Origin of the sequence: Burkholderia contaminans (assembly GCF_029633825.1) — a bacterium.
In the GTDB taxonomy this organism is placed as follows: Bacteria; Pseudomonadota; Gammaproteobacteria; order Burkholderiales; family Burkholderiaceae; genus Burkholderia; species Burkholderia contaminans.
This window is the reverse complement of the sequence record NZ_CP090640.1, coordinates 393,233-623,918: the sequence shown is the minus strand read 5'-3', so window position 1 is coordinate 623,918 and position 230,686 is coordinate 393,233. Positions and strand designations below refer to the sequence as shown.

Below are 230,686 nucleotides of genomic sequence, written 5' to 3'. Positions count from 1 at the left end.
TCGCCCATGTAGCCGCACTGGTCGGCGGTGAGGCCGAGCGAGGCGATCAGGTCGGTGAACACGGCGAGCTTGTCCTCGACGCCCTGGAACAGGTGCGCGATCTTCATTTCCTTCGCGCGCGCCGCGACGATCTCCGAGCGGCGGCCCGTGATGATCGCGGTCGCGATGCCGGCTTCGCCGAGCAGCTTCACGCCGTGGCCGTCGAGAGAATTGAACGATTTCATCGTGTCGCCGGCCGCGGTAAACAGCAGGCCGCCGTCGGTCAGCACACCGTCGACGTCGAAAATCATCAGCTTCACGCGGCTCGCGCGTTCGGCCGCAGTCAGCGCTGCGCTCATCAGATCACCTTCTTCGAAAACAGGTCGTGCATGTTCAGCGCGCCGATCAGCACGCCGTCGGCATCGACCACCAGCATCTGGTTGATCCGGTGGCGCTCCATCAGTTCCACGGCCTCGACCGCCAGGTGATCCGGCGCAACCGTGCGCGGGTCGCGCGTCATCACGTCGGTGATCGGCAGCGTGCGGAAGTCGCCGTCGCGCGCGAGCACGCGGCGCAGGTCGCCGTCGGTGAAGATGCCCGCGACCTTGCCGCCGGCGTCGACGACGGCGGTCATGCCGAGGCGCTTCGCGGTGATCTGGAACAGGGCGTCCGACAGCGTCGCGTCGAGCCCGACGGACGGGACGTCGTCGCCCGAGCGCATCACGTCACGCACGTAGGTGAGCAGGCGCCGGCCCAGTGCGCCGCCCGGGTGCGAGCGCGCGAAATCTTCCGAGCCGAAGCCGCGCGCGTCGAGCACCGCCACGGCGAGCGCGTCGCCGAGTGCGAGCGCGGCGGTCGTGCTCGCCGTGGGCGCGAGATTCATCGGGCAGGCCTCTTTCGAGACCGCGGCGTTCAGGTTCACGTCGGCGAGCGTGCCGAGGCTCGATTCCGCACGGCCCGTGATCGCGATCAGCTTCGCGCCGATCCGCTTCACGAGCGGCAGGATCGCCACGAGTTCTTCGGATTCGCCGGAATAGGAGATGCCGATGAAGACGTCGTCGGAGGTGACCATCCCGAGGTCGCCGTGGCTGGCCTCGGCAGGGTGGACGAAGAACGCCGGCGTGCCGGTGCTGGCCAGCGTGGCCGCGATCTTGCGGGCGATATGCCCCGATTTGCCGATACCGGATACCACCACGCGGCCGCGGCAGCCGAGCAGCAGCGCGACGGCCTGGACGAACCCGCCGTCGAGCTGGTCGCGCAGCGCGCGCACGGCGTCCGCCTCGATGTCGAGCACGTCGCGGGCGAGCGCGAGCGCCCGGTCATCATTGATTTTCGCTATCATGCGCGGAGTATAGCAAAGGCGTTTGTTCGCCGCGCCGGGCCTTCGGACTCGTCCGAGGTCGCCTGACCACCGCCACCACCCGCGCCCGCATTGCCGTGGCCCCGACGAACGAGGACGCTTCGCCCGTGATTTCCCCGCTCGAAATGACCCTGCTGCTGCTGCTGGCCTCAGTGGTGGGCGTCGTCGTATTCCGCTCGTTGAACCTGCCGCCGATGCTCGGCTACCTGACCGTCGGCATCCTGGTCGGCCCGCACGCGTTCGGCATCGCGGCGGATCTGGAGCGGGCCGAGCATCTCGCGGAATTCGGCGTGGTGTTCCTGATGTTTTCGATCGGCCTCGAGTTCTCGCTGGCGAAGCTGAGGGCGATGCAGCGGCTCGTGTTCGGGCTCGGGCTGCTGCAGGTCGTCGCGACGCTCGTGCTCGCGCTCGTGCTGGGCATGCTGTTCGAGCACTGGGTGCACATCACGTGGCAGGGCAGCATCGCGCTCGGCGGCGCGCTCGCGATGTCGTCGACGGCGATCGTGTCGAAGATGCTCGCCGAGCGGCTCGAGATCGAGACCGAGCACGGCCGCAACATCTTCGGCGTGCTGCTGTTCCAGGATCTCGCGGTGGTGCCGCTGCTGATCGTGATCGCCGCGTTCGGCGCGGAATCGTCGAAGGACCTCGCGATCACGCTCGGCTTCGCGGCCGTCAAGATCGTGATCGCGCTCACGCTGCTGCTGGTCATCGGCCAGCGCTTCATGACGCGCTGGCTCAACGTCGTCGCGCGGCGCCGCTCGCAGGAACTGTTCGTGCTGAACCTGCTGCTCGTCACGCTCGGCGCCGCGTTCATCACCGACCGCTTCGGCCTGTCGCTGGCGCTCGGCGCGTTCATTGCGGGGATGCTGATCTCCGAGACGCCGTTCCGCCATCAGGTGGAGGAGGACATCAAGCCGTTCCGCGACGTGCTGCTCGGCCTGTTCTTCGTGACGACCGGGATGCTGCTCGACCCGCGCGTGATCTGGGAGCACCCGTTGCTCGTGCTCGGTTTCTTCGTCGGGCAGATCCTGTTCAAGGCGACCATGATCGCCGGGCTCGCGCGGCTGTTCGGCGCGACACCGGGCGTCGCGATGCGCACCGGCATCGGGCTCGCGCAGGCCGGCGAATTCGGCTTCGTGCTGCTGAACCTGATCCTCGACCGGCATCTCGTCGATTCGACGCTGCTGCAGGCGATCCTCGCGTCGATGCTGCTGTCGATGCTCGCGGCGCCGTTCCTGATCCAGAACGCCGACCGGATCGTGATGCGGCTGTCGTCGACCGAATGGATGCAGCAGTCGCTGCAGATGACGCGGATCGCGACGCAAAGCCTCAAGCAGCGCGGCCACGTGATCATCTGCGGCTACGGCCGCGCGGGCCAGAACCTGGCGCGGATGCTCGAACAGGAAGGCATTTCGTACGTTGCGCTCGACCTCGACCCCGATCGGGTGAGTGCGGCCGCGGCGGCCGGCGAATCGGTCGTGTTCGGCGACGCGGCGCGCCGCGAGTCGCTGCTCGCGGCCGGTATCCACCGTGCGGCGGCGGTGGCGATCACCTACGCGAACACGCCGTCCGCGCTGCGGGTGCTGCATCACGTGCACGAACTCGAGCCGACGCTGCCCGCGATCGTGCGTACCGTCGACGATGCCGATCTCGAGAAACTGCTCGCAGCCGGCGCGACCGAAGTGATTCCGGAGATCGTCGAGGGCAGCCTGATGCTCGCGTCGCACACGCTGGTGCTGGTCGGCGTGCCGATGCGCAAGGTCGTGCGGCGCGTCGAGGAAATGCGCGACGAACGCTACAGCCTGCTGCGCGGCTATTTCCGCGGCGCGGACGACGCGGACGACGACGACCACGAGCAGGTGCGGCTACAATCGGTGCCGGTCGATGCGCGCGCGGACGCGGTCGGGCGTTCGCTGGAGGAACTGGGGCTGTATGCGCTCGGCCTCGAAGTCACGGCGATTCGCCGGCACGGTATCCGCGGCGTCGAACCCGATCCGCAAACCAAGCTGCGCGCGAGCGACATCGTCGTGCTGCGCGGGCTGCCCGAGGCGCTCGCGCTCGCAGAGGAGCGGCTGTCGCGCCATCGGCGCGATCCGCCGGTCGCGGCCGCCTGAGGCGCGCCTGGTTTGATAACCTGACCCGTATTTATTCGAAACGGTGCCCGATCTTCGCGCACCGTTTTTTTCGGAGAGTTTCATGCCGCATTCGTCGTCGGGCGCACCGCTCGATCCGGTCGCCTTCATCCACAGCCAGATCCGCACGGTGCCCGACTGGCCGCAGCCGGGCGTGATGTTCCGCGACATTACGACGCTGCTGCAGAGCCCGAAGGCGCTGCGCATCCTCGTCGACCTGTTCGTCGAGCGCTATGTCGATGCGAAACTCGACTACGTCGCGGGGCTCGACGCGCGCGGCTTCATCATCGCGCCGATCGTCGCGTACGAGCTGAGCGTCGGCTTCGTGCCGATCCGCAAGGTCGGCAAGCTGCCGTACAAGACGCGCTCGGAATCGTACGACCTCGAATACGGCAGCGCGACGGTCGAGATCCACGAAGACGCGTGCCGCCCCGGCGACCGCGTGATCATCATGGACGACCTGATCGCGACCGGCGGCACGATGATGGCGGGGCGCAACCTGCTGCAGCGGCTCGGCGCGGAAGTCGTCGAAGGCGCGGCGATCATCGACCTGCCCGATCTCGGCGGCTCGGCGCTGCTGCGCAATGCGGGACTGCCCGTCTACACCGTCACCGAATTCGCCGGCCACTGAACGCCGGCCTGCCCGAGCCTTCCACGTTACGCAGCGAGGTCACGATGCCCAACTTCATGCTGTTTCTCGCCACGTCGATCGCGATCACGTTCGCGCCGGGTCCCGACAACCTGCAGGTGCTCGCACGCGGCATCTCGCAGGGCCGCGCGGCCGGTTTCGTCGCCGCGCTCGGCTTCACGGCCGGGATCCTGTTCCACACGACGCTCGCGGCGCTCGGCGTCGCGGCCGTGCTGCGTTCGTCGCCGGTCGCGTTCGAGATCCTGAAGCTCGCGGGTGCCGCGTACCTCGTGTGGATCGGCATCAAGGCGCTGCGCAGCCAGGGACTCTCGAATGCGCACGCGCGCCCGCCGCAGCCGCTCGGCACGATCTTCCGGCAGAGCGTGATCGGCAACCTGATGAACCCGAAGGTCACGCTGTTTTTCGTCGTGTTCCTGCCGCAGTTCGTCGATCCGCACGGCGCGCAGAGCGTGACGCTGCAGATGTTCGAACTCGGCGCGCTGTTCATGCTGCAGACGGCCGCGATCTTTTCGCTGTTCGGCGTCGGCGCGGGCATGATCGGCGCATGGCTGAAGCGCCGCCCGAAGACCGGCGTGTGGCTCGACCGGATCGCCGGCGCGACGTTCATCGCAATCGGCATCCGCGTCGCGCTGAAGGACTGATCGCGATGACGTTTCCGTGCATTGCGGCCGCGCGCCGCTTCGATCCGGCCGCGCACCTGCGTTTCGAGATCGCCGGCCAGGCGGTCGGCTGGGTGCGCCGCCAGGACGTTGCGATGCTCGCCCGCTGGCCCGACGTGTTCGAGCTGACCGACGAGCGCGTCGTGCTGTCGGCGCGCTACGACTCGGTCGACGCGCGCAGCATGGCGCTGGCGAGCGCGATCGGCGCGCTCGCGGCCGAAGGCGCGATTCCCGGCTGGCGCGACGAGATCTACGCGATCCGCAACCGCTTCGACGATCCGCCGCTCGCGTATATCGAGCGCGCCGCGTCGCGTTTTTTCGGTACGCAGACTTACGCGGTGCATCTGAACGGCATCGTAGAATATGCGGCTGCACCGGGCGAGCCGCCCGCCGCTGCCGCGCCGCAGATGTGGCTCGGCCGCCGCAGCGAGACCAAGGCAACCGATCCCGGCATGCTCGACAACGTCGTCGCGGGCGGGATCGGCTGGGGGCTGGGCGTTCACGAGACGCTCGCGAAGGAATGCTGGGAAGAAGCCGGCATTCCGGCCGAACTGGCCGCGCGCGCGATCGCCGGCCGCGCGGTGCAGGTGCTGTGCTCGCTGCCGGAAGGCACGCAGTCCGAACTGATCTTCGTGTACGACCTGCCGCTGCCGCGCGACTTCGCGCCGCGCAACCAGGACGGCGAAGTGGCCGAGCACCTGCTGGCCGGTGTGCCCGAGGTGATCGGCTGGCTGCGCGCCGGCCGCGCGACAATGGATGCGAGCCTCGCGACGCTCGATACGCTGCTGCGCCACCGCTGGATCCCGGCGGCAGACGCGGCGGGCATCGACGCCCTGTTCGCACCGGCCGCGTGACGCGTGCCGCGCACGCAGCCTGGCGGTGCGAACGGGCAATTTGACGAATACGGAAACGAAGGGAGTAGCGGTCATGCCGACCGATCACAGCTTTATCTTGAAACTGTCGTGCCCCGACCGGCACGGCATCGTCCATGCGGTCTCGGGCTTCCTGTTCGAGCGCAGCAACAACATCCTCGATTCGGCGCAGTTCGGCGACAGCCGCACCAGTGAATTCTTCATGCGCGTGCACTTCGAGCAGGACGGCGGCGGCGCGGATGCCGCGTCGGCGCTCGACACGCTTCGCAAGGAATTCGCGCCGCTCGCCGAACAGTTCTCGATGCGCTGGGAGCTGCATGACGCGGCCGTGAAGCCGCGCGTCGTGATCATGGTGTCGAAGATCGGCCACTGCCTGAACGACCTGCTGTTCCGCTATCGCACCGGCCAGCTGCCGATCGAGATCCCGGCGATCGTGTCGAACCACAAGGAGTTCTACCAGCTCGCCGCGAGCTACAACATCCCGTTCCATCACTTCCCGCTGATCGGCGGCTCGTCCGATGCCGCGAAGGCCGCGCAGGAAGCGCGCGTGCTGGAAGTGATCGATGAGCACCAGGCCGATCTCGTGGTGCTCGCGCGCTACATGCAGATCCTGTCGCCGAACCTGTGCAAGCAGCTCGCCGGCCGCGCGATCAACATCCACCATTCGTTCCTGCCGAGCTTCAAGGGCGCGAAGCCTTACTATCAGGCGTTCGACCGTGGCGTGAAGCTGATCGGCGCGACCGCGCACTACGTGACGACCGATCTCGACGAAGGCCCGATCATCGAGCAGGAAGTCGAGCGCGTCGACCACAGCATGACGCCCGACCAGCTGACCGCGATCGGCCGCGACGTCGAATGCGTGACGCTTGCGCGCGCGGTGAAGTGGCACGTCGAGCACCGGATCGTGCTGAACGGGACGAAGACGGTCGTGTTTCGCTGATTCGGCGGGCGCCGGATGGCCTGGCCCCGGCCGGCCGCCGGATCGCCGGCCCCCCCAAAACAAAAACGCCGCGCCCTTCTCGGGGCGCGGCGTTTTTTTATCGCTGCGCTGGCGGCCGGGCTGCTTCAGATCAGCCGCAGCAGGTACAGCTCGCGTTTCACGTACGCGTAGAAGATCGGCGCGGCGATCACGCCCGGCAGCCCGAACGCGGCCTCCATGATCAGCATCGCGAGCAGCAGCTCCCAGGCGCGCGACTCGATCTGGCCGCCGATGATCTTCGCGTTCAGGAAGTATTCGAGCTTGTGGATGATCACGAGGAACGCCAGCGACGCGATCGCGGTGCCCATGCTGACCGACAGCGACACGGCGACGATCAGCGTGTTCGAGATCAGGTTGCCGATCACGGGCAGCAGGCCGACGATGAACGTGACGAGCACGAGCGTTTTCGACAGCGGCAGCCGCTGGTGGAAGATCGGCAGCGCGACGAGCAGGTAGATGCCGGTGAACGTCGCGTTGATCGCCGAGATCTTGATCTGCGCGAACACGATCCGGCGGAAAGCGTCGGCGAAGCGCGACACGCGCGTGACGAGCGCGGTGGACAGCGGACGACGCACCTTGCCGTGTTCGACGCCGATCGCGATCATCGCGCCGATGATCATCCCGAACAGCACGTGGCCGAAGCCGCGCGCGACGCTCTTGCCGCTTTGCTGGAGCTGGTCCATGTGCGAGTGCATCAGCACGGCAGCCTTCGTCTTCATCTGCTCGACGTCGACGGGCAGCAGGTTCGCGATCCAGGCCGGCGTGCGGGCGCGGGTCTGCTCGACGATCTGCATCAGCTGGTCGAGCAGGCTTTGCAGGTTCGGCACCGTGCGCTCGAAGTGTTCGATGATGCCGATCGTCAGGCCCGTCAACGCGCCGACGATCGCGATCGACAGCAGCACGACGGCGACCCAGCGCGCGCGCATGCTCGTGGTGTGGCGCTCGATCACGGGGGCGATCGTGTGAATCAGCTGGTAGACCAGCAGGCCGGCCAGCAACCCGCCGAGCAGCTTGAGTTCGATCACGAGCCACATCGCGAGGATCGCGAACGCATAGCTGCCGATCTCGAGTGCCGACAGCTTCGGCAGGCTGAAGTCGCTCGTCAGCCGCACGCTGCGCAGGTGCGGTTCGCGATTCTGCGCATCGCGCGACGAGTCTGGTTGCTTCTCCATCGTGGATTCCTGTCGTTCGTGTGTCATGCCGCGGAATGCGCGGCAGAGCCGTGTTCGCCCGGCGCCGCACCGGATTGGTGCGTACGGCGAACCTTACGACCGTAAAGTATAGCCGCCATTATGGTCCGCATCGGGGCCGTTTGGCGCATGGTGTAAACGCAGGAGGGAAAACGAGAATGGGGGGCCGGTTCGGCGGTGCGCAAGGGCGCGCGGCCGGACGGCCGCGCGCGGGAGGCAGGCGGGACGCGTCAGCCGGCCGCGACCTTGCGGGCCGTGCGCTTGAGCAGCGGCGCGAGATATTTGCCGGTAAAGCTCGCCTTCGTTTTCGCGACCTGCTCGGGCGTGCCCTGCGCGATGATCTGGCCGCCGCCGGCACCGCCTTCGGGGCCGAGGTCGATCACCCAGTCGGCCGTCTTGATCACGTCGAGGTTGTGCTCGATGATCACGACCGTGTTGCCCTGGTCGCGCAGCCGGTGGATCACTTCCAGCAGCAGTGCGATGTCGTGGAAGTGCAGGCCGGTGGTCGGCTCGTCGAGGATGTACAGCGTGCGGCCGGTGTCGCGCTTGGAGAGCTCGAGCGACAGCTTCACGCGCTGCGCCTCGCCGCCCGACAGCGTCGTGGCCGACTGGCCGAGGCGGATGTAGCCGAGGCCGACGTCGAGCAGCGTCTTCAGCTTGCGCGCGATGACCGGCACCGCGCTGAAGAACTCGTACGCATGCTCGACCGTCATGTCGAGCACTTCGCTGATGTTCTTGCCCTTGTACTGCACTTCGAGCGTTTCGCGGTTGTAGCGCTTGCCGTGGCACACGTCGCACGGCACGTAGACGTCCGGCAGGAAGTGCATTTCCACCTTCAGCACGCCGTCGCCCTGGCACGATTCGCAGCGGCCGCCCTTCACGTTGAACGAGAAGCGGCCTGGATCGTAGCCGCGCTCCTTCGAGGTCGGCACGCCGGAGAACAGCTCGCGGATCGGCGTGAACAGGCCCGTATACGTGGCCGGGTTCGAGCGCGGCGTGCGGCCGATCGGCGACTGGTCGACGTTGATCACCTTGTCGAAGTGCTCGAGGCCCTCGATCGCCTCGTGCGGCGCCGGCTCGGCCGACGAGCCGTACAGGTGGCGCGCGACCGCGTGGTACAGCGTGTCGTTGATCAGCGTCGACTTGCCGGAGCCCGATACGCCGGTGATGCAGGTCAGCAGGCCGACCGGCAGCTCCAGGTCGACGTGCTTCAGGTTGTTGCCGTGCGCGTCGACGATGCGCAGCATCCGCTCGGGATCGGGGGCAAGCCGCTCGTCCGGGTACTCGATCGTGCGCTTGCCGACCAGGTACTGGCCGGTGAGCGACTGCGGGTTCGACTGCACCTGCTTCGGCGTGCCCTCGGCCACGATCACGCCGCCGTGCTCGCCGGCGCCCGGGCCCATGTCGACGACGTAGTCGGCCGTGCGGATCATGTCCTCGTCGTGCTCGACGACGATCACCGAGTTGCCGAGGTCGCGCAGGTGCTTGAGGGTCGCGATCAGGCGGTCGTTGTCGCGCTGGTGCAGGCCGATCGACGGCTCGTCGAGCACGTACATCACGCCCGTGAGGCCCGAGCCGATCTGCGACGCGAGCCGGATGCGCTGCGCCTCGCCGCCCGACAGGGTTTCCGCGCTGCGCTCGAGCGACAGGTAGTCGAGGCCGACGTTGTTCAGGAAGGTGAGGCGCGCGACGATTTCCTTGATGACCTTGTCGGCGATCTCGCGCTTCGCGCCGTCGAGCGACAGGCCGTCGAAATAGCCGAGCGCGTCGCGCAGCGGCCAGCCGCTGATTTCAAAGATGCCGCGCGCGTAGTCGCCCGTGCCGATCCGCACGTGGCGCGCTTCGCGGCGCAGGCGCGTGCCGTCGCACGACGGGCACGGCTGGTTGTTCTGGTACTTCGACAGCTCTTCGCGCACCGCGACCGAATCGGTCTCGCGGTAACGGCGCTCGAGGTTCGGGATGATCCCTTCGAACACGTGCTCGCGGATCGTCGTGCGGCCGCGCTCGTTGATGTACGAGAACGGGATCGTCTGCTTGCCCGAGCCGAACAGCAGCACCTTCCGGATCTTTTCCGGCAGATCCTCGAACGCGGCGTCGATGTCGAATTCGTAGAACGCCGCGAGACTCTGCAGCATCTGGAAGTAGAACTGGTTGCGGCGGTCCCAGCCTTTCACGGCGCCGGCGGCGAGCGACAGCGACGGGTGCGCGACGACCCGCTTCGGGTCGAAGAACGTGATCTGGCCGAGGCCGTCGCATTCCGGGCACGCGCCCATCGGGTTGTTGAACGAGAACAGGCGCGGCTCGAGCTCCTGCAGCGAGTACGAGCAGATCGGGCACGCGAACTTCGAGCTGAACAGGTACTCGCGGTCGGAGTCCATCTCGAGCGCGATCGCGCGGCCGTCGGCGAGGCGCAGCGCCGTCTCGAACGATTCGGCGAGCCGCTGCTTCATGTCCGGGCGCACCTTGAGACGATCGACGACGACGTCGATCGTGTGCTTGTCGTTCTTCTTCAGCTTCGGCAGCGACTCGACCTCGTAGATCTTTGCGACGCCTTCGTTCGCGGCGCCGCCGCCCGAGCGCACGCGAAAGCGCACGAAACCCTGCGCCTGCATGTCCTCGAACAGCTCGGCATGCTCGCCCTTGCGGTCCGCGACGACGGGCGCGAGGATCATCAGCTTGGTTTCCTCGGGCAGCGCGAGCGCGGCGTCGACCATCTGCGACACGCTCTGCGCTTCCAGCGGGATGTCGTGGTCGGGGCAGTACGGCGTGCCGACACGTGCGAACAAAAGTCGCAGGTAGTCGTGGATTTCCGTGACCGTGCCGACGGTCGAACGCGGGTTGTGGGACGTCGCCTTCTGCTCGATCGAGATCGCCGGCGACAGGCCTTCGATCAGGTCGACGTCGGGTTTCTCCATCAGCTGCAGGAACTGGCGGGCATACGCGGACAGGCTTTCGACGTAGCGGCGCTGGCCTTCGGCATAAAGGGTATCGAACGCGAGCGACGACTTGCCCGACCCGGACAACCCGGTAATCACGATCAGCTTGTGGCGCGGCAGGTCGAGATTGACGTTTTTCAGGTTGTGGGTACGCGCCCCACGGATGCGGATCTGTTCCATGAGCCTGGCGAAAATGGAGGGAACCAAACCTGCTACTATAACGGCTTTTCGAGGCCGTCGTTTGGGGTCCCCAGCCTTAGCAGCAGGTGGCAGCAAGATGGCGCCTGCGCCGGGAAAAGTGGCCGCAGCGGCCGCGCCGCGCGGTTCCGGGCGGCCTGCGGGCTGCCTGAATCCTGCCCCGACGTGTTGCCGGCCAAGCCTCCCGGGCCACTGGTCCTGATCTTCCGCCGCCCGGTGTCGGGCGGACATTCCGATCATTCGAAATTCATTCCCGATGTCCAATCCGTCTGCCACGTCTTCCCGCATGACCGCGCCCGAATTGCGCGCGACCACGTCGCTCGCGGCGATCTTCGCGCTGCGCATGCTCGGCCTGTTCATGATCATGCCGGTGTTCTCGGTCTACGCGAAAACCATCCCGGGCGGCGACAACGTGCTGCTCGTCGGCATCGCGCTCGGGGCCTACGGCGTCACGCAGTCGCTGTTCTACATCTTCTACGGCTGGGCGTCCGACAAGTTCGGACGCAAGCCGGTGATCGCCACGGGCCTCGTGATCTTCGCGATCGGCAGCTTCGTGGCCGCGTCGGCGCACGACATCACGTGGATCATCGTCGGCCGCGTGATCCAGGGGATGGGCGCGGTGTCGTCCGCGGTGCTCGCGTTCATCGCCGACCTGACCTCCGAGCAGAACCGCACGAAGGCGATGGCGATGGTCGGCGGCTCGATCGGCGTGTCGTTCGCGGTCGCGATCGTCGGTGCGCCGATCGTGTTCCACTGGGTCGGGATGAGCGGGCTGTTCGCGATCGTCGGCGTGCTGTCGATCCTCGCGATCGGCGTCGTGCTGTGGATCGTGCCCGATGCGGCCAAGCCGGTGCACGTGCCCGCGCCGTTCGGCGAGGTGCTGCACAACGCCGAGCTCCTGCGCCTGAACTTCGGCGTGCTGGTGCTGCACGCCACGCAGACGGCGCTGTTCCTCGTCGTGCCGCGCCTGCTCGTCGACGGCGGCCTGCCGGTCGCCTCGCACTGGAAGGTCTACCTGCCGGTGATGGGGCTCGCGTTCGTGATGATGGTCCCGGCGATCATCGCCGCGGAAAAACGGGGCAAGATGAAGCCGGTGCTGCTCGGCGGCATCCTGGCTATCCTGATCGGCCAATTGCTGCTGGGCAGCGCGCCGCATACCATCCTGATTGTGGCTGCGGTTCTTTTCGTCTACTTCCTCGGCTTCAACATCCTGGAAGCGTCGCAGCCGTCGCTCGTGTCGAAGCTTGCGCCCGGTTCGCGCAAGGGTGCGGCCACGGGTGTTTACAACACCACGCAGTCGATCGGGCTCGCGCTCGGCGGCATCGTGGGCGGCTGGCTGCTGAAGCACGGGGGCGCCAATACGGTGTTCTATACGTGCTCGGGGCTCGTTGCCGCGTGGCTTATAATCGCGGCCAGCATGAAAGCGCCGCCGCGCAAGGCCTGAACTTACTTCGGGCAGGCGCCGGCGACTTTCGCCGGCTTGCCCGGCGGGCCGCACCGACAGCATGAGCGGGCGGCCCGGCATCGAATTTACTGGAGAAACACATGGCATCCGTCAACAAGGTCATCCTCGTCGGCAATCTCGGCGCCGATCCTGAAGTCCGTTACCTGCCGAGCGGCGACGCGGTTGCGAACATCCGTCTCGCGACGACCGACCGTTACAAGGACAAGGCTAGCGGCGATTTCAAGGAAATGACCGAGTGGCATCGCGTCGCGTTCTTCGGTCGCCTGGCGGAAATCGTCAGCGAGTACCTGAAGAAGGGTTCGTCGGTCTATATCGAAGGCCGCATCCGCACGCGCAAGTGGCAGGGTCAGGACGGCCAGGATCGTTACTCGACCGAAATCGTCGCGGACCAGATGCAGATGCTCGGCGGCCGCGGTGGTGCGGGCGGCGGCGGTGGCGGCGGTGACGAAGGCGGTTACGGCGGCGGCTACGGTGGTGGTGGTGGCGGCGGTCGTGGCGAGCAGATGGAGCGTGGCGGTGGCGGCGGTGGTCGTGCCGGCGGCGCGGCGCGTGGCGGTGCAGGCGGCGGCGCGCAAAGCCGTCCGAGCGCACCGGCAGGCGGCGGCTTCGACGAGATGGACGACGATATTCCGTTCTGATCGGCAAGCCCGCATCCCGCATCACGATGGGCCCGAACGTCCGAGTCAAGCCAGTTGCTTGGCCCGGGCCTTCGGGCCTTGTTTCGTGTGCGTCGATGTTCCTTGCGCGCGAGGCAAACCGTGGCTGACGAACTTCCCGACCTCATCGCTCCGCATCTCGACGTGCTGTTTTGCGGGATCAATCCAGGCCTGACCGCGGCCGCGACCGGGCATCACTTCGCAGGGAGAAGCAACCGTTTCTGGCGCGTGATCCATCTCGCGGGCTTCACGCCGGTGGAAATCCCGCCGCAGGACGATCGCGCGATTCTTCAATATGGCTGCGGCCTGACCGCGGTGGTGAAGCGGCCGACCGCGAGCGCCGATCAGCTTTCGCGCGCGGAATTCACTGCCGCGGCCGAGGAGTTCGACCAAAAGCTGGCGTGCTACGCGCCGCGCTTCGTCGCCTTTCTCGGCAAGGCGGCGTACTCGGCGCTTTCCCGTCAGCGAGAAATCGAGTGGGGGCTGCAACCGGCCCGCATGCAGGGGGCAAGCGTCTGGGTGCTGCCCAATCCGAGCGGGCGGAACCTCGCGTTCAGTCTCGACGAGCTGGTCGACGCATACCGTCAGCTTCGTCTGCAGGCGAAGGCCGTTTCCGGTCTTCAACCGGAGCGGCAGGATGCGGCGCAGTGAAACGGCGCCTCGGTGGCCGGGCACCGTGCTGCCCCGCGCATTCTTCAACCGGCTCGCCACCGACGTCGCGCCGCAACTGCTGAACAAGATCCTTGCCGCCACGGACGGCCGCGCCGGGCGGATCGTCGAAGTGGAGGCCTATGCCGGTGCGATCGACCCGGCCGCGCATACCTATCGCGGCAAGACGCCGCGCAATGCGACGATGTTCGGGCCGCCCGGGCACCTGTATGTCTATTTCACCTATGGCATGCACTGGTGCTGCAACTGCGTGTGCGGCCCGGATGGCGCGGGAACGGGCGTGCTGATTCGCGCGCTCGAGCCGCTGCACGGGCTCGAGCAGATGCGTGCGGCACGGCCGCCGCAGACGCGCGATCGCGACCTGTGCCGGGGGCCGGCGCGGCTGACCCAGGCAATGGGGATCACCGGCGCGCAGGATGGTGTCGACCTGAGCGGTGCGCACGAAGGGTTCGCGATCGTCGACGACGGCGTCGCGCCGCCCGCCGATCCGGCAGGCGGGCCGCGCATCGGCATTCGTGTCGGCACGCATCTGCCGTGGCGCTGGAGCGTGCCGGGCAACCTCTACGTATCAGGGCCAGTGACGCGCCGCTGATACACCCCGTGCCGGGATGCGCACAATTCGACCTGCGTCACGCGGCCGCCATTATTGACCGGCTAAGCTTGCCTTTTCGACGTTTGGATCGAGGAGACACCATGCGGCGGGTCGTATTCAACCAGAAGGGCGGCGTGGGCAAATCGACGATCGTCTGCAACCTGGCGGCGATCAGCGCGAGCGAAGGGCTGCGTACGCTCGTCATCGATCTCGATGCGCAGGCGAACTCCACGCGCTATCTGCTCGGCGACGCCGCAGCCGACGCGCAGCCCGGTGTCGCCGATTTCTTCGAAACCGCGCTGACCTTCAACTTCCGTCCGGTCGACGTCGCCTCGTTCATTCATCCGACCCCGTTCGAAGGGCTCGACGTGATGCCCGCGCATCCGGAGCTCGACACGCTGCACGGCAAGCTCGAGTCGCGCTACAAGATCTACAAGCTGCGCGACGCGCTGAACGAGCTCGATACCTACGACGCCGTGTACATCGACACGCCGCCCGCGCTGAATTTCTATACGCGCTCGGCGCTGATCGCGGTCGAGCGCTGCCTGATCCCGTTCGACTGCGATGATTTTTCGCGCCGTGCGTTGTACACGCTGCTCGAGAACGTGAAGGAAATCCAGCAGGACCACAACGCGGCGCTCGAGGTGGAAGGGATCGTCATCAACCAGTTCCAGCCGCGGGCGAGCCTGCCGCAGCGGCTGGTCGACGAACTCGTCGAGGAAGGGCTGCCGGTGCTCGCGTCGAGGTTGTCGGCGTCGGTGAAGATCCGCGAGTCGCATCAGCAGTCCAAGCCGGTGATCCATCTGGAACCCGGGCACAAGCTTGCGCAGGAGTTTCTCGCGCTGCATCGCGAACTGGCCGGCTGATCTCGCGCCAGCCTGATGGAGACACGGCCGCTTCACGCGGCCGTTTTTCATCACGACCAGCAATTCATCCGATCATTGATTTTGAGATTAATAATCCCGAAAACGATTTCATAATAAATCCAGAAAAAACGATTACATAAGCGACCGCTCCATTTTCAATGTGCCCCGGTTTTCTAATAAACGGAATAATGAATTGGTAAATGTTGCGCGACGTCATGATCCGCTATCCTGTAAAAAGGTAAAATGCATTGCGGGACAGAGTGACGCGCGGCCTCGTCTGCGATGTCGGCGCATCACGGGTTCCAGCGGTCACTTCGAATCAAAATAAGGGTTTACACCTAGTATTAATGCCATTTAATTGACAATTAATCGATCTAGAATGGGTTCCTTCAACTTCCCGCACTCAAATAAGTGACGGGTTGCCAATAAGGAAGCCCGCTGTCGATCCGGCTTCCAATTTTCTTTACGTCGTCTCTCGCATTGCTAACAGGAGCGTGCCCGATGTCCGTATTTGCCCCCGAAAAACTCAACGCCGAATATCAATCCGGTATCGCCGCGTGGTTTGCGATCGCCCGTCCGGCGATCCAAGGTTTCGAGGCTGTCGTCGAACTCAACCTGCAAGCGGCCCGGACGGCGCTCGAGGAATACGAGGACAAGCTGAAGAACGCATTCAACAGCAGCAACCCGGCCGCGGGTTTCGCGCAGCAGGTCGCCGCACCGCAGGAAGCGGCCGGCAAGGCCGTGTCGTACGGCCGCCATCTGTTCGACATCGCCGTGTCGACGCAGTCCGAATGGGCGAAGGTCGCGCAAGCGCAATACGAACAGAACGACAAGCGCCTGAAGGAAGTGCTCGGCGAGCTGTCGAAGCATGCGCCGGCCGGCTCGGCACCAGTGGTGGCCGCGCTGAACTCGGCGCTGTCGGCGGCGACTGCCGCGGCCGACTCGGTTCGTGCTGCGACGGGCCAGGCGATCGAAGCCGCGCAGAGCGGTTTCGATGCGGTCAGCGAAACGGCCACGCGTGGCGCGAAGCAAACGGCTGCCGCCGCACGCAAGGACACCGCGGCCGCACGCGAATCGGCTGCGTGATCGCGTAGCCACGCAAGCACGTGTCGCGCTTGGTCGCGACACGATTGATCGGCGCCGGATGGCGCCGGACGCCGCGTGTGCCGCGTGGCCGTCCGGCGAACCACCGGTTTGCCGCAAGACGTCGGTGAACCGGCGAGCCATACCGGTGTGCCGCCCGTTCGAACGGACGGCGCGCGCCGTATGGCGGCGTGCGACCGCTATCGAGCCGAATGGCCCGGGATGCGCGATCGCCAGCCGAGGTCGGCACGCGCCGGCGTCAGATCGACCAACTGATTTCGATGCAGGAACTGGACATGACGGACGTAGTGATCGTATCGGCCGCGCGGACCGCGGTCGGCAAATTCGGCGGTTCGCTTGCGAAGATTGCGGCGCCCGAGCTGGGCGCGACGGTGATTCGCGCGGTGCTGGAGCGTGCGGGCGTGAAGCCCGAGCAGGTCAGCGAAGTGATCATGGGCCAGGTGCTGACGGCCGGTTCCGGGCAGAACCCGGCACGGCAGGCGCTGATCAAGGCCGGGCTGCCGAATGCCGTGCCGGGGATGACGATCAACAAGGTGTGCGGCTCGGGCCTGAAGGCCGTGATGCTGGCGGCGAACGCGATCGTCGCGGGCGATGCCGAGATCGTGATCGCGGGCGGGCAGGAGAACATGAGCGCGTCGCCGCACGTGCTGCCGGGCTCGCGCGACGGGTTCCGGATGGGCGACGCGAAGCTGGTCGACACGATGATCGTCGACGGCCTGTGGGACGTGTACAACCAGTACCACATGGGCATCACGGCGGAGAACGTCGCGAAGGAATACGGGATCACGCGCGAAGAGCAGGACGCATTCGCGGCGCTGTCGCAGAACAAGGCGGAAGCCGCGCAGAAGGCCGGCCGCTTCGACGACGAAATCGTGCCGGTGGCGATTCCGCAACGCAAGGGCGAGCCGCTGCAGTTCGCCACCGATGAATTCGTGCGTCACGGCGTGACGGCGGAATCGCTGGCCGGGCTGAAGCCGGCGTTCTCCAAGGACGGCTCGGTGACGGCGGCGAACGCGTCGGGGCTGAACGACGGTGCGGCGGCGGTGCTGGTGATGTCGGCGCAGAAGGCGGCGGCATTGGGCCTGACGCCGCTGGCGCGGATCAAGGCGTACGCGAACGCGGGCGTGGATCCGAGCGTGATGGGCGTGGGCCCGGTGCCGGCCTCGCGCCGTGCGCTGGAGCGGGCGGGCTGGACGCCGGGCGACCTGGACCTGATGGAAATCAACGAGGCGTTCGCGGCGCAGGCGCTGGCGGTGCACAAGCAGATGGGCTGGGACACGTCGAAGGTGAACGTGAACGGCGGGGCGATCGCGATCGGGCACCCGATCGGCGCGTCGGGCTGCCGGATCCTGGTGACGCTGCTGCACGAGATGGCCAAGCGAGACGCGAAGCGCGGGCTGGCGTCGCTGTGCATCGGCGGCGGGATGGGTGTCGCGCTCGCGGTCGAGCGCGCGTGAGCCGGGTCTGACGGCTCGTTCCGCGAGCGGCGCCCGCCGGCGTACGCTCGCGGGCGAAGCGGTTTTCGCGCACGACAAGCAGTCAACAACAAGCGCGAGGTGCCGGTGCGTGCCGCGCCCGAGACGCGGGCGGCTGCGCATCGAAGCGGTGGGGCGGCAACCTGAGCGACGCCGCCGCTCCCGCCTTGATCGATTACTTTTTTGTCGGTAATTAATAGGATGACTAAGCGAATTGCAGTAGTGACTGGTGGAATGGGCGGCCTCGGCGAAGCGGTCAGCATCAGGTTGAACGACGCGGGCCACCGGGTAGTCGTCACGTATTCGCCGAACAACACCGGTGCGGACCGCTGGCTGACCGAGATGCACGCGGCCGGCCGCGCGTTCCACGCGTACCCGGTGGACGTGGCCGATCACGATTCGTGCCAGCAATGCATCGAGAAGATCGTGCGGGACGTCGGCCCGGTCGACATTCTCGTGAACAACGCGGGCATCACGCGCGACATGACGCTGCGCAAGCTCGACAAGGTCAACTGGGACGCGGTGATCCGCACCAACCTCGATTCCGTGTTCAACATGACGAAGCCGGTCTGCGAAGGCATGGTCGAGCGCGGCTGGGGCCGCATCGTCAACATCTCGTCGGTGAACGGCTCGAAGGGTTCGGTCGGTCAGACCAACTACGCGGCCGCGAAGGCAGGCATGCACGGCTTCACGAAATCGCTCGCGCTCGAGATCGCGCGCAAGGGCGTGACGGTGAACACGGTGTCGCCGGGCTACCTCGCGACGAAGATGGTCACGGCGATCCCGCAGGACATCCTCGACTCGAAGATCCTCCCGCAGATTCCGGCGGGCCGGCTCGGCAAGCCCGAGGAAGTCGCGGCGCTGGTGGCTTACCTGTGCTCGGAGGAGGCCGGCTTCGTGACGGGCTCCAATATCGCGATCAACGGTGGCCAGCACATGCATTGACGCGTGGCGGCCCGGCGCGCCGGCGGCGTGCGCGCACCTGCCGGGCCATGTTCTGCACTATCCAGTGCCGGGGCGGCGGCAGGCGCCGCTTCGGCTTCGCATTCCGGAGAAGGCATGGGCGATACCTGGATGGGACTCGCAATCGGCGGCACGGCGCTGGCCGTCGCGCTGACGATGGCAGTCTCGCTCTGCTGGCTCGAGCGGCGCCGCGCGCGGCTGCTGCGGAACTTCGACCATCGCGATTGCTGGCTCGTCGCGTACGGCAAGTGCTTCGCGCGCGTGCGGGCCAGCCGGCACGCCGCCTGCGCGGCGCGCGTTGACGGCGGCATTGCGGCAGTGACGCGGCACGCTTGACGAGCGGTCACGCGTCGCGCGCACGCTGCCGGCGATGCGCGCGATGCCCGTGGTCAATCGCTCTTTTCGCTCTTTCCACCCGACTCGCCCGAGTCGTTCTTGTGGAAGATCCGCTTCGTCGTGCGCTTGGTGGCGTCCCAGCCTTCGCGCGACACGTGTGCAACGCCGTGTCCGACCGCCTTCGCGGCGCTCGCGGTCGCGTGGCCGAAGCTGCGGGCCGCCTCGCCGGTCTTGTGCGCGGCTTCCTTCGAATCTCGCTTGATGTCCTGCTTCACTTCCGACATGTCCGCGTGCGCGATCGGGCTGATCAGCGCCAGAACGAGCGCGGTGCCAATGAACTGACGAACTTTCACGACCTGGATTCCTTCCGTTGAGTAAAGCGGCTTCAGCGAGGATTCGCATCGCCGGTGGGTGCCGGGCCCCGGTGAAGCGCGCCGGCTGCCGACGCGTCCAGCATGACCGCGGCGCGGCCGGATAGCAGCACACGATCGCCGCAGCGCAGCGAGAAGCCGTACAGCACCGAACGGGCGTCGCCGCTCACGCGTTCCGCTTCGACGACGATCGGCTGCGCGAACGTGTCGAGCCGGTCGACGAATGCGTCGACGTTGCGCACGCTCGCCAGATAGCCGACACGCGGGCGCGCTTCGTGCGCATGGAGCAGCGCGCCGTGCACGGCCATCGCCTGCGCCGCGTATTCGATTCCGCAGACGGAGGCGAGCCGACCGTGCGAGCGCAGCGGGTTGTGCGGATCGCGGTGGCTCGTCGCGGTGCAGCGGATGCGATCGGCATCCCACGCATCGACCGTATCGAGCACGCACATCGCGCCGTCGTGCGGAATGTGCGCGGCGATCCACGCGTGGTCGAGCGGCGGCGCGAGCGGGATCGTCGCGGTCATCACGCGCGCTCCGCGAATGTATCCGGCATCGCGACGTCGACCTGCACGCGCGTGTCGGCCAGGTAGTCGAGCACGACGCGCGTCGAACGCCGCGCGGCGATGGCGTCGAGCAGCGGCAGCACGCGCGCGGCCGGATTGCCGGCGCGCAGTGCGTCGAGTTCGGCATGCGCGAGCGTCGTGGCGGGGGCGTCGTCGAGCTGCACGTCGATGCGGGCGAGCGCGCGTTCGCTTGCTTCGGGCGCGAGCACGAGTGCCGCGCCGAATGCGTCGCCGATCGGGCGCACCGCGCGCAGCGGTTCCGGATAGTCGGTGTCGTACGCGATCAGCAGGGTCGGCACGCGATCGACCACGACCTGGCACAGGCTTTCCAGCAGGCCGGCGGCAAAGCTGCCGTCGTGCGCGCACAGCACGTTCGACGTTGCCATCGCGCGCGTCGCGATGCTCCAGTAGCCGGCCGGCGCGTTGTGCACGGAGTTGTGGAAGCGCGTCGGCGACAGCTGGCGATCGTCGCCGGCCAGCGTCTCGCAGATCGCGTGGCAATTCTGGCCGTCGCCGCCGGACGCGCTGAACACGGTCGCGAGCATCGCGGCGTCGCGTCCGCTCGCGGCCACCGCTTCGTGGCCGGCCGCGAGTGCCACGCGCACGACGGGGCCGGTGCGGCGTCGCTCGGCCGACGGCAGGCCGGCCGGTGGCGGCAGCTCGGTGCGGGCGGGCGCGTACGGTACGCGGCCCGAGAGCACGTCGGCCGCGTGCGGCCAGTCGGTCAATCCGGGCCCGACGAGGCCGATGCTTTCGATGAAGGCGGTGAGTGTCATGGCGGGCCTCAACGGCGGGCGTGGTCGGCGCGGCCGAGGATCAGGCTGCAATTCGTGCCGCCGAAGCCGAACGAATTGGAGAGGACGGCGCGCACGCGCGTATCGCGGCTCGCGAGCACGTAGTCGGCGGCGAGGGCAGGGTCGGGGTGCGTCGTGTTGACGCCGGCCGGCACGAACTGCTCGCGCAGCGCGAGCGCGCCGACGACCGCCTCGAGCGCACCCGCCGCGCCGAGCGTATGGCCGGTCGCGCCCTTCGTCGAACTGCACGGCGTGCTGGCGAACAGCGCGCCGATCGCGCGGCTTTCGGCTGCGTCGTTGCTCGGCGTCGCGGTGCCGTGCAGGTTCACGTAGTCGATGTCGGTTGCGCCCAGGCCGGCGGATGCGAGCGCCTGCTCGATCGCGACGCGCGCGCCGAGCCCGTCCGGATGCGGCGACGACATGTGATGCGCGTCGCTCGATTCGCCGATGCCGAGCAGCAGGACCGCATCGGCGTCGAGTGCGGCGGGCGACGCCGGCACGCGTTCGACGAGCGCGAACGCGGCAGCCTCGCCGATCGATATGCCGTCGCGCGCGACGTCGAACGGACGGCACGGCTGCCGCGACAGCAGTTCGAGCGAATTGAAGCCGTACAGCGTCGTCAGGCACAGCGAATCGACGCCGCCGACGACGGCCGCATCGATCAAGCCTGCCTCGATCATGCGGTGCGCGGAGCCGAACACTTTCGCGCCGGACGAACAGGCGGACGAGATCGCCATCGCCGGGCCGCGCAGCGCGAAAAACGCGCGCACGAACGCGGCCGGCGAATACGGGTTGTGCGTATGCGCATAGCGGAAGTCGGCGGGCAGCGCGCCGCTCGCCGGATCGCGGCGCTGGTATGCGTGCTCGGTTTCGAGGATGCCGGCCGTGCTCGTGCCGATGAACACGCCCACGCGTGCCGCTCCATAGCGCGCGACGGCTGCCGCGACGCGTGCGTCGAAACCGTCCTGCGTGAGGCCGAGCTGTGCGAGGCGATTGTTGCGGCACGCGAAGTCGGCGAGGTCGGCCCGCACGGGCTGCGCATCGACGCCGTCCACCGCACCGATCCACGTGTCGAGATCCGCACGTTCGAAGTCGCAGGGCTGCAGCCCGCCGCGCGCGTCGCGCAGTGCGTCGAGGGTCGCATCGAGGCCGCGGCCGATGCAGCTGGTGGCGGTGAAGTGCGAGAGCAGGAGAGGTTTCACGAGGGTCGCATCCGGTGGCCGGAACGGGCGCGGCAGCAGGGCTGGCAGGCGCGCCGTTCGAGGTCAGATTTTATCAAACGGGGGGGCCGAACCGGCCGGCTCGCCCGGCCCGCCGGGCAGCTCCGGCGCGAGCGCCGCGCGCAGCGTGGTCCAGTGCAATTGCGCATCGGCGGCCGCGCGCAGCACCGCTTGCAGCACGTCGAGCACGACCGGTTCGCCGCGCGCGTCGCGCGCCGCGTGGCCGTCGTGCACGAGCAGGATGTCGCGTGCGGCGAGGCCGTGCAGCAGGCGGCGCGTGACGGTCGCCGCATCGCGTGCGCGTGTGTCGAAGCCGCGCCGCGTCCAGCTCGCCAGCTGCAGGCCGAGTTCGCACAGCACCGGCTCGAGAAACGGATTGCGCAGGCCGGCCGGCGCACGGAAGAACAGCGGGCGCGTGCCGGCGATCTCGGTCAGCGTCTGCTGCGCGGCCGCGATTTCGCGCCGCAGTGCGGCAGGCCCCGACAGCGAGAACGTGTGCCGGTGCCGCTGGCTGTGGTTCTCGATCGCGTGACCGCGCGCGACGATCGCCTCGATCCAGCGCGGATGACGGCGCGCGAGATCGCCGATGCAGAAGAACGTCGCGCGCGCGTCGTAACGGTCGAGCAGGTCGAGCACGCGCGGCGTGACGTCCGGGTCCGGACCGTCGTCGATCGTCAGCGCGATGCGGCGGCCAGCGTGGGCCGGCAGGCGCGTCCAGTTCGGGCCGAGCAGCGCGCTGCGCGGCCACAGGCCGGCGGCGGTCAGCGCGAGATGCGACGCGACCACGCCACCGACCGCCCACGGCCACGCGGCCGGCTGCGCGACGGCCGCCGCCGCCGCGCCCGCATGCAGCGCGGCCGTGCCCGCGATCAGCGGCGTCGGCTTCCAGCGGCGTGTGTCGCCGGGCTGTCGCGACGGAACGGACGATGGCGCGTTCATGCGCGGCTTCCTCGATGGCGGTTGATGGCCCCGGCGTCAGCCGGGCGCGGCGCGAGAATTGCGGAGAACGCGAGCGCGAGCATCGCACCCGGCCCGACGGTCAGCCCGAAGGTTTCGAGCAGCGGCACGCGCGACAGCGCCAGCAGCCCGAAGCCCGCGACCGTCGCGAGATTCGCGATCAGCAGCGACACGAGCGTGTACGGCGTGACGGGCTGTGCGTCGTCGCGCTTGCAGAAGAACAGCGCGTAGTTGGAGCCGACGGCGACGATCAGGAGCATCCCGACGAGATGCAGAATCGTCAGCTGCACGCCGGCGAGTGCGAAGCCGGCCGTCACGACCAGCACGGCCGCAACGAGCGGCGCGAGCGCGCGCACGACGCGGCGCGGCGAGCGCAGCGCGATCAGCAGCAGCACGGCGATCGCGGCGAAGCCCGCGAGCGACAGCCGGATGTCCTCGTGCACATAGCTCACGTACAGGCGATCGGCTTCGGCCTTCATGTCGACGAACAGCGCATCGGGCACGCCCGCGCGCGCGACAGCCGTGCGAATCGGCGCGGCATCGAGGCTCGATGCCGGTTGCGCGGTGTGCGCGGCGTCCGGCGCACGCAGCGGCAGCATCGCGCTCCAGCGGCCGTCGCGTTCGGTCAGCAGCGCATCGACGGCGAGCGCCATCGACGTGCCGCGCAAGTCCGCGCGCGTCAGCAGCGGTGCGTGGCGCGCAGCCGCGACGTCGGCGATGAACGGGGTGAATAGTTCGGGTTTGACCGCGATCGGCTGGTTCGCGACGGCGTCGTGCATCCGCGCGGCAAGCACGCCGGTATCCGGCAGGCTTGCCTGGCGCGCGCGCTGCGCGGCATCGCTCGGCAGGTAGCGCGCGGGGCTTTCGAAGCCGGCGAGCGCACCGCGGTCGACGAGCGGCTGCAATTGTGCGGCCACTTTTTCGGCGCCTTCGAGTGCGGCCTGTTCGGTCGATGCAGAAATCACGACGAGGTAGCGCACATCGGGCGCGCCGACATCGGCGCGCAGCCGCGCATCGAGCGCCTGCGCTTGCGCCGGCACGGGGCTGAGCGCGGCGAGCTCGCGGCTCCACAGGCCGTCGCGATGCAGCACGAGCGTCGCGATCGCGGCGATCACCAGCACGACGAGCGGCCAGCGCAGCCGCGGCGCGGCGTCGGCCGCGCGCGCGAGCACGGCGCCGACGCGCGACACGTCGCGGATCGCGACATGCTCGCCGCGCAGATGCGGCAGCACGAAGCGCGTGACGAGCGCGGCGGCCGTGAGCCCGACGATCGAATACAGCCCGAGCTGCACGAGGCCGGGGAATCCGGAGAACAGCATCGACGCGAACCCGCACACGGATGTCAGCACGCCGAGCCGGATCGTCGGCCAGTACGCGGCGACCCATGCGCGCATCGCGTCGGCCGGGCGCGCCGCGCCGCGCGTGCCGGCCTGCGCCGATTGCACGAACAGGTAGATCGAATAGTCGACGGCTTCGCCGATCAGCGTCGTGCCGAAGCCGAGCGTCAGCCCATGGACCGTGCCGAAGGCGACGCTGACCGCTGCAATCGCGGCCGCGACGCCCGTCAGCACCGGCAGCAAGCCGAGCGCGAGCGTGCGCGGCGAACGGTACAGCGTCAGCAGCAATGCGACGATCAGCACGACGCTCGCCGTCGACAGCCGTTCGACGTCGTGCCGGATCGTGTCGCGCGTGTCGACCGAGAACACGCCGGGGCCCGTCATCGCGAGCGTGGTCGCGGCGGCGTTCGGCACGGCCTGCTGCGCGGCGGCGAATGCTCGGCGCAGGGCGTCGATCGCGCGGGCCTGGGCGTCGGTATCGGAACCGGCGGCGGCCGTCTGCACGACGAGCACCGCGCGCGTGCCGTCGCGCGACGCCCACACGCCGTCGCGGTTCGCCGGCTCCGCCGCGCGGTCGAGCTGGTCGACGAGCGTGGCGACTTCACCGGTCGGGTCGCGCGGCAGCATCGCCTTGGCCACGAGGCCGGCCGACGAACTCAGCAGGTCGAGGCTGTCGCCGAGCGCCTGATGCAAGCCGGCGGCGCTGAAGCGCTGCGGCGTGACGGCCGGGCTCAGCAGGTAGCGGTGATCGAAGACGAACTGCTGGTCGCGCGCGTCGTTCGCGGCTTCGCCGTTGTGAACGGCCGCGAATTGCGGATCGGTGCGCAGCGCGCCGGCGACGCGTCGCGACAGCGCGGCGCGCGTCGTGGCATCGCCGCCGTCGATCACGACGAGAATCAGCCGTGACACGACGCCGTCGCGCAACTGGTCGACGAGCACGCGCTGCCCGGCGCTCGGCGCGCTCGGCAGGAATGCGGACAGGTCGGCCGTGAAGTGCGCGCGCCAGATCGCGACGCCGCACGCGAGCAGCGCGAGCAGCCACACGAGCACCGCGCGCTGCCGCAGCGCGTGCAGGCGGCGCGCGACCGGTGACGACGGGGGGCGAGCGCGTTCGTCCATCAGTTCGGGTTCGCCGGAACGGGTTGCAGCCGCATCACCGAGCGGTCGCCGTCGGCCTGCCGGATCGCGACGCTGCGCAACATGTCGCGCGTGCCGTCGAGCGTGATCGTGCTGACGACCTTCAGCATCCGCGAATCGAGCGGCGTGAGCGTCAGCGTCCAGTCGTCGCCGCGCCCGGCGAGCGCGACCTTGTACACCTGTTCGAGTGCGAAGCGGTTGCCGGCGAGCGTCGCGCGGATGCTGTCGATGAACGCGCCGAGTTCCGGATAGCGTGCGAGCGCGAGCGTGAATTTGCGGTTGTTGCGCTCGACGGTGAGCATGTCGCCGTCGACGACGAGGTGTTCGGGTTTCGGGCTCAGCGTGTGCTTCTCGAGATGGTCGGGCGCGACGAACACGAGTTCACCTGACGATTCGACCGGCTGCGTCGCGATCGACAGGTATTTCGTTTCGGTGAACGTCGCGCGCCCCGACTTGTGCTGCGCGAGCGTCGACATCAACCGGTCGAGGTTCCACGCCGGTGCCGTGTCGGCCGCCTGGGCGGGCGCGGCAGCCAGCGCGGTCAGGGCGGCGGTTGCGGCGAGGGCGACGGCCAGCGTGCGGACGGCGCGACGCAGCGCGGACGGGAGCGTGGGCGAGCAGCGGCGAACGGCGGTCATGCGTCGGAATCCTCGTGGCGGACAGGCCGGCAGCGGCGCGCGCCGCGCTGCTGCGCGCGGCGACGGTCGCGGCATCGCCGCCTTGCCAGAAGTCGAAATAGTTGAACCAGTTGTACGGCGCCGCGCGGCAGTACCGGTCGAGCAGCGCGACGTAGCGCGCGAGCGCCGCGTCGACGGCCGCCGCACGTGCCTCGCGCCGCACGTCGGAGAAATCGGCGAGCGTCTCGAAGTGCACATCGTAGCGGTTGCCGTCGCGATAGAGGCCCGTCATGAAGAGCACCGGCCGCTTCAACATCGCGGCCATGTAGAGCGGCCCGAGCGGGAACGCTGCCGGCGCGCCGAGCAGCGGCAGTCGGCGCAGCGACGCGGCCGCGTCGTCGAGCAGCGTGCGGTCGGCGAGCATGCCGACCATGCAGTTCGCGTCGAGGCGCTCGCGCACCTTCAGCATCGAGTCGACCTGCCCGAGCGGAATCACTTCCGGCTGCGCGGCGGGATTCACCGCGGCGAGCGTCGCGTTGATCTTGCGCGCGTTCTTCTCGTACATCGTCACGACGACGCGCAGGCCCGGATGCGTGCGGCCGATCGCGCGCACGACCTCGAAGCTGCCGAGGTGCGCGCCCATCAGGAATGCGCCGCGTCCGCCCGCGAGGGCCTCGTCGACGAGCGTTTCGCCGTGCAGCCGGATGTCGAACAGGTCGAAGCGTCCGTTCATCAGGTAGATGCGGTCGTGGATCGTTGCCGCGAACGTGAACACGTGCCGGTACACGTCGCGCCAGCGCGCGGGGCGGCCGAGCACGCGGCGCAGGTAATCGCGCGATGCCGCGCACGCGATCGGCGAGAACAGCACGAAATACGTCGCGATCAGGTGCAGCACGACGCGCGCGCGCTGCCGGCCGAAGCGCAGCGACAGCCACGTCATCGCGCGCAGCAAGCCCGCATTGCTGCGTTCCTGGCGTTCGGCCCATGCGGTGCGCTTCATGACTGCGCACCACCCTGCGCGGAAGACGGCGTGGCCGGCGGCGCGGATAGTACGCCGCTCGCGACTTCGCGCGCCCCGGCGCGCAGCGTGAAGCGGATCGCACCGCTCGCCGCGGCGTCGTACGCGAGATCGAGCGGCTCGCCGGGCGCGACCGGGCTCAGGAATTTCGCGGACCCGAGCCGCCACGTCTGCAGCGGACGGCCCAACGCCGTGCCGATCGCATGGATCGCGTGATCGAGCAGCACGACGCCCGGGACGACCGGATGGCCCGGGAAGTGGCCGGGCAGCGCCGGGTGATCGGCCGGGATCGTGAACCCGGGCGCGACCGCCGGTGTGCCGGCCGGGTCGCACACGGGCGTCGGCGCGGCTGCGGTGCGCGCGTGTCGTGCAACGAGTGCGGCGAGCACGTCGCGCGGCAGTTTGCCCGTTTCGTTGCGCGGCAGCGCGTCGACGAAGACGAGCGGGCGCGGCATGAATGCGGGATCGATCCGCTCGCGCAGCGCGCGCTGCAGGTCGGCTGCCGCGAGCGTCGGCGCGACGACCAGCGCGACGAGGCGCGTGACCGGTTCGAGGCCCGCGTCGGCGTGGGCGGGCGCGGCGGCGTCGGGCATGAAGAACACGCCGTCGATCACTTGCGGAATCGCATTGAGCTGATGGTTCAGGTACGCGAGCGACGTGCGCTTGCCGGCGATGTTGACGAGGTCGGCCTTGCGGCCGTGCAGCAGGAACCGGCCGTCGCCGAGCAGTTCGAGCGCATCGCCCATCGGCACGGGCGCCTCGACGTGCCCGCCGGACACCCAGATCGTCGGCTGGCCGTCGTCGCTTTCCGGTTCATCGCGCGCGTCGAGCCGGATACCCGGGAACAACGCCCAGGCCGCGCCTTGCGACGTGCGGCGGGTGGCGATCTGGCCGGTTTCGGTGCTGCCGTAGATCTCGACGAGCGGCGCGTCGAGCGCGGCTTCGGCTTCGCACGCGAGCTTTTCCGACAGCGGCGCGGTGGCCGACAGGACGAGCGCGGCAGGCGGCAGCGCGTGGCCGGCGGCCAGCAGCGCTCGCAGGTGGATCGGCGACGTGACGAGCACGCGCGGTTGCGGGATCGCGTCGAGTTCGTCGCGAATGTCGACCGGGTAGAACGGCTGGCGGTTGCTGAACGCGAGGCCGCCCATCAGCGCGAGCAGCACCGTCGACTCGAAACCGTACATGTGCTGCGCGGGCACCGTGCCGATCAGCGTGGCCGCGCGGCCGTCGAGCAGCCCGAGGCGGTCGGCCGCCGCGCGCACGCAGCCGACCAGGAAGCCCCAGGTCTTGCGGTGCGGCACCGGCGCACCGGTCGAACCGGACGTGAACACGTAGGCCATGATGCGCGCCGCATCGATTTGCGGCACGACGAACGGCGCATCGCTCGCGAGCTCGCCGGGGGCGGCATCGGGGTACGCGAAGCGCGGCAGGTCGATCGTGCAGTCGGGCGCGTCGTGCAGGCAGAACGCGTCGGGCGCGAACGATGCGAGCTGGCGAACCATTTCCGGCGTGTGCGTCGACGGCAGCAGGCTGATCTTGCCGGCAACGAGCGCGGCGCACAGGCTGACCGCGAAGCGGTAGCGGTCGCGGCACACGTTGAACACGTGGCCGCCGGCGGGCAGCGCAGCGGCCACGCGCGCGACATCGGCGACAAACGCGCGCACGGTGACGGGCGAGCCGTCGCGCCAGGCGATCGTCCGGTCCGGCGACGAATGGAAAACCAGCGGGTGAGTCGGCATAAATCGGTCAAAACGGGAGCGAAGGCCGGCGCGCGGCGCCGGCCGTGAATTCATCGTGACGGCTGCGATGCGTGAGTCGTCGCGCGATACGCGCGCACCGCATCGACCATGCGCGGCCGCGGTTCGTGCGGTAGTGCGAAGCGCCGGCACGCATGCTCGGCTGCAAACGTCACGGCGACGAGCGGCAGCGACAGGTAGTTCGCGAACGTCGACCACGTGACGATCGGCGCGGCCGCGAACAGCAGCGTCGACACGGCGGCGATCGCGACGAAGAACAGCGTCCACGCGAGCGTGATCTGCCGTGTGTAGCGCGCGACGGCCGGCGTGATCGCGCCGTGGATCATCGTCGCGAAGCGTGTGCACAGCGGCACCTGGCCGGCGGCGAGCGTACGGCCGAACAGCAGGGCCATCGCGAGGTTGAAACTCGCGTGTTCCAGATACAGGCCCCATTCGAAATGCCGGGCGAGCGGCACGCGGGTGGCCCATAGCGCGGCGGCGGCAAGCAGCCACGCCGGCACGAGCCACGCGCGATGCGGCGAGCGCAGCGCCGCGCCGAGCGCGAGCAGCAACGGCGGCACGAGCGCCATCGCGAGGCCGAAGCCATGTGCGCCGGGTGTCGCGGCCGCGTAGTGCGCGCCGGCTCGGTACGCCGCGACGGCGCCGACCGCGGCGAGGCCGCGCGCGACAGGCAGCAGCCGGCTCATCGCCGGCCTCCGCACACACGGCGCGCGAACGCGTGACCGGCGGCCGGGCGGCAGCGGGCTGACGGGCGAACCGGAACGGAGCGGAAGGGCGGGCGCGGCATGACTGGCGACATCGGGCGGATCGTGGCCGGACGCGGTGGTCGGGCCGTCAAACATCATATGAATGGCGGCCGGGACGCGGGTCCGGGCCGGTGGTCGGGCACGCTCATTTTAGGGCCGCGGCACGGCGTGTTCGGGGCGGGCGCGAACGGGTTTTGTAACCGATTGTATGGCGCGGGACGAACGGTTTCGCGGGGTCGGTCCAGTTCCATCCGAAGCGGCTCAAGCGTCTCGTGCATTCGGATCCCGAAACGGGCCGGGGAGCTGGCTCGCCAGTCTGTAACCATTGGCGGTATACGGCCCGATACCCGGTCGTCTAGAATCCGCGTAACTTTTACAAACGATCCCCAAACAAGCAGGCGGGGAAGCCGGCAGACGCCGGAGGGACGGAGATTCGCACGCGCCGGGCGTGCATGGCGATTGCCGTTTCCGGTCACCTTCCGCTGCCACGGGCCGCCTGCCCGCACGCATGATGAACGCACTGGAACAAGAGCTCGCCACGCTGATCATCGGCGAACTGAATCTCGAAGACGTCACGCTCGAAACCGTGACGGCCGAGACCCCGTTGTATGGCGAGGGTTTCGGGCTCGACTCCATCGACATCCTCGAAATCGCCCTGCTGATCTCGAAGAAATACGGCTTCGAGTTGCGTTCGGACAATCCGGACAACCAGAAGATCTTTGCGACGCTCGGTGCACTGGCTGCGTACGTCGCCGCGCACCGCACGAAGTGAGCGCGTCGCGCACGGGTGCGACGCACGGATGATGACGGCAGGCGGCCGCGATCGGCAGACGATACGCGCCCGCGTCGATCGAGGGGGAACGCGATGAACGGAGCAATGCGATGCGCTCGCTCGTGACGGGCGGCAGCGGCGCACTCGGGCAGGCGATCTGCGCGGCCCTCGCGCAGGCCGGCCATGAAGTGTGGGTGCATGCGAACCGCCATCTCGCGCAGGCGGAGGCCGTCGCGCAGCAGATCGTCGCGGCCGGCGGCTCCGCGCACGCGATTGCGTTCGACGTGACCGACGCCGATGCGACGCTCGCCGCGCTGAAGCCGTTCATCGACGATGCGCCGGTGCAGATCCTCGTCAACAACGCAGGGATTCACGACGATGCGCCGATGGCCGGCATGTCGCGACAACAGTGGCACAGCGTGCTCGACGTGACGCTCAACGGCTTCTTCAACGTCACGCAACCGCTGCTGTTGCCGATGATCCGCACGCGGCGCGGACGGATCGTCAACATCGCGTCGGTGGCCGGCGTGACCGGCAATCGCGGGCAGGTCAACTACGCGGCCGCGAAGGCGGGGCTGATCGGCGCGACGAAGTCGCTGTCGCTCGAGCTCGCGTCGCGCGGCATCACCGTGAACGCGGTCGCGCCCGGCATCATCGAATCGCCGATGGCCGAGCACGCGTTTCCCGCGGAACGCATCAAGCAGCTCGTGCCCGCGCAGCGCGCGGGCCGGCCCGACGAAGTCGCGGCGATGGTCGCGTACCTGGTGTCCGACGCCGCGGCCTATGTGACGGGGCAGGTGCTGTCCGTCAACGGCGGGCTCGCCTGACGAAGCGCGCAGCGTCGGCGTGACGTAACGCAACGCGGCGCAGGCCACGATGTTGCGCGGCCTGCGCCGCATAGTGAGGAAATCGAAGTGTCCGTGCATCCAGTCGACGCCGAACGGCGGCCGTGTTCCCTGTCATCCGCTATCGCGCCCGTCGTGCGCGGGCAGACGGCGGCCGGGCCGGTCGCATCGCGATCGGGCGAAGCGCTCGCGCTTGGCGGCGACCGAGCACTGCGGCTCGTCCGGATGAGCCATGCGCGGCTCGCCGCGCTGCTGCACGATGCGCGTGGTCGTGGCGATCGATTCGAGCGCGCGTTTCCCGGCGCATTGGGTGCGGTGTGCATTGGCGCGGACACGGCATCGCACGCCGGATCACGAGCGGACGCGGCGGCACGGATGCTGGCCGATGTCGTACCCGGCCTGCCGGTCGCGCCCGTGCCGATGACGCTGCTCGGTGCCGGCATCGCGCCGGACGACGCCGTCTGCGAAATCTGGCAATGCCACGCGCATGACCTGCGCAGCGAACGGCGCAGCGCGCTGCACTATCGGTACAGCGAAACAGCGGGCCTCGTGTTCGGCAGCATCGTCGTGCACGAAGAAGCACATGAGGCGAGCGAATCGCACGACGGCGGCACGCCGCTCGAACGCGCGACGCACGACGCGTACCGCGCCCTGTTCGGCGTGCTCGATTCGCTCGGCATGCCGCATCCGCTGCGCATCTGGAATACCGTGCCGGCGATCAACGCGGTGCAGTTCGGGATCGAGCGCTATCGTCAGTTCAATATCGGCCGCCAGCATGCGTTCGATGCGTGCCGCCGCGCGCTGACGGGCGGCGTGCCGGCCGCGTGCGCGCTCGGTTCGGTCGTGCCGGTCGCGGGCGATGCATCGCCGGCCGCGCCGCTCGCGATTCATTTCCTTGCGAGCCGCACGCCGGTCGATCCGGTCGAGAACCCGCGCCAGGTCAGCGCGTATCACTATCCGGCGGAGTACGGCCCGCGTGCGCCGACGTTCGCGCGCGCCGCCGCATGGTCGGCAGGCGATGCCGCGCCGGTGCTGTTCGTGTCGGGCACCGCGAGCATCGTCGGGCACCGCACCGTGCATCACGGCGACGTCGTCGCGCAAACGCGCGAGACGGTCGCGAACCTCGCGGCCGTGCTCGCGCAGGCCGCGCGCCAGGGGCACGGCCCGTTCTCGCTCGCCGACCTGAGCTATCGCGTCTACGTGCGCGACGCCGGCGATGCCGAGGCGCTGGCCGCGATCGAGCGCGTGCTGCGCGATGCGGCCGGCCCCGGCGTGCGGCCGCTCGTCGTTCATGCGGACGTGTGCCGCGACGACCTGCTGGTCGAGATCGAGGCCAGCGCGGGTCATGAGGAGGCGTGGTTGTCATGAAGCGGGAAAACCTCGCGATCGAGCCGCCGGCCCCGCACGCGGGCGACGTCGACGAAGCCTGCCGACGGTCGCCGGCAAGTCATAAACTTTTGTCAGGATCCCCGTCTTCGCAATCGGCCGTTTCCATGTCCAAGCTGCACGCGTCGTCCACCCATCTCGTCCTGATTCCGAGCTACAACCCGGGCGCCAAGGTCGACACGACCGTGCGCAATGCCCGCGCGCAGTGGAATCCGGTGTGGGTCGTCGTCGACGGCAGCACCGACGGCAGCGCCGAACGGCTGCAGGCGATGGCCGAGCGCGACCCGGGCTTGCGCGTGATCGTGCTGCCGGAGAACCGCGGCAAGGGCGCCGCGGTGCTCGCCGGGCTCGACGCGGCCGCCGCGAGCGGCTTCACGCATGTGTTGACGATGGATTCCGACGGCCAGCATCCGTCTGACCTGATTCCCGCGTTCATGGCCGCGTCGCAGGCCGCGCCCGACGCGATGGTGCTGGGCGTGCCGAAGTTCGACGCGAGTGCGCCGCAGTTGCGCGTGCAGGGCCGCCGGCTGTCGAACGCCTGGGCCGACCTCGAGACGCTGTGGGCCGGGATCGGCGATTCGCTGTACGGGTTTCGCGTGTATCCGGTCGCGCCGCTGGCGGCGATCATGCGCCGCCAGCCGTGGATGCGCGGCTTCGACTTCGATCCCGAGGCGGCCGTGCGGCTGTGCTGGGCCGGCGTGCGTCCGATCCGCATCGACGCGCCGGTGCGCTATTTCGGCCGCCACGAGGGCGGCGTCTCGCACTTCCACTACGGCCGCGACAACGCGCTGCTCGCGTGGATGCACCTGCGCCTGTTCACCGGTTTTGCGGTGCGGTTGCCGATGCTCGTCGCGCGGCGGCTGACGCGACGCCGCGACCAGCCGGCCTGAACCCGCCCGTTTCCCCTTCCGGTCGTCGCCTGGCTGCGGCGATTGCGCCCTCTTTCGTCGTCAATCCCGTTCCGACGCGCCGCTTCGTTCCCGTTCGATCAGTAATCAACGTGTCATCGGATGTAAACATCTGGTAATTTTCTGCCGGATTATGCAAAATCGGCGCTCCCAAATACAACTATCGAGGGATTCCGGGATGCAACTCAAGAAAGCGGTGGCAGCGTGTGGCGTGGCGTTTCTGTTGAGCGCGTGCGGCGGGGTGCAGAGCCTTGACGCGAACAGCCTGACGTCGGCGGGGGCCAGCCTGTACAAGGCAGCGACGCTGTCGGATGCCGACATCGCCGCACTGTCGAACGACTCGTGCAAATCGAGCGATGCCGAATCGAAGATCGCACCGGCGAACAGCGCATATGCGAAGCGCCTGACGAAGGTGATGAAGGGCTTCGGCGACATGACGCTGAACAACCAGAAGATCAACTACAAGGTCTACATGACCAAGGACGTCAACGCGTGGGCGATGGGCAACGGCTGCGTGCGCGTGTACAGCGGCCTGATGGACATGATGAACGACGACGAGCTGCGTGGCGTGATCGGCCATGAAATGGGCCACGTTGCCCTCGGCCACTCGAAGAAGGCGATGCAGACGGCCTACGCGGTCAGCGCGGCGCGCACCGCGGCCGGCGCGGCTTCGCCGGGCGTGGCGGCGCTGACGAGCTCGCAGCTCGGCGACATCACCGAGAAGTTCATCAACGCGCAGTTCTCGCAGTCGCAGGAGAGCGCGGCCGACGACTACTCGTTCGACCTCCTCAAGCAGAAGGGCATGAATCAGAAGGGTCTGGTCACGTCGTTCCAGAAGCTCGCGAAGCTGGACGGCGGCAAGAGCTCGATGATGGATTCGCACCCGTCGTCGGCGAGCCGTGCGCAGCACATCGAGGACCGCATCGCGAAGGGCAGCTGATCGCGCAACCGATCGCCTGCCGCGGCGGGCGATCAGGCGATGACATGAAAAACCCCACGCTCGTCCGGGCGTGGGGTTTTGTTTTTGGGGCGGGCGCCGCTTACGGCACCATGCCCGGCAGCACGTACGCCTGCGCGAGCGTGATCAACCCGACGATCACCGCGAACAGCAGGCTGTGCCGCACCGTGAAACGGAACAGCTCCGACTCCTTGCCGACGAGGCCCGTCGCCGCGCAGGCGACCGCGATCGACTGCGGCGAGATCATCTTCGCGGTCACGCCGCCCGTCGTGTTCGCAGCCACCGCGAGCGTCTCGGGTACGCCGAGCTGATGGGCCGTGGCCTGCTGCAGCGAACAGAACAGCGCGTTCGACGACGTGTCCGAACCGGTCAGGAACACGCCGAGCCAGCCGAGGAACGGCGAGAAGAACGGGAACGCGGCGCCGGTTGCGGCCAGCATCAGCGCGAGCGTCGACGACATCCCCGAGTAATTCGCGACGAATGCGAACGCGAGCACGAGGCCGATCGACAGGATCGGGCGCGTCAGCTCCTTCAGCGTCTCGCCGAACGTGACGAGCGCGTCGCGCGGCTTCATCCGCAGCAGTGCCATCGAGATCAGCGCGGTCACGAGGATCGCGCTGCCCACCGCCGACACGAGATCGATCTTCAGCACCGCGTCGAGCGCCTTCGGCGCCGCGGCGATCGGCGCGGTCTTCACGACGAGCTGGTCGAGCCCCGCCACATGGAACTTCAATACGGTCGACGCGAGTGCGCCGTGCGCGGCGAACAGCGCCTTGAACGGCGCGATGCTCCATAGGGTGACGACGGCCGTCAGGATCAGGAACGGAGACCACGCGCGCACGGTCTGCGCGAGCGTGTACGGCGATGCCTGCCGGCTCGTGCCGGTGCCGAAGCCGCTGCGCGAACCCGCGCCGCCGAAGCCCGCGAGCGCGGCGCCGCCGCCGGACGCGACGAGGCCGCCGGCCGTCTGCTTCTCGGTGCGCGGCTGCCAGACCTTCAGGAATGCGGCGAGCGCGACGAGGCTGACGAGCGACGACGTGATGTCCGGCAGCTCGGGCCCGATATGGTTCGACGTGAAGTACTGCGTCACCGCGAAGCTGCCGCCTGCGACGAGCGCGGCCGGCCAGGTCTGCCGCACGCCGCGCAGCCCGTCCATCATGAACACGAGCCAGAACGGCACCGCGAGCGACAGCAGCGGCAGCTGGCGGCCGGCCATCGCGCCGATATGGAACGGGTCGATGCCCGTTACCTGCCCGGCGACGATGATCGGAATGCCCATTGCGCCGAACGCGACCGGTGCTGTGTTTGCAATCAGACACAGTCCTGCCGCGTGCAGCGGCTTGAAGCCGAGGCCGACGAGCAGCGCGGCGGTGATAGCGACGGGCGCGCCGAAGCCGGCCGCACCTTCGAGGAACGCGCCGAAGGAGAAGCCGATCAGCAGCATCTGCAGGCGCTGGTCGTCGGTGATCGACAGCACGGACGCGCGAATGATGTCGAACTGGCCGGTCTTCACGACGATCTTGTACAGGAACACGGCCGCGACGATGATCCACGCGATCGGCCAGATGCCGTATGCGAAGCCGAAGCCGGCCGCCGCGAGCGCCTGCGGCACGGGCATCCCGTACGCGAGGATCGCGACGCCGAGCGAGAGCAGCAGCGTGATCGCAGCGGCGACGTGGCACTTGAGCCGCAACGCGGCCAGCGCGACGAAAAAGAAGATGATCGGGATTGCGGCGACGAACGCCGACAGCCCGAGGCTGCCGAGCGGGGTGTAGATCTGATGCCAGGCCTGCATGGATGTCTCCTCCATAGGTTTTTGTCGATACGGCTTGAGAAACGAAACGGCTATTCGGGCTGGCCGCGTGCGCGCAGCAGGTCGGACAGGCTGCGCGGCGCTGGCTCGAGCGGCGTGCGGTGCTGCGTCCAGCCCATCTGTTTGGCGGGCGTCAGCGCACGCAGCCGCGTGGCGGTCCAGCGGAACGCGCGATATGCGCGCGGATGCGCGAACGCGCCCGACCAGAAGCGCCACACGAGTTCTTCCGCGCGGTTGTAGTTCGCGCCCTGGCCGCGCAGCGGGTGCGCGACGGGTTCGTCGGGCTTGCGGTTCGCTTCGGTGCGCAGCCGCACGAGCAGTTGCGGGATCGGAATTCGCACCGGGCACACCTCGCCGCACGCGCCGCACAGCGTCGATGCGGTCGGCAGGTCGGCCGTCGCGTCGAGGCCGAGCAGGTGCGGCGAGATGATCTTGCCGATCGGGCCCGGGTAGGTCGTGCCGTAGGCGTGGCCGCCGATGCGCGTATAGACGGGGCAGTGGTTCATGCACGCCCCGCAGCGGATGCACTGCAGCGTCGCGCGCAGTTGCTCGTCCGCGTAGGCCTGCGTGCGGCCGTTGTCGAGCAGCACGAGATGCAGCTCGCGCGGGCCGTCGCGTTCGCCGTCGCGGCGCGGGCCCGAGATCAGGTTGAAGTAGGTCGTGATCGCCTGGCCGGTGGCCGAACGCGTGAGCAGGCTCGACAGCGGCACGATGTGCTCGAGCTTCTCGACGACCTTCTCGATCCCCATGATCGCGACGTGCGTGTCGGGTACCGTCGTCGACAGCCGGCCGTTGCCTTCGTTCTCGACGAGCCACAGCGTGCCGGTGTCGGCCGCCGCGAAGTTCACGCCCGACAGGCCGATGTCGGCTTCCGTGAACGCGCGGCGCAGCGCGCGCCGGCCGGTCTGGATCAGCTCGTCGACGTCCTCCGTGTAGCGCGTGCCGGGGATGTGTTCCTCGAACAGCTCGGCGATGTCGCCGCGCGTCTTGTGGATCGCCGGCATCACGATATGCGACGGCTTCTCGCCCGCGAGCTGCACGATGAATTCGCCCATGTCGGATTCGATGCAATCGACGCCGTGCTCCGCGAGGGAGTGGTTCAGCTCGATTTCCTCGCTCGCCATCGACTTGCCCTTGATCACGCGGCGCGCCTTCTTCGCCTGCGCGATGCCGAGCACGATTGCGTTCGCGTCGGCCGCCGTCTCGGCCCAGTGCACGTGCACGCCGGCTTCGGTGAGCTTCGTCTCCAGCCGTTCGAGCAGCGCGGGCAACTGCGCGAGCGCATGCTGCCGCACCGCTTCGCCGAGGTCGCGCAGTTGCTGCAGCTCGTCGTCGTCGGGGAACTGCGTTGCGCGCTTGCCCTGCAGGAAGTCCATCGCGCCGCGAAAGCTCTTGCGCAGCGCGGGATCGTCGAGCGCAGCGCGCGCGCGGGTCTTGAAGTCGCCGGGGGCGACGAATTGCAGCGTGTGGTCGCTCATCGCGGGATGTCCTCGCTGACGGTGGTGGCCGCGCGGCCGGCTGCCGTACCGGTGACGATCACGACCCACAGGCGGCGCGGGCCATGCGCGCCATAGGCGAGCGTCTGCTGGATGTCGGAGGTCTTCGACGGGCCCGACACCAGCACGAGGTTGGTCGGCATGCCGGCCTGCCAGCGCTCCGCGTGCACGGCCGCATGCAGGTCGGGATGCAGCGTGCTCGCGTGGACGAGCGCGACGTGCAGCGGCGGCACGAGCGACACCGTGCGCGGCGTGCCGGCATCGGGTGCGAGCACGATGGTGCCGGTGGCCGCGATGCCCGAGCGCGCAACGGTGAAACCCGCGTCGATCGTGTCGAACAGTTCGGTTTTCCACGCGTCGATCGGCCGGTCGAACGGTACCGGCGCGACCGCGCCGGGCAGAGCGCGGGCGAGCGCGGCGGATTCGGCGCGGGCCGGGTCGAGCAGCAGGCGGCGCACGCCGGCCTCGGCGAGCCGCGCGGCGAGTTGCGCGGGCCATTCGTCGCCGGTTGCGCACCAGACGTCCGCGTGCGACGCGGTGAGCGCGGCCTGCATCGTGACGACAAGCGTGTGTGGATCGTGCGCGGCTTCGTTCTGCGCGCGGCGCGTGTCGTAGTGCGTGTCGATGCGCGCGTCGAGTGCGGGGCGGCCGCGGCCGCGACGCCCGGGGTGGCAGCGCGCAGCCGCTGGAGGATTGCGTCGCGCGCGCTCATGGCTTGTCTCCGCGCAGCGATGCGGCGCCTGCCGTGCGCCGCCACAGGAAGCTGGCGAGGTGCTCGACCGGCAGCGCCGCGCCGGACTTGTCGGCCGCGTGGCCGATGTTCAGCAGGCAGCCGCAGTCGGCGGACACGAGCCGGTCGCAGCCCGTCGCGCAGGCCGATGCGACCTTGTCGCGCACCATCGCGCCGGAGATGTCGGGATGCTTCAGCGAGAACGTGCCGCCGAAGCCGCAGCATTCGGATTCGCGTTCGTGTTCGATGCGCGTCACGCCCGGCAGCGCGTCGACGAGCGCGACGCCGTGTACACGCGTGCCCATCTCGCGGCGGGCTGCGCAGGACGTGTGCAGCACCACGCGCTCGTCGGCGCCGGCCGGAGCGGCGAGCGCATCGAGCCGCACGTCGAGCACGTGGACGAGGAATTCGGTGAGTTCGTAGGTCCGTTCCGCAATCGCACGGGCCTTGGGGCCGTGGACGGGGTCGTCGGCAAACAGCGCCGGCCAATGGTGCCGGATCATGCCGCCGCACGAGCCGGACGGCACGATCACGGGCCACGGTTCGGCGAACAGGTCGAGCTGAGCAGCCGCGACACGGCGCGCTTCGTCGGGGTTGCCGCTGCTGTAGGCCGGCTGCCCGCAGCAGCTCTGGCCGCGCGGATAGTGGACGGTCAGGCCTTCGCGTTCCAGCAGGCGGACCGCGTCGAGCCCGGCTTCGGGGACGAACAGGTCGACCAGGCAGGTCGCGAACAGATAGACGTGCGCGGGGGCGGCGGCGGGGTACTGCCTTTCGTTCATGTCTCGCTCCAGATGCGACGGCCCGGCATGCGGATGCGGGACGACGATTTCGCTGCATAATTCCCGCGACGGCGCCGCAGCTCAAATTGGTTGGGCCAATCGGCGTGGCAGGCATTCCGCAGGGAGACGCGACGATGGCAGCGATGACGGCACGGGGCCGGACCGAAGTGGTGATGCGCAAGATCGAGACGGCGCTGCTCGACGGCACCTGGCCGGCCGGCGCACGCCTGCCGGCCGAGCGCGTGCTCGCGCAGGAATACGGCGTTGCGCGCAACACGGTGCGCGAGGCGACCCAGCGGCTCGTCGCGCGCGGGCTGCTGCAGAGCCGGCGCGGCGCGGGCGTCTACGTGACTGACCAGTTGCGTGCCGGCATCGCATCGCCTTGGGGCCAACTGGTCGCCGATCATCCGGCGTTGCGCGACGACATCCTCGAGTTCCGCCGCGTGCTCGAAGGCGCGACCGCCTATTTCGCCGCGCTGCGCGCCGATGCGAACGACCGGCGCCGGATCCGTGCGCTGCTGCGCGAGCTCGAAGCCGCGCACGCGAACGGCGCCGCGGCCGTCGAAGCCGCGACCGACGCGAAGCTGCACGAGGCGATCGCGCTCGCGTCGCACAACACGATGTTCCTGCACCTGCATACGAGCGTGATCGGGATGCTGCGCGAGCACATCTCGATCAACGTTGCGGGCATGACGACGCACGACGAGCAGGCGTCCGAGCTGTTGTTGCTGCAGCACCGCGTCGTGTGCGACGCGATCTGCGCGCAACGGCCGGAGGAGGCGCGCACCGCGATGCAGACGCATATCGACTACGTGCGCAGCCATTTCGAGCGCAGCGGCGATGGTGCCTGATTGGTTGGACCGCTATGGCGCGTGCCCCGTCCCGCGGCCGCCTCCGGCGCGGCGGGGTATCGACGCCCGGCAGTCGGCGGCACGCCTGCGGTTCGACAGTGCGGGTGTCGCCCGCGCGATTGACCGGTTCATCGGGCGCCCACTAGAATCGGCCGGAACCGCGCGCCAGCCGCGCGCCGCGGCGCATGCGGGCCTTTTGTTCCGCCAGTCGAGGAAGTTTCCGTGTTCACCTCTTTGATCCGGCGCGCACCGGCCGCGCTGTCGTGGCGCGCCGCATGCCGCCCGGCCCGCGCACTGGCCGTCGGTGTGCTGCTGTCGCTCGTCGCCGCGTGCGCGACGCATCCGCCCGCCACCACGCTCGATCGCCCGGTCTCCCACGCGTTGCCGCCCGATACCGCGACGCCGCTGCGCGACGCGCTGGCCGGGCCCGAGGCCGCGCATCCGGGCCAGTCCGGTTTCCGGCTGCTGCCGGAAGGTGCCGAGGCGCTGCAGATGCGCATCGCGCTCGCACGCGCCGCGACGAAGACGCTCGACATGCAGTACTACATCGCGACCGAGGACACGACCGGCAAGCTGCTGCTCGCCGCGGCGCTGTACGCGGCCGATCGCGGCGTGCGGGTGCGGATGCTGGTCGACGACCTGAATTTCCGCGACATCGATCGCATCATGGCCGCGCTGAACACGCATCCGAACGTCGAGATCCGTGTGTTCAACCCGTTCGGCGCGTCGCAGCAGCGCATGGTCGAGCGCACGGCCAATTTCTTCACGCGCATCGACAGCTTCACGCGCCGGATGCACAACAAGGCGATGATCGCGGACAACCAGATCGCGATCGTCGGCGGCCGCAATCTCGGCGACGAATACTTCAACGCGAGCCCGACGCTGCAGTTCCGCGATCTCGACGTGCTGGCCGCCGGCCCCGTGACGAACGACGTCTCGGCGAGCTTCGACACATACTGGTCGAGCGCGAGCAGCTATCCGCTGCGTGTGCTGAACCACCAGTCGTTCGATCCGAAGGACCTCGACGCGACGCGCGACGAGCTGCGCGCCCACTGGCGCACGAATGCCGATCCATACAACGCGAAGCCGCTGAACGCGACGCCGCTCGCGCAGCAGATTGCGCGCGACGAGCTCGCGCTCGTGTGGGCGCCGGCCGAGTTCAAGGTCGACGCGCCCGACAAGGTCGCGCGGCCGACCGACGCGTACGTGAGCCCGCCGATGCAGCGCCTGGCGGAACTCACGCGCGGCGCGCAGCAGGAATTCCTCGCGTTCTCGCCGTATTTCGTGCCGCATGACGCCGGCGTGAAGATCCTCGGCGACGCGACCGCGCGCGGTGTGCGCGTCGCGATCCTGACGAATTCGCTCGCCGCGACCGACGCGGTCGCCGTGCAGGCCGGCTACGGTCCGTATCGCGTGCCGTTGCTGCGGCACGGTGTCGAGCTGTACGAGTTCAAGGCGCAGCCGGGCCAGCCGCGCGCGCGCCTGTTCGGGTCGCGCTCGCGGGCAAGCCTGCACGCGAAGGCGTACGTGATCGACCGGAAGATCCTCGTGATCGGCTCGATGAACCTCGATCCGCGTTCCGCGCACCTGAACACCGAACTGGCGCTCGTGATTCACAGCCCGGCGCTCGCGCAGCAGGTCGCGACGATCTTCGCGCGCGTGACCCGGCCGGATGAAAGCTACCGCGTGAGCCTCGTGACGCCGGCGGGCGGCGGGTCGCCCGAACTCGAATGGACGGGCATCGACGACGGCCAGCCGACCACCTATCACGTCGATCCGCACGCGGGGCTGCTGCGCAACGTGATGACCGGCATGTTCATGCTGCTGCCGGTGGACGACCAGCTATAAGGGGACGGAAGCGCTCCGGCTAAACCCGTGTTTCCGGTGCGCGGGGAAGAGTGATATGGTTGTGCACGCAACTAATGTGGCGTGCAGGGCGGTGCCGCGAACGGCCCGCGCCACGCGTGCCGCGCACACCCGCAACCGGAGTTCCCCCCATGCAACGTGTCCCGAACCAGCCGTTCACGCGTCCCGCCCGTTTCTCCGAAGCCGAATGGCAGGCGCGCGTGCAGCTCGCGGCGGCTTACCGCATCTTCGATCATCTCGGCTGGACCGAGCTGATCTACAACCATATCTCGCTGCGCGTGCCGGGCGAGGACGGGCATTTCCTGATCAATCCGTTCGGGCTCCATTACCGCGAGGTGTGCGCGTCGAACCTCGTGAAGATCGACATCGACGGCAACGTGATCGGTCATTCCGACTGGCCGATCAATCCGGCCGGTTTCACGTTCCACAGCGCGATCCATGCGGCGCTGCCGGATGCGCACTGCGTGATGCACGTGCACACGACGCCGACGATGGCCGTGTGTTGTTCGCGCGACGGGCTGTCGTTCTCCAATTTTTATTCGGCGCAGCTGTACGGGAAGATCGCTTATCACGACTTCGAGGGCATCACCGTGCATCTCGAGGAGGGGCGGCGCATCGTCGAAAGTGCAGGCGGGCGGCCGGTGCTGCTGTTGCGCAACCATGGGCCCGTGACGATCGGCGCGACGCTCGCGCAGACCTTCTCGCTGATGTGGCTGCTCAATCGTGCATGTGAGGTACAGGTTGCCACGCATGCGATCGGCGACGCGTTGCCGATTGCGCCGCCGGTGCTCGAAGGGTGCGTGCGCGATTCGCTGAATTTCGATCCGAAGCACGGCGCGGGGCAGGACGCGTTCGACGCGCTGCAGCGGATCGTCGATCGCATCGATCCGGGCTATCGCGCGTGACGTGAAGCGGCGCGATCGCTACGTCATGCGTGATGCCGGGTGAACCGGACCCGACGGCGGCGCGCGCAAAAAAAACGCGGCCGGGTGGCCGCGTGAATACTCGCAGACTCCTTCGGACGAAGGAAACAAGCAACTGTGAGACGAAGTGTAGCGAAAGGCCGCGCGCCGATTCAGTCATCCGGCTGCAAAGGTCCATTCCAGGTTGATGCAGACTGATGCGTCGTGCGCCGCGCGAGAGGGCCGGCCGGCCCGGTGCGTCGATTCGCTGCATGACCGTTCGGTGGACTCCCGGACCGGCGGCGATCGACTACCATCATGTCTGGCGCCCCCGCTCGGGCGGCGTACAACGTCGTACAAGGAGAGTCCATGCTCAAGCTGCGTTTGCTCCAGGTCGCGTTACTCGCGGGCGTGCTGGCCGCCGGCAGCGCCGCCGCCGAAACGGTGCGCCTGTCCGCCAATCTCCAGCCGTCGAGTGAAGTGCCGCCCACGGCGACCAAGGGCTCGGGCGACGTCGAGGCCACCTACGATACGGCCACGCACATGCTGCAGTGGAAGGTCACTTACGAACACCTCACGGGGCCGGCCACCGCCGCGCACTTCCACGGGCCGGCGCCGGTCGGCCAGAACGCGGGCGTGCAGGTGCCGATTCCGAAGGGGGACCTGGCGAGTCCGATCAAGGGCTCGAAGGAACTCACCGACGCGCAGGTCACCGACCTGATGGGCGGCAAGTGGTACTTCAACGTCCATACGAAGGAGCACCCGGCCGGCGAGATCCGCGGCCAGGTAATGCCGGCGAACTGAGTGCCGGCGTTTGATCCGTGAGCGCCGGAAACCGGCAGCCGCAGGCGGCATTCCGCTGTGTCGGGTGCGGGCATGAGGACCATGCCGATGTGGTCGATGCGATCAACATACTGGCGCGGGGGCACCGCGTTGCAGCCTGTGGAGAGCCGGTGCAGTCGGGCCGCTCCGTGAAGCAGGAACCCGCCGAGGCGATCTGAGACAAGCATCATCGTTTCAAACGCGGTAGGAATCCCGAGCCTTCAGGCGCGGGAGGATGTCAAGTAGAGGCACCTGTCGAGCGGTGCGGAAGCGATCGCACGTACCATCGTCACACTGTGATTACGGAGTGCGTCCGATGAGTTGGCAAAGCAAGTTCGCCTGCTGGCTGCTGCGCTGGCAGTTCCGTCCCGAGACCACGCGCGAGGTGCTTGATCCCGCCCGCGCACGGCGCTTTACCGACCTGCGGATGATCGTGCCGCGCCGTGCGCCGTCGGGCTACCGATTGCGCCAGTGCCATGGCCCGGGCGACGCGCCGCTGCGCGGCGAATGGCTTGAGCGCACCGACTCGGTTGCGGGCCGCGGGCCCGGCCGCACGCTGCTGTACTTCCATGGCGGCGGCTATTACTTCTGTTCGACGAAGACCCACCGTCCGCTCGTGTTCGGCCTGACGAAGCGCGCGGGCGTGCGCTCGTTCTCGCTCGACTACCGGCTGGCGCCCGAGAACCGCTTCCCGGCCGCGCTCGACGATGCGCTGGCCGCGTACCGGCAACTGCTGGCGCTCGGCACACCGCCCGAATCGATCGTGCTCGGCGGCGATTCGGCGGGCGGCGGCCTCGCGCTCGCGACGCTCGTCGCGCTGCGCGACCGCGGCGAGCCGCTGCCGGCCGGCGCGATCCTGTTCTCGCCGTGGACCGACCTGGCCGCCACCGGCGCGACGCTGCGCACGAACGACGGCGCCGATCCGATGTTCGCGGGCGCGGCGCTCGCGAAGGCCGCGAAGCTGTACCTGGGTGACGAGCCGGGCACGAATCCGTACGCATCGCCGCTCTACGCGGATTTCGCGGGCCTGCCGCCGCTGTATATCCAGGTCGGCAGCACCGAGGTGCTGCTCGACGATTCGCGCCGCGTCGCCGAGAAGGCGAAGGCGGCCGGGGGCGCGGTGGAGATCGAGGTGTGGCCGGACATGCCGCACGTGTGGCAGCTGTACGCGCCGATGGTGCCGGAGGCACGTGACGCGCTCGACCGCGCGGCCGCGTTCCTGCGCCGCGTCGCGGTCGAACGCGCGGTTCAGCGCGCCGGCGAGGCGTCGATCGCCTGATAGGCGGCTTTGACGGCCACCGAGCCGTACTTGCGCTCGAGCCGGCGTACGGTGAAGTGGCCGTGCGCCATCTGCTGGAAGTGGTCGATGAACAGCGTATTGACGGTCGCGCCGAGCACGGCGCCGATCGCCGGGATCGACTTCGCGGCCATCTGCTCGGTCACCTGCACCGAGAAGCGCGACGCCACCGTCTGCACGAGCTTGAACACGGCTGCCGAGCTGTGCGCGGCGATGCCCTTCGTCGTGATGTCGGACGACGCCTTCGAGATCGCCTGCGCGAGCGCACCGCGCAGCACGAAATAGCCGAAATCGGCGTCCTCTTCCTGCTTGTCCGGGTTGCCGCCCATGCCGAGCACGGCCAGGCATTGCAGCTGCGTATCGACCGAGCCCAGGTCTTCCCCCTCGCTGCGCGCGATGTCGCACACCGAGCGGAAGATCAGCGTCGTCGTCACCGGCAGCTCGACCGGCAGCGCGAGAAAGCCGAACGCACCGCCCGCCGCGCCGGTCGTCGCAACCGCGAGCTTGTGCAGCAGGTTGCTCGGCTTGTCGGGTTCGGCGTCCGGCCCGGGCGGCTTGCCGAGCGTGCGCAGCGCGATGTTCAGGCACTTGCGCAGCGCGAGCTGCGTCGCGTCGTTGATCTTGCCGGTCGCGAAATCCGGCAGCCGGGCGATCATTTTCTCGACCGGCGCGCCGAGCATGCCCGTCAGCTTCATCGTCAGCGACGGGCTTTCCAGCACCTGCTTCGCGCGCCACAGCGCGTCCCGGTCCTCCTGAGACAGTGTGGTCGCGGGGGTGATTGAAATCGGTTCCATCTTTCTCCTTGGCGGTCTGAGCCGGTTTGACCGTCACCGGCCTAGATTACTCCGGCGTGCTAGAATTTTGAGATTGTTTGACTCGTCAAAAGTTGCGCCAACAAAAAATGGCCGTCCATACTGCCGCCCACCATTCGAGCGGGCAAGTCCTGCCGTTCCGCGAATCGCTGCTGGCGATGATCGGGATCTCATTTGTCACCATGCTGGTCGCGCTCGACCAGACCGTCGTCGGCACCGCGTTGCCGACCATCGTTGCCGAGCTTCGCGGTTTCGACCTGTACGCATGGGTCGCGACCTCGTACCTGCTCAGTTCCGTGATCACGGTGCCGATCTTCGGCCGGCTCGGCGATTATTACGGCCGCAAGCCGTTCGTCATCGCGTCGATCGTCGTGTTCACCGGCGCGTCCGTGCTGTGCGGGATGGCGAACGACATGCTGATGCTCGTGCTCGCGCGCGGGCTGCAGGGAATCGGCGGCGGGATGCTGGTCGGCACCGCGTTCGCGTGCATTCCCGACCTGTTCCCCGATTCCGTCGTGCGCCTGCGCTGGCAGGTGCTGATGAGCTCCGCGTTCGGCATCGCGAACGCGGTCGGCCCGTCGCTCGGCGGCGTGCTGACGCAGTCGTTCGGCTGGCGCTCGGTGTTCTACGTGAATTTGCCGGTCGGCCTGCTGTCGCTGCTGTTCGTGTGGCGCTACCTGCCGCACCTGCGCCATGTCGAGCACGATCGCAAGATGCGGCTCGACTGGCCGGGCGCGCTGCTGATCGCGCTGTCGCTCGGCGCGCTGCAGCTGTTCGTCGAATGGCTGCCGAAGTACGGCGTCGCGAGCTGGGCGTCGCTGCTGCTCGTCGTCGCGGTCGCGGCCGGTTTCGGCCTGTGGCATTGGGAGAAGCGCTGCGCGCAGCCGATTCTGCCGTTCGACATGTTCGGCAACCGCGCGCTGTCGGCGCTCTTCGTGCTGGCGATCCTCGCCGGCTTCTCGATGTTCTCGCTGCTGTTCTACGCGCCGCTGCTGTTCCAGGGCGGGTTCGGGATGTCGCCGAAGGAGGCGGGGCTCGTGATCACGCCGCTCGTCGTGTTCATCACGATCGGCAGCATCATGAACGGCCGGGTCGTCACGCGCATCCGCAATCCGAACGCGATGCTGCACGTCGGTTTCGTGCTGTTCGCGATCACTTGTGCGGGCATCGTCGTGTCGACCCACACGACGCCGAAGTGGGTGCTGATGGCGCTGATGGTCGCGGGCGGCATCGGGCTCGGCTTCGTGCTGCCGAACCTCACCGTCTTCGCGCAGCAGACGGCCGGCCGCGAGCATCTCGGTATCGCGACGGCGCTGCTGCAGTCGCTGCGGATGGTCGGCGGAATGGTCGGCACCGCGCTCACCGGCACGCTCGTCAACCAGATGTATTCGGGCGGCGTGCGCAATGCGCTGTCGGCCGACCATGCGATGCAATGGCATGCGCAGCTCGCCGATCCGCAGATCCTGATCGATCGCGCCGCGCAGGGCGGTCTCGTCGCGGAGCTGACGCGCGCCGGGCATAATGGCGCGCTGCTGCTGGAAGCGGCCCGAGAATCGCTCGTCGGCGCGATTCACCTGGGCGTCGCCATGGCGGCGGTCGTCGCCGTGGTGTCGGTGTGGCAGTGCCGCCGCGTGCCGCCGATCGCGCTGCGGCACAAGATCGAACCGCATGTCGCGGCCGACTGAACGATTGAACGAACAGAACTGAGCGCATGGAAGAACAGGACCGCGTCGCGATCTTGCAGCAATTCGGACGCACGTATCGCGCGTTCATGACCGCGTTCGAGGCGCACGTCGGGCAACCGATGCCGCGCTGGCGGATCATGGTCGCATTGCACACGATGGGCGGGCATTCGTCGCAGAAGAAGCTCGTCGAAGTGCTGCGCGTCGATCCGGGCGCGCTCACGCGCCAGTTGAAGTCGCTCGACGCGCTCGGCTGGATCCAGCGTGAATCCGATGCACGCGACAATCGCGTGACCAACGTGACGCTGACGGACGACGGCCGCGCCGCGTTCGATGCGTGCCTGCCGCGCCGCAAGGCGTTTCTCGAGCAGACGATGGCGCAATTGCCGGACGACGTGCTGAATGCGCTGTCGGGTGCGCTGGCGATGCTGGAGTCGCGGATCGCGGACGTCGGCTCGACGCCGGCCGCACGCTGAAGCACGGGGCAGGGCGGCGCGAACACGCCGCCGGCCCGGCCCTTCATCTCATCTCAATTCACTTCAGGTTCAAAGCTCGATGCGCGTGCCCAGCAGCACGAGGAACTGCGCCAGCCACGCCGGATGCGCGGGCCACGCGGGCGCGGTGACGAACGGCGCGTCGGTCACGGCCGCGTCGACCGGGATGTCCGCGTATTCGCCGCCCGCGAGCTTCACCTCGGGCGCGCAGGCCGGGTAGGCCGAGATGCGCTTGCCGCGGATCACGTCGGCGGCCGCGAGCAGTTGCGCCGCGTGGCAGATCGCGGCGATCGGCTTGCCGGCTTCGGCGAACTCGCGTACGAGCGAGATCACCTTCGGATCGAGTCGCAGGTATTCGGGGGCGCGGCCGCCCGCGATCGCGAGCGCGTCGTAGCGCGATGCGTCGACGTCGTCGAATGCCGCGTTCAGCGTGAACTGGTGGCCGGGCTTCTCGGTGTAGGTCTGGTCGCCCTCGAAATCGTGGATCGCGGTCTTGATCTTGTCGCCCGCGCGCTTGCCCGGGCAGACTGCGTCGACGTGGTGGCCGACGGCCTGCAGCGCCTGGAACGGCACCATCGTTTCGTAGTCTTCGGCGAAATCGCCGGTCAGGAACAGGATCTTCTTCGCGGCCATGGCTTTCTCCAGTGGAGCTGCGTTGAGGGCCCGCACGACAGGCAAGTGCAACGCCCGCCCGGGGCTCCGGGGACGAAAGCGCAGTGTACTCCGGCCGCTTGAAGCGCGCGTGACGCCCGCCCCGCGCGAGCGGCGGGGCGGTCGGGCACGATGTGTGCGACGGGCGTCAGAAGAAGGTTTCGACGACTTCCGTCACGCTGAACTGCGGATCGAGCACGAGCACCTGGCGCCACTTGTCGAACGTCAGGCACGGGTGCGAGATGTCGAACGCGACCATGTCGCCGACTTTCACGTCCGCGCCCGGCGGGATCTGCAGGTACGCGTGCTGGTCCATCATCCCGGTGACGGCCCAGCCTTCGGTGGCGGCGACGTCGCGCGGCGCGGTGTCGCGGCCCGGGCGGAAGTGGCGCGCCGGCTCCGGCAGCCCCGCGTCGAATGCCGCGTCGCGCTTGCCGAGCGCGACGATCGCGCGATCGGCCTCCGGCACCGACTGCACGTAGGCCCACAGCTGCAGCGCGGGCAGCAGCCCTTCGCCCATCGTGCGTGCGATCGGGTTGCGCGCGAACACGTCGGTCTGCGCCTTCTTGTAGATGCCGACATCGTGCGTCAGGTAGCAACCCGGACGCAGCACGACTTCCGCGAAGCCGGCGTTGGACGCCTTCGCGAATTCCTCCGCGACCACGTCGTACCACGCCGAACCGGCGCCCGACAGGATCGCCGGCGTACGCGCGAAGCGGCCGGCCTCGGCCAGCTCGCGCGTGAGCGCGACCGCTTCCTGCAGGAACGTGCGGATCTCGCCTTCTTCCTTCAGCACGCCTTCGTAGAGTTCGATACCGGCCAGCTTCAGCGTGTCCGGATAGCGCGCGATCGCGGCGAGCACGGCTTCGCGTTGCGCGGCGTCGCGCACGCCCGCGCGGCCGCCCGGCACGCCGAGCTCGAGCAGCACGTTCAGCGGCTTCTTCAGCGCGCCGAAGAAGCGGCCGAGCTGGTCGACGCTCTCCGCCGAATCGACGAGGCAGAAGAATTCGAAATCGGGATCGGACAGCAGCCCGGCGATGATCGTCATGTTCTGGCGGCCGACCAGCTGGTTCGCGAGCAGCACGCGGCGCACGCCGCCGTGATACGCGGCCTGCGTCTGGTGCGCGGTCGCGAGCGTGATGCCCCACGCGCCGGCGTCGAGCTGGCGGCGGAACAGTTGCGGCGCCATCGTCGTCTTGCCGTGCGGCGCAAACTTGACGCCGTACTTCTGCACGAATGCCTGCATCCAGTTCAGGTTGTGTTCGATGCGATCTTCGTAAAGCACGGCGGCCGGCAGGCTGACGTCTTCCGCAAGCAGGTTCCACTCGAGGCGGCCTGCTTCGCCGAGCGGCACGCTCGCGCTCGGCAGATTGCCGAGGCCCTTGCCGAACGGATCGATCGTCGCTTCCTGATAGTTTGTAACTTTCATGTCATCCCGCTCCATCATCACTATGCATTGCACTGAAGTTGACAAGCCGATGGTACAGAAAGTAGCATCGGCGCGGTGATGTTATTTAGTAACATCGAGCTTCGAACTCTTTTCCGCAGATGAATACGCCCGCCACTCCGTCCGCCCCGCTCGCGGCCGAGCTTCATCCGGCTCCGGCCGCTCCGCCGGTCCTCGACATCGTCGCGCGGATCGCCGAATGCGCGCCCGAGCTGCGCGAAGCCGAGCGCAAGGTCGCCGCGTTCATCCTCGCCGATCTCGCGCGCGCCGCGCATGCCAGCATCGGTGCGCTGGCACGCGACGCGGAGGTCAGCGTCGCGACGGTCACGCGTTTCGCGAAAGCGGTCGGCTGCCGCGACGTGCGCGAACTGAAGGTGCTCGTCGCGCAGGCGGCGGCCGTCGGCCAGCGCTTTCTGGTGCCGTCCGACGACGCACCGGCCGCCGACGCGAGCCCCGCGTCGATGGTCTACGACGAGATTCGCGTGGCGCTCGCGCACAACCATCAGTTGCTGCGCAATACGTCGTTCGAGGCAGCGGCCGACCTGCTCGCCGGCGCGAAGATGACCTACGTGTACGGGCAGGGCGGCGGCTCGACCGCGCTCGCCGACGAGCTGCGCTTCCGGCTCGTGCGCTTCGGCCGGCCGGTTGCGAGCTACCAGGACAGCGTGCTGCAGCGGATGGTGGCCGCGACGCTGTCGCGCGACACCGTCGTCGTCGCGCTGTCGGTGAGCGGCCGCGTGCCCGAGCTGCTCGAGAGCTGCCGGCTCGCGAAGCGCTACGGCGCGAAGCTGATCGCGATCACCGCGCCGGCTTCGCCGCTCGCGAAGCTGGCCGACCACCTGATTCCGGTCGTCGCGTTCGAAACCGATTTCATTTACAAGCCGTCGACATCGCGCTACGCGATGATGATGGCGATCGACGTGCTCGTCACCGGAGTCGCATTGCGGCTCGGCGATGCGGGCCGAGAATCGCTGCGCCGTATCAAGCACGCGCTCGATGCGCACCGCGGCGGCGGAGACCGCCAACCGGTAGGAGACTGACCATGCATTCGCATCCCGAAGCCGCCGATACGCTGATCGTCGGCGCGCAGCTTTACGACGGTACCGGCGCGCCGCCCGTCATGCGCGACGTCGCGATCCGCAACGGCCTGATCGCGGCGATTGGCAACCTGTCGAACTGGCTGGCCGAAAACGTCGTCGATGCGAACGGCCGCGCGCTCGCGCCGGGCTTCGTCGACGTGCACACGCACGACGACACGCACGTGATCCGCGCACCGGAGATGATCCCGAAGATCTCGCAGGGCGTGACGACCGTGATCGTCGGCAACTGCGGGATCAGCGCGTCGCCGGTGACGCTCGCGGGCGATCCGCCCGATCCGATGAACCTGCTCGGCGAGCGCGGTGCGTTCCAGTACCCGACTTTCGCCGACTACGTCGCGGCCGTGAACGGCGCACGTCCGGCCGTAAACGTCGCGGCGCTCGTCGGCCACACGGCGCTGCGCAACAACCAGATGGACCGCCTCGACCGCGCGGCGACCGACGGCGAGATCGCCGGCATGCGCGCGCAGCTCGAGGAGGCGCTCGCGAACGGCGCGCTCGGCCTGTCGTCGGGGCTCGCGTACGGCTCCGCGTTCGCGGCGCCCACCGAAGAGGTGATGGCGCTCGCCGAGCCGCTCGCGAATGCGGGCGCGCTGTACACCACGCACATGCGCACCGAGTTCGACGCGATCCTCGACGCGATGGAAGAGGCGTACCAGGTCGGCCGCCATGCGCGCGTGCCGGTCGTGATCTCGCACCTGAAGTGCGCGGGCCCGTCGAACTGGGGGCGCAGCACCGAAGTTCTCGCGTCGCTCGAAGGCGCGCGCCGCTACCAGCCGGTCGGCTGCGACTGCTATCCGTACAGCCGCAGCTCGTCGACGCTCGACCTGAAGCAGGTGACGGGCGACATCGACATCACGATCACGTGGTCGGAGCCGCACCCGGAAGTGGCGGGCAAGCTGCTGAAGGCGATCGCGGCCGAGTGGGGCGTGACCGAGCAGGAAGCCGCGCAGCGCATCCGCCCGGCGGGCGCCGTGTACCACAACATGTCCGAGGACGACGTGCGCCGGATCCTGTCGCATCCCGCGACGATGGTCGGCTCCGACGGCCTGCCGAACGATCCGCTGCCGCACCCGCGGCTGTGGGGCGCGTTCCCGCGCGTGCTCGGCCACTACGTGCGCGACACGAACCTGCTGCCGCTCGAGGAGGCGATCCGCAAGATGACGTCGCTGTCCGCGCGCCGCTACGGGATCGCACGGCGCGGCGAGGTGCGCGTGGGCTACCACGCGGATCTCGTGCTGTTCGACCCGGCGAGCGTGATCGACGCCGCGACGTTCGAGAAGCCGCAGCAGCCCGCGCACGGGATCGACGCCGTGTGGGTGAACGGCGTGCTCACGTATGAAAACGGCCAACCGACCGGCGAGCGCGCCGGCGGCTTCGTCGCCCGCGGCGAGCGCGTGCCGGCGAGTGCCGACGCCGCGTTCTGAACGCGGTGGTTGTTCCGATCTGCCGCGCGCGCCGTCGTCGGTGCGCGCATCCGTAACCGAAACAAGGAGTGAAACGATGAAGCGATATGGCGTAGGCGAAGCGAAGGGCACGGGCGGCCAGGTGATGCCGTTCGCACGCGCGGTCGAGGCCGACGGCTGGCTGTACGTGTCGGGCCAGACGCCGATGGTGAACGGCGAGGTCGTCGAAGGCGGCATCGTCACGCAGTCGAAGCAGACGATCGAGAACGTGATCGCGATCCTGAAGGAAGCCGGCTACGGCCTCGAGCACGTCGTGCGCTGCGGCGTGTGGCTCGACGACGCGCGCGATTTCGCATCGTTCAACAAGGTGTTCATTTCGTATTTTGGCGAGCATCCGCCGGCACGCGCGTGCGTGCAGTCGAGCATGGTCATCGACTGCAAGGTCGAGGTCGACTGCATCGCGTACAAGGCGCCGGCGAAGTAACGTCGCCGCGGCAAGCCGCTACGCAACGGGCCCGGCGCATTCACGTGCGTCGGGCCCGTTTTGTCATGTGCGGGCACCGGTCGATCGGCGGGCGGCACTCCCGCGACTGTAGCCGCAACCGCCGCAACGCATTCCGCCCGTTCATGTAATGTGCCGCATGACCCTAAGGAGAGGACATGCATGGAATGGGCCGCACTGGTGCCGGAGCTGATCTGCTCGGACCTTGCCGGAAGCATTCGCTTCTATCGCGACGTGCTCGGATTCCGGATTCGCTTCGAGCGTCCGGAAGACGGGTTCGCCTACCTTGAAATCGGGCGGGCCCAGTTGATGCTCGAGCAGTACAGTCCGGAGAGCTGGCTGACCGGTCCGCTGGAGCCGCCGTTCGGGCGCGGGATCAATTTTCAGATCGAGGTCGACGCGCTCGATCCCATCCTCGACAGGATTCGCGCCGCGGGCGTGGTGCCGTTCGTCGAGCCGCGCACGTCCTGGTATCGGGAGGACGATATCGAGCATGGCCAGGTCGAGATGCTGGTGCAGGATCCCGACGGCTACCTGTTGCGCCTGGTGGAGATCCTCCCGGAGCGGCCGGTGAGCGGGTGACTGCAGGCTGTCCGCGCTTCTCCACGCAATGAAAAACAGCCCGGCCGGTTGAACCCGGCCGGGCTGTTTCGTTTGGGGGGTGCCGTCGCGTGTTGCGGACCGCGACCTGCGGTGGCCGCCCGCCGCCGTCACTGCCGCGCATTACGCGCGTTGTCCGGCATCGGCTGGTTGTAATTCGTGCGGAACGGGTTGATGTCGAGCCCGCCGCGGCGCGTATAGCGCGCATATACCGCGAGCTTCACCGGTTTGCACGCGTGCAGGATGTCGAGGAAGATCCGCTCGACGCACTGCTCGTGAAAGCCCGTGTGATTGCGGAACGAGATGATGTAACGCAACAGGCCCGCGTGATCGATCTGCGGCCCGACGTAGTGGATCTGCACGCTGCCCCAGTCGGGCTGGCCGGTGACCGGGCAGTTCGAGCGCAGCAGGTCGGACACGAGGGTTTCCTCGACCGGCGCTTCGTCTTCAGCGGCCGACAGCAGCGACGGATCGGGTTCGTACACGTCGGTGTCGAGGTCGAGCCGATCGAGCGACAGCCCGTCGAGCTCGTCCATCTCGAGCTTGCCGAAATCGTGCGGCGACACGAGCTGCACCGAGACGCTCGCGCCGCACGCGGCCGACACGTCGCGCTTCAGCGCGTCGCGCACCGCGTCGATCGAATCGAACTTCGTCTGCGCGAACGAGCCGAGATACAGCTTGAACGACTTCGATTCGACGATGTTCGGCGATTCGGCCGGCACGTAGAACGTCGCAACGGCGATCTGCGGCTTGCCGCGCGCGTTGAGCCACGACAGTTCGTAGGCGTTCCAGATGTCGGTGCCGAAGAACGGCAGCGCCGACGTGATGCCGAGCTGTTCGCGCGCGCCGGCGCGCGGGATCGGGAACAGCAGCGACGCGTCGTACTGGGCGGCGTAGACGGTGGCCTTGCCGAGCGGGGAATGTTCGGGATTCATGCGTGACGCCTTTACGACAGGAAGAGGCGGTAAGCCGGGTTGGCGCTCTCCTCGACATACGGATAACCGAGTGCCGCGAGGAAGCGTTCGAATTCGGCGTGATCGGCCTGCGGCACCTGCAGCCCGACGAGGATCGAGCTGTAGTCCGCGCCCTGGTTACGGTAGTGGAACAGGCTGATGTTCCAGTCCGGCGCCATCGACGACAGGAACTTCATCAGCGCGCCCGGCCGTTCCGGGAATTCGAAGCGGAACAGGCGCTCGTCGAGCGCGAGCGGCGAACGGCCGCCCACCATGTAGCGGATGTGTTCCTTCGACAGCTCGTCGTGCGTCAGGTCGACGGTCTGGAAGCCGTGCGATTCGAAGTTCGCGGCGATCTCGGCCGATTCGCCGCGGCGCTTGATCTGCACGCCGACGAAGATGTGCGCGGCCTGCGCATCGGCGATCCGGTAGTTGAACTCGGTGACGTTGCGGTCGCCGACGAGCGAGCAGAAGCGCTTGAAGCTGCCGCGCTCCTCGGGGATCGTGACCGCGAACACGGCTTCGCGCGCTTCACCCACTTCCGCGCGCTCGGCGACGAAGCGCATCCGGTCGAAGTTCATGTTCGCGCCGGACGTGACCGCGACGAGCGTCTGGTTCTCGATGCCTTCGCGTTCCGCGTAGAGCTTCGCGCCCGCGACCGCGAGCGCGCCGGACGGCTCGAGCACGCTGCGCGTATCCTGGAAGACGTCCTTGATCGCCGCGCACAGTGCGTCGGTGTTCACCGTCACGACGCCGTCGAGGTATTCGCTGCAGAGCCGGAAGGTTTCTTCGCCGACCAGCTTCACGGCGGTGCCGTCCGCGAACAGGCCGACCTCGCTCAGCTCGACACGCTTGCCGGCTTCCAGCGATTGCGCCATCGCGCACGAATCCTCGGCCTGCACGCCGATCACCTTGATCTCCGGGCGCACCGCCTTCACGTAGGCCGCGACGCCGGACGCGAGCCCGCCGCCGCCGATCGGCACGAAGATCGCGTGGATCGGGCCCTGATGCTGGCGGAGGATTTCCATCGCGATCGTGCCCTGGCCGGCGATCACGTACGGATCGTCGAACGGGTGGACGAACGTGAGGCCGCGCTCTTCCTGCACCTTGACCGCGTGTGCATACGCGTCGCTGTACGACTCGCCGGCCTGGATCACCTCCACGCTCGGGCCGCCGTGCGCACGCACCGCATCGACCTTCACCTGCGGCGTCGTGACCGGCACGACGATCACGGCCTTGACGCCCATCCGGGCCGCCGAGAACGCGACACCCTGCGCGTGATTGCCGGCCGACGCCGTAATCACGCCGCGCGCGAGCGCTTCCGCCGGAATGTGCGCCATCTTGTTGTACGCGCCGCGCAGCTTGAACGAGAACACCGGCTGGTTGTCCTCGCGCTTCAGGTAAACGGCGTTGCGCAGCCGGGCCGACAGGTTGCGGGCGGATTCGAGTTCCGTCTCGATCGCGACGTCGTAGACGCGCGCGGTGAGGATTTTCTTCAGGTAATCGTGGGATGCCATGGGCGCTCGCGTGCAGTGCGGAAGCAGACGGTAAAGGATCAATGATAGCGCCAAGGGTCTGCCTGCACGCAAGCGGCATGCCGAGCGCGTGCTCACGAGGCCGTACGGGCGGGGCGTCGGCGCGCTCGCGCTGCCTTTTTGACCGGCTTAACCGCGTGGTTACCGACCGGACGGACGGCGAATGATCGCACGAAATCGCGCCGAGCCAGGCCTGGCGCGGCTCGCGGGGATAGCCCCACGACCTGTCCGACGTGTCACGCGTGGCCCGATCATGGGTTAGAATTCCGTTTTGAATCAAGGATCGGAAGATGCAGAGGCACCCTCGGATCGCACCGTTGAAGCCGACGCCGCGCGCAGCCAGCCCCGCGGCCGAACGGCATGCGCGCCGCGCGCGATCGTGCTGATCGTTCCGAGTGCCGCCAGGCCCTGTCGCCGGCCAGGAGGGGCGAGTCGCCCGCTCCGGCCCCATGAAGGACAGCCGCGCGCCTGGTAACAGAACAGATTTCCCCAAGATTGCGCCCACGCGCTTGCCGACGCCCGTGCACGGTGTATCGGCCCTCCGAGTCGTCCGAACATGAACGCACCACAAGTTTTCGATCCGCATGGCGCGGCCGCCGCCGTCGCCGCCGACCCCGCGCCCCGCTTGCGCGAGATTCCCTACAACTACACGTCCTTCTCGGATCGCGAGATCGTGATCCGCCTGCTCGGCGAAGAGGCGTGGTCGGTGCTCGACGAGCTGCGTGCCGAGCGCCGTACGGGCCGCTCGGCACGGATGCTGTACGAGGTGCTCGGCGACATCTGGGTCGTGCGCCGCAACCCGTACCTGCAGGACGACCTGCTCGACAACCCGAAGCGCCGCGCGCTGCTGATCGAGGCGCTGAACCACCGCCTCACCGAAATCGGCAAGCGCCGCAGCGCGGATCTCACCGAGCACCGCGACGACGCGGGCCGTGAGCGCGCCTCGCGCGTCGAGATGCTCGAAACCGCCGCGCAGCGCGCGGTCAACGAGTTCGCCGACGAATTCGAGAAGATGGCCGACCTGCGCCGCCGCGCGACCAAGGCGCTCGGCCGCTGCACGCAGAAGGACAACATCCGTTTCGACGGGCTGTCGCGCGTGTCGCACGTGACCGACGCGACCGACTGGCGCGTCGAATACCCGTTCGTCGTGCTGACCCCCGATAGCGAAGCCGAGATCGCCGGCCTTATCAAGGCCTGCTTCGAGCTCGGCCTGACCGTGATCCCGCGCGGCGGTGGCACCGGCTACACGGGTGGTGCGGTGCCGCTCACGCCGTTCTCCGCCGTCATCAACACCGAAAAGCTCGAGCAGCTCGGCGCGGTCGAGCTGACCGAACTGCCGGGCGTCGCGCACAAGGTGCCGACGATCTTCTCCGGCGCGGGCGTCGTCACGCGCCGCGTGACCGAGGCGGCGGAAGCGGCCGGTTACGTGTTCGCGGTCGATCCGACCTCGCTCGACGCATCGTGCATCGGCGGCAACGTCGCGATGAACGCGGGCGGCAAGAAGGCCGTGCTGTGGGGCACCGCGCTCGACAACCTGGCCTGGTGGCGGATGGTCGACCCGGACGGCAACTGGCTCGAAGTCACGCGCCACGAGCACAACCAGGGCAAGATCCACGACATCGCGGTCGCGCGTTTCGAGCTGAAGTGGTTCGACGGCGCCTACGCGCCGGGCGAGAAGCTGCTGAAGAGCGAGATGCTCGAGATCGAAGGCCGCCGGTTCCGCAAGGAAGGGCTCGGCAAGGACGTGACCGACAAGTTCCTCGCCGGCCTGCCGGGCGTGCAGAAGGAAGGCTGCGACGGGCTCATCACGTCCGCGCGCTGGGTGCTGCACAAGATGCCCGCGCACACGCGCACCGTCTGCCTCGAGTTCTTCGGCCAGGCGCGCGAGGCGATCCCGAGCATCGTCGAGATCAAGGATTACCTGTTCGAAACGTCGAAGCAGGGCGGCGCGATCCTCGCGGGCCTCGAGCACCTCGACGAGCGCTACCTGCGCGCGGTCGGCTACGCGACCAAGAGCAAGCGCAATGCATTCCCCAAGATGGTTTTGATCGGCGACATCGTCGGCGACGATGCCGATGCGGTCGCGCACGCCACGTCCGAAGTGATCCGGATGGCGAACGGCAAGAGCGGCGAAGGCTTCGTCGCGGTCAGCGCGGAGGCGCGCAAGCGCTTCTGGCTCGACCGTAGCCGCACGGCCGCGATCGCGAAGCACACGAACGCGTTCAAGATCAACGAAGACGTCGTGATCCCGCTGAACCGGATGGGCGAGTACACCGACGGCATCGAGCGGATCAACATCGAGCTGTCGCTGAAGAACAAGCTGCAGCTCGTCGACGCGCTCGAAGCGTTTTTCCGTGCCGGCAACCTGCCGCTCGGCAAGACCGACGACGCGAACGAGATCCCGAGCGCCGAACTGCTCGAAGACCGCGTCCAGCAGGCGCTGGAGCTGCTCAAGCGCGTGCGCGCACGCTGGGAATTCGTGCGCGACCGGCTCGACCAGCCGCTGCGCGAGGCGCAGCACTACCTCGTGCAGCTCGGCTACGAGGCGCTTGCCGAGAAGTTCGCCGATCGCGCGGACGAGCAGCCGGGCGCGACCGTGTTCCACATCACGCAGGACCGCACGGTCCGCATCTCGTGGCAGCAGGAGATCCGCGCGGAGCTGCGCGCGATCTTCAACGGCGGCGCGTTCAAGCAGATCCTCGACGAGGCGCAGGCGATCCACAAGCAGGTGCTGCGCGGCCGCGTGTTCGTCGCGCTGCACATGCACGCGGGCGACGGCAACGTCCACACCAACCTGCCGGTCAACTCCGACAACTACGAGATGCTGCAGGACGCCCACGCGGCGGTTGCACGCATCATGACGCTCGCGCGTTCGCTCGACGGCGTGATTTCCGGCGAGCACGGCATCGGCATCACGAAGCTCGAGTTCCTGACCGACGACGAGATCGCCGAATTCCGCGCGTACAAGCAGCGTGTCGACCCGAACGGCCGCTTCAACAAGGGCAAGCTGCTCGAAGGCGCCGATCTGCGCAACGCGTATACGCCGAGCTTCGGGCTGATGGGGTACGAGTCGCTGATCATGAAGCAGTCCGACATCGGCGCGATCGCCGATTCGGTGAAGGACTGCCTGCGCTGCGGCAAGTGCAAGCCGGTGTGCGCGACGCACGTGCCGCGCGCGAACCTGCTGTACAGCCCGCGCAACAAGATCCTCGCGACGTCGCTGCTGGTCGAGGCGTTCCTGTACGAGGAACAGACGCGCCGCGGCGTGTCGATCAAGCACTGGGACGAGTTCAACGATGTGGCCGACCACTGCACGGTGTGCCACAAGTGCGCGACGCCGTGCCCGGTGAAGATCGACTTCGGTGACGTCACGATGAACATGCGCAACCTGCTGCGCAAGATGGGCAAGAAGAAGTTCAACGCCGGCAATGCGGCGGGCATGTTCTTCCTGAACGCGACCAACCCGCAGACGATCAACGTCGCGCGCAGCGTGATGATGGGCGCCGGCTACAAGGTGCAGCGCTTCGCGAACGACATGCTGAAGAAGGTCGTGACGAAGCAGACGCAGCATCCGCCCGCAACGGTCGGCAAGCCGCCCGTGGTCGAGCAGGTGATCCACTTCGTCAACAAGAAGATGCCGGGCAACCTGCCGAAGAAGACGGCGCGCGCGCTGCTCGACATCGAGGACAACAAGATCGTCCCGATCATCCGCAATCCGAAGTCGACCACCGTCGATTCGGAAGCGGTGTTCTACTTCCCGGGCTGCGGCTCCGAGCGCCTGTTCTCGCAGGTCGGGCTGGCCACGCAGGCGATGCTGTGGGAAGCCGGCGTGCAGACGGTGCTGCCGCCGGGCTACCTGTGCTGCGGCTATCCGCAGCGCGGCTCGGGCCAGTACGACAAGGCCGAGAAGATCGTCACCGACAACCGCGTGCTGTTCCACCGGGTCGCCAACACGCTCAACTACCTCGACATCAAGACGGTCGTGGTGTCGTGCGGCACCTGCTACGACCAGCTCGCCGGCTACGAATTCGACAAGATCTTCCCCGGCTGCCGGATCATCGACATCCACGAGTTCCTGCTCGAGAAGGGGATGAAGCTCGATGGCGTGACGGGCACGCGCTACATGTATCACGACCCGTGCCACACGCCGATCAAGACGATGGACCCGGTAAAGCTCGTCAACGAGCTGATGGGCTCGGAAAAGGACGGCTACAAGATCGAGAAGAACGAGCGCTGCTGCGGCGAATCGGGCACGCTCGCGGTCACGCGCCCGGACGTGTCAACGCAGGTCCGCTTCCGCAAGGAAGAGGAGATCCGCAAGGGTGCCGCGAAGCTGCGCAGCATCCCGGTCGTGGCCGGCAACGCGCCGGCGCCGGCCGCCGCGGCCGCGAACGGCCCGGACGTGAAGATCCTAACGAGCTGCCCGTCATGCCTGCAGGGTCTGTCGCGCTACAGCGAGGACGCGAACCTCGAAGCCGACTACATCGTGGTCGAAATTGCGCGCCAGGTGCTCGGCGAGAACTGGATGGCCGATTATGTCGCACGTGCGAACAATGGCGGGATCGAGCGCGTGCTGGTCTAATGCGTGCATGACGACCGCCCGACCGGGCCAGGAACGAGCGGGCGCCGGTGCAGCATGCCGGCGCCCGTCCACATGGGAGCGACGATGGAATGCGTGTTTTGCCGTGAAGACGGCGGCGAAGTGCTCTGGCAGGACGATGCGGTGCGTGTCGTCCTCGCGACGGGCGAGCACGAGTACCCGGGCTTCTGCCGGGTGATCTGGGGTGCGCACGTGGCCGAATTCTCCGATCTCGGCGAACCTGAGCGGGCCCATTTGATGCGCGTGGTTTACGCGGTCGAGCGGGCCGTGCGCCGCGTGATGCAGCCGAACAAGGTGAATCTCGCGAGCCTCGGCAACATGGTGCCGCACATGCACTGGCACGTGATCCCGCGCTTTTCCAACGACGCACACTTCCCGCAGCCCGTATGGGCGCCGCGCCAGCGCAGCGTGTCCGAGGCGCTGTTGCGCTCGCGCGCGGCGCAGGCCTCGCTGCTGCACAATGCGGTGCGCGAGGAAATTCAACGCATGACCGATTCGAGGCAGCTATGAGCGGTTTGACTTCCACGACGCCGATTCCGTCCGGCGTCGTCGTGCACGCGGTATCGCGCGTGCTCGAATTGCAGTACCCGAACGGCGACAGTTTCCGGATTCCGTTCGAGCTGATGCGCGTGTATTCGCCGTCGGCCGAGGTGCGCGGCCATGGGCCCGGCCAGGAGACGCTGCAGACGGGCAAGCGCGAAGTGACGATCACCGCGCTCGAGGGCGTCGGCAACTACGCGCTGCAGCCGACGTTCTCCGACGGCCATTCGACCGGCATCTACTCGTGGGATTTCCTGTACGAGCTGGCGACGCAGCAGGACGCGCTGTGGCGCGACTATTTCGACAAACTGAAGGCGGCGGGCGTCGAGCGCGACGCCCCGATGCAGGCGGCCTCCGCGTCGCACGGCCACTGCCACTGAAATCGACGGCGCCCGCTCGGCGCCGTCTTGCCATTTACTGAGGATCAACGCGATGAGCAAAACCCACTTCGGCTTCGAAAGCGTCGAGGAAAACGAAAAAGCGAAGAAAGTGGCGGGTGTGTTCCATTCGGTCGCGAGCAACTACGATCTGATGAACGACCTGATGTCGGCGGGCATGCACCGCGCGTGGAAGGCGTTCACGATCGCGCAGGCGAACGTGCGCCCCGGCTTCAAGGTGCTCGACCTTGCGGCCGGCACCGGCGACCTGACCCGGTCGTTCGCGAAGGCGGCCGGGCCGACGGGCGAGGTCTGGCACACGGACATCAACGAATCGATGCTGCGCGTCGGCCGCGACCGGCTGCTCGACAAGGGCATCGTGACGCCGTCGCTGCTGTGCGACGCGGAGAAAATTCCCTTTCCGGACAACTACTTCGATGTGGTCACGGTCGCGTTCGGGCTGCGCAACATGACGCACAAGGATGCCGCGCTGGCCGAGATGCGCCGCGTGACGAAGCCCGGCGGCCGCGTGATGGTGCTGGAATTCTCGAAAGTCTGGGATCCGCTGAAAAAAGCGTACGATCTGTATTCTTTCAAAGTATTACCGTGGCTTGGCGACAAATTCGCGAAAGATGCTGAAAGTTATCGGTATCTTGCTGAATCTATCCGGATGCACCCCGATCAGGACACGCTGAAGACGATGATGGAACAAGCGGGCCTCGATGCCGTCAAATATTACAATTTGTCAGGTGGCGTGGTAGCTTTACACATGGGAGCCAAGTACTAAGGGGCTCTTTCCATACATTTGTCTTACATCTGGAGAAACTGATGTTCGAATCGCGTTCGTTGTTCAACCGTAGCAAGCCGTCGAAGCCGTGGGCTCGACGGGTCGGCACGCTGCTGATGGTCGGCCTGCTCACGGCCGGCACGTTCGCATCGCTCGACGCCGAAGCCAAGCGCATGGGCGGCGGGCGCAGCATCGGCCGCCAGAACTCCACCGTCACGCAGCGCCAGGCCACGCCGCCCGCGCAGCAGCCGATGCAGCAGGCCGCGCCGTCGCAGGCGCAGCGTGCGAATCCGGCCGCGCCCGCGCCGGCCGCGCAGCCCAACCGCTCGCGCTGGCTCGGGCCGATCGCCGGCCTTGCGGCCGGTCTCGGCATCGCGGCGCTGCTGTCGCACTTCGGCCTGGGCGGCGCATTCGCGAGCATGATGGCGAACGTCATCGTGATCGCGCTGCTCGCGGCGGTCGGCATCTGGCTGATCCGCAAGTTCATGAACCGCCGTCGTCCGCAGGAGCCGGCCTACTCGGTCGGCGGCTCGGCGTCGTCGTCGGGCGGCTACTCGCAAAGCCCGTCGTTCCAGCAGGGCGGCACCGGCAGCAACTATTCGGGTAGCGGCAGCAGCTACGCGAACGAGGCGCAAGGCGTGTTCGGCGGCGGTGCCGCGGCCACCGGCGCGGCAGCGGCTGCTGCGGCAGCGCCGCTCCAGGTGCCGGCCGGCTTCGACACCGAAGCGTTCCTGCGCAGCTCGAAGGTCTATTTCGTGCGCCTGCAGGCCGCGTGGGACCAGGGCAACCTGGCCGACATCCGCGAGTTCACGACGCCGGAAATGTTCGCCGAGATCAAGATCGACCTCGATTCGCGCGGCAACGAGTCGAACCAGACCGACGTCGTGCAGCTCGACGCGGAACTGGTCGCGATCGAGGATCGCGGCATCGAGCAATCGGCGAGCGTGCGCTTCCACGGCCTGATCCGCGAATCGGCGAATGCGTCGGCCACGCCGTTCGACGAGGTGTGGAACCTGTCGAAGTCGGGCAGTCAGGGCTGGCTGCTCGCGGGCATCCAGCAGATCAACACGCACTGAGCGTGACCGGCGGCCCGCGCCGCCGGCACCCGGGCAACGGCCGCCGCACTGCGACCGCTTGCCGCCCGGGTGTGCGGTCAGCCACGGTCTGCCGACGATCCGACGTTACAATAGAAACCCGCGTGGGCGCCCGGCCTGCGCGGGTTTTTTCTTTCCCAGCCCGATGACCTTTGCCGCCAAGCCTTTTGCTGCTGCTGTCAATCACCTGCTCGCCCGAGAATCGTGGGCGCGCGACCGCCTGATTCCCTATTCGGGCAAGACTGCCCGCATCGACGTGCCCCCCGTCACGCTCACGCTGCTGGTGCAGCCCGACGGCTATCTGTCGGCCGTCGACGCGCACGATGCGCAACAGGTCGACGTGTCGATCGCGCTTGCCGGCGACACGGTCGCCGCGTTCCTGCAGGGCGGCCAGGCGGCCGTGATGAAGCACGTGAAGATCGAGGGCGATGCGGAATTCGCGACGCAGATCGCGAAGCTGGCCGAGCACCTGCGCTGGGAACCTGAAGAAGATCTCGCGAAGCTGGTCGGCGACGCGGCGGCACACCGGATCGCGACGGTCGTGCGCGACGCCGGCGCGCGCGCGCGCCGCACCGGCCGCAACGTGCTCGATTCCGTCGCCGAATACTGGCTCGACGAGAACCCGCAAGTCGTCCGGCGCGCGTCGCTCGGCGGCTTCGACGCCGAGCTGGCGCGCGCACGCGATGCGCTCGCACGGGTCGAAAAGCGGGTCGAGCGACTCGAACAAAAAATCGGCGCGCGCACGGGTTCCGACCCGCGCGGCGCGCACTGAGGGCCGCAGGGCATGCGCATTTTCCGTTTCATCAAGATTGTCTACACCGTCATCCGCTTTGGTCTCGACGAAGTGATGCTGTCCCGGATCGACGACCGGCGCGTGAAGCTGCTGTTGCGGATCACGACGATTGGCCGCCGCTACTCCGATCCGCCTGCCGTGCGGCTGCGTCACGCGCTCGAAAGCCTCGGCCCGATCTTCGTGAAGTTCGGCCAGGTGCTGTCGACGCGCCGCGATCTGCTGTCGGTCGATTTCGCGAACGAACTCGCGAAGCTGCAGGACCAGGTGCCGCCGTTCGATTCGGCGGTCGCGATCGGGATCATCGAGAAGTCGCTCGGTGCGCCGGTCGACGAGCTGTTCGACGAATTCGAGCGCGAGCCGGTCGCGAGCGCGTCGATCGCGCAGGTGCATTTCGCGAAGCTCAAGCAGGGCCAGCACGCGGGCAAGGCCGTCGCCGTCAAGGTGCTGCGCCCGAACATGCTGTCCGTGATCGACTCCGACCTCGCGCTGATGCGCGACATCGCGATCTGGACCGAGCGCATGTGGGCCGATGGCCGGCGCTTGAAGCCGCGCGAGGTCGTCGCCGAATTCGACAAGTACCTGCACGACGAGCTCGACCTGATGCGCGAGGCCGCCAACGGCAGCCAGCTGCGCCGCAACTTCGCGGGCCTCGACCTGCTGCTCGTGCCCGAGATGTTCTGGGATTTCTCGACGTCGCAGGTGCTCGTGATGGAGCGCATGACCGGCGTGCCGATCAGCCAGGTCGAGACGCTACGTTCGGCCGGCGTCGACATCAAGAAGCTCGCGCGCGAAGGCGTCGAGATCTTCTTCACGCAGGTGTTCCGCGACGGCTTCTTCCACGCGGACATGCACCCGGGCAACATCCAGGTGAGCCTCGATCCGAACACGTTCGGCCGGTACGTCGCGCTCGATTTCGGGATCGTCGGCGCGTTGTCCGATTTCGACAAGAACTACCTCGCGCAGAACTTCCTCGCGTTCTTCAAGCGCGACTACCATCGCGTGGCGACGCTCCACCTCGAATCGGGCTGGGTGCCGCCCGAAACGCGCGTCGAGGAGCTCGAAAGCGCGATCCGCGCGGTGTGCGAGCCGTATTTCGACCGCGCGCTGAAGGACATCTCGCTCGGCCAGGTGCTGATGCGCCTGTTCTCGACGTCACGCCGCTTCAACGTCGAGATCCAGCCGCAACTGGTGCTGCTGCAAAAGACGATGCTGAACGTCGAGGGCCTCGGCCGTTCGCTCGACCCCGAGCTCGACCTGTGGAAGACCGCGAAACCGTACCTCGAGCGCTGGATGACCGAGCAGATCGGTCTGCGCGGCTGGTACGAGCGCTTCAAGGTCGAGGCGCCGCAGTGGAGCAAGACGCTGCCGCAACTGCCGCGCCTGATCCATCACGCGATGGCCGCGCGCCATGACGCGCCGCGGGCCGCGAGCGAAGACCTGATGCGCCAGGTCCTCGTCGAGCAGAAGCGGACGAACCGGCTGCTGCAGGCGCTGCTGATCTTCGGCCTCGCCGTCGGCGTCGGGGCGCTCGTCGCGCGTGTGCTGCTGGCGCTCGCGTACGGCACATGACCGATAGGAGCAGGGCGATGGCCGATCCGAAGCAACCCGCCATACCGTCAGCCGCCGATTTCACGACGCGCGATCCCGGCAACGCATCGTTCTGGGACGAGCGTTTCGAGCGTGGCGTGACGCCGTGGGAATTCGGTGGCGTGCCCGAGGGTTTCAGCGTGTTCGCGCATCGGCTCGAGCCGTGCGCGGTGCTGATTCCCGGCTGCGGCAGTGCGCAGGAGGCCGGGTGGCTGGCCGAAGCCGGCTGGCCCGTGCGTGCGATCGATTTCGCCGCGCAGGCGGTGGCTGCCGCGAAGGCGCAGCTCGGCGCGCACGCGGAAGTCGTCGAACAGGCCGATTTCTTTGCGTACCGGCCGCCGTTCGACGTGCAGTGGGTGTACGAGCGTGCGTTCCTGTGCGCGCTGCCGCCGGCCATGCGTGCCGACTATGCGGCGCGCATGGCCGAGCTGCTGCCTGCTGACGGATTGCTGGCCGGCTATTTCTTCCTGATGGCGAAACCGAAGGGGCCGCCGTTCGGAATCGAGCGTGCCGAACTCGATGCGCTGCTCACGCCGCACTTCGAGCTGGTCGAGGATTTGCCTGTAACCGATTCGCTGCCCGTATTCGAAGGGAACGAGCGCTGGCTCACGTGGCGCCGCCGCTGATGCGCGGGTGTCGCGGCCGTTGCCGGAGTGCGGCAGGGTTTCGGCTATAATTCAAGGTTTTGCAAGCCGTTTCCAGTTTCCGCGGGAAAAATATCATGCCGATCTACGCCTATCGATGCGAAGCGTGTGGTTTCGCGAAGGACGTGCTCCAGAAGATGAGCGACGCGCCGCTGTCGCAGTGCCCGGAATGCGGGAAGGATGCCTTTCGCAAGCAGGTTACTGCGGCGGGCTTCCAGCTGAAGGGTTCGGGTTGGTATGTCACCGATTTCCGCGGCGGTTCGGGCGGCACCAGCGCGCCGGCAACGGCGTCGGGCGACGCAGCCCCGGCTGGCGCAACGGAAGCCGCGCCCGCTGCGGCCGCGCCGGCTGCATCGAGCAGTTCCGAAAGCACGACGACGAGCGCCGCGCCCGCCCCGGCTGCAGCGCCCGCCGCCAGCAGTTGACCGTCGCGGCCCGGCCGGGCTGCGACCAACCCGCGCCGCCGGCGCGGTTCATTGACGGCAGATGATGAAAAAGACGACCCTGAAAACGGTGTTCCTGACCGGCTTGCTGGTTCTCGTCCCGCTCGCGATCACGCTGTGGGTGCTCGGCCTCATCATCGGCACGATGGACCAGACGCTGCTCCTGCTGCCCGAATCGTGGCAGCCCGAGCGGCTGCTCGGCTTCCATCTGCCGGGGATCGGCGCGGTGCTGACGCTCGCGTTCATCTTCGTCGTCGGGCTGGCCACGCAGAACTTCATCGGCCAGAAGCTCGTCACGTGGTGGAACGCCGTGGTGCGTCACATCCCGGTCGTCGGGCCGATCTACACGAGCGTCAAGCAGGTGTCGGACACGCTGCTGTCGAGCAGCGGCAACGCGTTCCGCAAGGCGCTGCTGATCGAATACCCGCGTCGCGGCTCGTATACGATCGCGTTTCTGACCGGCACGCCGGGCGGCGACGTGCTCAATCATCTGACGGAAGAATACGTGAGCGTCTATATCCCGACGACGCCGAACCCGACGTCGGGCTTCTTCCTGATGCTGCCGAAGAGCGAAGTCATCGAACTCGACATGTCGGTCGATGCCGCGCTCAAGTACATCGTCTCGATGGGCGTGGTGGCGCCCCCGGCGCCGGCTCCGGCGCCTGCACGCCGCCCCGTCGAGCCGCCGCTGTAAGTAAAGAATCATCGCCCGGGCCGCGCGTTGCGGCGCCCGTTGATCAAACCGAACGAAAGCAAACATCATGTCGATGCGTACTGAATACTGCGGTCTCGTGACCGAACACCTGCTGGGCCAAACCGTGTCGCTGTGCGGCTGGGTGCAGCGCCGCCGCGATCACGGCGGTGTGATCTTCATCGACCTGCGCGATCGTGAAGGCCTCGTGCAGGTGGTGTGCGACCCGGATCGTGCGGAAATGTTCGCGACCGCCGAAGGCGTGCGCAACGAGTTCTGCGTGCAGATCAAGGGCCTCGTGCGCAACCGTCCGGAAGGCACGGTCAACGCCGGCCTGAAGAGCGGCAAGATCGAAGTGCTGTGCCACGAACTGAACGTGCTGAACGCGTCGGTCACGCCGCCGTTCCAGCTCGACGACGACAACCTGTCGGAAACGACGCGCCTCACGCACCGTGTGCTCGACCTGCGCCGTCCGCAAATGCAGCACAACCTGCGCCTGCGCTACCGCGTCGCGATCGAAGCGCGCAAGTACCTCGACGAGCAGGGTTTCATCGACATCGAAACGCCGATGCTGACGAAGAGCACGCCGGAAGGCGCGCGCGACTACCTCGTGCCGTCGCGCGTGAACGCAGGCCAGTTCTTCGCGCTGCCGCAGTCGCCGCAGCTGTTCAAGCAGCTGCTGATGGTCGCGAACTTCGACCGTTACTACCAGATCACCAAGTGCTTCCGCGACGAAGACCTCCGTGCCGACCGTCAGCCGGAATTCACGCAGATCGACTGCGAAACGTCGTTCCTCGGCGAGCAGGAAATCCGTGACCTGTTCGAAGACATGATCCGTCACATCTTCAAGACGACGATCGACGTCGAGCTCGACGCAAAATTCCCGGTGATGCCGTACTCGGAAGCGATGGCGCGTTTCGGTTCGGACAAGCCGGACCTGCGCGTGCAGCTCGAATTCACCGAGCTGACCGACGCGATGAAGGACGTCGATTTCAAGGTGTTCAGCACGCCGGCCAACGCGAAGGACGGCCGTGTCGCGGCACTGCGCGTGCCGAAGGGCGGCGAGCTGTCGCGTGGCGACATCGACGGCTACACCGAATTCGTGCGCATCTACGGCGCGAAGGGCCTCGCATGGATCAAGGTCAACGAGAAGGCGAAGGGCCGTGACGGCCTGCAGAGCCCGATCGTCAAGAACCTGCACGACGCATCGATCGCGGCGATCCTCGAGCGCACCGGCGCGGAAGACGGCGACATCATCTTCTTCGCGGCCGACCGCGCGAAGGTCGTCAACGACAGCCTCGGCGCGCTGCGCCTGAAGATCGGTCATTCGGAATTCGGCAAGGCGAACGGCCTCGTCCAGGCCGGCTGGAAGCCGCTGTGGGTCGTCGACTTCCCGATGTTCGAATACGACGACGAAGATGCACGCTACGTCGCGGCTCACCACCCGTTCACGAGCCCGAAGGACGAGCACCTCGAGTACCTCGAGACGGATCCGGGCCGTTGCCTCGCGAAGGCCTACGACATGGTGCTGAACGGCTGGGAAATCGGCGGCGGCTCGGTGCGTATCCATCGCGAGGAAGTGCAGAGCAAGGTGTTCCGTGCACTGAAGATCGGTGCGGAAGAAGCGCAACTGAAGTTCGGCTTCCTGCTGGACGCGCTGCAGTACGGCGCGCCGCCGCACGGCGGTATCGCATTCGGTCTCGACCGCATCGTCACGATGATGGCCGGCGCCGATTCGATCCGCGACGTGATCGCGTTCCCGAAGACGCAGCGTGCGCAGGATCTGCTCACGCAGGCGCCGAGCCCGGTCGACGAGCGTCAGCTGCGCGAACTGCACATCCGTCTGCGTCAGCCGGAACAGCCGAAGGCGTAACGCGCTTCGTACCCGGCCGTGTGTGCGTCCACGTGCACACGACGCACATGAAGAAGGCGCAGCGATGCGCCTTTTTCGTTTTTTGCGGTACAGTCGCAGCACTTGCCGCACGTTCGGAGCATTTGCCCGGCGCGCGGCCCCGTGCTGCATGAAACAAAGATGACGAAGCCGCCGAAAATCCCCGAATCCGTTCTCGTCGTGATCTACACGCCCGACCTCGATGTGCTCGTGATCAAGCGTGCCGACCAGCCTGATTTCTGGCAATCGGTGACCGGCTCGAAGGACGCGCTCGACGAGCCGCTCGCGCTCACCGCCGCGCGCGAAGTGGCCGAAGAGACCGGCATCGCAGTCGGCACGCCGGAAGTGCCGGCCAGTGCGCTCGTCGACTGGCGCCACAAGATCGAATACGCGATCTATCCGCAATACCTGCACCGCTATGCACCGGGCGTCACGCGCAATGTCGAGCACTGGTTCGGCCTGTGCGTGCCGCATCGCGTCGACGTGACGCTGTCGCCGCGCGAGCATGTCGATCATGCGTGGCTGCCGTTCCGCGAGGCGGCCGCGCGCTGCTTCTCGCCGTCGAACGCCGAGGCGATCCTGCAACTGCCCGCGCGCGTGGCACTGTCGCGCGCGCCGCACGGCTCGTCCGCATGACGGCGGAAGCCCGCAAGCGCTTCGCGCAATTGCGGCAGATGTTCCTGCAGGAACGCGGTTCCGCGTCGCGGCTCGCCTTCACGTCGGGCAATACCGTGCGGTTGTGCGAAGGCGGCGGCGAGTTCTTCCGGGTGCTGATCGAGCGGATCGATGCCGCCCGCGAGCAGGTGATGCTCGAAACCTACATCTTCTGCGACGACGCGGCCGGCCGGCCGGTGTCGGACGCGCTGATCCGCGCGGCGCAGCGCGGCGTGCGTGTGCGCGTGATCACCGACGGCATCGGCACGGCGCGCCTGCCGTTGTTCGATACGTGGGTGGCAGCCGGCGTCGAGCACTGCATCTACAACCGATTCCTGTTCGGCCGCTTCGGCTTTTCGCGCACGCATCGCAAGCTCGCGGTGATCGATCATGCAGTCGCGTTCTGCGGCGGCATCAACATCATCGACGACTATGCGCAGGGCGGCGCCAAGCTGCCGTTTCCGCGCTGGGATTTTGCCGTCGAGATGGCGGGGCCGGCAGTATCCGACGTGCGTGCCGCGTTCGAACTGCAGTGGCACCGGATCAGGTTCGGCCACAAGCCGTATGCGCAATACGCGGCCGGGCTGCATGGCGGCGAAGCATTTCCCGACATGTTCCGGCGCTGGATGCGCAGCCACCGGTGGGTCAAGGCCGGCGCGCTGCGGGTCGTGACGGAGCCGAGCGTCGCGTTCGTCGCGCGCGACAACGTCGTGAACCGCCGCGCGATCGAGAAGGCGTATCTCGCGGCGATCGGCCAGGCGCGCCAGCGGATCCTCCTCGCCAATCCGTATTTCATGCCGGGGCGCAAGCTGCGCCGTGCGCTGACGGGCGCCGCGCGACGCGGCGTCGACGTGCGGATCCTGATCGGCCGCAAGGAATTCGCAGCCCTCGATACGGCCGTGCCGTTCCTCTATCACGCGCTGCTGCGCGCGGGCGTGCGTGTGGCCGAATACGACAAGACGATGCTGCACGGCAAGGTGGCCGTGATCGACGACAACTGGGCGACGGTCGGTTCGTCGAACCTGGACGCACTGAGCCTGATGTTGAACAATGAGGCGAATGTCGTGCTGGTACGCTACGATGCTGTCACGAACGAACTGCGCGACGCGATCGCGGCCGCGTTTGCCGACGGCCGGGAAATCGACCCCGCCCGGTTCGCTGCGCGCCCGCGCATCGAGCGCATGCTGAACTGGCTCGCCTACACGGCGTATCGCCTCGTGATGAAGGCGCTGACGGTCGGTGGTTACGACTGACGAAGACTAAGTGTTCGCTTCAAAAAATCTGTCCGCACGTTCGTGCGGAAAAGCCGCTCCGGTCCCGCCGGAATCGCGCAAAATAGCGGCTCGGTTAGACACCGGTTTCTAATAATTTCCTTGTTTCGCGAGCGGCCGCACTCAATAATAGTACGGCCGTTCGATTTTATTCGAACCCCCGAACGGTTACAGAAATAGCTATGCGAAAAGGCGAACAGACGCGTGCCGCGATACTTGAAGCTGCTTTGGACCTCGCCAGCCGTGACGGGCTGGAGGGGCTGACGATCGGCCTGCTGGCCGAGCGCATGCAGATGAGCAAGAGCGGTGTGTTCGCGCACTTCGGATCGCGTGAAGACCTGCAGGTCGAGGTCGTCCGCGAGTATCACCATCGTTTCGAAAACGAGGTGTTCTTTCCGAGCCTGCGCGAGCCGCGAGGCTTGCCGCGCCTTCGGGCGATGCTGGCCCGCTGGACGGAGAAGCGCATCCAGGAGGTGACGACCGGATGCATCTACATCAGCGGTGCGGTCGAGTACGACGACCGGCCTGACAGCCCCGTGCGCGAGCAGTTGATCGCAAGCGTGACGGCCTGGCGTGCCGCGATGCTGCGTGCCATTTCGCAGGCGAAGGAAGAAGGCCATCTGCGTGCGGATACGGATCCGGACCTGATGCTCTTCGAGTTGTACAGCTTCACGCTCGGCCTGCATCACGACGCACGCTTCCTGCATTCGCCGGACGCCGTGCGCCTCACGTGGGCCGCGCTGGAAAAGACGATTGTTTCGTATCAGAGCGAGAGCCGTTAGCGGCGCGTGATCCGCCCGCCAGGAGCTCGAGCCGTTTTGCCCACCTTTGGAGAGAGTCATGGGACAGTACGCCGCGCCGCTGCGCGACATGCAATTCGTGTTGCACGAGCTTCTGAACGTCGAAGCCGAAGTCAAGCAAATGCCCAAGCATGCGGACCTCGACGCCGACACGATCAACCAGGTCCTCGAGGAAGCGGGCAAGTTCTGCTCCGAGGTACTGTTCCCGCTGAACCAGGTCGGCGATCGCGAAGGCTGCACGTATGAAGGCGACGGCGTCGTGAAGACCCCGACCGGCTTCAAGGAAGCCTACCAGCAGTACGTCGAGGCCGGCTGGCCGGCACTCGGCTGCGATCCGGACTACGGCGGCCAGGGCCTGCCCGCGTTCGTGAACAACGCGCTCTACGAAATGCTGAACTCGGCGAACCAGGCCTGGACGATGTATCCGGGCCTGTCGCACGGCGCCTACGAATGCCTGCACGCGCACGGCGCGCCGGAACTGCAGCAGCAATACCTGCCGAAGCTCGTGTCGGGCGAATGGACGGGCACGATGTGCCTGACCGAGCCGCATTGCGGCACCGACCTCGGCATCCTGCGCACCAAGGCCGAACCGAACGGCGACGGCTCGTACTCGATCAGCGGCACGAAGATCTTCATCTCGAGCGGCGAGCACGACATGTCGAAGAACATCGTCCACCTCGTGCTCGCGCGCCTGCCGGAAGCGCCGCAGGGCACCAAGGGGATCTCGCTGTTCATCGTGCCGAAGTTCATTCCGGACGCAGCAGGCGAGCCGGGCGAGCGCAACGGCATCAAGTGCGGCTCGATCGAGCACAAGATGGGCATCCACGGCAACTCGACGTGCGTGATGAACCTCGACGGCGCGAAGGGCTGGATGGTCGGCGAGCCGAACAAGGGCTTGAACGCGATGTTCGTGATGATGAATGCCGCGCGCCTCGGCGTTGGCATGCAGGGCCTCGGCCTCACGGAAGTCGCGTACCAGAATTCGCTCACGTATGCGAAGGAGCGCCTGCAGATGCGCTCGCTGACGGGCCCGAAGGCACCGGACAAGCCGGCCGACCCGATCATCGTGCACCCGGACGTGCGCCGCATGCTGCTCACGCAGAAGGCCTACGCCGAAGGCGCGCGCGCATTCACGTACTGGTCCGCGCTGCAGATCGACAAGGAACTGTCGCACGCTGACGAAGCGGTGCGCAAGGAAGCGGCCGACCTCGTCGCGCTGCTCACGCCGATCATCAAGGCGTTCCTGACCGACAACGCGTTCGAGTCGACCAACCACGCGATGCAGATCTACGGCGGCCACGGCTTCATCTCCGAGTGGGGCATGGAGCAGTACGTGCGCGACGCGCGGATCAACATGATCTACGAAGGCACGAACTCGATCCAGTCGCTCGACCTGCTGGGCCGCAAGGTGCTCGGCGACATGGGCGCGAAGCTGAAGAAGTTCGGCAAGCTCGTCACCGAATTCGCGGAAGCCGAAGGCGTGAAGCCGGAAATGGCCGAGTTCATCAACCCGCTCGCCGACATCGGCGACAAGGTGCAGAAGCTGACGATGGAAATCGGCATGAAGGCGATGCAGAACCCGGACGAAGTCGGCGCTGCCGCCGTGCCGTACCTGCGCACCGTCGGCCACCTGGTGTTCTCGTACTTCTGGGCGCGCATGGCGCGCCTCGCACTCGACAAGGAAGCGTCGGGCGATCCGTTCTACAAGTCGAAGCTCGCGACGGCGCGTTTCTACTTCGCGCGCCTGCTGCCCGAGACGGCATCGACGATCCGCGCCGCACGCGCCGGCTCGAAGACGCTGATGGAAGTCGACGAATCGCTGTTCTGACGCGAGTCCGGGCGGGGCGCGCCGCGTGCCGCGCCGCCCGAACGCAACGGTTCCTGGTACTCACTTCGCCGTGCAGCCCTCACATTCCGCGCTGCACGACACTATCCGGAGACATCCCGTGAGCAATTTCCTGATTCGCAAGGTCGCCGTGCTGGGCGCCGGCGTGATGGGCGCGCAGATCGCCGCGCACCTCATCAACGCACGCGTGCCGGTGCTGTTGTTCGACCTGCCGGCCAAGGAAGGCCCGAAAAACGCGATCGCGCTGAAGGCGATCGAGAACCTGAAGAAGCTGTCGCCCGCACCGTTCGGCGTGAAGGACGACGCAAAGTACCTCGAAGCAGCGAACTACGAAGACGACATCGCGAAACTCGCCGAGTGCGACGTCGTGATCGAGGCGATCGCCGAGCGGATGGACTGGAAGCACGACCTGTACAAGAAGGTCGCACCGCACATCGCACCGAACGCGATCTTCGCGACCAACACGTCGGGCCTGTCGATCACGAAGCTGTCCGAAGGTTTCTCGGACGAGCTGAAGTCGCGCTTCTGCGGCGTGCACTTCTTCAACCCGCCGCGCTACATGCACCTCGTCGAGCTGATCCCGACCGCGCATACGCGTCCGGAGATCCTCGACCAGCTCGAGACGTTCCTGACGAGCATCGTCGGCAAGGGCGTCGTGCGCGCGAAGGATACGCCGAACTTCATCGCGAACCGCGTCGGCATCTTCTCGATCCTCGCGGTGATCACCGAGGCCGCGAAGTTCGGCCTGCGCTTCGACGAAGTCGACGACCTGACGGGCAGCCGCCTCGGCCGCGCGAAGTCGGCGACGTTCCGCACCGCGGACGTGGTCGGCCTCGACACGATGGCGCACGTGATCAAGACGATGCAGGACAACCTCGCCGACGATCCGTTCTTCCCGGTCTACCAGACGCCTGCCGTGCTCGCCGAACTGGTGAAGCAGGGCGCGCTCGGCCAGAAGACGGGCGGTGGTTTCTACAAGAAGGAAGGCAAGGCGATCAAGGTGCTCGACGCGAAGACGGGCACCTACGTGGATTCGGGCGCGAAGGCGGACGAAACCGTCGGTCGCATCCTGAAGCGTCCGCCGGCGGAACGCCTGAAGCTGCTGCGTGAAACGGACCATCCGCACGCGCAGTTCCTGTGGTCGATCTTCCGCGACGTGTTCCACTACATCGGCGTGCATCTCGAATCGATCGCCGACAACGCGCGCGACGTCGACCTCGCGATCCGCTGGGGCTTCGGCTGGAACGAAGGCCCGTTCGAAGGCTGGCAGGCTGCCGGCTGGAAGCAGGTCGCCGAGTGGGTGCAGGAAGACATCGCGGCCGGCAAGGCGCTCGCGAACGTGCCGCTGCCGTCGTGGGTGCTCGAAGGCGCGGTTGCGGAAAAGGGCGGCGTGCACACGGCCGAAGGCTCGTGGGCGCCGGCAGCGAAGCGCTTCGTGCCGCGTTCGGACCTCGCGGTCTACGACAAGCAGGTGTTCCGCGCGCCGCTGCTCGGCGAAGCGGGTGCCGATCCGAAGACGTACGGCAAGACGCTGTTCGAGACCGACGCGGTGCGTGCGTGGGTCGACGACCGTGCGGGTGAAGACGACGTCGTGATCGTGTCGTTCAAGTCGAAGATGAACACGATCGGACCGAGCGTGATCGACGGCCTCGTGCAGGCCATCGAACTCGCGGAGAAGGACTACAAGGCCGTGGTGATCTGGCAGCCGACGTCGCTGAAGCTCGGCACGCCGGGCGGCCCGTTCTCGGCCGGCGCGAACCTCGAAGAGGCGATGCCCGCGTTCATGATGGGCGGCGCGAAGGGTATCGAGCCGTTCGTGAAGAAGTTCCAGGAAGGCATGCTGCGCGTGAAGTACGCGAACGTGCCGGTCGTCGCAGCCGTGTCGGGCATCGCGCTCGGCGGCGGGTGCGAGCTGATGCTGCACAGCGCGAAGCGCGTCGTGCACGTCGAGAGCTACATCGGTCTCGTCGAAGTGGGTGTCGGCCTCGTGCCGGCGGGCGGCGGCCTGAAGGAAGCGGCGCTGCGCGCAGCGGATGCCGCAACGGCCGCGAACGCGACCACCGACATCCTGAAGTTCGTCACGAAGTCGTTTGAGAACGCGGCGATGGCGAAGGTGTCGGCGTCCGCGCACGATGCCCGTGCGATGGGTTACGTGAAACCTTCCGACACGATCATCTTCAACGTGTTCGAACTGCTCGACACCGCGAAGAAGGAAGCGCGCGCGCTGGCCGCAACCGGCTACCGTGCACCGCTGCGCGCGAAGGACGTGCCGGTGGCAGGCCGCTCGGCGATCGCGACGATCAAGGCATCGCTCGTCAACATGCGTGACGGCCGCTTCATCAGCGACCACGACTACCTGATCGCGAGCCGCATCGCCGAAGCCGTGTGCGGCGGCGACGTCGAAGCCGGCAGCCTGGTCGACGAGCAGTGGCTGCTCGCGCTGGAGCGCCGTGCGTTCGTCGAGCTGCTCGGCACGCAGAAGACGCAGGAACGGATCATGGGCATGTTGCAGACCGGCAAGCCGGTGCGTAACTGAGCGAGCGGATAAGGCAAGGAGTCTCAAATGAGCAAACAATTGCAAGACGCATACATCGTCGCCGCCAGCCGCACGCCGATCGGCAAGGCCCCGCGCGGTGTCTTCAAGAACACGCGCCCGGACGAGCTGCTGGTCCACGCGCTCAAGTCGGCGGTGGCGCAGGTGCCCGGCTTCGACACGAAGCTGATCGAAGACGCGATCATCGGCTGCGCGATTCCGGAGGCCGAGCAGGGCCTGAACGTCGCGCGGATGGGCGCGCTGCTCGCGGGCCTGCCGCAGACGGTCGGCGGCGTGACGGTCAACCGCTTCTGCGCGTCGGGCATTACGGCGCTGGCGATGGCGGCCGACCGCATCCGCGTCGGCGAATCGGACGCGATCTTCGCGGGCGGCTGCGAATCGATGAGCATGGTGCCGATGATGGGCAACAAGCCGTCGATGTCGCCGCACATCTTCGATCGCAACGAAGACTTCGGCATCGCGTACGGGATGGGCCTGACGGCCGAGCGCGTCGCGGAGCAGTGGAAGGTGAGCCGCGAAGACCAGGATGCGTTCTCGGTCGAGTCGCACCGCAAGGCGCTTGCCGCCCAGCAGGCCGGCGAGTTCAACGACGAGATCGCCGCGTACACGATCACCGAGCGCTTCCCGAACCTCGCGACGGGCGAAGTCGACGTGAAGACGCGTGAGATCAAGCTCGACGAAGGTCCGCGCGCGGATACGTCGATCGAAGGCCTCGCGAAGCTGCGCACGGTGTTCGCGAACAAGGGCTCGGTCACGGCCGGCAACAGCTCGCAGACGTCGGACGGCGCGGGCGCGCTGCTGGTCGTGTCGGAGAAGGTGCTCAAGGAATTCAACCTGACGCCGCTCGCGCGCTTCGTGAGTTTCGCGGTGCGTGGCGTGCCGCCGGAAATCATGGGTATCGGCCCGAAGGAAGCGATTCCGGCCGCGCTGAAGGCCGCCGGCCTGAAGCAGGACGATCTCGACTGGATCGAGCTGAACGAAGCGTTCGCCGCGCAATCGCTGGCGGTGATGCGCGATCTCGGCCTCGACCCGTCGAAGGTCAACCCGATGGGCGGCGCGATCGCGCTCGGCCACCCGCTCGGCGCGACCGGCGCGATCCGCGCGGCGACCGTCGTGCACGGCCTGCGCCGCCGCAACCTGAAGTACGGGATGGTCACGATGTGCGTCGGCACCGGCATGGGTGCGGCGGGCATCATCGAACGCCTGTAAGCGGAGCACGACGACAAGCTGCGACGGTGCGCGGGCCACGAGCTCGCGCACCGTTTTTTCATTCCGATAGAGGAAAGTCAAAGGAGACGGTTGTGGCCGAAATTCAAGTGGAACGCGCCGATGGCGTGGTGACGATCACGATCGCGCGCCCGGCGAAGAAGAACGCGCTGACGGCGGCGATGTACCAGACGATGGCCGACGCACTCGCCGAAGCGCAGGAAGACAAGGCGGTTCGCGTGATCCTGCTGCGCGGTGGCGACGGCAACTTCACCTCAGGGAACGATCTCGAGGATTTCCTGAAGTCGCCGCCGAAGGACGACACCGCCCCGGTGTTCCAGTTTCTCGCGCGGATCAGCAGCGCGAGCAAGCCGATCGTGGCCGCGGTGCCGGGCCTGGCGATCGGCGTCGGCGTGACGATGCTGCTGCACTGCGATCTGGTCTACGCGGCCGACACCGCGACGTTCTCGCTGCCGTTCACGCAGCTCGGGCTGTGCCCGGAAGCCGCGTCGAGCGTGCTGCTGCCGCGTCTGGCCGGCCATCAGGTCGCGGCCGAGAAGCTGCTGCTCGGCGAAGCGTTCGACGCGCTGGAAGCGCACCGGATCGGTATCGTCAACCGCGTGCTGCCGGCGGCCGAGCTCGACGCGTTCGCGGCGAAGCAGGCGGCAAAGCTCGCGGCGCTGCCGGCGGCATCGCTGCGTGTGACGAAGGCGCTGCTGAAGGATACGGGCGGCGTGGCGGTGCAGGCGCGGATGGCCGAGGAAGCGGGCCACTTCGCCACGATGCTGCGCGCGCCGGAAGCGCGCGAGGCGATGACGGCGTTCTTCGAGAAGCGCAAGCCGGATTTCCGTCAGTTCGACTGACGGTCTGACGGAGCGGGGCGCGCCGCGGCGGACTGCCGGCGCGCGCCCGCGATCGCGATCAGGCCGTGCCGTAGTCGACGTGGCCGGTTTCGCGGCAGAAGCTGACGAGCCGCAAGCCGGCCGCTTTCGCGATCTCGATCGCGAGCGACGACGGCGCGGAGATCGTCGCCACCAGCGGGATGCCGACCCGTGCGGCCTTGCGCACGAGCTCGTAGCTCGCGCGGCTCGACAGGAACACGAAGCCGTCGGTCGCGTCGGCGCGCGACAGCACGAGCGAGCCGATCAGCTTGTCGAGTGCGTTGTGGCGGCCGACGTCCTCGAACGCCATCCGGATCGCGCCTGTTGCATCGCACCACGCGGCCGCATGCAGGCCGCCCGTGAGCCGCGTGAGTGCCTGGTGAACCGGCAGCGCCTGCGCCGCGCGTGTCAGCGCGTCGGGTGCGAGGCGTGCGAGAAAGCCCGTATCGGGCACGCGTTCGGGCGCGAGGTCGAGCAGGTCGATGCTTTCGATCCCGCAGACGCCGCAGCCGGTACGCCCCGCGAGCGCGCGGCGCCGGTCCTTCAGCGCGGCGAACGCCTGCTGGACGACCTCCAGGTGGACTTCCGCATGCGGCAGCGGCGCGTCGGCGTGCAGGATCACGTCGATGTCCTTGATGTCGCTGCCGCGTGCGACGATCCCTTCCGAGATCGCGAAACCGACCGCGAACGCTTCGAGGTCGCACGGCGTACACATCATCACCGCATGCGAGATGCCGTTGAAGACGAGCGCGACGGGCCATTCCTGGCCCACGTAGTCGTGTGCAGTTTCGACGACACCGCCGCGCGTGCGGCGCACGGACAATTCGATCGCGCCGCGCGGTTCGTCGCGCAAGTCGCCGGATTCGGTCGGATTCACGAGCACTCCCGTTGATTCGGCACGCGGGCGGCGGCAATCGTGTCCGCCGCCCGCGCGCAGAGGTTCTAAAATACCTCAGGCAAGCCGGCCGCGCCGGTATCCGCCACATCAGGTAACGATCATGGGACTCAGCGACGCTCCACTGCTATTCGCCTTCGAACACGATTCGTCGGAAAACTTCACGTACATCCCGATGATCGTGCGTTTCAATCTCGACCGTTTCGGTCTGCGGATTTCACTGGAGCAGTGGCAGTTGCTGCCGCTCGAGGACCGCAAGCTGCTCGCGCGCTTTCCGGCCGACGACGACACCGCGATCGAGCCCAACTTCGATCACGCGCTGTTCGAAATGCTGCGCACGCACGCGGATCTGGAGCCATCGTGGTTCCAGCCGGACGAGCAGCCGGCCTGGCGCGCCACCGACATCGTGCCGGAGTCGCTCGTGCAGCAGAGCGCGCTGGCCGGGCTGACGGCGCCCGAGCTCGCGCAGTGGCAGCGTCTCGCACCGTTCCAGCGCTACGTGCTGGTGAAGCTGTCGCGCAAGCCGAAGCTGAACCACGATTTCCTGCCCGCGATGCGTGAGTTCGGGCTGACGGCCACGCACTGAAGCGGCCGAAGGCAGGGGGAACCGCCGCCGCGCGGCGCTCGCCCGTCAGAGCGGCGGCAGTTGCCGCGGCTTGCGGTCGGAGCCGGTCGCGACATAGGTGAGCGTCGCTTCGGTGACCTTCACGATCTCGCCCATCAGGCGCATGCGCTGTGCGTACACCTCGACGTCGACCGTGATCGACGTGTTGCCGGTGCGCGTGATGGTTGCGTAGAAGCTCAGCAGATCGCCGACGAACACCGGCTGCTTGAACACGAACGAGTTGACCGCGACCGTCGCGACGCGACCGTTCGCGCGCTGGCTCGCGGGGATCGAGCCGGCGATGTCGACCTGCGACATGATCCAGCCGCCGAACACGTCGCCGTGGACGTTCGCGTCGTGCGGTTGCGGGACGACGCGCAGCGCGGGCTGCTTTTGCGGGAGTTCGAGGGTCGAATCGGTCATGGCGGGGGCTTTCATCCTGTAATAAATACGCCGCCGCGCGCAGGCTGGCCGGCGAGGGCGCCGGCAGCGGCGCGAAGCGGCTTCTGCGACAATACAACGTTCACAAATTGTACGAGAAAGTGAGCGAGCCGGCCGCCGATGCACGCGCCCGGCACCGCCGCCGATCCTTCCCCCATGCGCCGATTTCCTGCTTCCGGCGAGCCCGCGCCGGCTTCGACCGGGCCCCGCAACGACTGGCAAACCATCCGGTCGCTGCTGCCGTACCTGACCACCTACAAATGGCGCGTCGCGCTCGCGCTCGGCTGCCTGATCGGTGCGAAGGTCGCGAACCTCGGCGTGCCGGTCGTGATGAAGCGCATCGTCGACCACCTGTCCTACGTCCAGCAGATCACCGCGATCGGCCGCGCCGAACAGTCGGCCGGCATCGTGCTCGCGGGCGGCGTGGGGTTGCTGGTCGTCGCGTATGCGCTCGTGCGGCTGTCGACGTCGCTCTTTACCGAGCTGCGCGAGATCCTGTTCTCGAAGGTCACCGAGAGTGCGGTGCGCCAGCTCGCGCTGCAGGTGTTCCGGCACCTGCACGGGCTGTCGCTGCGGTTTCACCTGGAGCGCCAGACCGGCGGCATGTCGCGCGACATCGAGCGCGGCACGCGCGGCATCCAGCAGCTGATTTCGTATTCGCTATACAGCATCCTGCCGACGCTCGTCGAGGTCGGGCTCGTGCTCGGCTTCTTCGTGGTCAAGTACGAGGCCTATTACGCGTACGTGACGTTCGCCGCGCTGGTCACGTACATCGTGTTCACGGTGAAGGTCACCAACTGGCGCACGCATTTCCGCCGCACGATGAACGAACTCGATTCGCGCGCGAACTCGCGGGCGATCGATTCGCTGATCAACTACGAGACGGTCAAGTACTTCGGCAACGAGGAGTGGGAAGCGCAGCGCTACGACGAGAACCTGAAGCGCTACCGGAAAGCCGCGATCCGTTCGCAGAACTCGCTGTCGGTGCTGAACTTCGGCCAGCAGGCGATCATCGGCACGGGGCTCGTGTTCATCCTGTGGCGCGCGACGCAGGGCGTGCTCGCGGGCAAGCTGACGCTCGGCGATCTGGTGCTGATCAACACGTTCATGCTGCAGCTGTACATCCCGCTGAACTTTCTCGGTGTCGTCTATCGCGAGCTGAAGCAGAGCCTCACCGACATGGATCGCATGTTCGGGCTGCTGTCGGCCGCGAAGGAAGTGGCCGACCTGCCCGATGCGCGGCCGCTTGCGGTCGCCGGCGCGCAGGTGCGCTTCGAGCACGTGAATTTCGCGTACGAGCCGGCGCGGCAGATCCTGCACGACGTGTCGCTCACGATCGACGCGGGCACGACGACCGCGGTGGTCGGCCACAGCGGCTCCGGGAAGTCGACGCTGTCGCGGCTGCTGTTCCGCTTCTACGATCTCGACCGGCAGGCGGGCGGGGCGATCCGGATCGACGGCCAGGACATCCGCGACGTCACGCAGGACTCGCTGCGTGCATCGATCGGGATCGTGCCGCAGGACACCGTGCTGTTCAACGACTCGATCTACTACAACATCGCGTACGGCCGGCCGACCGCGACCCGCGACGAGGTGATCGCGGCCGCGCGCGCCGCGCACATCCACGATTTCATCGAAAGTTTGCCGAAGGGTTATGACACGCCGGTCGGCGAGCGCGGGCTGAAGCTGTCGGGTGGCGAGAAGCAGCGCGTCGCGATCGCGCGCACGCTGTTGAAGAACCCGCCGGTGCTGCTGTTCGACGAAGCGACGTCGGCGCTCGATTCGCGCTCGGAGCGCGCGATCCAGCACGAACTCGACCAGATCGCGCGGCATCGCACGACCCTCGTGATCGCGCACCGTCTGTCGACGGTCGTGCACGCGCAGCAGATCCTGGTGATGGACCACGGGCGGATCGTCGAGCGCGGCACGCACGACGAACTCGTGCGCGCCGACGGGTTGTATGCGCAGATGTGGGCGCTGCAGCAGCAGCGCGCGGCGGCGGGCGGGGAAGAGGCCGAGGCTGCGTGAGCGGCGGTGCGGCGCGTGGGGCGCAGGAAAGGGCCTGCGCGATGGGCGGGAGCCGGGCCGGCATGGTGGGCCGGCAGGCGCCGGACCGGACCTGCAGATCAGCAAGACCAACGCGGCCAGTTCGCCGTCAGCTAGCTTGCCAACCAGTCAGCTAACCGGCCAGCTGATCAATCAGCCCGACGGCCAGTCACTCCGCAGCGCGCAGCCGCTCATCCAGCTCGCCGAGCTGCGCGGGCGTACCGACGTTCTCCCAGATCCCTTCGTATAGTTCGCCGCTCGCGCGGCCGGCCTCGATCGTCGCTCGATAGTACGGCGTCAGCGCGCGCCGCGTACCGGGTGCAAGATCGCGGAACATCCGTGTGTCGTACAGGCCGATGTTGCCGAACGTGAAGCGCGCGGCGCCGTCGAGCGCAAGGCGGCCGTCGTCGCTGAGCGCGAAGTCGCCGGCCGGGTGGAATGGCGGGTTCGGCACCATCACGAGGTGCATCGCCGGTGCGTCGAGCGCGGCCATCCGTGCGGCGTGCGGCGCGAGCGTCCGGTAGTCGAATGCGCAGTACACATCGCCGCTGACGGCTGCGAACACCGTCGGCTGCCCGTCGCGCTCGAGCAGCGGCAACGCCTGCGCGATGCCGCCCGCGGTTTCCAGCGCTTCGCCTTCGGCCGAATACGCGAGCCGCACGCCCCAGCGCGAACCGTCGCCCAGCGCGGCCTCGATCTGTTCGCCGAGCCACGCGTGGTTGATCACGATCGTGTCGATGCCCGCGCGCGCGAGCGCCTCGATCTGCCACACGATCAGCGGCTTGCCGCCCGCTTCGAGCAGCGGCTTCGGGCGGGTGTCTGTGAGCGGGCGCATCCGTTCGCCGCGCCCGGCGGCGAAGATCATCGCCGTGGTCAGGGTAGTGCTCATGTTCGACTGGGTGTGAGAGCGGTCAGAACGTATAGCCTACGTCGGCCGGCGCATTGCCCTCGAGCTCGTCGAGCAGCTTCGCGAACGGCGCGAGCGGGCGATAGCGCAGCGCGACCTTGCGCGCATACGCGATGAAGCGCGGCAGGTCGTTCAGGTAGTGCGGCTTGCCGTCGCGGTAATTGATGCGCGCGAACAGGCCGAGCACCTTGATGTGGCGCTGCAGCCCCATCCATTCGAGCTGGCGGTAGAACTCGCCGAAATCGGGGGCGACCGGCAGGCCGGCCTTTTTCGCCTTTTCCCAGTAGTACGCGAAGCAGTCGAGTTCGAACTCCTCGTCCCAGCTGATGAACGCGTCGCGCAGCAGCGACACGACGTCGTACGTCAGCGGCCCGTAGACGGCGTCCTGGAAATCGAGGATGCCCGGATTCGGCTCGCACACCATCAGGTTGCGCGGCATGAAGTCGCGCAGCATGAACCCTTGCGGCTGCGCGTGCGCGCTGGCGACCAGCAGCGCGAAGGTGCGGTCGAGCGTGCCGCGCATCGCGTCGGTGACGGGCTTGCCGAGGTGGCGGCCGACGAACCATTCGGGCATCAGCTCCATCTCGCGGCGCAGGAATGCCTCGTCGAACGGCGGCAGCACGTCGGGCTTCGACGTGAGCTGGAAGCGGATCAGCGCGTCGAGCGCCGCGCGCATCAACGGTTTCGCGGCGGCCGGGTCGGCCGGGTCGAGCACCGAGATGTACGACGTGCGGCCGAGATCGGTCACGAGCATGAAGCCCGCGTCGAAATCGTGGGCCAGCACGTCCGGCACGTGGTCGCCGGCCGCGGCGAGCAGTTGCGCGACCTGGACGAATTCACGGCACTTTTCGGGCGGCGGCGCGTCGACGGCGATCAGCGTGCCGCCGGCGCTCGTGGCCGACGCGACCCGGAAATAGCGGCGGAAACTGGCGTCCGACGAGGCGGGTGCGAGGGTCGACAGGTCGAGCGCATGGCGTTCGGCGAGCGGGCGCAGCCACGCGGTGAGCGCTTCGAGGCGGGCGTCGGGCTGGGATGCGGCGGATGGGGGCGTCATGAAACTCGGAGGAGGGGGGAACGTCTTGCCATATAATACCCCACGACTTTTTTGACGCGCCCCGCGTCAGCTTTCCGCCGTGCAGGTCCGCCGCCTGTCGCGCGGTCGCCCGAACGCCTCCCCGGTTTGCGCTCAGCCGCAGTCGCGGTGCGACGGTGCGGCCCGCCGCGTGCGAATGTGCCGCGACGGCGCGGTTGACAAGGGGCGATTCGCCAAACGATAGATGCCGCCCAAACCGCTATTCCCGAATGTTTTCCCCGGTGACGGGGCGCCGCGCAAACGGCGGCTCGCGCTCGCACTCCTGGCCGTGCCCGGCCTCGTGCCGGCCGTGTCGTACGCGCAGCTGTCGGGCGCGGCCGCGCAGCCGCAGCCGCTCGACTCGCCGTGGGATCTGCGTCTCGCGCCCCAGCTCGAGGATCATCCGCTGAAGGACGGCGCGAAGCCGGCCGCCTTCGTGATCGCCGACCACACGAGCGGCACGGCCGAGCAGGATCTCGCTGCAAAGGGTTCGGCAGAGCTCCGGCGCGGCGACGCCATCGTGAAGGCCGACGCGATCCACTACGATCAGGATACCGACATGGCCGATGCGTACGGCCAGGTCAGGATCAACAACTCCGGCACGTCGTTCGCCGGCCCCGAGGCGCACCTGAAGATCGAGGCGAACCAGGGCTTCATGACGGCGCCGAAGTATCACTTCAACATGACGGGCGGCTCGGGCAGCGCGGAACGCGTCGACATGGTCGACAACGAGCGCTCGGTGTTCATCAACGGCACCTACACCGCGTGCCAGTGCTCGACGAACCCCGCGTGGTACATCAAGGGCAGCCGCTTCGACTTCGATACGGGCGCCGACGAAGGCAGCGCACGCAACGGCGTGCTGTTCTTCCAGGGCGTGCCGATCTTTGCGAGCCCGTGGATGACGTTCCCGCTGTCGGGCGAGCGGCGCAGCGGCCTGCTGCCGCCGACGTTCGCAATGAACTCGAGCAACGGGTTCGAACTGTCGCTGCCGTACTACTTCAACATCGCGCCGAACCGCGATCTGACGCTCACGCCGCGCATCATCTCGCGGCGCGGCGTGATGACCGAGGCGACGTTCCGCTACCTGTCGCCGTCGTATTCGGGCACGTTTACGGCCAACTACCTGCCGGATGACCGGCTCGCGCACCGCAACCGCTACGCGATCTACTGGCAGCACCAGCAGAATTTCGGCGGTGGCTTCGGCGGCTATGTCTACTACAACAAGGTCTCGGACAACACGTATCCCGAAGACCTCGGGTCGGCGAACCAGTTCATCAACGGGACGCAGACGCTGTACCAGCAGGAAGCGGGTCTCACGTACAACAACGGCCCGTGGTCGGTGCTCGCGCGCTACCAGCACTGGCAGACGCTGCCGCCGTCGATCGCGCCCTACAGCCGCGAGCCGCAGTTGAACGTGAAGTACACGAAGTACAACGTCGGCGGCTTCGACTTCGGCGCGGAAGCCGACTATTCGCGGTTCCGTATCACGACCGCCGATGCAGCCCAGGGTGACCGGATCGTCTTCAACCCGTACATCGCGTACGGCGTGTACGGCCCGGGCTACTTCGTCGTGCCGAAGGTCCAGTACCACTTCGCGTCGTACGACCTGAACTACCTGTCGTCGAGCACGCCGAACAATCCGAAGCGCTTCACCGAGTCGATCCCGACCGTGAGCTTCGATTCGGGCCTGATCTTCGACCGCTCGGTACGCCTGTTCGGCCAGGACTTCATCCAGACCCTCGAGCCGCGCCTGTACTACGTGTACACGCCGTATCGCGACCAGTCGAATGCGCCGCTGTTCGACACCGCGGAGTCGGACTTCGGCCTCGCGGAGATCTACCAGCCGAACACGTTCGTCGGCAACGACCGGATCGCCGACGCGAACCGGATCACAGCCGGGCTCACGTCACGCTTCATCGACCCGCGCACCGGCGACGAGCGTGCGCGTTTCGTGATCGCGCAGCAGTACTACTTCGCCGATCAGCGCGTCACGCTGACGCCCGGGCAGAGCGCCGTGCTGGCGCGCCACTCGGACCTGATCGTCGGCGCCGCGCTGAAGCTCGGCTCGGGCTTCATGTCGGAGACGGCGTTCCAGTACAACCAGAACAACAACCAGCTCGTGAAGTCGAGCGTCGGTTTCGGCTACAGCCCGGGCGAGCGCCGCGTGATCAACGTCGGCTACCGCTACACGCGATCGAACACCACGCTCGACAACCAGCCGATCAACCAGTTCCTGGTGTCCGCGCAATGGCCGCTCACGCGCCGCCTGTATGCGATCGGCCGCTTCAACTATGACCTGGCCGGCGATCGCGTGGTCGACGGTCTGGTCGGCTTACAATACGACGCGGATTGCTGGGCGCTCGGGGTCGGGGTGCAGCGGGCCGCGAACGGCATCAATTCGTCGGGACAGCAGAACTCGTCGACGCGATTCATGATGCAGCTGACGCTCAAGGGCCTGTCGACCGTCGACAACGGCCTCGTGTCCGCATTCCGCGCCGGGGTGCCGGGCTACACGCCGCTGCCGCCGCCGCCGCCGCCGATGTCCCGCTTCAGCAACTACGAGTAACGCCGGCTTGTCTGCACCGGTCAGCACGATTTCAATGGAGTTCCAGTGGCAATGAAGAAAACCCTTCGTTTCGCGGCAGTCGTGTCCAGCCTCGCTGCGGCCTCCGCGCTGCTCGCCGCCGCGCCGGCCGCGGCGCAGGCGCTCGGTTCGCAAGGTGCGCAGCTCGCCGACGAAGTCGTCGCGGTCGTCAACAACGACGTGATCACGGGCCGCGAACTCGACCAGCGTGCCGGCCTGATCGCGCGCCGGCTGCAGCAGCAGAACGCACCCGTGCCGCCGACCGACCAGTTGCGCGCGCAGGTGCTGAACCAGATGGTGCTCGAGCGTATCCAGGTGCAGAAGGCCAAGGACGACGGGATCCGCATCGACGACGCGACCGTGCAGGCCACGCTGCAGCGCCTCGCGCAGGCGAACGGCATGACGCTCGAGCAGTACCGCGCGCGTCTCGAGGCGCAGGGCGTGCCCTGGAGCATCTTCACGAGCGACGCGCGTACCGAATTGATGCTGTCGAAGCTGCGCGAGCGCGAAGTCGACGGCAAGATCACCGTGTCGGACGCCGAGGTCGCGAACTACATCGCGAGCCAGCGCGGGCCGAACGCGGCGCAACAGCAGGACCTGCGCTTCCAGCACATCTTCATCAAGGCGCCGACCAACGCACCGCAGGCCGACATCGAAGCCGCGCAGAAGAAGGCTGACGCGTTGCTGCAGCAGGCGAAGTCGGGCGCCGATTTCGAGAAGCTCGCGAAGAACAATTCGGAAGCGAACGACGCGAAGAAGGGCGGCGACCTTGGTTTCAAGGCGCCGAGCGCGCTGCCGGCCGACGTCGTCGACGCCGCATCGAAGCTGCGCCCGGGCCAGGTCAACCCGACGCTGATCCGCGTGCCGGACGGCTTCGAGATCGTGCGTCTCGTCGATCGCCGCCAGAGCCAGGGCGCGACTGCCGCCGCACCGAAGATCGTCCAGACGCACGTGCGCCACATCCTGCTGCGCGTGGGCGAAGGCAAGTCGGAAGGCCAGGCGCGCCAGCAACTGGCCGACATCCGCAACCAGGTCGAGGCCGGCGGCGATTTCGCGAAGTTCGCGCGCACCTACTCGCAGGACGGTTCGGCGTCGCAAGGCGGCGATCTCGGCTGGATTAGCCCGGGCGAGACCGTGCCGGAATTCGAGCGCGCGATGAACAACCTGCAGGACGGCCAGATCAGCCAGCCGATCCGTACCGAGTACGGCTATCACCTGATCCAGGTGCTGAGCCGCCGCGAAGCGGAAGGCTCGGTGCAGCAGCAGATGGATATCGCGCGTCAGGCGATCGGCCAGCGCAAGGCCGAGCAGGCGTATGCCGACTGGCTGCGCGAGCTGCGCGATTCGTCGTACGTGCAGTACAAGATCGGCGGCGTCGGCCCGGCGAACTGAGCGAGCCCCGGATGACCAAACCCGCGCTGCAGATCGCGATCACGACTGGCGAACCCGCGGGGGTCGGCCCGGAGTTGACCGTGCAGGCGCTGCGTGATGCCGCGCAGCGCTGGCCCGATGCGCATTTCACCGTGCTCGGCGATGCGGCGCTGCTCGACGCGCGTGCGGCGGCCGTCGGCGCCGACCGGGCCACGCTGGCCGGCAGCGGGCCGGTGTCGGTCGCGCATCACGCGCTCGCCGTGCCCGTGCAGGCGGGCAAGCTGGACGCCGTGAACGGCCCGTACGTGCTCGGGTTGCTTGACGCCGCAATCGACGGAGCGCTGGCAGGCCGGTACGACGCGATCGTCACCGCGCCGCTGCAGAAGAGCACCATCAACGATGCGGGCGTGCCGTTCACCGGCCATACCGAATACCTGGCGGAGCGCACGCACACGCCGCGTGTCGTGATGATGCTGGCCGGTACCGGCCACAAGCCGCTGCGCGTCGCGCTCGCGACCACGCACCTGCCGCTGAAGGACGTATCGGCCGCACTCACGATCGACGGGCTCGTCGAGACACTCGCGATCATCGATCGCGACCTGCGGCGCGACTTCGGTCTGGCCGCGCCGCGCATTCTCGTGACGGGCCTGAACCCGCACGCAGGCGAGAACGGTTATCTCGGCCGCGAGGAGATCGACGTGATCGCGCCGGCGCTGGCCCGCGCGAACGCGCAGGGCATCGACGCGCGCGGCCCGTATCCGGCCGACACGCTGTTCCAGCCGCGCCATCTCGCGGACGCCGATTGCGTGCTCGCGATGTTCCATGACCAGGGGCTGCCCGTGCTGAAGTATGCGACGTTCGGCGAGGGCATCAACGTGACGCTCGGGCTGCCGATCATCCGCACGTCGGTCGATCATGGCACGGCACTCGATCTGGCCGGCACGGGCCGCGCGGATCCGGGCAGCATGATCGCCGCACTCGACACGGCCGTCACGATGGCGCGCCATCGCCGTACGGCCTGACGCGGGCCGGCTTTACCTCATTCGTCGTATTTTTCGTTTTACTCAGTCGATGTCGAACAGCAGACAGCACCAAGGCCATTTCGCGCGCAAGCGCTTCGGGCAGAACTTCCTCGTCGATCACGGCGTGATCGACTCGATCGTCTCGACGATCGGCCCCGCGCGCGGCCAGCGCATGGTCGAGATCGGCCCCGGGCTCGGCGCGCTGACCGAGCCGCTGATCGAGCGCCTTGCGACGCCCGACTCGCCGCTGCATGCGGTCGAGCTCGACCGCGACCTGATCGGGCGCCTGCAGCAACGCTTCGGTGCGCTGCTCGAACTGCACGCGGGCGACGCGCTCGCATTCGACTTTCGGTCGCTCGCGGCGCCCGGCGACAAGCCGTCGCTGCGGATCGTCGGCAACCTGCCGTACAACATCTCCAGCCCGCTGCTGTTCCACCTGATGACGTTCGCCGATGCGGTCATCGACCAGCATTTCATGCTGCAGAACGAAGTCGTCGAACGGATGGTCGCGGAGCCGGGCACGAAGGCGTTTTCGCGGTTGTCGGTGATGCTGCAGTACCGCTACGTGATGGAGAAGATGCTCGACGTGCCGCCGGAATCGTTCCAGCCGCCGCCGAAGGTCGATTCGGCGATCGTCCGGATGATTCCGTACGAGCCGCACGAACTGCCGGACGTCGATCCGGTGTTGCTCGGCGAAATCGTCACCGCTGCGTTCTCGCAGCGCCGCAAGATGCTGCGCAATACGCTCGGCGACTACCGCGAGACGATCGATTTCGACGCGCTCGGCTTCGATCTCGCGCGCCGTGCGGAGGATGTGAGCGTGGCGGAATACGTCGGCGTCGCGCAGGCGCTCGCGGCGGTGCGCAAGGCCGGTTGAGGCCGGTTACGCGAGCCGGACCGGATGGGAACAAGAGGCTGCCTTGCGAGGCAGCCTTTTTATTGCATGGGCGCGCGCGTGCTGCGTCGGGTCGTCATGCCCGTCGGCGCGGCGGCGCGTTGACGAGCGCGATGCCGGTCAGCACGAGTGCAGCCGCGGACATGAAGCGCCAGCCGACCGATTCGCCGAGCAGCAGCACACCGAACGCGACGCCGAACAGCGGCGACAGGAACGTGAAGACCGACAGCCGCGACGCGCTGTAGCGTGTCAGCAGCCAGAACCACGACAGGTAGCTGACGAACGCGACGATCACCGACTGGTACGCGAGGCTCGCGACGGCCAGCGGCGTGATGCGCGCGAACGACATCTGCCCGAGCAGCGCGGCGAGCGCGACCAGCACGACCGCCGACACCGCGAGCTGGTAGAACAGCGTCTTGCTTGCGCTCGCACGCGCGAGCGCCGTCGAGCGCACGACGACCGTCGTCGCGGCCCACATCGCGCCGCCCAGGATCCCGAGCGCGTCGCCGGCCAGCCCGGCCAGTACCGATGCGCCGGGCGCGCGCGGTTTCAGGAAGCCGTCCGCGAAGGCGAGCGCGATGCCGGCGAATGCCAGGCCGACGCCGGCCCACTGCGTGCGCTGCAGCCGTTCGCCCGGTGCGAACAGATGCAGGCCGAGCGCGGTGAAGCACGGTGCCGTGTACAGGAAGATAGCCATGTGCGACGCGCTCGTCAGCGTCAGCCCGAAGAACACGCAGATGAATTCGCCGGCGAACAGCGCCCCGGCCGCGAGGCCCGCGCCGAACGTGCCGTCCGCCTGGAACAGCGGCGTACCGCGCGAGCGGGCCCAGCCCCACAGCAGCACCGCCGCGATCACCGAGCGCAGCCCGGCCTGGAACATCGGTGCAATCGCGGCGTTCGTGCTCTTGATCGCGACCTGCTGGAAGCCCCAGATCGCGCACAGCAGCAGCATCAGGCCGACGGCGCGCGTGTCGAGCGCGCGGCGCACGGGGGCGGCGGCGAGTGTGGTCATCGACGGCCTCCGATGCCTTGCCGGTGGGGCGACAGGGTTGAGCGAGCGGCGCGTCCGGTGTGCTCGAATCGGCGGTTTCGCACGAGAGTTTTTAACGAGGCGCGAGATCGTCTTGGAGTCGAGAGCGAGAATCTAAACATAGACCTCGCAGCCTTGAAGCGGGCTTACGGTGCGCGAACATTTGAAGGTCAAAGTAAGCGCTGCCTATGCTCCTCTGTGCGATGAAGGGTGCGGGCTTGACGCTTCATGAAGTTTAGTCGACTCGACCTTTTTTCTGGATCAGTTCAACTTTATAACCATCAGGATCCGCAACAAAGGCAATCACGGTTGTACCGTGCTTCATAGGGCCGGCTTCGCGCGTAACTACGCCACCGCGATTTTTTACTTCTTCACACGCAGCATATGCGTCTTCCACTTCCAGTGCGATATGACCGTACCCAGTTCCCAAGTCGTACTTGTCGGTGCCCCAGTTGTAGGTCAATTCGATAGCTGCGGCTTCGGACTCGTCTTCGTAACCGACAAATGCCAGCGTGAATTTCCCATCAGGGTAGTCGTGCTTTCGAAGCAGACGCATGCCGAGGACCTCGGTGTAGAAGCGGATGGACGCGTCCAAATCGCCCACTCGAAGCATAGTATGCAGGATTCGCATGAGTAGTCCTTTGATGGTGCGTCGATAGACGCATTGGGAGGTTGCAATTGTAGTGGATATGACCCTGGCCTGCTTTTCGCTCCTGGAACGGACTTTACAGGGTTCGCCGTACTAAACACGGGGAGCGGGCCACGCCGCCGCAAACAGCTACCGCGTTCATCAGGCGCCGTGCGTGGGCTCTCCGTTAACGGCAGAAATGAAAAACGCCCTTGACAGGCAGCTTCGCGCGCAGACTAGGATGGCCGGCATGATCCTTGTCTACCGCTACCGGGTGAAGTCGCTTAACGGGCTGCTCAACAAGCAGAGCCGTGCGGTGAACTACGTCTGGAACTTCTGCAACGACACGCAGAAGCACGCGCTCAAGTGGAACAAGAAGTGGCCGACGGGTTTCGATTTGAATGTGCTGACGACCGGGAGCAGCAAGGCGCTCGGCATCCACTCCGGCACGATCAACGCGACGTGCGAGCAATATGCGAAGTCGCGCAGTCAGCACCGTCGGCCCTACCTTCGCTACCGCGGCAGGAAATCGCTGGGCTGGGTGCCGCTGAAGGGCCGTGACCTGAAACGCGAGGGCGATGCGTTTCGTTTTGCCGGCAACACCTTTCGCGTGTTCAACAGCCGCCTGCTTCCCGAAGGCAAGATCAAGGACGGAACCAGCTTTGCGCAAGACGCGCGCGGCAATTGGTTTCTGAATATCGTGATCGAAATGCCCGATGTTCACGCCCGACCGATTCGTTCCGGTGTCGGCATTGATCTCGGCCTGAAAGACTTCGCCACACTTTCGACGGCGAGAAGCTGCCGAACGACCGGTTCGGCCGGCAAGCGGCCGAGAAGCTGGCAAAGGCTCAGCAAGCGCGAAAGCACAAGCGACATATTGCGAAGTTGCACGCCAAGGTCGCGAATGCTCGAGCCGATTTCCAGCACAAGCTCGCACTCGATCTGGTGCGGCGGTTCGATTACCTCGCGGTCGGCAACGTGTCGGCCGCGAAGCTCGCCAGAACCAGGATGGCGAAGAGCGTCTACGACGCGTCCTGGTCGTCCTTCCGAAACAAGCTCCGCTACAAAGCGATCGCGCACGGAGCCACGTTCGAGGAAGTCGACGAAAGCGGTTCGACCCAGTCCTGTTCGGCGTGTGGGTCGAAAGACAGCACGACGCGGCCGAAAGGTATCGCGGGGCTGCGAATAAGAGCGTGGACCTGCAGTGACTGTGGTGTCGCGCATGATCGCGATGTCAACGCTGCGTTGAACATTCTCCGATGCGGACGTGCATCGCCAGGTGTGGGAATCCGCTGCCTTTAAGCAGTGGAGGACGTCAATCAGAAGAAGGCGTACTGAGTGCCGGATGAACGTCCTGCGACGTATGCGATCGCTGTGCAAGCGGGCAGGGCGAGCATCTCGGCACACTACCCATTGCGTCACAGCGACGGCAGCAACTCGGGCGGGTGATGCTTGAGCGTATGCCGCGCTTCGCGGAACTCGGGAAAGATCGATTCGACGGTTTGCCAGAAGGCCGGGCTGTGGTTCATTTCGCGCAGGTGCGACAGCTCGTGCGCGACGACGTAGTCGATGATCGACATCGGGAAATGGATCAGCCGCCAGTTCAGCCGGATCTTGCCGTCGCTCGAGCAACTGCCCCAGCGTGTCGCGGCCGACGACAGCGCGTACATCGAATACGTGACGCCGAGTTTCTCCGCATAGACGGCGAGGCGTTCGCCGAAGATCCGCTTGGCTTCGCCCTGCAGCCAGCCCTGCACGCGATCCTTGATCTGCTGCATGTCGGCCTGCACGGGCAGCGGCAGCGAGAGCCGCAGCGCATCGGCATCGAACGCGACGGCACCTGCGCCGAGCGCGATCGTCACCGTCTTGCCGAGATAGGGAAGCTCAGCGCCGTCGCGCCAGTCGATCTGCGGCAGCGCGCGCTGTTCGGTGCGCGTCTTCCACTCCGCGAGCTTCGCGAAGATCCAGCGCTGTTTCTCTGAGATCGCGGCTTCGATGTCGGCGAGCGTGACCCAGCGCGGCGCGGTGATCGACAGCCCGCTGCCGTCGATCGTGAAGCCGATCGTGCGGCGCGCGGAGCGCTTCAGCCGGTATTCGAGCACGCGGCTGTCGAGTGCGAACGTGCGCACGCGCGAGCGGTCGGGCGCCGGACCCGGATCGAGGGGCGCCGCGGGTGCCGCTTCGGGCGGTGCCGGCGGCGTGGCGGGCGCCGACGGTGCGGCGGCCGGCCCGTCGAAGAGCGGCAGGTCCATCTGGCGATGATCGAGGGCCACGACGGCAGGCCGTGGCCGCGGACGCTGTTTCATCAGTTCGCTTCTTTTTGTCGTACGCAACGGCTGCAACCTGGCGGCGTCAGACACGCGCGGCATCGCGCGTGCCGGCATTACCCGCCTGGCGATACGAATCCGGATCGATCCGGCGCATTTCCGCTTCGATCCATGCTTCGACCTGCGAGTTCAATGCATCGGGCGTCAGCCCCTCGCTGGGGATCGGCTTGCCGATCGACACGGTGACGACGCCCGGGAATTTCGTGAACGAGTTGCGCGGCCACACCCGACCTGCATTGTGCGCGATCGGCACGACGGGTGCACCGGTTTCGATCGCGAAGCGCGCGCCGCCCGTCTTGTACTTGCCCTGCTTGCCGACCGGCGTGCGCGTGCCCTCCGGGAACATGATCATCCATGCGCCTTCCGACAGGCGCTTCTTGCCCTGGCGGATCACCGACGTGAACGCGTTCTTGCCTTCCTTGCGGTTGATGTTGACCATGTGCAGCATCCCGAGCGCCCAGCCGAAGAACGGCACATACAGCAGCTCGCGCTTGAACACGTAGCAAAGCGGCCTCGGCATCAGCGCCGGAAACGCGAGCGTCTCCCACGCGGACTGGTGCTTGGACAGCAGCACCGCCGGGCCGTCGGGCAGGTTCTCGTACCCTTCGATCCGGTAGCGGATGCCGTTCAGCCAGCGCACGACCCACAGCGTCGACTTGCACCAGCCGGCCGCCATCCAGTAGCGCGCGTCGGAGCGCATGAATGGAAAGGCGATGAAGCACGCGGTGGCGTACGGCACCGTGTACAGGACGAAGTAGATCAGCAGCAGCAGGGAGCGGACGAAGCGCATCGGCGTAAGTCTGGCGTTAGGGAGGATGCGCGCGGCGGCTGCATCACTCGTGTTCGTGTGAAAGGAAATCGAGCGCGAACGCACGCAGGTCGTCGTGGACCTTCGTGCCGGGCGGCAGGTTGCCGGCGGCGAGCGTCTTCTTGCCCTTGCCGGTGAGCACGAGGTGCGGCTGGAAGCCGACCGCGACGCCGGCCTGCAGGTCGCGCAGCGAATCGCCGACGACCGGCATGTGACCGGGATCGATCTCGAAGCGCTCGGCGATCATCTGCATCATGCCGGGTTTCGGCTTGCGGCAGTCGCAGTGATCCTCGGCCGTGTGCGGGCAGAAGAACACCGCGTCGATACGTGCGCCGACCGCGGCCGCCGCGCGATGCATCTTCAGATGCATCTCGTTGAGCGCGGCCATGTCGAACAGCCCGCGACCGATGCCGGACTGGTTGGTCGCGACGACCACGCGATAACCCGCGTGGTTGAGCCGGGCGATCGCCTCGAGGGCGCCGGGCAGCGCGATCCATTCGTCGGGCGTCTTGATGAACGCATCCGAATCGACGTTGATCACGCCGTCCCGGTCGAGGACGACGAGCTTTCGGTTGGGGCTGGTCGGCATCGTGCGGCCCTTATGCGGCGAGCTTCGAGATGTCGGCGACGCAGTTCATCTGCTGGTGCAGCGCGGACAGCAGCGCGAGACGGTTCGCGCGCAGTGCCGGATCTTCCGCGTTGACCATCACGTCGTTGAAGAACGTGTCGACCGGTGCGCGCAGCGCGGCGAGCGCCGACAGCGCGCCCGTGTACGCACGCGCCTCGAGCTGCGACTGCACGTGCGGCGTCACGGCCGCGAGCTGTTCGTGCAGCGCCTTCTCGGCGGCCTCGACGAGCAGCGTCGGTTGCACCGTGCCGTTCGCGCCGCCTTCCGACTTCTTCAGGATGTTCGAGATCCGCTTGTTCGCGGCCGCGAGCGCTTCGGCTTCCGCGAGGCGCGTGAATTCGCGCACCGCGTCGAGGCGCGCGACGAGATCGTCGACGCGCGTCGGGTTCAGGCTCAGCACCGCGTCGACTTCGCCGGCCGAATAGCCGCGCTCGCGCAGCAGGCCGCGCAGGCGATCCATGAAGAACGCGAGGATCGCATCGGTCGATTCGGCCACGCCCGGCACGCCTTCGAAGCGTGCATGGGCCGTGCGCAGCAGCGACACGAGATCGAGCGGCAGCTGCTTCTCGAGCAGCAGGCGCAGCACGCCGAGCGCGTGGCGGCGCAGCGCGAACGGATCCTTTTCGCCGGTCGGCGCGAGGCCGATGCCCCAGATGCCGACGATCGTCTCGAGCTTGTCGGCGAGCGCGACGGCGGTCGACACGGGCGTGGTCGGCAGTGCGTCGCCGGAGAAGCGCGGCTGGTAGTGCTCGGCGCAGGCGAGCGCGACGTCGTCGGCTTCGCCGTCGTGGCGCGCGTAGTACGTGCCCATCGTGCCCTGCAGTTCCGGGAACTCGCCGACCATGTCGGTCAGCAGGTCGGCCTTCGCGAGACGCGCGGCGCGCTTCGCGTGCGTGGCGTCGGCGCCGATCGCGGGTGCGATCTCGCCAGCCAGCGCCTCGAGGCGCTCGACGCGTGCGAGCGCCGAACCGAGCTTGTTGTGATACACGACGTTCGCGAGCTGCGGCACGCGGTCGGCGAGCGGCTTCTTCTTGTCCTGCTCGAAGAAGAACTTCGCATCGGCGAGGCGCGGGCGCACGACGCGCTCGTTGCCTTCGATGATCTCGCCCGGCGTCTTCGTCTCGATGTTCGACACGATCAGGAAGCGCGAGCGCAGCTTGCCGGCGACGTCGGTCAGCGCGAAATACTTCTGGTTGGTTTGCATCGTGAGGATCAGGCATTCCTGCGGGACCTGCAGGAATTCGTCCTCGAAGCGGCACGGGTAGACGACCGGCCATTCGACCAGCGATGTCACTTCGTCGAGCAGCGACTCGGGCATCACGACGGTATCGCCGTTCGCGTGTTCGTTCAGCTGCGTGCGGATCGTTTCGCGGCGATCGGCGAAGTGCGCGATCACGCGGCCCTTGTCGCGCAGCGTGTCGGCGTAGGCGCGCGCATGCTGGATCGCGACGAGGCCGTCGGACAGGAAGCGGTGGCCGAGCGTCGTGTCGCCGGCGTCGACGCCGAACGCGGTGACGGGCACGACGCGATCGTCGTGCAGCACCGTCAGGCGATGCACCGGGCGCACGAACTTCACGTCGGAGCCGTCCGGGCGCTGGTAGGTCATCACCTTCGGGATCGGCAGCTTCTCGAGCGTCTCGTCGAGCGCGGCCTGCAGGCCGTCGGCGAGCGTCGCGCCGGCGGCCGAATAGTTGAGGAAGAACGCTTCGGCCTTGCCGTCCTGCGCGCGCTCGAGATCGGCGATCGACAGGTTCGGGTGGCCGAGCGCCGCGAGCTTCTTCGCGAGCGGGGCCGTCGGCTTGCCTTCGGCGTCGAGTGCGACCGACACGGGTAGGACTTTTTCGCGGACCTGCTTTTCAGGGGCGACGGCGCGCACGTTCTGCACGACGACGGCGAGGCGGCGCGGCGTGGCGTAGCGTTCGAACACGAGTTCGCCGTCGATGAGGTCGCGCGCCGCGAGGCGTTGCGCGAGACCTTCGGCGAATGCGTCGCCGAGGCGCGCGAGGGCCTTCGGCGGCAGCTCTTCGGTCAACAGTTCGACGAGCAGGGGGGCGGGATGATTGTGCGTCATGATTGGAATGAATCTCGTCTCGTCAGTCCTGATCGATCTTGCGTTCGACCTTGAGCGGCGGCGCCCACGCCGGCTGTGCGGCGTCCTGGGCGTCGGTGGTGAGGCCCGGCACGCCCGGCGGGTTGCCGAGCATCGGGAAGCCGAGCTTCTCGCGCGAGTCGTAGTAGGCCTGCGCGACGAGACGCGACAGCGCGCGGATGCGGCCGATGTACGCCGCGCGCTCGGTGACCGAGATCGCGCCGCGCGCATCGAGCAGGTTGAACGTGTGGCCGGCCTTCAGCACGAGCTCGTATGCGGGCAGCGCGAGCTGCGCGTCGATCATCTTCTTCGCTTCCGCTTCGTAGCTGTTGAAGAACGTGAACAGCAGGTCGACGTTCGCGTGCTCGAAGTTGTAGGTCGATTGCTCGACCTCGTTCTGGTGGTAGACGTCGCCGTACGACAGGCGGCGCAGTTCGGGGCCGTTCGGGCCTTGCTCTTCCCACTCGGTCCACACGAGGTCGTACACGTTCTCGACCTTCTGCAGGTACATCGCGAGGCGCTCGAGGCCGTACGTGATCTCGCCGAGCACCGGCTTGCAGTCGAGGCCGCCGACCTGCTGGAAATACGTGAACTGCGTGACTTCCATCCCGTTCAGCCACACTTCCCAGCCGAGGCCCCACGCGCCGAGCGTCGGGTTTTCCCAGTCGTCCTCGACGAAACGCACGTCGTTCTGCTGCAGGTCGAAGCCGAGCGCCTCGAGCGAGCCGAGGTACAGGTCGAGGATGTTTTCCGGCGCCGGCTTGAGCACGACCTGGTACTGGTAGTAGTGCTGCAGGCGGTTCGGGTTCTCGCCGTAACGGCCGTCCTTCGGGCGGCGCGACGGCTGCACGTACGCGGCGCGCCACGGCTCGGGGCCGACCGCGCGCAGGAACGTGTGGACGTGCGACGTGCCCGCGCCGACTTCCATGTCGATGGGCTGGAGCAGGGCGCAACCCTGCTTGTCCCAGTAGGACTGCAGCGTCAGGATGATTTGCTGAAACGTAAGCATGAAGAGCCTTCGTGGCGCTGGCGCTCCGTTGCGGGCGGCGCTCCGGGCGGGGCCCGGAGGGTCGGCTCGCGCGGCGGCGCGGCTTGTTAGTGTGCTGAAACGCGTAATTTTACCGGATCGGCGAGCGGATGCGGCCGGAACGCGGGTGAGCACGCCGTCGGCCCCGTGCGAGCGGCCTGCGCGGGGCGTGACCGGCGCGTGCCGGGTGATCGCGCGGCACGTTGCGACGCAGGTGCCGCGCGGCTTTGCGCGGGCGTTAAGATGCGCGTATTGCGGTGCGCGCGACGCGTGCCGCGCCACCGCTAGCCGACTCCGACTGCATGGACGATCCGACCGATATCCTCATCCCGCTGCTCCCGCCCTTCCTCGCGCTGCTCGGGCAGGCCGCCGATGCGCAGGCGCGCGGCGAGCAGCCCGCGCACGATCTGTGGCTGGCCGCTGCCGGGCATCTGCATGCGGTCGACGCCGATGCGCTAGCGCAACTCACCGGCGCGCTCGTCTCGCGGCAGCGCACGGCCGATGCGATCGCGCTCGCCGAATGCGCGGCGCGCGTGCAGCCGGGCGCGACCGCATACTTCAATCACGGCTACGCGCTCCAGATGGCGGGCCGGCACGCGGACGCCGTGGCACCGTATCGCGCCGCGCTGGCGCTCGACGCCGACCGGCCATCGCTGCGCAACAATCTCGCGATCGCGCTGCGGATGTCGGGTAGCAGCCGCGCGGAGGAGATCGCGCTGCTCGAAGCGGCGGTGCGCTTCGATCCACGCGACGTGCAGGCGTGGATCAATCTCGTCGTCGCGCGGCTCGCGACGCACGACCTGGACGCCGCGCTCGCGTGCGCGGCGCGGCTCGTCGAGCTCGCGCCCGACAACGCGCTCGCGATGAACAACGTCGCACTGGCGATGAAGGAGGCGCAGCGCTGGGACGACGCCGAGCGCTACGCGGCGCGCGCATGCGAACTGGCGCCCGACGACGCGTCGTACCGTTTCAACCTGGCGATCGTCCAGCTCGTGCGCGGCAACTACGCGGCCGGCTGGCGCGGCCACGAGGCGCGCTGGGACGGCGCGGGCGAGTTGCGCGGCCGCCGGCCGGTGCTGCCGGGCCCGCGCTGGCAGGGCGAGCCGCTCGCCGGCAAGACGCTGCTGGTGTGGGGCGAGCAGGGGCTCGGCGACGTACTGCAGTTCTGCCGCTTCGTCGCGCCGCTCGCCGAGCGCGTGCATCGCGAGGGCGGCCGGCTCATCTGGAATACGTTCCCGCTGGTGGGCACGCTGATGCAGCGCAGCCTCGGCGCGCATGCGGACGCATTCAGCGCGGGCGGCGGCATCGAATTGCTGCCGGCCTTCGATTACGAAGTACCGCTGATCGGCCTTCCGCTGATGCTCGGCATGGAAGCGTCGACGCTCGCGTCGTCGGTGCCGTATCTGCGGGCCGATCCGCAGGCGCGCGATGCGTGGCGCGCGCGGCTCGCGGGCGACCCCCGGCTGAAGGTCGGGCTCGTGTGGACGGGCAGCGCGGGGCACCAGCGCAATCCGTTCCGGCGGGTGGGGCTCGAGCGCTATGCCGACGCGTTCCGCGGGATCGACGGCGTCGCGTTCCATTCGCTGCAACCGGGCGCGAACGCGGATGTCGAGGCGGCGCGCGCGGCCGGCTTCGCGATCGAGGATGTCACCGCGGAACTGACGAGCTTCGACGATACGGCCGCGTTCATCGGTGCGCTGGATCTCGTGATCACCGTGTGCACGTCGGTCGCGCACCTGGCGGGTGCGCTCGGCGCGCGCACCTGGGTGCTGCTCGACGTGAATCCGCACTGGCCGTGGCTGCTCGAACGCAAGGACAGCCCGTGGTACCCGACCGCGACGCTGTACCGGCAACCGGTGTTCGGCGCGTGGGCGCCGGTGATGGACGAGGTGGGCCGCGACCTGCGGCGCCTGGCCGCGCAGCCGCGCTAACAGGCTCAAGCGACTCAAGCGGCTCAATCGGCAGGGTCGGCCCGGCGGGCCTGAGCGGCCGGCCGGTCAGCGGCTATGGGCCGCTGCTGCATGTTGCATTCGGCGGCCGCCACGCACTGCGCAGCGGCCGCCCGCCGTCATTCCGGCTGGCCGTCGCCGTTCTTCCGGCCGTTGCGCCGGCGCAGCCCGGGGCCGAACGTGAAGCCGAACGCCAGCAGTACGAGCGACACCGCGAGCACGATGTTGTTGCCGCTCGTCACGTAGGGCGTGAAGCCGCTGGTGCCTTCGATCCGCACGTCGAGCGAGCCGATCGTGAACGGCTTCAGTTGCCCGAGCACGCGGCCGCGCGCATCGATCGCGGCCGTCATCCCCGTGTTGGTCGAGCGCAGCATCGGACGGCCCGTCTCGAGCGAGCGCATCCGCGCGATCTGCAGGTGCTGGTCGAGCGCGATCGTGTCGCCGAACCACGCGAGGTTCGTCACGTTGACGAGCACGCCCGGCGGCTGCGGGTTGTCGCGGATCGTCGCGGCGATTTCCTCGCCGAACAAGTCCTCGTAGCAGATGTCGGCCATCACGGGCTGGTTGTGCACGAGGAACGGCTTCTGCACGGGCGCGCCGCGCGCGAAGTCGCCGAGCGGCATCTTCATCAGGTCGACGAACCACCGGAAGCCCCACGGGATGAATTCGCCGAAGGGCACGAGGTGGTGCTTGTCGTAGTGATAGATGTCGCGCGAATTCGGCGTCACGCCGTACAGGCTGTTCGTATAGTCGACGTAGCGGCCGTCCTCGGTCACCGATGCGCCGACCGCGCCGAACAGCACGGCCGAGCCCGTCGTGTCGCTGAACTTGCGGATCGCGACGGCGAACGGCTCGGGCAGCTCCTGGATCATCACCGCGATCGCGGTTTCCGGCGTGACGATCAGGTCGGCCGGCTTCTCGATGATCATCTGCGTGTACATCTTGATCGCCGCGTCGATGCCCGCTTCCTCGAACTTGATGTCCTGCTTCACGTTGCCCTGCAGCAGCCGCACCGTGAGCGGCTTGTTCGCGGGCACGGTCCACGTGACCTGCGACAGGCCGAGACCGGCCGCGATCAGCGCGACCGCGATGCCGGCCGGCGCGGCGATACGCACGCGCGCATCGCCGGCACGGGGTTCGGCAAGCGGCGACGGCCGGGCGGCGGCGAGCGCCTGCACGACCAGCGCGGCGAACAGCGCGAGCACCCACGCGACCCCGTACACGCCGGCAACCGGCGCGAAACCCGCGAACGGGCCGTCGACCTGCGGATAGCCGCTTGCAAGCCACGGGAAGCCGGTGAGGACGGTGCCGCGCAGCCATTCGCCGAGTGCCCATGCGCTCGCGAATGCGAATGCGCCGTGCCAGGTCGGCGAGAACGGCCGCGGGTCGGGCGTGCGGCGATGCCACGCATGGCCCGCGCAGAACGACCACAGCCCGGCGGAGAACGCCGGGTACAGCGACAGGTACAGCGAGAACAGCACGAGCGCGCCGCCCGCGAGCGGCGCGGCCATCTCGCCGTACACGTGCATGCTGATGTAGAGCCACCAGACGCCGGTGATGAAGTTGCCGAAGCCGAACGCGCCGCCGGTGAGCGCGGCGCTGCGCCAGCTTGCGGTGCGCGTGAGCTGCGCGAAAAACCAGACGAATACGACGAGTTGCAGCCAGCCGCCATGCGGCGTCGGTGCGAAGCTGAGCGTATTGGCTGCGCCGGCGAGCAGCGCGGCCGGGTAGTGCCAGCGCGGCAGCGCGCGGCCGGGTGTCGGCGCGAGAAGGCCGCCAGCCGGGCGGGACAGGATCGGATCGTCCATGTGAAGCGGAAGTGGGCGAGCGGTTGTGGAACGCGCGGCTGGCGCGCGACGGTCAGTCCTCGTGCGAGGCTTCGGCGCGACGGCTGGCGAGCGGATTGCGGCGTACCAGCAGTACGTGGACCTGGCGAGCATCGCCGCGCTGGATCTCGAACACGAGGTTGCCGAGTTGCAGCTTCTCGCCGCGATGCGGGACGCGACCGAAATGATGCGTGATCAGCCCGCCGATCGTATCGACTTCGTCGTCGGGGAAATCGGTGCCGAACGTCTCGTTGAACTGTTCGATCTCGGTGAGCGCGCGCACGCGGTAGCGGCCGTCGGGCCCCGAGATGATGTTGCCGGCTTCCTCGTCGAAGTCGTATTCGTCCTCGATGTCGCCGACGATCTGCTCGAGCACGTCCTCGATCGTGATCAGGCCCGCGACGCCGCCGTATTCGTCGACGACGATCGCGAGGTGGTTGCGGTTCACGCGGAAGTCGTGCAGCAGCACGTTCAGGCGCTTCGATTCGGGAATGAACACGGCCGGGCGCAGCATCCCGCGCACGTCGAATTCCTCTTCGGCATAGAAACGCAGCAGATCCTTCGCGAGCAGCACGCCGATGACGTTGTCGCGGTTCTCCTCGTACACGGGGTAGCGCGAGTGCGCCTTCTCGAGGACGAACGGGATGAAATCTTCGGGCTTGTCGGCGATGTTGATCGCGTCCATCTGGGCGCGCGGCACCATGATGTCGCGTGCGCACAGGTCGGATACCTGGAACACGCCTTCGATCATCGACAGCGAATCGGCGTCGATCAGGTTGCGCTCGTGGGCATCCTGGAGGATTTCCAGCAACTCGCCGCGGGATTCGGGCTCGGGCGAGATGAAGTCGGTCAGGCGCTCGAGGAGCGAGCGCTTTTCTTGCGGTTTGTCGGTTAGCTTACGACTGGGATACGAATCGTTCATGGTGGTGCGCCCGGGTCATGCCGGAGCGCGCGGTCACGGAGTAGGCAAGGATACACCAAGGGCACGACGCGACCGTGTCACACCGGCCGCTCGGCCAGGGTGGGCAGCTTGCGCAGGCCCCGTTCGCGGACGGCCGCGCCGGGCGCGACGCCGTCCTCGGCTCCATCCTATCTCAGAAAGGCGCGGCGGGGCAGCGGCGGCAAAAATCGGGTGCGGTAGGGGCGGGGCGCCGTGACGCGCGAAAACGTCCTGCGGAGGCGGCCCGGGGCGGCATTCTGACGCACGCGGGTTTTGCCGCCGCGCCGCGGTTCAGAACCGCATGCCGGCCGAGCAGCCGCCGGCGGCCGCGCCGTTGGTCGCGGCGCCGCCGCAGCCCGAGATTCCGCAGCCGGACAGCGCGACGCTCGCGGCGACGATCAGCGCGGCTATCTTGCAATGCGACCAGCGTGACGGTTTCATCGGGCGTGTCCTTGTTCGAATGCGCATGCGGCGCGGCAGCGCGTAGCGGCAAGCCGGGCGCCGTGCCGCGTCATCGACATCGCGCGAGCAGCCCTTCGAGTGCGCGATCGGGGATGCCGCTCGCGCGCAGCGCATCGACGGTGCGGCTCACGTAGTCGAGCGTCGTGCCGTAGCGGCCGGCCGCGCAGCCGAACACTTCCTTCACGACGGGATCGGTCAGCTTGCCCGTGTAGGTGGGCGCGTCGCGGCGCATCACGAACGCGAGCGCGTTCACGCGTTCGCCGGTTTCCAGCGAGCAGGGCAGCCACGCGGGCCGGTATGAACCCATCGGCATTTCGCGCTTCCACAGCGTTTCGAGGTGCGGTTGCGCGGTCGGGCCGGCGAGCCGGAACGCGATGCCCGAGCAGGAGCCGCCGCGATCGAGCGCGAGCACGAGGCCCGGGCGTTCGGGCGTGCCGCGGTTCACGCGCGACCACAGGTAGAGCCCGCGGTGATAGCCGTGCACCTTGCCGCGCACGGCGGCGACGGTCGGCAACCCCGGGTTCCAGATCAGCGAGCCGTAGCCGAACAGCCACAGATCCTGCTGGCCGTCCCAGTCGCGCATCGTGTGCGCGAGCGAAGCCGCGAGCTCGTCTTCCGTCAGCAGGCGCCCGTCGCCGATCGACGGCGGGTAGGCGGGCGGGATCGTCGCGACGTTGCGCATCGTGCGGAGGGCTTACTGGTACGGGTTCGGGAAGCCCAGCTTCGCGAGGATGTCGACTTCGAGCGCTTCCATTTCGGCTGCGTCCTCGTCGCTCGTCTCGTGGTCGTAGCCCTGCGCATGCAGCGCGCCGTGCACCAGCAGGTGCGCGTAGTGGGCCGTGAGCGGCTTGCCCTGGTCGTGCGCTTCCTTCTCGACGACCGGGCAGCACAGCACGAGGTCGCCGATCACGGTGCCGTCTGGCGCCGCGTCGTACGCGAAGGTCAGCACGTTGGTCGGGTAGTCCTTGTGGCGATAGCCGGCGTTCAGTGTGCGGCCTTCTTCTTCGCCGACGAAGCGCACGGTGAGCTGCGCGCTGGCGAACAGCGCCGGCTCGATCCACTCGGCGATCAGCTTGCGCTTCGGTAGCGTCTTGCGCACGTCGCTCGTGATTTCGTCACCGTATTGCACGGACAGGTCGAGCTCCGGCTCGCGCAGCGCGTCTTCGGTGTCGTCTTCGCGCGGGGCGGGCTCGGCGCCCACGTGCAGCGTCACGCTGTCGTAGTGCTCGGGCTGCAGCGCGAGCTTTGCGCGCATGGCCGGATCGTTGTGCTGCGCGACGATCGCGACGGCGGCTTCTCCCGAACTGCCCGACAGGTCGAACATCAGGCTGCGGCCATCCGGGAAGTCGATTCGCAGCCCTTGTGCGTTGACGGTCCGGGCCTTGCCCTTCGCGTCGAACAGCGAAAGGCGGGGGGAGGCGGGCGCGGCGGACTGGGCGCGCCCGGACTTGCGGGAACGGGAGGATTTCATGACGCGTGCGGCGATTAGAACGCGTTGAGGATACACCAAACGGCCGATCGCACCCGAATTGGCACCGGCGAAAAAAAGCCCGGCGCGCCGTCTGGCGGGCCGGGCCGGGCTGTCAGGCCGGGGCGGCATACAGGTGCCGCCGGCCGGTCAGCCGTCCTGGTGCTGCGCGTGGAATTCGTCGTACGCCTCGACGATGCGCGCGACGAGCGGATGACGCACGACGTCGGCGCTCGTGAAGCGCGTGAGCGCGATGCCGCGCACGCCGCCGAGCACCTGCTGCGCCTCGACGAGGCCGCTCTTGTGGCCGCGCGGCAGGTCGACCTGGCTCGTGTCGCCGGTCACGACTGCCTTCGAGCCGAAGCCGATCCGCGTGAGGAACATCTTCATCTGCTCGGGCGTCGTGTTCTGCGCCTCGTCGAGGATGATGAACGCGTGGTTCAGCGTGCGGCCGCGCATGTACGCGAGCGGCGCGATCTCGATCATCTGGCGCTCGAACATCTTCGCCGTCTTGTCGAAGCCGAGCAGGTCGTACAGCGCGTCGTACAGCGGACGCAGGTACGGGTCGACCTTCTGCGCGAGATCGCCCGGCAGGAAGCCGAGCCGCTCGCCGGCCTCGACGGCCGGGCGCGTCAGCACGATCCGCTTGACCTGGTCGCGCTCGAGCGCGTCGACCGCGCACGCGACCGCGAGGTAGGTCTTGCCGGTGCCGGCCGGCCCGATGCCGAACGTCACGTCGTGCTGCAGGATCTGCTTCAGGTACTCGCGCTGCGCCGGCGTGCGGCCGCGCAGGTCGGCGCGCCGTGTATAGAGCTTCGGCGCGGGCTCCTCGTCCGGCTCGCTGGCGTCGAGCTGGACGACAGGCTCGTCGAACGGATGGTCGGGGTCGCCGCGAAAGCGCACGTCGAGCGTGTCCTGGCGGCCGTTGCCGGACGTGTGGCGCACTTCCACCAGCGCGAGCTGGATGTCGTCGACCGACAGCGCATCGCGCGCACGGTTGTAGAAGTTCTCGAGCGCGGTGAGCGCGAGCTTGGCGCCGCGCCCGCGGATCGCGATCCGGTGGCCGCGTCGCGCGAGCGTGACGTCGAGCGCCTGTTCGATCTGCCGCAGGTTCTCGTCGAGCGGGCCGCAGAGGTTGGCGAGGCGCGCGTTGTCGTCGCGCGGCGCGACGAATTCCAGTGCTTGGGTCGGCTTCAAAGTGGCGTCGGGCTCCTGTTGAGCGTCAGTCAGTGGGTGGCCGCGCTCGCGTCGTCGCTCACGAGCACGAGCTCGCCGCGCAGCGAATGCGGGTACGCATGGTTGATCTTCACGTCGATCATCTGGCCGATCAGGCGCGGGTGCGACGCGAGCGGCGCCGGGAAATTCACGACCCGGTTGTTCTCGGTGCGGCCCGCGAGTTCGTTCGGGTCCTTGCGCGACGGGCCCTCGACGAGGATCCGCTCGACCTTCCCGACCATCGACTGGCTGATGCGCGCGACGTTTTCCTCGATGGTCGCCTGCAGATGTTGCAGGCGTTTGAGCTTCACTTCGCGCGGCGTGTCGTCGTGCAGGTTCGCGGCCGGCGTGCCGGGGCGCGGGCTGTAGATGAACGAGAAGCTGGTGTCGTAGCTCATCTCGTGCACGAGCGCCATCATCTTGTCGAAATCGTCCTCGGTCTCGCCGGGGAAGCCGACGATCATGTCGGTCGACAGCGACAGGTCGGGGCGGATCGCGCGCAGCTTGCGGATCACCGACTTGTATTCGAGCACCGTGTAGCCGCGCTTCATCGCCATCAGGATGCGGTCGGAGCCGTGCTGGACGGGCAGGTGCAGGTGGCTCACGAGCTTCGGCACCTTTGCGTAGGTGTCGATCAGGCGCTGCGTGAATTCCTTCGGGTGCGACGTCGTGTAGCGGATCCGCTCGATGCCGGGGATGTCGGCGACGTATTCGATCAGCGTCGCGAAATCGGCGATTTCGGACGAGCCGGCCGCCAGCGCGCCGCGATACGCGTTCACGTTCTGGCCGAGCAGCGTGACTTCGCGCACGCCCTGGTCGGCGAGGCCGGCCACTTCGGTCAGCACGTCGTCGAGCGGGCGCGACACTTCATCGCCGCGCGTGTACGGCACCACGCAGTAGCTGCAGTACTTCGAGCAGCCTTCCATGATCGACACGAACGCGCTCGGCCCCTCGACGCGCGCGGGCGGCAGGTGGTCGAACTTCTCGATTTCGGGGAACGAGATGTCGACCTGCGCACGGCCGCTCTCGCGGCGCGCGTCGATCATCTGCGGCAGGCGGTGCAGGGTTTGCGGGCCGAACACGAGGTCGACGTACGGCGCGCGCGACACGATCGATGCGCCTTCCTGGCTCGCGACACAGCCGCCGACGCCGATCAGCAGGCCGGGCTTCGCTTCCTTCAGCTCGCGCACGCGGCCGAGATCGGAGAACACCTTCTCCTGCGCCTTTTCACGCACCGAGCACGTGTTGAACAGGATGATGTCCGCGTCTTCCGGCGTATCGGTCTTTTCGAGGCCTTCGGCCGCATTCAGCACGTCCACCATCTTGTCCGAGTCGTACTCGTTCATCTGGCAGCCGAAGGTCTTTACGTAAACTTTCTTGGTCATGGGGGTTCGCCGTTCGCAGTGGTTGACCTGGGGGCGTCGTCTAGAGGGTGAATCGGGACGGCCGTGCGCTGCACGCGGATGGCGCGCAGCCAGCATGAGAAGCCGTCGGGAAAGCCTTTCATTATAGCTTTTCGTGCCGGCCGGGACGGGAGGCGGGTTGCGGCCGCGCGACGCCGGGCTCCAGGTTCCGACCCCTTGGCGTCGGCGCGTCGGCCGTCAGCGGCACGCGTTCAGCAGGTCTTCGTGCGCGGCTTCCTCGCGCGCGAAGCGTTCGGCGAGAAAGTCGAGCAGCACGCGCACGCGCGGCGCCATGTAGCGCTTGCCCGGATAGATCGCGTGCAGCGCTGCGCTCTGGTGCCGCCAGTCCGGCAGCAGGACCTTGAGCCGCCCGGCGCGGATGTCGTCGGCGACATCCCAGATCGAGTTCAGCACGATGCCGCGGCCGCGCAGCGCCCACTCGCGGGCGAGGCCGCCGTCGTTGGTCTCGAACGCGGTGGCGAGCGGTACCGTGCAGGTTTGTGTGTCGTCGCCGCGCGTGAAGCGCCACGTGTTCATCGGGCCGGACGCCACCGTGATCACGTTGCACGGAAAGCGGGCCAGATCTTCCGGATCGCTCGGCACGCCGTGGCGTTCGATGAACGACGGCGCCGCGCACGGCACGCGCCGGTCCGCGGCGAGCCGGCGGGCGATCAGCGCGCCGTCGGGCGGCGCCGCGAAGCGGATCGCGAGGTCGATCTCGTCCTGCCACAGGTTCGCCGTCGAGTCGGACGCCGTCAGCGAGAACGTCACGTTCGGGTAGCGCGCGGTGAATTCATCGAGCCAGTCGAGCAGCCGGCGGCGGCCGAAATCGGACGTCGCCGACAGCCGTACCCGGCCGCCGACGACGTTGCGGCCGGCCTGCAACAGCGCGTTCGCGTCATCGAGCGCCTGCAACGCCTGCCGGCAGCCGTTCAGGTACAGGCGGCCCTCGTCGGTGAGCCGCAACTGCCGGGTCGAGCGGTCGAACAGCCGGGTGGCGACCGCCGCCTCGAGCTTCGCGAGGCGCGCGCTCGCGGCGGCCGGCGTGAGGTTCAGCTTGCGCCCGGCGGCGGACAGGCTACCCAGCTCGGCCGCCTCGACGAACAGCCGGATATCGCCCAGTCGATCCATGCGATTTTCCAGAAATATTTGAAAATGGTTCAAACGCCAAGCCAATTATCAAATATCGGCATCTTCGGGACAATGCGCACATCCTGCCTTTTGTGCGGTGCGGCACCGACCGGGCGCCGCGTCCGCCGCCTTCCGGAGAACCCCATGCCCATTCCGTTACTGGCGCTTGCGATCAGCGCCTTCGCCATCGGTACCACCGAGTTCGTCATCATGGGCCTGTTGCCCGAGGTCGCGCGCGACCTGGCCGTGTCGCTGCCGTCTGCCGGCCTGCTGGTCACGGGTTACGCGCTCGGTGTCGCGGCCGGCGCGCCGCTGCTCGCGGTGCTGACGAGCCGCATGCCGCGCAAGGCCGCGCTGCAGTTGCTGATGGCGATCTTCATCGTCGGCAACGTGCTGTGCGCGACTGCGTCCGGCTACGCGATGCTGATGGTCGCGCGGGTCGTCACGTCGTTCGCGCACGGGTCGTTCTTCGGGATCGGTGCAGTGGTCGCCGCGTCGCTCGTGCCGGCCGACAAGCGTGCGAGCGCGATCGCGCTGATGTTCACGGGGCTCACGCTGTCGAACGTGCTGGGCGTGCCGTTCGGCACCTTCGTCGGCCAGTTGCTTGGCTGGCGCGCGTCGTTCTGGATCGTCGCCGCGCTCGGCGTGCTGTCGCTCGGCGGCGTCGCCGCGCTGGTGCCGAACCGCCACGACAGCGGGCCGGTCGGCCTCGGCCACGAAGTGCGCGTGCTGAAGGAGCCGCAGGTGTGGCTCGCGCTGCTGATGACCGTGCTCGGCTTCGGCGGCGTGTTCGTCGTGTTCACGTACATCGCGCCGATTCTCCAGTCCGTGTCGGGCTATTCGCCGCGCTCGGTCGCGCTGATCCTCGTCCTGTTCGGCGCGGGGCTGACGATCGGCAACACGCTCGGCGGCAAGCTCGCGGACCGCGCGCTGATGCCGTCGTTGATCGCGATCCTCGTTGCGCTGATGGCCGTGATGGTCGTGTTCGCCAAGACGAGCCACCATCCGGTCGCGGCGGCCGTCACCGTGTTCGTATGGGGGATCGCCGCATTTGCGACGGTGCCGCCGCTCCAGGCGCACGTGGTCGAGAAGGCCGCGAGCGCGCCGCATCTCGCATCGACGCTGAACATCGGCGCGTTCAACGTCGGCAATGCGCTCGGCGCGTGGCTCGGCGGCCTTGCGCTGGAACACGGCCTGGCGCTCGATGCGCTGCCCTGGGTGGCCGTCGCGGTGACGTTCGCGGCGCTCGTCGTCACGTGGTTTGCGATGCGGCTCGACGCGCGCGGGCCGGCGCGCGGCACGGCGCCGGCGGCGCAATGAGCCGTGCAACGCGGCGCCGGCGCGACGCGATAGCGGCGGGAAAAGGTTCGCGACGAACGCATTCCTCCGCGATGCTGATAACGGTGTGAAGATAACTTCGTTTGCCGGTGCAAGACCGGGTGATAGCGTCTCGATACGCGCCGTTGCTGGCGCAACCCGATTCCGATCCCGGCTTACCCCATATGCAGGGCTGCACAGCGGCCCGGAGGCAATGCTATGTCTTCACCCCTTGCGCTCGTGCGCGACGTGTCTTCCTTCGAGTCCGGCAATGCCGCCGATGCGCGGGCGTCCGCGTCGCTCGACGTTCTGGAACAGGTCGTCGGTGTGAACCTCGCGCGGTTGCGCGCCGAGCGGCAACTGTCGCTCGATGCGCTCGCGCGGCTGTCCGGCGTGTCGCGCGCGATGCTCGCGCAGATCGAGTCGGCGCGCAGCGTGCCGTCGATCAAGGTGCTCTGCAAGATCGCCGCGGCGCTGAAGGTATCGGTCGCCGCCTTCCTGCGCCGCCATGCCGTGAACGGCTTCGAGCACCTGGCGGCCGAGCGCGCGTCGCGGGTCGTCAGCTCGAACGGCCGCTTCTCGGCGCGTGCGCTGTACCCGGAAGGCGAGCCGGCCGCGGCCGAGTTCCACGAACTGCGGATCGCGCCGCTGCATACGGAGCCCGGCGCCCGCCGCGCGCCCGGCACGACGGTCAATCTCGTCGTCAGCGAAGGCACGCTCGAAGTCAGCGTGCATGACCGCCGCCAGTTGCTCGCGACCGGCGACGCGATCGTGTTCGATGCCGACCAGCCGTACAGCCTGCGCAACCCGGGCGACAGCGAGGCGCGCGCATTCCGCGTGACGGTGAGCCCCGAGGTGCCGCCGCGCTGGCTCGTGCCCGATGCGGCGCATACGGCGCACGCGGCCGGCTGACCGCGCAACGCAAGGCCGCACGGAAGCGGGCCGCGTGCTCGGCGTTCGGCGAGACCGCGGGTCGTCCGTCGGCCGTCTGGGCGATGCCGTTAGACGGGGTCGTCAGTAAGGTTTTAGGCAGTGTTCGCTGCGCCGCGCGCGCAGCTGTTGTATGCTTGGCCCGCCGTCGATGGGGTTGGCCCATCCGGCAATCAGTGCGTCTTCAGGGCGGGGTGAAATTCCCCACCGGCGGTAGGCTGGCGTAAGCCGGCGAGCCCGCGAGCGCCCGCGCATCCGCGCGGGGTCAGCAGATCTGGTCGAATGCCAGAGCCGACGGTCACAGTCCGGATGAGAGAAGATGTGCAGATAGTCATGTCCGTCAGGGCCGCTTCGCCATGTGTGCGAAGCGGGTTGTCGTTCTGTCTGTTTGCAATGCCCTGGAACGTTTTTCGCCCAAATCGTATTTGCGAGGAGCGTTTCACATGTCCTTGATGTCCGTTTCGTCGGCACCCGCCGACGCCTTTGCCGATCTCCCGTTGCTGGATTCCGAACCGGTGCCGCCGCGCATCGCTGCCGCGCTCGAAGCGATGCGCGCAGGCCGTGCCGTGGTGCTGCAGGACGACCATGACCGCGAGAACGAAGCCGACCTGATCGTTGCCGCCGAGCGCATCACGCCCGAGACGATGGCGTTGCTGATCCGCGAATGCAGCGGCATCGTGTGTCTGTGCCTGACCGACGACACCGTGCGTGCGCTCGAGCTGCCGCCGATGGTGCAGACCAACGAGAGCCGCAACGGCACAGCGTTCACCGTGTCGATCGAGGCGCGCGAAGGCGTGCATACGGGCGTATCGGCGGCCGATCGCGTGACGACGATCCGCGCGGCGATCGCGGAAGGGGCGAAGCCGCACGACATCGTGCGCCCCGGCCACGTGTTTCCGCTGCGTGCACAACCGGGCGGCGTGCTGGCGCGCCGCGGTCACACCGAAGGCACGGTCGACCTGTCGATCCTCGCCGGCCTGAAGCCGGCCGGCGTGCTGTGCGAGCTGATGAATCCGGACGGCACGATGACGCGCGGCGACGATGTCGAGCGTTTCGCGCAACAGCACGGCCTGCCGATGCTGACGATCGCCGAACTCGTCGAGTTCCGCGAGGCGCTGGCCGCCGCGCGCGAGCGCTGCTGCGAACCGGCCTGAGTGCGCGGAAGGGGAAGGCGGGCGCGTTCGCGCGCCCGCGGCCCGGCGTGCGTGGTGAACCGGTGCACGCCTGATCGGGCTGGCAGGACCATCAGGACTGTACGTCCCCGAATTCGCCGCGAACGCCGGCTTCGACGAACGCCGGCAGCTCGTTCATCTCGCGCATGATCCGCGTGATGCCCATCGCGCGCAGTGCGTCCGCGTAGTTGTCGGGGATGTGGCTCGCGCCGACGAATGCGATCGTCTTCATGCCCGCCGCGCGCGCGGCATTCAGCCCCGACACGCTGTCCTCGACGACGACGCAGCGCTCCGGCGCGACGCCGAGCGTGTGCGCCGCATGCAGGTAGACGTCGGGGTAGGGCTTCGGCCGCGCCACCTGCTCGGAGCTGAACACGCGATCGCCGAAGATCTCGGTGAGCGCCGCGCGCTTCAGCGAGCTGCGCACGCGCGCGAGCCGGCTGTTCGACACGACGGCCGCCGGCAGGCTCACCCTCAGCAGCGCGTCGCGCACGCCGGAGATCGGCGCGAGCGATTGCGCCAGCGCGCTCTCGATGTTGTGCTCGATGGTCTCGATGAAGTTGGCCGGCATCTCGATCCCGAAGCGGGATTCGATTCCCGCCAGGAAGCGCGACGTCTGCTGGCCGAACGCCGACTTGGCGGCGGCTTCGAAATCGAGATTCGGGAACGTGGCCGACAGCGTGTCGAGCAGGACGCGGTCGGCGATGATTTCGCTGTCGACGAGCACGCCGTCGCAGTCGCAGATGAGGTGATCGAGCATGGTGGTGAAAAAGCGGGATGTCGGCGACACAGATCAATTCGCCATCATACGTGCATTCACGCACACGCCGCGCGACGCTCCGGCAAATTTTCCCGACTCGAAGTCGCGGCGTCGGCGCGACTGCGCGGGTGCCGCGTGACGGTGCTCGATGCGGCGTCGCGCCTGCTCGGGCGTACAGCGCCGGAGGCGATGGCGGCGGCACGTAGCGAAGCGATGCGCAATGCGCAACCGGCGCGAGCCACGGCAAGGGAACGAGTACGAAGGCGGGGAGAAGCGGCACGGGTGCGATACCCGCGCCGCTATGCCGGCGTGCCGGCGGTCAGGCGAACGAGCCTGTTCCCGAAGCGCGCGTTGGTCGATGGCCGCGCACTTCTTCACAGGCCCGCGTTCAGGCCATCGCGTGCAGGTGCAGGTACAGGCCGGCCGCCGCGGCGCCGCCGAGCAGCGGACCGACGACGGGCACCCATGCATAGCGCCAGTCGCTGTCGCGCTTGCCGGGGATCGGCAGCAGCGCGTGCATGATGCGCGGCGACAGGTCGCGCGCGGGGCTCATCGCATAGCCGGTCGGGCCGCCGAGCGAGATGCCGATGCCGAGCACGAGCAGGCCGACGGGCAGTGCGTCGAGCGCGCCGAGGCCGACTTGCGGCGACGCGAGGTACAGCACGCCGAGGATCAGCACGAACGTGCAGATCGCTTCGGTCAGCACGTTGTGCGTGACGCTGCGGATCGCGGGCGCCGTGCAGAACACCGCGAGCTTCAGGTCCGCATCGGCTTCCTTCGCGAAGTGCTGGCGATAGGCGAGCCACACGAGCAGCGCGCCCGCCATCCCGCCGAGCATCTGCGCGAGGACGTAGCCGCCGACTTTCGACCACGCGAACTTGCCCGCGAGCGCGAGGCTGATGGTGACGATCGGGTTCAGGTGCGCGCCGCTGAACGACGCGGTCACGTAGACGGCGACGAATACGGCCATCGCCCAGCCCATCACGATCACGATCAGGTCCGCGCCTTTGCCCTTGGTCTTTGCAAGCAGCACGTTTGCGACCGCGCCGTTGCCGAGCAGCACGAGGATCGCCGTGCCGATGAATTCTGCAATATAAGGTGACATTGTTGTCTCTCTTGAGTCACGGCGGACTCGCGCATTGCGCGGTCCGCCGGTGTTGTTGTATTTCGTCTGGATGCCTGACGGTTACTGCGCGTCGTCTGCCCATGCCTTGGCGGCACGCACCGCGCGCTGCCAGCCCGACATGCAGCGTTCGACCTGCTCCTTCGGCATCGACGGCGAGAAGCGGCGATCGAGCTGCCACTGGCTGCGCACTTCGTCGAGGTTCTTCCAGTAGCCGATCGCGAGGCCCGCGAGGTAGGCCGCGCCGAGGGCGGTCGTCTCGGTGATCTGCGGACGCACCGCGTCAACGCCGAGCAGGTCCGCCTGGAACTGCATCAGCAGGTTGTTCGCGCTCGCGCCGCCGTCCACACGCAGCTCGCCGATGCTGATGCCCGAGTCGGCTTCCATCGCGGCCAGCACGTCGAGCGACTGGTATGCGATCGAATCGAGCGCCGCGCGTGCGAGGTGCGCGGAGGTCGTGCCGCGCGTGACGCCGAATACCGAGCCGCGCGCCCGTGCGTTCCAGTGCGGCGCGCCGAGGCCGGCGAACGCAGGGACCAGGTAGACGCCGTCGGTGTGCGGCACGCTCGCGGCGAGCGCTTCGATTTCAGCGGCCGACTTGATGATGCCCACGCCGTCGCGCAGCCACTGCACCACCGCGCCCGCGATGAAGATGCTGCCTTCCAGCGCGTACTGCACGTTGTCGCCGATCTGCCAGGCGATCGTCGTGACGAGGTTGTTCTTCGATTCGATCGGCTTGTCGCCGGTGTTCATCATCAGGAAGCAGCCGGTGCCGTAGGTGTTCTTCACCATGCCGGACTGCGTGCACATCTGGCCGAACAGCGCCGCCTGCTGGTCGCCTGCGATACCCGCGAGCGGGATCTTCGACGCGAACACGGTGGTTTTCGTGTGGCCGTAGATTTCCGACGATGCCTTCACTTCCGGCAGCATGCTGCGCGGGATGTCGAGCATGTCGAGCAGTTCGTTGTCCCACTCGCGCGTGTGGATGTTGAACAGCATCGTGCGCGACGCGTTCGTCACGTCGGTCACGTGCAGTTCGTGCTTCGTGAAGTTCCACACGAGCCAGCTGTCGACGGTGCCGAACGCGAGCTTGCCCTGCTTGGCTTTCTCGCGTGCGCCCGGCACGTTGTCGAGAATCCAGCGGATCTTGGTTCCCGAGAAGTACGAATCGATCGGCAGGCCGGTCTTCGCGCGCACCTTCGCCTCGAAGCCCTGTGCCTTCAGCGAATCGCAGAAGTCGGCCGTGCGGCGATCCTGCCAGACGATCGCGTTGTAGACGGGCTGGCCCGTTTCGCGATCCCAGACGATCGTGGTTTCACGCTGGTTGGTGATGCCGATCGCGGCGATCGACGTGCCGTTCAGGCCCGTGCGCGTGACGGCTTCGGCGGCGACGCCGGCTTGCGTCGACCAGATTTCCTGCGGGTCGTGCTCGACCCAGCCGGGTTGCGGGTAGATCTGCTCGAATTCCTTCTGGGCGATCGATACGATATTGCCCTGGCGATCGAACAGCATCGCGCGGGAACTCGTGGTGCCCTGGTCAAGCGCGAGGATGTACTGATCCTGCATGTCTCTCATCTCCATCCGTGGATTTGGCTTAGTTGTGATGCGCGCCGCATGTGGGGCGGCGCGTCGGTGAGTCAACGTCGGTACGGCAACTGCAACTGCATTCCGGTCAGGCGTGCGGCGCGTGCGCGGCGGCGAACCACGCGTCGACCGCGGCGGTCACCGCGTCGAGCGTGCCGGGCGCGACGTGCAGGCCGAGCTTCGAGCGGCGCCACAGCACGTCCTGCGCGCAGGTCGCCCATTCGGCGTCGCGCAGGTAGCGCAGTTCGGCGTCGTAGATGCCCGGTGCGATTTCGGTGCCGAGATCGGCGAGCGACTGCGCGCCGTCGATCAGGCGCTCCGCGCGCGTGCCGTATGCACGTGCATAGCGGCGGGCGAGCGCGGCGGGCAGCCACGCATGGCGTTTGGCGAACGTATCGGCGAATGCGTCGAACTTCGCGTTCGCGATGTCGCCGCCCGGCAGCGCAACGCCGGCCGTCCAGGTCTTCGCGTCGCGGCCGAGCGCGTTGCACAGCATGTCGCCGGCTTCTTCCGCGAGCTTGCGGAACGTTGTGATCTTGCCGCCGAACACCGACAGCAGCGGGGCGCCCGCGCCGTCGTCCAGCTCGAGGCGGTAGTCGCGCGTGACGGCCGACGCGTTCGCCGCGTTCTCGTCTTCCAGCAGCGGGCGCACGCCCGAGTAGGTCCAGTGCACGTCGGCCGGCGAGATCTTGCGCTTGAAGTAGCGGTTGATCGAATCGCACAGGTACTGCGTCTCGTCGCGATCGATCGCGACCTTCGCGGGATCGTTCGTGTATTCGACGTCGGTCGTGCCGATCAGCGTGAAATCGTGTTCGTACGGAATCGCGAAGATGATCCGCTTGTCCGGGTTCTGGAAGATGTACGCGTGGTCGTGATCGAAGAGGCGGCGCGTGATGATGTGGCTGCCCTTCACGAGCCGCACGCTGTGGTGCGCGCCGCGGCCGAGCGCGCCTTTCAGCACTTCGCCGACCCACGGGCCCGCCGCGTTCGCGATCGCGCGCGCATGCACGACGCGGATCGAGCCGTCGGCGTGCTGCAGCCGCGCTTCCCATTCGTCGCCGCGGCGTTCGGCGGACACCAGCTTCGTGCGCGTCAGGATGTCGGCGCCGCGCTCCTTCGCATCCATCGCGTTCAGCACGACGAGGCGCGCGTCGTCGACCCAGCCGTCCGAATAGACGAAGCCGCGCTTGATCGAATCGATCAGCGGCGCGCCGGCCGCATGGCGGCGCATGTCGATGCCGCGCGAGCCGGGCAGCAGCTCGCGTTTCGCGAGGTGATCGTAGAGGAACAGGCCGATGCGGATCAGCCAGGCCGGACGCAGGTTCGGCATGTGCGGCATCACGAAGCGCAGCGGCCACATGATGTGCGGCGCCGCGCGCAGCAGCGTCTCGCGTTCCTGCAGCGCCTTGCGCACGAGCCCGAACTCGTTGTACTCGAGGTAGCGCAGGCCGCCGTGAATCAGCTTCGTGCTGGACGACGACGTGTGCGACGCGAGATCGTCCTGCTCGCAGAGCATGACCGACAGGCCGCGGCCGGCCGCATCGCGCGCGATGCCCGCGCCGTTGATGCCGCCGCCGACGACGAGCAGATCGTAGCGATTCGGTTGGGTCACCTGCTGTCCTTATCGTCTGAGGGAAATGGGTGAACAGAAAATGTTCGAATTCGAAATTTAACGAACGAAATCGAAAAAGTAAAGTTCGATAAAGCGGGGCCAGTAGCGCGCATCGAGATCCCGGACGATACTGGCGGAATCGACCGTTTCACGAGGTGAATCATGCGTATTGGGATGTGGGCCGGCGTGTGCGCCGTCCTTCTGGCGGGGTGCACTGCGGGGATGCCGCCGCTCGTCGGCAACTGGCGCACGCCGTCGTTCGCCGACCTGCAGACGTCGTGCGGCGGCACGGCACGGGACTGGGGCGCGGACGCGCAGCCGGTCTATTCGACGCTGTATGACGCGTACGTGGCGAAACGGTACCGTGGGCTGACGGAAGCGAACTATTGTGCGTTCGTAAACGAACTTTCGGCGCACTATGCGGCGCCCGATGCGGCGGCGCGTGCCGGCTGGATCGCGTATTTCAACGGTGCGCGCGCGCAGGCCATCAGCTGGCGGGCGGCGGTCGATCCGACGCTGCGCGGCGGCTGAAGCAGATGCGGCGGGGTGGCGAGATGGAAGCGGCCATGGCCGCGCGGCCCGGCATCCGGGCGGCGCGGTCAGGTCAGGAACGGTGTGGTTTTACGAATAGCGGTACTTGATGGATCGCAGCGCAGCATCGCCGGTTTCGGTCACGCAGTATTTGCGCCCCGAACCGAGTCCTTCCAGACGGACGAGCTGCTGTTCGAGCAGTGCGTCGATTTCGTCCCGATCCATGTTGGTTTGATCGGGAGCATCCTTCACAAGCAATAGCGTGGCGAATTCATGCGGACTCAGCATCGTTCTCTCCATGGCGACCAGTCAGCCCGCGCGGCCGGCGCACGGGCCGACGCGCGATACCCATCGGGGTATGGCTTGGGGGGAAAGCTGTATTCGCCGGCCATGCCATTCGTCCGCGCCCTGGCACAGGCGGAACGGTCGAAATAGGCCGGGGAACTGGAGTCTAGTCGAGCGCGCAGGCAAACGACAAATCAGTCCCCGTTAATTTTCCCTTTGACAGCCGGGCCGTGCGCAAGCGGTTTGCTCGCGACGCCAACTTCTTGATTTCACTTGAAGTTTCGGGTGCGGTGCAACATCGGAGCCGTCACTCGGCGACGTACACCTGGGTGCCGGCGGCCGCCACGGTGTCGGCCATCTCGGGCGGCAGCGGCTTGTCGGTGAAGAGTGCGTGCACTTGGCTCAGGTGGCCCTGGCGCACCAGCGCGGGACGGCCGACCTTCGAATGGTCGGTCACGAGATAGACGGTGCGCGCATGCTGCATGATCGCCTCGGCCACGCGCACCTCACGCGTGTCGAAGTCGCGCAGCGTGCCGTCGGCCTCGATCGCCGACGTGCCGATGATCGCGTAGTCGACCTTGAACTGGCGGATGAAGTCGATTGCGAGTTCGCCGACGATCCCCTTGTCCCACGGCCGCACGATGCCGCCCGTGATCAGCACCTCGCAATCGGGGTAGCCGCTCATCATCGACGCGACGTTCAGGTTGTTCGTGATCACGTGCAGCCCGTGGTGGCGGTTCAGCGCGCGTGCGACTTCCTCGGTGGTCGTGCCAAGGTTGATGAACAGCGAAGCCTGGTCGGGAATGTGCGACGCCGCGAGCGCCGCGATGCGGCGCTTCTCGTCGTGGAACATCCGCTGGCGCGCGGTGTACGACACGTTTTCCGAGCTGGTCGGCAGGCTCGCGCCGCCGTGGTAGCGGCGCAGCAGGTTCAGGTCGGCCAGCCAGTTCACATCGCGGCGAATCGTCTGCGGCGTCACCGCGAAGTGCGCGGCGAGATCGTCAACGGTCACGAAGCCGTCGCGCTGCACCCATTCGAGCAATTCCTGCTGGCGCGCGTTGAGGGTGAGGCGGGGATCTCGGGTCATGGCTCGGTGGTCGTGTCGTGAGACGGAGCGGGTATTGTAAGGGCGGCAACGGCGTTAGGCCGGCCCGGCCCGCATGCTTGCCCGATATTCATGTAGAAATTGCATGGATTCATGTGACAAATGAATTTGTGCGATTACGCGGATCGCGCTGCAATGGCGGATTGCCCGCGTCCGCGGGGGCGCGTCCGGCGCGATCATTCAGCTTTCGACGAGGTGGAACCGATGACTGGCTTCAACTGGCACAACCCGTATCCGACGACCCGCATCCCGGTGTTCGCGCGCAACGTCGTGTCGACGTCGCACCCGCTTGCCGCGCAGGCCGGGCTGCGGATGCTGTGGAAGGGCGGCAACGCGGTCGACGCGGCGCTCGCCGCCGCGGCCGCGATCACGGTCGTCGAGCCCGTGTCGTGCGGGCTCGGCGGCGACGCGTTCGCGCTCGTGTGGGACGGCGAGCGGCTGTCCGGGCTGAATGCGTCGGGCGTCGCGCCGGCCGCATGGAACGTCGACTATTTCCGCAAGCGCCACGGCGAGGCGGGCAACGGCATCGCGAACAAGCCGACGCGCGGCTGGGATACCGTCACCGTGCCGGGCGTGATCGCGGGCTGGGAAGCGCTGCATGCGAAGTTCGGTTCGCTGCCGTTCGCGGAACTGCTCGAACCGGCGATCGAGATCGCGGAGCGCGGCTATGCGGTGCCGCCGATCGTCGCGCACAAGTGGGCGGCCGCGGTGCCGGAACTCAAGGGGCTGCCGGGTTTCGCCGGCACCTTCATGCCGCACGGCCGCGCACCGCAGGTGGGCGAGCGCGTGTGCCTGCCGGGCCATGCGCAGACGTTGCGCACGCTGCAGAAGGAAGGTGCGCGCGCGTTCTACGAGGGGGCGCTCGCCGAGCGCATCGTCGCGTTCTCCCGCGAAGGCGGCGGCGCGCTGACCGCAGCCGACCTGCAGGCTTACCGGCCCGAATGGGTCGAGCCGATCGGCAAGCGCTTCGGCCGTCATACGATCCACGAGATTCCGCCGAACGGGCAGGGCATCGCGGCGCTGATCGCGCTCGGGATCGCCGAGCATGCGGGCGTGACCGAATGGCCAGTCGATTCGGCCGACTCGCAGCATCTGCAGATCGAGGCGATGAAGCTCGCGTTCGCCGATGTCTATCGCTACGTCGCCGATCCGCGCGCGATGGAGCTCACACCCGAACAGATGCTCGACGACGCGTATCTCGCCGAACGCGCGAAGCTGATCGATCCCGCGCGCGCGACGCACTTCGCCGCCGGCCGGCCGCATTCGGGCGGCACGATCTACCTGTCGGCGGCCGACGAACGCGGGATGATGGTGAGCTTCATCCAGTCGAACTACATGGGTTTCGGCTCGGGGCTCGTCGTGCCCGGCACCGGCATCGCGCTGCAGAATCGCGGGCACGGCTTCTCGATGGACCCGGCTTCGCCGAATGTCGTCGCGGGCGGCAAGCGGCCGTTCCACACGATCATCCCGGCGTTCGTCACCGAGGAGGTCGATGGTCGAACCGAGGCCGTGATGAGCTTCGGCGTGATGGGCGGCGACATGCAGCCGCAAGGGCACCTGCAGACCGTCGTGCGGATGCTCGGCTATGGGCAGCAACCGCAGGCGGCCTGCGATGCGCCGCGCTGGAAGGTCAACCGCGACTTCACGCTCGACGTCGAGGCAACGATGAATCGGGCGACTGTCGACGCGCTGGCCGCACGCGGCCATACGATCAAGTCGATCGACGATCCTTACATGGATTTCGGTTCGGGGCAGTTCATCTGGCGTCTCGACCGTGACGATCGCGAGCGCGGCTACGTGGCCGCGAGCGACAGCCGCCGCGACGGCCTGGCGGCCGGTTTCTGACGGATTGCCGCCGGCTTTCGCCGGCATGTCGTGCGTTTTGCGGGCGGCCGAGCGGCCGCCCGTTTCGTTGGCGGTCGCCCGTATCGCCGGGCGGGCGCAAGCGGTTTGAAGGACTCGTCTAACGAACGGCAACAGACGCCGTGGAACTGCGCTTGTCGGGCATGGTCAGTGCTTTGGAGCACGAACATCAAAGTCCGGCTAAGATGCCAGCATGGTTCGGCCGGACCAATCCACTATAAACGCAAGTAAAACGCCGCCTGCGGGAAGGTCGGCGCCTGTGCCGAAGGCATGGGCCGGCCCCCGCGCGACGACTGGGAGCGCACCACCATGGACACCAAAACGACGCATGTGATGCCGTGGCGAATCGAGGACATCGACCTGAACCGGATCGATCGTCAGCGTGCCGCCGCGAACGAGGATCTGCTGTTGCTGCTGTGCGCGTCGTCGTTCATCGAAAGCGGCTCGGATCTCTACACGAGCAATCTGAGCCAGTTCTTCAACGACGATCCGGAAGTCTCCGCATGGCTCAACAATGCATGGGAGCACGAAGAATTGCAGCACGGGCGCGCGCTGAAGGCGTACATCGCGCACGTGTGGCCGGAGTTCGACTGGGATACCGCGTTCGCGAACTTCTTCGCCGAGTATTCGCAGACCTGCAAGGTCGAGGCGTTCGAGAAGACCCGCGCGCTCGAGATGGTCGCGCGCTGCGTCGTCGAGACGGGCACGGCCACGCTCTATCGTGCGATCAACGAGTGCTCGGACGAGCCCGTGCTGAAGGAAATCACGGACAACATCCGCACCGACGAAGTGCGCCACTACAAGCACTTCTTCAAGTTCTTCAAGAAGTACAACCAGGTCGAAGGCAATGGCCGCCTTGCGGTGCTCGGCGCACTGGCACGCCGCGTGATGGAAATCAAGAACGAGGATTCGGAGATCGCGCTGCGCCATGTGTTCGCGGTGCGTTATCCGGATCGTGTCGGCGACAGCCAGTACAACCGCGAACGCGCCGCGCGCATCAGCACGCTCGTGCGGCGCAACCTGTCGGCCGACATGTGCGTGAAGATGCTGCTCAAGCCGCTCGACCTGCCCGCGAAGATCCAGCCGGGCGTCCACTATCCGCTCACGAAGATCACGCGGCACGTGTTCCTGCGCTGATCGCCGCAGCGCGGCCCGACGCGCGTATGCTGCGGCTTCTTCATCCGCTCATCTACCGGGGCCACGCCATCATGACCGACACCCATCGCCACGCGCTTGAACAATGGACGTTCGACGCGTGGCCGCCGGCCGTCGTCTCGTTGTTCGACGGTACCGCGCTCGAGCGTCATGCCGACTTCGCCGCTTCGCTGATCGTCGCGACCGACGATGGTCAATTGCGCACGACGCTGCTCGGCGTCGGCGAAATCTATGCACACGATGCGCGCACGCTGCTGCTGGCGCTCTGGCCGCAATCGCGTGCGGCGCGTGCGATCGCGCAACGGCGGTCGGCCGCGTTGACGCTCGTCGCGGACGGCGCGTTCTTTCAGGCGCAATTGAGGATGGAGCCGCTCGAGGGAGACTTCGGCGGACTGGCCGGATTCGCTGCGACGATCGCGCACGGCGATGCGCAGCGGGTCGGCTATGCGCGTCTCGCGACAGGTGTCACGTTCACGCTGGAAGGGGAGCGCACCGAGGTGCTCGCGCGCTGGCAACGCCAGGTCGAGCACCTGCGGCGCGCAGCCGCACGGCTTCAGTGACCGCGCTGGCCGCTGCGCGACGAGCGGTTGCGGTTCGCGTGCGCGGCATTGCCGTTCGCCGGGCGTGCGCTGTTGCCGCCACCGGCCGGACGCCCGCCGTTGCCGCCGGCGCCGCCTTGGCCTTGCGTGCGCGGCTTCGCGGCCTTCTGCTGGGAAGCCTTCGGTTGCGCATTGCCGTCGCGTTTCGCGGCCGGCTGGCCTGAGCCGCCTGCGCGCGGCTGGCGATTGCCGCCGCCACCGCCACCGCCGCGCGGCTGCTGCTGCCCGCGACGCTGCTGGATCGGCTCCGGCTTCGCGTTCGGATCGGGTTCGAAGCCCGCGATCACTTCCTGCGGAATCTCGCGCTTGATCAGCCGCTCGATGTCGCGCAGCAGCTGCTTCTCGTCGACGCACACGAGCGACACGGCTTCGCCGGTCGCACCCGCGCGGCCCGTGCGGCCGATCCGGTGCACGTAGTCTTCCGGCACGTTCGGCAGGTCGAAGTTGACGACGTGCGGCAACTGGTCGATGTCGATCCCGCGCGCGGCGATATCGGTCGCGACGAGCACCTGCAGCGTGCTGTTCTTGAACTCCGCCAGCGCGCGCGTGCGGGCCGACTGGCTCTTGTTGCCGTGGATCGCCATCGCGCTGATGCCGTCCTTCGTCAGTTGCTCGGCGAGCCGGTTCGCGCCGTGCTTCGTGCGCGTGAACACGAGCACCTGGAACCAGTTGTGTTCGCGGATCAGGTGCGTGAGCAGTTCGCGCTTGCGGTCGCGGTCGACCGGGTGGATCTTCTGCGCGACGCTTTCGGCGGTCGTGTTGCGGCGTGCGACCTCGATCAGCGCGGGCGAGTCGAGCAGGCTGTCGGCGAGCGCCTTGATTTCATCGGAGAACGTGGCCGAGAACAGCAGGTTCTGGCGCTGCGGCGGCAGCTTCGCGAGCACGCGCTTGATGTCGTGGATGAAACCCATGTCGAGCATCCGGTCGGCTTCGTCGAGCACGAGGATGTCGAGGTCCGACAGGTCGATCGTCTTCTGCTGCATGTGATCGAGCAGGCGGCCCGGCGTCGCGACGACGATGTCGACACCGCGCTTGAGCGCATCGATCTGCGGATTGATGCTGACGCCGCCGAACATCACGGTCGAGCGCAGCTTCACGTACTTGCTGTACGCACGGACGCTTTCCTCGACCTGGGCGGCGAGTTCGCGCGTCGGCGTGAGGATCAGCGCGCGCACGGCGCGCTTCGCGCCGCGATGTTCCGCGTAGAACGTATGCAGGCGTTGCAGGATCGGCAGCGTGAAGCCGGCGGTCTTGCCGGTGCCCGTCTGCGCGCCGGCGAGCAGGTCGCCGCCGCCGAGGACGGCCGGGATCGCCTGTTGCTGGATCGGGGTCGGCGACGTGTAGCCGAGTTCGTTGACCGCCTTGACCAGCGGTTCGGCCAAGCCGAGAGATTCGAAAGACATAGATACCACTCTTCAGTTTTATGATCAGCGACGTCTCGCGCGGCCCGCGCGGGAGGTGACATCGCAAAATGCAAAATGCAAAAGGGCGCGGCCGCGGTTTCCCGCAGCCGCGCCCCGTGTGTGTCAGCCGCTTCTTAGTCGAGCGGCGCGGAACGCAGGTCGCTCACCTGTTGCGGCGAGATCGGCGTACCGTTGTTACCCCACGACACCCGGATATACGTGACGACCGCCGCAACCTCCTGGTTCGACAGCGACTGTGCGAACGGCGGCATCCCGTACGGACGCGGATTCTTGAACGTGCTCGGCGGATAGCCACCGTTCAGCACCATGCGGATCGGGTTGACTGCCGATTCCATCATGATCGAGTGGTTGCCCGCGAGCGGCGGATACGCCGGCGGCTTGCCTGCGCCGTTTTCGGCGTGGCAGGTCGCGCAGTTGTCCGCGTAGATCTTCTTGCCCTGCTCGAACAGCGCGTTGCCGAACTGCTTCGACGGCTCGTACTGCATGTTCTTCGGCGCTTCAGCCTTCTGCGGGATCGACTTCAGGTACGTCGACATCGCGCGCGTATCTTCGTCGGTCATGTACTGCAGGCTGTTGTGGACCACGTCCGCCATCGGGCCGAATACCGCACCCTTCTGCGACACGCCGGCCTGCAGCAGGTCGGACAGCTCCTGCACGTGCCAGTCGCCGAGGCCGAGTTCCTTGTCGTTCGTCAGCGACGGCGCATACCAGTTCTGCAGCGGGATCAGGCCGCCTGCGAACGCCGACGAGGTCACCGGGCCGCCCATCATGTTGATCGACGTGTGGCACATCGAGCAGTGGCCGAGGCCTTCGACGAGGTACGCGCCGCGGTTCCATTCGACCGACTTGGTCGGATCCGGCTTGTATTCGCCTTCCTTGAAGAACAGCGTACGCCAGCCGATCAGCAGGTTGCGGTTGTTGAACGGGAACTTCAGTTCATGCGGACGGCTCGGCACCGACACCGGCGCGACCGAGCGCAGGTACGCGTAGATCGCGTCCGAATCCGCACGCGTGACCTTCGTGTAGCTCGCAAACGGGAAGCCCGGGTAGAGCAGGCTGCCGTCCTTCGAACGACCGGTGTGCATCGCGCGGTAGAAGTCGTCCGACGTCCACTTGCCGATGCCGTCCTTGTCGTCCGGCGTGATGTTCGGCGTGTACATCGTGCCGAACGGCGTCGCCATCGGCAGGCCGCCCGCGAACGACTTGCCGCCGCGCACGGTGTGGCACGCGATACAGTCGCCGACGCGCGCGAGGTACTCGCCCTTCTTGATCAGCGCGGCCTGGTCGGCCGGCGTGGCCGCGACGGCGGAGGCGCCGTGCAGCGTGTCGTTGCCCGGCCACAGGACCGGCACGAGGGCGGCAGCCGCGATGATCGCGACGGCCGAGAGTGCAAACAGGGACTTGCGTTTCATTGTGTCTGTCTCCCTTGCCTTATTGCGGTTCGCTGCCGCAGGCGAGCGGAGTCTTCATCGAACGCGCCGGAGCCGGCACGGGGTTGGCGGGCGCCGGTTGCGCGGCAAGCCATGCGGTCACGGCCGTCACGTCTTCGTCGGAAAGCTTCGAAGCGACGTCATGCATGCAGTCAGGCGCCTTCGCGTGACGGTTGCCCGAACGCCATGCACCGATCTGCGCGCTCAGGTAGTCGGCGTGCAGGCCGACCAGGCCCGGGATCGCCGGCTGCATGCCGGTCAGCGTCGCGCCGTGGCAGGCCACGCAGGCCGGCAGCTTGCGGGACGGGTCGCCCTGCGTGACGAGCTGCTTGCCGCGCGCGAGCGTCGCGGCCGGCAGCGTCGGCTTCGCCGGCGCCGGGTACGGCGGGCGTTCGGCCGAGAAGTGCTCGGCCATTTCACGCAGGTAGTCGTCGTTCAGGTACGTCAGCAGGTAGTTCATCGGCGGGTACTTGCGCCGGCCGTCACGGAAGTTGACGAGCTGGTTGTACAGGTACTCGGCCGGCTTGCCGGCAAGACGCGGGAAGTAGTCGTTGTCCGTGCCCTGGCCATGGACGCCATGGCAAGCCGTACAGCCGCGCACGCGCTCGGCCATGGTATCGGGTGCCTTGAGCGGCGCCTGCTGGGCGTGCGCTTGCTCCGTGGGCTTGGTCTGCGCTTGGGCAGCGCTCATAAGGCCCGCGCCGCCGAACATCAGAACGGCGAGCAGCGGACGGAAGAGGCGTCTTGAAGACACACGAGACTCCATGTTTATTCGACGGGGACCTGTTGTCCGGGCTACGATCGGCTCGGCGCATGACGGCAGGGCAGCCGGGCTGCTGCGACGCGGCATTCTATCATCGATGGGTAATGACGGCTATTTGACAGAACGACATCGGTTCCTGTCCGTTTGCGACTTGCGACAATTTGACGCGCATTGCGACGCGTCGGTGTGAACCGGCGTGCGTTTTCACCATCGAAGACCGTACACTCGCGGGTCGCGCGGCGCCGCCTCCGCCGCAGGTCCAGTCATTTCTCCCGTTTCCGGATTCATCGATGACGTTTTCTACCGTGCCGTTGCCTTTCTCACGCTGTCCATCCCGTTGCCGCCACTTCGTCGGCCTGCCGCTTTCGGGAGGGTGTGCGCGATGAAGTTCGACAGCTTGTGGATCGGTCAGGTCGCGCTCGCGGCGCTGATGGACGCGGCGTTCGCGATGGCGGTCGGCTCGGCGCTGCTCAAGGCATGGCTCGGCAAGGACGGTGCGCGTCCGGTCATCGCGCCGTCGCATCCCGCGTGGCTGCGCGCGCAACATTCGCTGGTCGCGGCGGCGCTGGCGCTGGTGCTCGCGGATCTCGGCTGGCTCGTCTACGAGGCCGCGACGATGAGCGGGGCGGGGCTCGGCGGCGCGTTCGCCGCCATTCCGGTGATGCTGACGCAGACGCATACGGGCTTCGCATGGAGCGTCGCGTTCGCCGGCGCCGTGGTGCTCGCGATCGTCGCGCTGGCGAAGCCGGAGGGCCCGGTCGCACACGCGGTGCTGTGGCTCGCCGTGATCGTGGTCGCGGCCGGCAAGGCGTCGCTCGGCCATGCGGCCGATACGGGCGCGCTGTCCGCGGCGGTCGGCGTGCAGACGCTGCATCTGCTCGCGACGGCCGTGTGGGGCGGCCTCGTGCTCGCGGGCGGGCTCGCGGTGCTGCCCGCGCTTGGTTCGTCGGTCGCGCGTGGTGCGCTGATCCGCATCGGCCAGCATCTTTCGCGCACGTCGATCATCGCGCTCGTCTTCGTGCTCGGCACCGGCGCGCTCAATGCGATCCGCGGGCTCGGCGGTTCGCTCGCACCGCTCGACGGCAGCACGTGGGGGCGCGTGTTGCTGCTGAAGCTGCTGCTCGTCGCGCTCGCGCTCGTGCTCGGTGGCCTGAACCGCTTCGCGGCGCTGCCGCGCCTGCGCCGCACCGCATCGACCGAGGATGCGTACACGTTCCGCAACATCCTGCATCTCGAAGCGCTGACGATGATCGGCGTGTTCGTCGCAGCCGCCGTGCTGTCGTTCAGCGTGCCGGGGTTCGCGGCACTCGGCTGACGGCAGGGCTCGCGCGGCGCGGTGCAAGGCCGCCGTCGCGCACCCGGCACATGCCCGGTGTCGCACCGCGCATGCAAAAACGGCTGCCTGTCGGGCAGCCGTTTTCGAATCGATACCTACTGCGCGGGCCGAAGCCGCACGCCGTGCATCGCGCTCACCACTCGGCGACGCTGCCGTCCTCGTGACGCCACACCGGGTTGCGCCAGCGGTGCCCCGTCTTCGCCATCTCGCGCACTTTCTCCTCGTTCACGTCGATGCCGAGCCCCGGGCCCTGCGGGATTGCGACGAAGCCGTCCTCGTAGCGGAACACCTCGGGGTTGCGCAGGTAGTCGAGCAGGTCGTTGCCCTGGTTGTAGTGGATGCCGAGGCTCTGCTCCTGGATGAACGCGTTGTAGCTGACCGCGTCGAGCTGCAGGCACGCGGCGAGCGCGATCGGCCCAAGCGGGCAGTGCAGCGCGAGCGCGACGTCGTAGCTCTCCGCGAGCGTCGCGATCTTGCGGCACTCGGTGATGCCGCCCGCGTGCGACGCGTCCGGCTGGATGATGTCGACGTAGCCGCCCGCGAGGATGTGCTTGAAATCCCAGCGCGAGTAGAGCCGCTCGCCGAGCGCGATCGGCGTGTTGGTCTGGTTGACGATGTCGCGCAGCGCCTCGGCGTTCTCCGACAGCACCGGCTCCTCGATGAACATCAGCTTGTACGGGTCGAGCTCCTTCGCGAGCACCTTCGCCATCGGCTTGTGCACGCGGCCGTGGAAGTCGACGCCGATCCCGACGTGCGGGCCGACCGCGTCGCGCACCGCCGCGACGTTCGCGATCACCTGCTCGACCTTGTCGTAGGTGTCGACGATCTGCAGCTCCTCGGAGCCGTTCATCTTCACGGCCTTGAAGCCGCGCTCGACCACCGCGCGCGCATTGTTCGCGACGTCGCTCGGGCGGTCGCCGCCGATCCACGAATACACCTTGATGCGATCGCGCACCTGGCCGCCGAGCAGCGCGTGCACGGGTACGCCGTGATGCTTGCCCTTGATGTCCCACAATGCCTGGTCGACGCCCGCGATCGCGCTCATCGTGATCGGGCCGCCGCGGTAGAAGCCCGCGCGGTACATCACTTGCCAGTGATCCTCGATCAGCAGCGGATCGCGGCCGACCAGATAGTCGGCGAGTTCGTGCACGGCCGCCTCGACCGTGTGCGCGCGACCCTCGACGACCGGTTCGCCCCAGCCGACGATCCCTTCGTCGGTTTCGATCTTGAGGAACAGCCAGCGCGGCGGGACGACGAAGGTTTCGAGGCGGGTGATTTTCACGGTGCGAGTCTCCAGGGTTGACCGGCGCGGACAGTCGGGCGCGGCGCGCGGTCGCATGTTTTCGCGGTCATCCTAGCGCAGCCCGATAAAAAATAGTATTAATAGCACTATTGTGCAGATAGTGGGCAGCCGGCACGCCCGGGTACCGGCATAACGGAGAACGATCATTCGACGCGACCTGCATGGACAGACGGCCTTCCGGCTCGCCACGGCGATCCTGCGCGGCGACTACCCGCCCGAGTCGCTGTTGCCGAGGGAGCCCGACCTGATGGTGATGTACGGCGTGAGCCGCACGGTGATGCGCGAGGCGCTGCGTACGCTCACGTCGAAGGGGCTCGTCGAGTCGCGGCCGAAGATCGGCACGCGCGTGCGGCCGCGCGGCGTATGGAACCTGCTCGACGCCGACCTGCTCGACTGGTACGCGCGGGTCGCGCCGCCGGTCGCGTTTGCGCTGAAGCTGCAGGAAATGCGCGAGATGGTCGAGCCGTACGCGGCCGCGCTCGCCGCGCGCATGCATACGCCGGAGACGTTCGACGCGATCGACGGCGCGGCGCACGCGATGGCCGCCGCGCGCAACGTCGACGAATGGGTGCGCGCCGACCTGCGCTTTCACCTTAGCGTGCTCGAGGCCGGCGGCAACGAACTGCTGGTGCCGCTCGGCACGTTGATCGATCGGACGCTCGAAGCGCAACTGCATCTGAATGCGCGCCGTGCGGACGTGTACAACGCGTCGCTCGCCGAGCATACGGCCGTCAGCGATGCGATCCGCGTGCGCGACGAGGACGGTGCGCGCCGCGCGATGGCCGCGCTGCTCGCGGTGACGCGCGCGCGGATCGAGATGTCGTGACGGGAGGGGCGGGCCGTGCGGCGCCGTCAGGCGTTCGCGCAGCCGCCCGGCTTGTGGATGCGTTCGGTGGACGCCGGGTACTTCGCGAGCAGGCTCGCCGGCCGCCGCGGGCGCGCGACCAGGTCGCCGCCGCAGTTCGGGCAGCGGCCCTTCAGCACGTCGTCGGCACAGGTCGCGCAGAACGTGCATTCGAACGTACAGATGCGTGCATCGGCCGAATCGGGCGGCAGGTCCTTGTCGCAGCATTCGCAGCCGGGGCGCAGTTCGAGCATGACGGTTTTCCTTGGGTTGGACAGGGGCGGGACGGGCGCCGCACGGACATTGCGTGCGGCGCATGTGGGCGCTACTGTACCCGCTTGGATCGGCCCGGCCAACGGTGTTCCGCCGGGGCGCCGTCGATGCGCACGGGCCGCACCGGGAGACGAACATGCTTTATCGCGGAAGCTGTCACTGCGGCGACGTGAAGTTCGAGGCGGAAGGCGACCTGCAGGGCGTGATGGCGTGCAACTGCTCGATCTGCCGGCGCAAGGGCGCGCTGATGTGGTTCGTGCCGCGCGACCACATGACGCTCTTCACGCCCGACGAACATCTCGCCACCTACATGTTCAACAAGCACGTGATCCAGCACCGCTTCTGCAAGCGCTGCGGGATTCACACGTTCGGCGAGGGCGTCCACCCGAACGGCACCGCGATGGCCGCGATCAACGTGCGCTGTCTCGAGGATGTCGATATCGATGCACTGCCGGTCACGCACTACGACGGCCGCTCGCACTGTGCGGTGCGCCGGCGCATGAACCGGCGCGCGGCCGTCAGGACGGTTGCGCGATCGCGGCGCCCGGCGCGGGCGTTTCCGCCTGCGGGGCGGGGCCTGCGGCGCGCGTGCCGGCCGGGCGCTCGATCAGCGGCGCGAGCGCCGGCGCCATCGACTTCAGCAACTGCACGGCCATCGCGCTCGTGAAGTCGTAGCGCGCCGCATACGGCTCGTGCGCCGTTGCGGTCAGGACCCCGAAGAACCGGTCGCCGAGCACGAACACGAACGTGCCGCTGCGGTTCACCTTGCGCGACTCGATCAGCCGCGCGCCGCGCGCATAGACGTTGAAGCGCTGGTCGCCCGTGCCCGTCTTGCCGTACACGTCGAGCGTCTTGCCGTCGGGCAGCGTGAAGCCGCCCGCGAGGCGGCGCGCGGTGCCGTTGAGCACGACGTCGCGCAGCAGCGTGTGCGCCACGTTGACGATCTCCGGCGACAGCATCGGCTGCGGCCGGGCGACCGCGCGCTCGAAGTGCGTTTCGTACGGCGTGCCTTTCGCGAAGTCGAGCCGCGTGATCGTCTCGGTCGGCGCCTTCCGGCCACCGTTCGCAATCAGGCCGATCAGCTTCGCGAGTGCGTCGGGCTGGTCGCCCGATGCGCCGATCGCGGCCGCGTACGACGGCGTGACTTCCGCGAACGGGTAGCCGAGCGCGCGCCACGACTTCGTGATTTCCGCGTACGCGCGCAGCTCGACCATGCGGCGGATGCGGCGGTCCTGGGTCGCGTGGTAGCGCGTCTTGTACAGCCACGAGTACGTGTAGAAACGTGCGTCGCGGCTGTCGCGCTGGACGTCGGCGAGCGACGCCGCCGGATGCGCGCGCAGGTAGTTGAGCGTCCACAGCGCGAGCGGATGCACACTCGCGATATAGCCGCGATCGTTGAGGTTGAAGCGGTCGATCGCGTATTTCGCATAGAGCCTGGCGAGATCGTCGTCGGACAGCGTTGCGGCCGGCGTGCCCTTCAGTTGCATGCGCATCTGCGCGTCGAACCACGCGAGCGATTCGTTCGGCGCGACGCTGCGCAACACCGTCGCGATCTTCGGCGGCGATTTGCGCACGTCCTTCAGCATCAGCGCGAGCGCGTCGTCGGGCGCCTTGCCCGCATAGCGCGTGTAGTAGCGCTTCACGTAGACCTGGCTTTCGCCGTCGACGAACTGCTGCAGGTAATGCCGGCGCTGCTCGGGGTCGCCGAGCCATGACGATGACGGGCCGGCCGCCTGCAGCGTCTCGTAGTGGACGATGTCGCGCATCAGCCGCACGAACACGAGGTTGACCGAATGCTCGAACGCCGTGTGCAGCGTCAGGATACGGCCGTTGTCCGACTTCTCGAAGTTCGAGAACACCTGCGCGCCGCCGCCCGTGTAGAACACGTCGGGGCTCGCCGAATACTTGCGTTCGACGGCCGCGTCGAGCATCGCCTGCAGCGAGCGGTCGCGCGTATGCGACAGGTAGTCGAGCGCCCAGTGCGACAGCCCGTCGATCGGGTCGGGCTTCACGCGCGCCAGTTCCGCGTTCGACAGGTTCGCGTAGCGCGCATGCAGGTCGGACACGATCTGCAGGTAGGTGATCAGCGTACGCAGTTTCGCGGTCGAGCCGAGGTTGATGCGGCCGCCGCGATTCACGTCGAACGGCTCGTTCACGCTGTCGGTCTGCACGCGCAGCAGGTTCGCGCCGTTGCGGTGTTCGTACAGCGTGAAGCTGTACGTGAGGTGCGACGGGTCGTCCTTCGGCGCGAGCATCTCGAAACCGTACAGGCCGGCCTTCTGCGCCCCGTCGCGCGTCGACGCCTGGGCGAGCCGTTCGGCGACGGCCTGCTGCACGCCGTTGTCGAGCGTGCTGGTCGCCTGCAGGTCGAACTGGTCGAGCTGGTACAGGTCGCTGATGCCGAGCGCCGACAGCAGCGACGCGCGCGCGGACGTCACGGCCTTGCGCGACACGAACGACTGCACGTGCGCCGCGGCCGGCGGCGCGCTGCGTTCGATCTGCGCGTTCAGCGCGGCGTCGCGCAGCGCGGGCGAGATCACGCCGCCGTTCGACAGCAGCCGAAGGTAGCTGTCGGTCAGCTTCTGCAGCGCCGGGTAGCCGCGGTTGAGGAAGTACGACGGTGCGCGCTGCGCGATGATCAGCGACAGCACCTCGCGGAACGTCTTGCCCTGTTCGTCGACGTTGTCGCCGGTCGTCGGCGCGGACAGGATCCGGTTCACGTCGTTGAAGTCGCGGCCGTACCACGCGGCGAGACCGTCGCCGATACCGGTGATTTCGCCGATGTGCGGCCGCGCGGCCAGCGGCACCGAGTTCAGGTAGCGCACGACGAGGGTGCGGCGCGCGAGCATCGTCTGCGGGCCGTTCAGGTACGCGCGCACCGACGCCGACGCGATCTGTCGCAGCTTCTCGGGCGGTGTCGCGGTGCGGCCCTCGGGCGAGTGGCGGAACTTCTCGATCTGCGTCGCGAGCGTGCTGCCGCCCGGGCGCGCCTGATGGCGGTTGACGACGTGCAGCGCCTGGTCGGCGACCGCGCGGCTGAAGCGCCCCCAGTCGATCGCCGGGTTGCGGTTCGGTTCGTTCGCGTCAAGCAGGTAGCGATCCTCGATGAACAGCAGCGAATCGACCACCACGCGCGGCACCCGGTCGAAGTCGGCGTAGACGCGCTGCGGGAACACGGTCGCGAACAGCGGCGCGCCGGTCGAGTCGAACAGCATCAGGCCCGCCTGGTCTTTCTCGTCGAACGGGAGGAACAGCCCGCGATCGCCGAGCGACAGCATCCGCTGCGAATCGCGCGCCTGCTTGCTGACGACGAAGCCGCGCGCGAACAGCCGCTCCTGAAACGCCGGAATCATCGAGTAGCCGAGGCGCTGGTCGTATGGGCCGTTCGCGGGGAAGCGGATGTGATCGCTCGGGCCCGTCTCGACCGTGTAGCCGACATCGCGGGTGAGCTCGGACAGGTAGTGCGCCTGCAGCCGGGACGTTTCGATCTCGCTCTGCACGAGTCGCGCGACGATCGCCACGGCGATCAGCAGCGCGGCCAGCAAAGACCACTTGACCCACGTCCAGACCGATGCGGGACCGGTCACGCGCGGCAGGATACGATTCAGCGGCCGATTCATGGCGGCGTCTCCCTGAAGGCGCGGGCTCCGGCCGCACCCCATTAAGGATTAGTGTAGTCCTCCGCAGCGGGCTGCCAAGGGCGTTCACTACCGAGATGCGTCGGCGCAACGCGCGTGCCTGCGACGCGCTGTCACCTGCGTTGCATTGCGGTGGTGCATGCCGTCGCGGCGTAACGTCTGCCGGTTTCGTGCCGAGAGGCTGCGTGGCACGTCGTGTCGGCGGGCAGGCCCGGGCGGCAGGGCAGGCGGGCAATGCACCGGTTCCGTGCGGTGCGGCGGAGCGGCAATTGGGATCGGAACCCGACCGTAAAATTGTGTCCGGCGCACGGCGATGCTGCGGGTTTCCGTGATGGTCGCGCGTGTCGGTCACGGGTACGATCATTGGCTATGCGGCGCATTTCCGCTTTTGCCGGGAGTCCCATGCCGATCCATCCCGTCGCGCTCGTTTGCACGGCCATTCTCGGGCTGTTGCTGTTCGGGCTCGGGCTCGTCGTGTCCGTCGCGCGCTTCCGGTGCGCCACCAGCTCCGGGTGCGCGCCCGATCCGGCGAACGGGTTGCACAAGATCGTGCGCGCGCACGGCAACACGGCCGAATACGCGCCGTTTCTCGCGGTGCTGTTTCTCTATTTCGGCACACACGCGCCATCGCGCGCGATCCTGGCGCTGATCGTCGCGGCGACTGCGTGCCGCTGCCTGATCGTGATCGGCCTGCTTGCGTGGCCGACGATGGCCAATCCGAATCCCGTGCGTTTCGTCGGCGCGCTCGGCACGTATCTGTGCGGCGCCGCGCTGTGCATCGCGCTGTTCGTCTGAGCGGCGCCGCGTCTCGCCTGCCGCGCCGCTATCGCCACAGCAGCGTCGCGCGATCGTGCCGGCGTACGGCCTCGACGAAACAGTGGATCAGGTAATCGCATGCAAGCGTGTTCAGCGCATCGCGGCGCGTGAGCACACCGACCGACACGGCCGGAATCGTCTCCTCGATGTCGATCGCGACCATCCGCTCGCGAATCCAGTCGACCTCCAGGAAGCTCTGCGGCACGCAGGACACGGTGTCGGTATGCACCGACAGCGAAAACGCCGCGCTGAACGACGTGCATTCGACGATCGGCTGCGGCGCCGGATAGCCGTGCGCGACGAACACGTCCTGCAGCAGCCGGCCGATGCTTTCCGGCGACGTGTTGAGCACCCATTGCGCGTCCTGCAACTGCGCGAGCGAGGTGCAGTGACGCAGCGGATTGCTCGCGCGCGTCATCAGGATCAATTCCGATTCAAGCAGCGGCCGGAACGCGAATTCCGGCGATAGCCGCGTCGCGTCGACGATCGCGATCACGAAGTCGAGCGAGCCGTCGCGCAGGCGCGGCAGCGCGGTGTCGAGAAAGCCTTCGCGTACGTCGAGGCGGATCGTCGGCATCCGCTGCCGGAATGCGTCGAGCGCGGCCGGCAGGAAACCGAGCGACATCAGCGGCGTCAGCGCGCAGGCGAGCGCGCCTTCCTTGCCTCCCGACAACTGGATCACGTCGTCGCGCGCGTGCTGCATCTCCGCGAGGATCAGCCGCGCCCGCGCATGGACGGCCTGCCCGAAACGCGTGAGTTGCGCCCCGCGTGCATTGCGGGTGACGAGCGGCACGCCGAGATCGAGTTCGAGTTCGCGGATCGCCTTCGTCAGTGCGGGCTGCGACAGGTGGATCGCGCGTGCGGCCGCGCGCAGGCTGCCGTGTTCGGCGATGGCGGCGAGCGCCCGGAGCTGGTGGTGTTTCACGGCGTGGCGGGGCGCGGCGGCAGTGGCGACATTCCCATCCTACACCGCGCCGCCGCATTCAAAGCGCGCGATAACCATGCGTTATCACGATCGAAAAATGTCGCTCCGGGCTGCAGTTTTTGAATGCCTAGACTGCATGCGCAGGCCGTCGAACGGGCCGCGCACACGACACGCACAACCAGTACGGAGACACACCTTCATGAAGGCGCCCCGAGCGGACAGCATGGTCTGCGGGCATGTCGGCAACGTTGCCGCATCCCCGTCCAATCGTCAGTTGATTGTCGCGATCACGATCGGCAACGGTCTTGAATTCTTCGATCTCACCGTGTTCAGCTTCTTCGCGGTGCTGCTCGGCAAACTGTTCTTTCCGGCGGTATCCGCGCAGCAGCAGTTGCTGATGTCGGTCGCGACCTTCGGTGTCGGTTTCATCGCGCGGCCGGTCGGCGGCGTCGTGATCGGGCTCGTAGCCGACCGCTTCGGCCGCGTGCCCGCGATGAACCTCACGCTCGTCACGATGGCGATCGGCACCGGAATGATCGGCGTGATGCCGACCTATGCGCAGATCGGCATGATGGCCCCCGTGCTGGTGGTCGTCGCGCGGCTGCTGCAGGGCTTTTCGGCCGGCGGCGAGGTGGGCGTATCGACGTCGCTGCTCGCCGAGCGCGCGCCGGCCGGCGAGCGCGGCTACTACACGAGCTGGCAATTCGCGAGCCAGGGCGCCGCGGCACTCGCCGGTTCGTTCGTGGGCTTCCTGCTGTCGCATTTCCTCGACGCGGCCTCGCTCGAATCGTGGGGCTGGCGCGTACCGTTCCTGCTCGGTGTGCTGATCGCGCCGGTCGGCCTTTACCTGCGCGCGCGCTTCAACGGGATCGAACAGCACGCGCCGGCCGCGGCCGCGCGGCGTTCGTCGGCCGTACTCGGCACCGTGCTGCGGCGCGACGGCGCGGCCGTGCTGACCGCGCTCGGCCTCGTGATCGGCGGCACGGCCGCGCACTTCATCGTGCTGTATTACATGTCGACGTATGCGGTCAAGGTGCTGCACCTGCCGATGGATACCGCGCTGTGGTGCGGGATCCTGTCCGGCGCCGTGATGTTCGTCGCCGCGCCGATCGGCGGGCGTCTGTCGGACCGCACCGGCAGCAAGCGTGTCGCGCTGTGGTCGCGCATTGCGCTGACCGTGCTGATCCTGCCGGGCTTCTGGCTGATGCGCGCGGTGCCATCGATCGCGACGATGTATGCGGTCGTGATGCTGCTCGCCGCGCTGCACTCGATCAACGCCGGCGCGAACGGTGTGATCCTCGCCGAGCTGTTTCCGAAGAGCACGCGTGCGACTGCGCTGTCGATCGCGTATGCGGGCGGCGTGTCGATCTTCGGCGGTTTCGCGCAGTTCATCGTCACGTGGATGATCGGCGCGACCGGCAATCCGGCCGCGCCCGCGTGGTACGTGATCGTCTGCGGCGTGCTGTCGCTCGTCGCGCTTGCGTTCGCGTCGGATCGCAGCGATCGCGATGCGTGACCGACTGCGCCCGATACCGCGTCCTCCCTTTCTGCTTGCTTCCGGAACCGTATGACTGCCACCGCTTCGCTTTCGCGTTCGTTTTCGTCCCAGTCCGTCGACGTGATGGCCGGCGACCTGTGCGACTTGTCCGCCTGCACGATGCTTGACCTGCTGAAGAAGCGGGCGATCGGTGCATGCGACCTGCTCGACGCGCATCTCGCTCGGATCGCGACGGTCAACCCGCGCGTGAACGCGCTCGTGACCGTCGTCGATCCCGACCTGCTGCGCGCCCGTGCGCGCGACATCGATGCACGCTGGATGCGCGGTGAATGGCAGGGGCCGTTGCACGGGCTGCCGGTGTCGCAGAAGGATCTCACCGCGACACGCGGCGTGCGCACCATGTACGGCTCGCGTTCGTTCGCCGATCACGTGCCGCAGCACGACGCGCTCGTCGTGCGCCGTTGCGCGAGCGCCGGTGCGCTGATGATCGGCAAGTCGAACACGCCCGAGTTCGGCGCCGGTTCGCATACGTTCAACGACGTGTTCGGCGCGACGCGCAACCCGTGGGACCTGACTCGCTCCGCGGGCGGCAGCAGCGGCGGTGCGGCCGCTGCGCTCGCGTGCGGGATGAACCCGCTTGCGTGCGGCAGCGACATGGGCGGCTCGCTGCGCAATCCGGCCGCATGGAACAACGTCGTCGGATTGCGGCCGTCGCCCGGCCGCGTGCCGCGCGCACCGGACCTGAATGGCTGGACGACACTCGGTGTCGACGGGCCGATGGCGCGCGACGTGGCCGACACTGCGCTGCTGTTGTCCGCGATCGCCGGGCCGAGCGGCGAGACCGCGACCGAACTCGCCGAACCGGGCGCACGCTTCGCGCAGCCGCTCGAACGCGACTTCCGCGGCACGCGCATCGCGATGTCGCGCGGCCTGCCCGGCGTGCCGATCGATCCGGAGATCGCGCGTGCGGTGGACGCGCAGGCGCGCGTGTTCGCGGCGCTCGGCTGCGAAGTCGAATTCGACGATCCCGATCTGTCGGACGCCGAGGACGTGTTCCGCATCGAACGTGCGTGGATGATCGGCACGCTGGTCGACGGGCTGGACGACGCGCAGCGCGCGGTGCTGAAGCCCGAGATTCACGACGAATACCGGCTGCATCGCTCGCTGACGGCCGCCGATCTCGGCCGCATGTTCGTGCGCAAGACGCGCCTGTTCGAGCGGATGCGCGCGTTCATGCAGCGCTACGCGTTCTATGTGCTGCCGACCACGCAGGTGATGCCGTTCGACGTCGACCTGCGCTCGCCTGCGCACGTGCCGGGTGCCGCCAGCACCTCGTACATCGACTGGATGCGCGTGTGCTGGTACCTGTCGTCGACCGAGGCGCCGATCCTGTCGGTGCCGTGCGGCTTCGGTGCAGCCGGCCTGCCGATCGGCATGCAGATCGTCGGCCGCTACCGCGACGACTGGGGCGTGCTGCAGTTCGGCCACGCATACGAAGTCGCGGCCGGCCGCCGCTGGGTGCCGCCGGCCGTCGTCGCCGACGCGATGCGCTGACCGCCTTTCCCGCCTTACATCCGACCGGTTCCGGTTCGCACCGGAGCAGGCCGCGCGCCTGCGGGGCACGCGCACGCCTGCGTTTTGCCATTCGACCCGCGCAATGGAGACCTTCCGATGAGACAACGGCTGTTGGCAGGCGCGGGCGTCGCGCTGATCGCGGGTGCGGCGCACGCACAGAGCAGCGTGACGCTGTACGGCATTATCGACGAGGGGCTGACCTACACGAGCAACCTCGCGGTTGCCGGCCCGAACGGCACGGTGAGCGGCAAGCCAGCGTGGCGGATGCTGGGCGGCGTGCAGCAGGCGAGCCGCTGGGGGCTGCGCGGCGTCGAGGATCTCGGCGGCGGGATGACGGCCGTCTTCACGCTGGAGAACGGCTTCGACCCGAGCACGGGCAAGCTCGGGCAGGGTGGGCTGATCTTCGGCAAGAAGGCGTTCGTCGGACTGTCCGGGCCGTTCGGCACCGTCACGCTCGGGCGCCAGTACGACACCAACGTCGACTTCCTCGGGCCGCTCGAGGCAGCCGCGCTGTTCGGCGGCTACATGGTTGCGCACCCCGGCGACCTCGACAACGTGAACAACGCGAACTCGACCAACAATGCGATCAAGTTCACGAGCAACGACTACGGCGGGTTCCGCTTCGCGGCGATGATCGGCTTGGGCGGCATCGCGGGCGCGGCGACGCGCAACCAGGTGTGGTCGACGACGGCCGGCTACACGCGCGGGCCGCTCACGGTCGCGGCCGGCTACCTGAACGCGCGCAACCCGAACGTGTCGTTCTTCGGCACGACGGGCAGCCCGGCACCGGTCACGGGCGGCGTGCCGGGCAACAACATGCTGTCGCCGGTGTATTCAGGCTATGCATCTGCGCATACGCTGCAGGTCGCGGCGGCGGGCGGCACCTACGCGATCGGCGCGGTCACGCTCGGCGCGATGTATACGAACACGTCGTTCCGCCGGCTCGGCGACCTGTCGTCCGGGCCGAATCCCGGCGGTGTGTCCGGCAATGCGGTGTTCAACAACGTCGAGGCCAGCTTGCGCTACACGTTCACGCCCTACCTGTTCGGCGGCGTCGCGTACGACTACACGCGCGGCGGCGGTGTGAACGGCCGCGACGGTGCGACGTACCATCAGGTCGCGGCGGGGCTCGACTACTTCCTGTCGAAGCGCACCGACGTGTACCTGAGCGCCGTCTACCAGCGTGCGTCGGGTACCGACTCGACCGGACGCCCGGCGGTCGCCGCGATCAACGGGCCCGGCGCATCGGCGAACGACCGGCAGTTCCAGGCGCGCGTGGGGCTGCGGCACAAGTTCTGACGGAGGCGGCCGCGACGAGCGGTGATATGCTCGCGGAACGCCCGCGACCGACGGGCGGATTCCGATTGCCCGTGCGGGGCCATGCTGCCGCGTTGCGCGGCATCTCCGAGGGAAGAACCGACAACATGAGCCGCAAATTCATTCTGAAGGGCGACACGACCGACCACGGCGGCGTCGTGCTCGAAGGGATCGCCAATTCGTCGTTCGACGGACGCGAACTCGCGTATCTCGGCGCAGCGGTGTTCTGCGCCGCCTGCAAGTCGCCGGGCGTGATCGTGTCCGACGGCGGCGAGCGGACGATGACCGTGATGGGCAAGGTCGTCGCGCTCGAACACGACCTGTGCCAGTGCCTGTGCACGCCGCAGCCGAAGCTGATCGCGTCGCAGGCCACCGGGACGATCACCGGATGAACCCCGCCGCGCGGAGGCGGCTGCCATCCGCGCGGCATCGACACCCGGCCGCCGGCCGTCAGGCGCTGCCTTCGGTTTCGATCACGAGGATGCGTGCTTCCCCGAGCGGATGCGCGACGTGCTCGGTGCCGGCCGATGCGTGGAACACGTCACCCGTTTCAAGCACCGTCGCGCGCTCGACGCCTGCTTCGCGATAGCGCATCTCGACGCGACCGTCGAGCACTGCGAACACTTCCTCGCCGTCGTTCACGTGCCACCGATACGGCTGGTCGGTCCAGTGCAGGCGGATCGTGATGCCGTTCAGGTTCGCGATGTCGAGCGCGCCCCACGCGCGGTCCGCGGTGAACGTGGCGCTGCGGATGATGTTCATCGATGGGTTCTCCGGCGCGGATGCGCGTCGTCTTCCTGTCTTCGAGTCCTCAAGTGAGTATCCCGGCGTCCGCGGTCAGTGCGACGTCGCGCGCAGCGCCTGTTCGATCGTCGCCTTGCGCGTCGCGAAGCCGGCCGCCGAACGTTCGGTGACGCGCTTCACGACCGCTGCCGGCGCGGTATCGGGCGAACCGGCGTCGAACGGCGGCGCGGGCGCGTATTCGAGTTGCAGCTGGATCGCCTGCGCTTCTTCTTCGCCGGCCAGTTCCGCGGCGATCGTCAGTGCGAAGTCGATGCCGGCCGTGACGCCGCCGCCCGTGATCAGGTTGCCGTCGCGCACCACGCGCTCGCGCACCGGCACCGCGCCGAGCGGTTCGAGCAGCGAGTGGAACGCCCAGTGCGTCGTCGCGCGCCGCCCGCGCAGCAGGCCGGCCACGCCCAGCAGCAGCGCACCCGTGCAGACCGACGTCACGTAGCGCGCCGCGGCCGCGCGCTGCTGCACGAACGCGATCGTTTCCGCATCGAGCAGCAGCGCGTTGATCCCGATCCCGCCCGGAATGCAGATCACGTCGAGCGGCGGGCAGTCGTCGAACGTGCAGGTCGGCGCGAGCGCGAGCCCGCTGCTCGACGCGACGGTGTCGCGCGACTTCCAGGCCAGATGGACGGTTGCGTCGGGCAGCGACGCGAGCACGTCGTGCGGGCCGGTGAGATCGAGTTGCTGGACGCCCGGAAACACGAGAAAGCCGATATGCAGGGACATGCGAGGACTCCGCTTGGAAGGGGAACGTACCGTTGCCGGCACGGGATGGACAGATCGATTCTAGGCGCGTAGTGTTTGGCGAAATTGCCATATCACCCACGTTTTCAGCCAATCGCCATGCCCGCCGCCCCGCGTTCGATCCTGGTCCTCGCGTTCCCTCGTGCCCAGTTGCTCGACGTGTCGGGGCCGCTGCAGGTGTTTGCGTCCGTCAACGAACTCGCGCTGGAGCGCGGCCAGCCTGCGCCCTATGCGCCGCGCGTCATCGCGGCCGAGGCGGGCCCCGTCGAGACGTCGTCGGGCCTGGTCGTGATGGCGGAATCGCTGCGCTCGGCCGCGCGCCATCCCGACACGCTGATCGTCGCCGGCGGCAAGGGCGTGCACGCGGCGTCGAAGGATGCGCGGCTGGTGCGCTGGGTGCGGCAGCAGGCGGCACGCACACGGCGCGTGGCATCGGTCTGCACCGGCGCGTTCCTGCTTGCCGAGGCCGGCCTGCTCGACGGGCGGCGTGCGGTCACGCACTGGGCGCGCTGCGACGAATTCGCGGCGCGCTATCCGAACGTGCGCGTCGAATCCGATCCGATCTTCATCCGTGAAGGCGTATTGTGGACCTCGGCCGGCGTGACGGCCGGCATCGATCTCGCGCTCGCGCTGGTCGAGGAGGATCTCGGGCGGGCGACCGCCCTCGACGTCGCGCGCGAGCTCGTCGTGTTCCTGAAGCGTCCGGGCGGACAGGCGCAGTTCAGCACGATGCTGTCGATGCAGCGCACCGACGATCGATTCGGCGAACTGCATGCGTGGATGGCCGAGCACCTGGCGGCCGACCTGTCGGTGCCGGCGCTGGCCGAGCGTGTGCGCATGAGCGAGCGCAGCTTCGTGCGCCACTACCGCGCCGAAACCGGCCGCACGCCCGCGCGCGCGGTCGAGCAGATCCGCGTCGAGGCCGCGCAGCGCCTGCTCGGCGAAACGGCATGGCCCGTCAAGCGGATCGCCGCGCGCTGCGGCTTCGGCTCGGAGGAGACGCTGCGGCGCTGCTTCGTGCGCGTGCTGGGCGTGTCGCCGCAGGGGTATCGCGAACGATTCGTGCGGTAACGCACCGCGTGCGGCCATGACCGGGGCCGGAACGATTGCCGTTTTGACTGAGCGGAAATCCATCGCTTTCCCGTCCGCAATGCCGAAACTATTCAGGATCGGAGAACAATAGGTGGGGGCTTGTGCCGCGCCGGTCGCGCGCACTATTCTGTCCCGTTGGCGATTCGAAGGGGGAGCAGCATGGACCGAATCCAGGCAATGGAAGTTTTTACCCGCGTGGTCGACGCGAACAGCTTTACGCGCGCCGCCGACACGCTCGCGATGCCGCGCGCGTCGGTGACGACCATCATCCAGAACCTCGAGGCGCTGCTCGGCGTGCGCCTGATGCACCGTACGACGCGCAGGCTGTCGCTGACGCCGGAAGGTGCGGCGTACTACGAGCATTGCATGAAGATCATCTCGGAGATCGCGGAGGCCGACGCGAGTTTCCAGACCGGCAACCGCAAGCCGAGCGGCGTGTTGCGCGTCCACATGCCGAGTTCGCTCGGGCGGCGCATCGTGCTGCCTTCGCTGTCGATTTTCCGGCAGCGCTACCCGGACATCACGCTCGAACTGGGGCTCTCCGACCGCTACGTCGATCCGGTCGAGGAGGGCATCGACTGCATGATCCGGGTCGGGCCGCTGGAGGATTCGTCGATGGTCGCGCGGCGCATCGGGATGCTCAAGCGCGTGACTTGCGCGTCGCCCGATTACCTCGCGCGTCACGGCGAGCCGCACGAGATTGCCGATCTCGCCGAACACCACGCGGTGAATTTTCGATCGAGCCACGGTGCGCGGGCGATTCCGTGGGTGTTCATGATCGATGGCAAGCCGTTCGAGGTGCGGATGAACGGGAGCGTCACGGTCAACGATTCGGATGCCTACGTGACGTGTGGGCTCGAAGGGTTCGGGATGATCCAGCCGACGTTGTTCATGGTGCTGCCGCACCTGCTCGACGGCTCGCTGGTCGAGGTGCTGCCGGACTGCAATCCGAAGCCGAAGCCGATTTCGATCGTGTATCCGCACAACCGGCATCTGTCGCAGAAGGTGCGCGTGTTTGCCGACTGGATCGCGGAGGTGTTCGAGTCGACGCCGTCGCTGGAGGGCGGGGAGAACTGGCGGGGTCGGGTGGGGGTGCAGGCGAAGGCGCCGGATGCGCAGCGCGGAGCGGTGGTGGCGTAGTCGCGGCGCAAGGGCTGAAGGACAGGCAACGCGCGACATCGCGCGCGGGGGATGAAGCAATCAAAAAGCCGCTGTTTCTTTCGAAACAGCGGCTTTTTGCATTTGGTGGCGAATCAGGGATGTACGCGTCGATTGACCAGACCGAGTTGCCTCGCTCCTGAAGATCGACTAGTCAGGTGGTCCCGCAGATGCGCAGCGAGGTTGCCTCTACAGGACTTCGCACGACCTTCCCATCTTCAACCTGCAGTCGGGCGATAGTTACGCCCATCGGTATCTTGACGTCGTCCGTGACGACAACCTCGTAGTCCGCTCCAGCTGCCGGAGTGAAGCTAAGGAATCGCCAAGCCTTGTAGTACCGATAGCGATCCCCAATGCTCCAATGTGCTGAAAAAACGAGGGGGATGCCGGCCTTGACGACGACTTCAGCGTATGTGAGTTGCGACACATCCTCCAGGTCGTTCGGCATACCAAGCCTTGGCTGACTAAAGAGCCAAGTTGTTGCATTCAGGGAGCGCGCCTGATAGGTGATGGAGGCGAGCGACCGAATGGCCGGGTCTGCTTCAGCATAGCAAGCGGCACTTCCGTGTTCGAGGATATTCAACCAACCGTTACCGACGAACCGGAATCGTACCTTTGCGGTCGTGTCGTTTGGTCCAAGCTTGATATCGGTCGTGAGTAGAGGCGAGACGCAAGCAGAGAGGAGCCAAGCAGAAATCACACACAAGGCGATTGCTCGGGCGCTTGCGAATATACGTACTGACTTGTTCATGGGAAAGTAATTGAGATTTTGCCTTCGTAGGCGTTCGGTATGGCGTACATCGAGCCGTTTTGTGAATAGGCAATCAGCCGCTCGCTATTTGCCGACGATGCGGCATAGACGACCATGTACTTCGCGTTTGCCGGAATCTGCGCTCTTGCGAAAAAGTAAGGGGTGGCGAGAGACCTAGAGCGGCGCTTCAGTGGTTCGAGACGATCTGTTTCCGTGATGTGCAGGTTGTCGTCGAGGAACATCAGGCGCGGTTTGAATATGGTCACATGGGGAAGCAGCATTGCTCCCCAAGCAGCGATATACGTTCTTACTTCCACCACTTCGGGATGCGTTGCCGGAACTTTGTAGGCTACGAAGGTAGATCGCCCTTCAGGAAAGTCGAAAGTGGGGCTTTGTCCGACCTGGATTGACACGCTGTCGGCCCCGTCGGGCCCAAGGTCGCCGAAGTGAAAGCTGTGGAAAGTGGAGCAGCATTGGGTCGGCGCTGGCGGCTCGAATGAAATGGGCGGCCGCGATGCGCAACCAGATGTCGCCGCAATAAAAACGCTCGCGAGGAGGGCTACAGGTTTCATTTTTGACATGGCGTCTTGCAGGCAACGTTACTTGCTGCGCAGACCGCCAGGGACCATCGGCGGCAAAGACCGTGGCCAGAGTCGGACCGATCGGCTATCGACGCAGTATGTCGTGATAACGGCAGCTGGCAGACATTCTTAAGGTTGTGTATTAGAAAAATGTGTCGCGTGGCGAGGATCACGGTAGATCTTCGCATCGGGAGTTAAGCTGTCGACGCGGAGTGGGTGAAGTTGGCGAAGTGGGAGCGGCCCCATGAGGGGTATCCGTGTGTCCTGAGCTATAACAGTCGAGACGTGCGTTGCCACGACCGTGAGTCGTTGTCGGAGGCGATCGGTGAATTGTTGGCGAGCTCTTGGGGTGGCGAGAGACTGCATGGTCTGCTCGGTCGACCACTTAAGCCGGAGCAAGAAGGGGCGGACGCCGGTTAATTGGCAGGGGTGCTCGAAGGCGCGCCTCTGTCCCTGTGGTTGGGGAGGGCTCGGAAATTGCGGAGCACTCCCTTGTTTGCGGAGCAAAGAAAGAGGTCTAGCTTGTGCAGGGGCCCAAACTGAAAAAGCCCGGTAGATCAGAGATCTACCGGGCTTTCGCATTTGGTGGCGAATCAGGGATTCGGGGCAGGTGTTGCGCAAGCCTGCTCCTGCACAGCTTCGCGGCTGCTACACGTTTTCAGGATAGCAGTTTAGGGTAGCAGCGGCTAGGCCGAAAGCAGTTTTCGGACCGGCTGCCCGCCCTTGCGAATTCCAACGCGAACGCCGAGGCGACGACGGGTGACTACTCGCCTAAGAGGAAATCACTACATAGTTCTTGAGAACTTGCCAAGGCGAGCTGAAACGCTGGCGGCAGTTGCCTTTCTGCATCGACCGCGATGCGAAGGTCTTGGACTGTGTAACCTGCGAGGCACCGCCTCACATGAAGCGTTCGACTTAGCTCGCCGCCGAAGTATTCGTCCCGCAGAAGCCGTGCTTGCGGTTCCGGCAACGCGGGATGCGAGACTACAACAAGGTCAAGGAATTCGTTCCAGGCAGCGTCTGATTGTGCGTGCACCGGGGAGGGCTGCGAATCTAGCGAAGCACTACCGATGCGGCCAAAAACAAAATCTCGAAAGTCGGAGCGCTCCGTACACCAAGCACGAATATGCCAACGACGGGCGGCACGAACTAGGCTGTGCGGAAATACCAGTCTGATGTGTCCCTCGGGCTGAGAGAGCGACCGATACAGGATGCGAAGTCCGATGTGCCGACGGCACGCTTGGATGGCCAAGGAGAATACCGCAGGAGATATAGGGGCGAGGTCGAGTCGCAAGTCCTCGACCTCCGCGCTAACGCCTGGAGAACCGGCTTTCTGGATGAGTTGGAGATATTCGTCCGGCGCGCGTCCAGCCAATCTAGGCTTGAACGCGTCAGTACCGGTGATTGGTGCGTGCGGTGACGCCCGCGTGACGGTATCGCCGAACTCACTCACAAATGCAGACAGCAGCCGACTGGCTTGGACGGCTTGGATGCCGAAGACTTCTCGTACTCGCGCATTATCGAGCTCGCCTTCCCAACGCAACAAGATTTCCATCTCTCCAAGGCGTTGTTCGGCGGGTGTTAGCGGTGTCCGCATGAATGTTATCTTGCATGATAATTTATCTTGCAAGATAATACCGCAAAACTGCACAGAAGCCCTATCCGAGGGAACAACGTTGAACCCATCAAGTCTTTCTCCGGCACCGGGGGGCGGTGCGGCCAACCCGCCAGCATTCTTCGACGCCGAGCGGCAGAGGTTTTTTCGTCCACTCAACAGCTCCAGGCGTGAATTAGTAGCGGCATGCTTGCGTGCTCTTTATGACCGCCTCCACGGGCCCGCAGCCGACTATGCGCACCACCTGACTCGAGATGTCCTTCGCGAACTCCTGCTGCCGGTTGTCCGGCAATACCAGACTACGTTGGCGGATGACGGCTCCGATGACGAATTCACTGCCGCCGATGCGAGCGACCCTCAAGTGCTGGTCGCCATGGTCATTCGGGCGCTCGTCGCAGACGGTTGGCTAGAGCAGTTCGCTGACCGGACTGGCTTGGTTGCAGCTTTTCGTTTTTCCCGTCCGGGCAAGCTTTTTTCGGAGGCGCTTTGGGCATTGGACCGCCCAAGCCGAAGCCGGCAGCGCAACATGCGCGGCTGCCGCAATGCCCTGGAGGCTGCATTGTCCGAACGAGGCGACGCGCATGACTTGGTGGATGCCTACGAATATGCCGAGAAGGTTATCGAGGACCTCGCGGACGGCATCGACTACTTCCAAGAACTGGTCCGGCACTTGATGCAAGCCGCGTCTGCTCATACGCAGTGGAACGAATTCGTCGACTTTCTCGACAGATTTCAGCGAGACTACTCCAAGCAACTTACAGCGGATAACGCGACGCTGAACCGCCAAGCTATTCGGCAAAAGCTTGAGAAACTCCGGGCCGTTCCAGAGACGAAGTTCAATCGAATGGATGCTCAGTTGCGCGATATCGCGCACTGGATGGCGAAGGAGCACACGGGAAGCTCGCTCTATGATTGGCTGCTCGGCCGTATCGAAGACATTGTAGACGCGGCGTGTGAGTCTAAGCAGCCGGGCTTTCTCAAGGCCATGGAGACTTATCTGAAGCGTGTGAACGGCCTTGCTTTGCAGTCGATGATGCTGCGCTCGGGGCAGACGCGGCATGCCTATTTAGCAGCCGTTCAGAAAGTGGCCGAGTCTCCCAAGTGGGAACAGGACCGCTTGCTAAAGCTCGTCGGCCAGTTCCTCGCACCAGCGGAGGTGCGCGTCCTAGACCCGGCTAGCTTTAAGCTGAAGACTGCAACGCAGCGCCGCAAAGCAGTAACCGTGTCCATTCGACCGCGCCCGACAAGAGAAGAGCGGCTTGCTGCGGCGATGGCGCGAGCAGAGGCCGAAGTGTTCTCAATACCGAACGAAGATGTAGCGCAGGGGCTGCGTGCGGACCTGCGCCTCTTCCAACATCCAATCCGCGTTTCTGCAATGCCTACGGCAAGTGCCCGCGACGTCATTCGTGCAATGCAGGCGGTGGAAGCCGCGCGAAGCGCCGTCGGCGGGGACTTCATCGTCAAGAAGCTGCCGACCCGTTTGGAGAATGAGTTTTACGGGGCCAACGACTACGAAATCGACTTAAAAAAATGAGCCTATCCAATCTAATTGACGAACAGCTCGCCATCGCGAATGTGAAGCGCGAGCGGTTCCGGGAAATCTTGGTTCGCCTGATGGCCTACGGGGTCATCGTGCGCGACGAAGACAAAACCGAACAACTTTTATATGACGATGCTCGGCGCGTTGAGAGTTTGTTGGATGAGTACCTCGATTTCGCCGGTTTCCGCCTATATCACGACCGCGATAACCAGTTCTACAGACTGTACGCCGCCGGCGCGGTCGTAGACGGCTTGCCGACGGACGTTTACGAACCGACTCCATCTTTACGCGCGCGCGTGTCCCCGGACTTCGTCGCGCTGGCGCTTACCTTGCGATTCCTCTATCAGAACAAGCTGAATACGGGTGACATCCAGCCTCAGGGGGGCGAGGCGCTTGTTAGCTTCGAGGAAATCGCCGCGACGATGCAAACGCAGTTGAAGCGAGCGCTTCCGTCGAGCATGGGCGACAAGATGGCTCTCCTGGCCGACCTTAGGCGTCATAGGCTGCTCCGGTATGCACCAGAATTTTCTATCTTGGATGAGGACGCGCTTCTTGCGATTCGCCCGACCATCCTGGGTGTTGTGTCAAACGAGGCACTGACCGCTGCACTCGATGCAGACGGCGTCTTTGAACAACAGACCACCGTTGAGGAGAAGGACGCGTGAAGCTCGACCGCATCGTTCTGGTCAACTGGGGGCAGTTGCGGCCGGGTGACTATGACCTTGGAAACATGACTCTCCTTACCGGCCCGACGGGCGCGGGTAAGTCCACTATGCTCGATGGCCTCCAGACCATCATGACCGCCGCGTACCAGGGTATCGTCGCATACAACCCTGGCCAAGAAGAGGTACAGCAGGGGCAACGTAGCGGGAAGTCCAAGCGTACCTTGGAGTCATTTGTCGTCGGTGCTGAGTACAGTCGTTTCTCTCGACCCCATGGCGCGCAAGGATATATGGCGGCCGTGTTCCGCCCCGGGCCCGATGAGGATTCGGCCAAGCCTTTTACGGCGCTCGTCGCCGCGTCGGCACAGGTGGACGGCGTCGGGGAGCGCAGGGTGCCGAAGCTGGAGCGACTCGAACTGGTTATCGTAGACGACGCTGCGCTCACCGTTGACGATTTTCTAAAGGACGCGGAGCAAAGCGAGTGGGTGGCCGTCGAAGAAATCGTAAAGCGGTTGAAGGCTCGGTATTCGAAGGTGGTGACCTATGACGGGCATAAGCGAGACTATCTTTGCGCACTCTACGGGCGCTTCCGGGGGCGCATCTCGATTACCTGGGATGAGGCCCAGAACGCTGCGAAGGCTTGGTGCCAGTCAATTGCTTACAAAAAAATTGGCTCGGTCCACGACCTCGTTCGCGATGACATTCTGGAGTATGACGGCAAGCAGTTGCATGAGAGCATCACTCGCATCAGCGACCTGATGCGCCAAGTCACGAACCTGAAGCAAGAAGGGCAGCGACTGGAGGCGACTGTTGGGCGCTTGCGAGGGTTGAAGGCTGCCATTGCGCAAACGGCGTCGGCCTTTGAAGAGCAAGTGCAGTATGACTTGCTGCTGGCCAAGATGCTGGTGGCGGCAGACGATGAACGTATCGCCCAAGAGCAGAAGCGCATCAACGATGACTCAGCACTAGTAGGGCGGTGCGAGCAAAAGGTGAAGACGGAGGAGCGACTAAAAGCAGGCGTGGACCGGAGCCGCATCGACATTGCAGCGAAGCTCAGTGGCATTGCCGCCAACGCCGAAAAAGAGCGCCTCGACCAGCAGCTCGAGCTCGCCAATTCCGCAGCTCGGCGCAAGCTGGCTGAGCTCAATACCGGGCTTCAAGCCGCCGCCCAAATCGTCAATGCGGCTACGGGTTTGTTGCGGAAGCCCATTCCGGAGCAGTTTCCCAAGCTCAAAGCGTCGGTTGATGCGGTCGGTCGAGTTACAGCATCGACTGACGTTGCTCGCTTGGACGGTCTCTTGGGCGCTGTCCTGGATGCCTCGAGTGATACGCAGCTTAACGTCGAGAAGTTGTTCCGATTGACCCCTGCATTCGACGGTGTGGAAGAGGGACTCGGCGCGCTGCACTCATATCTCGTGGGGACCGAAGATAGTGTCTTGATGGCTGTCGCTTCCGAGACGTCGGAATTGACGCAACGTGTCGAAGCCACTCGTAAGGCGCGCAAGGAATTGGCTGACCGCAAGGAGCTGTTGGCGAGCGGCGCCAGCGACTACAATCGCGACACTCGCATGGCGCTTCCTCGCATTCGAGAGTGTTTGCCCGAAGCTGGCGTCCAAGTTCTCTGCGACCTCGTCGAACCCGTGTCGGACGAATGGCAGGAGGCCATCGAAGGGTACTTGGACAATGCCCGCTTCAATCTCATTGTGAAGCCAGAGTGGGAAGCACGAACTATCGATTTGCTTCACTCATGGGGCTCGCGCTGTAAGGTCATCCAGGGTAAAAGGTGTCTTCAGCGTGCCGATGCCGGTCGTGTGCCATCTGACTCTATCATCCACGAGCTCCGCACTGACCATCCCATTGCACGCGCGTATCTCATCGAGCAGTATGGCGCCGTCGTCAAGGTCAGGGACTCCGAGCAACTGCGCGATACCGCGCGTGGGTTGACCAAGGAAGGCAAAGGAAGTGGTTCTCGCACTATGTTCGTTGGTGAGCGGCGGGACCTTGTTCTTGGACGCAAAGCTCGCGAGCAGGCGCTGAGGGCTACCATCGAGCAACTCGATGAAGCAGACCGAGAAATTCGAGAGTTCGAGCAACTGCAAGATACGCTGTCGAACGTTAAACGGCTTCTTGGCAACCTGCGTGAACCTGTTTTCGATGCGGTGCCGCTTGGCCAAGCAGCGGGAGAAATCGACAGCACTCGGCGCACCCTTGCGCAGTTGGACCTCACCGAGGTGGAACAGTTGCGAGCAGAGCGAGAGAAGCTGGAACTGCTCATCGCTGGGCACGATGCCGAAATCACCGCGGCAAATAGAGAGATTACCCTGGCGCGTCAGCGTATCACGGACTCCCAAGGCGCCATTGAGCGCATCAATGGAGGCCGAGACGCGCGATTTCGGGAGCGTGAAGACCAGATTCGTCGGCTCGGGCAGATGTGCGAAACAAACCCAGAGAAAACCTATACGGTTATTGCCGAGGAAGTAGAAGGGCTGCTCAAATCCCGGAGGTTTGACGTGCATTCCGTTCAGGTGCGGCTCAACACGCTGCGCACCCAGCCGGACAAATTGCTGGGTGATGTGCGGGAAATGCTTGCGGAGTACAACGCGAACGCGCGCCAAGAGGAGCGCTTCCAGTCAGCGCTGCCTCATCTTCACGACACCACCACCTTCGACCCGTACTATGGCCCCCTTGTTGCGCTCGGCCGCGCGGTGGGAGCGCTCCGCAGCGAGCTTGAGGGCATCGGCCTCTACAACAATAGGGCCAAGGTGGAAGAGGCGGAGCGGTCTTTCCATGACGTGTTCACCAAGCAGTTTTGCGTCGAAATCAAAAGTAAGGTGGATGATGGCGTCCGACTGCTACGGCAACTTAATATGGAGTTGGAACGGCTTAAATTCGGCACGGACCGCTTCAGCATCGACTGGTCGAAGTGGGAGCCGGAGTTCCAGGAGTACTACAGCTTTTTCTCAGCCGTCACCGAACTTGCGGACTCAGTTGAAACGGTCGACCTGTTCGGAGAGACGGAGCTAACGCCAAAGCACGTAGAGGTACGCGACCGCCTGGTGAAGCTCCTGCTCGACTCAGACCAAGAGAGAGCGGGGCGGGAGCTCTTGCGCATTGCCGACTATCGAAACTACAGGCGCTACGAAATTTGGAATGATTCAGACAGTGGGGGACGCATTGCGCTTTCAACATGGGGTACGGGGTCTGGTGGACAGCTTGAGACGCCGGCTTACATTGTTCGCGCGGCCGTGGTGACGAACCGGCTAAAGTTGTTCGACAAGGGACCCAGCCTGAAGATGCTCGTTAGTGACGAGTCGTTCTCGACGATGGATGAACCTCGCGCTCGCGCTGTGCTGCAGTACCTACGCGATAGCCTCGATATTCAGGTTGTCAGTGCGATGCCGACACGAGGCGCTGGCGGCTTACGGCCCGAGTTCGACCGGGAGTACAGCTATAGCCGCGTTCCTGTTGATGCTAACGGCGAACTCGACTTCATCCTCGAGTACGACGAGCGCATCTTCAAGAAGGACAAGATGCGAGAGCTCTGGGAAAAGCAGCGGGCGGCGGCCCGTGCTCAGGCCGAGCTGGCGTTTGGCGCCGCCGAGGCCGCACAGCAGGCGGAGGCGCTTAAATGAGCGGCACGTCTCTTTGGCTGAAGTCCATGCCAGTGCAAGAATTGCTCAACATGCTTGTTGACCGGTTAGACGCGGCCGAGCAGAGAGGAAGCGCTAAAGCGAAATCAGTCCAGCTCGACGAGCGCACTTGGCCAGCGCTTTATATGTCGTCAGTAGAGTCACAGAAGGAACACCTTTGGGAGCATGTTGTCGCGATGGTGCGATGCGGATGGCTAGCTGTGAAGCCAGAAACCGCGCTCAAAAGTCGGTCCGGTTACGCATCGTCGCCGCGTGTGACTGTGGTCGACCAGCGAGAACTGCGTGCGGCAGTCGGCCGGCACGAAAGGGTGAAGTCGTCCGCTGAGCGCTGGCGCGATGCCGTGTCGTCTGGCTTGCTAGCAAGCGATACGGTAAAGCACCTTGTCTCAGAATATTGCATCGATATCCCGGGTCGCACGATGGCGGAGGTCGTGGAGCAGTTGAACCGGCTTCCGGGGTTGGCGGAGAAATCGATGCTGCTGCGTGAGGTGTCGTCGCAGTTGTTCTGGGGGATGTCCAAGGTCCTCGACAAGCGTCAAGGATTGGTTGCGGCCATTCTCGGTATGGACGATTGCCCATTCCCAGAGTCTCCCATCCAATTGCACGTGTTCTTGCCTGCCTGCGGTCACCGTGGAGTCCTCTTCATTGAGAATTCGGTGAGCTTCGAACGCGCAATGCGCGCGCCCGGTGGAGTTTTCGATGAGTTGGCTTTGGTCTATGCGTCCGGCTTCAAAGGGAGCGCACAGCGGCTGCGCACCATGGAGGGGTGCTCGCTGTTTTACGCCGCGGGCGGCGGTCTCGAACGGGACTTACGTGCAAAGTTTGAAGGTTGGTTGTTTGGCCGGCGAGAGATGCCGTCGTACTTCTGGGGAGACCTCGACTTCGCAGGAATGCGCATACTCGCTGCCATGCGGACGACCTTTACGGGGCTGACGGCCTGGGTGCCGGGCTATGAGCCGATGCTTGCGGTGCTGAAGGCCGGCGGAGGTCACCCCCCCGAGGCCGCGGACAAACAAGGCCAGAAGCCAATCGCATCGACTGGGTGCGGGTACGCGGATGAGCAACTATTGCCCGCCCTGCAGACCTACGGGCGTTTCGTAGACCAAGAGTAGTTTTCTCCGTAAGCCGCTCTGCGTAGTTCGCGGACTGAAAAACCGAATTCGTACGCATCTCATGCTCAGCCGTCGTATCCCGATTTTTTTGGCTTTCTAACCTGGCTTGTGCATTTCGAAGCGCATGTGAACGACGAGCGCAGTCACTGCAATTAGAGCTGTTGAATGTGGTCGCCGTCCGTTCGGCGCCGCGCCGCCATACCGCTTCTATCTTTGTGACTCGCCGAGTTCGTGTAACGCTTGCGCAACACCTGCATGCAAGGTGCGCAAACCGTCATCAACCTTCAAATGGGCATACGCCTTCATCACGGTCGCCAGTTTATCGTGTAGCAGTTGGGCGACCGTCATGTAATCTTGCGGATGGCGTTTCAGGTGGTCGGTGGCAACAATATGTCTGAACGCGTGCGGCCCAAAGCCGTCGGTGTCAGGTGCGTACCGAGCGGTTACTACTCTCACCCGTGCGGATAGGCCGTCTGCAATCCAGTTGCCGGACGGCTCAATGTCGATGGCGGCATAACCGGCTCCGCGATTTGGCCCCTCGACGCCCGGCAAGAAGAGATAGTCTGTGTCGGCACCGAGCAGATGCACACGTGCTTCGGACAGTTAACGGCGAATCCAGGGCCAGACGGACGGTTCCACCGCTGCATCATATTCTTCAAACGCCGCGCCCTTTTCGTTCTTGAAGTCACTCGGGTCAAACCGTAGACGCCAGCCTCCGTCGGTACTTTGATAGAGGTTCGGGCGCTCGCCCCGAAACCGCATCACGCTGAACTGGCCGACGCGCAATGGATTGCTGACTAGCATCTTGCAGAGCAAGACGTCGCGAATCTGCGTATTTCGGGGAAGTTGAACGCCCGTTTCGGTGAAGTCGAACAGGCCAGGAGGGAGGTGCTGCGTTGTGCTTAGATTGTACTGCAGGTGTTCGAGATCAGGCTACTTTTTGATCAGGTTCGTTCTTCTTGCGCATCGAGTCGCCCTTCAATGCAAGCTTGTGAGCCTGATGGACGAGGCGGTCGAGGATTGCGTCGGCGAGAGTCGGGTCTTGCAGCCAGGCGTGCCAGTGTTCAGGGGCAATTGCGATGTGATGATCGTGGATCGCGTGCCGACGCGATCGTCGAGCACTTCGAGCAAGTCGTTGCGCGCGCCCTGGTCGACGTCCTGCAGTCCCCAGTCGTCGAGCAACAGGACGTCCATCTTGGCGAGCTGCGCGAGCCGACGTGTGAAGCTGCCGTCGCCATGGGCGATCTTCAATTCCTCGAACAGCCGGGCGACGCGCACGTACAGCACGGAGAATCCCTGTCGGCAGGCCTGCTGGCCGAAGGCGCAGGCGACCCATGTTTTTCCGGCGCCAGTCGGCCCTGTCAGGATGAGGTTCTGTGCATTGCGGATCCAGTCACAGCCGGCGAGCGTAGCGACGATACCCTTGTCGAGCCCACGGCTCTGCCGGTACTCGATGTCCTCAACGCAGGCCCGGGGATTCTTGAGCTTCGCAGACTTGAGCAATCGCTCGAGCCGCCGGGTATCGCGCCAGGCGATCTCACGATCCACGACCATGCCGAAGCGTTCCTCGAACGACAGGCTCGTGCTGGCCGTCAGCGCCGCCTGTTCCTCGAACGCGCGAGCCATGCCGTCCAGCTTGAGGGCCTTGAGCTGGGAGAGGGTTTGCTGCATCAACATCGCGACCTCCTTGGGTCAGTGGTAATACTTGGGCCCTCGCACGTTCTCGTGCAGGGGCGACTGCCATTCGGTGGCCCCGCTTTGTGGCAGTGGATGCTTGTCGGCGCCGGTTTGCAGGATGGTGCGCACGGACCGCTGGGTCGGCGCGCCAATCACGAGTGCGCGCTGACACGCCGCTTCCAGCCGCTCCTTGCCGTACTTGCGCGACAGCGACAGCAGACCCAGGCAGGCCCGGTATCCCATTTCCGGGTGCGGACGGTTCGTCAGCAAATGCCTGACGATCGCCTCAGCGCTGACGCCGATCGATGTACCCCAGTGCAGCAGCCGGCTCGGGGTCCATTCCATGTGGGCGCGGTAAGCCGCAGGCATATGCTCGGCCACGGTGGTGTACTTCCCTTGAGCCGACTGCGAGCGTGGGCGGCAACGCGCTTGCCGCCGTGCAGGACTTCTACACCGTAACGCGTCACGCGCGCGTGGACTTCCTGACGCACAAGACTGTGCGGTGCGCTGTAGTAGTGACCGTCTACCTCAATGTGCGCGTCAATGTTGACGCGGCACTTCTGGAAGGTGGCGATTTCGTAGCGACGCGTCGGCAACGGGCGCAGCGCCGGTTTGTCGAGCCGCTCGAACCACTCGCGTCGAGTGCCATCGAGCTTCTTGAACGGCCGCGTATTCAGGTCATTGATCAACCCGGCGATCGCCTTGTTCAGTTCGGCCAGACTGTAGAACCGGTAATTCCGGAGGCGGGCGAGAATCCATCGTTCGACGATCTGTACGCCGACCTCAACTTTCGCCTTATCCTTCGGCTTGCGCGGGCGCGCGGGCAGCATCGCGGTACCGTAATGGTTCACGAAGTCCTGCGTGGTCAGGCCGAGCGTGGGTTCGTAGCGGTCGGCGTTCGAGATCAGTGCCCTCGGGTTGTCGGGCACAAGCAGAGCGGGCACGCCGCCGCAGAACTCCATCGCGTCAATGAGGCCACCGATCCAGTCGGGTGTCGCTTCCGATCGCGTAGCGCACGCATACGTGTAATTCGATGCGCCGAGCACGGCGACGAAGATGTGCGCCTTGAACGCAATGCCGCCGGTGCGATCGAGAATCGGCACCGTTTGCCCGGCGTAGTCGGCGAACAACTTCTCGCCGGCGTAATGTTGCTGGGGCATCGAGCGCTTCAACGTCTGGGCCCAGTCCTTGTATCGCTGACAGAACTGCGTGTAGCGCAAGGTCTTCTGGCCGGGGTTCGCGCCGACGTACTCCTCCCACAGCAGTTGCAAGGTTACGCCTTTGCGGCGCAACTCCCGATGAATCCAGGCGCAGTCAGGCTCCATGCGCTTGCCTGCGGCCGTCGTCGGAACGGCGCCGTTGACGAGCAACTGCTCCAGCTCTGCCTCGGACAGCGGCTCGATCTTCGCCCAGTCCAGGCCGGCCGAGGCGGCAAGCTGCAAATATTGGGTAATGGTACCGAGCCCGACGCCGAGCGCGCCGCTCACTTGCCGGTGAGACAGATTACAGGTCCATTTCAGGCGAAGCACATCTTTTATTTTGCGCATGGTCGTCCGGTGAGCCGGCATAGTCGGTTTCTCCCAAAAGGAGCAACCTTAACCGCCGGCCGATTGAGCCATCCGCAGTACCGCCAACCGAAACCGCGCCTTTCGTTTCGGCACGCCGAACACACATTTCGGCGCAGTGAACAGCCGTTTCGGCGGGCTGAACACCGATTTCGGGAAGATGAACACGCGTTTCGGAACGCCGAACACCAATTTCGGAATACCCCGAAACTGTTCGACTTCAAGCGAAACGGCTGTTCACCTTCCTCCGGAAACCCTGTTCGACTTCAACCGAAATCCGTGTTCGGCTTCGCCGAAATACGCAGCGAATCCATGCCACGTAGTCCCGATGGTGCGCCTGCGGTGGCTCGTCTGCTTCCAGGTCGCGCACCATCTTCACCAGACTTTTTAGTGGGAAATCGCTTGCCAATATGGACTCAATGCGTCGTGCAGGGCTGCGGACACAACGCACGGGGGACTGTGCGGCCAGCGACTTTTCCAACTGGAGCAATTCGCGATAAGCCTCCGCACAGTGGGTGCGCCACGCCTGCTCAGGATTGTCGTGAGCGGCAATATCGTGCGCACGCGTGTCGCCCGCGAGGCACAGGTCGTCGAGTAGTTCGGAATGTAGCCACAGGAAACCCGTACTCGGTCGCAGATGAGACCGGGCATTGCTCAGCAGCGTTATCACACCGTGATGCGTGACGTTGTTTGACCGGATGCGAAGGAATTGAACAAACGACTTGATGTGGACGGTCGAGGTCAGCCAAGCAAGCGTATCTGCATGCTCGAGTGGCACAGTGTGCCCGCGAACCGAATGCGTTGTGATGAAGCCCAGGAACGGTGCAAAGACGCTCCAATGCACTCCTGCTGTAGCGCACACCGAACCATCGCACATATTCGCCCAAATGATGCGAAATCCACTGCTTTCAACAGACTTGAGACGCCAACTGTTTCGAGCTGTTGCGCCGTCGCGTGTCGTGTCAGTCTTGAACCTAATCAGTTCCTCCCATTGAGCCTTCAGGCGCGCTGTCGGCCGAATGTGACATATGGCTTTCTCGCCGCGCTTACCTTTGGGTGACTTATCCTTTCGCGGGGCAGCCGCCTCGGCAGCACGGCGCTCGTACCGTTCGCGACGCCGCTGCGGTAACCGGTCAAGCAAAGTGTTCGGAGGCAGTCCCAACGCTTGCTCGAGCCCGGGAATTTTTGCGAAGATGGATTGGTATTGCGGAATTTCGTGTCCTTGTATCCACCGTCCGAGGACTTGAGGATAGATTCCGGACAGTCGACCTATCTGGGCGAGGGTTTCGCCGCTGCGTTCAACGGCGAAACGCAATGCATCACTGAAGACGACTGGAAGCAGGTCGTCAATGGAGACGGCGTCATACAGTTGCTTCAGCTTGTGTAGCTGTTCCTGGCGGTCTTTTTGGGTACGGCTTGAGAGCTGCGTGGCAATCGTGTCTTCATACCGTCTGAATGCTTGTGCAAAGCGAGTACTCAGCTCTTCGGCGACGACGTCGTTTGCGCTGACTCCAAGCACTTTCATCCAGCCGTGCAGGGCGGAAATGATATTGGCAACACGCTGAGCCGACCACCCGTCCGCGGCAAGAAGCCTCCGCACGTGGTTCTCGAACTCCTCGTATGTCAGCCGGACGTGTCTGTGCCCGCGCGATTCGGAGTCGGGATTGCCGACAGTCGGGGCAGGATGGTGGAAGGGCGCGGTCACGGCGACCGTCCGCGGCGGAATAACGGCTTCGTTAAGCATTTTCTAACGGCTAAATCCCGTGCAAGTCTCGCCCAGCAAGGTAATGCGCGAATGCGGGCGAGCTGTATCTGGTTCGTAAAATGCAGGAGCACTGCCGTTATGTGTTTCGCAGCGTCCCGCGGCGCGCGGAGCGTTGCGACGTCCATCAGCGATGGCCAAGCGTCGCAGCGTTCCAAAGGCATATAGCGACGTTGGATGAACAGGCTGTTTTAGGCGAAAAGAGGGAGGAAGGGGAGAGCGGTTCAAGCCCTGGCCAACATGTGCGGATTCGGAGTCACGCACACAACGCGGATGGGCGTGGCCTGACAGATGGCCGCGCTCGGGAGGCCGGGCTCCTTGACCACGAGCTTTTGCGTTGGTGTCAGGGCGCCGTCGAGGCGTGGCTGCGAGCGTCATGGACGTCGTTCCGCGACCGAGTCGGTACAGCCATCCTGCGACGAGGCAGCACTCTTGGCTCTGCCACCACGAGTACGATTTTTTGAGCGGACGCGTTTAAGACACCGCGCCGGCATCAACCGGATAACCGAGGCGTTAAGTTTTCGGCTTATTGCGGTCGCCCGTGGTCTGGCCGCCTGCGTCGGTCTTCTTCTTGCGGCCGGTCTTGATGGATACAGGGCGCTCGGTAGGTTCTAGGAGCAGTTGAGACTCGTGAACGCCGAGCGCATTGGCGAGCGACACCAGAGTGTCCAGAGTTACGTTCGCCAAGCCCCGCTCAATCTGCCCGACGTGATTTCGGTGCAACCCCACGCGGTCAGCGAGCACCTCTTGCGAGATGCCCAGCTTCCCGCGTAACAATTTTAGATTCGCACCGAGCCGCAGCCGGGCAGCCTTTTGGTGAGGTGTTGTGGTGTCTTCCATATGCGACAGGAGCATCGCCCATCGCCAGCTGTGAATCTACCCTATTTAAAGTGGCAGTTTATAAACTGCCAATCTTTACATTGTATGTTTTCCGCTTTAGACTGGGCACCCATCGGCCACCCGGGTCGCAGAGAGCGCATGTCCTCCCTGCGCAGGGTTACCGACTTATAGGTGGCCCCGGGTTTGCTGCTGGTGCAGAACGTGTTTGGTGCCGACGCCTGCTAGGAATGGCGTGCAATCGTGTGACACCGAGACAGGCTGCCGTCAACGAGACGCGATGTAACAGGAGCAGTGGTGATGTTGGCTTATGTAGTAGAACCGGCGCGATTCAGGCAGGACGAGGATATCGCCATTGCCGTGTGCGTTGGCCGTTTCGGCTCAGACCTGCGATGGACGCAAGAGCTGTACACCCGGTGCATACAGCACAGCGGCGTTCCAGATATTTGGGCTGACGCATATCACGCTTTACACCGATATGAGAGCGCACAACTCATATCGGAGGACGGTCCCGTGATAGCAAATAGGCCTGTGCCGACTACACAACGGGGCCGCGTAGCGCATGTGACCTGCCTCGTGGAGCGGGAGCGAGCGTCTGTGCAAAATGCGGCCGGTCGGTTCACAGTATCTGTTGACTCGGTAGGGCGAGTACGTGGGGAGGCTGTTGCCACTGGCCAGCGGGCGGTAAAAATCGCGCGAATGCGCGTGGACCCATCTCATTCTGCTTCAGAAATCGGCCTCGCTGTGCTGCTCCATCTGGCTAGTAGAGACCATCAACCCGCGGTCGCGGACATCATGCTCCGTATGCGGCGGGGAGACCCGCTTTGAAGCGTCGCTCGTTTGGTACTGGTCGCGTTCTGCGGGATGCAAGTCGACGCAGCAATCGGGAGACTTCTTTGCGATTGGCTTCATCCGGCAATGTGCCGGGCTACTGGCGAAGATGACACTGGAAACTCGTGTCGTGCGCTCCATCCGCCGGCGCAAGAGCGTCGTCATTCTTCGCTCGGAGGTGTCGGGACTGGGAAGCCAATCGCAGCTGACCCGTGTGCTAGCCAAGCTGGTCGCGACTGGACAACTGATACGAGTAGGCCATGGCATATATGCCAAAACCCGCATAAATCGATATACAGGCCGTCCCGCGCCGGCCGCAACGTTCGAGTCAATAGCTGCGGAGGCCTTCAAAAAGCTGGGCATTTCCGTCGGTCCGGGAAAGCTCGCGAGAGAGTACAACGGTGGTACGTCCACGCAAATACCGATGGTGGCAGTCGTCACCACTGGCCGACGACGTATCACCCGGCGGATTCAGGTTGGTAGCAGGAGAGTCGTGTACGAGCGCGGTAATCAGGACACGCCATGAGACGAATTGAGACGCGAGAGGACTAGCCATGTGCGATGCCCCGGGTATATCGCAACATAGCGCTGCCGTGCAGACGGACGTCGCTGTGTATCTGGGTGACTGCAGTGGCGATACCTTGAAGGTGGTGTGCGACGGTGCGTCCATCGATTCGGGCGGTTCGACGGCGCAGCGCGCTCTACGGGCGCTAGCCTATCCTACGCCACGTGGCCCATATGCGGTGTCGACGCGCTTCACGATTTTTGTTCATGAGACTTCCCTCGGCCCTACAAGTGCTGACACCCGGCTCGTGGCCACCTTTCGAATTGACGTTCTATGCAAAGGGAGTCTCGTTTACGCCAGCGCAAGAACGGCTCAATCGGTTACGGAGCTGCCACCCGCACCGTATGTGATTGGCGACGACGTGATTACCACCGCGCGTCGCGTGCTGGAAGCTTGGCAAGCGGCTCTCCAGAGAGGCGGCGATAAACAATGCTAAAAGAATTCGCTGGGCAGACGTACGAGATACCGCCCCCACGACACACGGGCGGCCGCGTGCTAATGCTTGATTTCGACGGCGTTCTACATCCCGAGTCTGTATATTTGCTACACAAACGTGGCCCGACGCTCATAGACGCACCTGGTCATTCTCTTTTCGAACATTGCGGCCTGCTCGAAGAAATACTTTTGCCGTATGTTGAGCTACGCATAGTGCTGTCGACAAGTTGGGTGCGGCGTTATCGAGGGAGCATCCAGCGCGTGGCGCGCAGACTGACTCCTGGACTGCAGGCAAGAGTTGTAGGGGCGACTTATCACAGCACAATGGGCGCCGAGGATTTCGCCGCCGCACCTCGAGGAATGCAAATCTGGGCTGACGTACTGCGACGTAAGCCCGCCGCGTGGTTAGCGCTGGATGATGACTGGCTCCATTGGCCTACATGGTGCCGAGACAATCTGGTTCGCACGGACCCAGTGCTAGGCATTAGTGAGCCGCGCGCGCTCGAGGAGCTGAAAACAAAGCTGGCCAAGATGCATGACTGTACCTAATGGAACACACCGGGCGCAATACGAAGACCCTCTCTGTTTCGATGGGAGCAAGCAGAGGACCTCCCGTTCGGGAGACGATGACGGAAAGTTCTCAAGAGTTCTCACAACTTTTGAGAAGTCTTACCGCACTCGGTCACGCAGGCATTTTCGAACGCGACGTCAACGGTGCCAGCTTGGACCTGTACACAGCGGCAGCTGAAATTGACTCAAGGAGACCGCTGTGACAACGCGCGTCCGAAGCGCTTCATGAGCACGGCTACGAGTGGCCGCTCGGTCCGTATCCCGAATTTCGAACTCACACCATGTTTGTCTCCCGCCAGTCCGCGGGCTACGCGCAGCCGGTCCCGGAAGCTTGCGTGCAGATTCTGAAGGACGACTTCATTCGGATTCGAATCGTGTACGACGCTGCCATCCAGTTGACGCCTGCCGTGGTTCGAAACGATTACGGCATCAACGCCAAAGCATGTCTTCGCTTCAACGTGAGCAGATGATTCTCGAAACCGTCCGACATTACGCGAATCTCGCGCATCATGTCGACAACAGGGGAAGCACCGAGTGCTACGGAAGAGCAGATGCTACGTTTCTACTCGCGCCGGCTGCGTTTGCTGTCACAAGGGCTTGCGCAAGGGCTCGTATTGGGGGCCCAGGAACAAGCAAGTAAAAGGTGCTATTTCGATGGCTTAGACTTCGAAATAGCCGTAACGAGTTGGTATTGCTGGGACGACGGTAGCTGTGCGATGAACCGACGCGATTTCTCGCCGGACCTCTCCTGCTAATGACTCGCCTGTAGCGCGGAAAACGAATGGTTGGTCTGAAAGGAGTTTATCTCTCATATAAGACTTTCAAGTTCTGGATTGTGGTGAGTGTCTTGAGCTATGGGGCGAAGCTCCCCCCTAGCCCAGCAGGACGCTGGGCTAGGGGGGAGCTTCGCCCTTGAGCCTGCGCGCTGGACTGCGGAGCCGGTCTCTCGTACGGGGCATCGGGGTCGCGTGCATCGCCCCGACTCGGCTGGACCATTACAAGGTATGCACACCTTGCCGCTCACCCTCCAGCCGCTGCTCCCAGGTCGCGCCCGGAGCTCCCGCTTGGCGCCATTCAGCTGGCCGCGGGGTATCTAGCCCTCTCCTCCAGCCAAGGGTATACGTCGGCGATTTTAAATGCGGTCGAATCTCCGGGTTTAGATGCCGGCCGCGGCCGCCTAAAACTGGCCGCTGGAGAATGGAATGGCCGGATGCATCGAGCGATGCTGGCTGCGCCCGGCGTGACGCGGGCGCCGGCAAGTTTAGCGCGGACGCGGAACAGTACAACACCAGAGGCGAGGTCTTATAGCCTGAGCCCACGCCCTACCTTGGCTACGATGTATGCTGTGAGTCCGGCGCGGGTTCTTGGTCTTAGGCGTCACGATATTTGTCGGCCTGATACTGACAATATCCGCACAGCGAATTGTCGTAATCATCCAAGGTAAGAACGTTCCCGCAACGCGAGCACCCTCCAGGGGCGAGCTGCATGCCGCACCAAAGGCACTTTCCCTTTGCATGTACAAACGTCGCGTGTTGGCATTCCGGGCATTCCGCGGTGGGCGGCTCTTCGCCGCTGAAGGGGTCGTAGCCGCCGACGAATTCGATAAGGGTTTCTTCGAGCAAGGGCACGATGAGTGCGCGATGTGCGCAGCCGACGCAAATGTACGTAACCTCACCGCTTTCAAGGTCGCTGCTCTCTTCTTCGTCGCCGGACGGCTTCAGCAATGACGACCCGCACGCCTCGCATTGCATGTCAGGCACCACCGGCAAGAGGTCGTCTGGAACGTTCAGGCCTGCCCAAGCTGCGGTACATACGGCAGCCTGAGCCTGGTAGAAATCGTGATGCTTCAGCATCGTTGTCCAGGTCTCGCCGAGAAGCGTAGCCGGCGCGGAATCTAGCTCGTCCTGAATGAACGTGCTCAATACCGGGAACGTGTCGGAGAGAAATTTTCCGATTACCCCGGCCGCGTTCTGGGGATGAAGGTGTTCCGCGTTGTTGCGTTCTTTTTGTAGCGCCTCGATAACCTTCCAGTCAGTTACGATGCCAAATGCATCGAAGCGCTTTTTGATATCCGGTACGTCAATCGTCGTGTTGCCGAATTTCATCGGTTGCCACTCGATACCGCCCATGCCGTCAGGCTGCGGAAGAATCTCCCCCGTCTTGAAAATCAGTTCGTAACCTTCTGCGGCGCTTCCGGCCTCGGTCGCAATCCGATACTTGAATAGCAACAAGATTCCCGCAAACAGATTGCGCAAAGCTGACAGCGCTCGGTCGGGGTCTCCGCCTTCTGCCAACTGGCTGCGCGTGAAATCCTCGACGCCGAGCCGGATAGACGTCAGGGCATTGCTTTTGAGCTTGTCTGGGTCGAACTTTTCGGTCGCGCTTGTCATCGGATAACGTGAATCTGGGTATCGAAAGCAAGAGAAATTACAGGAGGGATGGGCGCCTTTCAAGCCGTCCGGTACGAGCGCGAGAATCAGAGTCAAGCCTGGCCTTCACGCCGCGTGACCAAATGTATGCAACGGGGGGGGGCAACGCAAAGCAGCGCAGCCAGGAGCCTGTATCTAACGTCTCACTGCCCCAGGTAGGAACCGGGACATGCGGCAATGCCGTCAGTCTGCTCGAATGCCACTGCTGATAAGGGGGTGTACAATTTGGAGCGGTCAGGCGAATCGAGCGTTGCGCTTCCATCAGAGCCGTAGTTGCGCACTAATGGGCGCAGTGCGAAGTAGGCGTGAGGGGCGGCCAGCTATAAGGAGTCGGCGGCAGCGGCCGTAATCGGCAGAGAAGAACAAAAAAGACTGAGGCATAATATGATTCCAATTCTGGCGGCGGATGCTTGGCGGGAGTTCAGGGGCGCGGCTGCCAACAAAGGGCAGAACCACACTACCCATCAGGCGGTCATCGCCGACGCAAACGGACATTTGCATAAATGCTTTGTCAAAGCGGCCCCGCTTGGCAACCCCATGGTGCTCACTGAGAGCATCGCATGGATGATAGCCGCTGCCCTCGACCTGCCTCGGCCGGAGTTCGCAGCTGTAGTTCTGCTGCCCATTGGCAGGCTGCGTCAGAGCATGTCGCTGGACCAGCACTGGATGAAGTACAAAGAGGTACCAGCCTTTTGCACGTCAGCCGTTCCCGGCAAGCACATCACTGCGCGATGGAAGTGGCTCCAGGCCGCTCGAAAGGCAAGTGCCTTCAAGCACCGCGACATCGCCAGAATCGCCGCATTCGACCACTGGGTCGAAAACCAGGACCGCCATACCGGGAATTTTCTGCGGACGTCTGGTGGAGACTATATCCCCATCGACAACGAGCTCATTCTCTACACGCTAATCTGGGTAGCAGGTGGCCTCCAATATGCACACAATAGTTTGCGAAGGGAGGCCCGAAGTCTGCTTAAACAAGCGGGCTATACCAAGTTTGAAGCGTCCATGGCGGTGGCATCCTTGCAGCATGAACAGGCTCTCGTGCAGGCTACTCCATCGCTGGAGCAATTCATTTCGAAGGTTATTTCCGACTCGACTGAAGCCGCAACGCTGACAGCAAACGTTCTGCAGTTTCTGGGACAACGCGCTCAACGCGATTGGCTAGCCAATGAATTGGGGTGCATCGTATGAGGACCTTGTTCATGTCGACGGGCTTGGACCCTCTTGCGCATATCAGACGCCACGCGCTCGCCGTGCCTGCACCCGAATTTGAAGGCGTCTGGGCGACCATCGAATTGCAACCAGATGCTTTCGCGCCCCAACGCTACACCGTGGGAGTCATTGTCGGCACACCTGGCGGACCGTTCAGCTTCCGCTTGCTTGATGACCTGTCGAAGTTTGAATGTATCTATGGCCGGGACGACATTGGTCAGATTCGCGAACTCATGGAAGCGGCCGAGCAGGGCATGCTGCGTGCGCAGAAGAATGCAGCCGGTCTTGAAGACGTACCATTCGAGACGGACGCCATCTCAATCGGAAGTCAGTGGGCTACTTCGGGCGTGTCTGTGGATGCTGTTCTGAGTCGGCTCTATTACGACGTTGTGCCTCTTGTTCCGCGTGAGGAACGAAAGACCCGTGAGTTCATCACGCTCGACAACGCCGCGGTGCGCCGTCTTGTTGATGACGAGTTGAAGAAAATCGCTGGATTATCGTTTGAGAGAATTAGTACCGAACCACAACGAGCGCTTCTCGATGAATCGACCGGCCAGTCTCACTGGCTCGATTTCAATCTCGCACCTCCTGGCAAGGCCGGGAGCGTCATCTCTGCTGTGTACAAGACTCCGACTAGCGTTGAGCTGAATTTCTTGCGCGCCTCGAGAGACCTGACGACCTATGCTCGGGTGAACCGGCTTCAGGACCGAGGCCTGGGGCTTTTCGTCATGACGCCGGCAACCGACAGCATGCCCGCGCTAGACCGCGAGAGAATTGAAAATATCCTTGGCGAGCAAAGCTGGAGCCTTGAGCAACAGGGCTTCGTAGTATCAGCTCATGATGACCCGGGCCCACTGGCACGCGATGTTTATGAGTGGGCGTCGGTCGATTGAGAAGGCTCTCTGACAGTTAGCAAGCTCAATATGAGCCGACAACCTCACGGGGAGGTCGTCCCGGCGGTCGCGGGGATGTTTCGATGCGCACAGTGGAACGACCTCAGACGGCCTTGCGCGGCGCGTCTACCTTTACTCAGGAATAAGGCACCCCAGATTTGCCAACCGGATACCCATGGCTTGAGGGCTGACTGCAAATTGGGCGGCAAGTGCAGTTGTCACTTCTTCGGCAGAGCTGTCGGGCGACTGTTTCCGGTTCTCAGCTAACTTCTTATAAACCCAATCGGAAGGCATCAACAGGGCGGCCGCAAACTGGTTGGCAGCAATTTCCTGTGGGTCGACTGCTCGGCCACTGTTCTCGTCTCTTCGAAGGACCGTCCCGTCAACGAACATCTCTCCTTTGTGCTGTAAGACGAGATGCCCGAGCTCGTGGGCAATGGTAAATCGTTGGCGAGTCTTACTCTGATGAGAGTTGACTCCAATCAGGCACTTTCCTGGCTGATTTACCAAGAGTCCCGACAAGTCTGATTTCAAGGTCTGAAACATGACCTTGCATCCCAAGTGGTTGGCGACAAGTTCGACATCGACCGGTGCTTCAGTCACACCAGCGGTCTGAAGTGTCTCTCGTGCTTTATTTTCCGGGTTTGTCATGTTTTAGCGCTTTTCTTCGAGAGAGGCGAGAACCTCGGGCGAATCTAGGAATTCTCTAGCCCATTGTCTTTCTGTCTCGTCGCCAAGTTTGGCCAGTGAACTCTCCAGCTCAGCAGGAAGCTCCGACTTTTCCTTGGTCTCACTTCTTGGAGGTAGGAGAGACGAGGGTTCTGCGTCAACGGCATCAGCCAGTTGATAAAGCATGTGCAACGAGACCTGCTGTCGTCCCTTCTCGATATTTGTGACTGACGTGCGTCCAAGCCCGACCTTCGACGCCACGTCATCCTGCGTCAGGTTGGCTTTAATTCGGCGCTCCCGCAGCGCCCGCCCGAACTCTTCATAGAACTTGTCCATGTTCGGCAGTATAACTCGCGCCGCGTATATGTCAATATTGATGACTTGTCAAGGTGGCTGACTTTCGGTTCAAAGGTCATTCGCATTGACATTTGGCTTCCTCTGGAGGACACTCCTGTTGACATCGAATGGTTTGATGTCATTGATGCAAACTTTAGAGGTAACCATGCACGACCCTGAGCAAACCCCGGGCGAACACGCCCACGGCGACCGCGGCGAGCAGCCGGGCCGCTCCCTACCGCACCATGAACGCCACGGCGAGCAGCATGTGTACCGTGAACCGAATGGCCACCACGAGCACCACGCCCATCACGGCCATCACGAACACCACCCGGCGCCGCACCTCGTTACCGTCAAAATCGACAACCGTCCCGTCGAGATTGAGGCGGGCACGTATCTGGTTGCAGAGCTGAAGAAGAAGCTAGGTGTTCCAGCCGACAAGGTGCTCGAAAAGGTTCTCGGCCCCGGCGACTTTCCACCTCTCGACGATAACTCGCACATTCACGTCGTCGGCGGAGAAGAGTTTCTCAGCGCAGTCCGCACCGGGAGCTCGTCGTGATGGGGGGCTTCGACGACGAACGACTACGGCCGTTGCTGGCCGTAGTCCCTGGCGCCAAGGTCTTCATGGATGGACCGGAGGTATTCGTTCATCTGCCCGCACTACGGCTCCAGGTCGGGGACAAGACCTATGTCCTCGATGCGCTCCTGGCACCGAATGGGGCCAACGGCTATACGAGCCGCCTCTACCTGTCGCAACGGATTGCAGAGCGCGAGCAAATTGTCGGCAAGCCGGCAAACTGGACCGAGCGCGTTATTGCTGGTCGCGTATGGCACGTCTGGTCCTGGCAAGGCGTTCCGTCGGCGCTGCCTTTGCTGGACATGCTGGGTGCACACATGGTGGCGCTTAAATGACATCCATCACGATTAGCCCGACGCTGGTCGCAGAACTTCACCGCGACCTTGACCGGCCACATGCCTTCGCCGCGGAACGGGTGGGGTTCCTCGTCTGCGAATCGACGATGGCAAACGGCGCGTGGACCATCACGGCTCAGCGATACATCGCGATTCCGGACGGTGAATACGAGAACAATCCGAGGGTCGGGGCGTGCGTTTCTTCGAGCGCTTTTCGTCGCTTGCGCGCAGCGGCGCACATGAGCCCCGTGAGCATTTTTCACGTGCATCGGCACGACCACCGCGGCACGCCCGGCTTCAGCGCCGTAGATGTACACGAAAACAAGCGTTTCATCCCTGATTTTGTCAATGTTCGCCCTGAGCTACCTCATGGTGCGATTGTCTTCAGCCTCGATTCCGCGAGCGCGGTCTTCCTGGGGCCGGGACAGACACAACTCGCAAGGGCCGGCGTATACCTGCAAAAACCTCATTCGCAAGCGGAGTTGCATCATGGACAACCGACACAGTCGTCAAAGCTTCCTCGGGGAAACGTCGGAAGCGACCATCAAGAACACGACCGTAGCAGTCATTGGATTGTGCGGTGGTGGCTCGCATGTGTCGCAGCAATTGGCGCATATTGGCGTCGGTAAGCTCGTCCTGGTTGACGGTGACTTTGCGGAAGACTCCAACCGCAACCGCATGGTCGGGCTGACCTATGCCGAAGCGCAGGCAGAGGCGCGAAAGGTCGATGTCATCAGCGCGCGCGTAGCGGCGGTCAGCCCTGAAACGGAAATCGTCAAACACGATGGCCCGTGGAATCTCGCGCTCGACGACCTGAAACAGGTCGACTACATCTTCGGATGTGTCGACACGATGGGGGCGCGCGACGAACTCGAACGTTTCGCGCGTCGCTTTCGCATTCCGTACATCGACGTCGGAATGGACGTCCACGGCGAAGAAGGGCGCTACTTCATCAGCGGTCAGGTCATCGCTTCGCTGCCGGGCCAGCCGTGCATGCGGTGCATGGGGTTCATTACTGACGCTGCTCTGGCCGCAGAGAATGCGCGTTACGGCGCTGCCGGGGGACGCCCTCAAGTCGTCTGGCCGAACGGCATTCTCGCCTCGACTGCTGTCGGAATTTTTATGGCGCTCCTTACCTCGTGGAACGACACGACGCCGCCGCCGATTTATGTCGAGTACGACGGCAACCGGTGCACGACCGGGCCGAGTCCTAAATTGGGCTACCTGTCGCCGGGCCTCTGTCGCCACATGGAGGGCACCGAAGGTGCGGGGGACATCTTCTAGAGGGGATTGCTTCGTTGTCTCGGGCAGATTGAAGCGTGCCTTATTCAACGCGACTAGGATGAGGTACGCAAGGTGCGTGAGCAATTGAGCCCGCGTTGAGCGCATATCCTCTCTTCCCGTAGTGACGTGCCAACCGTCGCCGAGTTGGCTTGCAAGCGCACGCGGGAAGCCATGAGCCGACGTTTGGTGCGTCCGCTCGCCGATTACCCGATTTGTAGGTTTAAAAAACATGAAGCTGAATGACTCGGGACTCTCTCTGAAACCAGATACCGGCCGATTTGCATGGTGGAAGGTTCTGACGCCTGTGCTCGGCGCAGCGACATTGTATTTTGCGTATCTCGTCGGAGTGACCTTCCAACAGACGTTTCTCGAGCGCTTCGGCATTAACCCGGGCGCATTCCCTCAGGGACGGAGTGACTATCTCGTGCTTGCAGTCCTTGCCGTCATGAAGGACCTCGACATCATCTTCGGGGCTATGTTCAAGTCGAGGCCTATTCTGGTAGTCATCGGCGCATTGCTCATTACTGGAATTCTGGCCTTGGCACTGGGACAGGGCGCAGCCAGGCTTGGAAAGCTTCATCGCGGTCGGGCCCCCGTCAGTACGCGCATCAAGCTGCTCGCGACCTATCTGCTCGTCCTTCCTCTGGGAGGGACATATCTCATGTTCGCACTTCCTGCTTTTTTTGCCGCTGTCCTGATTTTTCCGGTGGAGCTTGGCGTCGCTGCGGCAAACGCCCTTGCGAACGATGACATCACAGATTACATCAAAGGATGTTCTGCCCATGCACATGGTCAGCACTGCTTCCGGCTGACGGATGGAACCAGTGCAATTGCGACGGGGTTCATCATCCAGCAGTCGAAAGACACGGTCGCCCTCTGGGAGAACGGCAAGGTCAAGCTGCTACCCGTCGCGAATAGGTCTCTGGAATCTGTGGACCAGTACACTTCAAAACCAAACTGAAACGGCGGCCGCGGCGCCGCGATGAATCATCGGCCTCTGTTCAATGAGTCGGCGGTGACGCGCGTGTCTGCGCAAGCAGAGGGCAGCAAGCAGACAAAATGGAGCTGCCGCAACACAACAATTTTCCAACTTCGGGGTACGGTATGAAACAAACCGCATACGAGGCCACTATCGAAATGGGGCGTGTCGTGATTTCACGAGTCCGGTGCTTCTTGGGACGAAAGCGGCGCTCGCAGTTTGAGAACATCATGGACATGGCGCGCGAGATTGCTCAACGGAATCCGGCCGCGCTGCACGACCTTGTCAATCTGTTGCTGCGTCCCTACCAGGCCGAGGCATTGGTCGGTGTCATTGAAAACGCTGCCCACCAGGCTCCTCCAAGTATCGTTTCGTCGAGCTTCTTTTTCGACGACCGTCGCATAACCCCGTTGAGCTACGGAATCGGCGTAAAGCTCGCGCCGGGCGCATTCAGGGTCAATCTGGCAAAAGACACGATACTTCCTTGGCCATGGAACCGGCAACGCATCGCAAGTGCGCTTGCTCACATCGGCCGAGGCAAGTCGATGGGTAAATGGAGGCAAGACCCGAATCATCAGGTCATGTTGTGGTTGCCTTGGGGAATCAGCTTCGTCGGAGGCGGGAATCATTCTATCGCCGCAGGAATCATCGCCGGAGAGGGAGAGGTCACTCCGGGCGAAGTCCGTGACATGTCGGCGTTGCTCGATTTGGTCGAGTGCGACGGCCGATATTATCGAGAAACCTCGAGCCGGAAGACTATAGCGGCGGTAGACGATGAACGCATTGCAGCCGTATTCGAAATAGGGCGGTTAATGAGACAACTGAACCTCAGCCGCAGTGGAAAGGCGAATTGCGTCTCGGAACCCGCCTGATAGTCACTCTATTAGCGTCGCATTTAGCGGCCGGCAATGCGTTGTGCGACGGTCCTCCTAGCCACTCACATCGAGTTGCAAGCCGCGATATCGGTAGATGGGAGCGTGATTTCCGACATCCTCTGGTAGTCTCATGCATCTGACCGGACGACGACCTGAACGCAGTTTCCGAAAAAGCGAAGCGCGGACCGAAACGACATGATTACATTTCCCAGTGCGACCAGCCTCAGGGACATCGAGGGCGCGTACGAGCTGCTATCGGAGAGTCCAGCTTTGCGGCTCGAGACAAGTTTGAGGTTCGGCGGGAACGTTGGCGTGCCGGGTTCGCTCATGCAATTTCTCGCCGAGTGGTCACGCACCATCGAGCACCCGACCTTGAGGCCTTACGGTAGAGGCTCGACGGATGCGCAGGAGGCCTTGGCAAAAGAGCCGCACGGCATGGCTGCTGCCTACTTCTCCGAAATCATCGAGACTGGCGCTGACGAACCGTTGTCTACCCGCGAAGCGTTGGCGAACGCAGTTCCTCGAATTGAAGCAATGCAGAACGGCAACTTCCGCGGCACGATGCACGGGCGAGGCGCATTTCTGGGTTGCTTCGCTCGCGCGAAGAATGAATTCCTTATCCCACTGTATTCTCGGCCAGAGGTCGGCGCTGTCCGGTCGCGAGACGACTTCGTAAACCTGACCTCCCGTTTGATTGCTGCGTGCGCGCCGACTGCCGGCCAGAAGATGACGGAGGCTTCGCGCGTCGCTCTGGGAACTCTCCTCTACGAACTTTTCCGCAACACAGACGAACACGCAACCACGGACGAGCAAGGCAGGCCCTACGTGAAGAGCTTGCGTGCTGTCATGGCCAAGTTTATTTCGTACGAGGCCAAGGACGCGGCCGACCACCTTGGCGAGGAAGACCCGCCGCTCGCGTTCTTCCTGATGCACAACATTGCCAATCGGCGTAAGTATGCCAACGCCGAAGGGAAACGGGAGGCCAGCAAGCAGACATCTCTGCTGGAGCTAACCGTCGTCGACACCGGGCCCGGGCTCGCGCGTCGCTGGCTTTCCCGCCATGGTCAAGCTGGTGAGGAGATTCAGAGTGTCTCAATCGATGAAGAGGTGTCACTCGTTCGGAAGTGTTTCGAGCTACATGCGACCACAAAGACGACCGCGGGCAGCGGCGGCGGCCTTTCTCACGTCTTGCAAACCTTGCAGCAACTGAACGCATACCTTCGTCTGCGGACCGGAAGGGTCTGTTTGACCCAAGATTTTTCTGTACCGAAAGAGCAGGTGTCGTTCGAACCGAAGCACTGGCTCAAGGACCGGCCGGAGCTTCCCATGGCAGCTGGCGCCTGTTATTCAATCGTGGTGCCTGCGACGAAGGTCCTGCTATGAAGGGATTTTTCACGTTCGATTGTGCCTTGCCTGTAGCGGGTCCCATCCGGAATTTTCACTTTCTCTTCAAACCTCCGGGCAAGTTGCACGACACGTATCTCGCGGATGCGATTGAGTATGGCTTGCAGACGGTCAACGCGCCCGACGTAGTCGCGATTGTCTGTTCCTCGACCGAAGCCGACGCAATTAAACTGCGCTTCGACGAACCCGTGCTGCAGCAGGCGGCCGCCAGGACCTCCACAAAGGTTTGCCTGTGCATCTGTGTTTTCGACCGTGAAGGCACCATCCGGTTACACGAGCAACTGCGAAACCAGGTCACGCGACTGGATTCGATGCTTCGCGACAGAACACATGCGATTCGGGCCGCAGGACTCGAGAAGCTGTTCTCCTCGCATCACGTGCTCGTCACGGCGCCGCCCGGCTTCACGTTCGTCAAGCCGTCGGAGAAGCGTTCGACTCTGTTCCTGCGAACGGAAGAAGCATTGACGGAAGTGGAGGGCGTACAGTTCCTTGCGTTCGCTTTGTTGCATAAGCTGAAAAAGCGAGCTGACATGTGCAAGGGGGACCTCGACGTCATATACATCGACTCGATGGGTATCGCGAGTGTTGCGTATGCGCTGCGCGATATGTATTGCACGCTCTACGGCGCGTCGCAGCCTCGAGTTGTGAGCTTTCATTCGCACGACGGTATCGAACATGTCGACACGCCGCTCTCCGGCACGTCCTTCTGCCTGATATCAGCGTCGTCGTCGCTGAATCTTGAAAGAGATTGGCGACAGCGAACGCGTTGCCATCAAGAGGAAGTGGTGACGCTCCTGACGCTCGAGGACGCGAAAGGGCGGGAGAACGCTCTTTTTGCGCTGCCACGGCCTCAAGGCTCTGGCGTGGAGCAGGCGGCGCAGCATCTAAGAGATTTGCCGATTGTGGGAGAGCGGTTTGCGCCGGCCGACCTGATGCCGAAGTCGGTGCTTCTACGGAAAGAGCACAAAGAGGTGAACGCAGAAGCCTTCTGCTGCAAGTTCGTGGGCAATGGCGCGCTCGGTGTTCTGGGCCGCAGCACCGCCAACGGGAAAATCCGGCCCCTTTATGTGGACGGAACGAAGCTTCTCGGAGCCCCTGGCTTCGATGTGTGGCTGTATCGGATGCTTAGGCAGAGGACGCCGGCGTCGGTCCACGCAATCATCCATCAAAACGATGAGGCGTCCCGGGCCCTCGCTCTGGAGTGCGCGCAGCGCCTGACCGAAATCATGATGAGGCTCGACCAGGTGCCTGTCATCAGCGAAGCCGAAATAGAGGTGCGCGCCGGTGAAATCGGAAGAGACGCCGGCCTTCTCATCGTGGCAGCTGTGGCAGGTAGAGGCACGCGCCTGCTATCAATAAGCCGTGACCTCAGGGACCTCCACGAGGGAGCACGTACCTATCTGATTGGCGCGCAGGTTGCTGAAACGACAAGTCAGATAAGGGTGTTGACGGGAAATCTGAAGTACTCCGCTAATGAGGCCAACATCGAAGTCCATCGGTTTGCGCACATAGCCGTTGGCGCAGGCCTCCGGGACTCGTTCGCAGATGAAGCAAGACTGCTGCAGAATGCCCCGGGCGAGTTTGGTGCCGAGTACGAGGAGCGATTCACCCAGCTCGATGGCACAGCGATGGGGATGAATGCCCGGACGTTTATCGGGCTCAATTCAGACCTGACAGAACCGATGAGGCTACGGCTCGACTTCGCGTTCTGGGACTTTGCATACGACCCCGGCACGGCGGATACAACGTCGGGCGTCGTCGCCATGGCAGGGGCGATACTGCAGAACGCCAGGGAGGGCAAGTTCAAGGACCAAGCTCTACGATTGTCGACCGATGCGTTCCAGCATGTGATTCTGGACCCGGAGAACTTCACGCGGTATAACGACGGCGTCATTCAGGCGGCATTGCTGAGGTGCGCGCGTGTAGGGGAGCTCGACTATTCGAAGGAGCATAACGCAAGCCAGTTCATGCTCGACCTGCTCAAGAGCATCTTCGCTCAATACGACAAGCGTCAAGGGGAGGCGGCCGCCGAGTTTGCTCTCGCGCTGTTCACGCAGAGGTTGAGATTACAGTCAGGCCACCGACAGGAGCTTGATGGGTATTTGCGCGAATTGCTTCCTGCTGACACGCCGAGACTTCGTCTCATTCGGGTCCTTCTCGGCTTTGACGCCCCTCCCGATACCCGGGATTTGCCGCCTGAGTTCTGATGGCGAGGGCACTAGACGCTGGTTTGTGACTAGTTTCCCTTTCGTCTGCCTAGCATTGTCGGCGGTGGGCTCCAGTTCGTCTACGCTAGCTCAACTATCCGCGCTGGGTGCCGAGCAGGGCCAGCCGCACATGCGGCTGGCTGATTCAGAAACAGGCTGGCGCCGCGGCGCCCCGATGCCGGATTACGTCCGGCCGGCATAGGGCAGGTGCCCCAGTTTGAGTCCGGGAAAATCGAGCTTCTCCATCGCCTCGATGAGCAGTGCAAACGGTAGCCGTTTGAACCCGTCTTCCTTCTTGCCATAACGGCTGTCAGGCGCGTGCCCAATCAGTTCGTCGATGACCTGCCCGCTGATGCCGGCCAGCTCGCCACACGTCTGGAACGTGTGGCGGAAACTGTGATAAACGAGCGCGGGGTCCTCGATGCCGATGGGCGAGCGCAAATAGGCGTTGAACCAGGTGGAGAACACAGCGCTCCGCTTGCCATACTGGTTGGTCGCGAGGTCGGGAAAGAGCCACGCCGAGCCGCCGGCTGGCCGGTGGGATTCGACGTAGTCGAGCCAGCCAAGTCGCAGCAGGTTACGGTGGACCGGGACGTGGCGCATGACAGTCCGGTTCCCGGTGCGGGCCTCGCGCTTCGAGTCGTGCAGGTGCAGACACCATACGCTCTCGCGCTGGACCACGTCGGCGACCGTGAGCCGGCACAGGTCTTCGACCCGGGCGCCGGTATGCGGGCCGAGCAGCGGCAGCCAGTAGGCTGCCTCGCCACCTCCTTTTCCCGGACGATGGCCCTGCGTATACACGGGGCAGGAGAAGACCTGGTTCAACTGGTCCATCGTGAATGCGGTGCGTACCGTCGCCCGATTGAGTTCGACCACCTTGGCGGGATATTTCATGCCGCTGAACGGGTTGCTGGCCAGCTTCGTCAGCTTCCTGCGCATGGCGAGCGTGATAAGGGGCGACAGCAGCGACAGAATCGTGTTCACGCGGCCATGCTCGACGTCGTCCTTCTCGAGGCAGAGCGTCTTGAATCGTTCAACGTGGTCGGGCGTCAGGACCGACAGGGGCAGGTCGCCCACATGCGACTTGACGCGCTGTACCTGCCTGGTCACGTCGTTGACGGTTTTCGGCGAGGGCATCCGCTCCTCCTTCCAGCATTTCAGCGCGGCCTCCCATGTATCGTTTTCGTCGACCAGCGGAATCAGTTCGGGCGTCTCGCTGACGTCGCCCTCGAGGCGCCGCAGTTCTTCTTCCACGACAGCCAGCTGCGCGTCGGCGATGGCCTTCAGCAAAGTAGCGAACTCGGCCGACGCCGCGGGCAGCCAGGCGCGCTCCCACGTCAGATGCTCCTCGACGGCCTCGCGGACGTCGGAAAAGTCGTCCGACGCCCGGGCCCGGCGCAGCTGCTTGCGAGCCTCGAGCAACAAGGTTCGGTGTGCCTCGTCGTCGTAGTCGTCTTTGTCGGCTTCGGCTTCGTCGCTTTCTTTCTCGAAGTAAGTCGGACGTACTTCGTCATCGTTCGCCAGCGCGTTGACGGTGTAGCGCTCGACAAGTCGGGGAATGTGCAGTGCGTGAAGTCGGGTCGTGCCCGGCGGTTGCACGGTCGGGTGATATGGGTGAGGCTCGTCGTCGACGGCGCGCATTCCATGCGGCAACCAGGCGTCTGCGGCCATAGCGGCCGAGGCGGCCGCCGCCCGCGCCGGAGCGACGAGGCGCTCATACTCGAGGGCGGCCATCGGCAGGCGGGTGATGGCCTCGGTCCGGCACGGCGTTTCCAGGCTCACCCAAATTTCAGTTTTCTGGAGTTGGGCGCGCAGCTCGAGCGGCACCTTGCGACGGAAGTAGTAATGGGTCGAATCGGCGCGGGTGGTCAGGTAGGGGTGTTTCACGGTGTGCTCTCCACATTGAGGTAACAGTGGCGTGTAGCACCCGCGCCCGGAAAATCGCCCGCATCTAAAACGGTTGGCCGCTTTAGATGCGTAATGCGCCTGTTTGGGCGCATTGCCGGCGTTCCAGAACAAAAAAGCCGCTGCTTCGTGAGAAGCAGCGGCTTTTTCTTACAACTGGTGGCGAATCAGGGATTCGAACCCCGGACCTGCGGATTATGATTCCGTCGCTCTAACCGACTGAGCTAATTCGCCGAAGACTTGAATTATGTCGATCGGCCGGCCGGCTGTCAATACCTTTTTCCATCTTTCCCGAAAAAAGTTACCGGCGGCCCGTGCCGGCCTTCATTGCGGGCGGGAGCCGGCCTCCGGAACGAGACCATCCGCCGACTGTCCCCCGCTGCGCACCCAACCTCAATCCTGCGCGTAGATGTTCGAGTCCTTCGTCTCCTTGACGAACAGCAGGCCGATCACGAACGTGGCCAGCGCGATCACGATCGGATACCAGAGGCCCGAGTAGATGTCGCCCTTCGCCGCGACGATCGCGAACGCGGTTGCAGGCAGGAAGCCGCCGAACCAGCCGTTGCCGATGTGATAGGGCAGCGACATCGACGTGTAGCGGATCCGCGTCGGGAACATCTCGACCAGCATCGCCGCGATCGGGCCGTAGACCATCGTCACGTAGATCACGAGGATCGTCAGGATCACGATCGTCATCGGCCAGTTGAGCTGTGCCGGGTCCGCCTTCGCCGGGTAGCCGGCGGCCTTCAGCGTCGATGCGAGCGTCTTGTCGAACGCCGCGCCCTGCGCCTTCGCATCGGCTGCCTTGCCCTCATAGGCGGGGATCACCGTGTCGCCGACCTTGATCTGGGCCGTCGTGCCAGCCGGTGCCGCGACGTTCTCGTAGTTCAGGCCGGCCTTCGCGAGCGCGCTCTTTGCGACGTCGCACGAGTTCGTGAACTTCGACGTGCCCACCGGGTTGAACTGGAACGAGCAGGCGGCCGGATCGGCGATGACCGTGATCGGCGCCTTCTGCGTCGCGACCTCGAGCTGCGGGTTCGCGTAGTGCGTGAGCGCCTTGAACAGCGGGAAGTAGGTCAGTGCCGCGATCAGGCAGCCCGCGAGGATGATCGGCTTGCGCCCGATCTTGTCCGACAGCGAACCGAAGAACAGGAAGAACGGCGTGCCGATCAGGAGGGCGATCGCGATCAGGATGTTCGCGCTCGCACCATCCACCTTCAGCGTCTGCGTAAGGAAGAACAGCGCGTAGAACTGGCCCGTGTACCACACGACAGCTTGGCCGGCGGTCAGGCCGACGAGCGCGAGGATCACGATCTTCAGGTTCTTCCACTGGCCGAACGCTTCGGTCAGCGGCGCCTTCGACGTCTTGCCTTCCGCCTTGATGCGCAGGAACACGGGCGATTCGTTCAGCTGCATCCGGATCCACACCGACACCGCGAGCAGCAGGATCGACGCGACGAACGGCACGCGCCAGCCCCAGCTGCCGAACGCTTCCTCGCCGATGAACGTGCGCACGCCGAGGATCACGAGCAGCGACAGGAACAGGCCGAGCGTGGCGGTCGTCTGGATCCACGCGGTGTAGAAGCCGCGACGGTTGGCCGGCGCATGCTCGGCGACGTAGGTCGCCGCGCCGCCGTACTCGCCGCCGAGCGCGAGACCCTGCAACAGCCGCATCGCGATGAAGATCACGGGTGCGGCGATGCCGATCGACGCGTAGCCGGGCAGGAAGCCGACCACGAACGTCGAGACGCCCATGATCACGATCGTCACGAGGAACGTGTGCTTGCGGCCGACGAGGTCGCCGAGGCGACCGAACACGATTGCGCCGAACGGCCGTACCGCGAAGCCGGCGGCGAAGCCGAGCAGCGTGAAGATGAATGCGGCGGTCGGATTGACGCCGGAGAAGAAGCTCTTGCTGATGTAGGCCGCGAGCGAGCCGGCCAGGTAAAAGTCGTACCACTCGAACACGGTGCCGAGCGACGACGCGAAGATGACCTTCTTCTCTTCGCCCGTCATCGGCGCGTGCGAAATTTGCCCGCCTAACGTTGCCATGAGTCGTCTCCAAGTCCCTTGATATAGATGTGCGGCCGCCTTGGGTGGGCGGGCCTGTCGAGGATTATTGGTACGGAAACTTACGGCCGACTGACTCGCGCGTGCAAAACGACTGCAGGTTAACCCGCGCCGAATAGACGGTTTTGTGCGCCTATCTTGCCGCGAAGTGCTTCGTTTTTCCGTTAAATTTCCGATTTTGATTCAATCGTGGCGTGCTGCGGCGGCGCACGTCAGGGTTAATCCGGGGCGGTTTCGGTCAGCGGCAGGCTGACGCGCACGAGTGTGCCGGCGAGGCGCGGTGCCTGCTGGTAGACGTGATCGTCGAGTGTCAGCGTCCCGCCGTGCTGCGTGGCGATCTCGCGCACGATCGCGAGCCCGAGGCCGCTGCCGTCGCCTTCGCGGCCGAGGATCCGGTAGAAGCGTTCCACGACGCGCTCGCGTTCGGCGGCCGGAATGCCCGGTCCCGTGTCCTCGACTTCGAGATGCACGCGCCGCGCCGTGGGCTCCGCGCGCACGCGCACCGTGATGCGGCCGCCGTCCGGCGTGTAGCGGATCGCGTTGTCGATCAGGTTGCCGAGCATCTCGCGCAGCATCACCGGATTGCCGTCGACGTCGAGCGGCCTGTCGTCCGGCGAGTCCGGCGGGCCTTCGTAGCCGAGATCCATCCGTTTCGCGAGCGCGGCCTGCACCCAGTCGCGCACCGCGCGCCGCGCGAGCGTGGCGATCTCGACCGGCTCGAACGTCAGCCCGCTCGCGCGGTTCTCGGCGCGCGCCAGCGCAAGCAACTGCGTGACGAGCCGCGCGGCCTGCTCGGAGCTCGTCGCGATCTGCTCGAGCGAGCGCTGCACGTCGGGCGGGACGGGGTGGCGCAGCGCGAACTCGGCCTGCGTGCGCAGGCCCGCGAGCGGCGTCTTCATCTGATGGGCGGCGTCGGCGATGAAACGCTTCTGCAGCGCCATGTTCTGCTCGAGACGGGCGAGCAGGTCGTTGAACGACGTCACGAGCGGCTCGATCTCGGGCGGCGCGCGCTGCGCCTCGACCGGCGACAGGTCGTCGGGCCGCCGCGCGCGGATGTGCGCCTGCAGCGCGTTGAGCGGCGCGAGCCCGCGCGACAGCCCGAACCAGACCAGCAGGATCGCGAGCGGCAGGATCACGAACTGCGGCAGGATCACGCCCTTGATGATGTCGTTCGCGAGCGCATTGCGCTTGTCCAGCGTTTCGCCGACCTGCACGAGCACGGGCTGCGGGCTGCCCGATTGCGGCAGCGCGACCGTCGTATACGCGACGCGCACGTCGTTGCCGCGCAGCAGGTCGTCGCGAAACATTACGACACCCGGCGGCGGGCGGTCCTCGTCGCGCGGCAGCGGCATGTCGGCTTCGCCCGCGACCAGTTCGCCGCGCGTGCCGAGCACCTGGAAATACACGCTGTCGACGTTGTCCGCGCGCAGGAAGTCGCGGGTCTGCTCCGGGAGCGTCAGCTCGGCGACACCGTTCACCGGATGGATCTGCCGCGCGAGCACATAGGCGTTGGTCTCGAGCGCGCGGTCGAACGGGCCGTTCGCGATCGTCTTTGCGACCAGATAGGTGACGGCGATGCTCATCGGCCACAGCAGCAGCAGCGGCGCGAGCATCCAGTCGAGGATCTCGCCGAAGAGCGAGCGCGGGCGCGGCGCCTCGGGCGCATCGGTTTCGTCGGGCGGCGCGAACGGGTTCTCGTAGCGCGTGTCGCGCGCCTCATCGGCGGCCGATGACGGCGCGCCGGTCGGGTGGCGGGTAGGGCCGGCGTGGCCATCGCGGCGACGCGCGGGTTCAGCGCAGCGGCGTGCCGGCCACCGCGGGCTGGGGCGCTGCCGTGTCGGCCGGCGCGGCGGGCGCGACCTTCTCGAGGCAATAGCCGAGGCCGCGCACGGTCGAGATCCGTACGCCGCTGGGTTCGATCTTCTTGCGCAGCCGGTGTACGTAGACTTCGATCGCGTTGTTGCTGACTTCCTCGCCCCATTCGCAGAGATGGTCGACGAGCTGTTCCTTCGACACGAGCCGGCCGATCCGCTGCAGCAGCACCTCGAGCAGGCCGAGCTCGCGCGCGGAGAGGTCGAGGACCTGATCGTTCGCATACGCGATGCGGCCGACCTGGTCGAACGCGAGCGAGCCGTGGCGCACGACGGTCGGGCCGCCGCCCGCGCCGCGCCGGGTCAGCGCGCGCACGCGCGCTTCGAGCTCGTTGAGCGCGAACGGCTTGGCCATGTAGTCGTCGGCACCGAGGTCGAGCCCCTTCACGCGCTCGTCGACGCTGTCGGCGGCCGTCAGGATCAGCACGGGGAGGTTGGAGTTGCGGGCGCGCAGGCGCTTGAGCACGTCGAGTCCGGGCATTTTCGGGAGCCCGAGATCGAGGATCAGCAGGTCGAATGTCTGCATCGACAGCGCGGTATCGGCGTCGATACCGGTCTTCACGTGGTCGACCGCATAGCCCGATTGGCGGAGTGACCGGGTGAGGCCGTCCGCGAGTATGCTGTCATCTTCCGCGATGAGAATTCGCATGGTGCTGACCGATGGGCCGGCGGGGCGTTCGCGCCGGCCGGCTGTCTCCAAAGTTATTCGTGTACAACGCGCTGCATTGCGGGCTTGCACAAAACACTGTTTTTTTATACAGTGTCTGAATTCGTGGGCAGCGCTTGAAAGTGGGCGCGCCTCTAACAGACGCTGCTCATCATAGCAAAGGACGATTCATGGAAGATAGCAAGAAGGGCTCCGGGATGACCGCCGAGAAGAGCAAGGCGCTGGCCGCCGCGCTTGCCCAGATCGAAAAGCAGTTCGGCAAGGGCTCGATCATGCGCATGGGCGACGGCGAGGCGGCCGAGAACATCCAGGTCGTGTCCACGGGCTCGCTCGGTCTCGATATCGCGCTCGGCGTCGGCGGCCTGCCGCGCGGCCGGGTGGTCGAAATCTACGGTCCGGAATCGTCCGGTAAAACCACGCTCACGCTGCAGGTCATTGCCGAACTGCAGAAGCTGGGCGGCACCGCAGCGTTTATCGACGCCGAGCACGCGCTCGACGTTCAATATGCAGCGAAGCTCGGCGTGAACGTGCCGGAGCTGCTGATCTCGCAGCCGGACACCGGCGAGCAGGCGCTTGAAATCACCGACGCGCTGGTGCGCTCGGGCTCGATCGACATGATCGTCATCGACTCGGTCGCGGCGCTCGTGCCGAAGGCCGAAATCGAAGGCGAGATGGGCGATTCGCTGCCGGGTCTGCAGGCCCGCCTGATGTCGCAGGCGCTGCGCAAGCTGACCGGCACGATCAAGCGCACGAACTGCCTCGTGATCTTCATCAACCAGATCCGGATGAAGATCGGCGTGATGTTCGGCAACCCGGAAACCACGACGGGCGGTAACGCACTGAAGTTCTACTCGTCGGTGCGTCTCGACATCCGCCGGATCGGCTCGATCAAGAAGAACGACGAGGTGATCGGCAACGAAACCCGCGTGAAGGTCGTCAAGAACAAGGTGTCGCCGCCGTTCCGCGAAGCGATCTTCGACATCCTGTATGGCGAAGGAATTTCGCGCCAGGGCGAGATCATCGATCTCGGCGTGCAGGCGAAGATCGTCGACAAGGCGGGCGCCTGGTACAGCTACAACGGCGAGAAGATCGGCCAGGGCAAGGACAACGCGCGTGAATTCCTGCGCGAAAATCCGGAAATCGCACGCGAGATCGAGAACCGCATTCGCGAATCGCTTGGCGTGGTCACCATGCCCGATGGTGCAGCCCAGGACGAAGCCGAGGCGATGGACGAAGAAGAGTGATGGTCGGGCGCCGAGGTCAGGCTGGCGAGCCGGAGGAGAGCGACGCGCCCGAAACGGCGGGTCGCTCCGGCCGGCGAGCCGGATCCTCGGGCGCCGATCGGCGGGGCGCGGGCAGCAATGCCGCGAACCGCACAGCGACGAGGGCATCCGACGATGCCCTCGTTTCGTTTGAGATTGCCGCACCGGTCGATCCGTTCGACGACGATGAATCGTTCGACGCGCACGACCGCTCCCGCCGCCGTGTGTCCGGTGTCAGCTTCCCGGGCGATCGCGCAGCCGATGCATCGGCGCCGGCCAGGGAAGATGTCTATACGCGCAGCAGCCAGCATCCGCGCCGCACACGTCGCGCGTCGGGTGCCTCTTCCAGTACTTCATCAGGTGACGCTCCGGGCGCTACCGAGCGCAAGTCATCGAAACCTCAGCGATCGCTGAAGGGCCGCGCGCTCGGCTATCTATCCAGGCGTGAATACAGTCGCACGGAACTCGCGCGCAAGCTCGCGCCCTACGTCGGCGAAGACGAATCCGTCGACCCCGTGCTCGACGCGCTGGAACAGGAGGGCTGGCTGTCCGATGCGCGCTTTGCCGAGAGTCTCGTGCATCGTCGCGCGTCGCGCGTCGGCGTCGCACGCATCGTCAGCGAGCTGAAGCGTCATGCGGTGGGCGACACGCTCGTCGAGGAGGTGAATGCCCAGCTCCGCGAGACCGAATGGGCGCGTGCGCAGGCGGTCTGGCGCAAGAAATTCGGTGCGCTGCCGCAAACGCCGGCCGAGCGTGCGAAGCAGGCGCGCTTTCTCGCCGCGCGCGGCTTCTCGAGTGCGACCATCGTGAAGTTGCTGAAGGTCGGCGACGATTTCCTGGTCGACGACTGATCGCGCCGATCGCGCGCGTGGCGCGCGATTTTGCTGCAATGCAACCGCTTCCGGACAGGCGGGAATACCCGCCGTCGCGTCGAACTGTCTCAAATACCCAATATGCTAAAATCCGTGGGTTTTCCTCTTCGGCCTCAACCTCCAGCATGCCGCTATCCGAGCCCGTGCCCCGTCAGTTGCGACATCAACGCGCAATCCGAGCGGAAGCTTACGAGCGCGGCGACGGCTTGTGGGACATCGAAGCCTGCCTGACCGACCACAAGCCGCGCGATGTCGCGCTTGCGTCGGGCATCCGGCCCCAGGGCCTGCCGATCCACGAACTCTGGCTGCGCGTGACTATCGATCGTGACCTCAATGTCGTCGACGCCGAAGCGTCTTCGGAATGGGTTCCCTATCCCGGTCACTGTCAATCCGCCACTCCCGCCTATCGGGCCCTCATCGGGCTCAATCTCTTCCGCAATTTCCGCCGCAACGCGAACCGGCTGCTCGCCGGCGTCGCAGGCTGCTCCCATCTCACCGAACTGTGCGCCGTGCTGCCGACGGCAGCGATCCAGGCGTTTGCCGGTGACGTGTGGAACGTGCGCGAGGAGGGGGGCGAAGGGCCGGACCATGACGGCGTGCACGACGAAGCGCCTTTCCAGCTCGGCCGCTGCCGGGCGTTGCGGTTCGACGGCGAGGTCGTGCGGCAGTACTACCCGCGCTGGTATGGCGCGAGCCGGCCGGACGTGCCCGGTGAAGGCAGCACGAAGGAATGAACGGAAATCATTCGAAGAAGCGTCTAAAGCGACTTTTCATCCAACTCTCAGACTGAAGGGAATCACGCATGAAGATTCACGAGTACCAGGGTAAGGAAATCCTGCGGAAATTCGGAGTCGCGGTACCGCGCGGCAAGCCGGCGTTCTCGGTTGACGAGGCCGTCAAGGTGGCAGAAGAGCTCGGCGGCCCGGTTTGGGTCGTGAAGGCTCAGATTCACGCGGGTGGCCGTGGCAAGGGTGGCGGCGTGAAGGTGGCGAAGTCGATCGAGCAGGTCCGCGAATACGCGAACCAGATCCTCGGCATGCAGCTCGTCACGCACCAGACCGGTCCGGAAGGCCAGAAGGTCAACCGTCTGATGATCGAAGAAGGCGCCGACATCAAGCAGGAACTGTATGTCAGCCTCGTCGTCGACCGCATCTCGCAGAAGATCGTGCTGATGGGTTCGAGCGAAGGCGGCATGGACATCGAAGAAGTCGCCGAAAAGCACCCGGAACTGATCCACAAGGTCATCGTCGAGCCGTCGACGGGCCTGCTCGACGCGCAGGCAGACGACCTCGCCGCGAAGATCGGCGTGCCGGCTGCTTCGATTCCGCAAGCGCGCGCGATCCTGCAAGGCCTGTACAAGGCATTCTGGGAAACCGACGCATCGCTGGCTGAAATCAACCCGCTGAACGTTTCCGGCGACGGCAAGGTCATCGCACTCGACGCGAAGTTCAACTTCGACTCGAACGCGCTGTTCCGCCACCCGGAAATCGTCGCGTACCGCGATCTGGACGAAGAAGATCCGGCTGAAATCGAAGCGTCGAAGTTCGACCTCGCGTACATCTCGCTCGACGGCAACATTGGCTGTCTCGTGAACGGCGCAGGCCTGGCGATGGCGACGATGGACACCATCAAGCTGTTCGGCGGCGAGCCGGCGAACTTCCCGGACGTCGGCGGTGGCGCGACGACCGAGAAGGTCACGGAAGCGTTCGCTGATGCTGAAGAACCCGGATCTGAAGGCGATCCTCGTGAACATCTTCGGCGGCATCATGCGCTGCGACGTGATCGCGGAAGGCGTGATCGCCGGTTCGAAGGCCGTGAACCTGAACGTGCCGCTCGTCGTGCGCATGAAGGGCACGAACGAGGACCTCGGCAAGAAGATGCTGGCCGATTCGGGCCTGCCGATCATCTCGGCGGACAGCATGGAAGAAGCTGCGCAGAAGGTCGTCGCGGCAGCCGCAGGCAAGTAAGCGCGCGCTAATGAACACGCATGGCGGCGCGGTTCATACGCGACGCCAATCGAACAGAGGTCAAAATACATGTCGATTCTGATCAACAAGGACACGAAGGTCATCACGCAGGGCATTACCGGCAAAACCGGTCAGTTCCATACGCGCGCCTGCCGTGAATACGCAAACGGCCGCGAAGCATTCGTCGCGGGCGTGAACCCCAAGAAGGCCGGCGAAGATTTCGAAGGCATTCCGATCTACGCAAGCGTCAAGGAAGCGAAGGCGGAAACCGGCGCGACCGTGTCGGTCATCTACGTTCCGCCGGCAGGCGCAGCGGCTGCGATCTGGGAAGCGGTCGAAGCCGATCTGGATCTCGCGATCTGCATCACGGAAGGCATTCCCGTGCGCGACATGATCGAAGTGAAGGACCGCATGCGTCGCGAAGGCCGCAAGACGCTGCTGCTCGGGCCGAACTGCCCGGGCACGATCACGCCGGACGAACTGAAGATCGGCATCATGCCGGGCCACATCCACCGCAAGGGCCGCATCGGCGTCGTGTCGCGTTCGGGCACGCTGACGTATGAAGCGGTTGCCCAGCTGACGGCACTCGGCCTCGGCCAGTCGTCGGCAGTCGGTATCGGCGGCGACCCGATCAACGGTCTGAAGCACATCGACGTGATGAAGATGTTCAACGACGATCCGGACACGGACGCAGTCGTGATGATCGGCGAAATCGGTGGTCCGGACGAAGCCAATGCGGCGGAGTGGATCAAGGACAACATGAAGAAGCCGGTGGTCGGCTTCATCGCTGGCGTCACGGCGCCTCCGGGCAAGCGCATGGGCCACGCCGGCGCGCTGATCTCGGGCGGTGCGGATACGGCCGAAGCGAAGCTGGAAATCATGGAAGCGTGCGGCATCACCGTCACGCGCAACCCGTCGGAAATGGGCCGTCTGCTGAAGAAGGCGCTGTAATATTTCCACCTGGGTTCGTCCTGCAGAAAACGCCGGCTTTGCCGGCGTTTTTTGTTATGCTCGCGCAATGAATTCGTAAGCACCGGGCATGCATCGCGCATGTGCCGGCAATGAACCGGGTCGCCCGCGGGCGGCCGCCGTCCTGCCCGTCACGCCATGCTCGAATTCCTGACGTCGCTCCACTGGGGCGCCGTTCTCCAGATCGTCATCATCGATATCCTGCTCGGCGGCGACAACGCCGTCGTGATCGCGCTCGCATGCCGCAACCTGCCCGCGAACCAGCGGGTGCGCGGCGTCGTGTGGGGCACCGCGGGGGCGATCCTGCTGCGTGTCGCGCTGATCACGTTCGCGGTCGCGCTGCTCGACGTGCCGTTCCTGAAGCTCGGTGGCGGGTTGCTGCTGCTGTGGATCGGCATCAAGCTGATGGCGCCCGCCGGCGACTCGCACGACGACATCAAGCCGGCCAGCCGGCTGTGGGATGCCGTGAAGACGATCGTGATCGCCGATGCGGTGATGAGCCTCGACAACGTGATCGCGATCGCGGGTGCGGCCGAACAGGCCGACCCGTCGCACCGGATCGCGCTCGTGATCTTCGGGCTCGTCGTCAGCGTGCCGATCATCGTGTGGGGCAGCACGCTGGTGCTGAAGCTGCTCGACCGTTTCCCGATCTTCGTGGCATTCGGCGCCGGGCTGCTCGGCTGGATCGCGGGCGGGCTGATCGTGAATGACCCGGTCGGCGACCGCTGGCCGGTGCTCGATACGCCGGAGGTCCTTTACGGCGCGAGCATCGCGGGCGCGCTGTTCGTGGTGGCGATCGGTTATACGCTCCGGAAGCGCCGCGACGTACCGCACGCGCACTGACATTGGCCGTCCGGCCGACTGCCGGATTCACGGCCCGCTGGCTACGATCGAGACGCCTGCCTTTACCGGCCGGCGTTTTTCGTTTCCGGAGCCTGCCATGTTCGAAGCCTTTTCCGTTTCCCTGTTCCGTCGCGTGGCCGCCGATCTGCGGCGCGCGAACCGGCCGTCGCCGCGCTGGCGGCCGGCCGGCTTCACGCTGATCGAGCTGATGATCGTGCTGGCGATCGTCGGTGTGATCGCGGCCTATGCGATTCCCGCGTACCAGGATTACCTTGCGCGCTCGCGCGTCGGCGAGGGGCTTGCGCTGGCGTCGTCCGCGCGGCTCGCCGTCGCCGACAACGCCGCAAGTGGCGCGAGCCTCGACGGCGGCTATAGCCCGCCGGCCGCGACCCGCAACGTCGAATCGGTTGTGATCGACGGCGAGACCGGCCAGATCACGGTCGCGTTCACCGCGCGCGTCGCCGCGGCCGGCACCAATACGCTGGTGCTCGTACCGTCCGCGCCCGACAAGGCCGATGCGCCCACCGCACGCGTGCCGCTCAAAAAGGGCGCGATGCAGGCCGGCACGATCGCGTGGGAGTGCTTCGCCGCCGGCAAGGGGGCGTCATCGCTGCCCGCGCCGGGGGCAGGGCCGCTGCCGGGCGACGCGGCGACGCTGCCCGCGAAATATGCGCCGGCGGAGTGTCGCGCGTAGCGCCGGTGGCGGAGCAGAGCGGCGCGGACAGCATGCCGGCCGCCTCGTCAGCCGGCCGGGGCCTTCGCGCCGCGACGGGGCGCCGCGCGAAGGCCCCGCACAGAGGGGGGAAAGTTTTGTATAGTGCGCCGGTTGCTGACATCCGGTTCGCTCATGCCTTCTACTTTTTCCCGTTCGTTGCCGCTCGTTGCGCTGGCTGTCGCCCTGATCGTGCCGTATGCGATCACGAATCACACGTATCCGATCCCGACCTTCTATTCCGAGTTTTCCGCGCTGGTGCTGTACCTGCTGATGGGGGTGTCCGTCGTGCTGCTCGCGCGTACGGGCCGCGCGGCCGAGCCGTTTGCGGCGCCGGCCGCGTTCGTCGCGCCGCTTGGGTTCGCCGCGGTGCTCATCGCGCAGGTCGCGCTGATCCCGCTCAAGGTACCGTCGATGAACTGGCTGGCGGTCGGCTATCTCGCCGCCGCGCTGGTCGCGATGCAGGCCGGCTACGTGCTCGCGCGCGACGGGCTGGCCGAGGCCGTGTCGCGGATGATGGCCGGCGCGCTGCTCGTCGGCGGCGTGTTCGCGGTCGGGACGCAGATCGTGCAGTTGTTCCACCTCGAGTCGGCGCTGTCGCCGTTCGTCGTGGTGTACAACGTCGCGGTCGATCGCCGTCCGTACGGCAACATGGCGCAGGCGAACCATCTGGCCAGCTACATCGCGTTCGCGCTCGCAGGCGCGCTGTATCTCGTGCAGACGCGCCGGCTCGCGGTATGGGCGTGGCTCGCGCTGTCGATCGTGCTCTCCGTCGGTCTGGCGCTGACGGTGTCGCGCGGGCCGTGGCTGCAGGTCGCGGTGATGGTCGTCGCGGGCTTCTGGATGGCGTGGCTCGAATCGCGCCGCGCGCCGGGCAATGCGCGCGCATGGGCGATCCCGGTCGTGCTCGCGGTGGCGTTCATCGCGGTGAACGTCGTGGTGCGCTGGGCGAACGTCCATTACCACCTGGGTCTCGCGGAATCCGCGGCCGACCGGATGCGTGACGCGGGGCAGATCGCACCGCGCCTCGCGCTGTGGAAGTACGGGCTCGCGATGTTCCGCGAACATCCGCTGCTCGGTGTCGGCTGGGGCGAATTCCCGTCGCACCAGTTCGCGCTCGTGCGCTCGCTTGGCGGTGTCGAGATCGCGAACAACTCGCACGACATCTTCATCGACCTGCTCGCGAAGTCCGGCCTCGTCGGCCTGGGCGTGCTCGTCGTCGCGCTCGTGACGTGGTTCGTGCGCGCAGTGCGCGCGCCGCAGTCGAGCATGCGCGTGTTCGGCTTCGCGCTGATCGGCATCCTGCTGATGCACGCGCTGGTCGAGTATCCGCAGCAGTACATGTTCTTCCTGTTGCCGGCCATGTTCGTGATCGGGCTGCTGGAGGTGAAGTCGCTGCGCGTCCTGCCGGGGCGTGCGGCATTCGGGCTGTTCGCGGTGCTGTCGGTCGGCGGCGTGCTGGCGGCGGTGCCGGTGTTGCGCGACTACCAGCGCGCGGAAGTGCTGTACTACGGCAGCGATCCGGCTGCGCAGTACCGCGATGCGCCGTCGCTGCTGTTCGGCGCTTGGGGGGAATACGGTGCGGCCACGCTGCTCCCGATTTCGGCGGACGACCTGCCGGCCAAGCTCGCCGCCCATGAGCGCGCGATCGCGCTGCTGCCCGGCGAAACGGTGCTGCGCCGCTATGCGGCCCTGCAGGCGTTGGCCGGCCGCGAGGCCGACGCGCTCGACACCGTCGCGCGCCTGCACGTGTTTGCGAAGGAGTTGAAGGACTGGCCGCAGCAACTGGCCGCGCTGTACAAGCTGTGCGACCAGCAGCCGGCGCTGAAGCCGTTCAAGGCGGCGGTCGTCGCGAAATACGGCGAAGTGCCGGCCGATGCGGCCGACGACGAGGACGACGATTCGGATTGATGTACGTAGCGCCTGCCGGAACGGGGAATTCCGGCATGAGCCGCGCCGTGAGGGATCAGCGATGCGCGTCGGGTGTTGGCGCCCGGCGTGAATCCGGCGAATCCGGCCGCGCATCGATTACCTTGCGGATTGCGTGGATTCCGGCTGAAGGCCCGGCGATTCGCGTCAACCATTGTCAAATCGCCGCCGCTCGCCGGGCCGCGCGTGCACAATGCGTGAAAGCGCTCGCGTGCCGACCCGAGTGAGGCGAGGGCAGCGCGAACACAGGCAACACCCGGGCGACCCGGGAAGTCCGCCACGCAGGATCGCGGCCGAGGATCGATCGGCCGTGCGGCCGTAACGGGGCGCCGGTCCGATGGCCGCGGCGCAATGTGACGCATGCGATGCGGCCGGGCGGCGTGTTCCGGTGCGCGGCGCGTGCGTCCGGAACAGTGCTGAAGAACGATATTCGACCATGGCTATTCGCTCGACCTACCTGATCCTGCCCGCCGTCGCGATGCTGTTTTCCGGCTGCGCGATGCTGTCGTCGTCGCAGGAAAGCAAGCTGACGTGCCACATTCCGCGCGCCGTCTATCCGGATACCGCGAAGCCGCTCACGCGCCCGGCGACCGTGCTCGTGCGCGCGCTGATGACGACGTCCGGCGAAGCGCAGAACGTCACCGTGACGACGAGCAGCCGCAACGCGGCGGCCGATCGTGCGGCCGTCGACGCGATGACGCACGCGACCTGCACGCAGACGGGGGCGACCGCGAACCCGTTCCTGCTGACCCAACCGTTCGTGTTCGAGCCGTAGCGCGGTAACTGACGAACCGGGGGAGCCTGCATACGGTTCGGTGCGCACGCCATCCGGCCGGGCAATGGCAGGCCGTTGGCGATTCTGACCGGATCGACCGCCGCAGGGCCACTCAGCCCGCCGGTTCCTCCGCCTTCCAGTCCCCTGACTTCCCGCCGCGCTTCTCGCGCACGCTCACATCGGTGATCACCATCCCGCGATCGACGGCCTTGCACATGTCGTAGACGGTCAGCAGCCCGACCTGCACGGCGGTCAGCGCTTCCATCTCGACGCCGGTGCGCCCGAACGTCTCGACCTGCACGATGCAGTGGACGCCCGGCAGCGCGTCGTCGAGTTCGAACTCGACGGCCACGCGCGTCAGCGCGAGCGGATGGCACAGCGGGATCAGGTCGGCCGTGCGCTTGGCGCCCTGGATGGCCGCGATGCGCGCGACGCCGAGCACGTCGCCCTTCTTGGCCTTGCCGTCGCGGATCAGGGCGAACGTGGCCGGCAGCATCCGGATCGTGCCGCGCGCGATCGCGATGCGTTGGGTTTCCTGCTTGCCGCCGACGTCGACCATGTGGGCATGGCCGGCGGCGTCGAAATGGGTGAGTCCTGACATGTCTTCCTCTAGTGGAACGGCGTGCGCGAGCACGTCCCGCGATCGCGCATCGTGATTGGCCGGGGCATCGAATCGCATCTCCGCGCCCCGAACCGATCCAACGGTTCGACGGGCGCCTATCATAGCAGTGGCATTCGCAGCGCCGGGGACGCAGATGGCGTCCATGCCGAACGGGACAGTCACGCTGCCGCCGGTACAATGACCCGAATATTCAGACCAAACGCCGCGATGCGCGCCGGGCGCGCGGGACGGCGTCGTTTTCATCCTGCCATGCGTGTCAAACAGTTGCTTGCCGTGTCGCTGTCGGTGGCGCTTGCGTTGCCGCCGAGCGGCCATGCGCAGAGCGCGTCCGCGCCGCCGCTCGAATCGGCGGCCGGCGGCGCCCGGTCGATTTCCACCGTGCCGTCCGGCATCGCGGCCGGCGTGTTCGGCACGTACGGCGGCGCGGAGAGCCGGTTTTCGGATACGGGCGGCGCGTCGGCGCCGGCCGCGAGCCTGCGTGCGCCGCTTCGCTCGCTGGAGCTGCCCGACCTGGGCGACGGTTCCGGCGGTTCGTTGACGCCGCAGGCTGAGCGCCGGCTCGGCGAGCGCGTGATGCGCGAAGTGCGGCGCGATCCCGACTATCTCGACGACTGGCTCGTGCGCGACTACCTGAACGCGATGGCGGCGCGGCTTGCGGCTGCGGCGGCCGCGCGCTTCATCGGCGGCTACACGCCGGACTTCGACCTGTTCCCGGTGCGCGATCCGCAGATCAATGCGTTCTCGATGCCGGGCGGGTTCATCGGGATCAACAGCGGGCTCGTCGTCACGACGCAGACGGAGTCGGAACTCGCGTCGGTGGTCGGCCACGAGATGGGGCACGTGCTGCAGCGGCACATCGCGCGGATGATCGGTGCAAACGAAAAGACCGGCTATACGGCGCTCGCGGCGATGCTGCTCGGCGTGCTGGCCGGCGTTCTCGCGAGAAGCGGCGACCTCGGCAGCGCGATCGCGGTGGGCGGGCAGGCGTACGCGGTGGACAACCAGCTGCGCTTCTCGCGTTCGGCCGAGCGCGAGGCCGATCGCGTCGGCTTCCAGCTGCTCGCGGGCGCGGGCTATGACCCGTACGGGATGCCGGGCTTCTTCGAGCGGCTCGACCGCGCGTCGATGGGCGATGCGGGCGTGCCGGCCTACGCGCGCACGCACCCGCTGACGGGCGAGCGGATCGCCGACATGGAGGATCGCGCGCGCCGCGCGCCGTACCGGCAGCCGCGCCAGTCGCCCGAATACGGGTTCGTGCGTGCGCGGTTGCGCGTGCTGCAGAACCGCGCGCCGACCGACATCGCGGCCGAGGCGCGGCGGATGCAGTTCGAGATCGACGATCGCACCGCGCCGAACGTCGCGGCGAACTGGTACGGCATCGCGCTCGCGAATGCGCTGCTCGGCGAGTACGACGCGGCCGGCAAGGCGCTCGCGTCGGCACGCAGCGAGTTCGACGCGCGCGAGCGGCGCGAGGGCGATCCGGCGACGAGCTCGCCGAGCCTCGACGTGCTGGCCGCCGACATCGCGCGCCGCGCGGGTCGGGCCGACGACGCAGTGCGGCTTGCGGCGCTCGCGCAGCGGCGCTGGCCGGCCTCGCACGCCGCGATCGTCGCGCATCTTCAGGCGCTGATCGCGGCGCGCCGTTTCGCGGAAGCGCAGGCGCAGGCACGCGCGCAGGCGAAGGCCGACCCCGAGCAGCCGGACTGGTGGGACTATCTTGCGAAGGCGAGCGACGGCAAGGGCGATCTGCTGGCGCGGCGCCGCGCGCTCGCGGAGAAGCTCGCGCTCGACGGCGCATGGCCGTCGGCGATTCGCCAGCTGAAGGAGGCGCGCGATGCGAAGGACGTGTCGTTCTACGAGCAGTCGATGATCGGCGCGCGGCTGCTGGAATTCGAAGCACGCTACAAGGAAGAGCGCGAAGACGAGAAGAACGGCCGCGGGTAGCGGCCGATACAGGCGAAGCGCGGGCGAAGCCGCTGCGGGTCAGTTGCCGCTGTCAGTTGTGTCGCGGGCCTGTTGCGCCGGGCTTGCGACGTAGCCGAACCGCGTGGGCACGTCCGCACCGGCGATGCTGCCGAGCGGCAGCGTGCGGCCGTCGCGCCAGCGCAGCACGGGCGGCGCGGCATCGAGATCGGCGTGATCGGCGAAGAGCCCGAGGTCGTGATCGTGCAGCGCCGCGATGCGCGGCGGCGTGCCGGCCGCGCGAAACAGCACGCCGCCTGCGTCGTCGAGCCAGGCTTCGTCCGGTTCGAACGGCGTGCCGGTCTGGTCGGTGAGCGTGAGCTGCCCGTCGCGCTCGGCGAGCCGGACGACCCAGGGCGTATAGGCAAGCTCGACGTACACGCGCTGCGGGCCGTTCTGGAAGAACCACTGGCCCTGCTCATCACATTCGTAGTTGCGGCCGATGAACGCGTTCAGCGCCGCATGCCGGATCGGCGAACCGAGCTCGCCGGCCGCCTGCGCCGCGTCGTCGCGCAGCCGCCATTCGCCGCGCCGGTCGAGCAGCAGCCAGCCGGTACAGTGCGGGACGTTCGGCCATTTGGCGAGGGCCTGCCTGACGATGTCATCCATGGTCGACGAATTTGGAGCAATAGCCGAACACCCGCGCCGACAGCCAGTCGAGGCGGCCGGGGAACGGCCCGGTCATGAATCCCGCGTGCCCGCCGGCGGCAGGCTGGTCGAGCTCGACGGCCGGCGATACGTCGGCCGGGCCCGGTAGCGCCGATTCAGGCAGGAACGGGTCGTTGCGGGCGTTGAGGATCAGCGTCGGCACGTCGATCGCGGGGAGCAGCGGCCGTGTCGTCGCCTTGGTCCAGTAGTCGTCCGCATCGGCGAAACCGTGCAGCGGCGCGGTCACGACCTCGTCGAAGTCGCGCATCGTCACGGCCTGCAGCATGGCTTCGCGGTCGAACAGCCCCGGGTACTGGTCGAGCTTCGCGAGCGCCTTGCGCTTGAGCGTCTTCAGGAAGCTGCGCGTGTAGACCATCGCAAAGCCTTGCGACAGCGCGCGCCCGCCGGCATGCACGTCGATCGGCGTCGAGATCGCGGCGGCCGCCCGCAGGATCGACGTGTCGCTGCGATGCTCGCCGAGCCAGCGCAGCAGCACGTTGCCGCCGAGCGACACGCCGGCCGCGACGAGCGGCCCGCGATGCTGCGCGGCGAGCCGGCGCAGGATCCAGTCGACCTCGGCGCTGTCGGCGAGATGGTAGAAGCGCGGCTGGCGGTTGATCTCGCCGCTGCAACTGCGGAAGTGCGGCACGACGGCGTGCCAGCCCTTCGCGCGTGCGGCGGCCATCATCGCGAGCGCGTAGTGCGAGCCGGAACTGCCCTCGAGGCCGTGGAACAGCACGAACAGCGGCGCATCGGGCGCCGGCGCGGCGCTGTCGAGATGGGCGACCCAGTCGAGATCGATGAAGTCGTGGTCGGGGGTTTCCCATCGCTCTCGTCGGTAAGCGACGACGGGGCGCCGCGCGAACAGCGCGGGCACGATGGTTTGTGCATGGCTATTGGGCAGCCAGCGTGGTGCGCGATAGCGCAGTATGTCGTCGTCGGGGGCCGGGGCCCCGGTCAGCGGCGAGGTGGGCGGAGAAGCCGTACTCATGATCGCCCCGCGTATGCGTTGCTTCGTCTTTTCGTCAGTGCAGCGGACCCTGCCCATGACGGATCTTCGCGGCGAATTGTCCGGCCGCCTGTTCGGGAATCGGGCTCGCGTGAATATGCGCGATGCGCCACTCGCCACGTTCGTGAATCATCACGTACGTCGCGAAAACCATGTCGGGTTCGGCCGTCAGGTCGGCCTGCTGATGCGCTTCGGCGATCGTATAGACGACCGTGCCGAGGCTGTCGTACACGCGGATGTCGAGCGGCTCGATCGTCACGGGGCGCGTGGCGAGCCGGTTGGCGAGCCCGCTGCGAATCTGGTCGAGGCCGTGCAGATGCTCGCCGTCCGCCCATACGCAGCTGGCGAAATCCTCGTCGATCCACAATCCCAGCAGCGCGTCGAGATTGGCATCGGCGACGGCCTGGTAGTAGGCGTTCAGCGTATCGGCGGCGGCTTCGAAGAGGCGGGCAAAACGTGGCATCGGGGTTATCTCTCGCGCGCGTCGCGCGCCGTATTCAGCACGGCGGCCCGGATGGGGCCGACGTACACCGGTGAATCGGATTGCCCGGCGCGCCGTGCGACGCTGCCGGCCAGGGTCAGCGCTGCCCGACGAGCATGCCGCGCAAATCGCCGAATACCTGCTCGGGACCGAGTTCGCGCAGGCACTTCAGGTGGCCGAGCGGGCACTCGCGTTCGAAGCAGGGACTGCATTCGAGATGAAGCCATTGTACCTTCGCCAGGTCCGACAGCGGAGGGGTGTGGCGCGGATCGGTCGATCCGTACAGTGCGACGAGCGGCCGGCGTAGCGCGGCGGCAACGTGCATCAGCCCCGAATCGTTGGTGACCACCGCATTCGCGCGCGCGATCAGCGCGCACGCCTCCGACAGCGACGTCTGCCCGCACAGGTTGCGCACGTTCGGCGCGTGGTCCGCGATCGCCTGCGCGGCGGCGGCGTCCTTCTGCGAGCCGAGCGCGACGATCTGCGTGTACGGGAACGACTGGTGGACGATGGTGGCGAGCGATGCGAAGTGCTCGGGCGGCCAGCGCTTGGCCGGGCCGTATTCCGCGCCCGGGCAGAACACGACGAGCGGCTTGCGCGTATCGAGATTGAAACGTGCGGACACGCGCGCCGTCTCGTTGAGATCGGCGTCGAGGCGCGGCGCGGGCAGCGTCTTCATCGACTCGGGCAGCTTCGCGCCCGGCGCGTACGCAAGCGCCGCATAGTGGGCCGTCATCGGCGGCCGCTCGCCCGACTTGTCGGGGTTCGCGTGCCGCACGTTCAGCAGCCCGTAGCGGTGCTCGCCCGTGTAGCCGACCCGCAGCGGGATGTTCGCGAGCCACGGGATCACCGCGGATTTCAGCGAATTCGGCAGCACGTACGCCGCGTCGTAGCCGACGTCGCGCAGGTCGCTCGCGAGTTGCCAGCGGCGCAGCAACTGCAGCTTGCCGTGCGCGAGATCGGTCGCGTAGACATCGTGGATCTCGGGCATCCGCTCGAGCACGGGCGCGACCCACGAGGGCGCGACGGCATCGATCGCGATGCGGGGATGGTTTTTCTTCAGCAGCGCAAAAAGCGGCTGCGCCATCAATGCGTCACCGATCCAGTTCGGTGCGATAACCAGCGCTCGACGCATCAGGTCGACTTCCGATGTCGTAATGAAGCACGGCGCTCAGGCGCCGCGTTCGGGTTGCCAGAATGGAGAACGGCGGCGCGCCGGCAATCCGGCTGCGCCGCCTGGGCAGTCGGCGGGCCTGCATCAGCCTGCAGGCCCGGCCGCCGGGGCTCAATGGCCCTTGACGACCTCGCCGTCGCGCAGCTTGTAGCGCGTGCCGCAGTACGGGCAGCGTGCTTCGCCGTGCGAGACGTCGATGAAGACGCGCGGGTGGGCGCTCCAGCGCGCCATGGCCGGGTTCGGGCAGTACGCGGGAAGATCCTTGGCCGTCAGCTCGACCAGCGGCATTTCCTTGATTTCACTCATGAGACTTTCTCTTATCACTCTTTTGTGGGGCGGTCGGTGGCGCGGCGCGCTCAGACCTTCGTCAGCCAGTGCGCGTACTTCGCGTTCTTGCCCGACACGATATCGAAAAACGCCGACTGGAGCTTTTCCGTGACGGGGCCGCGCGCGCCGCTGCCGATCGTGCGGTTGTCGAGCTCGCGGATCGGCGTGACTTCGGCGGCCGTGCCGGTGAAGAATGCTTCGTCGGCCGTGTAGACCTCGTCGCGCGTGATGCGCTTCTCGATCACCTCGATGCCGGCGTCCTTCGCGAGCGTGATGACGGTATCGCGCGTGATGCCGTCGAGGCACGACGACAGGTCGGGCGTGTACAGCTTGCCGTTGTTCACCAGGAAGAAGTTCTCGCCGGAGCCTTCCGACACGTAGCCGTCGACGTCGAGCAGCAGCGCTTCGTCGTAGCCGTCGGCGGTGGCTTCCTGGTTCGCCAGGATCGAGTTCACGTACCAGCCCGACGCCTTCGCGCGCACCATCGACACGTTCACGTGGTGGCGCGTGAACGACGACGTCTTCACGCGGATGCCCTTCGCGAGGCCTTCCTCGCCGAGGTACGCACCCCACGGCCATGCGGCGATCGCGACGTGGATCGTGTTGCCCTTCGCGGCCACGCCGAGCTTTTCCGAACCGACCCAGATGATCGGGCGCAGGTAGCACGACTCGAGCTTGTTCTCGCGCACGACTTCGAGCTGCGCGGCTTCGAGCGTTTCCCGGTCGAACGGCACGTCCATCTGGAAGATCTTCGCCGAATTCAGCAGACGTTTCGTGTGCTCGTACAGGCGGAAGATCGCGGTGCTGCCGTCGGCCGACTTGTACGCGCGCACGCCCTCGAAGACGCCCATGCCGTAATGCAGCGTGTGGGTCAGGACGTGGATCTTGGCGTCGCGCCAGTCGATCAGCTTGCCGTCCATCCAGATCTTGCCGTCGCGGTCGGCCATTGACATAGATTTCTCCTGGGATGCGGTTGTATGCAGCGTTGAGCCGGAAAGACGCTTATTTTAGCGTCATTTGAAGGCGATCCGGTCGGTCGGCGCGGGGCCGGCGCTATAATCGCCCGGTACCGATTCCAATAACGGCGGGTCGTACCGGCAGGAGGCGCCGGCGGCCCGACGAACCGCCCGCCGCGGCCCGCTTCCCATGCTCGCTCGATTGTCCGCCACCGACCGCTTCGCGCTGATCCAGGGCGCGCGCGACTATTCCCCGACGCTGATGGCGATTTTCTCGTGGGGGCTCGTCACCGGCATCGCGATGAGCAAGTCGGTCATGACACTCTGGCAGGCGAGCGCGATGTCGCTGCTGGTCTACGCGGGCTCGTCGCAGCTCGCGGTGCTGCCGCTCCTCGCGGCGAAGCTGCCGATCTGGACCATCCTGCTCACGGCCGCGATGGTCAACACGCGCTTCGTGATCTTCAGCGCCGGGCTTGCTCCCCATTTTTCCTACCTGCCGCTGTGGCGGCGCCTCGCGATCGGCTATTTCAACGGCGACGTGATCTACCTGCTGTTCCAGAAACAGGGCTTCGCCTACGGCCACGTGCCCGGCAAGGAAGCGTATTTCTGGGGGATGGCGCTTGCGAGCTGGCTGTCGTGGCAGGTGTCGTCGCTCGCCGGCATCCTGCTCGCGAGCGTCTTTCCCGCAAGCTGGGGGCTGGAACTGGCCGGCACGCTCGCGCTGATTCCCATCATGGTGTCGGCGGTCGCGAACCGCTCGACGCTCGCGGCCGTCGCGGTCGCCGGCATCGTGTCGCTCATCGCGTTCGACCTGCCGTACCGGCTCGCGCTGCCGCTCGCGGTGCTCGCCGCGCTCGCGGCCGGCTGCACGGCCGATTTCTTCGTCGAGCGGGCCGACTGGCGGCGCATCCGCACCGAAACCGTGCACGAAAAGGAAATTGAATGAGCGCGACGGAAATCTGGATCGTCATCATCGGGATGACGATCGTCACGGCCGTCACGCGCGCGCTGTTCCTGATCGGCGGCGAACGCACCGTGCTGCCCGAGCGTGCGCAGCGCGCGTTGCGCTACGCGCCGGCGGCGGCACTGGTCGCCGTCGTGCTGCCCGACGTGCTCGAAACGCCGGGCGGGCTGTCGTTCGCGCTGTCCAACCATCCGTTCTACGCGGCGCTCGCCGGCCTCGGCTGGTTCCTGTGGCGGCGCAGCATGCTCGGCACGATCGTCGTCGGGATGCTCGTCTTCACCGTGCTGCGCCTGGTCTTCTGATGGTCCGCCGTTCAGGCCCGCCGCGTACCGGCCGCTTGCGCGGGTGCATTGCTGCGTTGCGGCAATGCGTCCATTCCGGCGCGCGATCCCAAATAGGCGGAATTCGCCGCCCGCGGGTCAGTCTGCCGGGTGGATCGGCTAGAATGCCCGTTCAAGATTTTTTACCCGTGCGCGTCATGCGAACCGCCAGCCACGGCCGCATCCGGCGCCCTTTCGCGGCAGCCCGCGCACGTCCAGCGTGAACCCCCTTTCCCCATCCACCACTTCAATTTGTTCAACATGAGCCAAGTCAAGCGTCTTACCGACCTGATCGCCGCCGGCCAGCTCGCCGGCAAGCGGGTATTCATCCGTGCCGACCTGAACGTCCCGCAGGACGACCAGGGCAACATCACCGAAGACACGCGCGTGCGCGCGTCCGTGCCGGCCATCCAGGCCGCGCTCGACGCCGGCGCGGCCGTGATGGTCACGTCGCACCTCGGCCGTCCGACCGAAGGCGAATTCAAGCCGGAAGATTCGCTCGCGCCGGTCGCGAAGCGGCTCGCCGAGCTGCTCGGCCGTGACGTGCCGCTGGTGTCGAACTGGGTCGAGAACGGCGTGAACGTTGCGCCGGGCCAGGTCGTGCTGCTCGAGAACTGCCGCGTGAACAAGGGCGAGAAGAAGAATTCGGACGAGCTCGCGCAGAAGATGGCGAAGCTCTGCGACGTGTACGTGAACGACGCGTTCGGCACCGCGCACCGCGCGGAAGCGACCACGCACGGGATCGCGAAGTACGCGCCGGTCGCGTGCGCGGGCCCGCTGCTGGCCGCGGAACTCGACGCGCTCGGCAAGGCGCTCGGCAACCCGGCGCGCCCGCTGGTGGCGATCGTCGCCGGCTCGAAGGTGTCGACCAAGCTCACGATCCTCAAGTCGCTGGCCGGCAAGGTCGACCAGCTGATCGTCGGCGGCGGCATCGCGAACACGTTCATGCTCGCGGCCGGCCTGTCGATCGGCAAGTCGCTCGCGGAAGCCGACCTCGTCGACGAGGCGAAGGCGATCATCGACGAAGCGCGCGAGCGCGGTGCGTCGGTGCCGATCCCGACCGACGTCGTGACGGCCAAGGAATTCTCGCCGACGGCCGTGGCCACGGTGAAGCAGGTCGCCGACATCGAAGCGGACGACATGATCCTCGACATCGGCCCGGACACCGCCAAGGCGCTCGCGAGCCAGCTCGAGAAGGCCGGCACGATCGTGTGGAACGGCCCGGTCGGTGTGTTCGAGTTCGACCAGTTCGGCAACGGCACCAAGACGCTCGCGGAAGCGATCGCCAAATCGTCCGCGTTCTCGATCGCGGGCGGCGGCGACACGCTCGCGGCCATCGCGAAGTACGGCATCCATGACCAGGTCAGCTACATCTCGACGGGCGGCGGCGCCTTCCTCGAGTTCCTCGAGGGGAAGAAGCTGCCGGCGGTGGAAGTGCTGGAAACGCGGGCGGCCTGAGCGTGGCGGCGCGCGCAGGGGTGACGAAGGCCGCGCGCTCCGCGAAAGCGGAGCCCGCGGCCGGCGCGGGCAAGCGCAAACGCGCGCCCGCGCGGGCGAACACCGCCCCGCGCGCACCGGCGGCCGCCGGCGACGCGGCCGAGCAGCACCACGAGATTCAGAACAAAGCGATGCCGGGCGCAAGCACCGGCACGCCCCCCGGAGCGGCGGCCGCTGGGCCTGCCGCTTCCGGCTCTCGCAGCGTTTCACCCAGCGCATCCACCTTGATCCAGATGAGGAGTTTCATGCAGCGCGCCACCAAGATAGTCGCCACGATCGGCCCGGCTTCCAGTTCGCCGGAGATTCTGCTGCAGATGATGCAGGCGGGCCTCGACGTCGTGCGGCTCAATTTTTCGCACGGCACGGCCGACGATCACCGCCAGCGCGCCGAGATGGTGCGCGAGGCCGCCCGCAAGGTCGGGCGCGAGATCGCGATCATGGCCGACCTCCAGGGCCCGAAGATCCGCGTCGGCAAGTTCGAGAACGGCAAGACGACGCTCGAGCCGGGCCAGGCCTTCATCCTCGACGCGGGCTGCGAGCTGGGCAACGACGAGCGCGTCGGCCTCGACTACAAGGAGCTGCCGCGTGACCTGCGCACGGGCGACCTGCTGCTGCTGAACGACGGCCTGATCGTGCTGACCGTCGAGCGCGTGCTCGGCGACGAGATCCACACGATCGTCAAGGTGGGCGGCGAGCTGTCGAACAACAAGGGCATCAACCGCCAGGGCGGCGGCCTGTCGGCGCCCGCACTGACCGCGAAGGACATGGAAGACATCCGCACCGCGATGTCGCTCGGCGCGGACCTGGTGGCGGTGTCGTTCCCGAAGAACGCGACCGACATGGAAATGGCGCGCCAGCTCGCGAACATCGCGGGCGCGCCGTACGGCATCAAGCCGAAGATGATCGCGAAGATCGAGCGCGCGGAAGCGATTCCGGCGCTGCAAAGCATTCTCGACGCGTCCGACGGCATCATGGTCGCGCGCGGCGACCTCGCGGTGGAAGTGGGCAACGCGGCCGTGCCCGCGCTGCAGAAGCGGATGATCCGGATGGCGCGCGAGTCGAACAAGCTCGTGATCACCGCGACGCAGATGATGGAATCGATGATCCACGCGCCGGTGCCGACGCGTGCGGAAGTATCGGACGTCGCGAACGCGGTGCTCGACGGCACCGACGCGGTGATGCTGTCGGCCGAGACGGCCGCCGGCAAGTATCCGGTCGTCACGATCGAGACGATGGCGGCCGTGTGCGTCGAGGCGGAGAAGTCGGAAGAAGTCGAGCTGGACAAGGATTTCCTCGACCGCACGTTCACGCGGATCGACCAGTCGATCGCGATGGGCGCGCTGTTCACCGCGTACCACCTGGGCGCAAAGGCGATCATCGCGCTGACCGAATCGGGCGCGACCGCGCTGTGGATGTCGCGTCACTACACGCACGTGCCGATCTTCGCGCTGACGCCGCGCGTCGGCAGCGAGCGCACGATGGCGCTGTACCGCAACGTGACGCCGCTGCACGTCGACTTCAACAGCGACCGCGACTCGGCGCTGCAGGCGGCGCTCGAGATCGTCGTCAAGCAGGGCTACGTGCAGCACGGCGACATGGTCGTGCTGACCGTCGGCGAGCCGATGGGGCAGGCGGGCGGCACCAACACGCTGAAGATCGTGCGGGTCGGCGAGCACTATTGAGCGCCGGCTGAACATCGGGCCGGCCAGCGGGCCGGCGCCGGATCGGCTGGAAAATCGATCGGGCACCGTTTTTTACGCGAAAGCCGCGTGGGGTCGAAGCCCCGCGCGGCTTTTTTTCTCATTTTTGCCCGCATTGTGCCGTGCGAACGTAACAAATTGCGAGTCGGCGCCACCGGGCGGTCGGAATCGGAGGCGCTTCGCGATAAAATGCGGCTATTCGACGCTCAGCCGCGCCGCGCCACCCCGGGTTCGTCCGGGAGCGAGCGCCGCGCCGGCGTCAGGGCGCACCGGTTTTCATTCCATGGAGTTCCACAATGCCTCTCGTATCAATGCGTCAATTGCTGGACCACGCGGCGGAGCACGGTTACGGCCTGCCGGCCTTCAACGTGAACAACCTGGAGCAGGTCCAGGCGATCATGGCGGCGGCGGACCAGGTCGGCGCGCCCGTGATCATGCAGGCATCGGCCGGCGCGCGTAAGTACGCGGGCGAGCCGTTCCTGCGCCACCTGATCGAAGCAGCAGTCGAGTCGTACCCGCACATCCCGGTCGTGATGCACCAGGATCACGGCCAGTCGCCGGCAGTCTGCATGGCCGCGATCCGCAGCGGCTTCACCAGCGTGATGATGGACGGTTCGCTGGAAGCCGACGGCAAGACGGTCGCATCGTACGAGTACAACGTCGACGTGTCGCGCAAGGTCGTCGAGATGGCGCACTCGATCGGCGTGACGGTCGAGGCCGAACTCGGCGTGCTCGGCTCGCTCGAGACGATGAAGGGCGACAAGGAAGACGGCCACGGCGCGGAAGGCACGATGACCCGCGAGCAGCTGCTGACCGATCCGGAGCAGGCCGCCGACTTCGTGAAGCTCACGCAGTGCGATGCACTCGCGATCGCGATCGGCACGTCGCACGGCGCGTACAAGTTCTCGAAGAAGCCGACGGGCGACATCCTGTCGATCCAGCGCATCAAGGAAATCCACGCGCGCATCCCGAACACCCACCTGGTGATGCACGGTTCGTCGTCGGTGCCGCAGGAACTGCTGGCCGAGATCCGCGAATTCGGCGGCGACATGAAGGAAACCTACGGCGTGCCGGTCGAGGAAATCCAGGAAGGCATCAAGCACGGCGTGCGCAAGATCAACATCGACACCGACCTGCGTCTGGCGATCACCGGTGCGATCCGCCGCTACCTGTTCGAGAACCCGGGCAAGTTCGATCCGCGCGATTACCTGAAGCCCGCGCGCGAAGCGGCGAAGCAGGTCTGCGTCGACCGCTACCTCGCGTTCGGTTGCGAAGGCCAGGCCGGCAAGATCAAGCCGGTGGCGCTCGACAAGATCGCCGAGCAGTACAAGTCCGGCGCGCTCGCACAGGTCGTGCGCTGAGACTGTAGTACGATTGCCGCGCCCGATGTGGGCAACGGCAAGGTTGTCCGGCCGGATCTGATCCGGCCCCACAGCCGCTCCGTCCGGCCGAACGAGGGCCGGCCGGCAACTGCCCGGGCGCTGTCGCCCGGCCGGTTCGCCGACGTATTGCAAGACCGCCGTTCCCGCCTGCCGCGGGGAACGGCGTTTCCCTTTTTGTTTGGCTCCTTATCTGCGAAAAGACGATGTCTACCCTCTACGAATCCACGCTCCGCTCGCTGCCGCTCCTCGGTCGCGGCAAGGTCCGCGATAACTACGCGGTCGGCAACGACAAGCTCCTGATCGTCACGACCGATCGCCTGTCGGCATTCGACGTGGTGATGGGCGAGCCGATTCCGAACAAGGGCCGCGTGCTGAACCAGATGGCGAACTTCTGGTTCGACAAGCTTGCGCACATCGTGCCGAACCACCTGACGGGCGACGCGCCGGAAGCGGTTGTCGCCGCCGACGAGGTCGAGCAGGTGAAGGGCCGCGGCGTGGTCGTCAAGCGCCTCGAGCCGATCATGATCGAAGCAGTCGTGCGCGGCTACCTGGCCGGCAGCGGCTGGAAGGAATACCAGGCGTCGGGCGCCGTGTGCGGCGTGCAGCTGCCGGAAGGCCTGCAGAACGCGCAGAAGCTACCCGAGCCGATCTTCACGCCGGCCGCGAAGGCCGAGATGGGCGAGCACGACGAGAACATCACGTTCGAGGAAACCGAGCGCCGCATCGGCACCGAGCTGGCCGCGACGATCCGCGACATCTCGATCAAGCTGTACAAGGAAGCGGCCGACTACGCGGCCACGCGCGGCATCATCATCGCCGACACGAAGTTCGAATTCGGCCTCGACAACCACGGCAAGCTGTACCTGATGGACGAAGTGCTGACCGCCGATTCGTCGCGCTTCTGGCCGGCCGACCAGTACGAAGTCGGCACGAACCCGCCGTCGTTCGACAAGCAGTTCGTGCGCGACTGGCTCGAGGCGCAGCCGTGGGGCAAGACCGCGCCGGCGCCTGCGCTGCCGGCCGACGTCGTCGAGAAGACGGCCGCGAAGTATCAGGAAGCGCTCGAGCGCATCACGGGCCAGTCGCTGGCCTGATCGGGGAACGGAACACATGAGCGAAGTTCAGACTGCCCACACGCACAGCGCGCCGCTCGTCGGCGTGCTGATGGGTTCGAGTTCCGACTGGGACGTGATGAAGCACGCGGTCGCCATCCTGCAGGAATTCGGCGTGCCGTACGAAGCGAAGGTCGTGTCCGCGCACCGGATGCCCGACGAGATGTTTGATTATGCGGAGAAGGCGCGCGAGCGCGGGCTGCGCGCGATCATCGCGGGCGCCGGCGGCGCCGCGCACCTGCCCGGCATGCTGGCCGCGAAAACCACGGTGCCGGTGCTCGGCGTGCCGGTCGCGAGCAAGTACCTGAAGGGTGTCGATTCGCTGCACTCGATCGTGCAGATGCCGAAGGGCGTGCCCGTCGCGACGTTCGCGATCGGCGAGGCCGGTGCCGCGAATGCCGCGCTGTTCGCGGTGTCGATCCTGTCCGGCAACTCGGTCGACTATGCGAACCGCCTCGCCGCGTTCCGCGTGCGCCAGAACGAAGCCGCGCACGCGATGGTGCTGCCGCCGCTGGAATGACGGCGCATCGGCGGCCGCACTGCCATTCCGGCGGCTGCCTGACTTCCCCACTGCGGCGGGCAGCGCCCGCCGCGACCGACCACTGACATGACCGCAACTCCTGATTCCGTTTCCCCGATCCTGCCCGGCGCGTGGCTTGGCATGGTCGGCGGTGGCCAGCTCGGCCGCATGTTCTGCTTTGCCGCCCAGTCGATGGGCTATCGCGTCGCCGTGCTCGATCCCGATCCGACGAGCCCCGCCGGCGCGGTCGCCGACCGCCACCTGCGCGCGGCCTACGACGACGAAGCCGCACTCGCCGAACTGGCCGACCTGTGCGACGCGGTATCGACGGAATTCGAGAACGTGCCGGCTGCGAGCCTCGATTTCCTCGCGCGCACGACGTTCGTCGCGCCCGCCGGCCGCTGCGTCGCGGTCGCGCAGGACCGGATCGCGGAGAAGCGCTTCATCGAAGCGTCGGGCGTGCCCGTCGCGCCGCACGTCGTGATCGAATCGGCGGCGGCGCTTGCCGCGCTCGACGACGCCGCCCTCGACGCGGTGCTGCCGGGCATCCTGAAGACGGCGCGCCTCGGCTACGACGGCAAGGGCCAGGTGCGTGTGAGCACCGCGCAGGAAGCGCGCGACGCGCATGCGGCGCTGAACGGCGTGCCGTGCGTGCTCGAAAAGCGCCTGCCGCTGAAATACGAAGTGTCGGCGCTGATCGCGCGCGGCGCCGACGGCCGCTCGGCCGCGTTCCCGCTCGCGCAGAACGTGCACCACAACGGCATCCTCGCGCTGACCGTCGTGCCCGCGCCGGCCGCCGATGCGGCGCGCGTCGAAGAGGCGCAGCAGGCCGCCGTGCGGATCGCGGATACGCTCGGCTACGTTGGCGTGCTGTGCGTCGAATTCTTCGTGCTGGAAGACGGTTCGTTCGTCGCGAACGAGATGGCGCCGCGCCCGCACAACTCCGGCCACTACACGGTCGATGCGTGCGCCACGAGCCAGTTCGAGCAGCAGGTGCGCGCGATGACGCGCATGCCGCTCGGCAACACGCGCCAGCATTCGCCGGCCGCGATGCTGAACATCCTCGGCGACGTGTGGTTCCCGAACGGTGCGACCGGCGCAGGTGCCGCAGGCGAGTCCGTCACGCCGCCGTGGGACACGGTCGCGGCGATGCCGACCGCGCACCTGCACCTGTACGGCAAGGAAGAGGCGCGCATCGGCCGCAAGATGGGCCACGTGAACTTCACGGCCGAAACGCGCGACGAAGCCGTTGCCGCGGCCACCGCGTGCGCGCAGCTGCTGCGCGTGCCGCTCGACTGAGGCGCCAGCCGATGTCCATCGATCTTCCGAACTCCGTGACTGTTGCGCAGATCGACGCGGCCTCCGCGTTGCTCGACGCGGGCCAGCTCGTCGCCTTTCCGACCGAAACCGTCTACGGGCTCGGCGGCGATGCGGCGAATCCCGAGGCCGTCGCGCGCATCTACGCGGCGAAGGGGCGGCCCGCGAATCATCCGGTGATCGTGCACCTGCCGCCCGGCGGCGATCCCGGCTACTGGGTCGACGATCTGCCGGCCGACGCGCAGGCGTTGATCGATGCGTTCTGGCCGGGCCCGCTGACGCTGATCCTGAAGCGCCACGCGCGCATTCCGGACGCCGTGAGCGGCGGCCAGGATTCGGTCGGGCTGCGCTGCCCGTCGCATCCGGTTGCGCAGGCGCTGCTGGCCGCGTTCAGCGCGCGGCGCGGCGGGCATGGCGGCGTGGCTGCGCCGTCCGCGAACCGGTTCGGCCATGTGAGCCCGACCACCGCGCAGCACGTGCGTGACGAATTCGGCGAAACCGTGCACGTGCTCGACGGCGGCGCATCGGAAGTCGGTATCGAATCGACGATCGTCGACCTGTCGCGCGGTTTCCCGGCGCTGCTGCGCCCGGGGCACGTGACGCCGCAGCAGATCGCCGACGTGCTCGGCCGCGCGCCGAAGCTGCCGGACGGCAGCGACGCGACCGCGCCGCGCGCGTCCGGCACGCTGAAGGCGCACTACGCGCCGCGCACGCCGCTCGCGCTGCTGCCGTTCGACGCGCTCGAGCCGCTGCTCGCGGCCGCGCAAACCGATGGCGAACGCGTCGCGCTGGTCGCCCGCGCGTCGCGCGCGGGGCAGTGGGCGCAGGCCGACGGCGTGCATTTCGTCGCGGCGCCGGAAGATCCGTCCGCGTATGCGCGCGAGCTGTACGGGATGCTGCGTGCGCTCGACCGCGCACAGGTCGCGCGCATCCTCGTCGAAAAGTTGCCGGAGACCGTCGAATGGATCGCGGTCAACGACCGGCTCGGCCGCGCGGCCGCGGCGTTCGAAGCGGCCGAATGACGAAGGCGCACGGTTGACGCGACCGTCGCCGCGCCGGTTTCCCGCACATGAAAAAACGCCCGACCGGCGCGAACCGGTCGGGCGTTTTCGTTTGGGCGCGTGGCCGGCGGCTTACTTGCCGACGCCCGAGGCCGCGATCTTCGACTGCGCGAACTGCGCGAACAGCGCATGCAGGCGCGTGGTCGGGTGGACCGTGTCGGCGAACATGTAGGTCTGGTCCGCGTTCGCGACCGTGTAGTTCTGCGGCGAGCAGAACAGCGACGAGCCGAATGCGGTTGCGTTCGCGACGCCGTACTGCGTGGCGGCCTGCACCATCGCCTTCAGGTTACAGGCGGTGTCGGTGTTCGACACGGCGAAGCCGTTCGCCTGGTAGTTCGCGAGGATACCGTCCTGCCACGTGAACGTGTCGAGCAGCACGTACTTGGTCGTGTCGACCTTGAGCGCCTGCAGCGTCGCGGCGAGCGTGCCGTTGAACAGCATCGACAGTTGCGTGAGGGTCTTCTGCGAGCCGCCCTGGAGCGCGAGCGGCGTGCCGCCGATATCCGGCACGTTCGACACGAACACGTGCGTCGCGCCGGCGGCGACGATCTGCTGCACGATGCCCGCGAGCTGTTGCGCGGCAGCGCCGATGTTCTGCTGCAGTTGCGTCGGCGTGATCGCGCCGGCCTGCAGCGCCGCGACCTGGTAGAAGATGTCGTTCGCGCCGCCGTTCAGCAGCACGATCTGGCCCGCGTTGAAGCTGCCGTGCTGCGACACGTATTGCTTGACCTGGTCGGCGATCGGCGTCGTGGTCGCTTGCGCGTAATCGGCGTTCGGCACGCTGGCGTCCGCATGGCCGATGCCCGGCTGCTGGGTCACGCGCGAGCCGCCCTGTGCGTAGCCGAGGCCGCCGGTGGCCTGCAGCGGAATGCCGAAACCGCCCTGGTTCGCGGGCTGCAGCGTGTCGCCGTAGTACTGCGCGACGTTCTGCGTCCACACCTGGCCCGGGTTGGTCGTGAAGCGGCCGCCGCCGAAGCCGAGCTTGATCTGCGAGTAGGTGCCCGCGTCGGACAGGCTGTCGCCGAACGATACGACCTGCATTTTCACGCCCGACGGCGGCGTGTTCGATGCGCTGTTGCTGTTGTTGTCGTCACCGCCGCCGCATGCGGCGAGCAGCGCCAGTGCGGCGCCGGCGATCGCGACCTGCGCGGTGCGCAGCATGCGCTGACGGGTGCGGGCGGGTGCGTGTTGTTGTGTCTGCATCGTTCGATCTCCTCGTAGATATGGCCTGATGTGTCTCTCATCTGCCGCGTGCCTGCTCGGTTCCGGGCTGCGCGGCGGCCGTTGGCTGAAACGGTTTATTGGTCTCGCGCAACCGCAAGCGGCACGGTGCGCGGATCGGGGTTCGCGGCCTCGGCAATCTGCGCATGATAAGCGCTCGCCCATTCGGGCGGGCCGAAAATCGCGCGCAGCTTGTTGCGCCAGCCGTCGACGCGCAACGCGTCGCCGGCCATCGAAACCCACTCGTGGAACGTCGCGACGAGAGGGTTGTTCGAGTCGAGTCGCTCGACGATCCCGTACCGCGGCGGATCGTCGGGCGTTTCCTCGACATAGCTGCCGAACAGGCGATCCCAGATCACCAGGACGCCTGCGTAATTGCGGTCGATGTAGCGCGGGTTGCGCGCATGATGCGCACGGTGGATCGACGGCGTGTTCAGCACGTATTCGAGCCAGCCGAGCTTGCCGATCGCCTGCGTGTGCACGAAGAACTGGAACGCGAGGTTGATCAGCACGATGCCGACGACCTGTTGCGGCGGAAAGCCGGCGAACGCGAGCGGCAGCCAGAACACCCACATCCCCGCGACCGGGTACATCAGGCTCTGGCGGAACGCGGTCGAGAAATTCATCCGCTCGGACGAGTGGTGCACGACGTGCGCGGCCCACAGCCAGCGCACGCGATGGCTCGCACGATGAAATACGTAGTAGAGGAAATCCTGCGCGACGAACAGCACCGCGAACGACAGCCAGCCGTCGTGCCACGTGAACACGCGATAGTGCCGGTAGCAGTACGCATAGACGGGGATCACGAACAGCCACGCGATCTTGTCGGCGCCCTGGTGCATCAGCGCGAGCGCCGCGTTGCACAGCGTGTCGCGCCACGCATAGACGGGGTCCTGCGCACGGGTGCGGGCGAGGTGCCAGGCCTCCCACGCGATGCAGAGCAGGAAGACGGGCGCCAGCGCGAGCAGAAGCAATTCGACGTCGAATCGCATGGGCGTGTCTCCTTCTTTCCCCTGCAAGCCTTGAGGCCGGGCGTGTGGCCCGTTGTAGATATCGGTCAGGCCAACAGCCTACGCAATCGCCACGCGCTAGGCGAGGGGGCAGCGTAGAGGGTTCCCTCTGAGGACAGGGTTTTTACGGAAGCCGCGCGGCACGGGGCCAGGCGGTGCGGCCCTGTTTTTTCGGGCGTGATGCCCGCGCGGTGTGTCGTGCGCCGGTGGCGGCTGGCGTTTCAAACTGGGGAGGGCGGGATTCGGTGTGCGAAGGCGCCGGCAGGCCGCCCCGGCGGCGCGTCAGGGCGACCCGCTGCATGGTGCCGCGCCGATGCCGACGCGGGCCGACGTGCGCCGGCAGCAGGTCATGGGCGCGCCGTGTGTCGTGGCGCGCCGCAACCTCAATGCGCGCCGGCGTAGATCCACTCGAGCAGCGAGTCATGCGCGGCCCGTGCGGCTTCGGCGTGATCGTTGTTGATGAAGCTCACGACGATGTAGCTCTGGCCGTCCGCACCGGCGACGTAGCCGGCGATCGCGCGCACGTCGCGCAGCGTGCCGGTCTTGATGTGCGCGTTGCCGAGCACGCCGGCGTTGGTGAGGCGGTTCTTCATCGTGCCGTCGATGCCGGCGATCGGCAGCGAATCGACGAAGGCCTGCGCGACGGGGCTCGCGTTCGCGGCCTGCAGCAGCGCGGCAAGCGACAGCGCGCTCACATGCTCTTCGCGCGACAGGCCCGAGCCGTTCTCGAGCACGAGGTCGGGCATCGCGATGCCGTTCTTCTGCAGGAACGCCTGGATCACGCGGCTCGACTGCTCGGGCGTCGCGGGCGGCTTGCCGCTGGCCGCGCCGATCGTCAGGAACAGGTTGCGCGCCATCACGTTGTTGCTGAACTTGTTGATGTCGTAGACGATGCTGCCGAGCACCGGGCTGTGATGCACGGCGAGGGGCCGCGCGGTGGTCGGCACCTTGCCCTCGCTCACCGGCCCCGCGATCGTGCCGCCGTCCTGCTGCCACAGCGCGAGGAAGCCGCGTGCGAAGAACGTCGTGTGATCGAGGATCGCGAGGTTGGTCGTGTGCGCGCCGCAGCGCAGCGGGTAGTCGCCCGCGAACGACGCGGTCATGATCCCGCCGCCGGCCGTCAGCGTCGGGCGCGCGGCCGCGGCGGCCGCGCTGCACGAGCCCGTGCCCTCGACCAGCTGGTTGTCGATCGACAGATCCGCGAGCGGCGGCAGCACGTCGACGGCCACCTTGCCGTCGTCGCCCGGCGTGACGGTGAACGACACGGCCTTGAATGCGTACAGCAGCGGGTCGGGGCCGACGTTGTACGGCGCGCTCGCGTCGTCGTCGAACGAAGGGAGATCGCGGGTCGAGGCCGCGAAGTAGCTCTTGTCGAGCACGAGGCCGCCGGCCACGCGCTTGACACCGGCCTTGCGGAGCTTGTCGACGAGGTCGATCAGCTCCTCGGGCACGAGCTTCGGATCGCCGGTGCCCTTGATGTACAGGTTGCCCTGCAGCGTGCCGTCGGGGTCGATCGTGCCGTCCGTGTAGGCGGTCGTGCGCCAGCGGTAGTCGGGGCCGAGGATCGACAGGCCCGAGAAGGTCGTCACGAGCTTCATCGTCGACGCAGGCATCATCGGCCGGCTCGCATTCCACGCGATCAGCGGTTCCGGATCGCCGACGCGCTCGACGACGACGCTCATCGCCGACGCCGGCACCTTCGCGCGCTGCAACGCGACGAGCACGGACGCCGGCAGGCCGGCCGCGCGTGCGGCGGGCGATACGACCGTGGTCTTGCGTGCTTCCTTGCGGGATTTCTTGCCGGCCTGCGCGGCAGGCGCGAAGGCGAGGGCAGTACAGGTGGCGACGATGGCGGCTGCTCGCAGGCAGAGGCGGGCGCGGGGGGCGAACCGGGCGGAAAGATCGGAAATCGGCATGAGCGAATACGGGAGAAGCACGACGTTCGGGCAGGGCGCGCGCGGCGCCAAAGCGCACATTGTAGAGACAAGTCCGGACAGCGCCCTTGCAATCCGCCTTTCTGTTGCATTGCACGGTGCCGCGCGCCCGGTTCGCGGCGCTACAATGGTCGGCGTGTTTGACTCGCCCCATGGATGCCTGTCCCGATGCGGATTCTGCTTGTCGAAGATGATCGAATGATTGCCGAAGGCGTGCGCAAGGCGCTGCGCTCGGACGGCTTTGCGGTCGACTGGGTGCAGGACGGCGACGCCGCGCTGACGGCGCTCGGCGGCGAGACGTACGACCTGCTGCTGCTCGATCTCGGCCTGCCGAAGCGCGACGGCATCGACGTGCTGCGCACGCTGCGCGCACGCGGGCTGGCGCTGCCGGTGCTGATCGTCACCGCGCGCGACGCGGTGGCCGATCGCGTGAAGGGGCTCGACGCGGGCGCCGACGACTACCTCGTCAAGCCGTTCGACCTCGATGAACTGGGCGCGCGGATGCGCGCGCTGATCCGCCGCCAGGCCGGGCGCAGCGAATCGCTGATCCGCCACGGCGCGCTGACGCTCGATCCCGCTTCGCACCAGGTGACGCTCGACGGCGTGCCCGTCGCGCTGTCCGCGCGCGAGTTCGCGCTGCTCGAGGCGCTGCTCGCGCGGCCCGGCGCGGTGCTGTCGAAGAGCCAGCTCGAGGAGAAGATGTACGGCTGGGGCGAGGAGATCGGCAGCAACACGGTCGAGGTCTACATCCACGCGCTGCGCAAGAAGCTCGGCTCGGACCTGATCCGCAACGTGCGCGGGCTCGGCTACATGGTCGTCAAGGAAAGCTGACGCGTGAGGTCGATTCGTCATCAATTGCTGATCTGGCTGCTCGCGATCGTCGTTGCGGGCGTGGGCATCGCGGGCTGGCTCATCTACCGGCAGGCGCTCGCCGAGGCGAACGAACTGTTCGACTACCAGTTGCAGGAAATCGCCGCGGCCTTGCCGTCCGAGCCGTTCTCGCAGGTGTTCGGCTCGCGCACCAACGGCGAAGAAGGCATCGTGATCCAGATCTGGAACCGCAACGGCGTGCTGATGTACTTCTCGCATCCGCGTGCGCCGATCGCGCCGCGCGCGGAGCTCGGCTTCTCGACCGAACGCACCGATCGCGGCGAATGGCGCGTGTACGGGGCGATCGTCGGCGACAACGTCGTGCAGCTCGCGCAGCCGCTGTCGGTGCGCAACCGGCTCGCGGCGAACGTCGCGCTGCGCACGCTGTGGCCGCTGATCGTGCTGTTGCCGTTCCTCGGCGCGGCCGTGTGGGGATCGTCGGGCGCGGGCTCGCGCCGCTCGGCCGCGTGACGCGCGCGGTCGAGGCGCGCCGGCCGGAAGCGCTCGATCCGCTGCCCGATGGGCGCCTGCCGCTCGAGGTGCAGCCGCTCGTCCGGGCACTGAACGGGCTGCTCGCGCGGCTGGCGGCCGCACTCGACACGCAGAAGGCTTTCGTGGCCGACGCCGCGCACGAACTGCGCACGCCGCTCGCGGCGGTGCAGATCCAGGCGCAGCTCGTGGCCCGCGCGAAGGACGACGCGTCGCGCCGCGAGGCGGTCGCGGATCTCCAGGATGGCGTGTCGCGTGCGACGCGCCTCACGGAGCAACTGCTTGCGCTCGCCCGCGCGGAACCGGATGGCGCGACGATGCGCGAGCCGGTCGACCTGCAGGCGCTGCTTGCCGAATGCGTGGGCGCGGTTGCGCCGCTCGCGCAACGGCGCGACATCGATCTCGGCTTCGAGGAGACGCGCGCGGCGAGCGTCGTCGCGGACGTCGGCGCGCTGCGCGTGATGTTCGGCAACCTGCTCGACAACGCGGTGAAGTACACGCCGGACGGCGGCCGCATCGACGTGTCGCTGACCCGCGACGCGGCCGGCCGCGCGTGCGTGCAGATCGGCGACAGCGGGCCCGGCATTCCGGCCGAGGAGCGCGAACGCGTGTTCGACCGCTTCTACCGCGACAGCTCCGCGCGGGCGCGCACCGACGTGGCGGGCAGCGGGCTCGGGCTCGCGATCGTCAAGCGCGTGGCCGCGCAGCAGGGCGCGACGGTGTCGCTCGGCGATGCGGCCGCGGGCGGCCTGCTCGTCAGCGTCGTGTTCCGCGACGCCGAGATGCCGGCCGAGGCGCCGCAGCCGTCCGAATCCGCGTGAAGAACGCTCTCCGGCGGGCGGTGACGGCCGCTTAAGCCCCGCTTAAGGCTGATTAAGCCTCCTTTAAGCCAGGGTCGTTACGCTGCGTCCTAACAAAGAGGAGGTCCTACGATGAACACCCGATTCCTTGCGCGCGGCGCCGTCGCGGTCGCCGTGGCGGCCGCCCTGTCCGCAGGTTATGTTGCCGGCACCCGCCGCGCCGATCCGCAGATCATCACGCCCGCGCAGGCCGCACTGATGCCGGCCGAAGCGGCCGCGAAGACCGGCATTCCCGACTTCTCCGGGCTGGTCGAGACCTACGGCCCGGCGGTCGTGAACATCAGCGCGAAGCACGTCGTGAAGCAGGTGTCGCGGCGCGTGCCGCAGCCGCAGCTGCCGATCGACCCGAGCGATCCGTTCTACCAGTTCTTCAAGCACTTCTACGGCCAGGTGCCGGGCATGGGCGGCGACGCGCAGCCGGACGACCAGCCGAGCGCGAGCCTCGGTTCCGGGTTCGTCATCAGCTCCGACGGGTACATCCTCACCAATGCGCACGTGATCGACGGCGCGAACGTCGTCACGGTCAAGCTGACCGACAAGCGCGAATACAAGGCGAAGGTCGTCGGCTCCGACAAGCAGTCCGACGTCGCGGTGCTGAAGATCGACGCGAGCGGCCTGCCGACCGTGAAGATCGGCGACCCGGCGCAGAGCAAGGTCGGCCAGTGGGTCGTCGCGATCGGCTCGCCGTACGGCTTCGACAACACGGTCACGTCGGGCATCATCAGCGCGAAGTCGCGCGCGCTGCCGGACGAGAACTACACGCCGTTCATCCAGACCGACGTGCCGGTGAACCCCGGCAACTCGGGCGGCCCGCTGTTCAACCTGCAGGGCGAGGTGATCGGCATCAACTCGATGATCTACTCGCAGACGGGCGGCTTCCAGGGCCTGTCGTTCGCGATCCCGATCAACGAGGCGATCAAGGTGAAGGACGAGCTCGTGAAGACGGGCCACGTGAGCCGCGGCCGCCTCGGCGTTGCCGTGCAGGGGCTGAACCAGACGCTCGCGAGCTCGTTCGGACTGCAGAAGCCGGACGGCGCGCTCGTCAGCTCGGTCGACGCGAACGGCCCGGCCGCGAAGGCCGGCCTGCAGCCGGGTGACGTGATCCTGTCGGTCAACGGCTCGCCGGTCGCCGATTCGACGTCGCTGCCCGCGCAGATCGCGAACCTGAAGCCGGGTTCGAAGGCCGACCTGCAGATCTGGCGCGACAAGTCGAAGAAGTCGATCAGCGTGACGCTCGGCGCGATGGCCGACGCGAAGCTCGCGTCGAACGACGGCGGGCCGGTCGAGCAGGGGCGCCTGGGCGTCGCGGTGCGTCCGCTGTCGCCGCAGGAGCGCAGTGCCAGCAACCTGTCGCACGGCCTGATCGTGCAGCAGGCCGGCGGGCCGGCCGCCAACGCGGGCATCCAGCCCGGCGACGTGATCCTCGCGGTCAACGGCCGTCCGGTCACGAGCCCCGAGCAGTTGCGCGACGCGGTCAAGGGGGCGGGCAACAGTCTTGCTCTACTGATCCAGCGCGATAATGCGCAGATCTTCGTGCCGGTCGACCTGAGCTGACCGGCCACGGCCGACGGCCGGCCAGGCCGGCCGCGGCGGGCGCCGCCGCCGTTCGGAACGTGTGACGCGGCGCCCTGTATGTGTTCCGACCCCAAGGAGAGAGCCATGCAATATCTACGCAACGTGTCCCGATTTGCCGTCGCCGCGGCGCTGGCCGCCGGCCTCGCAGCCGGCGCGACCGGCGCGTACGCGCAGTCGGACGGCTTGCCCGCCGCGCGCCAGCAGGGCGACGTCACCTTCGTGTCCGGCGGCGTCGGGCTGGACGAATCGACGGCGTTCCAGCGCAACGAGCCGAATTGGCCGCTGGCGCTGCGGTTCACCGGCAAGGGCGGCGAGTTCCTGGCCGACGTCCATGTGCGGATCGTCGACGGCAAGGGTACCGAAGTGCTGAAGACCGACGCGCGCGGGCCGTACATGCTCGTGAAGGTGCCGCCGGGCCGCTATACGGTGCAGGCGTCGTACCAGGGCAACGAGGAATCCCACGCCGTCACGGTCGGCACGAAGGGCGGCGCGAAAACCGCCTTCCAGTGGCGCGCGCAGTAGCCCGCCGCGCGCGGCCCCGGCCGGGGTTGCGCATTCGGCGGCGGTTTCGCCCATAATGAAAGCCACGGCACCCGTGCCGTGGCTTTTTCGTTTCCTGAGCCCGGCTTGGCCTGGCCGCCCCAAGGAGAAACGATGTCCGACGCAGCCGACCCTCGCCTCGAAATCGTGCCGAACCGCCATCGCGTGCGTGTGATCCATCGCGGCATCACGTATGCCGATTCGCACGGCGCGCTGACCGTGCGCGAAACGGGTCTGCCGGACACCCACTACCTGCCGCGCCGCGATGTCAACATGCGCCGGCTCGTGAAATCAGGCGTCACGTCGACCTCCCCGTTCAGGGGCGAGGCCGTGCACTTCGACTTGCAGACCGAAGACGGCGTGATCGAGAACGCCGCATGGAGTTACGAGGAACCGAACGAGGCCGCGTCGGCGCTCGCGCACTACGTTGCCTTCGACGCTGCACGGATCGACAGTCTCGTCGAGACGTCCTGATGCGGCGCGTGTTCATCGGGGAGGCGTCATGGAACTGAACGACACATTGCGCATACCGCTCGCCCCGCCCGTCGTGCGGGAGGCATTCGAGGATCTCGCGTTGCTGCGCGCGAGCTTCGAGCATTGCGAATCCTTCGAGAAGCTTGCGCCTGGCGCGTTTGCACTGACGATCACGGTGCCGCTCGGCCCGCTGCGCGCCCGCTACGACGTGCGTGCGCATGCGGCCGCCGAGCAGGGTGACGCGGAGGGGCGGCCGCGCCGCGTGCTCAACTTCAAGGCGCGGGCCGACGGGCTCGGCGCGCTGCGCGGCCAGGTCGAACTCGTGCTGATGCCGGATGACGATGCGAACGCCACGCGCATCGAGTACGTGGTCTGGGCGACGGCGAGCGGCCCGCTCACCGAGCTGCCGGGGCGGCAGATCGAAAACACGCTGCGCGAATGGACCGACGATTTCTTCCGTGAATTCTGCGCGGTCGTGCAGGCGAAGCACGGGCTTGCACCGAATCGCGCGCGCTCGGCCGCGCCGCGGCGCCAGCACGTGTTCCTGCGGCCGGCGTCGCTGGTGGCCGCGACGAAGCGTGCGCTGCCGCCGCACCTCGGCAGCGCGCTGACCGGCCGTGCCGCCGGCGCGCTCCCGCATCGCGACGCCGGCACGGTGCCCGTGTGGGCGTGGGCCGCGATGATCGTCTTCGTCGCGCTGCTGCTTTACGCGGCGCGCTGGTTCAACGTCGGCTGAGCGGCCGGCCGGTTCCGCCGCGCGGCCTGCTCGCCGCGCGCGTTACCGCGCGACATCGGCGCCGGCTCCGGCGCCGCGAAATTCCCTTCGATATGCCGACGGCGACGTGCCGAGCGTGCCCGCGAAATGCTGGCGCAGCGACACGCTCGACCCGTAGCCGGCCGCCTGCGCGATTGCGTCGATCGATTGCCCGGTGGTTTCCAGCAGATGCTGCGCGCGCGCGAGCCGCTCGGCCTGCAGCCACGCGGTGACGGTCGTGCCGGTCGCCTGCCGGAAGTGGCGCGTGAACGTGCGCCGGCTCATCAGCACGCGTTCGGCGAGCGAATCGACGCTGTGTGCGGCGTCGAGGTGAGCGCGTACCCAGTCGAGCAGGCCCGCGAGCCGCGCATCGCGCGGGTGCGCGGCGACCGGCTGCGGCACGTATTGCGCCTGCCCGCCCTGCCGGTGCGGCGGGATCACGAGGCGGCGCGCGATCCGGTTCGCGGCGTCCGAGCCGAAGCGCAGCCGGACGACGTGCAGGCAGCAGTCGAGCCCGGCGGCCGTGCCGGCCGATGTCATCAGGTTGCCGTCGTCCACGTACAGCACGTCCGGATCGAGCTTCACGCGCGGAAAGCGTTGTGCGAAGTCGTCGGCCCATGCCCAGTGCGTGGTGGCCGGGCGGCCGTCGAGCAGCCCGGCCGCGGCGAGCACGTAAGCGCCGAGGCACAGCCCGACGAGCTGCGCGCCACGCGCGGCGGCCGCGCGGACGGCGTCGAGCAGCACGTCGGGCGGCGCTTCGTCGGGGTCGCGCCATGCCGGCACGATGACGATGTCCGCATCGTCGAGCCCGTCGAGCCCGTACGGCGCGGTGATCGTGAAGCCGCCCGTCGTCGACAGCGGGCCGCGTTCGGCCGAGCAGACGCGGAACTCGAACGCCGGCGAGGCGGCCGCGTCGCGTTCCTTGCCGAACACGACCGACGGCACCGACAGATGGAACGGGCTGATGCCGTTATACGCGATCACGGCAACGACGGTCGGAGCAGGCTGGGCGGTCCGGATGGACGGGGCGGCGGCGGTCATGGCGGGCTCCGGAATGGCAATGGCCCGATTTTATCGAAGAATGGCTATCGGGCCACTGTCCGCGCGAACGATGCGCGCCGACAATGCATCGCATCGCGCCGCTGGCCGTCCCGTTCCGGGGCGGGGCCGCGCCCCCGGACCAGGAGCCCGCCATGTCGAACGCCGTCCCGCATTCCGCTTCCCAAGCCGTTTCCCGTCGCGCCCTGATCGTGATCGACGTCCAGAACGAATACGTGACGGGCAACCTGCCGATCGAATATCCGCCGCTCGACGTGTCGCTCGCGAACATCGGCCGCGCGATCGATGCCGCGCACGCAGCCGGCGTACCGGTGATCGTCGTCCAGCACGTCGCACCGGCCGGCGCGCCGATCTTCGCGCCCGGCTCCGACGGCGTCGCGCTGCACGCGGTCGTTGCCGGCCGGCCGTATGCGCACCTGATCGAGAAGAAGCAGGCAAGCTCGTTTGCCGGTACCGACCTCGCCGCGTGGCTCGACGCGGACGGGATCGACACGCTCACGGTGGCCGGCTACATGACGCACAACTGCAATGCGTCGACGGTCTATCACGCGGCGCACGCGGGGCTGAATGTCGAGTACCTGGACGACGCGACGGGCACGCTGCCGTACGAGAACGAAGCGGGCGCGGCGAGCGCCGAGGAGATTCACCGCGCGTACTCGGTGGTGTTTCAGTCGAATTTCGCGGCCGTGATGTCGACCGACGCGTGGATCGCGGGATTGGCCGGTGCGCCGATGCCGAAGCGCGATTCGGTCGCCGCGTCGAACCGGCGGGCTCGCGCGCAGCGCGCGAAGGCGGCCTGAAACAGGAGGGAGATGGGAGCGGGCGCGGGCAGCGCGTTGGCGAGGTCGGTGCGCCGCCCGATGAAACACACAACGCCGCAGACGACCGCTTGTTGCGCGGTCAGTCACCGTCCTTCAGCATCGCCGGGCTGTAGCGCAGCATGTCGAAACAGCCGTCGACGAGCTTTTCCGCATGCTGCTCGGCGTCGATCTCGTCGGGCAGCATCAGCATGTCGCGCACGAAACCGCTGACGAGCGTGTGCAGCATCAGCGTCGCGCGCCAGGTATCGAGCCGCTCGGGCAGCAGCTTGAGCCGCACGGCCCCCGCGAGATCGGCGTCGATCGCGTGCAGCGCCTCGCTCATCCCCGCACGGTTGCGCTGGAGCAGCGGCTCCAGATCCGCGACGTACTCGCACTTCATGAACAGGATGCTGAACACGCGGCGCAACTGCGCATCGCGCTGCACGCCGAGCAGGCACCAGATCAGGATCTGCCGGATCTTCTCGAGCGGATTGCCGCCCGGCGCGTCGAGCGGCATCCGCTTCAGCTCGTCGATCGGCAGAAACACGCGGTCGAACATCGCGTCGAACAGCTCGCTCTTGTTCGCGAAATGCCAGTAGATCGCACCGCGCGTCACGCCGGCATGCTGCGCGATGTCCGCGAGCGACGTGTGCGACACGCCCTTCTCGAAGAACACGTGTTCGGCGGCGTCGAGAATGCGATTGCGTGTCTCGAGCGCCTCCTCCTTGGTACGTCTGACCATGTGCAGGCCTGATTGGAATGATCGTAGGTGAATATAGGGTCTGCAACCCTCGGCGCAGTCATATAGACTGGCTATGCTTGCGGTTGGTAACAATCTGTAAGACTGGACAGCAGGCGAGGCACAAACGGGCTTTTTACATACATTCATGAATGTATATACAATACCACCCTACGATCGAATGACCCAAGTGGCAATCAGTTAATATCCCACTCTGCTGATTCCCGCCAAAGTAACAGTCCGCAGTGCGGGGCAACCTGTCGGCACGGAGGTTTCGTGCCGCTTGCTGTATCTAGCAGTCCAGTATTTCAGGTGTTCGATCTGCGCCGTGAGGCGCATCCGTGTTGCGCTCCCTCCGGTCGGGTGCGGCACTTATTCCATTGGTTATACACAGAGGTCGCTCCATGCGCGTCGAACGGGTTCCATACCGCTTAATCACTGTCGCGACGGCCGCCGTTTTCCTGGCCGCGTGCGGGAAAAAAGAATCGGCACCGCCGCCGCAAACGCCGGAAGTCGGCGTCGTCACCGTCCAACCGCAAGCCGTACCGGTCTTCAGCGAACTGCCGGGCCGCACCAGCGCATTCCTCGTCGCGCAGGTGCGCGCACGAGTCGACGGCATCGTGCTGCGCCGTGAATTCACCGAAGGCACCGACGTGAAGGCCGGCCAGCGTCTGTACAAGATCGATCCGGCGCCGTACATCGCCGCATTGAACAGTGCGAAGGCAACGCTCGCGAAGGCGCAGGCGAACCTCGTCACGCAGAACGCACTGGTCGCGCGCTACAAGGTGCTGGTGGCCGCGAACGCGGTCAGCAAGCAGGACTACGACAACGCAGTGGCCACGCAGGGCCAGGCAGCGGCGGACGTCGCGGCCGGCAAGGCGGCGGTCGATACCGCGCAGATCAACCTCGGCTACACCGACGTCGTGTCGCCGATCACCGGCCGCGTCGGCATCTCGCAAGTGACGCCGGGCGCCTACGTGCAGGCGAGCCAGGCGACGCTGATGTCGACGGTGCAGCAGCTCGATCCGGTGTACGTCGACCTCACGCAGTCGAGCCTCGAAGGCCTGAAGCTGCGTCAGGACGTGCAGAGCGGCCGCCTGAAGACGAGCGGCCCGGGCGCCGCGAAGGTGTCGCTGATCCTGGAAGACGGCAAGACCTATTCGGAAGCCGGCAAGCTGCAGTTCTCGGACGTGACGGTCGACCAGGCCACCGGTTCGGTGACGATCCGCGCGGTGTTCCCGAACCCGGGCCGCGTGCTGCTGCCGGGCATGTTCGTGCGCGCACGGATCGAGGAAGGCGTGAACGAGAACGCGTTCCTGGTGCCGCAGATCGGCGTCACGCATGACCAGAAGGGCCAGGCGATCGCGATGGTGGTGAACGCCAGCAACAAGGTCGAGCCGCGTCCGCTGAAGACCACCGGTATGCAGGGCCCGAACTGGATCGTCGAAGGCGGTCTGCAAGCGGGCGACCACGTGATCGTGCAGGGCGGCGAGAAGGTGCGCCCGGGTGCGACCGTGAAGTCGGTACCGGCACAGCTCGCACCGGCGGCCGGAGCCGCATCGGGCGCCGCCGCCACCGCCGCGCCGGCTGCCGCCGGTTCCGGCGCCGCTGCCGCTTCCGGTGCTGCCGCATCGGGCGCCGCGCCGGCGAGTGCTGCCGCTGCTTCGAGCGCGCAATAACAGGGAGCCTGTTTCATGGCAAAGTTTTTTATCGATCGCCCGATCTTCGCGTGGGTGATCGCCATCATCCTGATGCTGGCCGGGGTTGCGGCGATCTTCACGCTGCCGATCTCGCAGTATCCGACGATCGCGCCGCCCTCGATCCAGATCACCGCGAACTACCCGGGCGCTTCCGCGAAGACGGTGGAAGACACGGTGACGCAGGTGATCGAGCAGCAGATGAGCGGTCTCGACAACTTCCTGTACATGTCGTCGACCAGCGATGACTCGGGCAACGCGACGATCACGCTGACCTTCGCGCCGGGCACCAACGCCGACATCGCGCAGGTCCAGGTGCAGAACAAGCTGTCGCTCGCGACGCCGATTCTGCCGCAGGTCGTGCAGCAGCTCGGCCTGTCGGTGACGAAGTCGAGCAGCAGCTTCCTGCTGGTGCTCGCCTTCAACTCCGAAGACGGCAGCATGAACAAGTACGACCTCGCGAACTTCGTGGCGTCGCACGTGAAGGACCCGATCAGCCGGTTGAACGGCGTCGGTACCGTCACGCTGTTCGGCTCGCAGTACGCGATGCGGGTCTGGCTCGATGCGACCCGGCTGACGAACTACGGCCTCACGCCGGTCGACGTGTCGACCGCGATCTCCGCACAGAACGTGCAGATCGCAGGCGGCCAGATCGGCGGCACGCCGTCCACGCCGGGCACGATGCTGCAGGCGACGATCACCGAATCGACGCTGCTGCAGACGCCCGAGCAGTTCGGCAACATCCTGCTGAAGGTCAACCAGGACGGCTCGCAGGTTCGCCTGAAGGATGTCGCGAAGCTTGAACTCGGCGGCGAAAACTACAACTTCGACACGAAGTACAACGGTCAGCCGACCGCGGCACTCGGTATCCAGCTCGCGACCAACGCGAACGCGCTGGCGACCGCGAAGGCCGTGCGCGCGAAGATCGACGAACTGGCGCCGTTCTTCCCGCACGGCCTCGTCGTGAAGTACCCGTACGACACGACGCCGTTCGTGAAGCTGTCGATCGAGGAAGTGGTCAAGACGCTGCTCGAAGGTATCGTGCTCGTGTTCCTCGTGATGTACCTGTTCCTGCAGAACCTGCGGGCGACGATCATCCCGACGATCGCGGTGCCGGTGGTGCTGCTCGGCACGTTCGCGATCATGTCGATGGTGGGCTTCTCGATCAACACGCTGTCGATGTTCGGCCTCGTGCTCGCCATCGGCCTGCTGGTCGACGATGCGATCGTGGTCGTGGAGAACGTCGAGCGGGTGATGGCGGAAGAGGGCCTGTCACCGAAGGAGGCGACGCGCAAGGCAATGGGCCAGATCACCGGCGCACTCGTCGGCGTGGCGCTCGTGCTGTCGGCGGTGTTCGTGCCGGTGGCATTCTCGGGCGGCTCGGTCGGCGCGATCTATCGTCAGTTCTCGCTGACGATCGTGTCGGCGATGGTGCTGTCGGTGCTCGTCGCGTTGATTCTGACGCCGGCATTGTGCGCGACGATCCTCAAGCCGATCCCGCAAGGGCATCACGAAGAGAAGAAGGGCTTCTTCGGCTGGTTCAACCGCACGTTCAACAACAGCCGCGACAAGTACCACGTCGGCGTGCACCACGTGATCAAGCGTTCGGGCCGCTGGCTCATCATCTACCTGGTCGTGATCGTCGCGGTCGGCCTGCTGTTCGTGCGCCTGCCGAAGTCGTTCCTGCCCGATGAAGACCAGGGCCTGATGTTCGTGATCGTGCAGACGCCGTCGGGCTCGACGCAGGAAACGACCGCGAAGACGCTCGCGAACATTTCCGACTACCTGCTGAAGGACGAGAAGGAAATCGTCGAATCGGCGTTCACGGTCAACGGCTTCAGCTTCGCCGGCCGCGGCCAGAACTCCGGTCTCGTGTTCGTTCGCCTGAAGGACTACTCGCAGCGTCAGCATGCGAACCAGAAGGTGCAGGCGCTGATCGGCCGGATGTTCGGGCGCTACGCGGGCTACAAGGACGCGATCGTGATCCCGTTCAACCCGCCGTCGATTCCTGAACTCGGCACCGCTGCCGGCTTCGACTTCGAGCTGACGGACAACGCGGGCCTCGGCCACGATGCGCTGATGGCCGCGCGTAACCAGCTGCTCGGGATGGCCTCGAAGGATCCGACGCTGCAGGGTGTGCGTCCGAACGGCCTGAACGATACGCCGCAGTACAAGGTCGACATCGATCGCGAGAAGGCGAACGCGCTCGGCGTGACGGCGGATGCGATCGACCAGACGTTCTCGATCGCGTGGGCGTCGAAGTACGTGAACAACTTCCTGGATACCGATGGCCGGATCAAGAAGGTCTACGTGCAGGCAGACGCACCGTTCCGGATGACGCCGGAAGACCTGAACATCTGGTACGTGCGCAACGGGTCGGGCGGGATGGTGCCGTTCAGTTCGTTCGCGACCGGTCACTGGACGTACGGTTCGCCGAAGCTCGAGCGCTACAACGGTGTGTCGGCGATGGAAATCCAGGGCCAGGCCGCACCGGGCAAGTCGACCGGTCAGGCGATGGCCGCGATGGAACAGATCGCGAAGAAGCTGCCGGTCGGTATCGGCTATTCGTGGACCGGCCTGTCGTTCCAGGAAATCCAGTCCGGTTCGCAGGCGCCGATCCTGTATGCGATCTCGATCCTCGTCGTGTTCCTGTGTCTCGCGGCACTGTATGAAAGCTGGTCGATCCCGTTCTCGGTGATCATGGTGGTGCCGCTCGGCGTGATCGGTGCACTGCTCGCGGCAACGATGCGCGGCCTCGAGAACGACGTGTTCTTCCAGGTCGGCCTGCTGACCACCGTGGGCTTGTCCGCGAAGAACGCGATTCTGATCGTGGAGTTCGCGCGCGAACTGCAGATGACGGAGAAGATGGGGCCGATCGAGGCCGCGCTGGAAGCGGCGCGCCTGCGGCTGCGTCCGATCCTGATGACGTCGCTCGCGTTCATTCTCGGCGTGATGCCGCTCGCGATCAGCAACGGCGCGGGTTCGGCCAGCCAGCACGCGATCGGTACGGGCGTGATCGGCGGGATGATCACGGCGACGTTCCTCGCGATCTTCATGATCCCGATGTTCTTCGTGAAGATCCGTGCGATCTTCAGCGGCGAGAAGGAAGACGTCGACGAGGCGCTGCGCCTGGCTCAGGAGCACTCGCACCACGAAGAGAAGCCGGGCAACGGCGACGAAGGCAACAAGGGACAGTGATGATGCAAAAACACGCTTTGACTGCAATCGCGGTCGCGCTCTTTGCCACGGGCTGCACGATGGCGCCGCATTACAAGCGGCCCGATGCGCCCGTCGCGCAGGCGTACCCGGCCGGCGGCGTCTACGCGACGCAGCCGGGTGCGGCCGGCGCGCGCAGCGCGAACGGGCAAGCTGCGACCGCCATCGGCTGGCGCGAATTCTTCGTCGACCCGCGCCTGCAGCGGCTGATCGAGATCGCGCTGAACAACAACCGCGACCTGCGCGTGGCAGTGCTGAACATCGAGGCCGCGCGTGCGCAGTACCAGATCACGCGCGCGGGGTTGTTCCCGACGCTCGACGGTACGGGCACGGGCAGCATCCAGCGCGTGCCGCAGGGTCTTTCGCAGACCGGTGCGCCGTACATCTCGCGCGCCTACAACGTCGGCCTGTCCGCGTCGTGGGAGCTCGACCTGTTCGGCCGCGTGCAGAGCCTGAAGGACCAGGCGCTCGCGCAGTACCTGTCGACGTCGTATGCACGGCAGGCGTCGGAGATCTCGCTGGTATCGCAGGTGGCTGACCAGTACCTGACGCTGCTGTCGACCGACGATCTGTTGAAGGTCACGGAGAACACGCTGAAGACCGCGCAGGCGTCGTACGACCTGACCAAGCTGCAATTCGACAACGGCACGGGCTCCGAGCTCGAGCTGCGTCAGGCGCAGACGGTGGTCGAGACGGCGCTCGCGAACCAGCAGGCGCAGGCGCGTGCACGCGCGCAGGCGTTGAATGCGCTGGTGCTGCTGATCGGCGAGCCGCTGCCGGACGACCTGCCGGCGGGCAGGCCGCTCGACGCGCAGAACCTGCTGACGGATGTGCCCGCTGGCCTGCCGTCGGATCTGCTGACGCGTCGCCCCGACGTGATGCAGGCCGAGCAGACGCTGCTGGCCGCGAACGCGAACATCGGTGCGGCCCGCGCGGCGTTCTTCCCGAAGATCTCGCTGACGGGTGCGTTCGGCACCGGCAGCCCGACGCTCGGCGGCCTGTTCAAGGCCGGCACGGCCGCATGGTCGTTCGCGCCGCAGATCACGATGCCGATCTTCGAAGGCGGTCAGAACATCGCGAACCTGAACCTCGCGCACGTGCAGAAGCGCATCGAGATCGCGAACTACGAGAAGGCGATCCAGTCGGCATTCCGCGAAGTGTCGGATGGCCTCGCCGCACGCGGCACGTACGACCAGCAGATCGCCGCGCTCGAGCGCAACGAGCATGCGCAGCAGCGTCGCTTCGACCTGTCGGACCTGCGTTACAAGAACGGTGTCGACAGCTACCTGTCGGTGCTGACCGCGCAGACGGACCTGTACTCGGCGCAGCAATCGCTGATCAGCGCACGTCTGGCACGCTGGACCAATCTGGTCGACCTGTATCGCGCCCTGGGCGGCGGCTGGATCCAGCGCGCAGGCGAAACGCCGCGTGCGCCGGATGCACCGGTCGATTACGACAAGGCGGCCGCTCCGGCGCCTGCGTCGGCAACGGCGACGAACGGGTAAGCGCAAGGAGGGGCACGCGCGGTTTCGATCGCGCTTGCCTTTCGAACCGGCTGGTTGCGGAATCGAAAACGCCACTGACGAAAGTCTGTGGCGTTTTCTTTTGCGTGGTCGATTCGTGCGGCGCGAAGACGGTTGGGGTGACGATGCGCGTATAGGATTCCGGCGTCGCTTATTGCGCCGGACCAGCCATCCTGGTTGGCCAACCGGCATCCCGCTCCGCGCCCGCGGGCGACCCTTTCATGTGTCGTGACCGCCTGTTCCGCCGTTCCGCCGTTCGACCGTCCGCCTGTCCGCCTGTCCGCCTGTCCGCCTGTCCGCCTGTCCGAACGCCCAGTTGTCCGAATGATCATCGCGCAGCTTCCCGCACCCGCAAAACAAAACGCCACGGCATGCCGTGGCGTTTTGCGTTACCGCTTGGTGCCGTCGTCCGGCGCGCGGCGATCGGTGGTGTCAGTGATGCACGTCGGCGGGCCGCCCGTCGAAGTCGTGTCCCGCGCGCCGAATCTCGCAGCGCGCATCCTTTTCGCCTTTCACGCCGTTGAACACGATGTTCAGGATCACGGCCGTCGCCGATGCCAGCAGGATGCCGCTGTGCAGGATCGGGGCGAGCGCGGGCGGCAGCTTCGAGAAGAAGTGCGGCGACACGACCGGCACGAGGCCCATGCCGACGCTCACGGCGACGATGAACAGGTTGTGCGAGTTATTCACGAAGTCGACCTTCGACAGCACCTTGATGCCGTTCGCCGCCACCATCCCGAACATCACGATGCCGGCACCGCCGAGCACGAACGGCGGCACCGATGCGACGACCTGCGCCATCTTCGGGAACAGGCCGAGCAGCACGAGGATCACGCCGCCGGTCGCGCACACGAAACGGCTCTTCACGCCCGTCACGCCGATCAGGCCGACGTTCTGCGAGAACGACGTATGCGGGAACGAGTTGAAGATGCCGCCGATCAGCGTGCCGAGGCCGTCGACGCGCAGGCCGCGAACCAGGCGCTCCTGGTTGACCGGGCGATCGACCATGTCGCCGACCGCGAGGAACATGCCGGTCGATTCGATGAACGTGACGAACATCACCGTGACCATCGTCACGATCGACAGCGGGTCGAAGTGCGGCAGGCCGAAGTGGAACGGCATCACGAAGCCGACCCACGGTGCGTGCGCGACGCCGTCGGTATTCACGCGGCCGATCGCGAAGGCGATCGCGAAGCCGGCGACGATGCCGAGCAGCACCGAGATGTTCGCGACGAAGCCGCGGCCGTACTTGTTGATCAGCAGGATCAGCGTGAGCACGAGCAGCGACAGGCCGAGATAGACCGGGCTGCCGTATTCGGGATTGCCGACGCCGCCGGCCGCCCAGTTGATGCCGACTTCCATCAGCGACAGCCCGATCACGGCGATCACCGTGCCGACCACCACCGGCGGGAAGAACCGCAACAGCTTGCCGATCATCGGCGCGAGCACGATGCCGATGATGCCGGCCGCGATGGTCGAGCCGAAGATGTCGAGGATGCCGAGGCCGGGGTTGGTGCCGATCGCGATCATCGGGCCGACTGCCGCGAACGTGCAGCCCATGATGACGGGCAGGCGGATCCCGAAGATCCACAGGCCGAGCGTCTGGATCAGCGTGGCGATGCCGCACGAAAACAGATCGGCGCTGATCAGGAACGCGATCTGGTCTTTCGGCAGCTTGAGCGCGGCGCCGACGATAAGCGGCACGGCGACAGCGCCGGCGTACATGACGAGGACGTGCTGCAGGCCAAGCGTTACCAGCTTGCCGGTCGGCAGCACCTCATCGCACGGATGGACCGTGTTCGATTGCATCTGTCTCACTCCATGATCTTGTTTTCGGGGTGATACGAAATTATTCGGAATGAATCCATGCAACAAGAGTGCTGGGTTCTATTCCGTTCTTTGCTGGTTCGATATGCCATTTCGGCATGGAACAGGGTGTCGATCATGGGGAAACAGCCGCAGGAGTGAGGTTCCCCGGTTTTATAGCCCTTCAAAATAGCGCTGGCCCCCGTGTCAAATATAGGCCGCTTTATGGTGTGTATCGGGCGGGCGGCATAGTGGCAAAAAGTGCCTGGGGAAAATCGCGCCGGGTTAACCCGCGAACGGCCGCTTTTGCCCGCAAGGCGCAGCCGGGTGGAACCCGGCCGGCGATTGCGTGTTCGGCCTGCCGCGACGACGGCAAAAAACGGGGCGCGCATCGCGATCCCGTTATCATCGACATCCGTTCATTCGAATTCGCCCTCACGTCATGCGCCTGCTCGGAATCGACCTCGGCACCGGCTCCGTCAAACTCGTCACGCTCGATGCCGATGGCGTCGAGCGGGCGGTCGCGAGCGAACCTTATGCGCTGTCGTCGCCGCAGCCCGGCTGGGCGGAGATCGCGCCGCACGCGTGGTGGCAGGCGCTCGTGCGCGCGGCCGCGCGGCTGCCGGCCGACGAGCGTGCGCAGGTGGCGGCGATCGGGTTCTCGGGGCAGATGCACGGCGTCGTGCTGATCGACGTGGCGGGGCAGCCGGTGCGTCCCGCGCTCCTGTGGCCCGACACGCGCGCGGTGCGCGAAGCGGACGCGGCCGATTGGCCCGCCGCGGGTTCGCCCGCCGCACCGAATCCCGTCGCGCCGGGCATGGCCGGCCCGCTGTTGCGCTGGCTGGCCACGCACGAACCCGAAGCGCTGCATGCCGCGCGCTGGGCCGTGCAGCCGAAGGACTGGTTGCGCATCGCGCTGGGCGGCGACGTCGCGGCCGATCCGAGCGATGCGTGCGCGACTGCGCTCGCGACACCCGATGGTGAATGGGATCTCGCATTGGTCGACGCGCTCGGCTTGCCGGCCGACCGGTTCGCGCCGGTCGTTCCGTCGACCGCGCGCTGCGGCACGCTCGGCGCGCAGGCTGCCGCGGCGCTCGGCCTGCCGGCCGGCGTGCCGCTGGCGACGGGCGCAGCCGACACCGCATGCGCGGCGCTCGGCAGCGGGCTCGCCGCCGCCGGCGACGCGCTGCTGACGACGGGCAGCGGCGGCCAGATCGTCGTGCTCGCGGATGCGCTGCCGCCCGCGCGACGCGGGCTGCATCGCTATCGCGCGGCGG

At 66.4% G+C, this 230,686-nt stretch carries 197 protein-coding genes, 1 tRNA gene, 10 pseudogenes and 1 riboswitch (2 of these 209 cut by a window edge); of the genes and pseudogenes, 120 read left to right on the top strand and 88 right to left on the bottom strand.

Translation table 11 applies throughout. The features are described 5' to 3' along the window. Together LXE91_RS02925 and kdsD are read right to left on the bottom strand one after the other, a co-directional pair. On the bottom strand, positions 1–338 hold the 5' portion of the coding sequence (locus LXE91_RS02925) for a KdsC family phosphatase (protein WP_039346001.1). The gene continues 199 nt to the left of window position 1, outside the view; only the first 338 of its 537 coding nucleotides appear in the window; its start codon is at positions 336–338; its stop codon lies beyond the left edge, outside the window. Further along, on the bottom strand, positions 338–1,321 hold the full coding sequence (gene kdsD / locus LXE91_RS02920) for an arabinose 5-phosphate isomerase KdsD (protein ID WP_039345999.1): 984 nt from the start codon (positions 1,319–1,321) through the stop codon (positions 338–340). The genes LXE91_RS02925 and kdsD overlap by 1 nt, the downstream gene beginning before the upstream one ends. Positions 1,322–1,446: 125 nt before the next feature. On the opposite strand from kdsD, the gene LXE91_RS02915 reads away from it, so the two are divergent. The 5 genes from LXE91_RS02915 to purU all read left to right on the top strand — a co-directional run bounded on the left by LXE91_RS02915 (position 1,447) and on the right by purU (position 6,591). Continuing rightward, positions 1,447–3,453 (top strand): monovalent cation:proton antiporter family protein, encoded by a 2,007-nt coding sequence (locus LXE91_RS02915; protein WP_039346501.1) that lies wholly within the window; start codon positions 1,447–1,449, stop codon positions 3,451–3,453. A gap of 82 nt (positions 3,454–3,535) precedes the next feature. Then, complete coding sequence (locus tag LXE91_RS02910) at positions 3,536–4,102, top strand: adenine phosphoribosyltransferase (RefSeq protein WP_011353218.1); 567 nt, start codon at positions 3,536–3,538, stop codon at positions 4,100–4,102. A gap of 44 nt (positions 4,103–4,146) precedes the next feature. After that, the gene (locus LXE91_RS02905; RefSeq protein WP_039345995.1) at positions 4,147–4,761 is read left to right on the top strand and encodes a LysE family translocator; all 615 of its coding nucleotides are present in this window, start codon (positions 4,147–4,149) and stop codon (positions 4,759–4,761) included. A 5-nt stretch (positions 4,762–4,766) separates the two neighbouring features. Beyond that, a complete protein-coding gene (locus tag LXE91_RS02900) occupies positions 4,767–5,633 on the top strand; it encodes an NUDIX hydrolase (protein ID WP_039345991.1) in 867 nt (288 codons plus the stop codon). A 73-nt stretch (positions 5,634–5,706) separates the two neighbouring features. Beyond that, positions 5,707–6,591 carry a formyltetrahydrofolate deformylase gene (gene purU / locus LXE91_RS02895; RefSeq protein WP_039345989.1) on the top strand — a complete coding sequence of 295 codons (885 nt, stop codon included), beginning with the start codon at positions 5,707–5,709 and terminating at the stop codon, positions 6,589–6,591. Positions 6,592–6,716: 125 nt separating this feature from the next. Here the strand turns inward: purU and LXE91_RS02890 are convergent, their stop codons facing one another. Both LXE91_RS02890 and uvrA read right to left on the bottom strand, forming a co-directional pair. Continuing rightward, positions 6,717–7,802, bottom strand: coding sequence for an AI-2E family transporter (locus LXE91_RS02890; RefSeq protein WP_039345986.1), 1,086 nt, complete (start codon positions 7,800–7,802; stop codon positions 6,717–6,719). 248 nt (positions 7,803–8,050) lie between these two features. Continuing rightward, positions 8,051–10,936, bottom strand: a complete 2,886-nt coding sequence (gene uvrA, locus LXE91_RS02885) for an excinuclease ABC subunit UvrA (RefSeq protein ID WP_039345985.1) — start codon at positions 10,934–10,936, stop codon at positions 8,051–8,053. Positions 10,937–11,210: 274 nt separating this feature from the next. Between uvrA and LXE91_RS02880 the strand changes: the two genes are divergently transcribed. The 9 genes from LXE91_RS02880 to LXE91_RS02840 all read left to right on the top strand — a co-directional run bounded on the left by LXE91_RS02880 (position 11,211) and on the right by LXE91_RS02840 (position 19,080). Beyond that, a complete protein-coding gene (locus LXE91_RS02880) occupies positions 11,211–12,398 on the top strand; it encodes an MFS transporter (protein WP_039345983.1) in 1,188 nt (395 codons plus the stop codon). 101 nt (positions 12,399–12,499) lie between these two features. Next, positions 12,500–13,057 carry a single-stranded DNA-binding protein gene (locus LXE91_RS02875; RefSeq protein ID WP_021162583.1) on the top strand — a complete coding sequence of 186 codons (558 nt, stop codon included), beginning with the start codon at positions 12,500–12,502 and terminating at the stop codon, positions 13,055–13,057. Positions 13,058–13,177: 120 nt separating this feature from the next. After that, on the top strand, positions 13,178–13,726 hold the full coding sequence (gene mug / locus LXE91_RS02870) for a G/U mismatch-specific DNA glycosylase (RefSeq protein ID WP_039345979.1): 549 nt from the start codon (positions 13,178–13,180) through the stop codon (positions 13,724–13,726). Beyond that, positions 13,713–14,336, top strand: coding sequence for a DNA-3-methyladenine glycosylase (locus LXE91_RS02865; protein WP_039345976.1), 624 nt, complete (start codon positions 13,713–13,715; stop codon positions 14,334–14,336). Before mug ends, LXE91_RS02865 begins: the two co-directional genes overlap by 14 nt. A gap of 101 nt (positions 14,337–14,437) precedes the next feature. After that, positions 14,438–15,202, top strand: coding sequence for a ParA family protein (locus LXE91_RS02860; protein ID WP_039345972.1), 765 nt, complete (start codon positions 14,438–14,440; stop codon positions 15,200–15,202). A 501-nt stretch (positions 15,203–15,703) separates the two neighbouring features. Then, positions 15,704–16,288: a TIGR01841 family phasin gene (gene phaP / locus LXE91_RS02855; protein WP_039345969.1), complete on the top strand. Its 585-nt coding sequence runs from the start codon at positions 15,704–15,706 to the stop codon at positions 16,286–16,288. A gap of 293 nt (positions 16,289–16,581) precedes the next feature. Further along, positions 16,582–17,763 (top strand): acetyl-CoA C-acetyltransferase, encoded by a 1,182-nt coding sequence (locus LXE91_RS02850; protein ID WP_046543590.1) that lies wholly within the window; start codon positions 16,582–16,584, stop codon positions 17,761–17,763. 219 nt (positions 17,764–17,982) lie between these two features. Beyond that, positions 17,983–18,726: an acetoacetyl-CoA reductase gene (phbB, locus tag LXE91_RS02845; protein WP_039360206.1), complete on the top strand. Its 744-nt coding sequence runs from the start codon at positions 17,983–17,985 to the stop codon at positions 18,724–18,726. A gap of 114 nt (positions 18,727–18,840) precedes the next feature. Continuing rightward, on the top strand, positions 18,841–19,080 hold the full coding sequence (locus LXE91_RS02840) for a hypothetical protein (RefSeq protein WP_278068111.1): 240 nt from the start codon (positions 18,841–18,843) through the stop codon (positions 19,078–19,080). Positions 19,081–19,133: 53 nt separating this feature from the next. On the opposite strand, the gene LXE91_RS02835 is transcribed toward LXE91_RS02840, so the two are convergent. The 10 genes and pseudogenes from LXE91_RS02835 to LXE91_RS02790 all read right to left on the bottom strand — a co-directional run bounded on the left by LXE91_RS02835 (position 19,134) and on the right by LXE91_RS02790 (position 29,537). Beyond that, positions 19,134–19,433 carry a hypothetical protein gene (locus tag LXE91_RS02835; RefSeq protein WP_039360203.1) on the bottom strand — a complete coding sequence of 100 codons (300 nt, stop codon included), beginning with the start codon at positions 19,431–19,433 and terminating at the stop codon, positions 19,134–19,136. 32 nt (positions 19,434–19,465) lie between these two features. Then, positions 19,466–19,975, bottom strand: coding sequence for a hotdog family protein (locus LXE91_RS02830; protein ID WP_039360200.1), 510 nt, complete (start codon positions 19,973–19,975; stop codon positions 19,466–19,468). Further along, positions 19,975–20,790: a beta-ketoacyl synthase chain length factor gene (locus LXE91_RS02825; RefSeq protein WP_039360197.1), complete on the bottom strand. Its 816-nt coding sequence runs from the start codon at positions 20,788–20,790 to the stop codon at positions 19,975–19,977. The genes LXE91_RS02830 and LXE91_RS02825 overlap by 1 nt, the downstream gene beginning before the upstream one ends. An 8-nt stretch (positions 20,791–20,798) precedes the next feature. Then, positions 20,799–22,010: a beta-ketoacyl-[acyl-carrier-protein] synthase family protein gene (locus tag LXE91_RS02820; protein ID WP_039360194.1), complete on the bottom strand. Its 1,212-nt coding sequence runs from the start codon at positions 22,008–22,010 to the stop codon at positions 20,799–20,801. Positions 22,011–22,073: 63 nt separating this feature from the next. Next, positions 22,074–22,967: a polysaccharide deacetylase family protein gene (locus tag LXE91_RS02815; RefSeq protein ID WP_039360191.1), complete on the bottom strand. Its 894-nt coding sequence runs from the start codon at positions 22,965–22,967 to the stop codon at positions 22,074–22,076. Next, positions 22,964–25,441, bottom strand: a complete 2,478-nt coding sequence (locus tag LXE91_RS02810; RefSeq protein WP_039360188.1) for an MMPL family transporter — start codon at positions 25,439–25,441, stop codon at positions 22,964–22,966. Before LXE91_RS02810 ends, LXE91_RS02815 begins: the two co-directional genes overlap by 4 nt. After that, positions 25,441–26,097 (bottom strand): outer membrane lipoprotein carrier protein LolA, encoded by a 657-nt coding sequence (locus tag LXE91_RS02805; protein WP_278068110.1) that lies wholly within the window; start codon positions 26,095–26,097, stop codon positions 25,441–25,443. Before LXE91_RS02805 ends, LXE91_RS02810 begins: the two co-directional genes overlap by 1 nt. A 10-nt stretch (positions 26,098–26,107) precedes the next feature. Beyond that, positions 26,108–27,076: pseudogene (locus tag LXE91_RS02800) on the bottom strand (LpxL/LpxP family acyltransferase); the annotation flags it as partial. Next, positions 27,073–28,833: an acyl-CoA synthetase family protein gene (locus LXE91_RS02795; RefSeq protein ID WP_039360180.1), complete on the bottom strand. Its 1,761-nt coding sequence runs from the start codon at positions 28,831–28,833 to the stop codon at positions 27,073–27,075. The pseudogene LXE91_RS02800 and the gene LXE91_RS02795, both read right to left, overlap by 4 nt. A gap of 50 nt (positions 28,834–28,883) precedes the next feature. Beyond that, complete coding sequence (locus LXE91_RS02790) at positions 28,884–29,537, bottom strand: COG4648 family protein (protein ID WP_278068109.1); 654 nt, start codon at positions 29,535–29,537, stop codon at positions 28,884–28,886. 571 nt (positions 29,538–30,108) lie between these two features. On the opposite strand from LXE91_RS02790, the gene LXE91_RS02785 reads away from it, so the two are divergent. The 5 genes from LXE91_RS02785 (at position 30,109) to loiP (ending at position 34,448) form a co-directional block, all read left to right on the top strand. Then, complete coding sequence (locus tag LXE91_RS02785) at positions 30,109–30,369, top strand: phosphopantetheine-binding protein (protein ID WP_039360173.1); 261 nt, start codon at positions 30,109–30,111, stop codon at positions 30,367–30,369. A gap of 110 nt (positions 30,370–30,479) precedes the next feature. Then, on the top strand, positions 30,480–31,196 hold the full coding sequence (gene fabG, locus LXE91_RS02780) for a 3-oxoacyl-ACP reductase FabG (protein WP_039360170.1): 717 nt from the start codon (positions 30,480–30,482) through the stop codon (positions 31,194–31,196). Between the two features lie 87 nt (positions 31,197–31,283). Continuing rightward, positions 31,284–32,582: a chorismate transformation FkbO/Hyg5 family protein gene (locus tag LXE91_RS02775; protein ID WP_039360167.1), complete on the top strand. Its 1,299-nt coding sequence runs from the start codon at positions 31,284–31,286 to the stop codon at positions 32,580–32,582. 125 nt (positions 32,583–32,707) lie between these two features. Then, on the top strand, positions 32,708–33,490 hold the full coding sequence (locus LXE91_RS02770) for a glycosyltransferase family 2 protein (RefSeq protein WP_039360166.1): 783 nt from the start codon (positions 32,708–32,710) through the stop codon (positions 33,488–33,490). Positions 33,491–33,686: 196 nt separating this feature from the next. After that, positions 33,687–34,448, top strand: a complete 762-nt coding sequence (loiP, locus tag LXE91_RS02765) for a metalloprotease LoiP (RefSeq protein WP_039360163.1) — start codon at positions 33,687–33,689, stop codon at positions 34,446–34,448. A gap of 100 nt (positions 34,449–34,548) precedes the next feature. On the opposite strand, the gene LXE91_RS02760 is transcribed toward loiP, so the two are convergent. The 4 genes and pseudogenes from LXE91_RS02760 to LXE91_RS02745 all read right to left on the bottom strand — a co-directional run bounded on the left by LXE91_RS02760 (position 34,549) and on the right by LXE91_RS02745 (position 39,284). Continuing rightward, the gene (locus LXE91_RS02760; protein ID WP_039360161.1) at positions 34,549–36,261 is read right to left on the bottom strand and encodes a lactate permease LctP family transporter; all 1,713 of its coding nucleotides are present in this window, start codon (positions 36,259–36,261) and stop codon (positions 34,549–34,551) included. 50 nt (positions 36,262–36,311) lie between these two features. Beyond that, positions 36,312–37,757, bottom strand: a complete 1,446-nt coding sequence (locus LXE91_RS02755; protein WP_039360160.1) for a LutB/LldF family L-lactate oxidation iron-sulfur protein — start codon at positions 37,755–37,757, stop codon at positions 36,312–36,314. Continuing rightward, positions 37,754–38,487, bottom strand: a pseudogene (locus tag LXE91_RS02750) (LutC/YkgG family protein). Before LXE91_RS02750 ends, LXE91_RS02755 begins: the two are co-directional and overlap by 4 nt. Then, positions 38,484–39,284, bottom strand: a complete 801-nt coding sequence (locus LXE91_RS02745) for a (Fe-S)-binding protein (protein WP_039360156.1) — start codon at positions 39,282–39,284, stop codon at positions 38,484–38,486. The pseudogene LXE91_RS02750 and the gene LXE91_RS02745 overlap by 4 nt, the downstream one beginning before the upstream one ends. 134 nt (positions 39,285–39,418) lie before the next feature. Here LXE91_RS02745 and LXE91_RS02740 point away from each other — a divergent pair, with 134 nt between their 5' ends. The 6 genes and pseudogenes from LXE91_RS02740 to LXE91_RS02715 all read left to right on the top strand — a co-directional run bounded on the left by LXE91_RS02740 (position 39,419) and on the right by LXE91_RS02715 (position 45,004). Further along, positions 39,419–40,135, top strand: a complete 717-nt coding sequence (locus LXE91_RS02740) for a FadR/GntR family transcriptional regulator (protein WP_039360152.1) — start codon at positions 39,419–39,421, stop codon at positions 40,133–40,135. 222 nt (positions 40,136–40,357) lie between these two features. Next, entirely contained in the window at positions 40,358–41,983 is a 1,626-nt protein-coding gene (locus LXE91_RS02735) for a phospholipase D family protein (RefSeq protein WP_039360149.1), read from the top strand. Positions 41,984–42,132: 149 nt separating this feature from the next. Further along, on the top strand, positions 42,133–42,906 hold the full coding sequence (locus LXE91_RS02730) for a class II aldolase/adducin family protein (protein WP_006497398.1): 774 nt from the start codon (positions 42,133–42,135) through the stop codon (positions 42,904–42,906). A 366-nt stretch (positions 42,907–43,272) separates the two neighbouring features. Next, the gene (locus tag LXE91_RS02725) at positions 43,273–43,707 is read left to right on the top strand and encodes a CHRD domain-containing protein (RefSeq protein ID WP_039360146.1); all 435 of its coding nucleotides are present in this window, start codon (positions 43,273–43,275) and stop codon (positions 43,705–43,707) included. Between the two features lie 17 nt (positions 43,708–43,724). Next, positions 43,725–43,904 (top strand): annotated as a pseudogene (locus LXE91_RS02720) (RNA-guided endonuclease InsQ/TnpB family protein); the annotation flags it as partial. A gap of 137 nt (positions 43,905–44,041) precedes the next feature. Beyond that, entirely contained in the window at positions 44,042–45,004 is a 963-nt protein-coding gene (locus tag LXE91_RS02715; RefSeq protein ID WP_039360143.1) for an alpha/beta hydrolase, read from the top strand. Here LXE91_RS02715 and LXE91_RS02710 read toward each other — a convergent pair. Then, on the bottom strand, positions 44,974–45,816 hold the full coding sequence (locus LXE91_RS02710; protein ID WP_039360141.1) for an EcsC family protein: 843 nt from the start codon (positions 45,814–45,816) through the stop codon (positions 44,974–44,976). The two genes, LXE91_RS02715 and LXE91_RS02710, sit on opposite strands and share 31 nt — an antisense overlap. A gap of 107 nt (positions 45,817–45,923) precedes the next feature. On the opposite strand from LXE91_RS02710, the gene LXE91_RS02705 reads away from it, so the two are divergent. Then, positions 45,924–47,519 carry an MDR family MFS transporter gene (locus LXE91_RS02705; RefSeq protein ID WP_039360139.1) on the top strand — a complete coding sequence of 532 codons (1,596 nt, stop codon included), beginning with the start codon at positions 45,924–45,926 and terminating at the stop codon, positions 47,517–47,519. Between the two features lie 26 nt (positions 47,520–47,545). Continuing rightward, positions 47,546–47,992 (top strand): MarR family winged helix-turn-helix transcriptional regulator, encoded by a 447-nt coding sequence (locus LXE91_RS02700; protein ID WP_039360135.1) that lies wholly within the window; start codon positions 47,546–47,548, stop codon positions 47,990–47,992. Positions 47,993–48,061: 69 nt separating this feature from the next. Here LXE91_RS02700 and LXE91_RS02695 read toward each other — a convergent pair whose 3' ends face one another. Together LXE91_RS02695 and LXE91_RS02690 are read right to left on the bottom strand one after the other, a co-directional pair. Then, positions 48,062–48,643, bottom strand: a complete 582-nt coding sequence (locus tag LXE91_RS02695; protein WP_039360134.1) for a DJ-1/PfpI family protein — start codon at positions 48,641–48,643, stop codon at positions 48,062–48,064. Positions 48,644–48,809: 166 nt separating this feature from the next. Beyond that, the gene (locus tag LXE91_RS02690; protein WP_039360131.1) at positions 48,810–50,090 is read right to left on the bottom strand and encodes an amino acid deaminase; all 1,281 of its coding nucleotides are present in this window, start codon (positions 50,088–50,090) and stop codon (positions 48,810–48,812) included. A 119-nt stretch (positions 50,091–50,209) separates the two neighbouring features. Here LXE91_RS02690 and LXE91_RS02685 point away from each other — a divergent pair, with 119 nt between their 5' ends. The 4 genes from LXE91_RS02685 (at position 50,210) to LXE91_RS02670 (ending at position 53,695) form a co-directional block, all read left to right on the top strand. Continuing rightward, positions 50,210–51,148: a MurR/RpiR family transcriptional regulator gene (locus tag LXE91_RS02685; RefSeq protein WP_039360128.1), complete on the top strand. Its 939-nt coding sequence runs from the start codon at positions 50,210–50,212 to the stop codon at positions 51,146–51,148. A 2-nt stretch (positions 51,149–51,150) separates the two neighbouring features. Next, a complete protein-coding gene (locus LXE91_RS02680; RefSeq protein WP_039360126.1) occupies positions 51,151–52,632 on the top strand; it encodes an N-acyl-D-amino-acid deacylase family protein in 1,482 nt (493 codons plus the stop codon). Positions 52,633–52,708: 76 nt separating this feature from the next. After that, entirely contained in the window at positions 52,709–53,095 is a 387-nt protein-coding gene (locus LXE91_RS02675; RefSeq protein WP_011353171.1) for a RidA family protein, read from the top strand. Positions 53,096–53,275: 180 nt separating this feature from the next. Next, entirely contained in the window at positions 53,276–53,695 is a 420-nt protein-coding gene (locus LXE91_RS02670; protein WP_039360123.1) for a bleomycin resistance protein, read from the top strand. Positions 53,696–53,823: 128 nt separating this feature from the next. Here LXE91_RS02670 and queF read toward each other — a convergent pair whose 3' ends face one another. Both queF and ilvA read right to left on the bottom strand, forming a co-directional pair. After that, on the bottom strand, positions 53,824–54,648 hold the full coding sequence (queF, locus tag LXE91_RS02665) for an NADPH-dependent 7-cyano-7-deazaguanine reductase QueF (RefSeq protein WP_039360120.1): 825 nt from the start codon (positions 54,646–54,648) through the stop codon (positions 53,824–53,826). Between the two features lie 11 nt (positions 54,649–54,659). Further along, the gene (ilvA, locus tag LXE91_RS02660) at positions 54,660–56,183 is read right to left on the bottom strand and encodes a threonine ammonia-lyase, biosynthetic (RefSeq protein WP_039360117.1); all 1,524 of its coding nucleotides are present in this window, start codon (positions 56,181–56,183) and stop codon (positions 54,660–54,662) included. 574 nt (positions 56,184–56,757) lie between these two features. Between ilvA and LXE91_RS02655 the strand changes: the two genes are divergently transcribed. From LXE91_RS02655 to LXE91_RS02570, 18 genes are all read left to right on the top strand, one after another. Then, entirely contained in the window at positions 56,758–60,783 is a 4,026-nt protein-coding gene (locus LXE91_RS02655) for a DUF3683 domain-containing protein (RefSeq protein ID WP_039360116.1), read from the top strand. Between the two features lie 84 nt (positions 60,784–60,867). Continuing rightward, entirely contained in the window at positions 60,868–61,311 is a 444-nt protein-coding gene (locus tag LXE91_RS02650; RefSeq protein WP_039360345.1) for an HIT family protein, read from the top strand. Then, entirely contained in the window at positions 61,308–61,721 is a 414-nt protein-coding gene (locus LXE91_RS02645) for a gamma-butyrobetaine hydroxylase family protein (RefSeq protein ID WP_039360113.1), read from the top strand. Before LXE91_RS02650 ends, LXE91_RS02645 begins: the two co-directional genes overlap by 4 nt. Before the next feature lie 52 nt (positions 61,722–61,773). Continuing rightward, positions 61,774–62,505, top strand: a complete 732-nt coding sequence (gene ubiE, locus LXE91_RS02640; RefSeq protein WP_039360112.1) for a bifunctional demethylmenaquinone methyltransferase/2-methoxy-6-polyprenyl-1,4-benzoquinol methylase UbiE — start codon at positions 61,774–61,776, stop codon at positions 62,503–62,505. Positions 62,506–62,546: 41 nt separating this feature from the next. After that, positions 62,547–63,581 (top strand): Tim44 domain-containing protein, encoded by a 1,035-nt coding sequence (locus tag LXE91_RS02635; RefSeq protein WP_039360111.1) that lies wholly within the window; start codon positions 62,547–62,549, stop codon positions 63,579–63,581. A gap of 163 nt (positions 63,582–63,744) precedes the next feature. Further along, complete coding sequence (locus LXE91_RS02630; protein ID WP_039360110.1) at positions 63,745–64,371, top strand: ubiquinone biosynthesis accessory factor UbiJ; 627 nt, start codon at positions 63,745–63,747, stop codon at positions 64,369–64,371. Between the two features lie 12 nt (positions 64,372–64,383). After that, positions 64,384–65,961, top strand: a complete 1,578-nt coding sequence (ubiB, locus tag LXE91_RS02625) for a ubiquinone biosynthesis regulatory protein kinase UbiB (RefSeq protein ID WP_039360107.1) — start codon at positions 64,384–64,386, stop codon at positions 65,959–65,961. 17 nt (positions 65,962–65,978) lie between these two features. Then, on the top strand, positions 65,979–66,605 hold the full coding sequence (locus tag LXE91_RS02620) for a class I SAM-dependent methyltransferase (protein WP_039360104.1): 627 nt from the start codon (positions 65,979–65,981) through the stop codon (positions 66,603–66,605). 95 nt (positions 66,606–66,700) lie between these two features. Then, positions 66,701–67,048, top strand: a complete 348-nt coding sequence (locus LXE91_RS02615; RefSeq protein WP_039360103.1) for an FmdB family zinc ribbon protein — start codon at positions 66,701–66,703, stop codon at positions 67,046–67,048. A 61-nt stretch (positions 67,049–67,109) separates the two neighbouring features. Further along, positions 67,110–67,760, top strand: a complete 651-nt coding sequence (locus tag LXE91_RS02610; RefSeq protein WP_039360100.1) for a DUF502 domain-containing protein — start codon at positions 67,110–67,112, stop codon at positions 67,758–67,760. Between the two features lie 67 nt (positions 67,761–67,827). Continuing rightward, positions 67,828–69,630 carry an aspartate--tRNA ligase gene (gene aspS / locus LXE91_RS02605; RefSeq protein WP_006477843.1) on the top strand — a complete coding sequence of 601 codons (1,803 nt, stop codon included), beginning with the start codon at positions 67,828–67,830 and terminating at the stop codon, positions 69,628–69,630. A 159-nt stretch (positions 69,631–69,789) separates the two neighbouring features. After that, positions 69,790–70,284, top strand: coding sequence for a dihydroneopterin triphosphate diphosphatase (gene nudB / locus LXE91_RS02600; RefSeq protein WP_039360099.1), 495 nt, complete (start codon positions 69,790–69,792; stop codon positions 70,282–70,284). Further along, positions 70,281–71,555, top strand: a complete 1,275-nt coding sequence (gene clsB, locus LXE91_RS02595) for a cardiolipin synthase ClsB (protein ID WP_039360098.1) — start codon at positions 70,281–70,283, stop codon at positions 71,553–71,555. Before nudB ends, clsB begins: the two co-directional genes overlap by 4 nt. A gap of 200 nt (positions 71,556–71,755) precedes the next feature. Further along, the gene (locus LXE91_RS02590) at positions 71,756–72,355 is read left to right on the top strand and encodes a TetR/AcrR family transcriptional regulator (protein WP_006751498.1); all 600 of its coding nucleotides are present in this window, start codon (positions 71,756–71,758) and stop codon (positions 72,353–72,355) included. A 58-nt stretch (positions 72,356–72,413) separates the two neighbouring features. Further along, complete coding sequence (locus tag LXE91_RS02585) at positions 72,414–74,201, top strand: acyl-CoA dehydrogenase C-terminal domain-containing protein (protein WP_039360095.1); 1,788 nt, start codon at positions 72,414–72,416, stop codon at positions 74,199–74,201. Positions 74,202–74,319: 118 nt separating this feature from the next. Next, a complete protein-coding gene (locus LXE91_RS02580; protein ID WP_039360092.1) occupies positions 74,320–76,755 on the top strand; it encodes a 3-hydroxyacyl-CoA dehydrogenase/enoyl-CoA hydratase family protein in 2,436 nt (811 codons plus the stop codon). Positions 76,756–76,782: 27 nt separating this feature from the next. Then, positions 76,783–77,982, top strand: coding sequence for an acetyl-CoA C-acyltransferase (locus LXE91_RS02575; RefSeq protein ID WP_039360089.1), 1,200 nt, complete (start codon positions 76,783–76,785; stop codon positions 77,980–77,982). Positions 77,983–78,074: 92 nt separating this feature from the next. Next, a complete protein-coding gene (locus tag LXE91_RS02570) occupies positions 78,075–78,842 on the top strand; it encodes an enoyl-CoA hydratase (protein ID WP_039360086.1) in 768 nt (255 codons plus the stop codon). Between the two features lie 58 nt (positions 78,843–78,900). On the opposite strand, the gene fdhD is transcribed toward LXE91_RS02570, so the two are convergent. Then, on the bottom strand, positions 78,901–79,743 hold the full coding sequence (fdhD, locus tag LXE91_RS02565; RefSeq protein WP_371295965.1) for a formate dehydrogenase accessory sulfurtransferase FdhD: 843 nt from the start codon (positions 79,741–79,743) through the stop codon (positions 78,901–78,903). A 115-nt stretch (positions 79,744–79,858) separates the two neighbouring features. Between fdhD and LXE91_RS02560 the strand changes: the two genes are divergently transcribed. Continuing rightward, positions 79,859–80,341 carry a nitrate reductase associated protein gene (locus tag LXE91_RS02560; protein WP_039360083.1) on the top strand — a complete coding sequence of 161 codons (483 nt, stop codon included), beginning with the start codon at positions 79,859–79,861 and terminating at the stop codon, positions 80,339–80,341. Between the two features lie 45 nt (positions 80,342–80,386). Here the strand turns inward: LXE91_RS02560 and LXE91_RS02555 are convergent, their stop codons facing one another. Beyond that, positions 80,387–80,782: an acyl-CoA thioesterase gene (locus tag LXE91_RS02555; protein ID WP_039360081.1), complete on the bottom strand. Its 396-nt coding sequence runs from the start codon at positions 80,780–80,782 to the stop codon at positions 80,387–80,389. A gap of 174 nt (positions 80,783–80,956) precedes the next feature. Between LXE91_RS02555 and LXE91_RS02550 the strand changes: the two genes are divergently transcribed. Beyond that, positions 80,957–82,828 carry an ABCB family ABC transporter ATP-binding protein/permease gene (locus LXE91_RS02550; RefSeq protein ID WP_039360335.1) on the top strand — a complete coding sequence of 624 codons (1,872 nt, stop codon included), beginning with the start codon at positions 80,957–80,959 and terminating at the stop codon, positions 82,826–82,828. Between the two features lie 187 nt (positions 82,829–83,015). Here the strand turns inward: LXE91_RS02550 and murU are convergent, their stop codons facing one another. After that, a complete protein-coding gene (gene murU, locus LXE91_RS02545) occupies positions 83,016–83,735 on the bottom strand; it encodes an N-acetylmuramate alpha-1-phosphate uridylyltransferase MurU (protein ID WP_039360079.1) in 720 nt (239 codons plus the stop codon). Positions 83,736–83,757: 22 nt separating this feature from the next. After that, entirely contained in the window at positions 83,758–84,807 is a 1,050-nt protein-coding gene (locus tag LXE91_RS02540) for an aminoglycoside phosphotransferase family protein (RefSeq protein ID WP_039360076.1), read from the bottom strand. 223 nt (positions 84,808–85,030) lie between these two features. Here LXE91_RS02540 and LXE91_RS02535 point away from each other — a divergent pair, with 223 nt between their 5' ends. The 4 genes from LXE91_RS02535 to rsmA are packed head-to-tail and all read left to right on the top strand — an operon-like array spanning position 85,031 to position 90,679. Beyond that, positions 85,031–87,391: an LPS-assembly protein LptD gene (locus LXE91_RS02535; protein ID WP_039360073.1), complete on the top strand. Its 2,361-nt coding sequence runs from the start codon at positions 85,031–85,033 to the stop codon at positions 87,389–87,391. Positions 87,392–87,442: 51 nt separating this feature from the next. Continuing rightward, the gene (locus LXE91_RS02530) at positions 87,443–88,801 is read left to right on the top strand and encodes a peptidylprolyl isomerase (RefSeq protein WP_039360071.1); all 1,359 of its coding nucleotides are present in this window, start codon (positions 87,443–87,445) and stop codon (positions 88,799–88,801) included. Positions 88,802–88,812: 11 nt separating this feature from the next. Continuing rightward, the gene (pdxA, locus tag LXE91_RS02525) at positions 88,813–89,802 is read left to right on the top strand and encodes a 4-hydroxythreonine-4-phosphate dehydrogenase PdxA (protein WP_039360069.1); all 990 of its coding nucleotides are present in this window, start codon (positions 88,813–88,815) and stop codon (positions 89,800–89,802) included. Positions 89,803–89,851: 49 nt separating this feature from the next. Next, a complete protein-coding gene (gene rsmA / locus LXE91_RS02520; RefSeq protein WP_039360067.1) occupies positions 89,852–90,679 on the top strand; it encodes a 16S rRNA (adenine(1518)-N(6)/adenine(1519)-N(6))-dimethyltransferase RsmA in 828 nt (275 codons plus the stop codon). A gap of 94 nt (positions 90,680–90,773) precedes the next feature. On the opposite strand, the gene LXE91_RS02515 is transcribed toward rsmA, so the two are convergent. Beyond that, complete coding sequence (locus LXE91_RS02515; RefSeq protein WP_039360065.1) at positions 90,774–91,709, bottom strand: DMT family transporter; 936 nt, start codon at positions 91,707–91,709, stop codon at positions 90,774–90,776. 253 nt (positions 91,710–91,962) lie between these two features. After that, on the bottom strand, positions 91,963–92,358 hold the full coding sequence (gene gloA, locus LXE91_RS02510) for a lactoylglutathione lyase (protein WP_039360062.1): 396 nt from the start codon (positions 92,356–92,358) through the stop codon (positions 91,963–91,965). Between the two features lie 247 nt (positions 92,359–92,605). Between gloA and LXE91_RS02505 the strand changes: the two are divergent. Continuing rightward, positions 92,606–93,657 (top strand): annotated as a pseudogene (locus LXE91_RS02505) (RNA-guided endonuclease InsQ/TnpB family protein). A gap of 116 nt (positions 93,658–93,773) precedes the next feature. Here the strand turns inward: LXE91_RS02505 and LXE91_RS02500 are convergent. From LXE91_RS02500 to glyQ, 5 genes are read right to left on the bottom strand one after another with little or no spacing between them, the layout of a single operon-like run. Continuing rightward, positions 93,774–94,661, bottom strand: a complete 888-nt coding sequence (locus LXE91_RS02500; protein ID WP_039360059.1) for a M48 family metallopeptidase — start codon at positions 94,659–94,661, stop codon at positions 93,774–93,776. Between the two features lie 46 nt (positions 94,662–94,707). Then, the gene (locus LXE91_RS02495; protein WP_039360052.1) at positions 94,708–95,472 is read right to left on the bottom strand and encodes a lysophospholipid acyltransferase family protein; all 765 of its coding nucleotides are present in this window, start codon (positions 95,470–95,472) and stop codon (positions 94,708–94,710) included. A 43-nt stretch (positions 95,473–95,515) separates the two neighbouring features. Next, positions 95,516–96,079 (bottom strand): D-glycero-beta-D-manno-heptose 1,7-bisphosphate 7-phosphatase, encoded by a 564-nt coding sequence (gmhB, locus tag LXE91_RS02490; protein WP_039360051.1) that lies wholly within the window; start codon positions 96,077–96,079, stop codon positions 95,516–95,518. Between the two features lie 10 nt (positions 96,080–96,089). After that, complete coding sequence (glyS, locus tag LXE91_RS02485) at positions 96,090–98,189, bottom strand: glycine--tRNA ligase subunit beta (protein WP_039360049.1); 2,100 nt, start codon at positions 98,187–98,189, stop codon at positions 96,090–96,092. A 22-nt stretch (positions 98,190–98,211) separates the two neighbouring features. After that, complete coding sequence (gene glyQ, locus LXE91_RS02480) at positions 98,212–99,216, bottom strand: glycine--tRNA ligase subunit alpha (RefSeq protein WP_011885965.1); 1,005 nt, start codon at positions 99,214–99,216, stop codon at positions 98,212–98,214. A 320-nt stretch (positions 99,217–99,536) separates the two neighbouring features. On the opposite strand from glyQ, the gene LXE91_RS02475 reads away from it, so the two are divergent. Continuing rightward, positions 99,537–101,165, top strand: a complete 1,629-nt coding sequence (locus LXE91_RS02475; protein ID WP_039360048.1) for a tetratricopeptide repeat protein — start codon at positions 99,537–99,539, stop codon at positions 101,163–101,165. A 137-nt stretch (positions 101,166–101,302) separates the two neighbouring features. On the opposite strand, the gene lnt is transcribed toward LXE91_RS02475, so the two are convergent. From lnt to LXE91_RS02435, 8 genes are all read right to left on the bottom strand, one after another. Further along, entirely contained in the window at positions 101,303–102,991 is a 1,689-nt protein-coding gene (gene lnt, locus LXE91_RS02470; protein WP_039360045.1) for an apolipoprotein N-acyltransferase, read from the bottom strand. 52 nt (positions 102,992–103,043) lie between these two features. After that, positions 103,044–103,931, bottom strand: a complete 888-nt coding sequence (locus LXE91_RS02465; protein WP_039360042.1) for an HlyC/CorC family transporter — start codon at positions 103,929–103,931, stop codon at positions 103,044–103,046. A gap of 309 nt (positions 103,932–104,240) precedes the next feature. After that, positions 104,241–104,390 carry a hypothetical protein gene (locus LXE91_RS02460; protein WP_278068108.1) on the bottom strand — a complete coding sequence of 50 codons (150 nt, stop codon included), beginning with the start codon at positions 104,388–104,390 and terminating at the stop codon, positions 104,241–104,243. Positions 104,391–104,460: 70 nt separating this feature from the next. Next, a complete protein-coding gene (locus tag LXE91_RS02455; protein ID WP_039360039.1) occupies positions 104,461–105,093 on the bottom strand; it encodes a gamma-glutamylcyclotransferase in 633 nt (210 codons plus the stop codon). Between the two features lie 12 nt (positions 105,094–105,105). Next, entirely contained in the window at positions 105,106–105,882 is a 777-nt protein-coding gene (ybeY, locus tag LXE91_RS02450; protein ID WP_039360036.1) for an rRNA maturation RNase YbeY, read from the bottom strand. Positions 105,883–106,029: 147 nt separating this feature from the next. Next, the gene (locus LXE91_RS02445) at positions 106,030–107,076 is read right to left on the bottom strand and encodes a PhoH family protein (protein ID WP_039360031.1); all 1,047 of its coding nucleotides are present in this window, start codon (positions 107,074–107,076) and stop codon (positions 106,030–106,032) included. A 29-nt stretch (positions 107,077–107,105) separates the two neighbouring features. After that, positions 107,106–108,479, bottom strand: coding sequence for a tRNA (N6-isopentenyl adenosine(37)-C2)-methylthiotransferase MiaB (gene miaB, locus LXE91_RS02440; protein ID WP_039360028.1), 1,374 nt, complete (start codon positions 108,477–108,479; stop codon positions 107,106–107,108). Between the two features lie 216 nt (positions 108,480–108,695). Beyond that, positions 108,696–109,628 carry a LysR family transcriptional regulator gene (locus LXE91_RS02435; protein ID WP_039360025.1) on the bottom strand — a complete coding sequence of 311 codons (933 nt, stop codon included), beginning with the start codon at positions 109,626–109,628 and terminating at the stop codon, positions 108,696–108,698. A 144-nt stretch (positions 109,629–109,772) separates the two neighbouring features. Between LXE91_RS02435 and LXE91_RS02430 the strand changes: the two genes are divergently transcribed. The 3 genes from LXE91_RS02430 (at position 109,773) to ribB (ending at position 113,029) form a co-directional block, all read left to right on the top strand. Then, complete coding sequence (locus LXE91_RS02430; protein ID WP_039360022.1) at positions 109,773–110,948, top strand: MFS transporter; 1,176 nt, start codon at positions 109,773–109,775, stop codon at positions 110,946–110,948. 216 nt (positions 110,949–111,164) lie between these two features. Beyond that, on the top strand, positions 111,165–111,857 hold the full coding sequence (locus tag LXE91_RS02425; RefSeq protein ID WP_039360019.1) for a helix-turn-helix domain-containing protein: 693 nt from the start codon (positions 111,165–111,167) through the stop codon (positions 111,855–111,857). Between the two features lie 194 nt (positions 111,858–112,051). Further along, positions 112,052–112,200: riboswitch (FMN riboswitch) on the top strand. A 118-nt stretch (positions 112,201–112,318) separates the two neighbouring features. Beyond that, entirely contained in the window at positions 112,319–113,029 is a 711-nt protein-coding gene (gene ribB, locus LXE91_RS02420) for a 3,4-dihydroxy-2-butanone-4-phosphate synthase (protein ID WP_039360016.1), read from the top strand. A 91-nt stretch (positions 113,030–113,120) separates the two neighbouring features. Here the strand turns inward: ribB and LXE91_RS02415 are convergent, their stop codons facing one another. From LXE91_RS02415 to glpD, 4 genes are all read right to left on the bottom strand, one after another. Beyond that, positions 113,121–113,807, bottom strand: coding sequence for an HAD family hydrolase (locus tag LXE91_RS02415; RefSeq protein ID WP_039360013.1), 687 nt, complete (start codon positions 113,805–113,807; stop codon positions 113,121–113,123). A 388-nt stretch (positions 113,808–114,195) separates the two neighbouring features. Next, entirely contained in the window at positions 114,196–114,912 is a 717-nt protein-coding gene (locus tag LXE91_RS02410; protein WP_039360010.1) for an MIP/aquaporin family protein, read from the bottom strand. Between the two features lie 81 nt (positions 114,913–114,993). Beyond that, positions 114,994–116,496, bottom strand: a complete 1,503-nt coding sequence (gene glpK / locus LXE91_RS02405; RefSeq protein ID WP_039360007.1) for a glycerol kinase GlpK — start codon at positions 116,494–116,496, stop codon at positions 114,994–114,996. Positions 116,497–116,602: 106 nt separating this feature from the next. Further along, positions 116,603–118,126, bottom strand: coding sequence for a glycerol-3-phosphate dehydrogenase (glpD, locus tag LXE91_RS02400; RefSeq protein ID WP_039360004.1), 1,524 nt, complete (start codon positions 118,124–118,126; stop codon positions 116,603–116,605). A gap of 162 nt (positions 118,127–118,288) precedes the next feature. Between glpD and LXE91_RS02395 the strand changes: the two genes are divergently transcribed. Continuing rightward, entirely contained in the window at positions 118,289–118,657 is a 369-nt protein-coding gene (locus LXE91_RS02395; RefSeq protein ID WP_039360001.1) for a hypothetical protein, read from the top strand. Between the two features lie 90 nt (positions 118,658–118,747). Here LXE91_RS02395 and LXE91_RS02390 read toward each other — a convergent pair whose 3' ends face one another. Next, positions 118,748–118,945, bottom strand: a complete 198-nt coding sequence (locus LXE91_RS02390; RefSeq protein WP_006751304.1) for a hypothetical protein — start codon at positions 118,943–118,945, stop codon at positions 118,748–118,750. A gap of 304 nt (positions 118,946–119,249) precedes the next feature. Further along, positions 119,250–120,029 (bottom strand): DeoR/GlpR family DNA-binding transcription regulator, encoded by a 780-nt coding sequence (locus LXE91_RS02385; protein WP_006493999.1) that lies wholly within the window; start codon positions 120,027–120,029, stop codon positions 119,250–119,252. A gap of 222 nt (positions 120,030–120,251) precedes the next feature. Here LXE91_RS02385 and LXE91_RS02380 point away from each other — a divergent pair, with 222 nt between their 5' ends. The 3 genes from LXE91_RS02380 (at position 120,252) to LXE91_RS02370 (ending at position 123,625) form a co-directional block, all read left to right on the top strand. Continuing rightward, complete coding sequence (locus LXE91_RS02380) at positions 120,252–121,892, top strand: gamma-glutamyltransferase family protein (protein ID WP_039360325.1); 1,641 nt, start codon at positions 120,252–120,254, stop codon at positions 121,890–121,892. 327 nt (positions 121,893–122,219) lie between these two features. Beyond that, positions 122,220–123,047 carry a ferritin-like domain-containing protein gene (locus LXE91_RS02375; RefSeq protein ID WP_039360322.1) on the top strand — a complete coding sequence of 276 codons (828 nt, stop codon included), beginning with the start codon at positions 122,220–122,222 and terminating at the stop codon, positions 123,045–123,047. 71 nt (positions 123,048–123,118) lie between these two features. Then, positions 123,119–123,625: a hypothetical protein gene (locus LXE91_RS02370; RefSeq protein WP_039360319.1), complete on the top strand. Its 507-nt coding sequence runs from the start codon at positions 123,119–123,121 to the stop codon at positions 123,623–123,625. Here LXE91_RS02370 and LXE91_RS02365 read toward each other — a convergent pair. The 3 genes from LXE91_RS02365 to LXE91_RS02355 form a co-directional block, all read right to left on the bottom strand. After that, positions 123,619–125,067 carry a DEAD/DEAH box helicase gene (locus LXE91_RS02365; protein WP_039359990.1) on the bottom strand — a complete coding sequence of 483 codons (1,449 nt, stop codon included), beginning with the start codon at positions 125,065–125,067 and terminating at the stop codon, positions 123,619–123,621. The genes LXE91_RS02370 and LXE91_RS02365 overlap by 7 nt on opposite strands. 134 nt (positions 125,068–125,201) lie before the next feature. Then, positions 125,202–126,500: a c-type cytochrome gene (locus LXE91_RS02360; protein ID WP_039359987.1), complete on the bottom strand. Its 1,299-nt coding sequence runs from the start codon at positions 126,498–126,500 to the stop codon at positions 125,202–125,204. 19 nt (positions 126,501–126,519) lie between these two features. Continuing rightward, a complete protein-coding gene (locus LXE91_RS02355; protein ID WP_039359984.1) occupies positions 126,520–127,284 on the bottom strand; it encodes a c-type cytochrome in 765 nt (254 codons plus the stop codon). 379 nt (positions 127,285–127,663) lie between these two features. Here LXE91_RS02355 and LXE91_RS02350 point away from each other — a divergent pair, with 379 nt between their 5' ends. Continuing rightward, positions 127,664–128,596, top strand: coding sequence for a CopD family protein (locus tag LXE91_RS02350; RefSeq protein ID WP_039359982.1), 933 nt, complete (start codon positions 127,664–127,666; stop codon positions 128,594–128,596). Positions 128,597–128,750: 154 nt separating this feature from the next. On the opposite strand, the gene dgoD is transcribed toward LXE91_RS02350, so the two are convergent. After that, entirely contained in the window at positions 128,751–129,899 is a 1,149-nt protein-coding gene (dgoD, locus tag LXE91_RS02345; protein ID WP_039359979.1) for a galactonate dehydratase, read from the bottom strand. A gap of 163 nt (positions 129,900–130,062) precedes the next feature. Between dgoD and LXE91_RS02340 the strand changes: the two genes are divergently transcribed. Next, positions 130,063–130,746, top strand: a complete 684-nt coding sequence (locus tag LXE91_RS02340; protein ID WP_076841651.1) for a FadR/GntR family transcriptional regulator — start codon at positions 130,063–130,065, stop codon at positions 130,744–130,746. Between the two features lie 26 nt (positions 130,747–130,772). Here LXE91_RS02340 and LXE91_RS02335 read toward each other — a convergent pair whose 3' ends face one another. Beyond that, positions 130,773–131,018, bottom strand: coding sequence for a DUF1272 domain-containing protein (locus tag LXE91_RS02335; protein WP_039359973.1), 246 nt, complete (start codon positions 131,016–131,018; stop codon positions 130,773–130,775). A 155-nt stretch (positions 131,019–131,173) separates the two neighbouring features. Between LXE91_RS02335 and LXE91_RS02330 the strand changes: the two are divergent. After that, a pseudogene (locus LXE91_RS02330) lies at positions 131,174–131,518 on the top strand (GFA family protein); the annotation flags it as partial. 37 nt (positions 131,519–131,555) lie between these two features. Here LXE91_RS02330 and LXE91_RS02325 read toward each other — a convergent pair. Beyond that, the gene (locus tag LXE91_RS02325; protein ID WP_039359970.1) at positions 131,556–134,657 is read right to left on the bottom strand and encodes a transglycosylase domain-containing protein; all 3,102 of its coding nucleotides are present in this window, start codon (positions 134,655–134,657) and stop codon (positions 131,556–131,558) included. A gap of 420 nt (positions 134,658–135,077) precedes the next feature. On the opposite strand from LXE91_RS02325, the gene LXE91_RS02320 reads away from it, so the two are divergent. Next, a complete protein-coding gene (locus tag LXE91_RS02320) occupies positions 135,078–135,470 on the top strand; it encodes an MAPEG family protein (RefSeq protein ID WP_039359967.1) in 393 nt (130 codons plus the stop codon). A 28-nt stretch (positions 135,471–135,498) separates the two neighbouring features. Here LXE91_RS02320 and LXE91_RS02315 read toward each other — a convergent pair whose 3' ends face one another. Next, a complete protein-coding gene (locus LXE91_RS02315) occupies positions 135,499–136,416 on the bottom strand; it encodes a LysR substrate-binding domain-containing protein (RefSeq protein ID WP_039359964.1) in 918 nt (305 codons plus the stop codon). A gap of 199 nt (positions 136,417–136,615) precedes the next feature. Here LXE91_RS02315 and LXE91_RS02310 point away from each other — a divergent pair, with 199 nt between their 5' ends. The 4 genes from LXE91_RS02310 (at position 136,616) to LXE91_RS02295 (ending at position 141,198) form a co-directional block, all read left to right on the top strand. Next, positions 136,616–137,932: an MFS transporter gene (locus LXE91_RS02310; RefSeq protein ID WP_052760025.1), complete on the top strand. Its 1,317-nt coding sequence runs from the start codon at positions 136,616–136,618 to the stop codon at positions 137,930–137,932. Positions 137,933–137,983: 51 nt separating this feature from the next. Further along, entirely contained in the window at positions 137,984–139,468 is a 1,485-nt protein-coding gene (locus LXE91_RS02305) for an amidase (RefSeq protein WP_082139445.1), read from the top strand. Between the two features lie 117 nt (positions 139,469–139,585). Then, complete coding sequence (locus LXE91_RS02300) at positions 139,586–140,788, top strand: porin (protein ID WP_039359959.1); 1,203 nt, start codon at positions 139,586–139,588, stop codon at positions 140,786–140,788. Between the two features lie 125 nt (positions 140,789–140,913). Next, the gene (locus LXE91_RS02295) at positions 140,914–141,198 is read left to right on the top strand and encodes a PAAR domain-containing protein (RefSeq protein ID WP_039359956.1); all 285 of its coding nucleotides are present in this window, start codon (positions 140,914–140,916) and stop codon (positions 141,196–141,198) included. A gap of 58 nt (positions 141,199–141,256) precedes the next feature. Here the strand turns inward: LXE91_RS02295 and LXE91_RS02290 are convergent, their stop codons facing one another. After that, positions 141,257–141,568, bottom strand: a complete 312-nt coding sequence (locus LXE91_RS02290) for a cupin domain-containing protein (RefSeq protein ID WP_039359953.1) — start codon at positions 141,566–141,568, stop codon at positions 141,257–141,259. 75 nt (positions 141,569–141,643) lie between these two features. Further along, positions 141,644–142,327 (bottom strand): DJ-1/PfpI family protein, encoded by a 684-nt coding sequence (locus LXE91_RS02285; protein WP_039359952.1) that lies wholly within the window; start codon positions 142,325–142,327, stop codon positions 141,644–141,646. 117 nt (positions 142,328–142,444) lie between these two features. On the opposite strand from LXE91_RS02285, the gene LXE91_RS02280 reads away from it, so the two are divergent. Continuing rightward, positions 142,445–143,416 (top strand): GlxA family transcriptional regulator, encoded by a 972-nt coding sequence (locus LXE91_RS02280; RefSeq protein ID WP_039359948.1) that lies wholly within the window; start codon positions 142,445–142,447, stop codon positions 143,414–143,416. Between the two features lie 180 nt (positions 143,417–143,596). Next, entirely contained in the window at positions 143,597–144,577 is a 981-nt protein-coding gene (locus tag LXE91_RS02275; RefSeq protein WP_039359942.1) for a LysR family transcriptional regulator, read from the top strand. Positions 144,578–144,749: 172 nt separating this feature from the next. Here LXE91_RS02275 and LXE91_RS02270 read toward each other — a convergent pair whose 3' ends face one another. The 3 genes from LXE91_RS02270 to LXE91_RS02260 form a co-directional block, all read right to left on the bottom strand. After that, complete coding sequence (locus tag LXE91_RS02270) at positions 144,750–145,178, bottom strand: hypothetical protein (RefSeq protein ID WP_124474014.1); 429 nt, start codon at positions 145,176–145,178, stop codon at positions 144,750–144,752. A 164-nt stretch (positions 145,179–145,342) separates the two neighbouring features. After that, positions 145,343–145,927 carry a hypothetical protein gene (locus LXE91_RS02265; protein ID WP_113976544.1) on the bottom strand — a complete coding sequence of 195 codons (585 nt, stop codon included), beginning with the start codon at positions 145,925–145,927 and terminating at the stop codon, positions 145,343–145,345. A gap of 763 nt (positions 145,928–146,690) precedes the next feature. Continuing rightward, complete coding sequence (locus tag LXE91_RS02260) at positions 146,691–147,482, bottom strand: WYL domain-containing protein (protein ID WP_076841648.1); 792 nt, start codon at positions 147,480–147,482, stop codon at positions 146,691–146,693. A 40-nt stretch (positions 147,483–147,522) separates the two neighbouring features. On the opposite strand from LXE91_RS02260, the gene LXE91_RS02255 reads away from it, so the two are divergent. Genes LXE91_RS02255 through LXE91_RS02240 form a run of 4 tightly spaced genes read left to right on the top strand, consistent with a single transcriptional unit; the run spans position 147,523 to position 154,506 of the window. Next, entirely contained in the window at positions 147,523–149,076 is a 1,554-nt protein-coding gene (locus tag LXE91_RS02255; RefSeq protein WP_223274424.1) for a Wadjet anti-phage system protein JetA family protein, read from the top strand. Then, positions 149,073–149,747: a DUF4194 domain-containing protein gene (locus LXE91_RS02250; RefSeq protein ID WP_039359932.1), complete on the top strand. Its 675-nt coding sequence runs from the start codon at positions 149,073–149,075 to the stop codon at positions 149,745–149,747. The genes LXE91_RS02255 and LXE91_RS02250 overlap by 4 nt, the downstream gene beginning before the upstream one ends. Further along, positions 149,744–153,376, top strand: a complete 3,633-nt coding sequence (locus tag LXE91_RS02245) for an SbcC/MukB-like Walker B domain-containing protein (protein ID WP_039359927.1) — start codon at positions 149,744–149,746, stop codon at positions 153,374–153,376. The genes LXE91_RS02250 and LXE91_RS02245 overlap by 4 nt, the downstream gene beginning before the upstream one ends. Beyond that, entirely contained in the window at positions 153,373–154,506 is a 1,134-nt protein-coding gene (locus tag LXE91_RS02240) for a Wadjet anti-phage system protein JetD domain-containing protein (RefSeq protein WP_223274423.1), read from the top strand. The genes LXE91_RS02245 and LXE91_RS02240 overlap by 4 nt, the downstream gene beginning before the upstream one ends. Positions 154,507–154,713: 207 nt before the next feature. Here LXE91_RS02240 and LXE91_RS02235 read toward each other — a convergent pair whose 3' ends face one another. From LXE91_RS02235 to LXE91_RS02210, 6 genes and pseudogenes are all read right to left on the bottom strand, one after another. Beyond that, positions 154,714–155,094: a site-specific integrase gene (locus tag LXE91_RS02235; RefSeq protein WP_052760026.1), complete on the bottom strand. Its 381-nt coding sequence runs from the start codon at positions 155,092–155,094 to the stop codon at positions 154,714–154,716. A gap of 340 nt (positions 155,095–155,434) precedes the next feature. After that, positions 155,435–156,183: pseudogene (istB, locus tag LXE91_RS02230) on the bottom strand (IS21-like element helper ATPase IstB). Between the two features lie 15 nt (positions 156,184–156,198). Next, positions 156,199–157,751 (bottom strand): annotated as a pseudogene (gene istA, locus LXE91_RS02225) (IS21 family transposase). Positions 157,752–157,968: 217 nt separating this feature from the next. Continuing rightward, positions 157,969–159,492, bottom strand: coding sequence for a hypothetical protein (locus LXE91_RS02220; RefSeq protein WP_143274592.1), 1,524 nt, complete (start codon positions 159,490–159,492; stop codon positions 157,969–157,971). 531 nt (positions 159,493–160,023) lie between these two features. After that, positions 160,024–160,365, bottom strand: coding sequence for a helix-turn-helix domain-containing protein (locus LXE91_RS02215; protein WP_046196282.1), 342 nt, complete (start codon positions 160,363–160,365; stop codon positions 160,024–160,026). A 708-nt stretch (positions 160,366–161,073) separates the two neighbouring features. Beyond that, positions 161,074–161,343, bottom strand: a complete 270-nt coding sequence (locus tag LXE91_RS02210; protein ID WP_039360540.1) for a hypothetical protein — start codon at positions 161,341–161,343, stop codon at positions 161,074–161,076. Here LXE91_RS02210 and LXE91_RS02205 point away from each other — a divergent pair. The 3 genes from LXE91_RS02205 to LXE91_RS02195 all read left to right on the top strand — a co-directional run bounded on the left by LXE91_RS02205 (position 161,288) and on the right by LXE91_RS02195 (position 163,218). Next, on the top strand, positions 161,288–161,704 hold the full coding sequence (locus LXE91_RS02205; RefSeq protein ID WP_076841645.1) for a DUF6088 family protein: 417 nt from the start codon (positions 161,288–161,290) through the stop codon (positions 161,702–161,704). The genes LXE91_RS02210 and LXE91_RS02205 overlap by 56 nt on opposite strands. 468 nt (positions 161,705–162,172) lie before the next feature. Next, a complete protein-coding gene (locus LXE91_RS02200) occupies positions 162,173–162,727 on the top strand; it encodes an HAD domain-containing protein (RefSeq protein ID WP_082139446.1) in 555 nt (184 codons plus the stop codon). 302 nt (positions 162,728–163,029) lie between these two features. Continuing rightward, a complete protein-coding gene (locus tag LXE91_RS02195) occupies positions 163,030–163,218 on the top strand; it encodes a hypothetical protein (RefSeq protein ID WP_039360543.1) in 189 nt (62 codons plus the stop codon). 900 nt (positions 163,219–164,118) lie between these two features. On the opposite strand, the gene LXE91_RS02190 is transcribed toward LXE91_RS02195, so the two are convergent. After that, positions 164,119–165,138, bottom strand: a complete 1,020-nt coding sequence (locus tag LXE91_RS02190) for a zinc ribbon domain-containing protein (RefSeq protein WP_039360545.1) — start codon at positions 165,136–165,138, stop codon at positions 164,119–164,121. 423 nt (positions 165,139–165,561) lie between these two features. Between LXE91_RS02190 and LXE91_RS02185 the strand changes: the two genes are divergently transcribed. Both LXE91_RS02185 and LXE91_RS02180 read left to right on the top strand, forming a co-directional pair. Beyond that, a complete protein-coding gene (locus tag LXE91_RS02185) occupies positions 165,562–166,368 on the top strand; it encodes a HipA family kinase (RefSeq protein ID WP_039360547.1) in 807 nt (268 codons plus the stop codon). Between the two features lie 11 nt (positions 166,369–166,379). Continuing rightward, positions 166,380–167,282, top strand: a complete 903-nt coding sequence (locus LXE91_RS02180) for a hypothetical protein (protein ID WP_135370779.1) — start codon at positions 166,380–166,382, stop codon at positions 167,280–167,282. 132 nt (positions 167,283–167,414) lie between these two features. On the opposite strand, the gene LXE91_RS02175 is transcribed toward LXE91_RS02180, so the two are convergent. Both LXE91_RS02175 and LXE91_RS02170 read right to left on the bottom strand, forming a co-directional pair. Then, a complete protein-coding gene (locus LXE91_RS02175) occupies positions 167,415–167,933 on the bottom strand; it encodes an ImmA/IrrE family metallo-endopeptidase (protein ID WP_046543585.1) in 519 nt (172 codons plus the stop codon). Positions 167,934–167,936: 3 nt separating this feature from the next. Next, complete coding sequence (locus LXE91_RS02170) at positions 167,937–168,287, bottom strand: helix-turn-helix domain-containing protein (protein WP_052760028.1); 351 nt, start codon at positions 168,285–168,287, stop codon at positions 167,937–167,939. A 136-nt stretch (positions 168,288–168,423) separates the two neighbouring features. On the opposite strand from LXE91_RS02170, the gene LXE91_RS02165 reads away from it, so the two are divergent. The 7 genes from LXE91_RS02165 (at position 168,424) to LXE91_RS02135 (ending at position 175,948) form a co-directional block, all read left to right on the top strand. Next, on the top strand, positions 168,424–168,846 hold the full coding sequence (locus LXE91_RS02165; RefSeq protein ID WP_039360551.1) for a hypothetical protein: 423 nt from the start codon (positions 168,424–168,426) through the stop codon (positions 168,844–168,846). Next, positions 168,846–169,199 (top strand): hypothetical protein, encoded by a 354-nt coding sequence (locus tag LXE91_RS02160; protein WP_039360553.1) that lies wholly within the window; start codon positions 168,846–168,848, stop codon positions 169,197–169,199. Before LXE91_RS02165 ends, LXE91_RS02160 begins: the two co-directional genes overlap by 1 nt. A gap of 489 nt (positions 169,200–169,688) precedes the next feature. After that, positions 169,689–170,483, top strand: coding sequence for a HesA/MoeB/ThiF family protein (locus LXE91_RS02155; RefSeq protein WP_039360555.1), 795 nt, complete (start codon positions 169,689–169,691; stop codon positions 170,481–170,483). Between the two features lie 229 nt (positions 170,484–170,712). After that, positions 170,713–171,444, top strand: coding sequence for a hypothetical protein (locus tag LXE91_RS02150; RefSeq protein ID WP_069585832.1), 732 nt, complete (start codon positions 170,713–170,715; stop codon positions 171,442–171,444). 98 nt (positions 171,445–171,542) lie between these two features. Continuing rightward, positions 171,543–172,334, top strand: coding sequence for a DUF6710 family protein (locus LXE91_RS02145; RefSeq protein WP_135370778.1), 792 nt, complete (start codon positions 171,543–171,545; stop codon positions 172,332–172,334). 198 nt (positions 172,335–172,532) lie between these two features. Next, on the top strand, positions 172,533–173,720 hold the full coding sequence (locus LXE91_RS02140; protein WP_039360561.1) for a hypothetical protein: 1,188 nt from the start codon (positions 172,533–172,535) through the stop codon (positions 173,718–173,720). After that, positions 173,717–175,948 (top strand): hypothetical protein, encoded by a 2,232-nt coding sequence (locus LXE91_RS02135; protein WP_039360564.1) that lies wholly within the window; start codon positions 173,717–173,719, stop codon positions 175,946–175,948. The genes LXE91_RS02140 and LXE91_RS02135 overlap by 4 nt, the downstream gene beginning before the upstream one ends. 183 nt (positions 175,949–176,131) lie before the next feature. On the opposite strand, the gene LXE91_RS02130 is transcribed toward LXE91_RS02135, so the two are convergent. The 5 genes and pseudogenes from LXE91_RS02130 to LXE91_RS02110 form a co-directional block, all read right to left on the bottom strand. Continuing rightward, positions 176,132–177,835: a site-specific integrase gene (locus LXE91_RS02130; RefSeq protein ID WP_052760030.1), complete on the bottom strand. Its 1,704-nt coding sequence runs from the start codon at positions 177,833–177,835 to the stop codon at positions 176,132–176,134. A gap of 175 nt (positions 177,836–178,010) precedes the next feature. After that, positions 178,011–178,087, bottom strand: a tRNA-Met gene (locus LXE91_RS02125). A gap of 159 nt (positions 178,088–178,246) precedes the next feature. Continuing rightward, entirely contained in the window at positions 178,247–179,905 is a 1,659-nt protein-coding gene (locus tag LXE91_RS02120; protein WP_039360567.1) for an MFS transporter, read from the bottom strand. Positions 179,906–180,141: 236 nt separating this feature from the next. After that, positions 180,142–181,697, bottom strand: a pseudogene (locus LXE91_RS02115) (sensor histidine kinase). A gap of 17 nt (positions 181,698–181,714) precedes the next feature. Next, positions 181,715–182,443: a response regulator transcription factor gene (locus LXE91_RS02110; RefSeq protein WP_039360681.1), complete on the bottom strand. Its 729-nt coding sequence runs from the start codon at positions 182,441–182,443 to the stop codon at positions 181,715–181,717. 188 nt (positions 182,444–182,631) lie between these two features. Here LXE91_RS02110 and recA point away from each other — a divergent pair, with 188 nt between their 5' ends. The 9 genes and pseudogenes from recA (at position 182,632) to LXE91_RS02065 (ending at position 191,790) form a co-directional block, all read left to right on the top strand. Continuing rightward, on the top strand, positions 182,632–183,705 hold the full coding sequence (gene recA / locus LXE91_RS02105) for a recombinase RecA (RefSeq protein WP_039360574.1): 1,074 nt from the start codon (positions 182,632–182,634) through the stop codon (positions 183,703–183,705). Beyond that, positions 183,705–184,574: a recombination regulator RecX gene (gene recX / locus LXE91_RS02100; protein WP_039360578.1), complete on the top strand. Its 870-nt coding sequence runs from the start codon at positions 183,705–183,707 to the stop codon at positions 184,572–184,574. The genes recA and recX overlap by 1 nt, the downstream gene beginning before the upstream one ends. 146 nt (positions 184,575–184,720) lie before the next feature. After that, positions 184,721–185,329, top strand: coding sequence for a DUF2889 domain-containing protein (locus tag LXE91_RS02095; protein ID WP_039360581.1), 609 nt, complete (start codon positions 184,721–184,723; stop codon positions 185,327–185,329). 68 nt (positions 185,330–185,397) lie between these two features. Next, positions 185,398–186,562: pseudogene (gene sucC, locus LXE91_RS02090) on the top strand (ADP-forming succinate--CoA ligase subunit beta). Between the two features lie 69 nt (positions 186,563–186,631). After that, complete coding sequence (gene sucD / locus LXE91_RS02085; RefSeq protein ID WP_006477916.1) at positions 186,632–187,513, top strand: succinate--CoA ligase subunit alpha; 882 nt, start codon at positions 186,632–186,634, stop codon at positions 187,511–187,513. A 156-nt stretch (positions 187,514–187,669) separates the two neighbouring features. After that, the gene (locus tag LXE91_RS02080; protein WP_039360587.1) at positions 187,670–188,374 is read left to right on the top strand and encodes a TerC family protein; all 705 of its coding nucleotides are present in this window, start codon (positions 187,670–187,672) and stop codon (positions 188,372–188,374) included. Between the two features lie 97 nt (positions 188,375–188,471). Further along, positions 188,472–189,068 carry a pilin gene (locus LXE91_RS02075; RefSeq protein ID WP_039360590.1) on the top strand — a complete coding sequence of 199 codons (597 nt, stop codon included), beginning with the start codon at positions 188,472–188,474 and terminating at the stop codon, positions 189,066–189,068. A gap of 153 nt (positions 189,069–189,221) precedes the next feature. After that, positions 189,222–190,997, top strand: a complete 1,776-nt coding sequence (locus LXE91_RS02070; protein WP_039360592.1) for a PglL family O-oligosaccharyltransferase — start codon at positions 189,222–189,224, stop codon at positions 190,995–190,997. 454 nt (positions 190,998–191,451) lie between these two features. Continuing rightward, entirely contained in the window at positions 191,452–191,790 is a 339-nt protein-coding gene (locus LXE91_RS02065) for a TonB family protein (RefSeq protein WP_039360594.1), read from the top strand. Positions 191,791–191,902: 112 nt separating this feature from the next. Here LXE91_RS02065 and moaC read toward each other — a convergent pair whose 3' ends face one another. Further along, positions 191,903–192,391: a cyclic pyranopterin monophosphate synthase MoaC gene (moaC, locus tag LXE91_RS02060; RefSeq protein ID WP_039360597.1), complete on the bottom strand. Its 489-nt coding sequence runs from the start codon at positions 192,389–192,391 to the stop codon at positions 191,903–191,905. 270 nt (positions 192,392–192,661) lie between these two features. Here moaC and LXE91_RS02055 point away from each other — a divergent pair, with 270 nt between their 5' ends. Beyond that, positions 192,662–194,356, top strand: coding sequence for a M48 family metalloprotease (locus tag LXE91_RS02055; protein ID WP_039360601.1), 1,695 nt, complete (start codon positions 192,662–192,664; stop codon positions 194,354–194,356). Positions 194,357–194,395: 39 nt separating this feature from the next. On the opposite strand, the gene LXE91_RS02050 is transcribed toward LXE91_RS02055, so the two are convergent. The 6 genes from LXE91_RS02050 to LXE91_RS02025 form a co-directional block, all read right to left on the bottom strand. After that, entirely contained in the window at positions 194,396–194,983 is a 588-nt protein-coding gene (locus LXE91_RS02050) for a DUF2946 family protein (protein WP_039360604.1), read from the bottom strand. After that, complete coding sequence (locus LXE91_RS02045) at positions 194,976–196,013, bottom strand: hydrolase (protein ID WP_039360607.1); 1,038 nt, start codon at positions 196,011–196,013, stop codon at positions 194,976–194,978. The genes LXE91_RS02050 and LXE91_RS02045 overlap by 8 nt, the downstream gene beginning before the upstream one ends. A gap of 34 nt (positions 196,014–196,047) precedes the next feature. Beyond that, positions 196,048–196,494 (bottom strand): nuclear transport factor 2 family protein, encoded by a 447-nt coding sequence (locus LXE91_RS02040; RefSeq protein WP_006749968.1) that lies wholly within the window; start codon positions 196,492–196,494, stop codon positions 196,048–196,050. A gap of 115 nt (positions 196,495–196,609) precedes the next feature. Continuing rightward, the gene (gene waaF, locus LXE91_RS02035; protein ID WP_039360609.1) at positions 196,610–197,647 is read right to left on the bottom strand and encodes a lipopolysaccharide heptosyltransferase II; all 1,038 of its coding nucleotides are present in this window, start codon (positions 197,645–197,647) and stop codon (positions 196,610–196,612) included. 150 nt (positions 197,648–197,797) lie between these two features. Beyond that, positions 197,798–197,992 (bottom strand): zinc-finger domain-containing protein, encoded by a 195-nt coding sequence (locus LXE91_RS02030; RefSeq protein ID WP_006749970.1) that lies wholly within the window; start codon positions 197,990–197,992, stop codon positions 197,798–197,800. A gap of 50 nt (positions 197,993–198,042) precedes the next feature. Further along, a complete protein-coding gene (locus LXE91_RS02025; RefSeq protein ID WP_011353071.1) occupies positions 198,043–198,966 on the bottom strand; it encodes a branched-chain amino acid transaminase in 924 nt (307 codons plus the stop codon). A 193-nt stretch (positions 198,967–199,159) separates the two neighbouring features. Between LXE91_RS02025 and LXE91_RS02020 the strand changes: the two genes are divergently transcribed. From LXE91_RS02020 to LXE91_RS02010, 3 genes are all read left to right on the top strand, one after another. After that, a complete protein-coding gene (locus LXE91_RS02020) occupies positions 199,160–199,915 on the top strand; it encodes an AzlC family ABC transporter permease (RefSeq protein ID WP_039360612.1) in 756 nt (251 codons plus the stop codon). Beyond that, positions 199,912–200,235: an AzlD domain-containing protein gene (locus LXE91_RS02015; protein ID WP_039360615.1), complete on the top strand. Its 324-nt coding sequence runs from the start codon at positions 199,912–199,914 to the stop codon at positions 200,233–200,235. Before LXE91_RS02020 ends, LXE91_RS02015 begins: the two co-directional genes overlap by 4 nt. Positions 200,236–200,514: 279 nt before the next feature. After that, positions 200,515–201,711 (top strand): phosphoglycerate kinase, encoded by a 1,197-nt coding sequence (locus LXE91_RS02010; protein ID WP_039360684.1) that lies wholly within the window; start codon positions 200,515–200,517, stop codon positions 201,709–201,711. 157 nt (positions 201,712–201,868) lie between these two features. On the opposite strand, the gene LXE91_RS02005 is transcribed toward LXE91_RS02010, so the two are convergent. Then, positions 201,869–201,997 (bottom strand): hypothetical protein, encoded by a 129-nt coding sequence (locus LXE91_RS02005; RefSeq protein ID WP_256093618.1) that lies wholly within the window; start codon positions 201,995–201,997, stop codon positions 201,869–201,871. Here LXE91_RS02005 and pyk point away from each other — a divergent pair. From pyk to LXE91_RS01975, 6 genes are all read left to right on the top strand, one after another. Further along, entirely contained in the window at positions 201,996–203,432 is a 1,437-nt protein-coding gene (pyk, locus tag LXE91_RS02000) for a pyruvate kinase (RefSeq protein ID WP_039360687.1), read from the top strand. The two genes, LXE91_RS02005 and pyk, sit on opposite strands and share 2 nt — an antisense overlap. Before the next feature lie 314 nt (positions 203,433–203,746). Then, positions 203,747–204,811 carry a class II fructose-bisphosphate aldolase gene (gene fba, locus LXE91_RS01995; RefSeq protein WP_034189083.1) on the top strand — a complete coding sequence of 355 codons (1,065 nt, stop codon included), beginning with the start codon at positions 203,747–203,749 and terminating at the stop codon, positions 204,809–204,811. A 224-nt stretch (positions 204,812–205,035) separates the two neighbouring features. Next, positions 205,036–205,926 (top strand): phosphoribosylaminoimidazolesuccinocarboxamide synthase, encoded by an 891-nt coding sequence (locus tag LXE91_RS01990; RefSeq protein ID WP_039360621.1) that lies wholly within the window; start codon positions 205,036–205,038, stop codon positions 205,924–205,926. A gap of 16 nt (positions 205,927–205,942) precedes the next feature. Beyond that, positions 205,943–206,464 (top strand): 5-(carboxyamino)imidazole ribonucleotide mutase, encoded by a 522-nt coding sequence (gene purE, locus LXE91_RS01985; protein WP_039360624.1) that lies wholly within the window; start codon positions 205,943–205,945, stop codon positions 206,462–206,464. Positions 206,465–206,551: 87 nt separating this feature from the next. After that, positions 206,552–207,763, top strand: a complete 1,212-nt coding sequence (locus LXE91_RS01980; protein ID WP_039360627.1) for a 5-(carboxyamino)imidazole ribonucleotide synthase — start codon at positions 206,552–206,554, stop codon at positions 207,761–207,763. Between the two features lie 11 nt (positions 207,764–207,774). Further along, positions 207,775–208,803: an L-threonylcarbamoyladenylate synthase gene (locus LXE91_RS01975; protein ID WP_039360629.1), complete on the top strand. Its 1,029-nt coding sequence runs from the start codon at positions 207,775–207,777 to the stop codon at positions 208,801–208,803. 111 nt (positions 208,804–208,914) lie between these two features. Here the strand turns inward: LXE91_RS01975 and LXE91_RS01970 are convergent, their stop codons facing one another. The 3 genes from LXE91_RS01970 to dacB all read right to left on the bottom strand — a co-directional run bounded on the left by LXE91_RS01970 (position 208,915) and on the right by dacB (position 212,989). Further along, positions 208,915–210,045, bottom strand: a complete 1,131-nt coding sequence (locus tag LXE91_RS01970) for an SGNH/GDSL hydrolase family protein (protein ID WP_039360633.1) — start codon at positions 210,043–210,045, stop codon at positions 208,915–208,917. A 95-nt stretch (positions 210,046–210,140) separates the two neighbouring features. After that, positions 210,141–211,055, bottom strand: a complete 915-nt coding sequence (locus LXE91_RS01965; RefSeq protein WP_039360636.1) for a sterol desaturase family protein — start codon at positions 211,053–211,055, stop codon at positions 210,141–210,143. A gap of 401 nt (positions 211,056–211,456) precedes the next feature. Further along, positions 211,457–212,989: a D-alanyl-D-alanine carboxypeptidase/D-alanyl-D-alanine endopeptidase gene (gene dacB, locus LXE91_RS01960; RefSeq protein ID WP_039360689.1), complete on the bottom strand. Its 1,533-nt coding sequence runs from the start codon at positions 212,987–212,989 to the stop codon at positions 211,457–211,459. A 186-nt stretch (positions 212,990–213,175) separates the two neighbouring features. Between dacB and LXE91_RS01955 the strand changes: the two genes are divergently transcribed. The 6 genes and pseudogenes from LXE91_RS01955 to LXE91_RS01930 all read left to right on the top strand — a co-directional run bounded on the left by LXE91_RS01955 (position 213,176) and on the right by LXE91_RS01930 (position 218,551). Next, positions 213,176–213,838, top strand: coding sequence for a response regulator (locus tag LXE91_RS01955; RefSeq protein WP_039360640.1), 663 nt, complete (start codon positions 213,176–213,178; stop codon positions 213,836–213,838). Between the two features lie 3 nt (positions 213,839–213,841). After that, positions 213,842–215,187: pseudogene (locus LXE91_RS01950) on the top strand (ATP-binding protein). Between the two features lie 111 nt (positions 215,188–215,298). Continuing rightward, positions 215,299–216,780: a DegQ family serine endoprotease gene (locus LXE91_RS01945; RefSeq protein ID WP_039360645.1), complete on the top strand. Its 1,482-nt coding sequence runs from the start codon at positions 215,299–215,301 to the stop codon at positions 216,778–216,780. Between the two features lie 105 nt (positions 216,781–216,885). Continuing rightward, positions 216,886–217,323 carry a carboxypeptidase-like regulatory domain-containing protein gene (locus LXE91_RS01940; RefSeq protein ID WP_039360650.1) on the top strand — a complete coding sequence of 146 codons (438 nt, stop codon included), beginning with the start codon at positions 216,886–216,888 and terminating at the stop codon, positions 217,321–217,323. A 132-nt stretch (positions 217,324–217,455) separates the two neighbouring features. Beyond that, a complete protein-coding gene (locus tag LXE91_RS01935; RefSeq protein ID WP_039360653.1) occupies positions 217,456–217,815 on the top strand; it encodes a DUF427 domain-containing protein in 360 nt (119 codons plus the stop codon). A 28-nt stretch (positions 217,816–217,843) separates the two neighbouring features. Next, the gene (locus LXE91_RS01930) at positions 217,844–218,551 is read left to right on the top strand and encodes an SRPBCC family protein (RefSeq protein WP_039360656.1); all 708 of its coding nucleotides are present in this window, start codon (positions 217,844–217,846) and stop codon (positions 218,549–218,551) included. Between the two features lie 42 nt (positions 218,552–218,593). Here the strand turns inward: LXE91_RS01930 and LXE91_RS01925 are convergent, their stop codons facing one another. Next, positions 218,594–219,610, bottom strand: a complete 1,017-nt coding sequence (locus tag LXE91_RS01925) for a helix-turn-helix domain-containing protein (protein ID WP_039360659.1) — start codon at positions 219,608–219,610, stop codon at positions 218,594–218,596. A 152-nt stretch (positions 219,611–219,762) separates the two neighbouring features. Between LXE91_RS01925 and LXE91_RS01920 the strand changes: the two genes are divergently transcribed. Continuing rightward, positions 219,763–220,428 carry a cysteine hydrolase family protein gene (locus tag LXE91_RS01920; RefSeq protein WP_039360693.1) on the top strand — a complete coding sequence of 222 codons (666 nt, stop codon included), beginning with the start codon at positions 219,763–219,765 and terminating at the stop codon, positions 220,426–220,428. 100 nt (positions 220,429–220,528) lie between these two features. Here the strand turns inward: LXE91_RS01920 and LXE91_RS01915 are convergent, their stop codons facing one another. Continuing rightward, a complete protein-coding gene (locus LXE91_RS01915) occupies positions 220,529–221,170 on the bottom strand; it encodes a TetR family transcriptional regulator (RefSeq protein WP_011353051.1) in 642 nt (213 codons plus the stop codon). Positions 221,171–221,571: 401 nt separating this feature from the next. Between LXE91_RS01915 and LXE91_RS01910 the strand changes: the two genes are divergently transcribed. Genes LXE91_RS01910 through LXE91_RS01900 form a run of 3 tightly spaced genes read left to right on the top strand, consistent with a single transcriptional unit; the run spans position 221,572 to position 227,585 of the window. Next, a complete protein-coding gene (locus LXE91_RS01910; protein ID WP_046543586.1) occupies positions 221,572–222,846 on the top strand; it encodes an efflux RND transporter periplasmic adaptor subunit in 1,275 nt (424 codons plus the stop codon). 15 nt (positions 222,847–222,861) lie between these two features. Further along, positions 222,862–226,062 (top strand): efflux RND transporter permease BpeB, encoded by a 3,201-nt coding sequence (bpeB, locus tag LXE91_RS01905; protein WP_039368427.1) that lies wholly within the window; start codon positions 222,862–222,864, stop codon positions 226,060–226,062. After that, positions 226,062–227,585 (top strand): efflux transporter outer membrane subunit, encoded by a 1,524-nt coding sequence (locus tag LXE91_RS01900; RefSeq protein ID WP_039368424.1) that lies wholly within the window; start codon positions 226,062–226,064, stop codon positions 227,583–227,585. Before bpeB ends, LXE91_RS01900 begins: the two co-directional genes overlap by 1 nt. A 450-nt stretch (positions 227,586–228,035) precedes the next feature. Here the strand turns inward: LXE91_RS01900 and LXE91_RS01895 are convergent, their stop codons facing one another. Beyond that, entirely contained in the window at positions 228,036–229,412 is a 1,377-nt protein-coding gene (locus LXE91_RS01895) for a nucleobase:cation symporter-2 family protein (RefSeq protein ID WP_039368422.1), read from the bottom strand. Between the two features lie 439 nt (positions 229,413–229,851). Here LXE91_RS01895 and LXE91_RS01890 point away from each other — a divergent pair, with 439 nt between their 5' ends. Beyond that, on the top strand, positions 229,852–230,686 hold the 5' portion of the coding sequence (locus LXE91_RS01890) for a xylulokinase (protein WP_039368419.1). It continues 617 nt past the right edge of the window; 835 of the gene's 1,452 nt are visible here — the first part of the coding sequence; it begins with the start codon at positions 229,852–229,854; its stop codon lies beyond the right edge, outside the window.

Coding starts and splice junctions, on each gene's coding strand:
- LXE91_RS02265 (WP_113976544.1), bottom strand. CDS start 145,927: ATGTCAAAAATGAAACCTGTAGCCCTCCTCGCGAGCGTTTTTATTGCG.
- ubiB (WP_039360107.1), top strand. CDS start 64,384: ATGCGCATTTTCCGTTTCATCAAGATTGTCTACACCGTCATCCGCTTT.
- LXE91_RS02830 (WP_039360200.1), bottom strand. CDS start 19,975: ATGACCGCGACGATCCCGCTCGCGCCGCCGCTCGACCACGCGTGGATC.
- LXE91_RS01915 (WP_011353051.1), bottom strand. CDS start 221,170: ATGGTCAGACGTACCAAGGAGGAGGCGCTCGAGACACGCAATCGCATT.
- LXE91_RS02150 (WP_069585832.1), top strand. CDS start 170,713: ATGAAGCTGAATGACTCGGGACTCTCTCTGAAACCAGATACCGGCCGA.
- LXE91_RS02850 (WP_046543590.1), top strand. CDS start 16,582: ATGACGGACGTAGTGATCGTATCGGCCGCGCGGACCGCGGTCGGCAAA.
- LXE91_RS02250 (WP_039359932.1), top strand. CDS start 149,073: ATGAGCCTATCCAATCTAATTGACGAACAGCTCGCCATCGCGAATGTG.
- LXE91_RS02575 (WP_039360089.1), top strand. CDS start 76,783: ATGAGCAAACAATTGCAAGACGCATACATCGTCGCCGCCAGCCGCACG.
- LXE91_RS02155 (WP_039360555.1), top strand. CDS start 169,689: ATGGACAACCGACACAGTCGTCAAAGCTTCCTCGGGGAAACGTCGGAA.
- LXE91_RS02210 (WP_039360540.1), bottom strand. CDS start 161,343: ATGACGACGCTCTTGCGCCGGCGGATGGAGCGCACGACACGAGTTTCC.
- LXE91_RS02010 (WP_039360684.1), top strand. CDS start 200,515: ATGAGCCAAGTCAAGCGTCTTACCGACCTGATCGCCGCCGGCCAGCTC.
- LXE91_RS02390 (WP_006751304.1), bottom strand. CDS start 118,945: ATGCTGAGTCCGCATGAATTCGCCACGCTATTGCTTGTGAAGGATGCT.
- LXE91_RS02890 (WP_039345986.1), bottom strand. CDS start 7,802: ATGGAGAAGCAACCAGACTCGTCGCGCGATGCGCAGAATCGCGAACCG.
- LXE91_RS02120 (WP_039360567.1), bottom strand. CDS start 179,905: ATGGCAACGTTAGGCGGGCAAATTTCGCACGCGCCGATGACGGGCGAA.
- LXE91_RS02455 (WP_039360039.1), bottom strand. CDS start 105,093: ATGCGCAACGTCGCGACGATCCCGCCCGCCTACCCGCCGTCGATCGGC.
- murU (WP_039360079.1), bottom strand. CDS start 83,735: ATGAGCACTACCCTGACCACGGCGATGATCTTCGCCGCCGGGCGCGGC.
- gloA (WP_039360062.1), bottom strand. CDS start 92,358: ATGCGAATCCTGCATACTATGCTTCGAGTGGGCGATTTGGACGCGTCC.
- LXE91_RS02365 (WP_039359990.1), bottom strand. CDS start 125,067: ATGTCTTTCGAATCTCTCGGCTTGGCCGAACCGCTGGTCAAGGCGGTC.
- LXE91_RS02530 (WP_039360071.1), top strand. CDS start 87,443: ATGAAGAAAACCCTTCGTTTCGCGGCAGTCGTGTCCAGCCTCGCTGCG.
- glyS (WP_039360049.1), bottom strand. CDS start 98,189: ATGACGCACAATCATCCCGCCCCCCTGCTCGTCGAACTGTTGACCGAA.
- rsmA (WP_039360067.1), top strand. CDS start 89,852: ATGTCGAACAGCAGACAGCACCAAGGCCATTTCGCGCGCAAGCGCTTC.
- LXE91_RS02220 (WP_143274592.1), bottom strand. CDS start 159,492: ATGCTTAACGAAGCCGTTATTCCGCCGCGGACGGTCGCCGTGACCGCG.
- LXE91_RS02550 (WP_039360335.1), top strand. CDS start 80,957: ATGCGCCGATTTCCTGCTTCCGGCGAGCCCGCGCCGGCTTCGACCGGG.
- LXE91_RS02500 (WP_039360059.1), bottom strand. CDS start 94,661: ATGAAACAGCGTCCGCGGCCACGGCCTGCCGTCGTGGCCCTCGATCAT.
- aspS (WP_006477843.1), top strand. CDS start 67,828: ATGTCGATGCGTACTGAATACTGCGGTCTCGTGACCGAACACCTGCTG.
- LXE91_RS02370 (WP_039360319.1), top strand. CDS start 123,119: ATGACCGACACCCATCGCCACGCGCTTGAACAATGGACGTTCGACGCG.
- glpK (WP_039360007.1), bottom strand. CDS start 116,496: ATGCAGGATCAGTACATCCTCGCGCTTGACCAGGGCACCACGAGTTCC.
- LXE91_RS02645 (WP_039360113.1), top strand. CDS start 61,308: ATGAGCGGTTTGACTTCCACGACGCCGATTCCGTCCGGCGTCGTCGTG.
- LXE91_RS02305 (WP_082139445.1), top strand. CDS start 137,984: ATGACTGCCACCGCTTCGCTTTCGCGTTCGTTTTCGTCCCAGTCCGTC.
- dacB (WP_039360689.1), bottom strand. CDS start 212,989: ATGCCGATTTCCGATCTTTCCGCCCGGTTCGCCCCCCGCGCCCGCCTC.
- LXE91_RS02260 (WP_076841648.1), bottom strand. CDS start 147,482: ATGGAAATCTTGTTGCGTTGGGAAGGCGAGCTCGATAATGCGCGAGTA.
- LXE91_RS01975 (WP_039360629.1), top strand. CDS start 207,775: ATGTCCATCGATCTTCCGAACTCCGTGACTGTTGCGCAGATCGACGCG.
- LXE91_RS02295 (WP_039359956.1), top strand. CDS start 140,914: ATGAGCCGCAAATTCATTCTGAAGGGCGACACGACCGACCACGGCGGC.
- LXE91_RS02710 (WP_039360141.1), bottom strand. CDS start 45,816: ATGGAACCGATTTCAATCACCCCCGCGACCACACTGTCTCAGGAGGAC.
- ybeY (WP_039360036.1), bottom strand. CDS start 105,882: ATGAAATCCTCCCGTTCCCGCAAGTCCGGGCGCGCCCAGTCCGCCGCG.
- LXE91_RS02430 (WP_039360022.1), top strand. CDS start 109,773: ATGCCCATTCCGTTACTGGCGCTTGCGATCAGCGCCTTCGCCATCGGT.
- LXE91_RS02810 (WP_039360188.1), bottom strand. CDS start 25,441: ATGGACGAACGCGCTCGCCCCCCGTCGTCACCGGTCGCGCGCCGCCTG.
- LXE91_RS02300 (WP_039359959.1), top strand. CDS start 139,586: ATGAGACAACGGCTGTTGGCAGGCGCGGGCGTCGCGCTGATCGCGGGT.
- moaC (WP_039360597.1), bottom strand. CDS start 192,391: ATGTCAGGACTCACCCATTTCGACGCCGCCGGCCATGCCCACATGGTC.
- LXE91_RS02770 (WP_039360166.1), top strand. CDS start 32,708: ATGTCCAAGCTGCACGCGTCGTCCACCCATCTCGTCCTGATTCCGAGC.
- LXE91_RS02015 (WP_039360615.1), top strand. CDS start 199,912: ATGAGCGCGACGGAAATCTGGATCGTCATCATCGGGATGACGATCGTC.
- LXE91_RS02200 (WP_082139446.1), top strand. CDS start 162,173: ATGCTAAAAGAATTCGCTGGGCAGACGTACGAGATACCGCCCCCACGA.
- LXE91_RS02110 (WP_039360681.1), bottom strand. CDS start 182,443: ATGCGAATTCTCATCGCGGAAGATGACAGCATACTCGCGGACGGCCTC.
- LXE91_RS02705 (WP_039360139.1), top strand. CDS start 45,924: ATGGCCGTCCATACTGCCGCCCACCATTCGAGCGGGCAAGTCCTGCCG.
- LXE91_RS02275 (WP_039359942.1), top strand. CDS start 143,597: ATGGACCGAATCCAGGCAATGGAAGTTTTTACCCGCGTGGTCGACGCG.
- LXE91_RS02185 (WP_039360547.1), top strand. CDS start 165,562: ATGATTCCAATTCTGGCGGCGGATGCTTGGCGGGAGTTCAGGGGCGCG.
- LXE91_RS02360 (WP_039359987.1), bottom strand. CDS start 126,500: ATGAAACGCAAGTCCCTGTTTGCACTCTCGGCCGTCGCGATCATCGCG.
- LXE91_RS02540 (WP_039360076.1), bottom strand. CDS start 84,807: ATGACGCCCCCATCCGCCGCATCCCAGCCCGACGCCCGCCTCGAAGCG.
- LXE91_RS02205 (WP_076841645.1), top strand. CDS start 161,288: ATGACACTGGAAACTCGTGTCGTGCGCTCCATCCGCCGGCGCAAGAGC.
- LXE91_RS02460 (WP_278068108.1), bottom strand. CDS start 104,390: ATGAAACCGTCACGCTGGTCGCATTGCAAGATAGCCGCGCTGATCGTC.
- LXE91_RS02900 (WP_039345991.1), top strand. CDS start 4,767: ATGACGTTTCCGTGCATTGCGGCCGCGCGCCGCTTCGATCCGGCCGCG.
- ubiE (WP_039360112.1), top strand. CDS start 61,774: ATGAGCAAAACCCACTTCGGCTTCGAAAGCGTCGAGGAAAACGAAAAA.
- LXE91_RS02050 (WP_039360604.1), bottom strand. CDS start 194,983: ATGGATGACATCGTCAGGCAGGCCCTCGCCAAATGGCCGAACGTCCCG.
- LXE91_RS02795 (WP_039360180.1), bottom strand. CDS start 28,833: ATGCCGACTCACCCGCTGGTTTTCCATTCGTCGCCGGACCGGACGATC.
- LXE91_RS02190 (WP_039360545.1), bottom strand. CDS start 165,138: ATGACAAGCGCGACCGAAAAGTTCGACCCAGACAAGCTCAAAAGCAAT.
- LXE91_RS02065 (WP_039360594.1), top strand. CDS start 191,452: ATGGCTATTCGCTCGACCTACCTGATCCTGCCCGCCGTCGCGATGCTG.
- LXE91_RS02045 (WP_039360607.1), bottom strand. CDS start 196,013: ATGAGTACGGCTTCTCCGCCCACCTCGCCGCTGACCGGGGCCCCGGCC.
- fba (WP_034189083.1), top strand. CDS start 203,747: ATGCCTCTCGTATCAATGCGTCAATTGCTGGACCACGCGGCGGAGCAC.
- ilvA (WP_039360117.1), bottom strand. CDS start 56,183: ATGGCATCCCACGATTACCTGAAGAAAATCCTCACCGCGCGCGTCTAC.
- LXE91_RS02195 (WP_039360543.1), top strand. CDS start 163,030: ATGTTTGTCTCCCGCCAGTCCGCGGGCTACGCGCAGCCGGTCCCGGAA.
- LXE91_RS02290 (WP_039359953.1), bottom strand. CDS start 141,568: ATGAACATCATCCGCAGCGCCACGTTCACCGCGGACCGCGCGTGGGGC.
- lnt (WP_039360045.1), bottom strand. CDS start 102,991: ATGGACGATCCGATCCTGTCCCGCCCGGCTGGCGGCCTTCTCGCGCCG.
- LXE91_RS02585 (WP_039360095.1), top strand. CDS start 72,414: ATGGGACAGTACGCCGCGCCGCTGCGCGACATGCAATTCGTGTTGCAC.
- LXE91_RS02560 (WP_039360083.1), top strand. CDS start 79,859: ATGGGACTCAGCGACGCTCCACTGCTATTCGCCTTCGAACACGATTCG.
- LXE91_RS02815 (WP_039360191.1), bottom strand. CDS start 22,967: ATGAACGCGCCATCGTCCGTTCCGTCGCGACAGCCCGGCGACACACGC.
- LXE91_RS02375 (WP_039360322.1), top strand. CDS start 122,220: ATGGACACCAAAACGACGCATGTGATGCCGTGGCGAATCGAGGACATC.
- LXE91_RS01980 (WP_039360627.1), top strand. CDS start 206,552: ATGACCGCAACTCCTGATTCCGTTTCCCCGATCCTGCCCGGCGCGTGG.
- LXE91_RS02140 (WP_039360561.1), top strand. CDS start 172,533: ATGATTACATTTCCCAGTGCGACCAGCCTCAGGGACATCGAGGGCGCG.
- LXE91_RS02785 (WP_039360173.1), top strand. CDS start 30,109: ATGAACGCACTGGAACAAGAGCTCGCCACGCTGATCATCGGCGAACTG.
- LXE91_RS02145 (WP_135370778.1), top strand. CDS start 171,543: ATGGAGCTGCCGCAACACAACAATTTTCCAACTTCGGGGTACGGTATG.
- LXE91_RS02005 (WP_256093618.1), bottom strand. CDS start 201,997: ATGAAACTCCTCATCTGGATCAAGGTGGATGCGCTGGGTGAAACGCTG.
- LXE91_RS02535 (WP_039360073.1), top strand. CDS start 85,031: ATGCCGCCCAAACCGCTATTCCCGAATGTTTTCCCCGGTGACGGGGCG.
- LXE91_RS02280 (WP_039359948.1), top strand. CDS start 142,445: ATGCCCGCCGCCCCGCGTTCGATCCTGGTCCTCGCGTTCCCTCGTGCC.
- LXE91_RS02325 (WP_039359970.1), bottom strand. CDS start 134,657: ATGAATCGGCCGCTGAATCGTATCCTGCCGCGCGTGACCGGTCCCGCA.
- LXE91_RS02685 (WP_039360128.1), top strand. CDS start 50,210: ATGAATACGCCCGCCACTCCGTCCGCCCCGCTCGCGGCCGAGCTTCAT.
- bpeB (WP_039368427.1), top strand. CDS start 222,862: ATGGCAAAGTTTTTTATCGATCGCCCGATCTTCGCGTGGGTGATCGCC.
- phbB (WP_039360206.1), top strand. CDS start 17,983: ATGACTAAGCGAATTGCAGTAGTGACTGGTGGAATGGGCGGCCTCGGC.
- LXE91_RS02320 (WP_039359967.1), top strand. CDS start 135,078: ATGCCGATCCATCCCGTCGCGCTCGTTTGCACGGCCATTCTCGGGCTG.
- LXE91_RS02905 (WP_039345995.1), top strand. CDS start 4,147: ATGCCCAACTTCATGCTGTTTCTCGCCACGTCGATCGCGATCACGTTC.
- miaB (WP_039360028.1), bottom strand. CDS start 108,479: ATGACCAAGAAAGTTTACGTAAAGACCTTCGGCTGCCAGATGAACGAG.
- LXE91_RS02730 (WP_006497398.1), top strand. CDS start 42,133: ATGCAACGTGTCCCGAACCAGCCGTTCACGCGTCCCGCCCGTTTCTCC.
- LXE91_RS02515 (WP_039360065.1), bottom strand. CDS start 91,709: ATGACCACACTCGCCGCCGCCCCCGTGCGCCGCGCGCTCGACACGCGC.
- LXE91_RS02240 (WP_223274423.1), top strand. CDS start 153,373: ATGAGCGGCACGTCTCTTTGGCTGAAGTCCATGCCAGTGCAAGAATTG.
- LXE91_RS02690 (WP_039360131.1), bottom strand. CDS start 50,090: ATGAAAGTTACAAACTATCAGGAAGCGACGATCGATCCGTTCGGCAAG.
- LXE91_RS02170 (WP_052760028.1), bottom strand. CDS start 168,287: ATGGACAAGTTCTATGAAGAGTTCGGGCGGGCGCTGCGGGAGCGCCGA.
- LXE91_RS02875 (WP_021162583.1), top strand. CDS start 12,500: ATGGCATCCGTCAACAAGGTCATCCTCGTCGGCAATCTCGGCGCCGAT.
- LXE91_RS02715 (WP_039360143.1), top strand. CDS start 44,042: ATGAGTTGGCAAAGCAAGTTCGCCTGCTGGCTGCTGCGCTGGCAGTTC.
- LXE91_RS02865 (WP_039345976.1), top strand. CDS start 13,713: ATGCGGCGCAGTGAAACGGCGCCTCGGTGGCCGGGCACCGTGCTGCCC.
- LXE91_RS02040 (WP_006749968.1), bottom strand. CDS start 196,494: ATGCCACGTTTTGCCCGCCTCTTCGAAGCCGCCGCCGATACGCTGAAC.
- LXE91_RS02025 (WP_011353071.1), bottom strand. CDS start 198,966: ATGTCAATGGCCGACCGCGACGGCAAGATCTGGATGGACGGCAAGCTG.
- kdsD (WP_039345999.1), bottom strand. CDS start 1,321: ATGATAGCGAAAATCAATGATGACCGGGCGCTCGCGCTCGCCCGCGAC.
- LXE91_RS02740 (WP_039360152.1), top strand. CDS start 39,419: ATGGCAGCGATGACGGCACGGGGCCGGACCGAAGTGGTGATGCGCAAG.
- LXE91_RS02610 (WP_039360100.1), top strand. CDS start 67,110: ATGATGAAAAAGACGACCCTGAAAACGGTGTTCCTGACCGGCTTGCTG.
- LXE91_RS02755 (WP_039360160.1), bottom strand. CDS start 37,757: ATGAGCGACCACACGCTGCAATTCGTCGCCCCCGGCGACTTCAAGACC.
- gmhB (WP_039360051.1), bottom strand. CDS start 96,079: ATGCCGACCAGCCCCAACCGAAAGCTCGTCGTCCTCGACCGGGACGGC.
- LXE91_RS02135 (WP_039360564.1), top strand. CDS start 173,717: ATGAAGGGATTTTTCACGTTCGATTGTGCCTTGCCTGTAGCGGGTCCC.
- nudB (WP_039360099.1), top strand. CDS start 69,790: ATGACGAAGCCGCCGAAAATCCCCGAATCCGTTCTCGTCGTGATCTAC.
- LXE91_RS01955 (WP_039360640.1), top strand. CDS start 213,176: ATGCGGATTCTGCTTGTCGAAGATGATCGAATGATTGCCGAAGGCGTG.
- LXE91_RS02725 (WP_039360146.1), top strand. CDS start 43,273: ATGCTCAAGCTGCGTTTGCTCCAGGTCGCGTTACTCGCGGGCGTGCTG.
- LXE91_RS02385 (WP_006493999.1), bottom strand. CDS start 120,029: ATGACCCGAGATCCCCGCCTCACCCTCAACGCGCGCCAGCAGGAATTG.
- LXE91_RS01900 (WP_039368424.1), top strand. CDS start 226,062: ATGATGCAAAAACACGCTTTGACTGCAATCGCGGTCGCGCTCTTTGCC.
- LXE91_RS02215 (WP_046196282.1), bottom strand. CDS start 160,365: ATGCTCCTGTCGCATATGGAAGACACCACAACACCTCACCAAAAGGCT.
- LXE91_RS01990 (WP_039360621.1), top strand. CDS start 205,036: ATGTCTACCCTCTACGAATCCACGCTCCGCTCGCTGCCGCTCCTCGGT.
- LXE91_RS02030 (WP_006749970.1), bottom strand. CDS start 197,992: ATGAGTGAAATCAAGGAAATGCCGCTGGTCGAGCTGACGGCCAAGGAT.
- LXE91_RS01970 (WP_039360633.1), bottom strand. CDS start 210,045: ATGCAGACACAACAACACGCACCCGCCCGCACCCGTCAGCGCATGCTG.
- pyk (WP_039360687.1), top strand. CDS start 201,996: ATGCAGCGCGCCACCAAGATAGTCGCCACGATCGGCCCGGCTTCCAGT.
- LXE91_RS02805 (WP_278068110.1), bottom strand. CDS start 26,097: ATGACCGCCGTTCGCCGCTGCTCGCCCACGCTCCCGTCCGCGCTGCGT.
- queF (WP_039360120.1), bottom strand. CDS start 54,648: ATGAATCCCGAACATTCCCCGCTCGGCAAGGCCACCGTCTACGCCGCC.
- LXE91_RS02745 (WP_039360156.1), bottom strand. CDS start 39,284: ATGAACGAAAGGCAGTACCCCGCCGCCGCCCCCGCGCACGTCTATCTG.
- sucD (WP_006477916.1), top strand. CDS start 186,632: ATGTCGATTCTGATCAACAAGGACACGAAGGTCATCACGCAGGGCATT.
- LXE91_RS02180 (WP_135370779.1), top strand. CDS start 166,380: ATGTCGACGGGCTTGGACCCTCTTGCGCATATCAGACGCCACGCGCTC.
- uvrA (WP_039345985.1), bottom strand. CDS start 10,936: ATGGAACAGATCCGCATCCGTGGGGCGCGTACCCACAACCTGAAAAAC.
- LXE91_RS02350 (WP_039359982.1), top strand. CDS start 127,664: ATGAAGTTCGACAGCTTGTGGATCGGTCAGGTCGCGCTCGCGGCGCTG.
- LXE91_RS01910 (WP_046543586.1), top strand. CDS start 221,572: ATGCGCGTCGAACGGGTTCCATACCGCTTAATCACTGTCGCGACGGCC.
- clsB (WP_039360098.1), top strand. CDS start 70,281: ATGACGGCGGAAGCCCGCAAGCGCTTCGCGCAATTGCGGCAGATGTTC.
- LXE91_RS02055 (WP_039360601.1), top strand. CDS start 192,662: ATGCGTGTCAAACAGTTGCTTGCCGTGTCGCTGTCGGTGGCGCTTGCG.
- LXE91_RS02655 (WP_039360116.1), top strand. CDS start 56,758: ATGAACGCACCACAAGTTTTCGATCCGCATGGCGCGGCCGCCGCCGTC.
- LXE91_RS02615 (WP_039360103.1), top strand. CDS start 66,701: ATGCCGATCTACGCCTATCGATGCGAAGCGTGTGGTTTCGCGAAGGAC.
- LXE91_RS02165 (WP_039360551.1), top strand. CDS start 168,424: ATGTCATTGATGCAAACTTTAGAGGTAACCATGCACGACCCTGAGCAA.
- LXE91_RS02555 (WP_039360081.1), bottom strand. CDS start 80,782: ATGACCGATTCGACCCTCGAACTCCCGCAAAAGCAGCCCGCGCTGCGC.
- LXE91_RS02160 (WP_039360553.1), top strand. CDS start 168,846: ATGGGGGGCTTCGACGACGAACGACTACGGCCGTTGCTGGCCGTAGTC.
- LXE91_RS02860 (WP_039345972.1), top strand. CDS start 14,438: ATGCGGCGGGTCGTATTCAACCAGAAGGGCGGCGTGGGCAAATCGACG.
- LXE91_RS02650 (WP_039360345.1), top strand. CDS start 60,868: ATGGAATGCGTGTTTTGCCGTGAAGACGGCGGCGAAGTGCTCTGGCAG.
- purE (WP_039360624.1), top strand. CDS start 205,943: ATGAGCGAAGTTCAGACTGCCCACACGCACAGCGCGCCGCTCGTCGGC.
- LXE91_RS01895 (WP_039368422.1), bottom strand. CDS start 229,412: ATGCAATCGAACACGGTCCATCCGTGCGATGAGGTGCTGCCGACCGGC.
- LXE91_RS02425 (WP_039360019.1), top strand. CDS start 111,165: ATGTCTTCACCCCTTGCGCTCGTGCGCGACGTGTCTTCCTTCGAGTCC.
- glyQ (WP_011885965.1), bottom strand. CDS start 99,216: ATGCTTACGTTTCAGCAAATCATCCTGACGCTGCAGTCCTACTGGGAC.
- purU (WP_039345989.1), top strand. CDS start 5,707: ATGCCGACCGATCACAGCTTTATCTTGAAACTGTCGTGCCCCGACCGG.
- LXE91_RS02700 (WP_039360135.1), top strand. CDS start 47,546: ATGGAAGAACAGGACCGCGTCGCGATCTTGCAGCAATTCGGACGCACG.
- LXE91_RS02825 (WP_039360197.1), bottom strand. CDS start 20,790: ATGACACTCACCGCCTTCATCGAAAGCATCGGCCTCGTCGGGCCCGGA.
- LXE91_RS02380 (WP_039360325.1), top strand. CDS start 120,252: ATGACTGGCTTCAACTGGCACAACCCGTATCCGACGACCCGCATCCCG.
- LXE91_RS02635 (WP_039360111.1), top strand. CDS start 62,547: ATGTTCGAATCGCGTTCGTTGTTCAACCGTAGCAAGCCGTCGAAGCCG.
- LXE91_RS01935 (WP_039360653.1), top strand. CDS start 217,456: ATGTCCGACGCAGCCGACCCTCGCCTCGAAATCGTGCCGAACCGCCAT.
- recA (WP_039360574.1), top strand. CDS start 182,632: ATGGAAGATAGCAAGAAGGGCTCCGGGATGACCGCCGAGAAGAGCAAG.
- LXE91_RS02410 (WP_039360010.1), bottom strand. CDS start 114,912: ATGTCACCTTATATTGCAGAATTCATCGGCACGGCGATCCTCGTGCTG.
- LXE91_RS01920 (WP_039360693.1), top strand. CDS start 219,763: ATGTCGAACGCCGTCCCGCATTCCGCTTCCCAAGCCGTTTCCCGTCGC.
- LXE91_RS02355 (WP_039359984.1), bottom strand. CDS start 127,284: ATGGAGTCTCGTGTGTCTTCAAGACGCCTCTTCCGTCCGCTGCTCGCC.
- LXE91_RS01965 (WP_039360636.1), bottom strand. CDS start 211,055: ATGCGATTCGACGTCGAATTGCTTCTGCTCGCGCTGGCGCCCGTCTTC.
- LXE91_RS02255 (WP_223274424.1), top strand. CDS start 147,523: ATGAATGTTATCTTGCATGATAATTTATCTTGCAAGATAATACCGCAA.
- LXE91_RS01945 (WP_039360645.1), top strand. CDS start 215,299: ATGAACACCCGATTCCTTGCGCGCGGCGCCGTCGCGGTCGCCGTGGCG.
- LXE91_RS02630 (WP_039360110.1), top strand. CDS start 63,745: ATGACCTTTGCCGCCAAGCCTTTTGCTGCTGCTGTCAATCACCTGCTC.
- loiP (WP_039360163.1), top strand. CDS start 33,687: ATGCAACTCAAGAAAGCGGTGGCAGCGTGTGGCGTGGCGTTTCTGTTG.
- LXE91_RS02020 (WP_039360612.1), top strand. CDS start 199,160: ATGCTCGCTCGATTGTCCGCCACCGACCGCTTCGCGCTGATCCAGGGC.
- LXE91_RS02095 (WP_039360581.1), top strand. CDS start 184,721: ATGCCGCTATCCGAGCCCGTGCCCCGTCAGTTGCGACATCAACGCGCA.
- LXE91_RS02910 (WP_011353218.1), top strand. CDS start 3,536: ATGCCGCATTCGTCGTCGGGCGCACCGCTCGATCCGGTCGCCTTCATC.
- LXE91_RS02435 (WP_039360025.1), bottom strand. CDS start 109,628: ATGGATCGACTGGGCGATATCCGGCTGTTCGTCGAGGCGGCCGAGCTG.
- phaP (WP_039345969.1), top strand. CDS start 15,704: ATGTCCGTATTTGCCCCCGAAAAACTCAACGCCGAATATCAATCCGGT.
- LXE91_RS02675 (WP_011353171.1), top strand. CDS start 52,709: ATGAAGCGATATGGCGTAGGCGAAGCGAAGGGCACGGGCGGCCAGGTG.
- fabG (WP_039360170.1), top strand. CDS start 30,480: ATGCGCTCGCTCGTGACGGGCGGCAGCGGCGCACTCGGGCAGGCGATC.
- LXE91_RS02080 (WP_039360587.1), top strand. CDS start 187,670: ATGCTCGAATTCCTGACGTCGCTCCACTGGGGCGCCGTTCTCCAGATC.
- LXE91_RS02760 (WP_039360161.1), bottom strand. CDS start 36,261: ATGCAGGCCTGGCATCAGATCTACACCCCGCTCGGCAGCCTCGGGCTG.
- LXE91_RS02620 (WP_039360104.1), top strand. CDS start 65,979: ATGGCCGATCCGAAGCAACCCGCCATACCGTCAGCCGCCGATTTCACG.
- LXE91_RS02415 (WP_039360013.1), bottom strand. CDS start 113,807: ATGCTCGATCACCTCATCTGCGACTGCGACGGCGTGCTCGTCGACAGC.
- LXE91_RS02590 (WP_006751498.1), top strand. CDS start 71,756: ATGCGAAAAGGCGAACAGACGCGTGCCGCGATACTTGAAGCTGCTTTG.
- LXE91_RS02075 (WP_039360590.1), top strand. CDS start 188,472: ATGTTCGAAGCCTTTTCCGTTTCCCTGTTCCGTCGCGTGGCCGCCGAT.
- LXE91_RS01930 (WP_039360656.1), top strand. CDS start 217,844: ATGGAACTGAACGACACATTGCGCATACCGCTCGCCCCGCCCGTCGTG.
- LXE91_RS02680 (WP_039360126.1), top strand. CDS start 51,151: ATGCATTCGCATCCCGAAGCCGCCGATACGCTGATCGTCGGCGCGCAG.
- ribB (WP_039360016.1), top strand. CDS start 112,319: ATGTCCTTGATGTCCGTTTCGTCGGCACCCGCCGACGCCTTTGCCGAT.
- LXE91_RS02310 (WP_052760025.1), top strand. CDS start 136,616: ATGAAGGCGCCCCGAGCGGACAGCATGGTCTGCGGGCATGTCGGCAAC.
- LXE91_RS02395 (WP_039360001.1), top strand. CDS start 118,289: ATGCGTATTGGGATGTGGGCCGGCGTGTGCGCCGTCCTTCTGGCGGGG.
- LXE91_RS02175 (WP_046543585.1), bottom strand. CDS start 167,933: ATGACAAACCCGGAAAATAAAGCACGAGAGACACTTCAGACCGCTGGT.
- LXE91_RS02495 (WP_039360052.1), bottom strand. CDS start 95,472: ATGCGCTTCGTCCGCTCCCTGCTGCTGCTGATCTACTTCGTCCTGTAC.
- waaF (WP_039360609.1), bottom strand. CDS start 197,647: ATGCGTCGAGCGCTGGTTATCGCACCGAACTGGATCGGTGACGCATTG.
- recX (WP_039360578.1), top strand. CDS start 183,705: ATGGTCGGGCGCCGAGGTCAGGCTGGCGAGCCGGAGGAGAGCGACGCG.
- LXE91_RS02475 (WP_039360048.1), top strand. CDS start 99,537: ATGGACGATCCGACCGATATCCTCATCCCGCTGCTCCCGCCCTTCCTC.
- LXE91_RS02335 (WP_039359973.1), bottom strand. CDS start 131,018: ATGCTCGAACTGCGCCCCGGCTGCGAATGCTGCGACAAGGACCTGCCG.
- LXE91_RS02285 (WP_039359952.1), bottom strand. CDS start 142,327: ATGTCCCTGCATATCGGCTTTCTCGTGTTTCCGGGCGTCCAGCAACTC.
- LXE91_RS02695 (WP_039360134.1), bottom strand. CDS start 48,643: ATGGCCGCGAAGAAGATCCTGTTCCTGACCGGCGATTTCGCCGAAGAC.
- LXE91_RS02790 (WP_278068109.1), bottom strand. CDS start 29,537: ATGAGCCGGCTGCTGCCTGTCGCGCGCGGCCTCGCCGCGGTCGGCGCC.
- LXE91_RS02880 (WP_039345983.1), top strand. CDS start 11,211: ATGTCCAATCCGTCTGCCACGTCTTCCCGCATGACCGCGCCCGAATTG.
- LXE91_RS02670 (WP_039360123.1), top strand. CDS start 53,276: ATGGAATGGGCCGCACTGGTGCCGGAGCTGATCTGCTCGGACCTTGCC.
- pdxA (WP_039360069.1), top strand. CDS start 88,813: ATGACCAAACCCGCGCTGCAGATCGCGATCACGACTGGCGAACCCGCG.
- LXE91_RS02465 (WP_039360042.1), bottom strand. CDS start 103,931: ATGAACGATTCGTATCCCAGTCGTAAGCTAACCGACAAACCGCAAGAA.
- LXE91_RS02840 (WP_278068111.1), top strand. CDS start 18,841: ATGGGCGATACCTGGATGGGACTCGCAATCGGCGGCACGGCGCTGGCC.
- LXE91_RS02070 (WP_039360592.1), top strand. CDS start 189,222: ATGCCTTCTACTTTTTCCCGTTCGTTGCCGCTCGTTGCGCTGGCTGTC.
- LXE91_RS01925 (WP_039360659.1), bottom strand. CDS start 219,610: ATGACCGCCGCCGCCCCGTCCATCCGGACCGCCCAGCCTGCTCCGACC.
- LXE91_RS01940 (WP_039360650.1), top strand. CDS start 216,886: ATGCAATATCTACGCAACGTGTCCCGATTTGCCGTCGCCGCGGCGCTG.